Raw genomic sequence first — 230,686 nt, 5'->3', positions numbered from 1 at the left:
CTGCCTTTTTATCCTGACGCGGTAAATAAGTGAATGCTTTAATGAGTTGGCTTGTGCCCATGTCTACCACAAAATCTTGCGGCAAATTAGTTACAGCCGAGGCTGGCCCTGTACTACTCCAAAACGTATCTTCATGATCATCAATTGCTTTCTGAGATGTGCCTGTACCAGTACTTGATGTAAGCGCTTTCCAACCTGTTTTAATAAGGCCGAACTGACGTGTAGCTATTTCGCTGTATTGCTGTTTTGTCTCAAAACTTCGGGCTTTAATTACACCACCATCAGGTAGCGCAAAAGGCTCGTCATACACCGGCGACTGTGGCGTTGGCGCTGTTCCATCTACAGTATAATGTATGCTACTCACCGGGGCTTCGGTGCTTAAGGTAACCAAGCCTTTACCACTTCGTGTTATCATTGGAACCGATAAATGAACCGGCTCTTTGTAGATACCTAATTCGCTTATGGCAATACATACCGGCGATTGCAATATGCGAAGCCTTAATTTTCGGGCCGTAACGTTTTTGCTTAAACGGATAAGCCTGTTAGCCCCTATACTGGTGGCTCCGGCTATTTCTTTCCATTCACCATTAACATCCATATCCAAGGCCACTTTTTCGATACGCTGGCCCAGCTTAATATTTTCACGAAGCTGTATTACATTAAAAGTTTTGGCAGTTTGCAGATCAATCTCCAGCGTAGGTTTGGTCACATTATCATTGGTTGCCCAGTAAGTGTAACGGTTCCCATCTAACAAATTTTGCGTGCCATACTTTGCTGTATTACCTCCCCTTACATTACTTGCGGTAAGCTTGGCTCCTTTAAGTAAATTAATGGCGAACGTTTGCTTTAGCAATTTACCAAATTCCTCTAATATTTGCTCATCTTCGCTGCTTATCACGCCATCATGATTGGGTGATATACCCAGATCCAAATTAGCGCCACGGCCTACACTTTCATAATACAGGTTGAGCAAATAATACGGCGACTTAGTTTGGCCGTCTTGCGCTTTGTGGTAAAACCATCCGGGTCTTAAAGGCACATCACATTCAGCTGGTATCCAGTATTTACCGTTACGCGTGCCTTCTACCCCCTCCCAATACTTTACGTACCCGTTAGCAGGCAATTTGCCTTCATCAGGGGCCTGCGGAGTATAAGTTGCCCAATGCGTGGTTCCGGCGCGCCCTTCCTCGTTACCTACCCAGCGTACATCCGGGCCAACATCTCCGAATATATTGGCCAGTGGCTGCATTTTGCGGGTTATGGCCCAGGTGCTGTCCCAGCCATAATAAGTAGTACGGTCTATTTTACGTGTTTCATTAGCACCGCCGTAATACCCATCACCGCCGTTTGCACCATCATGCCATGACATGAAAAGCTGCCCGTAGTTGGCGTACAGCTCTTTCAATTGCTGACGGTAAATGTCGACGTAAGCTGGCTTGCCATAAGTGGCATTGTTGCGGTCCCAGGGCGAACAGTACAAACCTAATTTCATACCCAGCTTTTTACAAGCCAATTCATACTCTTTAATCATATCGCCTTTCCCCTTCCGGTAAGGGCTTTTGCTGATGTTATGTGACGTAGTTTTGGTGGGCCATAAGCAAAAACCATCATGATGCTTGGCCACTACTACTACGCCTTTAAAGCCGCCCTTTTTAGCAGCATTTACAATTTGCAACGCGCTGAATTTTGAGGGATTTAACAGTTCGGGACTTTCATTACCATACCCCCATTCTTTATCTGTATAGGTGTCTAATCCGTAATGAATGATGCAGTACATCTCGGTTTCGTGCCAGCCAATTTGCCGGGCTGAGGGCAATACGCCGTATGGTTTGGGAGCAGCCTGACCAAATGCCAAAACATGAGTAACAAGCAACAAAACTGTTATGATGGATTTTCGTATCATTATTTAGTTTTTGAACCAACTTTCTGGTATATCCTGTGCCTTTTGTCCTTTAACACTATACTGCAATTTTAAGGTATACCCTCCACCGCCTTCAATAAAATCGAGTTTAAACCGCTGCAAACCTTTTTTTAACGCTACTTGCCCGCTTTTTTCAACAGCGCTATGCAAGCCATCATTGTCAACGGTTAAACGGTTGGCAACGGTTAGCACGCCACCATCATCACAAGTAAGGTAAAATGTATAAATATCATCCTGAGGAACGTTAATATAACCCGAATACTTTACAGCAAACGCCGGCGCTTTAATGCTCTGCGGCACAACAATACTGCTTACAGAAAATACACTATCAGGTTTAGTACTTATGCGGCTTACTTGTTTAAACAGTCCCTTATGCAAAGTTGCCGTCAACCCGTTATAAGAAGCAGTTGCGGTTGCTGCCGGAGCCAGTGACTGATGCTGATAGTTGATTTCATAAACATCGCCACGGCGACCAGCCGGGGTAAATGCAGCTACTTTGATTTTTTGGGTAGTTGTAATAACCAGGTCGTTAAGAAGATTTGAAGTCGCTGTAGGCTGACTACCATCGGCCGTATAGCGCAACAGTAAATTTGCCATGGGTTTATTAATTTTTAAAGTTTCCTGGTCGGTAAATACCCGGGTATCAATCATGTCGGGCAGGTCCGGCAGGCGGTAGTTCACCTTTAATTCATCTAAACGCTTGTAGTGCTGCATTAACCGGCTCCGATAGTTATCAAAGTCGCGTTGTTTGTCGTTGGTCCATAGTACTTCGGCAAGGGCGGTCATACGGGGCATGTACATATAATCCGCACGCTGTTCGGTGGGTATATATTCAGTCCATATATTTGCCTGTGCACCCATTATGCCTTCGGCCTCTTTATCGGTTAACCCTTTGGGGACCGGGTTGAACTTGTAAACATTGTAATCAGCATTCTTATCATATTTAGCATCAAAATATAAAGGACTACCCGGAGACATGATGACCTTGTTGCCGTTTTTTGCAGCCACTATAGGAGCCTTAGGCACCCACGAACGCCAGTACATTACCAACGCAGTAGGGCTGATACCACCTTCTAATATCTCATCCCACCCTATTAGCTTACGACCCTTGGAATTGAAATATTTTTCCATGCGGTTAATAAAATAGCTTTGCAGACCGGCCAAATCCTTAATGCCCTCGCGTTGCATAAATGCTTTACAAACTTCAGATTTTCCCCAATCTGTACGATCTACCTCATCTCCACCTATGTGTATGTATTTGGATGGAAAAATCTCCATAATTTCATCGTACACATTCTGGGCAAATTCATAGGTGGCCTCGTTACACGGACAAATAGGTTTGGTAAAAAGCTCCCCCCAGTTATTTTCGCCATTGCAGGTTAAAAAAGGGTATGAGTTTATAGCTGCCATCATATGGCCGGGCATATCTATTTCCGGAATGATGTCAATTTTACGTGCCAGTGCATAGGCAACTACGTCTTTCATCTGTGCCTGGGTATAAAAGCCACCGTACAAAGTTTTACCGTTTCGTTGAATTATATGCTGCGGATCTATTATGAAGTCGGGGTTTTCTGCTGCCCTCGCCATGCAAACCGAATCCTGGTTATTAAATGTGCGCCAAGCTCCCTCCTGTGTAAGTCTAGGATATTTCTTAATCTCAATGCGCCATCCCTGATCGTCGGTTAGATGCAGGTGAAACTTATTAAATTTATAGAGAGCTAACCTATCGATAAATTTTTTTAAATAGTCTACTGAAAAAAAATGGCGAGAAACATCCAGGTGCATGCCTCGCCAGTCATATCCAGGCTCATCTTCAATAATTAAAGCCTGTAAAGAAAGCTGTTTAGGAGCAATTTGAAGTTTATCTTCTAAACTTTCGGGCAATAATTGCCTGATTGTTTGAATAGCTCTGAAAATGCCAACACCACTATTAGCTGATATGGTTAAACGCTTTGGCGTGATTTGCATACGGTAACCCTCGGTACGGGTTATGGCGGCGTCATTCACTAACTGGATCACCGTACTTTTTGCCGATGAACGAGGACCTGCTTTTATAGTAAGGTTCATACGTAAAACCTCATTAAGTGCACCTGCTTCCGCGCTGTATGTGCCGTTTGCCGGAAGCTGTATAATGGTTTGAGCATTTATTACAAACAAGCCTTTGCCCTCTACCAGTTTTTTGGGATACGGTATAAGCGGAAAGCGTGATGCAGCATTCTGTGCTTTAAGGCTGCCGCCAAATACCACAAGTGCGGCTATAAGTAATAGCATTTGCATTTTAAATAATGGTCTTTTCATAAGATGGGTCAGCTATGCAAAAATCAGTTAGTTATGTTTTGGTCAAGAATAGCATGATCAATGGCATTTAAGATGCGGTGGCCATTTTTAAGTTCATCAAAAACGATTACTTCATTTTTGCCCTTTTTGAGCCATCCTGCGGGTACGTAGAGCGTTTGCTGCGGACCAATTTGCCAGTACTTACCCAAATTGTGTCCGTTTAAAAACACAAAGCCTTTACCAAAAGACCGCATATCCAAATAGGTATCTGCCGTTGTGGTTAAGGTAAAAGTGCCTTTGTATAAACCCGGTGCAGTTGCCGTGAATGGCTTAGCCGCATACTTAAACGTGCTGAGGTTAGTAAAAGGCAAACGGTACATATTCCAGTTAAGTAACTCCTTGCCGTTAAGACTGGCCATTTTCGTAATACCATGGCGATTATCGGCCAGGTACGGGCCATAGTTAATACGGCCGTTATTTTCTACTAAAATATCAAGCGTGGCGTTTGCCGGTACATTAGCAAGCATAACCGAATCTTGTTTTAACCGCCTATCGAGCGTTGCAATCTGCTTTCCATTTAAATAAATAATGGCATAATCGCGCAAGTCTTTTAATTTTAACATCCCCTTCGACGATACCTTTGTGCGGTACAATACAAAGCCGTAAGCCTGGTTAAGATCCTCGAAGGTTAAAGTTCTTTCATTTGTAACAGCCTTGGGCAAATAACTAAAAACATTGGCGTAAGCGCTTAACTTAATATTGTTAATGGCCTTAGCTGTTTTATTAGCCGGAACAGGCGGTAAAGTTTGTCCTTTGGGCAAATACCTGGATATTACCTCCCTGAACTTGTAATATTTAGGGGTAGGATTTCCTGCTTCATCCAGCGGGGCATCATAATCGTAACTTGACACTTGCGGCGAATAAGGGTCATTAACGTTCATGTTTGCACCATTCATAAAATCACGAGTAGTACCGCCGTGAAACATATACATGTTAATGGATATACCCGCAGCTAAAATATCGTCAAGTTTTTGAGCAGCCCTTTCGGCCGGAACACGGGCGTGCTTCTTACCCCAGTTATCAAACCAGCCCGGGTACCATTCGGCAACGTAATACGGCCCTTTACCATTATGGTACTTGTTAATAAGTGCTTTTACCTCGGCTGGGTTTTCTAAACCGTTAACAGCAGGCAGGTAGCCCGGTAAATAACCTTTCGGCATCTGGTCTGCCCCATCGCAGGTAAATAAAACACCATCAAAACCGGCATCGCGGAAAATTTTGCGGTTCAAATCGAGGTAGCTCTTATCGTCGCTATATGATCCATACTCATTCTCAATTTGTATCATAAGGATATTGCCGCCATGGGTTACCTGCAGAGGCACTAATTGCTTCGCCAGGTTGTTTATATAGTTGGTATAAGCGGAAATAAATCGGGTGTCTTTACTCCTAACTTTCAAGGTGCTATCTTTAAGCAACCACCAGGGATAACCGCCAAACTCCCACTCGGCGCAGGCATAGGGGCTGGGCCTGAGCACTACCCACAGACCTTCCTGCTGAGCTACTCTTACAAATTCGGCAATGTCATTATTACCGCTGAAGTCAAACTTCCCTTTTTGAGCTTCGTGCGCATTCCAGAATACATAAGTGCCAATGGTATTAAGCCCCATTGCTTTTGCCATCTTCATACGGTCTCGCCAGTATTCGCGGGGTACACGGGCACAGTGCATCTCGCCCGATATCATTTGCAGAGGTTTGCCATCAAGCAGGAAATCGGTATCACCTAAGGCAAAAGTGTGTTTTGATTGTGCCGCTGATTGTTTAAAACTTATGGCTAATGTAAGTATCAATAAACTCGACAGTAAACGGTTGAAAAAGTTATTCTTGCGTAGAAATAGATTTATAATCATTTGTTTGGCATTTTAAAATGACATGTTGGGCTCTAATAATTTGGCCGCTATTTTATTTGCTGGTAAACCGGCTTATGGGATGAACCCTATGTAAATTATAATAGAGACCGATAAAACATCCGTTAGATCTATTACATGTAAAAACAGCCACAATTAGCGGCATAATGATTAGGCTTTAAACATTCATTGTAAGGTTGCTACAAGTTGCAGGTCCTTACAATCGTAAATATAATATTTAATATCTTTTTAAAAAATTTAAAAAGTTAAGACAGATTGTTGCCGACAAATTTTGTAGAAACAAACGACTTATTTTAAGTCTTAAAGTTCGCCATGAGCGCAGAAATCGTCTTATCAATTCACTTTACAATTAAATAACCGTTTTGCCTACATGTAAAAATATTGTTATTATTACTTGAAAAGATTATTAATTATTTCGTTACTTTCGGATTGATGTATTTAGCAGCAAAAAAGTATGACTAAGGCCAGTAACGATGATAGCCTACAGACGCTTTGGCTCAATGTGTGCCATCATAGTGATGCTGCGTCATACGAAATCATATTTCACTTACTAAATGCACCTTTAATTAAATTCAGTATCCAGTATGTACACACCCGTCAGGTGGCTGAAGAAATCGTAATCGATGTTTTTCTCAAGTACTGGAACAAAAGGACTGAACTTACCCATGTAATTAATCCAAAAACTTACTTATATACGGCTGTTAAAAATCAATCTTTAAACTATCTTAAAAAGTTCTCGCTGGTGCGCTATGTAGAACTCGATCAATCCGGCAAATATGAACTGATTGACACTGCAGACCCCCAGCTCATCATGGAGAAAAAAGAACTCTTTAAAAAGCTTGATGATACAATAGAGAGTTTACCGCCACAATCACGCATGGTTTTTAAGTTAATAAAGGATGATGGCCTAAAATATAAAGAAGTAGCTCAACTGTTAGAAATTTCCCCTAAAACCGTCCAAAACCATTTATTCTCAGCAATTTCAAAACTCAACAAACGACTGAAAATTTATATGGAAAGGGCCGCGGCTAAATAAGGCGGCATCAGCTAGCAACTTTACCACATTCAGTAATTAACTTACCATTTTAAAAGTCGGGATACTTAGCTCCCAACTTTTAAAATGGTTGCTACACCGGATATTTTAATATCCAGGATTTTGAACTAATTTACCATGACTGCGTTGAATTTCAGAGAATGGGATTGGCACCAGGTTCATCTTTTCAACAAACTTACGCGTGTTGTCGACCACGTTAGTTAAATTGTATTCAAACGTATTGCCATTTTTCAAAATAAGCGCACCCAACGCTGGCTTAGCAAAAACTGCAGCACCCAGTTTCCAACGGCGCATATCATGAAAGCGGTGTTGTTCAATCACCAATTCTACACGTCTTTCATTGCGGTAGCGTTGCACCAGTGCTGCACCGCCCTCGGTAATAGCCGGCATTCCGTAACGGCTCCTTATCGTATTTAGTGCGCTACGCGCCTCGCCTTCATTGTTTAATGCAATCTGGGCTTCGGCATAGTTAAGGTAAAACTCAGACTTGCGGAAATAGATCCATGGACTCAAGTTTTCATCAGCGCCTTTTTGCTGAGCCCTTTTGCCCTCATCCAAAAACTTACGAAAGTTGTAAGCCGTAGGTGAATTATTCCAAGGTTGGTTTGGCCCGCCTTTTCCGTCTATACCGTTTTTAGCAGTATTAGTAGGATCGTTTTTATCATAAAAATACTGCAATTCGCGATTTAATTTTTGCTCAGGGTCAAAAATAGTGGCACCCTGGTATAAAATGGTTTTAGCAAACCGTGGGTCGCGGTTAGTATACGGGTTACTGATGTTGAAGCCTGAGGTTGGATCAGACGGCAATTTTCCGTTGGTCATTTCATAAGCGTTTACCAGATCCTGAGTCGGCACAAGTGTTCCCCAGCCGTTCATCGATCCCGGGTAAAACCACATGTTTATCCCCCATTCGCCGCCGCCGTGCGCATTATTTTGAGTAAAGCTGCGCGAAAGGATAACGTCGTTACGGCTTTTACCGTTAAAAACGTTACCATAATCATCGGCATTAGTTATATTATTTATGGAGGTTAGATCCATAACCACTTTATTGGCATCGCGGGCGGCTATCCACCGTGCCTGCTCGTTATTAGGGTTAAACAACGGGCTTGCAGCATAAAGCAATGTGCGGGCTTTTAGCGCAAGTGCAGCTTCACGGCTCGCTTTGCCATAATCTGTTGCAGTAAAAGATGGCAACACTGCCGCAGCCAAATCGCACTCGCGCACTACAAATGCAGCAATTTCATCAGGTGTGTTACGCGACACATCATAACTTTCCTGCCCAAGGTTGTAAGTTTCGGTGATTAAAGGTACGCCGCCGTACCAGATCATTAAACGGGCATAAAAAAATGCGCGTAAGAAACGCATCTCTCCACCAAGTGCCTGCAACTGCGCGGCGGGTATAGTAGAATTTGTAGTTTTTTCAAAAAACAAATTTACTCTCCTGATCTGGTTATAGCTGTTTGACCATAAATTATCGTTTAAAGATTCCCCCTGGTCGCTTCCTATCTCCCCTGCCGTATAAAGGCGATATGGGTTGGTAGTGCCGCCATGCTGGTTGTACCCATCGTCGGTCATACCTTCTATAAATTTATCACCCTCGCCTCCAAACGGGTGGCCCATACCCCGGTAAACGCCGTTAACATATTGTGTGAGCAATGCAGCATCTGCAAATACGTCGGTTTCGCTGAAACCGTTAAGCGGTTTTAAGTCAAGGATATCCTGTTTACATGAGCCTGCTGTTAAAGCACTGAAAAACAGAACACAAAGTATATATTTAATTTTCATGGTCTTTCAATTAGAATGTTAAGTTAACGCCAAAATTGATACTCTTGGTAAGCGGGTATCTCCATCCTTTTTCGTTTACGTTTTCCGGATCTGTTAATCCCTTGCTCTTCAAACCGTCAACAGTAAACAAATTGTACCCGTTAACATAAACACGTAAAGCTTGCACACCTACCTTGTTTAATACGGCTTGAGGAATAGTATAACCCAACTCAATATTTTTTAGACGAGCAAAGGCTACGTCCTGATAAAAACTACTGTTAAGGGCGATGCTACGGCCCACCCGCGCTAGCGGATTTGCAGTTGCGTCAGGCCTCCAGGCGTTGGCCAGGAAGTAATCAGGGCCGTTGGTACCAAGGTTAACGGTATAGTCCATATACTGCCTAGCTTTTGCTTGTCCCTGAATTAAGGCCGAAAGGTCAAATCCCTGGTAGCTTACGCTTAAATTCAGGCCGAATTGTATTTGCGGAATGTTTGAATAGGGCAAACGCACACGATCATCGGGTGTTACTATCCCATCTTTATTCACATCCTCGTAAATGTAATCACCCAATCGCGGCGTATTTTGTGCGGGATGGGCGGCTATGTCGGCAGCGGTTTGATATATACCTATAACGTTGTAAATAAGCGGCGATCCCAAAGGGTTACCCTCTGCCTTTTGATAATCATACTGGTATATATTTCCCTCATCAGCAAATTTGAGGTTGCTTTTATTGTAAGTAAAGTTTCCACCTACGGTGTATCTTGCCTTACCTATTTGGCCATTATAATTAATCGTTCCGTCAAACCCTTTGTTGCTTACACGCTGTATGTTTTCACTTGGCAGTAAAAGACCAGTGTATTGAGGAACTGTAATGTTGCGTGGACCTAAAATATCGTCACGTTTGTTAAAAAACGCATCAAACTCAAACGTTAATTTGTTACGGAAAAATCCGGCCTCTAAACCAATGTCCTGTGTAATTTGCTTTTCCCAAGTGATGAACGGATTAGCTGCAACGCCCGGATTTAATACTAGAACATCGGTATTACCGCCAAATACGTAACCGCTGCCATAGGTGAACTGGTTAAGAAATTGGAAAGGGTCAACCCTGTCATTACCTAATTTGCTCCACGACGCACGCAGTTTTAAGTTAGACAGCCATGAAATATCTTTCATGAAAGCTTCTTCGGAAATTACCCAACCGGCTGATAAACCCGGAAACAAGCCAAATCTGTTGCCTTCAGGAAATATTTGTGAACCATCGTATCTTAATATGGCTTGAAACAGGTATTTTTTCTCATAGTCGTAACTTACCCGGCCAAAATAGTTCTGCCTTGCACTTTCGATAGCTGAACCAGTATTTTGCTGCGTACCTGCGTTACCCGCAAAAAGCTGATCAATTAACGGAGAAGCGAAATTTGCCCTTGAAGCTGCAAAATTGTCTGTGCGTATTTCATTTTGCTCGTAAGCTAAAAATGCCGACAGATTATGTTTGCCGAAGGTTTTGGCATAGTTAATTTTAGCATTGAGGGTAAGCGATTGGACGCGGTTGTAGGTTTGTTGTAATGAATTAGGACCAAACACTGTTGGAGCTACAGCACCTGTGTTATTTTGGCTGTAATAAGTCCATGGCTGTGCCCACACCTTACGCAAGGTTTGCGTAAAATCGTAAGCTGCGAAACCGTCTATAAATAATCCGGTTAACTTGGGTACATCATATTTAAAACGGAATGTGCTGTTAATTAAATTCAACTCGGTTTTGTCAAAACCCGGACCTTCTGCAATAGCTAAAGGGTTATTGTTTTGCCGACCTGCCGTTGGTAAACCATTTATTGTGGCAGGCGTGGTAGGGTCGCCCAGTAATGCGCTCTGATATAAAACCTGCTGTTCTTGTTGTAAGAAGTTTTGGTTTTCGCGCCTGCCTGCGACATCAAAGCCTATAGTTAAACGTTTAGACGCCTGAGCATCTATATTGGTACGGAAATTATACTGCTTGAACTTGGTGGTTTCATCGCGCTGCTGCAAACCGTTTTGATACGAGGTGCCGGCTGATAAGAAATATTTAACCTTTTCGCTACCGCCGCTCATGGTAAGGCTATGCCTGTTTTGAACAGAATAGTCCTTTAAAACCTCGGCCTGCCAGTCGGTGCTTGGTGAGGTACCGTTTGCAAAATTTGAAAGTTGCGTACCATTGAATGTTGGCGTCCTGCCGGCCTGTAGGTCTATATCATTGATGGTACGTGCATATAATGAAGCATCAGCCATTTTAACAAGGCGCGTAGGGCTAACAAAACCTTGATTAAAGCTGTAATTAAACTGCGACTTGCCAGTTTTGCCTCTGCGGGTGGTTACCAATATAACGCCGTTTGCGGCTTGTGCTCCATAAATACTTGCCGAAGCATCCTTTAACACACTGATGGTTTCTACATCGTTAGGGTCAATACGTGAAATACCGTCGCGGTTGGCTACACCATCTATCACAATAAGCGGCGAATTATTACCGGTAGTTCCTAAACCTCTAACCAACAAGGTGGCTTCGTCGCGGCCCGGCTCGCCGTTACGCTGGTTTACAATTAAACCCGGTACACGGCCAGCCAGTGCATTTGAAATAGCCGGGGCAGAACTCTTTCTAATCTCAGATCCCCTCACCTGTGATACTGCGTTAGTTACCTCTTTTTTTAACTGAGTGCCGTAACCAACAACCACCACTTCGTTCAAATTCTGGTCTGCCAATTCCAGGTTAACAGTTATATTGTTTCCCGTTACCGGCACCTCAACAGTTTTATAACCAATGTAGCTAACAACCAGTACATCGCCGGTATTGGCTTCGATAGTAAACGCGCCCTGTGCATTTGTAATTGAAGTTCTCGACGCGCCTTTAACCTTCACGCTCACGCCCGGTATAGGAACTTTATTTTCATCATATATTACCCCTAATACTTGCTGTTGATTGCCTGATGGTTTAATAATGATGAGATTATTAGTTGTTGGCTCGAAAGTGAAACCCGAGTTTAAGAGCATTCTGTTCAGCACGCTGGGCACTGGCTCATTTACACTACTGATGTTCACCGTTAGCTTGTTCAGATTAGCCTGCTCGCTGTAAACAAAATAATAATCACTTTTTGCTTCAATCAATTCAAGCGCTTTTGTTAAACTAACATTATTGAGCTGTAAAGTAATTTTGGTTTGAGAATATACATTAGCTAAAGCTTGAAAACTTAGGCAAATGGCAAGAACGAAAGTTAATTTCATGGTTATCAGCGATTTTATTAGCCAATAGTTTTCACTCACACCCTTGGGGTGTTTAAAAAAAATCATATTTTTACGATTTAAGGTTAATTAATACCGTCCTTCTGGGAAAAGGCCGGTGTGTTGTTAGTCTTAATTTTAGCTGATGGTACTACCTCCTGGTAGTGCCATTTTTAACTTGTAGCGTAATTTTTTCGCATAGCTTTTGGTTTAGTTTATATTTGGTTTGGTTACTTAATCGATATACACTTTTCCGTTCCTGATTTTAAAAGTGAACGGACTACCCGTACGGCTCAAAACGTAAAGTACATCCTGCAGGCTTTCAGTTTTAAATGTGCCATTAAACCGCAGGGCTTTTGCTTTTTCAGACTCGAACACTATTTGTGTTCCATAACGTATCTCCAGCCGGTTTGCCAAAACCTCAAAAGTTTCGTCTCTAAAAACAAGGTGATTGCTCATCCAGGCGGTTTCAACTACCGCCGGGGCTTCGTCGGCTTCATAATGTTTCAGTCTTGATAAGATTACCTTTTCATTAGGCTCTCTTAAAGAGCTTTCAAAGTTTTTGCTAGTGTTGATGGTAAGCTTATCATTTGGCTTAAGGTAATAAACAGACCGGGCTTTGTTATGAAGCGTAACTTTGATTGACCCATGTATCAAAACTGCCTGCTGCTGTTTCTCTTTAGGATAAGCACAAACATTGAACGAGGTGCCCAAAACCCGGATATCCATCTTAGAAGTATGTATGGTAAAAGGGCGCTTAGCATCTCTTTTAATATCAAAATAACCTTCGCCACTTAGGGTGACTTCACGACTATTACCAGACATACGGATAGCCGCCAGACTCGAATTTCTATTTAATTTGATAACAGAGCCATCTGCCAGGGTCACTTTTTTTATTCCTGCAGAGATTTGGCCATTAATTGCTGTGTTATTAACCGTAAGTTCAGATTCGGTTGCTTCCCTACCCGACTTACTGATAACAATCACTGAAACAAAAAAGACCAGCAAGGCTGCTGCAACCAAAAGCCATCTGTTCCTGGAAAATATTGATGATTTTGCATCCTGCTCCTGAACATCCTGCTGGCGTATTTTGCCAGATAACTGCTCGAATAGACGCTGGCTGTTGGAGTTATCGGTTTCTTTAGTTTCCCAATACTCCATGAGCATACGATACCGGCTTGCATAGCTTTCATCTGAAGCAAGTAAAGACTGCAATTCGCTTTCCTCAGCTTCTGTTAAACTGGCATTGAGCTTATGAAGTATTAGTTCTGAAAATCGATTATCGTCCATTAAAGATGGGGCTTTAATGGCATAGACAATAATTTTGAAAAAAGTGCCTATAAGTAATTTAACTATTTTTCACAATTAATAATAAAAGTGATGAGCTAAGTCTGGCACGTATTGCTCTATGGACGACTAATGAATAACAAAAGATAAAAATACACGTCACTTGACGGCTCATTTCTTTTGGACGCCAATTAAGTAACCTAACTGCAAAGAATGTCGCTGGGGTAATTGGCAGGCCTGAAATAAACGGTTTTAAATCAAAACTACCACTCAAGCCAATTCAACACTATTTCATATCTAGGGCGTGGTCTACTATGGCTTCTTGTCCGGTCCATACTTTAACGGCCGACCAAGGTCTTGCTGGAGCGCTCCAAAACTCATCAGTAGACGGCAACCCCAAAGGCAAAAAGATGTTGGCACATAAATAAAGGCTCCCCGTTGTGATATAAAAATCGGCCAACCCTATCTGCTTTCCATATACACCCATATTTAGCCAACCCGTTGGCATAAAAGTTTGGGGTGCAGATAGTGTTTTAGTTATAACAGCGGTAAGTGCTGCCCTTACTTGTGAGGGAGCTAGTTTTTCGGGTAGCTGCTTTTTTAAAGCCATATTTGCTAGGTGCTGAAAAGCTGCTCCACGGTATACAATTGACCGGCCGGTAGTTGGGTATGAACCGTCGGTATTTATCATTACCTCTTGTATTTCGGCGTATCGCTTAGTTATCTTACTTAACCGTGCAGAATGGTCGGCATACAATTGAGTTTTTGTATTAATGATCTCCAACATTGCTGTCAAGAAAGGTTGTATAACATAGCTGTTGTAATAATCCAGACGAAAATCATCTCCATCAGAAAATACACCATCGCCAACATACCATTGTCCCATAAACTGCCGTATCCCGTAATCTATGCGCATTGCATCATAATCTACGCCATACTTACAAAAGAACGCCTCAATTACGCCCGAAAAAAGTAGCCAGTTGTTATAATTGGGCGTATAGGTACGAGTAATTTTTAGGGCAGTTATTGTTTGTTGCTGCACCTCTGCAGATAGATGTTGCCACAACCAAGGACACCTTATAAGTCCAAGAGCGAAGAAAGCGCCATCAACCAGCGGTTGTGCACCTTGCCACTGCATATAATCTTTTGCCTTAGGGTTAACAGCATTGCCAACCGCCTTAACTGCCCATTCGCGATACTGGTTTCTGAGCTTTTGTTCTGCAGATGAACCACCTTCGAGGTTAAGCCAGGGCGCAATACCACTTAGCGTACGGCCAAATGCTTCCAAATAAGCAACCTTTGAGCGAATATCCTTATCATCGGGATGCTCTGCCATTAAAACCGGCATATTAGCCTTCAATTTATCGTCGGCCAAATTTGAGAATACCGGCCGCGCCACTTTATCCAGCTGGCTTAGCCAATATGCTCTGTCATTTGGAGGTGTATCATGCGCATTGAGCTGAGAAAATTGAAACAACGTTAAGAACAGAAAACATAGCTTTTTCATAGTAACAATTTACAACTTTCGCACTACTGCCTTTTTTGCCGCAACAGGTGTTTTTAATTTCTTTATCACCTCGTTGCTTACTTTTCTTAACACTATTACCGCATCTGTACTCGCAGTTGGTATGTTAAGGCCATCGACGATTAGCTTTTTTACATCGTCCATAACTATGGCAGCTCTAAAATCGGTTTCCTTATACCTAATGGTTACATTTTTAAGCTGTATATTTTCGGCATGGCGAGCATATATTCCCCATGCCGGCAACTCGCCAAACATACTGAACTCGGGATATTCTGATGCTCTCTCAGGAATAGATGCCAACGAGTCGAGCGATACGAAGGCATGTTTTTTATCAGCACCGCCACCGTAGGTTATATTGATGTTCTCTAATTTAACGTCTCGTACCGGATGGCCAGGAAGCCCAACTATTTCTGTAGGCAAAAGGTTATGCGGATAAATGTCCTCTTCTGGCGGGCCGGCTATATCGTAACCTGCATCGGGTTTACCTTTGGGTATATCTACGGTTACGTTGCTAATATTAACACGTCTTAAAATACCGGGTATGTCTCCCTTACGTTGGCCTAAACGGATAAAAATGGCACCACCGGTATTGCGTGCATTAATGTTTGAAACAATAACGTCTTCCATGGTGCCGCCATCAACAATCTCCAGCGCTATGGCAACACGGTACGTGTCATATATTTCTATATCATGAACGTTAATCTGCTTAAAACCGCCAAGAGAAGCTGTTCCGAATTTAATGGCGCTGGCGCTTGAACGCACCCTGCAATTGGAAATTTCAATATTTTGACAAGCCGATGCCCGATCGCTCGACTTTAGGCAGATACCATCATCGGCTGCGTTAATGTTGCAGTTTTTAATCTTAACATCTTTACAATCAACTACATCAATACCATCGTTGTTCCAAAAAGCGGTGCTCTGCACATTGATGCTGTCTATCAGCAGGTCTGTGCACTTGTTGTAAGTTTGCACCCAGCATGCGGCATCTTTTAAAGTAACATGCTTAATCTGAACATGTGCAGAGTTTTGAATCTCTATAAGTTGTGGCCTTAAATGCTCATCCGGCCTGTTTAATTTAAACTCATCTATAATAGCCCCGTTTTTAACCAGTTTTATTACATTTTTAGCAAGTGCTTTTCCTTGTCCGTCAATAGTGCCGTAACCAGTAATTTTGATATTGCTTTGCTTATCAGCTATTAAAATAGCATACCAACGGTCGGTCCGTTCATAATCAGACAGGTTGGTGCTGCCTGTTAAAATCGCACCTTTATCTAAAAAAAACTCAACATTACTCTTTAGATGAATAGTGCCGGTTAAAAAAATTCCTTGTGGTACAATAACTTTACCGCCGCCTTTGGCTGCGGCGGCGTCCACAGCTTTTTGAATAAACTGGGTGTTAAGGGTTTGTCCGCCAGCTACCGCACCATAGTCCGTAATATTAAAGCTTTGCGCATTAGCAGACCATCCACACGCCAGCATAACGGAGATAATTAAGGTAAATTTCTTTAACATGAGCATAGATTAAATGTTAATTGGAATACGGGTATTGGAAATGGTAAGTGCCAGATCCTACCTGGAATTGAACGTCCGTATTGTCTTGTTGCAACCCCGAAATAGCCTTTACAGTATTGATTGACTTGCCACTTTCGGTTATACCTTTTCGGGCTGCTCCTGGTAGTACCACTTTAGCGGTAGTATTGGGGGGAACAGTAATATCCATTTTAAAAATGCCGCTGCTTACCTCCCATTTTGAGTTCGCATAACCATAACTTGTTTCAAGCGCTGCATCCACCATACTTATTTTGCCGCCGGGGTGAGGGGCAATAAGTATCTTTTTGTATCCTACCATGCTTTCATCGGTATTTAGGCCAGCCATAGTGTGGTACATCCAATTGCCTATAGCCCCGTACGAGTAATGATTGAAAGAATTCATACTTGGATCTTGCAGGTCGCCATTAGCCTTGATACCATCCCAACGCTCCCAAATGGTAGTAGCACCCTTTTTTACAGGGTATAACCATGACGGGTAGGTATCTTGCAACAACAAAGTGTATGCAATATCATCATAACCAAAACGCGTTAAAACAGGACAAATGTAAGGTGTACCTAAAAAACCAGTTGTTAAGTGGTTGCCGTAATCTTTTATGTTCTGAACTAATCGTTTAGCTAATGGTACACGTTGAGGCTCGGGCAACATATCAAACGCAAGCGTAAGCAAATATGCTGTTTGCGTGCTTGATAAAACCCTGCCGCTGGCCGTAACATATTCTTTTTGAAAAGCCAGTTTAATTTGATTGAGTAGCTCGGTATAACTTTTAACATCATCTTCTTTACCTAACACAGCAGCTGCATTTATTAATAGCTGTGTAGAGTGTGCATAAAAGGTTTGCGCAATAAGGTATTTATCGGTTACGGCGCCTTTGCCGCTATCATCTGTTGGGCTGGGCGTGTAAAAGCACCAGTCGCCAAAATGGAAACCTGTATTCCATAAATTATCTTTGCTTTGGTCCCGCATATAATTTACCCAGGCTTTCATACTTGGGTATTGCTCCTCAAGCATCCGGGTATCACCATACGTGGTGTACATAGTCCATGGTAAAATGGTGGCCACATCACTCCAACCAGCTACACCGGCCGACGTTTTAGGCATCATGTTTGGAATAACCCATGGCACTGCACCGTCGGCACGCTGATCTGCTGACAGATCTTTAAGCCATTTAGAAAAGAACCCAGAAACGTTCATATTAAAGGCGGCAGTGCTGCCGAAAGCCTGCGCATCGCCTGTCCATCCCAAGCGCTCATCACGTTGAGGGCAATCGGTAGGAACATCAACAAAATTGCCCTTTTGTCCCCATTCGATATTATGCTGCAATTGGTTGAGCAACGGATTAGATGTTGTTAAGTTCCCCGTGGTATTCATATCAGAATACAGGGCAACTGCATGTATATTCATGCTGGAATCTAAACGCCCTTTGTAACCGCTAACTTTTACATACCTAAAACCCTGGTAGGTAAAGTGCGGCTCATACACTTCTTCGGCATCGCCTTTTAAAATGTATTTTACAACACACTTGGCATGACGCAGGTTTAGTGTGTAAAAGTTGTTTTCTTTATCGAGCACCTCGGCATGGTTAAGTGTAATTACATCACCCTTCTTGCCTTTAATTTTTAGTACTACCCACCCTACCAAATTTTGGCCAAAATCTATAACTGTATCGCCCTTGGGTGTAACAAATGTTTTTAGCGGACGGAATATTTCGCGTTTTTTAACGCCCGGTATCACCGGGGCTATTAAATTACTTTTACTGCTATCTATAACAGTAGCCTCCTGCCAGCCTTCGTCGTTATAGGCGCTTGTATTCCATCCAGATTTTACTAAACGGCCATCATAAATTTCGCCGTTGTAAAAAGATGAGCTCCTGATGGCACCATCGGATGTTTTCCAATCATTGTTTGTCCCTATTGTCGTTTTTGAACCATCGGTAAAAGTTATTTCTAATTGCATCAGGAGCGAAAGGTCTTTGCCGTACAAATTTTTCCATTTGTCCAAATGGCCCCGAAACCAGCCATCTCCCAATACAGCTCCGGCGGCGTTCCCACCACTTTTCAATAGTGACGCTACGTCATAAACCTGATATTGCAGCCGCTTGTTGTAGCTTGTCCAGCCGGGCGTAAAGTACTCATTGCCTACACGCTGACCGTTAATAAAGGCCTCATATATACCATGCGATGTAATATATAGCCGCGCTGTTTTTACAGGTTTACTTAAATCAAACGCCTTACGAAACATTGGACTAGCACCATCGGTGGTGTCGGCCAGGTTATTGGTCTTAATCCATTGCGCAGTCCATTCACGGGGGTTCAGCAAACCCATTTCCCAAAAGTTTACTTCGCTCCAGGGCGATGCATTGCCTTGGTTGTCCCAAACCCTCACCTGCCAGTAATAACGCATGCGCGATAATAACTGCGGCCCTTTGTAACTTACAAACACCGATTGCTCAGAATTTACCTTGCCTGAAGTGTAAAGCAATTGTTTGCCGGTTTGTATGTCTCCGGCGTTTGTACTCACTCTTAATTCATAAGCCGTTTGCAATACATTTCTAAGCGTTGATTTTAGTTTCCAACTAAAGCGTGGTTTCAAAATATCAATACCAACAGGATTGACCTGATACTCGCACAACAGCGAATTAACCGTTAATGCTTTAGAAAAAGCAACCGTGCTCAACAACAGCAACATCATAAAAACCGATAGCCTTATTGTTGCTGTTGTTATTCGTTTTATATAAATATGCATATAATGAGTTAAGTACTTGGTGCACTAAAATGGTTATTTTGTAAGCGTTAATTTTACCGTATCTAATTCAACGGAATTGGTTCCAACCATAACTTCAAAGCTACCTGCTTCCGTTATCCATTTACCATCCTTCCAAAATTCTAGCGCCTTTTTCGTAATCGGTATAATTATGTTTTTGGATTGGCCAGGAAGTAGTGACACACGCTGAAAGCCTTTCAGCTCCTTTACAGGCCGGGTTAATGAAGCTATTTCATCGTGGATATACATCTGCACAATTTCATCGCCTTTCATGCTACCTGTATTTGTTACTGTTACTTCGGCGTAATTGGTATCATTATCGCTCATGGTTGTTTTGGCCAGACGCAAGTTGGTGTACTTAAATTTGGTGTAACTTAATCCAAAACCAAACGGATAAGTTGGATCTGATGAAGCCTGCCAAAGTTCGCGTGGCCTGCCAGGTGTTAAGGCGTTATAATATGCAGGTGTTTGCCCTACATTGCGCGGGTAGGTTACTGTTAATTTACCAGCCGGATTTATTTTTCCAAAGATGGCTTCGGCAATGGCCGTGCCTGTATTTTGCCCCAAAAACCATCCGTCGAGTATAGCTGATACATTTTCTTTAGCCCATTGTATGCCGGGCGGCCTGCCATGCAACAACACTAAAACTACCGGTTTGCCCAAAGCGGTCACTTGTTCCAGCAATTGTTGCTGTTGTCCGGGTAGTGCAATATCATCGCGGTCTACGTTTTCCATCACCGTTTTTGCATCATCGCCTAAAACCAAAATATTTATATCGGCTTGTTTTGCTATGGTAAGCGCCTGAGTAATTGAACCAGGCTTCGGATTCTGAATATCGGTGCCCTTATCGTAAAGTACTTTTATGTTTTTTCCGGCCAGCTTTTCAATCCCCTGACGTACGGTTACAAAGTACTTCGGCTCTGTTGTAGAATAAGTACCCAGCCTGACGGTGTCGGCATTTGGACCAATCACAGCTATAGTTTTAAAATCAGTTGATTTTAACGGAAGGATGTTATTTGAATTTTTAAGCAGTATAAGAGATTTGCGTGCCGCGTTCAGGGCAAGTGTGTCATGAGCTTTGTTGTTAATTACGCTTAAGTAATTTTTGCGCGGACTTGATAATGATTTATTGATCTGCGAGAAAAAGACATCGGCTCCGTCATCCTTGCTTCCTGTACCTTTTTCCATAAAGCTCATATCTTTACCCATGGGGTTCTCTTCATTTTGCAGATTCAGCAAGAACTTAAACTCGAGCACCTTACGCACAGCATTATCTAACAGCGCCATAGGTATCTTTCCGCTTTTTACACCGTTAATTAAATCAGGGCCGTACATGCGTAAATTACCCCAGGGTTGCTGCCAGGCAAGCTCGGTAGTTACACCGGCTTCAAGCGCCTTCGTTATCGTTTCGTCTCTTGATGCTGTAACATGAAACTTGTCCTGAACCCAACGGATATCATTGTTATCCGAAACTATTAATCCACCAAAGCCAAACTCATTCTTTAACACGCCAATAAGCATATCGGTGTTAATATGGCAAGGAACTCCGTTTAAACTGTGATGTGCCGGCATTATTGCGCCAACATGAGCCTCTTCTACTGCTGCCTTAAACGGAGGCAAATGCACCTCGTGCAGGCTGCGCAGGGATATTTCTACAGCGGCGCCATTCTCTCCTAAGAGGGGTTCGCCATCGCCCACAAAGTGTTTTGCAGTAGCCACTACGTGGTTTTTATCAAAGCGTTGCAATCCCCTACCCTGTAAACCATTTATAAAGGCTACTCCTATCCGGCTCACGAGGTAAGGGTCTTCAGCATAACCTTCTTCAAAACGTCCCCAGCGGGCTTCACGTTGCACACCTAACATGGGAGTATAACATTGATGTACACCTAATGCCCGTGCCTCTGCAGCTATCGCAGTTGCTACGCTTTCAACCAAGGTTGTATCCCAGGACCCACCCAAAGCAATAGCTTCAGGAAATGATGTGGTTCCCGATGCCACAACGCCATGCAACGCCTCACCTGCCTGCATATGCGGAATGTTCAGTCTTTGGTTTGCGTTGGGATAAAAGGAAGCCAATTGATGTGCTTTCTCCTCAACCGTCATTAAACTAATAAGTTTCTCTATCTTTTGTCGGCTTTGTACACTAACAGGGAGGTAGTTATCTACCCTGCTATTTTGCGCATTGGCCATTAACTGCTGCAGGCATAGTACAACAAGCGTGATAATCTTTTTTTTCATCAGCACAATTTATAAAGACAGTTTTAGCCGGTTGGGCTTCGCGGTTTATATTCTAAGAAGTGCTTATTAACGATACAAAAACAAACTGATGTACGAACACAATAAGCGACTGCAATTATATAAAAAACTTTCAATACAACAAATGTGTGCGCACACTTTTTATTTAAAGGGACAAATTAAGATACAAGCTGTAGTTACCACAAGAAGATTAGCCAGCGTATTAAACGGCTTATTTAGACTTATAAAAGCGCGGATTCTTCATCACCAGCGTAATATCTAAAGTTTTCTTTAGTTACTACGTCTAATGGCAAATACTTCACCTTTGGACTTTCTTTCTTGAACAAAAGATGGCGTGCAAGATAATGGATCCCCCAGTACCCCTGCCCTTTTGGATTTTGGTTGATAAGAAAGCTAATATAACCTCGGTTTAAGAAGTTAATGTTCTTGGGAAGTAGATCAAATCCTATAATTTTTATACTTTTTAAACGCCGTTGTTCAAGATAAGCTGCTATTTCATAAGCTTTCGAAGTTGTTACGATGATACTCTTTAAGTCGGGGGTGTTTTGTATCAAAGTATCGAGTTGATTGGTGAAGGAAGAAAAATCGGCTCGATTAAGTTCAGTTCGCATTAGTGTGTATTTATCAGCTAAAAAATTTTCAGCAAAATAGTCACGAAAACCTTGTTCTTTTTGAGTGAGATGAGCTGAGTTACTGATATCTTCGTCTATGTGAGCAATTAAAACGCTACAAGGATCGGGCTGACCATACTCAACAAGCTTACCGGCTAACATACCACTCTGATAAGAATCCTGACCAATATAGCTTAGCGCATTGCACTCTTCAATATTAGTATTAAACAACACAAAGGGAATAGAATCTTCATCCCATTGCTTAAAAAACGGTAAAGTTTCACGATAAAATATGGGTGACAAAAAAATGCCGTCGGGTTTTGATGCTGTGAGAGCAGCAGCCTGATTGATATAGGAAGCAACGCTGTAAGGATCAAAAACAAATAAGTTCACCTTAACTCTGTACTGCTTCAATTCTTTTTGAGCCTGTTCAATACCTTTTTGAGGATCCTCCCAATATGAATCCACCTGGCTGTCTGCCAACAGAACAGCCAAATTATACACCTTAGTTGACACCAGAGTACGAGCCAGGATATTAGGTTCGTACTCCATATCTTCAATTACTTTTAGTACGTGTCTCTTTACACCGTCTGACACACGCCCCCTGTTATGCAATACCCTGTCTACTGTTCCAGTTGACACCTTAGCTTTTTGGGCGATATCCTTAATCCGAACGTTCTTCATTTATTAATACCCTATAATAAATCATATGTACGTTATAAGCGCATGCTTGTTATCTTAACTATTGCAAAAATATGTTTTCGTATTAAATTTCTGTTTTAAAAAATTGCTACTGAAGGCTTATAAGCAATTTGTGTGCGCACACATTTTTTTCGAAAAAAGTTGCATCCTGTATTTATGTTCGTTAGGTTTGGAACAAGATAGCCAACCAATTTCTATTCATAATACCATTTACGATGCCTGAAGGTAAAAAGGAAGCAAGTGTTAGTAAAGAGTTAATTACTTTAACTACCTATCCTTATTCTGACCCAAGCCCGATACCCGAATTTGGCCGGCTTTACCCCTACAATCGTTTTGACGGTTACACGAATGCTGGTACCCCCCACTCTTGGGAAATGATTGTATTGGAAAATGAGCACATCAAACTATGGATAAACCCTGCTGTAGGAGGGAAAATATGGGGCGCTGTTGAAAAACGTAGTGGTAAAGAGTTTATCTACTTTAATCATGCAGCTAAATTTAGAGATGTAGCTATGCGTGGTCCCTGGACATCAGGCGGAATGGAAACCAATATGGGAATTATAGGTCACACTCCATCATGTTCAGCTCCGGTGGATTACTTTACCCGTAGTAACGCCGATGGTAGCGTAAGTTGCTTTATCAGCGCAACCGACTGGCCATCAAGATCTAATTGGTTAATTGAAATCAATCTGCCTGCTGATACCGCATTTTTCCTAACCAGATCCAGCTGGTATAATAACAGCCAATTAGAGCAATCCTATTACCAGTGGAACAATATAGGCATTAAAACTAATGGCGATCTGGAGTATGTTTTCCCTGGCCATCAAAGGCTCGGACATGATGGGAAGCATTTCAGCTGGCCTCAAGATGAAGAAGGTCGTGCGATATCCGACTATGAGCAAAATAACTTTGGCGAGTATAAGTCATATCACGTTGTTGGATCATATGCCGACTTTTGGGGTTGTTACTGGCATGCAGACAACTTCGGCTTCGGGCATTCAGCAACGTACGATGACAAGCCTGGTAAAAAAATATGGATCTGGGGGCTCTCTAGGTACGGAATGATATGGGAAGATTTACTAACCGACACCGATGGGCAGTATACAGAGGTGCAATCGGGCCGGTTGTTTAATCAAAGTATAGCTCAAAGTTCAAAAACCCCTTTTAAACATAGCTCGTTCTTACCGCATAGCTTTGATAATTGGGCAGAGTATTGGTTTCCTATAAAAGATATAGACGGTTTAACTTACGCTAATGAGCAGCTATCCTTTTATTTAACCTGTACAACTAATGGCTGCCAAATAAATATTTGCGCTAATCAACCATTAGAGGGCTGTTTGAAGATTGAGGATAACGGGAGGATGTTGTTGAAGCAAGATATTGTATTTGCTACGCTACAAACAACCTGCATACCACTACAAATATCAGAAACACCTGAGAACATAAAAGTTTGGCTTAACGACGAACTGATTTTTGATGCCACTGAACAAGATTATAAGCTAAACAGGCCTGTTGACATCGCTACCGGTTACGATTTTGAATCGGTACAGGCTATTTGCATTCAGGCTAAAGAGTGGGAACGACAACGTTTTTACGAACGTGCTGTTGATGAGTACCGGCTTTGCCTCAAAAAAGACCCGTTCTACACGGCAGCTTTAACCGGTTTAGCGGGTGTATACATTAGGCAGGTTAAATATGCCAAGGCTTTGGCACTAGTGAAAAAAGCTTTAGCTATTGATACTTACAATGCCGAAGCAAATTATCTGTACGGTGTTGTTAACGCCAGGTTAGGATTATATACAGATGCCAAGGATGGGTTTTCTATAGCCTGTCAGTCAATACAATATCGGTCTGCCAGCCATACCGAGCTAGCCAAGGTACTTTTAAGTCAGCAACAATTAACAAAATCGTCATCCTATATTATAAAGGCACTTCAGTACAACGTGTACAATTGGCAAGCCTTACAGTTAGAAGTGTTGGTTGCACGTTTGCAAGGTAAACATAACAATGCAAAAGCGCTGGCAGAAAGGTTAATACAGGCCAACCCGCTCGATCACCTTTCGCGTTTTGAATTTTACAAGCTTGGCACGGTGAGCGCCAATGACTTTAATGCAGGCATTAAAAGTGAAATGCCTTATGAAACATATCTTGAGCTAAGCCTATTTTACTTCAACGTAAAACAGTTCGAAACCAGCATTGAGATTTTGGACTTTGCCCCTGCCTATGCCATGGTATGTATTTGGAGGGCTTATGTTAAAGGTGTGTCAGGCGACTTACCAGCAGCTGTCAAGTTACTGGAAGAAAGTACTCTATTAGGTTCTGATTTTGTTTTTTCGCATCGCGAGGAAGATGTAGATGCGTTAACATGGGCAATAAATACAAACGATTGCTGGAAATTTAAATACTACCTTGCTTTGGCTTATATACAAATGCTGCGTAAAGAGGAAGCATTAGCGCTTCTACAGCAATGTAATAACGAACCTGATAGTTACACTTTTTACATAGTAAAAGCTAACCTGCTGCGCGAAATAAACTTCGATGCTGCACTGTCAAATCTGTATAGGGCATATGAACTGGCCCCTACCCAATGGCGAACCGCGTTCTCTTTATGTAATTACCTTGCTGTAAACAAAAATTGGGAAGAAGCATTACAAATGGCAAAGAAAGGTTACCACGTTAATGCGGGCAATTATTACCTTGGATTACAATTAGCCAATTGCTTAATGCATACCTCAAACTTTACCGAGGGTATTAAGCTATTGCAGCAACTTACCGTGCTGCCAAATGAAGGAGCATCTGAAGGAAGAAATATTTGGAAGGAAATTCATGTTTTTGCTGCACTTGACGAGATAAAAGACAACAATTTACAACAAGCACTTCATTATATAAATGAAGCCCGCCAGTGGCCCGAAAATTTAGGAGTAGGCAAACCGTATGAAGTAGATGAGCGCTTAGAGGCCTTTATCGAGAGCTATATTTCGCTTTTGAAAAACGGGGTAAATTCTACGGAGCTTACACAATATATAATAGATTACAGGAAAAACCATCCGGGGACGCCTTATAGCTCAAATGATTTTTTGAGCATGTACCTTATGAATGTGCTTGGAACGGGTGATAACAAAGAAGCTATTTTAAGCAGCTGGCTAATGCACGACCAAAATGACATGGCAGCACAGTGGGCGTTCTCGTTTTTAAAAGGCGACTATAATGCACTAAATACCATTAGCGCGGCAGAGCATAAAAAAAGAGTACCACTGCCTTATGAAATCTTATTCGAAGACAGATCCTTTCAATTTATCAAAGAGATGCATAACCGGAATTTCTTTAGCCAGTATAAAAACCTTATAACACTGCAACAGCCAACCCCAATGTTAAACAAATTGTAAATTTTATCGATATGGAAAACCAGCAATTAGTAGATCTTTCGGAACACCACCAATTGGTATCTGATTTTTTTAAATGGCCTGCAAACAAAGAAGAGTGGGAACAATACAAGCTCACCCAGGATCAGATAGACTTTTTTAATGAGAATGGCTACTTAAGTAATATAAAATTTTTAGAAGAATGGCAGGTAGACCAACTTAATAATGAGCTTGCTGCTATTGCCGAGCCCGATCATCCCAAACACTCCCTGTTCTATCAATTTTTCTCAAATGCATCAACTGATGAAAATTCGGTGTTGTTTCATGCACTTGGTGCATGGCGTCTTACACCCGGGTTTCATGACATATTATGGAATCCGGCTTTTGTGATGGCTGCAAGTCAATTATTGGGCGATAAAGCTGTTCGTTTTTGGCATGATCAATTATTTTGCAAGCCGGCCAATCATGGAGGCGTAGTAGCCTGGCATCAGGATTATTCGTACTGGACGCGTACCTCCCCACTGCAGCACCTTACTTGCTGGGTAGCGCTTGACGATGCAACAACCGAAAATGGCTGCATGTATTATGTACCGGGCAGCCAGCGTTGGGGCCTTTTGGAAAAGCCTGAGCTTGCCGGCGAAATGGACGGTTTAATGGAGTTTTTAACAGAAGAACAGAAAGCGGCATTTACCCCCATACCTATTGAGTTAAAACGTGGTTATGGTACGTTTCACCATCCGCTTTTGGTGCACGGATCGTATGAGAATAAGTCAACACGCTCGCGCAGGGCGTTTGTGTTAAATATGTTTGCCGACGGTACCATCACTAATTCTGACAAGGAACTTATGCCCGGTACTCCTCCTATTCCGAAGGGGAATAAAATAGAGGGCCAGTTTTTTCCCATTATTATTGACCCGGCTACCCTATAATTTTGGAATTATTGTTTTTTTGCACCCGATGGGGCCAGGAAGATACCCCATGGGAATCTTTTTGTGAAAAGGTTAAAGACGCCGGCTTTGACGGTGTGGAAACCAGTTTACCACTTGATGAGAATGAGATTAAATTCATCCAATCAACATTAAGCAGGCATGGCTTAAAACTTATTGGGCAGCATTGGGACACGGTTACGCCTGATTTTGAAACGCATGTTAATGAATTTGACCTGCGGTTGCGGTCTATGGCTGCTGCCTTGCCTTTGTTCATTACGTCGCACACCGGAAAGGATTTTTTCACATTTCAGCAAAATGAATACTTAATTGAACGCGCTCAAAAAATAAGCGCTGAGACCGGTGTAAAAATTGTTCACGAAACGCATCGCGGCAAGTTTAGCTTCGCTGCACATGTAACGCAGGCATATCTGCAAAAATATCGTGATTTGAGACTAACACTCGATATATCTCACTGGTACGCAGTGGCCGAAAGTTACCTGGCCGATCAGCAAACGGCGGTTGATTTGGCCGTTGCACATACCGACCATATTCATGCCCGTATAGGCCACGCTCATGGACCTCAGGTTACTGATCCGCGTTCGGCTGAATGGGAGGAAGTTGTGGCGACGCATATTGCCTGTTGGGATAGGGTGATAAATGCGCATAGAATTAAGGGCTCAGAATATTTAACTGTTACTGCAGAGTTTGGCCCTCATCCATATATGCAGTTACAGCCATTTAGTACCACACCGGTAGCTAATCAGTGGGATGTAAATTTGTACATGAAAGACTTGTTAAAAAACAGATATAAGTAATTACCATACTAATACATCATAAACATGGTTAACGCTACAGCTAATTTAAGTGAACCAACCGCTAAAGGCGGTTATGCAAAGCAGATAGGCACTGTTGGTGCTTTTTTTTTCATATTTGGTTTTGTAACCTGGGTTAACGGTACACTTATTCCTTACTTGCTCATTGCCTGTCAGCTCGAAGAGTGGCAGGCCTACCTTGTAACATTTGCCTTTTATATATCATACACGATAATGGCGCTTCCATCAAGCAAAATTTTGCAGCGTACAGGTATGATCAAGGGGATGCGGTTAGGTCTGATAATTATGGCTTTTGGCTGTCTTATATTTATTCCGGCCGCTTTGATGCGTTACTACCCTATATTTTTGCTAGGTTTATTTGTGGTGGGTACTGGCACAACGTTGTTGCAAACGGCAGTTAATCCATATATAACTTTACTTGGGCCCGCTCATAAGGCAGCACAACGCATGAGCATTATGGGCATTTGCAATAAGCTAGCAGGTGTGATTGCACCTATTATTTTAGGCGCTATCATCTTAAACAACGCCGGGGATCTGATCAAAGAACTAGCGCAATATTCTCCAGCCAATAAAGTATTACGGCTTAATGAGCTCGCCCGTGCGGTTATAATGCCCTATACGGTACTATGCATAATACTTTTGACAATCGCATTTGGCATTAAATACGCACATCTTCCCGAAATTAAACCAGTTGCAGCCGCAGACACCGGCCAACCGATAAATCAAAAAAACAGTGTGAATTTTTTGTTGGGATTTGTTGCCGTTTTTTGCACCGTAGGCCTGGAAGTTTTGGCTGGAGACACTATCGGCAACTATGGCCTATATCATGGATTCAATTTAAACATCGCCAAAAGTCTCACCTCTTATACACTGGCATTTACCGTTATTGGCTACTTATTTGGTTCTTTTGCCATCCCTAAATTTATAACACAAGAAAAAGCATTTCTTTATTCAGCTATTTTAGGCCTTATTATAGCCGTATTGGTTATCATTACTCCCGGCAAAACCTCTATTGCGTTTGTAGCATTACTAGGGCTGTCTAACGCATTACTATGGCCTGCTATATGGCCGCAAGCACTAAAAGGGTTAAGCGGTGCACAGTTAAGCCGGGGCTCGGCGTTATTAATTATGGGTGTTGCAGGCGGTGCTATTATGCCCCTGATTTATGGCTGGCTTGCACGACTAACCAACAATCAGGCCGCCTATATGCTATTGATCCCTTGTTACCTTTTTAATTTGTACTACTGCTTACGCGGTAGTTGGTTCACAACAAAAACTAATAGATAATAACGGGGTTGTATTTGTTTAAACTTGCTTTTACAGTAGTTTTGCACACAAATTTATTAGAGCTGAATGCTGCATGAAGGTAAATGTTAGGATTAAGGATATTGCCCTAAAGGCGAATGTTTCTACAGGTACTGTTGACAGGGTTTTACATGATCGTGGCAATGTTAATGAAAAGGTAAAAGAAAAAGTGCTCAAGATTATCAGCGAGATGAAATATGAGCCTAACTTCATAGCCCGCGCGCTAGGTTCCAATAAAACATATCATTTAGCTGCTTTAATACCCAATCATACGGTCGACTCTTACTGGCTTGCCCCAAAATCAGGCATCGAAAAGGCGGAGAAAGACTTGGGTAAATTTGGCATGCAGGTTCACCAGTTTACGTTTGATCCATTCAATGTTAAATCTTTTATAGAAGCCGCTCAAAACGTTTCAGACAGTAACCCGGACGGCATATTATTATCGCCTATATTTTACCGGGAAGTATTGCCATTTTTTGAACAATGGAAGAAACAGAATATTCCGTTTGTGCTGTTTAACACCCAAATAGCTGATTTCGACCCGTTAAGCTACATAGGACAGGACTCTTACCAAAGTGGTTTTTTAGCCGGTAAACTGATACATTACGGCATGCAGCAACCAGCATCAATTCTGGTTGCGCACATTGACGAAGAGATAAGCAATGCAGCGCACTTGCTAAAAAAAGAACAAGGCTTACGCAATTACTTTTTGCATAATAACCTGAGCGACCGTTATAACATTATAAAAGCAGAGCTTAAACGCGAGGATGCTGCCACATTTAAAGCCAGCCTTAACCAAATTTTTGCTAACACACCCGATTTAAAAACCGTTTTTGTTACAACCTCCAAAGCTCATGATATTGCTAAATATTTAGAGCAGCAAAATATTCAGCATGTTAACATTATAGGTTACGACCTGCTACCGCAAAACGTTCATTACCTTAATAAGGGCAGTATAAGCTTTCTCATCAATCAAAACCCAAAGGGACAAGGTTACTGGGGTATAAACCAGCTTGTTGAACACCTCGTTTTTAAGAAAGAAGTGGCAGCCGTTAAATTTTTACCGTTGGATATTGTTACTAAAGAGAATTTTAATTACTACGTGGACGAAGACAACATCTAAGATTGAGGAATAAAACTGGCCTTCGCAAAAAAATCGGGTAAGTGGAATTCCGGAGCGTCAGAAACAATATTGTTCCAGCACAAATAATGTGGAACCGGCATATCATCTCCGCATTTGTAAAAATTACATTTAGCATCAAGTTGCAATAATTGTGGGCTGCTGTGTCGGTAAAATGTATCTGTAGGTATTACCAGCGTAAGCTCCCATTTAAATTTACCATCAGCAGAACGCAATAAACAACTACTTTTTATCCGCTCAACAATAGGAACTGGCGCAGCCTCCCGTTGGGTTTTACCTGACCCATAACCAACGTAAGCGGTACCCAGACAGTTAAACTCGAGATTATAGTAACTTTGCTCATTGTTGAATGCTATAAAAAATTCAACGCACGAATCCTTATAAACCAAACTATTAGGTGTTGTAAACCTTGCCAACACAGCATCTTCAACAACAAAAAATTTGATATATATATTACTGTTACCGTGCGCTATTGCAAAAGCACAGTCGGGCTTATATTGATAATCTACCCAAGGGGCTTTTGCTATGGCGTGTTTAGGCAAATCATCCATCGCCGATACAATATCGGCAATGGATGTGCCTTCGTGGTAAGGTTGCAGGTAAAAGATCTTCAAATGTTGTTCAACAGGCATAGCTTAACGGTTAGAGCATCACTTAACCTTACGGTAACCTATTTTTTTAAGAGGTGGCGCTATGAAAGCCGGCACATTATCATAAATTAAAGAATGTCGTTTTATCTTAAAATTCTGTTTAGGATAATTCTTGAATCCGGGATCGCCAATAGTTTCGAAATTGTGTTTACCGAAATAAACCAGCGTAGTATCGCCTTCAAACTTTTTCTCAATATTTACCATAACATTGTTTTCGAACTTATTGCGTTGAGGCACGGCCGGCCCTTCGTTAAAATATTCCTTCAGTGTAGGGTAAGCTGTTGAGTAAGGCGGCTTGGTGTAGTTGACAGCTTCGAGCCGCTTTTGAAACAAGCCCTTTGGCTGCACAACACCTTTGGCCCACCCTGTTAGGCGCTTATCGATATGAAATGCATAACGCGTATTCAGAAACAGATTGTTGATATAAACATTGTCCTGCCCCCCGCCAATAAATCCGGCTACGGTACCGGCTCTAAAGAAAACATTTCCGATAACCTGTGTACCGCAAGCGCCATCATCATGATAAACTCCCATGGTTTTATTTAAGCCACCTAAATCATGCAGGTAGTTATACCGTACAATATTTCCCCTCTCTGACGGATCTCGACCATGGTAAATGGCACCCATGTCATCAACCTCCAGGGTAGTGCTGTGTATATCATTATATTCAATTATATGGTTATTGCCATGCAGCAAAATAGCCACCGAAGGGGCATTGTATATTTCGCAGTTAGCAATAGTATTACCCACACCAGCAATGTAAATGCCCGGCATAAAGGTTTTTGCGATTCGGTTATAATCGTGTATAAGGCAGTTTTTTACAAACGACTTTGAAGCGGTTAAGGCAATGCGGTTACCTCCGCTAAGATAAATACCACCTGCCCCGGTTTGATAAACCTCACAGTTTAGAATACCGTTATCACTGCCGCCCTCACTATCAAAGGTGGTATTGTCGTAAATATACTGCAATATATCTCCGGTTACCCGCGCTTTTGCATTTAGGTTAGTAACCACTTTATCGCCGTCAACACTCAGCATAGATTTACCTACAAACACCGCCATCATGCCAAGGTTATTAAACGTACATTGATTAACACGCAGGCCTTTTGTTCTTTCGGTATAAATACCCATTCCGCGGCTACATGTAAAGTGTATGTTCTTAATTTGAAAGTTATTTACACCTTCCACTTGTAACATTGGCGTTTCTAAAACGGATAACTCCAGGCTGCGCAACTTGGCTGGAGGCAGCACATATAGTATTTTTGTATCCGTATCAACGTAATACTCTCCTGGTATATCGATCTCTTCGGGTATGTTATAGGCATAATAGGCGCGCCATGGCTTACCGCTGCCAAAACCGTACCGGGTAGACATGGCTGTTTTTATAATGCGCCTTATGGTATCAATACTTTCAACGGGTATAGCATCGTCAGCATATCCCCACATAAAAAAACCACTTAACCAAGCTTTTTTAGGTTCCTTCCATTTGGATGGGCGCGGATCGTTATAAAAAAACACACCGCCCTTTTTTGTAGTATCTACAACCGCTACCGTTGTATTTTTTGAAGCCGAGTCGACCGGTTTAATAGATACAATCTCCTTATTCACTTCAGTAGGCTTAATAGCCATTACGGCGTTCTTAACTTCCGCTGGTTTTACGGCCACCGCCTTTTTATCAGAGATGGTGCTGCCAATTTGTAAAACAGAATCAATGGGTACAGTGCCGGCATTGGGCCACCGCGCAATTTGCCCGGGAGCACCATTTACAAATACTTCCATCCAGGTTGGACCAAAAGGTCTGCTAAAACCTACCGGGCGCAGCTGACCAGGGTCTATACCGAGCTCCTTAAGGTCAATTTGACGTATGCGATCTCTAAATTCGGGTTGAAACCTGCTTAAGTAGGCTTTACTGGTAACAGGCTTTAACCTATCGTGGCCAACAGTAACACCGCCATGAAAAACTACAGGCTCTTTGTTATAAGCTTCTATACTTAACGGCAAGGTCGACGTCCACGTTTTTCCTTGTATTAAATCAATTGAGTGGTCAATATAATAAGTACCGCCTCTAACCCATATCTCAATTTTTTTAACTTTATCACCCTGCACTTTAGATGCAAGCTCTATAGCTTTTTGCACGGTGTTTACGGGTTGCTCCCTGGTGCCCGAAGCGCTTTCAGCACCTGTATTAGCTACATATATTTTGTACACGGATTGCGCACGGGTTATGGATAGCTGTAGAATGAAACAGGAAAACAGTGTAATAATAAATTTATATTTCATAGGGTTACCCGTGACGATTGGTATCTAAAGGAATTACTTTAACAACTTTCTTTTTAATGACGATGATATAACCTTTTGCCGCATCAGCTTTTATTTCATCATTCCATTTGATGGATTTTTTTTCTTGAAATTCAGTTATTTCCGGCATTTCGACAGTAACCTCATCGGGAGTAAGATTAAGGGCCTTCCAATTAATATTTAACTGAAATTTCTGGTCCTTGTCTGAATAGTTAGCAACGGATATCAAGACTTCGTCTCGGCCTTTAAAAATAGTAGCTTCTACCTCGGGGTTATTGCTACGCACCGGGTTGCTTTTATCCCAAAAACCAATCATCTCCTTCTTCTCAATGTTGTGCTCGTCCCAAAACAGCCACAAATACTCGGGCGTTTTAGATCTGAACCAGCCAAGCCTGTCTGTAATACCGTAGTTCATACCACGCCAAACATTACCACCTTTATTTAACATTTGTGAGGTTAAACCAAATGGTATACCGCTAATTTCTATTAGCCAATAGTCTGCGGGTGTGTCATAGTTACGCGCCTCTCCTATCCAAAGCTGATCGATATAGGGCAGCATATCCATATATACATTAAGTGATGATGCAAATTTGCCGTACTCGTTGTAATGGTTCCAGGTGTGCATGTCAATGCGGGCACCCGGACGTTCGCGGTCTAAAATTTTGCGCGCGCGTTTCATGGTTTCTCTATCCAGAGCTAAATCATCCATGTAAATACCATCAATGGCTATGTTTTTACACATCCAATCCAAACCTTCAAGATAAAAATTGTTCATCCTGCTATCTGGCGTGGTAAGTACAGCTAAATCTTGCCTGCCTTTGTATTTGCCATGGGTGAAGGTTGCAACCCAGCCGGGTATAAAGTTTTCTTTAAAATTGGCAGCAAGCCACGGGTGTACACCTTTAGGATTTACAAGCGTACGTGTATTAATACCAGGACCGGGAAATATTATTTCATTGTTAAGACTACGCATAGCCCAAATTTCTTTTGCATTAACCGAAAGTTCGCGGGTTGTATAGTAAACTTTAGACTTTAAACCATGTACATGTGAACTATCGATAAATGCTTTTAAATCCGGTAAGTTTTCGTCCATGAAAGGGTAATCCAGAAAGGGATAGATGTCCTTCTTATGATGGATATTGATAATATTAGCGCCATGTTCACTGGCAGTTTTTATAAAATTTTTAGTGGTATCTATGTCGGTATGGTAGTATCTGTCGCCAAACTGGATGCTTTTGTTAATGAGTTTAAAAGGCGTAATCAGTAAGTCGAAGTTAAAATGATAGGTTTGCCCTCTACGTAATAAACGGCTCCCGGAGTATGCTTTAAGCACAGCACCCTTATTTTCGGTATTGATATCAATCCCGCCCTTTTTACCGTTGCCCCAAGATTCGGGTTCATTAAGTGGGCCAAATGAATAGTAGATGTTTACTAATTGCCTTTTATAATTAGCACCTTTGAATTTAATTTTTAAGCCGCCATTAACATCGCCCATCCAAACCTCATCCTGATCTTTATTTAAAACATCCCATTTCCAGTTCCATTTTTCGGGTCGAAATCCGCCTTCTTTATCTAAACCCATCATATAGGTTGATTTTTGAGGAGACATAGGCATTTCCAACCTGATATCATCCACCATAATATCTTTTAACGGTGTAACCACTAATTGGTACCCTAGGTATCCGTCAAACTCGGCTGTACCATGCACCGCAATATTAACGTCAGCACTTTTAAGTAAAGTTGTCCAGCGTGTTGCCCCTGGCAAATCATCTGTAAAAGATATAGCAGCAGGCGAAAATTGGAGCTGTTTACCGCGCTGCTCCACAACAAACCGCATCTTGTTTGCTAATATGGGTTCGCTCGTTGGTAGTAAACGCTGGTTGTTTTTATCAAAGTAAGTTTGTATATCTTGCGGCAAGCCCTCGGCAGAGAGTTTGATGGTACGCCCAAGTACGCTAATCTCATCATTCTTACGCCCTAACTGCTTGTATGGCTGTGTAACATCGTTATCTAAAGCTATTTTAGAATTTAGCCAAGCCAATCTGGAGAGTTTATCATCCTTATTAAAACCATGGTTTTCAATCTTGTTACCTTTAACAGTGATGTTTATATTAACGGTAGTTGCTGGCAGGCCATGGGGCTTAATGTGAACTAAGCCCTTATACAAGCCGGCTGCATTTTCAGGCACCATAATGCCAAACCATAGAGGTAAAACATTTTTAGACTTTACAGTGAGTGATTTTTTGTATGATTTTCCGGCGATATCGACACCCTGGGTATTAAAGCAGGTGACATCAGTGATGCCTACTTTACCCGCATTGCTTAAGGGTGCAATGTCTACGGTGAGTCCGTCAAGCTGCTGCGCTGCTGCATAAACCCCTATCTGAAAAACGTAGTACTCTCCGGGTTGTGCACTGCCATTAAAGTTACTTAACTCGGCAGCTGTTCTGCTTAGCCACGGCTTAGGCAGTGAATCTAACAACCGAATGGAATTTTGGCGCGTCTCCGGAAATGTCAGGTATCTCTTTCCAGGAAATTTCTTTAGAAGTTGCGCCACCTGTTGTGCGCTGGCCGGCGCAGACATTATTGTTGGTCTTAAGCCAACATCGCCTGTTAATTGAGTTTCACGTATTGCATCAACATCAATGGCGTGCTTCTTTTTATCATCATTCTGACAGAAAGCATTTATGCTTGCGCATATCATGAACACAATTAAGCCTATCTTCATAATTTATAATTAGTTACACCTTTGGATAAGTACCTTATCAAAGCAGGCTTTTGTGAATACTTGTTAAGACTTGCCTCAGGACATAATTTAGGCAGGCAAGTAGGTTAGATTTATATCACTGCTTGACGCCGCTAAGCTAATACTCTTCGCTAAAAAAATATACATTTATCAAAAAATATTTTTTTTTGTGTGCGCACACAAATTGTTTTTATACATTTGTTTGCGCACACACCAAATATACTTGTTGTCCAAGCACGCACCTCGGTTCTCTCTCTATAAACTTTTTTTTATTTACACTTATGTATCTGGGCTCCTATACATTTAATACTTTAAAAGACATTGTGTCTCAATTTAACATACAGGGAGAAGTTAAAGAGATAAACGCGTATGGCTCAGGGCACATTAACGACACTTTCCATATCATTAATGCAAAGTCTGAGCTGCCGGACTACTTATTGCAACGCATTAATTCGCATGTTTTTGAAAACGTAGCGATCTTAATAAACAACATTGAAATTGTTACGCATCATATTAAACAGAAACTGTCGGCCTGGGATGGTGTAGATCCAAACCAACAAGTTTTAACCCTGGTTAGGACAAGCGAAAATAAATGCTACTACCAGGATAATGCAGGAAATTACTGGCGTGTGTACATTTTCCTGAAAAATACACTATCATTTGATATTGTAACTACGATTAATCAGGCAAGAGAAGGAGGTAAAGCTTTTGGACGTTTTCAGGCGCTGATATCAGATTTGAACGCCGATCTTCTGGGCGAAACTATTCCGGATTTCCATAACATTGAAAAAAGACTTCAAAAATTTAAATATGTGTTGGATGCCGATCCGGTGGGACGGAGTGCAGATGTAGCCGAGGAAACTGCATTTGTATTGAAACGCCAGGAGGAGATGTGCTCCATTCTTAACTTAGGTCGTGCGGGGAAACTTCCCTTACGCATTACCCATAATGATACCAAATTTAATAACGTGCTACTTGACACCGACGGCAAGGCTCAATGTGTGATTGACCTGGACACCGTTATGCCCGGCTACATTGCTTACGATTTTGGAGATGCTATACGAAGTATTGTAAATACAGCGGCCGAAGATGAAGCAGATACGTCTAAAATAGATGTCAACATTAGCTTATTTAAAGCATTTACGATCGGTTTTTTAAAAGAAACGGCCAATGTATTAACCGACTTAGAAGTAAAATCGCTCATGATAGGCACCTTGCTCTTGCCTTACATGATAGGGCTGCGTTTTTTAACCGATTATCTTGAAGGCGACATTTATTTTAAAACCCAGTCATCCGACCATAATCTGCAACGTGCACGGGCGCAATTTCAGCTATTGAGGAAACTAGAAGACAATTATGAAGACCTGCAGCGCATAGTGCAGACCACAACAGATGAATACCGTTTAACTGTACCAATTAATAACCATTTATAAACCAACAATGTCAAAAATTAATTTAAACAAACACTGCGTATGAAGAAAAAACGACTACAATTACGTTATTTCTACCATTTAGGAGTAACCAGGATGATGTTATCATGTGCCATAGCTGCCATGCTGCTATTTATCGGCTCGGCTTCATGGGCGCAGGTATCATCCACCGTAAAAGGAAAGGTTTCTGACGCAAAAGGCGAATCGCTTATCGGTGTAACTGTAAAAGCGTCAACCGGGGTATCTACGAGCACCGATGTTAATGGCACGTATAGTATAAGGGTTGGCGCGCAGGGCAGTTTAACGTTTACCAGCCTGGGCTACGATTCTTTAGTGGTACAGGTGTCTGGTAAAACAACCGTTAACGCCACCTTAATAGAAAATAATAAGCAATTAAATGATGTTGTTGTAGTAGGCTACGGTACGCAAAAGCGTAAAGATGTAACCGGCGCTGTTACAACTGTTAAATTTGAAGGCGGACCAAAGGAAAGTGTACCTTTCGTAAACCCATTAGAGGCCTTGCAAGGCACACCAGGCATAAACGTAGGTCCGTCTACCAGTGCAGGCGCAAGTCCAAACATTGTAGTTCGTGGCCAAAACTCTGTTACTGCCGCAACGTCCCCGCTTATTGTATTAGACGGAGTTATTTTTAACGGCAACCTTAACGAGATCAACATGAACGATGTAGCAACTTTCGACATTCTGAAAGATGCTAGTTCGGCTGCTATATATGGTTCTCGTTCGCAAAATGGGGTTGTATTAATTACCACCAAAAGAGGCAAAACCGATAAACCTACTATTAATTTCAACACTTACTACGGTATCCAAAATTGGACCCGGGTACCTAAAATGAGAACCGGTGATGATTTTTTACAATGGCGAAAAGATAACTTATCCATCAGAGGTACAGACATAACCGATCCAACCAAGGTATTTTTAGCTCCTCTTGAGCAACAAGCTTATAACGGGGGACACCAAATGAATTGGTTAGATGATATAACCCAATATGCACCCATTAAAAATTACGAGGTAAGTGTATCAGGCAGAACAGCCAAAACAAATTACTACTTTTCGGCAGGATTCTTAGACCAAAAAGGGGTTTTAGCTAACGATAATTTTAAAAAGCCCAACTTTACGTTAAAGCTCGAAAATAACATTACCGATTGGCTCAGCTACGGTGCAAACGCCTATTATTCATCGCGCGATTATTCCGGCATAAGTCCTGATGTGTATATGGCAACTTACATGTCACCTTACAGTTACAAATATGTTGCTGGCACAAATGACAATTTACTACAGCGCTACCCTACCGGCAGTACATCATTCTATAACCCGTATTGGGGTAACGTAGGTTTATCACAGCCTGCTTATATTGATGATAACCGGGAAATTTACACGAGCATTCGAGGTACTGGCTTTATTAACGTGAAATTTCCGTTTCTAAAAGGGCTAAATTACCGTTTTGATGTAACCGGAAGCCGGGGAACAATGGACTATGGCTACTTCCATCATGAAAGTGGAAATATAAATACGCTGGTAGCCTCAGAAATTGCCAATCCTTCCCAATTCTTATCAACGGCACGGGGTTACAAAACTAATAGATTATCAGATGCGTGGCTGTTTAACAACTTGTTAAGCTACACCCGCTCTTTTGGCAATCATAATATAGATGCATTGGTGGGCTACACGCGCGATTACACGCATGAAAATTCGATAACTTTAAATGGTGCTAACTTTGCAACTAATGGCACAACTGTGTTAGGTTTTTATGGCTTAAATGCAGCTACCACCATCACAGGAGCTACCAATGATTCGAAGTACTCTAACGTTGGTTACATAGGTCGTTTAAACTACAATTACAAAAGTAAATATTACGCAACCATAAATGTTAGAAGGGATGGGTATACCGCGTTTGCCGAAGGACGCAAATTTGGGGTCTTCCCGGCTGGATCGGTTGCTTGGGCTTTAAGCGAGGAAGGCTTCATGAAAAATGTGCGGGCAGTTAACTACTTAAAGTTAAGGTTGTCTTACGGTCGCACTGGTAATCAGGGCATATCACCTTACCAAACCCAATCATTAACAAGTACCGGTTATACTGTATTTGGATCAAACAGTGCTTTCTACACAACACCATCTACACTCGGCAACCAAACCCTTACCTGGGAAAAAACCGATGCGTTAAACCTTGGTGTCGACTTCACATTGCTGGATAACAGAGTATACGGTAATATTGATATGTATAAAAGCAACACTACTGATCAGCTCATTACACGTTTCATACCGATTTTTACAGGCTTTAACACCGTTCAATCTAACCGTGGCGAAGTAGCCAACAAAGGTTTAGAAGTAACGTTAAATACCGTTAATATTAAAGCCGCCAGCGGCTTTAAATGGGAATCTGGATTTAATTTTTGGATAAACAGGAATAAGTTAGTACACCTGAATGGTGCTGATGCAAATGGTGATGGCAAAGAAGATGATGATATTGCCAACAGTTTCTTTATTGGCAAATCATTAGGAGCCATATACGATCTTACGTTTGACGGTATAGTCCAATCTACAGATGCTGATTATATTAAAACCTATGGCGCAGTAGCCGGAGATGTTAAGTTTAAAGATCTGAACAACGATGGTAAGTTAAACGACCTTGACCGTTCAGTTATCGGCTATGCTAAAGAAAACTATAACTTCAATATATCTAACACATTTAGCTACAAAAACTTTCAGTTATATTTTACCATCAATGCTATAATCGGTGGTGGCAAAGACAATTTCTTTATGTCTACTAATTTAAGGGGCCGAAACCCAGGTGCTGTATTGTCAGCCTCGGGTAACTGGTTAAATCAGCCTTACTGGATGCCAAACAACCCAAGTAACGAGTACCCTCGTCCAAATTATGCCAACCCTTACGGTTATGGTTTTTATCAATCCAGAACGTTTGCCAGGTTACAGAATGCATCATTAAGCTACACTTTTCCGCAAAGTATCTTGAAAAAGATACGGGTAAGCAATTTGAAAGTATATGTAGCTGGCACTAACCTTTTCACAGCAACCGGCTGGACAGGGCTCGATCCTGCCAATGGTGCTCAAATTGGTGGCAATGGCGGTTCTACAAACTCTTCTGTTAACCAATCAAACCCCATAATGCGGTCGGTAACGTTTGGTTTAAATTTAGGATTTTAATAAAGCTTAGGATTATGAAATTATTTAGAAACATATTAACGATAGCGTCAGTAGGCATTATGATGATGTCATCTTGCAAGGATGCCGACTTTTTAGCAGAGCAGCCAACTGATGTGCTTCTCACCAGCAATGCACTGCTTAACAAAGCACAATTTGATGTAATGAGTGCATCAATGTATCGTAACGTACAGTTGTTTTACAACTCGGCCGATGGCACCAAGGATGCATGGATACTGGGTTTAGGCACTGATGTGTGCTTTGACCCGCGCGATGCATCTACTAAATTCAACAACTGGTCTATCGTTACAGCCCAGGACAATTACACGAATGATTGGTTCAACTCGCAATATAATATCATTAAAATTGCCAACACACTTATTGCCGGTGCTGCCAATCCGGAAGTTACCTGGGCCAGCGAGGCGATAAAAAATGCTACAATTGCCGAAGCCCGCTTTTTTAGAGGTTTTGCTTACCGCAACTTGGCTAATATTTTTGGCGGGGTTCCAATTGTCGATAAGCCGGTAGCCGAAGCCAAAGATGATTTTGTTAGAAACAGCCGCGAAGAATGCTGGGCATTTGCAAAAGCAGACCTTGAATTTGCCCGTACCTACCTGCCGCTTACTACAACAAGCCCAGGCCGGGTAGTGCGCGCTGCCGCAGACCACTTTTTATCAGAAGTGAATATTTCCTTAAAGGATTATGATGGCGCTATAGCCGCTGCAACACGTGTTATAGATGGCACCGACGGAAATTTCTCATTAGTAAAAGCTAGGTTTGGTGCCCGTGCAGCCGAAGCTGATAAGAATTACTATTATGATCTCTTTGTAATGGGTAACCAAAATACGCAAGCCGGCAACAATGAAGGATTGATGGTTGCTCAATTTGAGGTGACACCCACAGGTGGTGTTGTCAACGGTGGTGTACCAAGTTTCAGCAGGCCGCTTATTGAGCGTATGATGTGGTGTAACTATTGGGGATTAGCCAAAATTGGCTATACCACAGGTGTAGCAGTTGATTCGACCGGACGCGGTGTGGGTTTTGTGAGACCAACCAATTATACTAATTACACTATTTGGAGAAATGCCGGGAACGACATACGTAATAGCGAAGTATGCATTAAACGTAAATATTACTTTGGCCCGGGTATAGCGCCAAGCACGGGCTTCAAACCTAAAGACCTTATCCCTAAATCGTTCCTTACTACCAGAGATGATACGATGATTTACGTATTTCCTAACTGGTGTAAATTTGGCACTGATAAACACATTAACGCACAACCTGATAACGGATATGTAAGAGACTTTTATGTGGCCCGCTTATCAGAAACCTACTTGTTACGCGCAGAGGCTTATTTAGGTAAAGGGTTAACCTCAAACGCAGCTGCAGATATTAACGTGGTCAGAGCACGTGCACAGGCCCCCTTAATCACTTCTGCAGATGTAAGCATTGACTACATTTTGGATGAGCGCGCACGTGAACTTTATGGCGAAGAGTTCCGGATATTGACACTCGGAAGACTTGGTCTTGTTTATGATCGGACCAAACGTTATGGATCTCCTGAGTCGGCAGCATCAATTCAACAGTTTAACAACCTTATGCCCATTCCACAAACAGCTATTGACCGGAACATTGGAGCAAAAATAAATCAAAATCCAGGCTATTAATAGTTGCTTTAATAAATTAGTTAATCGGCAAAGGCGGGGGAAATTCATTTTGACCCCGCCTTTTGCTTTGTAAAAATTTCAGTTTTATCGTTACGATAATCAGGATCAGCTATTAAGTAAAAACTGCCTGCACTTATAAACGCTTATAGCGTTCCCTTACGGATCCATGGCTCGTGAAAATCAAAAGCCAGATTAAGCGTATATTGAATGCTTCTGCAACATATTTCAAATTGACAACGCGTAATGAAGACAAGGAAATATATTAGTAGCTAATTGAAATTAAAAAAGATTGCTTCATTTCAAATTTCAACCAGTTAACCAGGTTTTTATATCCGGACTTGAAAAGGAAGACAATTAAAAACTTACTGCCTCCTTAGGGGGCTTAACCATACAAATTACGTCGAAGTTTGTGACTGATTTGAAGTGGTTGACCGATTTCCCCCGAAAGATTTAACGACATAAAATAAGGTATTCTAAAGAATTAACTGGCCTTCTTTGATCTCATCACCTGCATGAAGTAAAATTCTCTCGCCAGTTTTCAGATTGCCAAACACCTCGGTCGATTCGTCACCAGCTATACCTTCTTTTACATCCGCAAATACGGCTTTCCCGTTTACCACTTTGATTACATACTGGCGTTCTGTAGAACGGACAATAGCGTTATTTGGCACCAACAGTGATTTAGCACCAAAGATCAACGGGATTTTTACTTCTCCATACATACCCGGTTTTAATCGCTGATCTCTATTGTTCACATCCACTTCAATGGCTTCAGAACGCTGGGAACCTAAAGCATTAGCAGATCGGCTGATATACGCTTTGTTTTCCTGACCCGGAAGCGCATTGAACACAAAACTTACTTTTTGCTTAAGATCCACCTTTTCTACATAGGTTTCAGGGATCATAACCTCCAAACGCAGTTTACGGGTATCCTGCAAAACCAGCATCGGCTGGTCGGTGGATTTACCTGGACCAACCAGCGCACCTGCAGATACATTACGCTGCACGATCATGCCATCAAACGGTGCCCTGATGTTCAAGTAAGCCTGTATATTACTGACGGATGCCGCATTCGATCTTTCGGACATCACCACCGCCTGGTCGGCTTTCATTTTAGATAAGGCATTATCCAGATCAAGGGGCGATACCGCTCCCTCCTCTTTTGCGGCCTCTTTTAGTCTGCGGTATTTTTCGCGGCTGGCGTTAGCAGATTCCTGCGCCTGCAAAAAACGGGCTTTAGCCGACTGTACCTGTGACGCCATTTCAGGAGCCTCCAATACGACCAGCAACTGCCCTTTGTGCACTAGTGTGCCGCGGTCTACATTGATTGTTTTTACAAAGCTGTTGATTTTGGCAAAAATATTCACTTCGTTAAACGGCTTCAGTTGACCGGGAAGCCGAACATAACTGGACATAGCTTTTTCAGATACACTCCCGGTTTCAAACTTGCTTTCGATTTTCTTTTTCTCGTCGGTTAGGTCAACCGGCTTTTGCGGTCCCGAACAACTGTACAGGGTTGCAGCTAACACTGCTATAAAGATAAAATGACTTTTCATATATTAATGATTATTTAAGATGAGGTCTTCAGTAGATTTTTCAGGCATTAATGAGGGTGAATCATAGGTCGTTTTATTCTGCACCCAGGCGAAAACCAGCGGCAGAATAAATAAAGCGGCTATGGTAGAAGCAAAAAGACCACCAATCACGGCGCGTCCCAAGGGAGCCGATTGCTCGCCAGCTTCTCCCATACCAGACGCCATGGGGATCATCCCCGCGATCATAGCCAGACTGGTCATTAAAATAGGCCGCAAGCGGATGGAGGCACTAGTAACTGATGCCTTAGTGGCATCCTGGTAATCCAGTCTCAGTTTCTCGGCATTAGTCACGATCAGGATTGCGTTAGCCACTGATACACCGACAGACATGATCATCCCCATATAGCTTTGCAGGTTTAAGGTTGAGCCGGTAAGCAGCAAGGCGCCGATAGACCCTAATATAACGGCCGGAACGGTACACAGTACTGTTAAAGACAATTTTACAGACTGATAATTAGCAGCCAACAGCAAGAAAATAACTACAATAGCAAATAATAACCCATTTTGCAAACTAGATAAGGTATCGGTCAGCAAGCTCGACATGCCCTGCACCTGTGTAACGATACCTTTCGGTGGTGTACCCAGTGACTTAACGGCCGCCTGAACGGCATCGGTAGCACTACCCAAATCTTTTTGATGGATGTTAGCACTTACGGTCAAATACCTCCTCGGCCCCATACGGTCATATTCGCCAGGCACATAAACGGTCTTAAAATCGGCCACATCACCTAAAACTGGGCTGCTTTGCCCTTTTACCAAGGGAATCTCCCTTATCTCATCCATATTGTTCATCACATATTCAGGTATCTGAACCTGAACCTGGTAGGTATTAGAGGCTTTTTCGTCCAGCCATTGGTTCTTTTCTGAAAAACGGCTGGAGGATGTACTGGCCGTTACTGAGCGCGAAATTTCACTCACATTCAAACCCATCTGTGCCAGTTTCATCCGGTCAAGCGTAATTTTCACGACCGGAAACTTGAGCGGTTGGTTGATCTGTACATCGCGCAAGTAATCCACTTTTTTAAGCTTGGCTACCAGGTCCTTACTATACGCTTCTATTTGCGCCACATCTTTACCGGCAACAGTTACTTCGATTGGCGTAGCGGCACCTTGGCTCATAATCTTTTCGGTCATGTCGATCGGCTCGAAAGTTACCCGAAGTTCAGGAATAGCGTAAGCTATGTTTTTGCGCAATGCCTCCTTAAAGTCATCCATGTTTACATGGTAATCAGCATCCAGGTTTACTTGTAGTATGGCTTCATGCGTACCTGTATTGAACACATACAAGTTGCTTACCCCGTAACTACTCGGTATCAAACCTACATAACCCGAACTAATGGCTACATGGTGATTAGAAGTGCTATCTACAATCTGCAAAACCTGTTTGAGCTTTGTTTCGGTACGTTCCAGCCGGGTACCATCCGGTTCTTTAATACGGATCTGAAACTGGCCGTTATTTAACTTAGGCATCATGTCCTTACCAATGAGCAGGAAGCCACCTAAAGCCAGTGCCAGTACGAGAATCAAATAAACCGGAACGATCAATTTATTATTAGGCATCCATTTTTGAATGGTTGTCATGTAACGTAATTTAACCCGCTCAAACAGATCATTCTCTTGAGGATGATCTTGTTCACTCTTCAAATGCTTGCTTACCTGTTGCTCCTCCTTCTTGTCTAGCGCCTCACCTGCATGGGCGTGAATATGGCCGTGATGCCCGTTTTGGTATTGCTCTGCATTGATCATCCAGTTACTCAGGATAGGCACCAGAGTTTGCGCAATAATGTAGGAGACGATCATCGTTAAACCGATTGACAATGACAGGGGCAGGAACATGGCTTTGGGCACACCGGTCATGAGGAAAGATGGCGCAAATACCGCCAGGATACAAAGCAAAATCAGCAGCAGCGGGAAGGAAATCTCTTCACAGGCGTCATAAATAGCCAGCTTTTTAGATTTGCCCATTTCCAAATGCTGGTGGATGTTTTCGATAGTCACCGTTGCCTGGTCGACCAAAATGCCTATAGCCAGTGCTAGTCCGCTCAGAGTCATGATGTTGATCGTCTGCCCAAAGAAGCCCAAAAGCATTACCCCAATAATGATGGATACAGGTATCGTTATCACCACAATTAAACTGCTTCGCCAGTCGCGCAAGAAAAGCAGTACCATCAGGCCGGTGAGGATAGCTCCCAGGCCACCTTCGGTCAATAAACTCTCTACGGCATTGATCACAAATACCGACTGGTCAAATTCATAAGAGACCTTTACATCATCGGGTAATAAGCTTTGAATGTCGGGCAGTTTGCTTTTTAAAGCTTGTACTACTGCCCACGTAGAAGCATCGGCGGTTTTAACGGCAGGTATATACACCGAGCGCTTGCCATTGATGAGGGCATAACTCACGGTCACATCTGCTCCGTCACTTACCCGCGCAATGTCTTTAACGAACACCGGGCTGCCGTTTTTGCTGATCAACGGGATGTTGCCAAAATCTTCTACCTTACCGATCAAGGAGTTCATGGTGGTCACATACATGGTATTATCCATCCGCAGATTACCTGAAGGCGACATAACGTTGTACTTAGACAAAGCGCCAACCACCTCATCCGGCGTTAAGCTGTAACTCCGCATTTTGTTAGGGTCGACATTGATGATAACCGACCTTGAGTTAGCCCCAAAAGGCGGCGGGGCAGATAAACCTGCAACCGATGAAAACATTGGCCTTACACGCGTAGTGGCCAGGTCATAAATATCTTTTAAACTACGTGTTTTAGACGATAGCACTAACTGACCTACCGGCAACGACGAGGCGTCGAAACGAAGCACCTGTGGCGGTAAGGCCCCTGGCGGAAAGAATTTCATAGCCCGGTTTACTTGTAAGGCCACCTGTGCAGAAGCCTCGCCCATATCAGTGCCTTCATAAAAGCTTAGTTTGAGCAAGGTTAGCCCCTGTATATTTTTACTGGTGATAGACTTGATACCGTTCACATAAAGAAACTGATCTTGTAAACGGGTAGAAAAGAAACCCTCCATTTGCTGGGGCGACATACCACCGTAGGATTCGATCACATACATGGTAGGCATATTCAATTGAGGAAAAATATCTATCGGTATTTTGATAGCGCTAAGCACTGAAAACAACAAAAGACTGATGGTTACAATAACTGTTGTAACCGGCCTTTTCAGTGCAGAAGTAACCATTGACATAATTGGTTTAGTTTAAAAGGTTAATAACTGTGTTCACCTGGTTTTCGGTTACTGCTTTTTGGAACAATGCCTGGGTGTAGCTGTACTTGGCCGATATATAGTCAATCTCGGCACGGTATAAAAGACTCAGTGCAGCGTTAAGCTCAATAATATCGGTCAATCCACTTTTGTAAAGTGAGAACTTTTGCCGGTAAGCGGCATTAGCTGCCTTAAGTTGTTTAGGTATTTCTTGTAAGCGCTCCATGGCCGTAGCCACATTAGCATCGGCCTGTGTGGCACTTGCTGCCAAAAGCACTTTTTGCTCGTTCAACTTGGTAAGCGTATATTGTGAATTAATCCTCTGCGTTGTGAGTTTGAGGTTCTTTCTTTTAAGATCGAACAAGTTATAGGTGATCCCTACCCCTATCAAGTAATTGCCCCGTTGAAAGCCCCAGCCGTTGTTCAAACTGGTGTAGTTGTTATTGGCATCTAAACTTGCGGCACGGCCCCATGCGGCGGCCTGAAAGGATACTTTAGGATTAAAGCTTTTCTTGACGAGGTTTTCGCGCTGAAGACTGTTGTCATATAAAGATTCGTAATATTTAATGACCGGGTGGTTAAGCGTATCAGCATAAAACAAACGGCTCTCAGCCGACTGGGCGAACAATTTGGTTTCGGCGGTGGTATCAGGAACGATGGCATGGTAAGGCATCCCACTGATGGCAGATAGTTTTAACTGGACCTGCTTCGCCTGATTCTTCAGCTCTATGTAGTTAAGCCGTGATTTGGACAGTTCCGCCTCTGCTATGCTGGTATCTACACCGGCACGTATGCCGCTTTTGGCCAAAGCCTGTATGGAACGTCTGATTTCCTGATTGCGCTGAATATTGCGAGATTGAATTTCAATATACTCCTGCAGTCTTAAAAGTTGCAAGTAATTGTCAATGGTATAGGCCTGAAGGTTGTATTTGGAAGTGTTGAACTGATTTTGCTGAACCGCAACATCTGCACTGGCCACCTTATTCTGTGCCTTATAAGCCCCGAAATTATAAATCTCCATATCAAAAGCAGCAATGCCCAGATTAGAAAGAACAACGGTAGAATTACTTTCATCGCGTACGCCCCGGTTATTGGTTGGCACCATGCCATAGCCAAAGTAACCACCGCCTACGTTATTGTTGGTACCGAGGTCGGCCTGGTAATTCAGTTTGAGGTTAGGCAGCCAATTATAACTCGTTTCACGGGCCTGGGCTTCCCTTATTAAGATAGCCGACGAGTCGGTGAGCAGTGTAGGTGCATTTTGGGCAACTTCTTTGAGCAACTGTTTAAGCGATATGCTCTTTTCTGGAACTTGTGCATATAACGAACCGGAAACCAATAGTAAAAACGCAAGGCACCAGCTAGGTTGAAAACGTAGCATTTTAATGAATACTAAATGATGAAAAAAGGAATGCGCTGTATAAAGTGTTATACAGTAGGTAAGATCAATATCCGTAAAAACGGATGTTTTAACATCAAATAGTTAGCCTGCAAGTAAGCAGATAGATTGGATCGATTGCCGCAATATCTTGTATTTCCCGGTTGCGGCGCCGGCCAAAGATATTATCGAATATGTTAAATAGTGGGAAAATGCTCAGCAATAATGCACCGATGGTTAAGATAAAAATATCGGCTTTTTCTTTCAGCATGGCCTGGAATACTGCTGATCTCGCAATCGCTTCTTCCATAAACTCCGGCTTGCGCTTGGCAAATACTTTAACCAGCAAAGTATTTTCCTGTGCTTTATCCTGCAGCTGTTCATACACACTAAACCCCAGGAACGGCTTGGCAAGGAACAACATTGCGGCTACTGAAAGGATAAGTTTATATGTTTTTAATTGGTGCACGATCTATGGTAAACACATTTAACGTATAAAAGTGAGAAGTTTTTACATGAAAAGATCTTTGTAACATTAATATTGCATAACATATGTCAGGCAATATTGCGACCACCAACATAAGCATCAAAAGAACACGGGTGCAAAGTCAGATTCAAATATTCTAGAGTGCATGATATTTTTAAATATGAAAAATGTTAGATAATTGGTTCGAATTCTTTTTTCTATCTGGGCACGGAATCCGAACTAACATCAAGGGACTTAATATGCTTAGTGGCTTACACTTTTAATACTTGGTTAAGTCATGTCTTATTTTAACGCTGCTTTGCTCATTATACTATTTAAGAACATTAAGCTTTTTCAATAGCTTCCTATTTTCGCGGCGATGGATCAGTTTATATACTATGGCATATATCACCGGCAATATCAGCAGGGTTAAAATGGTGGAGGTCACCAGTCCACCTATAACCACTATGGCCAATGGCTTCTGAGTCTCGGAACCAATGCCGGTTGAAATGGCCGCAGGCACTAAGCCAATGGCCGCCATCAGGGCGGTCATAACTACGGGGCGCACGCGCGATATCACGCCGGTTAGTAAGGCTTCGTCCAGTTGCATGCCCTCCAACAGGTTTTTACGGAATACAGAGATGAGGATGACTCCGTTTTGAATGCATACCCCAAACAAGGCGATAAATCCAATGCCTGCCGAAATGCTAAAGTTGGTATGTGTAATATGCAAGGCTAATATCCCGCCTATTAAGGCAAAAGGCACGTTCATCAATACTAGTATAGCATCTTTAGCATTACCAAAAGTTACAAACAAGATCAAAAATATAACTACCAAACAGCCCGGCACCACTTGCGTTAAGGTTTTAGACGCACGGATCTGGTTCTCAAATTCACCGTTCCAGGTAAAGCTGTAGCCTTGTTCCAGTTTTACAGCTCTACCAACTTTTTGCTGCGCTTCAGCTATGGTGCTGCCCAAATCGCGGCCGCGCACTGAAAACTTAACTGCTATGTAACGGGTATTGTTGTCCCTGAAAATAAATGCAGGGCCGGTCACTTCTTTTATGGCAGAGATCTCTTTGATGGCAATTTTTGAACCGTTTAAAGTAGGCACCATCAGGTTCTCAATTTTTTCCTGCGTATTACGGAATTGCTTTTGATACCTGAGTCTGATATCGAACTTGCGCTCACCTTCGTACAATTGGGAAGCAGCTTTACCACCTATGGCCATTTCTATAACCGAGTTGGCATCGGCAGTAGCAACCCCATAGCGAGCCATTTTTTGCTGGTCCAGTTCTATCCTGAACTCGGGCTGACCCAAATTGCGAAGCACACCTAAATCTTCAACGCCTTGTATGTGTTTTAAAACGCCCATAACAGCATCGGCCTTGTGGTCTAGCACATCAAAATCGGGCCCAAAGATCTTAACGGCCATTGATGCAGGCACACCCGCAACCGCCTCGGCCACATTGTCAATTATAGGCTGCGAGTAGTTATAGATAATACCCGGAAACTGGCTCAGCTTTTTATCCATTTCGGCAATCAATTCTTCCTGGTTAATGTGGCGCTTCCATTGTTTCTTAGGCAGCAGGTCAACCTGAATCTGAACGTTAAAAAATCCTTTGGGGTCGGTACCATCATTGGTGCGGCCCACTTGCGACAGGGTTTGCTTTACCTCCGGGAAACTCATCAAAATATCACGCATTTTGTTGGTAGTATTCACCGAACTTTCTAATGAAGTGCTCGTGGGCATTTGCGCAGTTACCCATAACGCCCCTTCATTTAATTGCGGTAAAAACTCGGTGCCCAGCAACTTAGCCGATGCAAACGTTAGCGACATAAACACCAGCGAGATGATTAAACTCAGCTTTTGGTTACGATACGTAAAACCGAACATACGACGGATACTATTCTCAAAGAAGATGACCACCGGATTATGCTTTTCTTTAACGTTTTTGCGCAGCAATATGCTTGAAAGTGCCGGCACCAGGGTTAAAGTAAATAACAATGCCCCCAGTAACGCAAAACCTAAAGTGTAGGCCAAGGGTGAAAACATTTTACCTTCTACCTTTTGAAAGGCAAAAATGGGGATTAAACAGGTTAAGATAATGAGTTTGGAAAAAAAGATAGCCTTGCCCATCTCAGCTCCCACGTTTTTAAACAGACCCAGTTTAGCCAGTTTATTAAAACGCTCCATGCCCACCTCTTTGGCCTTATGATCGAGGGCTACAAAAATACCTTCCACCATTACCACTGCCCCATCTATAATAATCCCGAAGTCTACCGCTCCCATCGAAAGCAGATTGGCACTCATGCCTTTTAAGCGTAAACATATAAAGGCAAACAGCAGCGCCAGCGGGATGATAATAGCCACAGTAAGCGTTGTACGCCAATCGGCCATAAACAGGAACACAATAACAGTTACCAGTACAATACCTTCAACAAGGTTATGTATTACGGTTTCGGTACAAAAATCAATAAGATTGGTACGGTCGTAAAAGGTAGAGATCTGAACATCTTTAGGCAAAACGTTCCGGTTAAGGTCGGTTACCTTAGCACGGATCCGTTCCAGTACCTCGGCAGGGTTTTCACCTTTGCGCATAACTACAATACCTTCAATTACATCGTTATGCTTGTCGCGGCCTACCTGGCCCAGGCGCGGTAATCCGCTTTCTTTAATATCGGCCACATTACGCGCCAGTATGGGCACGTTGTTCACATTTTTTATAATGATGTTTTCTATCTCGCCTATATTATTAATCAAGCCAATACCACGTACCACAAAAGCCTGGTCGTTCTTTTCAATTACATCGCCGCCCACGTTTACGTTGCTGCGGTTAATGGCATTATATACATCGAGCGAGGTTAAGCCGTATTTTTGCAGCAATGATGGATTTACGCTTACTTCAAAAGTTTTTTCCTCACCGCCAAAGCTGTTTACATCGGCCACGCCAGGTATGGCTTTAAACTGGCGGTCTAAAATCCAGTCTTGTATGGCTGTCAATTCGTGAATAGATTTGGTACGACTTTTTAATGTGTATCTGAAAATTTCGCCGGTTGGGCCATAAGGCGGTTCAATTTCGGGTTTTACACCATCGGGCAATTCCACGTTCATTATCCGGCTCATGACCTGCTGGCGGGCAAAAGAGTCGTCTACGTCATCATCAAAAATAATGCGTACGTAAGATAAACCGAATGAAGAGGTAGTGCGCAAATTAGATTTTTTTTGCACCGAGTTTAATACCGTTTCCATAGGGATAGTCACCAGCTTTTCCATTTCCTCGGCACTGTGACCCTGCCATTGCGCTATAATGATGATTTGGGTGTTGGTAACATCGGGGAAAGTTTCAATAGGCGTATTTAAGTAACTCCATACCCCGAGAACGGCCAGCACAGCGGTCATGAAAAAAACCATGGCCCTGTTGCGTAGCGAGAAGTAAATTATGTTTTTAATGAGCTTGTTCATTGACTATTGTAATTACAGGAAGTCCTGTTTAGTAATTATTAGTTTGTTCCAACCCAAGTTAATCCTGAACCAAGGCATTATAGAGTAGCAATTGATTTTTCGACACTATTTGGTCGCCCCGTTTTAACCCTGATGAGATGTAGGTGGTATCTTCAACGGATTTAATGATGCTTACCTCACGAACCTGCAAATTGCATTTGCTGTGATAAACCACCACATAGTTCTTCCCGCTATCGAACATCACCGATGCCGCCGGAATAGCTACCGCCTTTGCCGACTCACTGTTGCTGATAACCACGTTGGTAAACATTTCGGGCTTCAACAGCATTTCGGGGTTGGCCAGCGCTATACGTACGGTCATAACTTTACTATCGGGATCGAGCACTGAGCCAACGTTGTTCACCTTACCGGTAAATACCCGATCTGGGTAGGCAAGGGTGGTTATCTTTGCTGCATAGCCAACTTTTACTTTAGCAATGTCCGATTCAAACACATTGGCCTTAATCCATACATCCCTCATGTTAGAGATGGTAAACATACTGCTGCTGTTATCGGGCCTGATGAAGTTGCCCGAGGTGATGTTTTGTTCCACTATAAAACCGCTGCGCGGGGCTTTAACAATGAGTGTACCGGCAGCGTTAGTATTGCCGCCCCCGTTAATGGCTATTTGTTCGCGCACTTTGCTGTTAGCCGCAACGGCTTTGTTGTAATTTTCTTTAGCTTCCGTATAATCGCGCTCGCTCGAAATGCCGTTTTTGTACAGGTATTCGGCTTGCTCTAATTGGCGCTTGCTAATGGCCAGGTCGGCTTTGGCCGAAGTAAGGTCGGAGTAATTGCCGGCCACATCGGCACTGCGAATAACTGCCAGCACCTGGCCCTGGCTTACTTTATCACCTAAGGAAACGTTTACTTTCATTACTTGCCCGCTGGCAAAAGGGAACACTTTAACTACGTTATTTTCATCAAACGATACTTCACCGGTCAACTTCAATTCGTTTTTCATGGATGATTCTCTGGCCGTATCTATTTTGATCATTTTTGCCAGTGAATCATTTATGCAAACCTGCTTGGTTTCCATGGTGCCGGTCTTTTTTTCCTGGCATGAGGTAAAGGCCACTAAAGCGGCCATAACTATATATAAGGTTGTTGTTTTCATTTTATACAGAATTGCAATGTTGGTGTGGAAACACACTATTATTTAATTTTTATTACACGGACTGGAAATGGGTGTGCTGATTTAAGGAACGGCAATGACGTTTATACCTACTGCGTAATTGAGATCGGCGATGGATTTTTGCAGGTTGAGTTGAAGCTGTAATATCTTGATCTTAGTCTCTTTATAAGAGTCGAAGAAATCAACAAATTCGGGTAAACTGATTTGCCTCTGCTGAAAGCTTTTTAGCATGGCGTTATAAATCTGATCGTACCGCTCGTAAAAATCGGTTTGGTTCTTGCTCAAAAGTTGCTGACTAAGACGGTATTGCTGTACCGCATTATAAACGTCATTTTTAACCTGCAGTTCGTTATTCTTCAGCACAAACTCCTGGCTTTGTGCCGTTAAACGCGCAGATTTGATGTTGCCCTGATTGCGGTTAAATAACGGTAGCGGAACACTTAGTTGCAGGCCAAATACATGCCGTACATAACTGCTGTTTTGGTCGTAGCTGGCACCCATTGTAATATCAGGTTTGGCCAGTGCTTTTTGCAGGGCAAGATTATCGTTGTTTTGAGCAAGGGTGTACTGGTTTACTAAATAGTCGGCGCGGGTATTTTTAGCTTGTTCGGCTAATACTGTTGCGTCTAACACGGCTGGAGTAGGTGCCGCATTTATCTGAGGAACAATAAACTGTGTTTCCTTAACAGCAAGGATGGTTTTCAGTTCGGCTTGCAGGTCGTTCAACTGGCGCTCGCTCTCTACCAGCTCATTCTGTAAATTAAACAGTAAGGCTTTTAACCGTACCAAATCTTTTAAAGAGGTATTTCCTGCTTGATAGGCCTTATCGGTAGCGTTAACCAAGCTTGTGGCCGATTTTATTTCTGTTATATAAACCTGGCGTTGCGCAATTAAGTTGGCGGCCTGCGCAAAATCTAACTGCAGGTTGTAACGCAGGTTGCGCAACAAATCATCAAAGGCAGCTTGCTGTATTTTGGCGCCATCTTCGGCTACCCTAATCTGTTTGCCACGCTTACCTGCTGTTTGTATCAGCTGGCTTAACTGTACAAAAACCTGTCCGTTGTTGCCGTTGTGGTCAAAAAATCTATGGCTGTTATCGGTTATGTTTTGATCGGTTGCTAAAACGGGATTGTCCCACAGACCTGCTTGTTGCACTAAGGCCTGTGTAGCGTTTACATTATATTTTTGAGCAAGCAGGTTTAGGTTATTTTGAAGAAACAGCTTTTCGGCATCTTGAAAGCTCAGGTGGAGGCTATCGGTTTGGGCAAAGGCACCGGTACCCAATACGGTAAATAACAATGGTATAAGGAGTTGAAAACTCCGTTGTATATGGTTCATTTTGCTTTAAACTTTTGATAGTTCAAAGCTATTACCCCAAAATTAGACCTGCATTAAACCTGCATTAGAACGGGATTAGATTTCAAATCGATTAGGGCAACTAAACGGTCTTTGCAAAACCAATTACAAAAGAACTGCCCAAAACGCCGTCAGATACTACCTGAATGGTGCCGTTGCATAACTGGATGATCTTGCTTGCAATATACAAGCCTACGCCGGTACCCGGAACCTCACTTGTATGATCAGCCCTGTAAAATGACTTGAATATCAGCTCTGAATCGCTAGGTTTGATACCCGGACCAGTATCAGTGACGGTGATACGGACATGATTGTGGCTTGAATCAAATCGAATACCTACAGGTGCCCCGGCCGAATATTTAAAGGCATTGTCAATAATATTATTAAATGCAATATGAAGCAGCGGCTTGTTTCCCTGGATAATAAGTTCATTCTCATCTTCAGGGAAATTGCTAAAACTTACATTGACCAGCCCTTGTCCTTTTTTTATCAACCAATGTTCTTGCAATTCCCATAGCAGTTCATCTATCCTTAATGGTGATAGAAGAGCTTGAGTGTAATTGAAATCAACCTGAGCCAGTTCCATTAAACTTGTGATAGTATCCTGCAGGTGCATGGCATCGGTTGACACTGATCGTAATACACGCTCGTACTCCTCAACAGTTCGCTGTTTGTCTAGGGCTACATCAACCTCTCCCAGTATACTGGTTAAGGGAGTACGCAGTTCGTGCGAGGCATTAGAGACGAAGCTTTGCTGCAACTCGAAGGCGTTTTGAAGCCGTTCGAGCAAGCTGTTAAAATTACTGATGAGTTCGGCTATCTCATCCTTGTTTTTATTGCTTTGGATGCGTAAATGAAGGTTACTGGACTGGACCTGCCGCATTTGACCAACAACTTTTTGGATTGGCTGTAACGTGTTTTTTGCAAGCCACTGCCCGGCAAAAAACAGGGCAGTACTGAATATGACAAAGAAAACAGCGGCAATCTTACCAAGCCTAATTGTGCGGTTGCTAAAATTGCGGTCGATAGCTGAGGCCATGATCACAAAATTGCCTTGGTTATCTTTATAGTATTTACCCAGCACCTGCCTTTTGCCTTCCTCATACTCAATCTGTCCTTCTTTACGTACCTGCTTAATAATGTCATCTTTCCAGTAAATGCCATTGGTGGCGTTAAAGGCCGAGCGGTTCGATTCGTCATAAACACGGATCACCTCATCAGGGAGTTTTTCCAAATACTGTTGCTGGACCTGCACCAAGGAATCCTTACTGATCTCGTCGGCTTCGAGGTAAAGCTTCGAAGCTACCTTAATCCTGTCAGACAGTCGGTTGGTAAAGTCATCCTTAGAAAAAGTATAAAAGGCTATATATACACCCAACAGGACAAATAATAAGGCACCGCAGCTAATGAGGGTGAAGTATAACGAAAGCCTGGTCTTTATCTTCATATGATTAGCTGGCTACTATTGTTCTTTTAAAATATATCCCATGCCAATGACGGTATGAATGAGTTTGGTACTAAAGTTTTTTTGGACTTTATTGCGCAAGTAGTTTACATATACATCGACCATGTTGGTGCCAGTATCGAAATTTATGTCCCACACCTTTTCGGTAATGTACTCACGCGAAAGTAGTTTGTTCGGATTTCTGAGGAAAAGCTCCAGGAGGATGTATTCTTTTGCTGTCAGCGTTATTTTAGTGCCTGCACGCTCAGCGGTTTTATCCCAGGTATTTAGTTTTAGGTCGCTGAAAGTAAGTACATGGTTGATTTCGTCAGCAATATTGCCACGACGAAGTAGAGCTTCAATGCGTGCTAATAATTCGTTGAAGTGAAAAGGTTTAAGCAGGTAATCATCGGCACCGGCATGTAAGCCGTTCACCTTATCATCAATGGTGCCCAGCGCGCTAAGCATGAGGATAGGTAATTGTGGCTGCTTTTGGCGAATCTGCCGGCACAGATCAATTCCATTAATGATAGGCAACATGACATCTAAAATTAAGAGGTCGTATCTGTTTTGCAGCACACGGGTTAACCCGTCAATGCCATCCGTAGCTACATCAACCTGGTAATGGTGCTCGTTAAGCCCCTTTTTGATAAATGAGGCCACTTTATCCTCATCTTCCACTAAAAGTATTTGCGCCATTTGGATTGAATTTTAACAAAGGTAATATATACCTTGGCTATGAATAATAGGAAACGACGAGCCGACAAAAATTTGTAGTCTTAATTTTAAACATTTTATATTGCGTGTGTGCGTGTATGGTTTAGCACACCTAAGACCACTTGATGCGATTATCGAAAACTTTGAGTTAAATGTCATGTCATCATCTTAATTTTATTGGAGAATACCCTAAAATTCTTTTAAAGGCTATGCTAAAATTGGGAAGACTTAAATATCCGGAAAGCCTTGTTATTTCCTGAAGTGTGGGTTTTGTGTCTAACAGACACCTTTTTGCATTATGCATCTTATATTTTGAAGGTAGCCGAATACAGTATCTCTAAAACAACTTTAAATCAATCTTTTAATTTTGTTTGATTGATGCCGACCTTATGGGATAAGTAATTATCGTCAAAGGATTCGCAATGTTGTCTCTAATTAGTTAGTCTGCACTTGAGCATCAGCACATCGACCTTCAAAAGCAATCCTCAGCGTATATAATCAGCGAGGCTGGAAATTTGATGTCGAGATTGACATGCAAACAAGAAAAGGAACATTTAATTTAATGGCCACTGTTTCACATTTCGTTTAGGAGGCTTACAACGATAAAGTGAACGGAGGCTACAATGGTAAGGCCTATAATTCTGTCCACTATGCAGCTACGGAGTTCATTGAGGTTTTGTAACAAGCTACGGTGCGTTGTTCATGCATAAAAAAAGTAATTTCTTTCGAAACACATCTTCAAAGGGACAGCTGAAGAGCATTTTAGATTCCGAACCAGCAAGATTCATTTGGCGAGCAGGTGCGCCTAACCGACAAGAAAAAGTTCGGTGATTGGATAATATATTCAACAAAAGCCACTTTACCTATAGTTCGTTCTGTTCTGGTTATTTGCGCTTGTACAGACAACAGGTATCGGCCATTCGTTCTTAAAAAAAAAGCTGCACATTGCTGCGCAGCCTTTCCTCACTTAAATAAAAAACAACCACTTAGTTTTTAGATAGTTAAAGTGGTTATCTTTTATAACACTATCACGGATCAATAGCGCCTTCAAGCAAGTTTATCCTTTCGATATAGTGTAAACAGTTGTGAATATACACATGGCCTGGCTGAGACGGCGTGATTCCTAAGTCTTTGACAATTCGTGAATTGTCAAAGCGCTGACCTAATTCGGCAAACTCAATGTATGGATCTAAACCGGCAAACAGGATACGCAGGTTACTCAAATCCTCAAATTCGTATTGCAGGTGTTCCAGGTATTCGTAATGCTGGTATAACTCGTGCCCTACGGGCAACTTGCCTTTCGCCCATAATTTCAGGGAATTTAGCATGCCCTTCCCTATAAACCGGTGAGGCAGCATATCGTCAAAATAGTTGTCGAAAACGTTGGCTATTTGCAAAGCTGATGTGCAGGCATCGTTACCGGCAGAGATATGATAAACATTGTAACTACGCTTTACAAACAGTAGCTGCGTCATTACATTAGCCACAAAATCAACCGGTACCATGTCTAGTGAGGAGTATTGTTCGGCAGGCACCAGGCGCAGCTTGTTCATCGTAGCCAGCGCCCATAATATCACCGGTGATCGTGGTTCTACGTTACGACTGTCTCCCATGATAATGGACGGGCGCACGACTAAGATCTTATTTTCGGGCAAGTGCTGTTTCAGTAATAATTCGCCCTGCATCTTGGTGTAAGTATACTTTACGAGATGATTGGCCTTCAAGTTCGGGGTTTCTTCTTCGGTAACCAGGCGGTGCTTTACATCCCGGCCGCAAATGGTAGCTGTGCCTACATACATGAAGGTATCAAGGCTTTGCAGCCGCTTAGCCCATAATAAGATTTTGGTAAGGCCACCAATGTTTGCTTTTTCTACCAAATCATCTTTTACCTTGGCAAAAGAGGTATTTGCCGCTGAGTGTATGATAGTGGTAATACCCGCAAGCTGCTCGTCGCAAATGAGTTGAGCCGTTAGCTTTTCATCAAACAGATCGCCCAGTACAGGTATCACTTTCCGCTGATCAAATTCATCTCCGTGTAGACTAAATATCTTATTTAGCCTGTCTTTGGCGCTATCAAGGGATACAGCGCGAATGAGGCAGTAAATCTTTTCAATTTCAGTTCGTTTCGAAAGATTTACCAATACCTCGCCGCCCACCAATCCGGTAGCTCCTGTTAAAAATACTTCCATATGTTTAAATTTATTTGAGGCTATTCAAAAAGTTCCAACCCAAGTATGCCCAAGATGATGAAGGACACCGATAAGATTTTAACCAGCGATACACTTTCTTTGAAAAACAACATACCTATAACCGCAATAAGCGCTGTACCTGCCGACGCCCAAATGCCATAAGCAATGCTTACTTCCATTTTCTCGAGCACAAAAACAAGGGCGGCTAAGCTGATGCCGTAAAAAACAAAAACTAGAATAGAAGGGATCAATTTGGTAAAGCCCTCGGCATATTTCATGCAGATAGTGCCCAACACTTCAAATACAATGCCTGCAAAGAGGTATGCCCACTTCATTAATTCTAAGTTTTGTAGTTTAATCAATAGTTGCTTTTAGCCGCCCGGCTAGTATCAAAGCGTTGGCGGCATATACAAATATGGTATGCACTGCTTAGGAGCAGCTTAGAAAGACCTTAGAATAAACTTAGAATTTATAACAAGAATGTTACAACAACTTGATTGGTATTGGAATCGATGATGTTATAAGAGATTGGCGCGTGGTGATAGTCTAAAACACGTTTTACTATGCTCAAGCCAATACCTGTACCCGATTTAGTCCGGATATTACTCCCCCGGTAAAAAGTGTTAAACAAAATAGCGGTATCTTTTACCTGCGGTACCGGGCCGGTGTTCGTTATTACTACATCGATACTTTTATTATGCTGTTTGATGCAGCACTCCACAAGTTGGTTATCAGAATACAAAAAAGCGTTCTTCAATAAATTGAGCATAACTATTTTAAGCAGTTTATCATCTGCTTTAATTTCCATATCCGTTTCATCAGCACTATAGTTTTCTATCTCGAACTTTAACTTAAAATCAGAATCGAGGGCTGAAACTTCGGACGCTGCGCTAAATATAATTTCATCTAGCCGTACAGGATTAAAGGAAACTGAGTTCCGGTGATTGTTTACTTCGGCAAAAGAGATGAGTGAAGTAATAATTTCGGAGAGATGAAATGCATCCTCAGCCACGCTAACAAGATAATTCCGTATTTCGGGTTCTAATTCATGAACGTGCAACATATTTTCGACTTGTGCGGCAATACGTGCAACAGGAGTCCTCAATTCATGTGATGCCTGGCTGGTAAATTCACGTTGCCGATTGTACGCATTGTCGATCCTGTCCATCATCTGGTTAAAAGAGTTAGCCAATGCATTGATCTCATCCTCGCGTTTAGCTTGGGGCAGTCTTATGGTTAGCTCATTATCTGCGATCTCCTGTATTTGCCTTCTAAAGACATCTAATGGTTCAAGGCTTTTTTTGCTAATGCTGAAAGATAGCACCCAAACGAATGTGGTTCCTGTAATAAAAGCGCCCAGCAATAAATACTTCAAATAAACCAGTTTCCGGTTACCGTAAGTATCGCTCGCCGAAATAAGAACATAGTAATCTTTTCGTTGAGATTGGTAAAGCAAACCCAACACTTCTATCTCCTGGCTGTTTTTAAATACCCGGCCCTCCTGCTTTAATTGTTCAAATTCGGCATCGGTCCAGCGTACGTCACCTTTGTCCGAACTGCTGTAAATAAGCTTCTTCTTTTCGTCAAAAACCTGCGTTTTCTCTTTATATAAGCGGTTGATACTATTCTGGTCGAAGGTTTTTTGCGTATTTGGTGTAATCTCTTTTACATCAATCAACAGCCGGGCAGTAGTTTCGGCCTTTTCGGCCATCCGATCAACAAACTCCTCCTTCCTAAAATCAGCAAACAGGAAGTATACAATAAGCATAACCGTGGCTAAAACCAGTGAGAACCAACAACTGAATATCAGTGAAAATCGCTGCTTTAAATTCATGGGCCTATTTTAAATAGTATCCAAATCCGGTACGGGTGTGGATAAGTGTTTTGTCAAACCCCTTATCAATTTTATTACGCAAATAGTTCACGTAAACTTCAATGGTATTGGTACCAGTTTCAAAATTAATATCCCAAACCTTAGTGGCGATGGTTTGCTTGGATACCGGCCTGCCTTCGGCGGAAGCCAGGAGCTCCAACAAGCGATATTCTTTTGGAGTGAGTACAATCTCTTTACCACCACGGCTCACCTTCATTTCGGATGAATTGATAAGCAAATCTTCAATCTGGTAAACCTTCTTTTCTTCCGTTGATGAGTTTTGGCTGCGACGTAGAAGTGCATTAACCCTTGCCAGTAACTCTTCCAGGTGGAAGGGTTTGACCAGGTAATCATCTGCCCCGTTTTGCAAGGCATTCACTTTATCCTCTACCGCACTATAGGCGGTTAGCATGAGTATAGGTACCGATTTATTGTTCTGCCTTATTCTCTTACAAACATCAAAGCCGTTAAGGCCCGGAACATTAACATCCAGTATATAAATGTCGTAAGTTGTAAGTTCGGTTTGCTTAAAAAACATATGGCCATCATATACCTGATCGCAATTAAAGTCTCGATTGGTAAAAAACTGGCGTAACTCACTGCCCATTTTATAATCGTCTTCAAGAACCAGTATCTTATGCATATCTATTCATCAGGAAAAGTGCTAACGCACATTTATAAATTGGTTTTAACTCGCTTGGTCTCCTCATCGGCACCGGAGGTGCGCGTTCCGGCAGCTTTTAGGTGCTGACTGCCAAAGCTGTAAACAAATGCCAATATAATATTCCTTGTATCATTATACTGCTTTAAATGCAAATCAATGTCCTCATAATTAATATTACCTAAGGTGCGGTCGCCAAAAAACAGATCGGATACGCTCAAACTAATTTTACCGTGGTTATTTAAGAATTTCTTGGCGATACCTAAATCAACACTGCTATTACGCCCGGCCTTAATAAACTCATACTGGCTTGATGTGGCGTAATAGGCACTAAATTGGGCTGCCCAGGTTGCTGATATTTTAACATCGGCTTGAGCAAAAAAGACGTAGCTCCATTTCTCGGCTTCAAAAGTGCTGCCTTGATACAAAGCCGCATAGCGTTGTAAAGTGGTAATTAATCCACCGTAACCATCAACAACTTTGCCTGCTTTAATAGGAAAATTTAATTGAGCCGTAAAGTTTTGTGCCTTTGCCAAATTATCTGCAACGCTAAAACTTACCAGTCGAGGCACGCCGTTGGCATCAACCACTGTTTTTTGCTGAGGGGCGTAGTCAACAATAACGTCACTTGTTTGGTCGTATGATAAAGCTAACACCGGCAACCCCGTATAAGTCAGGCTCAGCTTTGCAGAGTTTGTGGTTTGCGGTTTTATTAAGGGGTTGCCCTTGGTGTAGGTAAGCGGATCTAGGTATACTTCGAAAGGATTTTGCTGCTGGTAACTTGGCCTGCCAATGCGCCTGCTGTATTGACCCGTTATGGCCAAAACACTGTCTAGTCTGCGGGTAAGCAATAAGCTGGGAAAAGCCTGAACATAATTACGGTTTAATACCTTTTGACCGCTCGATGTTCCGTTAGCTACAGTTTGCTCGGCCCGCAAACCGGCCTGAAAATCCCATTTGCCAAGCGTGGTATAAAAATTTCCATAAGCAGCGTTGATATTTTCACGGTACAGGAAGCGGTTAGACCGGCCGGCATCGATGAGGTTGTTTTGCTCGAATAAAAGATTATTATCAATTTTAGCTAAGCTGGTTTTAAAACCGGATTCGAACTTGCTGTTTTTGCCTAAAGGTTGTAAATAATCAGCTTTAATAGTTTCAAAATTTATGGGATTTTTAATGCGCTGATAATTGTGGATAATCTTGCCTGTAATAGGGTAAACATAAATATCGCTGGTGTTATCAAGCAGGTAATGGGCGGCGTCAGCATCAACCGTAAGACTTTGACCAGCCTTGGCAAAAGTGTGACGCCAGTTGATATTCAGAGCCTGGTTATTGTTAATGTTGTTCTGCAGGTTTTGGCTGTTGAAGGCATCTGTTAAACTGCCGTTGGTCGTATTGGTCTGCAAAGAGACGTTTTGAAAATCACCATTTCCTTTACGATTAAAGGCATTAACTACAATGCCAATCGTGTTTAGGCTATCGGCCTTAAAATCGGCACCGGCCTGGTAAGTGTGTATGCCATAGTTCGAAGGATTATAATTGCGTTGATCGTAATAGTTGTTATTGTTATAACGGTTTATTATGTTGACTTCAAATTGCGTACGATAGATGTAATTGTAACTGCCAAAAACATTAAACTTACCACTTCGGTGGTTTGCCGATACAGAGGGATTATAACGCTGGTACAGCTGATTGCCTTGTTTCACCTCATTTAAGGTGTACGGGTCGGCTCCCATAGCAAAGCCTATGGTACCATTGGTACCCGCTATTTGCCTGCGTTTTAAAACTATGTTAATAATGGTATCGCCCTCGGCATCAAACTTAGCCGATGGATTACTGATCACCTCAATACGGTCGATGTTGCTTGCAGGAATTGCCCTGAGCAATACATTCATGTCCTGGTATTGCGACAAGCGGCCATCAACCATGATGATCAGCTTATTTTTACCAGTCATGGTAACACGGTCATTCAGCACCCGCATACCAGGTACCCGGCGCAAAACCTCGGCGGCGGTAGCACCGGCTGCTAGTACACTGCTTTGTACATTAACAATTAGCTTATCGGCCCGCTGCTCTAGAAAGGGTTTTCGCCCAGTAACAATTACATCGCTCAGCTGCTTTGAATCCGCAACAAGCTGTATATCCGGCAAGATGACATCCGTTGAAATCATATTAAAGAGTGAAGATGCGGCCTGCTTGAAACCTATGATACTGATAGCTACTTTATATCTGCCGGGAGACACTTTGCCGAAATGATAGGTTCCATTTCCGTCGGTTAGCGTTGACCGTACTGCTGAGTCCTGTGGGCTCAATAAGGAAACATTAGCAAATGCCACAGGCTGTTGATGACCGTCAACAATATGTCCGGTAACACTTTGACCGTAAAGCACGCCACAACAGCAGCACAAAACGCACACAAACAGATACTTCATCGAAATGGGCATCAACAATAGTTTATAATTAGGGACCCTAAATTATAAAAGCCCTCGTATTATAACCATATGATAATTGAATTCTAAGGTTATTATAAGGTTGTATTTTGGCTAAAATTGTTGTCCGGTAAGGAATCGATCAAGGTACTTGATCGTGCATATCCTGACATTGACATCGACTTTGCGAAGATCAATGGCAGTTCGGCCATGAGATAATCGACCGTCTTTCCAAGAAATGGGAAATACCAAAAACTTTATGTTCGTACGCGCGCCCAGCAATAATCTCCCTAACCCTGTTCCTGAGTTAGGTTGTGTTAGGCTGATCATGTAGTGGAATGTTTAAGAGCATAGATTCCTTGGCCAGGTGATATTCAGCGGAATTATTTAATAGCTTGCTTTGGCTAATGTTAAGATCAGTCATGTTCAACGTTGTTCAATCGTCGAAGCCACAAACTTTGAATATGTAGTGGTATTTATCCGGGTGATGTACCAACATCTGGCTGATTCATCAGGGCATGTAGCCCATTACTGGACGACCAACCGTAATTTCTCAGAGTGATAGCGTATGCGTAACCACTGCTCTAGTTTTGCCCTGTCCGCCGGGCGTAATGCCGACCGGAAACTTGCTAAGACTACCTTAATGGTATCAGCTTTAGCTGAAGATGCATCATGTATGGTCATACTACCCAACCCAAAAGAGCGGATGGCAGGATATAGCACTTTAAATTCCGCCAATACATTGGTATCTGCTACCCCTTTTTTCACAGGCTGGCGTTTTAGCGTATCAACGGCCGCCTGTTTGCTGAAAACATCTTCTATAATACTTGCTTTGATTTGCGAGAGATCTATCTCCTGCTTGGCATTCAGGCCCTGCCTGATCTTCAGTTCTGTTCCACGAAGCTTATAATCATTCAAGTGCAGTCTTAATGAATCGAGCTCCCGCTTACTGAGTTCAGTGCCAATAAGCAGCAGATCTATGGACTTATTGTTTTGACTATATTGATAGGACCTGGAAACTACCTGTGTACCAGGAAAGTTGAATTGCTCATCTACAAACTTACGTGCACTCGTTTCAAAAATACTTTTATCAACAATCCTGTAAGCCATGAAAATACTCGGCACAATGGTGACGACCACCATAATGATCATGTATCGGGTCACTTTCTTTTCGGTACGCGGATTATCAAAATGTTTACGGTTCATTTTCAAGTACCGGGTGATCAGAAAAGTAGCGATCGCAATAAAAACGCTATTAATAAAATAAAGGTAGATGGCACCAAGAAAATAGAACCAATTACCCGTTGCGATCCCGAAGCCTGCAGTGCACAACGGAGGCATCAAAGCTGTAGCTATGGCCACTCCTGGTATTACATTACTGCGTTCGTTTCTTGATGCGGCTACCATGCCGGCCATGCCACCAAAAAAAGCAATGAAAACATCCCATATAGAGGGAGATGTTCTGGCCAGCAACTCCGACTGTGCCTCATGCAGTGGGGTAATATAAAAATAGATGGTAGAAGTAAGAATGCTAAACATGGTGGCTACCAAAAGATTTTTTCCGCCTTTTTTTACCAATTCCAGGTCGTTGATACCGATACCCAGACCAATACCCATAACAGGGCCCATAATCGGAGAGATTAGCATGGCGCCGATGATCACAGCTGTCGAGTTTACGTTAAGGCCAATAGAGGCAATGAAAACAGCAAAGATCAGTGCCCACAGGTTAGAACCTTTAAAGTCAACATTCTTACGGATCGATTCGATGATAACCGGCTCGGCAGCTTTGTCTTCATTCAGGCTGAAACGGTGCTCTACAAAGTGGCTAATAGCTTTTGATATTTCTCCCATTGTGGTTAGTTGGTTTCAGCAAGTCGCAATTTTCCGGCCAGTTTGCCAATGGCAAGTCCTTGCACGAGAATAGAAAATACCACAATAATGTATAGTAAAATCTTTTTTAGCTGCTTTTCAGCAACGTAATGATTGGTATTAATGTAAGTAACTTTTCGGTTGTGAGTCAACCTATACTTAATGTTAAAAGTACTATCCTATTTTTTTGTGGCGTTTGAGTACCACTTCCTTAATTGTAGCCATAATGACGAAATCCGTTGTAAAACATTTGTAAAACATTTTCGTCAAGTTGGGCAGTTTTTCCTGTTAGACAACACACATCAGTTTTCAACTGACGAACATGAATTTATTGAAAAAACCACCTTAAGAGCATAAAAAAAGCCCTTTTACTACTGTAAAAAGGCTTTTTAGAAATGGGTAAATGATGGGGCTCGAACCCACGACCCTCGGTACCACAAACCGATGCTCTAACCAACTGAGCTACATCTACCGTGCTTGCGGGTACAAAAATAGAAATCTTTACGCTCTTTGCAAACCCTTTTTTAAATAATTATTACTGGCTACAAAGCAGCCAATTTCCTATCATTGCAATATCTTTTTATGATCGAAATTTTTACAGACGGCGCGTCGAGCGGTAACCCTGGTCCGGGCGGATATGGTGTAGTGCTGCGCGCTGGCAAACATTATAAGGAACTTGCTGAAGGCTTCCGTAAAACCACTAATAACCGAATGGAACTGCTGGCCGTTATAAAAGGCCTCGAAGCGCTAAAAAGCCCCAACCAGCAAGTAACCATCTATTCAGACTCTAAATATGTAGTCGATGCCGTTGAAAAACGGTGGGTACATGGCTGGCTGCAAAAAGGATTTGCCGGTAAAAAAAACAAAGACTTATGGTTGCGTTACCTTGAAGTAAGCAAACTGCATCAAATACGCTTTGTATGGGTAAAAGGCCATGCCGGTCACCCCGAAAATGAACGGTGCGACCGCTTAGCCGTAGCAGCATCTCAGCAAAAAAACTTACTTGTAGATTCGGTATTTGAAGTAGAAAGCAGTAAAGGTAACGCTATATAAAGCTTATATTAAAATTATTGTATCGATACAACGCCCTCAAAACTGCGCTTGGTTATCTGAGGCGAGAAACAAGCCAGCATTTCTTCGGCTTTTTCAACCATACTTGATGAGCCAATAACAATTGCCGAACGTTGGTGCAACTCCGTAACGTCCAGTTCCAGAATGCGTTCGTAACCATTGGTTGCTTTTCCGCCCGCCTGTTCAACAATGAAAGCAATCGGGTTACATTCATAAATTAAACGCAGCTTACCTTTAGGTGCCTGTGCCGTCATAGGGTACATAAATATGCCTCCCTTTATAAGAGTACGATGTATATCGGCCACCATAGAACCGGTATAGCGCGATGTGTAAGGGCGACGGGTTTTCTCATCCTCTACCTGGCAGTACTTAATGTATTTTTTAATACCATCCGGAAAATGCGCATAGTAACCCTCATTGATAGAATAGATGTAGCCCTCTTTAGGCACCTGCATATCCGGGTGTGATAAGCAAAACTCGCCAATAGATGGATCTAACGTAAAGCCATTAACGCCTTTGCCCGTAGTATAAACCAACATGGTAGATGAGCCATAAACAACATAGCCGGCAGCAATTTGCTCTGTACCTTTTTGTAGCACATCCTCAAGTGTAGCTTTCCCCTCTACCGATTTACGGCGGAATATAGAAAATATGGTACCCACGCCCACATTCACATCTATATTAGATGAGCCATCCAACGGATCTATCGCAACAATGTATTTAGCATTTTTAGAGATTTCGGAGTCTATATAGATATACTCATCGTTTTCTTCTGATACCACAATGCAGCACTCGCCACCGCTTTGTAAAGCTGCTATAAATTGTTCGTTGGCATATACATCCAGTTTCTTCTGACCTTCGCCCTGAATGTTCACCGTGCCCATATCACCAATAATATCGGCAAGGCCTGCTTTATTGATTTCGCGGTTAACGATTTTAGCTGCTATAGCTATATCACGTAACAGGCGCGACAGTTCGCCTTTGGCATAAGGGAAATCTGCCTGTTTTTCGATTATGAATTGTCCTAGTGTTTTTACTGCTTTCATAGGCTTAGTGTATTAATTACATATTATTATTGAGTTCTACGACCTCCAAGTTATGAATTTTTTTTCCGGAAACGCAAAATTTTATCAATGTTTTCACCTTGTGCCATCCTTGTTTTCCTGCGGCTCCGGGGTTTAAATGCAGGCAATTGATCTTTTTATCAAAAATAACTTTCAAAATATGAGAGTGCCCGCTGATAAATAAATCGGGAGGGTTAGTGTAAATTGTACGCTTTACAGCCGGACTGTATTTGTCAGGATAACCGCCAATATGTGTCATCCATACATTTATTTCTTCGCAATTGAAACGCAGGTTTTCCGGAAATGTTTGTTTGATTTTTGCATCATCAATATTACCGTAAACACCCTTTAATGGTTTAAATGCGGCCAACTGGTCAGCTAATTCAATAGTTCCAAAATCGCCGGCATGCCAAATCTCATCACAGTCTGCAAAATGTTTAAATACACCATCGTCCAGATAACCGTGGGTATCTGAAATTAAGCCAATGCGGGTCATAATCAATTAAGAAGTAAAACTAAGTTACGTTAAAATATGGTCAGAAAGTCCTTCAAAATGCCTTTGTAGGCATCAGTGTGTAACTTGGGCTCGCTATACAGTATTAAACGTTGGTTTTGTATAACAGTTTGTTGGGATTTGAAAGTTAGAATCTGCCTGTGAGGTGTTGAATGTGCAAAAGATTGTATATTAATGACCTGCGTTAGATGCAAGTACATTTTTTCAGCCAGGAGCTTAACAAGTTCAGCCGTTTCAGGAGGAAGGATGAGCCATATACTGCCCTCAGTAGTTAAATGTGCTGAACAATGCGCAATCAGTTCTTCGAAAAAAGCTTCATCAGCATGCTTAGCCAAAGATTTAGCAGCTCCGGGCGACTGCAAAGAACGGATATAGAACGGAGGATTAGAAACGATTAGGTCGTACTTACTTGCAGAATTAACCGTAAAATGATGCTGAAAGCTGCTATGGTGCTCCCGCAAACGTTCAACAAAAGGTGAAGCCGAAAAATTTTCACCCGCCGTTAAAACTGCTGCCTCGTCTATCTCTACAGCATTTACTTTTGCGTTCGGAAAACGCTGCGCCAGCATTAGCGCAATAACACCTGTGCCGGTGCCAATATCTAATATCTGTTCTGCATCGCGCTGTAAGGCTAATGCGCCAAGTAAAACACCATCAGTATTCACCCTCATGGCGCAGCCGGCCTGGTTAACGCTAAACTGCTTAAAATTAAAAATATCGGTCATTACGCTAAACCTCGTACAGCTCCAGCGGCAAGCCGTCTGGGTCGGCAAAGAAAGTGAAGCGTTTGCCAGTGTATTCATCCGTACGGATAGATTCTGTGACTACGCCATTATTCTGCAATTGGGTAACAGCCTGTTCCAGATCGTCAACCGCAAACGCTAAGTGCCTTAAACCGGTCGCTTCTGGTCGGGATGGCCTTGCAGGTGGATTGGGAAAAGAAAAAAGCTCGATCTGGTATTGCCCTGCAACAGCCAGATCGAGCTTGTATGATTGTCTTTCGGCCCGATAAATCTCTCGTACAACATTTAAGCCCAATACCTCCGTGTAAAACCTTTTCGACTGCTCATAATCAGAACAGATGACGGCTACATGGTGTATGTGCTTAAGTGTTAGCATTATTCGCCTAATGCCACATGCAATACATTATCGTAAAGCAATTTGATGTCGGTTACGTGGCCATAAAGCTCCTCGTCAACGTTCAAAAAGCCGTTAGTTACGGTACCCAGCATGGTATACTCTACCTCGCTTGTAGCCATCATTTCGGTAAAGCGATCCTGCTCCTCGGGCGCAACACTCACTACCACCCTGCCCTGTGCCTCGCCAAATAAGAAAGCGTCCTTACGGAAATCAGCATCTGTAGCAATGTCAAAACCCAAACCTAACGGCATGGCAGATTCCAACAGCGCAATGTATAAGCCACCGTCAGCCACATCATGGGCAGAGGCTACTACTTTATGCTTAATTAGCTCTTTAATCACCTGGTGCATAGCATACTCTTTATCCAAATCAAAGTAAGGGGCTGGTGATGCCTGAATCTTGTGATAAGAAGCTAAGTATTGTGATGAAGCTATATCGTTTTGTGATTCACCAATCAAATAAATAAAATCACCCGGCTGTTTAAAATCAGCTGTCATGATGTTGTCCTTATCATCCAGTACGCCCAGCATACCAATAGTTGGCGTCGGGAAAACCGGGCCATCATCTGTGCTTTGGTTATAGAAGCTTACGTTACCGCCGGTTACCGGTGTTTCAAACTTACGGCAAGCCTCGCCCATGCCTTTGATGGCACCTACAAACTGCCAAAATACCTCAGGCACATATGGGTTACCAAAATTTAAGCAGTTGGTAATAGCTACCGGCTCACCACCAGAACAGGTAATGTTACGTGCAGCTTCGGCCACGGCAATAGCACAACCTTTTTGCGGGTCGGCATTTACATAGCGAGAGTTACAGTCAACCGTTAATGCAATAGCTTTATTAGTGCCTTTTACAGCAACAATAGCAGCATCACTAGGGCGGTTGGTGGTCATGGTGGCAGTGCCTACCATGCTATCGTATTGGTCGGTTACCCAGCGTTTTGAGGCAATGTTGGGGTGAGCAATTAAATGCTCGGCCACATCAACCATGCTTTCGGGTACCGGTACATCGTTTATGTTAAATTTTTGGTATTCCTGGTAATAAGCAGGCTCGCGGTACTCACGCTCGTAAACCGGCGCGCCGCCGCCCAATACCAAATCATCGGCTGGAACATCGGCAACCAGTTCGCCATTCATGTAGTACTCCAGGCGTTTTGTATCGGTTACCTCGCCTATTTGAACGCAGTTTAAATCCCATTTGTCAAATACTGCTTGTACCTCAGCCTCGCGGCCTTTATGCACTACAATCAGCATACGCTCTTGCGATTCAGATAATAAGATCTCAAAAGGCTTCATGTTTTCCTGGCGTGTCGGTACCTTATCGAGATCAATGCGCATACCATGCTCACCCTTGGCCGACATTTCGGAGTTAGAGCAAATGATACCCGCAGCGCCCATATCCTGCATACCTACTACAGCGCCAGTCCTGATTACTTCTAATGAGGCCTCTAGCAACAGTTTTTCCTGGAAAGGATCACCCACCTGTACGGCCGGCAAGTCGTTAACCGAATCTTCAGTAATATTTTTGGAAGCAAATGCAGCACCGTGTATACCGTCTTTACCGGTTGATGAACCAACGATATATACCGGATTACCTACACCGTACGATGTAGCCGAAACCATATCGCCTTCCATTAGTATACCAGCCGACATAGCATTTACCAACGGATTTACATTATAACATTCATCAAAAAACAGCTCGCCGCCCACAGTCGGAATGCCAAAAGCATTACCGTAATCACCAATGCCTTTTACAACGCCTTTAACCAGCCATTTAGTGCGGTCGAGGCTAAGGTCACCAAAACGCAACGAGTTAAGCTGTGCTATTGGCCGTGCTCCCATCGTAAAAATATCGCGGTTAATACCGCCAACGCCGGTTGCTGCACCTTGGTAAGGCTCAAGTGCCGATGGGTGGTTATGCGATTCAATTTTGAAAGCGCAGCCAATTCCATCGCCTAAGTCAACCACACCGGCGTTCTCTTCACCGGCTTTGGCCAGCATGCGCGAACCATCACGTGGTAATGTTTTAAGCCATTTAATAGAGTTTTTGTAGGAACAGTGCTCGCTCCACATCACCGAGAAAATAGATAGTTCGGTAAAATTTGGGGTGCGGCCCAGAATTTCTTTTATACGCTCAAACTCTTCGGGAAGAAGGCCTAAATCTTTGGCCGTGTCAACGGTAGTAAGTTGGTTTTGCTCCACAATAGGATGTTTTGATGGATGAAAGCGCAAAATTAGAAAAATGCCTCAAATGGTGGCATTTAAATTTTGATTTGGAATAAATCCCTCATAACCGCTGTAGGTATATATTGTAAAAAAGACCTATTGACAAAGCGTGCATGTAAAACGGTGTATCCTGTGGCTTTAAACACTTACGGCAAGGCCACACTCCAACCGTCAGAGACTAAAAAAGCCCTTACCTGTTAAGGCAAGGGCTTAAGAAATATTTTTATACTGAATTAAATACCTTCTGTGCCTGGCTCGTGACCTATCATGCGGCCAGTTGTACGGCCATGAGGGCGTGAGGAAAAATCAGTTTGGGGGCTACCTTCAGACGGAAACTCATGTGGTGTTGGAGGTGTTACGTCGATTTGTTCGCTAAATGATGTATCGTTTCCTTCCTGTGGGGTTCTTACCTCCTGCTCGTTTGGATAACCCAAATCTTCATTATCAGATTCTTCGCGCTCAGGGATTTCGTCGGGGTCATTGGTACCGTCCAAGTCAAAAGAGACGTCTTCGTCATCCTCATCATCAAGCTCAGCCCTTAACGGGTCGTCCAAATCGTCATCTTCGTCCTCGTCTAAATCCTCGTCGTAGTCAGGCACTACATCGTCATCCAAATCTAAATCTTCGTCTTCGTCTAAATCCAGATCGTCGTCATCATCCAAATCCAAATCATCATCTTCGTCCAAGTCGTCATCAGCATCAGGTGATACTGCATATGGATGGCGTAAATTGGTTGGTATCTCCTGTTCAACGGTCCAGGTGTCTTGATCAAATGCTAACATAGGTTCTTTTTTTAAGGGTGTTAAGTTAATAACCTTTCAGCTAAAGGGTTTGTTTTCCAAACAGGTAAAAACTTTCATCAAATTTTAGCTGTTGGGCCTTACATTTTACATAAGCTCGTTATCCTTTTTAACGTGATAAGCTTTATAAGCCATATAATATAAAATCAGTACCGGAATAAGATATATAAGAGCTGCTGTAAACTTAATTGCCGAGTAAGTACTAATAAGCTGATAAACAACCAGCGCTAATGCCACAGTGTCGCCAATAAGGTACAGGTAAAAGAATTTCATTGCTCAATAAAACGCTGAATGAACATGAATAACTGACTAATGTCATTTATGTTTGGTTTTGAAGCTCCGCTTGCGTTAAACCGCCATCTTTTTTGTATATTGCCTCAAACACCCCCGATTAATTAGATAACATGCAGAACTGGGAAGATATATATTTGGAGGCTGAAGAAGCCATACGTAACGCTAACTATTTGCAAGCAAAACAACTACTTGAAAACATAATATTAGAGGAACCAGCTACCGCACAGGCACATAACTCATTGGGCTGGTTGTACCGCACGCAATTTGATGATTATAACCGTGCAGAGAATCACTACAGAGCTGCTATTAAAAGCAACCCGCAATATCCGCACGCTTATGTAAACCTGGTTATACTATACACCAACCTGGAGCAGTGGGATAAAGCCCGTGAAATTGCGAATAAAGCGCTCATCAGGCCATTGGTTGATAAGTCTATTATAAATTATCGCCTGGGTATTTTAGAGGAGTATGCGCAAAACTTTGATGAGGCGATTAAATACTACAAAAAAGCCATTAAGCTTTGCTTGAACTTTGATTCTATTGAAGATTATAAGCGGGCAATCAGCAATTGTGAATTTAAAGCAACGCTTTAAATTTAGGTACAGTCAGATATTTTAATATTAACTGGCAAAACTGCTTTTAAACGTTTTGCCAGTACTATGATCATGAAAAACATTTTGCTGTCCATATTGAAGGACTTTGGCATCCTGTTCGGTTATACGCTGATTTACATCTTAATATTGGGCATAGGCAGTTACGCTTTTGAGCTGGTTACCCGTTTTGACGGCCGCCGTTTAGGCACCTTTCTGCTGGATGACGTGTTTCTTAAAGCTTCCGAAACCATAATATTGCTCACCTTCTTTTTTAAAAGACGCACGCTGCGCCTTAACTATAGCCGAATATTACGCTTTAAGACAAACAAACTCCTGTTTGCTAACCAAGGTTTCGGGTTTGCGGCGCTGCTCATTTTTTTTATTACCGGGCTTATGATGGCCTTTGGTGCCGTGCATGTGTATTTCAATGCCGCTTATTCGGTGGCCGAGCTAGGCATCTACTTCATTTTATTTATACTGGTAGGCTTTAACGAAGAATTTTTGATGCGGGGTATATGGGTGGAATACTTGCGTAAAAGGCATTCTGATTTTACAGCCATCGTCATTTCATCTGGTGTGTTTGCTGCACTACACTTATTTAACCCTAACGTTACCGCACTATCATTTTTAAACCTCCTGCTGGCAGGCGTTATACTAGCGCAGCTTTATTTGCTAACAAAAAATATTTGGCTGGCCACGTTATTTCACCTAAGCTGGAACTTTTTTCAGGGACCGGTTTTGGGTTTTTCGGTGAGTGGACTGTCTATGCATTCTATTTTCATACAGCCGGGTAAACAAGCTGATGATATTGTAAACGGTGGTGCATTCGGGCTCGAGGGATCTGTTATTACCACAATGGTATTGCTGTTATTTTCTTTTGCGCTTTATCAAAAATTAAAACGCCGGCAAGTAAAACCAGCCATTGCATTACAATAGCATTATCTTACCTGCCGGCACTTAAATAAAAGCAGTTATACTTGCTTAAAAACCACCGCACTTAGTGGCGGTATGGTTATGCTGATAGAATTTTCGCGACCGTGCCAGCCCTGTGGCTCCGATGCTAAAGGCAACGGATTGTCGACACCGCTTCCCCAGTATTTCTTATTGTCTGAATTGAATAACTCTTTCCACTGCCCTGCACTGGTTACACCTACACGGTAATGGTAATGTACGGCTGGTGTCATGTTCAGCACCACTATTACATCGTTAACAGCGTCATGACCCTTACGGGCATATATCAGGATAGAATCTTTGGCATTGCCGCCATCAATCCATTCAAAACTGCTGGCTTCAAAGCCTTTTTCGTATAACGCGGGCTCGTTACGGTATAAATGGTTGAGCGCCTTTACAGCTTCCTGCATACCAGCATGACAATCAAATTGCGTAACCCACCAATCTAACGACTTGCCAAAATCCCACTCGCTGTTCTGGGCAAACTCTGCACCCATAAACAATAGCTTTGAGCCGGGATGCGTAAACATGTAGCTGTACATTAAACGCAGATTGGCGTATCGTTGCCATTCATCGCCAGGCATTTTATTAATCATCGCCCCTTTTCCGTAAACAACTTCATCGTGCGAAAATGGCAGCATAAAGTTTTCCGTAAAGGCATATATCAAGCTAAAGGTTAAGTCGTTATGATGGTGGCTCCGATAAACCGGGTCACGCTTAAAGTAACCTAAGGTGTCGTGCATCCACCCCATCATCCATTTCATACCAAAGCCCAATCCACCCGAATAAACCGGGCGGCTTACGCCATGAAAGGATGTACTTTCTTCGGCTATGGTTTGCACATCCGGGAAAGTGCTGTATACGGCCAAATTGAACTCTTTTAAGAACTCAATGGCTTCGAGATTGTGGTTGCCGCCAAATTGGTTAGGTATCCATTCACCCTCATTGCGCGAATAATCCAGATAAAGCATTGAAGCCACACCATCTACACGTAAACCATCCGCATGGTAGCGGTCGAGCCAAAACAATGCGCTGCTGATCAGGAAAGCCTTAACTTCGTTACGTCCGTAGTTAAATATATAAGAAGTCCAATCGGGATGATAGCCTTGGCGCACATCCTCGTGCTCGTACAAGTGCGTGCCATCAAAACGGTATAATGCATGCGCATCGCCCGGAAAGTGCGACGGCACCCAATCCAGTATTACGCCAATACCTTCCTGGTGAAATCGCTCTATGAGGTACATAAGCTGCTGGGGGGTGCCATAACGTGAAGTGGCCGCAAAAAACCCGGTAAGCTGGTATCCCCAGCTTGGATAATACGGATGCTCCATAATTGGCATCAGTTCCACGTGCGTAAAACCCATTTCCTTAACGTAAGGCACCAGTCTTTCGGCTATCTGGTTGTAGGTGTAAAATTCGTTTGGGCTTTCGTCATTGCGTGCCCACGAACCCAAGTGTATCTCATAAACCGAATAAGGCTTATCTAACGCATTGTATTGGTAACGGTTAGCCATCCACTGGGTATCATTCCATTCGTAATATGTATGAGCTACTATTGAGGCCGTAAGCGGGGCCTCCTCCCAGCGCAGGGCAAAAGGATCGCCTTTTTCTAATTCCTCGCCGTTATGTGAATTAATAAAATATTTGTAAACCTCTCCGTCGCCAATATGCGGGATAAAGCCTTCCCAAATACCTGAGCCATCCCAACGATGATTTAAGGCATGTGTACCGCGGTTCCAGCCATTAAAATTACCTATCACCGATACATATTGTGCATTGGGTGCCCAAACTGCAAAATAAGTGCCCACAACATCTTTATGAGTCACCACATGCGAGCCCAGCTTATCATACAACTTAAAATGCTTTCCGCCCTTGAAGAGGCTAATATCGTAATCCGTAAAGCGGCTGTATACCTCCACCGGGTTAACCGACGCTGATGTTACAGGCAATGCTGAAGGTTTAGCTGTTTCGGGTATAACGGGTAGCTTACCAGCTGCAATCTTTTTACTGCCTGAAGTTTTGGTTTTTTTCTTTTCGGCAATTTCGGTTATTAAATCCGATACCGAAACTTCTGCCGGTAAGTCTGCCTCAGCCGTGCTTTTACTTTTTCGGGCGGTGGCTTTGGTTGCTTTTACCGGTTGCGATTCAGGGAAAGTTTCTGTTTGTGCCGGTGAAACAACCTTAACTTTTGCTGTTGTTTTCTTTGTATTTACAGGTTGTGATTCGGGAAAAGAAGCTGCTTGCCCTTCTGCTAAAGGTGTTTCACCTAAAGCTGCGGCAGCAGGCTTGTCTTTTTTGCTTTGTTTTGCCATAATGTAGATAGGTCTTTGCAGACAAATAAAAACTTAGTAATTGCAGAGAGCGCAAAATGTTTGCAAGACTATTGGTTTGAAAAAACAACACCTCCATGCCATGCTTGTTTCGCCTGCGTACAATAGTAGTAATTTTTATGAAAGATACGTTTCGATTTTGTTCCACAAGCAGCAGCGTACACCTAAATTTTTAACCGCAATTGACAGCCACCTGACCATCTATTTTAAAATACCTCCTGCTCAGCCCAAATAAATTCTTACTTTTGCATCCCGTACACATAGCATTGGTTTAGGCATCAGCCGCAGCCAAATTCATCAAAATCATGACTAAATATATATTTGTTACGGGTGGCGTTACCTCGTCGTTAGGAAAAGGTATTATTTCGGCCTCATTGGCTAAACTCCTTCAGTCTCGCGGTTACCGCGTTACTATTCAAAAATTTGATCCCTATATTAACATCGACCCGGGAACACTAAACCCTTACGAGCACGGTGAATGCTATGTTACCGAAGACGGCGCCGAAACAGATTTGGATTTGGGCCATTACGAGCGTTTCTTAAACAGGGCTACTTCCCAATCTAATAATATTACTACCGGCCGTATTTATCAAAATGTAATTAGCCGCGAGCGCGAAGGTGCATTTTTAGGCAAGACCGTACAGGTAGTACCCCACATTACCGACGAAATTAAACGCAATTTCCGGATATTGGGCGAAAGCGGAGATTACGATATTGTAATTACCGAAATTGGCGGTACTGTAGGCGACATTGAATCGCTTCCGTTTGTGGAGGCCGTACGCCAGTTCAGGTGGGAAGCCGGTTCGGGTAATTCACTCGTTATTCACTTAACCCTGGTACCTTTCCTGGCCGCGGCAGGCGAGTTAAAAACCAAGCCAACTCAGCACTCCGTAAAAATGCTGCTGGAATACGGCATACAGCCTGACATCTTGGTTTGCCGCACAGAGCATCATTTAAATATGGACCTGCGCAAAAAGATAGCGCTATTTTGTAACGTGAACATCAATGCAGTTATCGAGTCGATTGACGCGCCATCTATTTATGATGTACCACTGCTTATGCTGAAAGAACAGCTAGATAAAACGGTACTTACTAAACTTAAACTTCCAAATAAAAATGAGCCGGACTTAGAAAGCTGGAAAGACTTTTTAGGTCGGTTGAAAAACCCAACTGCCGAAGTGCGCATTGGTTTAGTAGGTAAATATGTAGAACTACCTGACGCTTATAAATCTATTACCGAAGCATTTATACATGCCGGCGCTAAAAATGAGTGTAAGGTAAAGGTTGACTATATACACTCTGAAACATTAACACCGGAAAATGCTGTAGAACGCTTGCGCGGTTTACATGGCGTATTGGTTGCTCCCGGCTTTGGCCAGCGTGGCTTTGAAGGTAAAATTGAAGCTATTAGGTACGTACGTGAAAACAACATTCCGTTTTTTGGCATATGCCTGGGCATGCAGTGTGCGGTAGTAGAGTTTGGCCGCCACGTTCTTCATCTGGATGCTGCCAATAGCGTGGAAATGGATGGCCACACCACTTACCCTGTTATCAGTATGATGGAAGATCAGAAAAATATTACTGCAAAAGGTGGCACGATGCGCCTGGGCGCTTACCCGTGTGATTTAAAGAAAGGCAGCAAGGCGTTATCCATTTACGGAAAAACGCACATTACAGAGCGCCACCGTCACCGTTATGAGTTTAACAACGAGTATTTACAACAGTACGAAGAAGCCGGCATGATACCTTCAGGTATTAACCCTCAAAACGGTTTGGTAGAGATTGTTGAGTTAAAAAACCATCCATTTTTTGTAGGGTCGCAATTTCACCCCGAATTAAAATCAACGGTTGATAATCCTCACCCACTTTTTGTTAACTTTGTGGCCGCTTCGCTGGCTTATGCCCGCAAGAACTAATTAATTGTACTCGAAAAAAAATAATGGATAGAAATACGTTCACAGGGTTATTCCTGATCGCCATCATACTGGTGGGCTCGTTCTTCTTAATGAAACCCACTGAGGAGGAGGCAAAAAAAGCACGTCAGATTGAGCACCTGGACTCCCTGAAAAAAGCTGGACTTTTAAAGCCGGCCGCAGTTGCAGCTAAAGCAGATACAAATACGAAGCCGGCACCTGTTGATTCAGCTGCACTTAAAGCACCTTTTGGCGCCTCAACGGTTGGCAGCGAGCAGTTAATTACTTTAGAAAATAAAGACATTCGTGTAAAGCTATCGAGCCGCGGCGGCCGCGTTTATAGCGTTGAGCTAAAAGATTTCAAAACCTTTGATAAAAAGCCGCTTATTTTATTTGATGGCAACAGCAACCAATTTGGTTTTAAATTTAATGCCGGCAGCACAGTTATTAATACTAACGATCGGTATTTTACACCTACAAGCAGCGCAATCAAAGTAGCCGGAAGCGACAGCAGCGCTATAACCCTACGTTTAAGCTACAGCCCTACCCAGTATATCGATTACATTTATACGTTAGGTGCCACCGGCTTTAAACTGGGCTACACCGTTAAGTTGACTGGCTTAGGCGATATTATTAATAGCCGGGCACTTACTTTAAACTGGACTGCCGGCCTGCGCAAACAGGAAAAAGATGTTACACAGGAGCGCTTATATTCTACCGTGTATTATAAAAACACCGATGGTGGTGTTGACTACCTGAGCGTAAGTAAAGACGAAACCAAAGACATTGCCGACCAGAAAATACAGTGGGTGTCGTTTAAACAGCACTTTTTCTCCAACGTACTGATTGCCAAGCAAGGTTTTGATAGAGCTAATTTATCTGTAAGCACTAATCCAAGTTCTGTTGATGTGAAGCAAATGAAAGCGGCTTTAACGTTGATTAACAATGCGGATAATACCTACCCAATGGAGTTTTATTTTGGTACAAACCGCTTTAAAACACTTCAAAAACAAGGCTACCAACTTGAAAAGCAAATTGACCTGGGCTGGGGCCCACTAAAATTTATTAACCGTTGGGCTGTAATACCAGTATTTAACTTTTTACAGCAGTTTAACTGGAACATGGGCTTGGTAATTTTGGCCCTAACTGTATTGCTAAAGCTTGTGTTATCTCCGCTTACATATAAATCATACCTCAGCATGGCTAAAATGAAAGTTTTAAAGCCGGAGATGGATGAGATTAAGACAAAGGTTGGCGAGGATAACCCTACCCTGTTGCAACAGGAATATATGAAACTTTACCGCAAAGCAGGTGTAAACCCGTTGGGTGGTTGTTTGCCTTTAGTGCTGCAAATGCCTATCATTTTTGCCTTCCTGCGTTTTTTCCCAAGTTTGTTTGAACTTCGTGGCGAAAGCTTTTTATGGATGAAGGATTTATCGACCTATGATGCCGTAATTAACTTTGGCTTTAACATCCCGTTCTTGGGCAATCACTTAAGTTTGATGTGTTTGTTGATGACCATTTCTACACTCATCTATACTTACTTTAATAACCAGGTGTCGGGTGCAACCGGGCAAATGAAATACATAGGTTACATCAGCCCTATTATGTTCCTGGGCTTCCTGAACAGTTATCCTGCAGGTTTGAACTACTATTATTTCCTGGCCAACATGCTCACCTTCCTGCAGCAATACCTTATCCGCTTGTGGGTTGACGACAAAAAGATACATGCGCAAATACAGGAAAACAAAAAGAAACCCGACGATCCTAAAAAGAAAAAAACGGGTTTCCAGGCTAAGCTTGAAGAAATGATGCGCCAGCAGCAACAAGCACAAGCGCAAGGTAAAAAGAAGTAATTAGCAAACTCCTATAAACATAAAAGCCGCCGTTGTTAAAACGGCGGCTTTTATGTTATAGGCCTTTTAAAATAGATTGAGAATAAATAACACCCAGCTTACAGTCGCTCCAATAGCATCATTAGATAGTGTTTAGAGATTTAACAGTTGTTTAACGATGTAAGACGGATCTTGAAAAAAGCTGGCGTAAGACTGATACAGCTGTGTTTGCTCGAAACTTACCTTCTGTACGCCGAGCTCACTAAACTCATAAATCAAGGCACCCGGATAGGCCAATAATATAGGAGAATGTGTTGCGATGACAAACTGAGAATTATCGTCTATCAATTCATGCATTCTTACCAGCATGGCCATTTGCCTGGTTACAGACAGGGCGGCCTCCGGCTCATCCAAAATATAAAAGCCATTACCTGCAAATCTTTTTATAAACAGGGACCAAAATGACTCACCATGAGATTGCTCATGCAAAGAGACGCCACCATAAGCGTCCATAATTTTAGGAGGCTCCGGAAAATTCAAGTTCTTTAATTCGGGGTCCTCTATGTCTAAATTTTCAATCTCCGTAGCCAAATTAAAAAAGCTTTCACTTCTCAAAAAAAAGCCGTCTGTATGACGATGTATACCCCTGGATGTAGTGATATGCCTGTGCAGTGCCGAATGAGACTGTCTGGTGCCGAAGTTAAAATTGACTGTTCCGCCCTCGGGGTTAAAACCTGAGGCTACAGCGATGGCTTCTAAAAGCGTAGATTTACCTGTACCGTTTTCTCCGACAAAAAAGGTCATTTTAGGATGAATGGTAAGCTTATCCGCATGCCTGAAAAAAGGTAGTGAAAAAGGGAATACGTTTGTATCAATGTTTTCTTTGTTGAAATAAACGTCTTTTAACTCCCCTCTCGAAATCATACTTGTTGGTTTGATTATAATAAAAGTACAAAACGTTTACATCAGCATACAATAAATCATTTACGGAAGCAGATGATTAACACACCCGAACAAGAAAAACTCGTCCCTGTTAACCTTTAATCAAGCGCTGTATTTCATCCAGTTTCATTAAGGCCTCCACAGGCGTAAGCGTGTTTACATCCAGGTTGTTCAGCATGTCGCGTATCTTCACCAGCACCGGGTCGTCAATCGAGAACATCTGCAATTGCAAAGCCTGCTTTTGTACTTTTTTGATACTCTCCTTAATATTTTCGCCACCGGTGCGCTCGGCTTCCAGCTTCTTGAGAATCTCGTTGGCCCGGCTCAGCACTTTTGGTGGCATACCGGCCAGTTTAGCCACATGTATACCAAAGCTGTGCTCACTTCCGCCCGGCACCAGCTTGCGCAGGAATATGATCTGATTGCCAACTTCTTTTACCGTTACGTTATAATTTTTGACCCGGCCAAACATGTTAGTTAGCTCATTCAGCTCGTGATAGTGCGTAGCAAACAGCGTTTTGGCCTTAGCCGACGGATGGTTATGCAAATACTCGGCTATAGCCCAGGCAATGGAAATACCATCATAAGTACTGGTGCCCCGGCCAATCTCGTCTAATAAAATTAAACTGCGGTTACTCAGGTTGTTGAGAATACTGGCCGTCTCGTTCATCTCCACCATAAAGGTCGACTCTCCCGACGACAAATTATCCGAAGCTCCTACCCGCGTGAATATCTTATCCACTAAGCCAATAATCGCTTCCTTTGCAGGCACAAAGCAACCCATTTGCGCCAGCAGCACAATAAGACCGGTTTGCCGTAATATGGCCGACTTACCCGCCATGTTAGGACCGGTAATAATAATTATCTGCTGGCTATCCGAATCGAGGTAAACATCATTAGTGATGTACTCCTCACCCGGCGGCAGGTTTTTTTCTATTACAGGGTGACGACCGCCTTTTATATCAATCAGTAAGCCATCGTTTATCTGCGGCTTTACATAGTAATTCTTAATAGATACCGTTGCAAAGTTCAACAGCACATCCAACCGTGCAATGAGTTGCGCGTTAAGCTGAATAGGTTTAATATACTCGGTGAGCGAGTATAGCAAATCATTGTATAAGCGGGTTTCTAAAGCTAATATCTTTTCCTCGGCACCCAGTATTTGTTCTTCATACTCTTTAAGCTCGGGGGTAATGTAGCGCTCGGCGTTAACCAACGTTTGCTTGCGTATCCAATCGGTAGGTACCTTATCGCGGTGCGAATGGGTCACCTCAAGGTAGTAACCAAACACGTTATTAAACGCCACTTTAAGCGATGGGATACCGGTTTGCTCGGCTTCCCGCTTTTGTATTTCGAGCAAGTAACCCTTACCGCCAAAAGCAATTTTACGCAGGCGGTCAAGCTCCTCATGTATACCCTCGGCCATTACGCCGCCTTTTACTAATTGGATAGGCGGCTCGGCATTCAGTTCTTTGCCTATTTTATCACATATATAATCGCAGGGGTTAAGCTGGTTACCGATAGCCAGTAGCGCTTCATTGGGCTTTAGCAGGCTTATGACATTGTCAAACCCAGCAACTGCGTTACCGGTGCCGTCACACAGTCTTTTAATGCTTCCAATAGCTTGCAGCGCCTTGCGTAACTGACAAACCTCACGTGGATTGGCTTTTTGCAAGCCTATTTTACTAATGAGCCTTTCCAAATCGCCCACCTGACGGATACAGGCCTGCAGTTCATTACGTAAGTCTTCATGGTCTATCAGGTGCTGTACCACATTGAGTCGATCCTGTATGGGTTTGAGCTCTTTGAGCGGCATCACAATCCAACGGCGCAGCAGGCGGGCGCCCATTGGCGAACAAGTATGATCCAACACATCAACCAGGGTTATGGCATTTTCATTGTTGGAACCGACCAGTTCCAGGTTGCGAATGCTGAAACGATCGAGCCACAGGTAGCGGTCCTCCTCAATACGGCTAATGGCGCTGATATGCTGCAGGTTGCGGTGCTCCGTCTCGTTCAGATAATGCAGGGCTACGCCGGCTGCTACAATACCCAGGTTAAGCTTTTCGATACCGAAGCCCTTGAGCGATTTTACGCCGAAGTGCTTGGTAAGCGTTTCGTAAGCGTAGTCGCCGCTGTAAGGCCACTCATCCAGGGTGTAAGTATAGTAGCGGTCGCCAAATTTTTCGATAAAATCGCGTTTACAGCTTTTGGGGTAAATAACCTCGCTTGGGCTGAAAGATTGCAGCAGCTTGTCCATGTAATCGGCGTTGCCCTGTGCGGTAAGGAACTCGCCGGTTGATATATCAATTAGGGCAATACCGATGCTATTCTTTTCGAAATAAAGGGAGGCCAGGTAGTTGTTGCTCTTTTGCTGCAGGATGTTATCGCTTACGGCCACGCCAGGTGTTACCAGTTCGGTTACGCCCCGCTTTACGATGGTCTTGGTCATCTTGGGATCCTCAAGCTGATCGCAAATAGCCACACGCTGACCGGCGCGCACCAGTTTGGGCAAGTAAGTTTCGAGCGAGTGGTGCGGGAAACCGGCCAGCTCAATGTGCGAGGCCGAACCATTGGCCCGCTTGGTAAGCACAATACCCAGTATGCCGGCCGCTTTAACGGCGTCTTCGCCAAAGGTTTCGTAAAAATCGCCCACACGGAATAGCAGCAAGGCACCTGGATATTTGGCCTTGATCTGGTTATACTGCTGCATCAGCGGCGTTTCTTTGGTAGCGGTTTTGCCCAAGCGTTTAATTTTTAATTGAACGGTAAATTTAAGGCTTTACGCCCGGTTTGACGGTCCTTGTGGAAAATTTGCTGCTATTGTGAGTTAAGATCAAAAAGCGGGGTTTGAGATAAGAAGGACGGAACTGCAGCTAGCGATGGCATTACTAAGCATGTACGCTATTGCGATTAGTTGATTCAATGCAGAGAAGTGTTCACCTATCATCTATTTGGGGGCGTTCGGTAAAAATATTATGCTAAACACCTGTTCCAGTAATTGACTTCTAAATGTTCTTCGATCTTAAACTATCAATATGGTTAATTATGATTGTTAAAGGATTTAACAATAGCGTATAACTTTGAGCGATCACTCCTTTTTCGGACATCAATAACTTCCATTGCCTTATTGGGATGAACTAATATGCTGTGCGGAATCCCTTCTATAAAATATCTTTGTTTGATATTTTCAACCTCTTGAAAAGCCAATAAGCTTCGCCAAGGAATCTGTTTTCTTTGCAGCAGTTTTTTAAAGGAGGCAACGCCTGAGTCATTATCAATCGAAATATAAGTGAGAATCAGATTTTTACCAAGGTCTTGATAAATGTTTTTAAGCAGCGGAATCTCTTCAATACAAGGTGTACACCAGGATGCTGTAAAAATTATCAGGTTATATTTTGAAGTGTCCTGAATGATTTCCTCTTTTGTAGTTTGATTTAAGGTTGTTAAAGACGCATTTTGAAACTTCTTGTTAGACAAAAATTCCTCAATATGTTTTGCCACAAATGTATTTTTATGCTTGGCTGAGAAGCAATCATAAACCTTCCTAATATCTTCTTTTGACTTGTATCTTGTAAGATTGACAGCAAGGCTGTTCATCAAAAACCTCGAACCAGGGTACTTTCGGGCCATCTGAATGTAAGAAGACAAGTAATTATCATAGGAGATAATCTCATTGTTTGCGTCTACAAACCAACTAAAAAAGGGATCCTGAGCCCTAACGGCAATATCTGAATGCTGATCTTTAATAATTAGATTAAAATCAATACAGATCAGCTTCCCAAGAGCAACGGAGTCTTTATTGTTCACTTTTAAAAGAAGTTGTTCTTCAGGAAAAACAACCGTATTGGCATAAGTACCATAGATGTAATTATCATTTTCCTCTACACCTCCATTGGCGAAAATGACTTTTTTGCCTAACTTATGGGTCACAAAACGTATCATCTTTTTTGAATTATGCTCAGCATCATAAGGCGAAGCTAATAATATCATGTTTTGCGAGTTGTCGACCACATAATTGGGTATAGTGATTTCCCATGTATATTCTTTCGTTTTCTTACCCGCAATCAATACATTCCTGCCTTCGGTATAATCTTGAAGAAATAAAGAATCGAATGGGGCCCTATCTAAATTTACAATCAGTTTGTAATTTGCTGGAGCGGGGGTTTGCGCATTTACCGAACGAGCGTAAAGCGTTACCGTAAACAAGAGCACAAGGATTCGTACGAAGCTCATTTTGCCGTTTCTTATAAACGATCCAATGTAGCTATACTTTTTAATAATACCTTAAGCAAGCGGTAGTTTGGCACCAATCGTAACAGCAAAGAGTTTGTTAGGAATTATCTAACACCTCCTCATATGTTTTCTATTCCTAATCGGGCTTAGGTTTCCAAAAAAATATGAGGTACTCCGTTGTTACCTGCTTTTACCAGCACTTAAAAACCAGTTGTTGCTATACTCTATTTCCTGGCTAGCTGCTTGCTCCTCGTTCTCTGCTAACTTGTTCACAAATATTAATTCTTCAATCCGATAACATGGTTACTATAATCGGTGAGCATCTCGTTGTTTATAAAGAAATCGAGCGCCATTATAGTGCGGAAATCGCCGCTCACGTTCGGGTTTTGAATTTGTGTTAAATTGCCGGTACTACTAGTGGTGTATTTGTAAACAAAACCTTTTTTAGTGGTTATGGTAACATCGGTGTTGGCCGGCAACCTGCCCAGGGCACGGGTTTCTTTATTGTTTTCGATCACCGAAATCGACGGATTACCTGTATCAAACAATACCTGCGCGTCTACACTGGTACTGCCGTAGGTAATGGTGGCTTGTATATTGGGCGAATAGCCTCCTGCTGCACTAAAGTTTAAAGGGTGCATGATAAAGCCCGACGATGCTTGACTGAGATCATCAGGCACCAAACCCAGTGTGAGCAGGCCTGATATTAACGCCCCGGTGCTGTTGAAGTTAGCCGCCGGCAGCTTGGCCAGCTTAAACCCGCTCGTAGTACCGGCAGGCAGGGCTAAACCATCCAGCGGACTCACCACTTCCGGAAAGGTGTAGCCTTTGCTGGGGCCCACGCCAAAAACATCGGCCGAGTGCTGGGGCAGTTCCTTCCCGTCGCCATCTACAATCTTATAATACAAAAATATAGGAATACGCTTGGTAGTAACGCTACCGGCCGAATTACCAATTACGATGCTGGCATAAGCCAGGTTACCATACTCATGCGTGCTGCCGGTGAGATCGCCATAGGCCATAGTGGCGGTTCTGTTGGTTACGGTAATGCCATTTACAGTCACCGAATCGCCGGTTACCTGTATGCCGTTGCTGGTAATCATGCTGGCAGGCAATAGTCCGTTGGCGTCCATTGTAAAGCCCGACGAGCCCGTATCGAAAATGCCGGCATAGGCTACCTTTTGCGTACCAATTTGGCTTATGGGTATAAAAATACGCTTGTTGGCGCCACTGGCAAACTGGTATAAACCCAGGGTAGCTAAAGGCTTGGGTTGGGGTTTGGGAGCTTCGGGCTGGGCGTTGTCTTTTTTACAGGCAGTAAAGCTAACCGCTATAAGTAATGCCCAAACCGCTGCTTGCAATTTACCTAAGTAATTTCTAGTCATTCAATTCTTTATCTTTCAGTTACTTTGAAACCATAAACGTAAAAATATTTAACCCGGATGCGTTCCATCACCAAAATGACTTTTGGATTATGATTACAGTTAATGGCTGCCTTTATTTTACTAAAGCTAGCGGCTAAAGTTGGCTTATTCGATCGAAAATGAGCATAATAACGTTAAGCGACTACTTATAGAATGAATTGTTAAGATTTGTTGATGGTAAATGTAGGTGTAAGCCGCTCATTATCCCAGTTGGGTTAGGCTTTAACGCTCATACAGAAACGCTTAGGAACAAAGCTTATAGCCGCCTCAAACCCGCAACACCACTTTTAGAATAGTACTTAAAAATATTTTACAATTACAGTAGCGCTTTGCTACCGAAAGCCGTATAGGTAACAATAGAATGTCAAACATTTTAAACCACAGCTTATGAAATCAAACGTTATTAAAGCCGGCGCTCTTTGTGTTGTTGTGTTATTAACCATTGTAACCGGCTGCAAAAAGGATTTCGACCCAGACAAACCAAAGAACGGACAGGAAGTGGAGCTATTTTTAGACCATTACCAGGATGTGGGCAACCAGATGGCTTACCTGCTTCCGGATAAAATAAAATCGCCTTACGGGTTGCAGGGCTTTAACGAACGCGAACTGGGTTATACTTACCGGGTAAAGGCTAAAGTGGTTATTACCAAAGAGCCGCTGCAAGACGGGCCCGACCGCTGGTTTGAGTTTGAGCGGGTGGTAAGTAAAGACCTGTATACGGGTACCGAGCCTTTCCAGGTGTCATTGATCTCTAATTTCGTACCCGGCGGCCCCGGTTTGGCTATAGGCAAGCGCGATGATAAATACTATTACCTCAGCTACGAATTTAAGCCGGCCAATGATGCGGTGAAAGCCAGGATTGAAGAAGTACTGGCTCTTCGCCAGCGCATCTACAGCGACCCTGCTTACGGGCATTCGGTATCTATTAAAGCAACCGTAACCCATGCTACCGATAACCGCGCCAATACTTACCTGGTGCAGGGTATTGAGGTTAAGTAGTGGTAAGGCTTTTGTTTGCATGAATTGCTATTTGCGATAAATACACATTTCATTTGCCGAACCGATTGTTAAAAATCAGGTAATGCCGGACGCAAAACGCAGCCTGCATTCAACTAAAACAACAACACTTTAACTACTAAGTTACGTCTGCAAAATATTCGCAAAAGGACTAAAAAATTAACATAACCTATAAAGTTGAATGTTATATTTACTTCATGTTAGCTGCTACATTCCAATTATTACCGGTCTTCCATAACAACCAGCGCACCAGTTCACAATACCTTTTGCATCGCAAAAGTGGGTTGCGTATCAACATCTTTCCGCTTATCCGGTCGGATTTTAGGGCTAACCCCGATGAGGTACAATTTTATGGTAAATTGTTTAGCTGGTGGGTGGCCTTTGAAACGGAAGGATATAACAACCAGCCTGTTGCGCTTATTCAAAAGGGCATACGCTGGTATGCAGGCATTAAAATGTGCCCTGATATAGCACTCACCACGGTAGATCCACGCCACAACGCACGCTTGCAAATGGTTAATTAGTTATTAGAGCAGTTGTTAAGCTGTAGTGAGGTATGTTAATAAGCCTTATATTTAGGCGCCAATTACACGTACCTTTAAACTCTTATGCTGAACAACCGGACCTTTTTGCTTTTAGTAGCGTTGATAACGCTGTGTGCTAAATCATGGTCGCAACCGGGCCAGGCAGTTAAAGTAGTGCAGTCATCCCAACACAAGAAAGTAGATATTTTTATAGGCGGCCGCTTATTCACCAGCTTTTTATACCCTGACAGTTTGGAGAAGCCGGTACTCTATCCGCTAAATGCCGACAATGGCACAGCTGTAACACGAGGCTTCCCACTCAACCCACAGCCGGGCGACCCTACTGATCATCCGCACCATATAGGCCTGTGGTTCAATTATGAGAACCTGAACGGTCTTGATTTTTGGAACAACTCTTACGCTATACCGCAAGTCCGCAAACACTTGTACGGCTGGATCCGTAATACGCACGTCCTCAAAATCAGCAGCGGCAAAATCGGCCTACTGATATACGAATCCAGCTGGACTAATGAACAAAAAGATATAATACTGCAAGAAACCACCCGTTTTACCTTTAGCGGCAGCGTAGGCCGGCGTGTAATAAACCGCACTACTACGCTCAAAGCCATACAAAAAGCCATTTTTACTGATGTAAAGGATGGCTTGCTCGGCCTGCGCATAGCCCACCAACTGCAAATGCCCGATAGTACCCGCAAGCCCGTACCCGATAGCATCCCTACTGGTAATTACCTGAGCAGTACCGGTGCAACCGGCAACAAGGTTTGGGGCACACGGGCCTCCTGGTGCAAGGTTTTTGGGAAAATGGGCGCCGATTCGGTCAGCATTGCCATTATAGATCATCCGGCCAATCCCAACTATCCCGGCTTTTGGCATGCGCGTGGTTACGGGTTGTTTGCCATTAATCCACTTGGCGAAAAAGTGTTTACCAACGGTAAATCGGCCAAAAACCTCAGCCTTAACAAAGACGAGTCGGTTACTTTCAAATACCAAATCATTATTAACAACGGTAAACAAACGCCGGCCGCTTATCAACTGAACCGGCAAGCCGCGCAATTTGCGGCGAAATTGTAATACGAGGTGCTTTAAATGGTGCGCCTTTTACAATGCCCTTACCGTAAAACCTTGCTTAATTAGCAATTTCGGCTTATTTTGCGGCGTGAAGACTATCTACCTGTTTAGGCCCGCATTTATATATTTGCTTTGTGTTTTATGGATTCTACTGCTTGCGGCAGGCTGTAAACAATCAACTCCCAAAACAAGCGCTGCCAATAGCACAAGGGCTGAGCTGGCCGAGCGGCCCAGAGTGTCTTTTAAAAAAGTGCATGGCATTGCCTACACTGAGGTGCGCCGCGAGTACAGTAACCGGTTAGGGTTTAGTAATGACGGCTATCACCTGGAACCCGAGTGGCGGGTAACGTTCTTGTCAGACGATACAGTGCGCATTTTTAGCCTGGTGCTGCAGCGTTTTATTAAACAGGAAGTGGTTCTGGATCACGATTCGGTGGTGAATGTTGCCCATTCCTGGCTGCGGGTAAAGCACCTGAGCCGCGACAGTATGATTTTCCAGGTGTTGTATGTGCGCAATCTTCATATAGATGAAGCCAGTAATATAACCATGAAGCTGTACAGCAACGACTACATAAAAAACGTACTGCATACTACTCCGGCCGAACTGCAAAAACCGCCCCGCCGCGATACGCTGTTTATACAGAAGAAAGTAAAAGAGTCAGTTGCCAACATGAACAAGGCCTTTGCCGCCTACGAGCCGGTAGTATTGCAAAGCCTGAGCCCCAATGTACAGGTAAAAAAGAAAGAAGTTAAAAAAGCTAACGCCATTGAAGATGTTACACTGGCTGATAATTACCTCTCGCCTACTTTCGACATCACTATCCATAAGGCTTATGCCAACTTTAATCAAAAGATGCAGCTCATTGCTGACGAAAAGGGTAAGCTGCACTTTGTAAAACCACTTTCCTTTATTTATGATGAGGTAGAACAACGCAAAAAGGTGATGAAAGGCATTGTTGATGGCTACCTGACTGTTTACCTCAAGACCATACCCGGTAAAACGCTCGGTATGCCGCATGCCAGCCGCATTCTGGTTAACGTAACAGGCATACAAGATTAATTAAATGTTTATAAATAAAAAATGCGGCCTTTTTGAGCCGCATTTTTTATTTATGACATGTTATGCTTATACTGTTGTTGTAGACGATGGACCTCTGAACATTCCCAATACGAACGATATGATGGCCAGTACAATTAAGATGTGTACTAATCCACTAACAGAATAAGCAAATACGCTGATCGCCCAACCTATTACAAGTATTACGGCGATGATATACAATAGTGATCTCATGGTAGATATATTTAAGTTAATTTACTTAAACAGTATACAAAATCATGCCAAACGATTAACTGTAAAGAAATTAAAGTATTCAACAATGACAAACATTTGATTTGATGTAATTGTATGCCACCGTCTGAATGGCTAAGTAAAAAGCCTTATAAAAAGTAAAGCCTCCTGATGGGCAGGAGGCCTTTACTAACCAATTATAAACCTAAATTATGAGAAGAGCTGTAGGAGAAGGATTCGAACCTTCAAAGAGTAGTTAGCCCCGTTAAGGGTTTCCTATTTATCTCCGCCACCGGGACAAGGAGGTGTGTCTGCCAAATTTCACCACCCTACAGTATTTATTTCCTTTTTGTTATTACAAATGTAAGGCAATAACCAATTACTTGCAAACATTTTATTGGATTAATTTAATTTTTGATATATTTTTAAACAAATGGCCTTTTAAATATTAAATCATTAAAGCGTATTAAAAAATGAGGGGTGTTTAAGATGGATTGTTAATCGAATAACTGCTGTTTGTCTGTATAGTAAGTTTTACGGGATGCAATGGTATCCATGTGAATGGCCGCACCGTCGGACGTGGCCGCTTGTTTGGGCCTGTGCACCTTTAAGAAATCGCGTACTTCGCCGCTTATGATACTGGGGTTGGATTTTAAAATTTGATTTTCGGCGTCTACCAATACCTTCTTAACCGATTTAGCCAAAGCTTCTACGTGATCATCAGGTATTTTATCCGCAACTGAGAAAGGAGAAATGCCGGCGTCATACAAAATTTCGTCAGCATAGGCATTACCAATACCACGTACCACATCCTGATCCATTAATATCTTTTTAACTGCCGTTCGCCTGGCTTTAAACTTTGTTTTCCAAAAATTGGTGTTAACAGTCTTGTCCAATGCATCGGGCGCTTCAGCCGGGTCGGGGTTTAGGGTTGGTGTAACACCGCGCTGGAAATCAGTTACGGCAATTCCTTTTCCACCTTCAAAATGCAGTTCAAAAATTACAAATTTTTGTTTAGTGTTTTCTTCCAGCCAATGAATTTCGCCGTGCAGCATTAAGTGCACGCCTAGTGTTTGGTTATTTGTAAACTTGAAGTGAAGTTGTTTGCCCGAGCGTATTACATCCTCCAGCACCTCTCCTTCTAAAGCTTTAGTAAGGTCTTTTACGGGCACATTAAGTTTCTTGCTTTGTACAACGTTTACTTTTATAAGCTTTAATCCTTTTAAAGCATGACTAAGGTTTCGGCTAAAAACCTGCAGATCGGGAAGTTCGGGCATAAATGATTTATATAGAAGCGTTACTGCTTATTGCGGATACGGTTAAATGATTTTTTAAGCAGGTATCTGATCTTCAACCGTGTTTCGGTTGGACAATCTTCTTCAAAAACCAATTTCGGCACAATACTGCGTGTAGAGCTTACCACCGGATACGGTGGATGCTGTACTTTAAAGTGCTCAGCATAGTTATACTGCTCAACCTGGCTTGCATTGTTTACCAACTCTGCAAAATGCCACAATCTTTCATAAAAGGCATTCATATTCATATCTCAGCTATATTTAACTGTAAATGAGCAATATCTGCGCCACTTACGCCATATGGAAATAACAAACTCTCCACACGTTATAAACAAATTTAACTATGATTATCAACATTTTAGATGTTGTTAACTTTTTATTAGATAAGGTGCATAATGTGCTTTGAAGCACCTAAAAACAATATCTTGAAGCTAATTTTGGCTGGAAAATTAAACCCCACAAGGCAGTTATTCACATTTTCGGCCAACAACAATTGGTATATCAAAGCAATTTTAAATGTTAACATGCTGTTAATCAAGTTCGAATTTGCGGCACTGCGCTTTAAATCATTCAACCCAGACCTATCAATACTTAGATGTTTTAACCACGGGCCAAATGATAATTGCATTGTGCTATTTAACGCAATAATACTTTCTCAATAGTAAACCATAACGCATAACCACTACTTTTGAGCTTTTAATCTAACGCATGCAAACTCCGGCTGTCACCGTTATTATTCCCAATTATAATCACCACAAATTTTTGCGTGAGCGAATAGAGAGCGTCCTTAATCAATCGTATACCAACTTTGAGGTAATGATTATGGATGACTGCTCTACCGACGCCAGCCGGCAACTCATTGAGGAGTACCGCACTCACCCGAAGGTTACACAGATTGTATATAACCAGCAAAACTCAGGCTCTACCTTTAAGCAGTGGAACAAGGGTGTTGATATGGCACACAGCGAACTGATATGGATTGCAGAATCGGATGATGTGGCCCACCCCGATCTGCTCCAAACACTGGTTCCTCCAATGCTTAACAACGCCAATCTGGTACTTAGCTATTGCCAGTCTTTGCGTATAAACGCTGAAAGTGAAGTTTTCGCCAACTGGTTGTTTAAAACGGACGATCTGGATAAAGACCTCTTCAGGCGGGATTTTATAATGAGCGGACAGGAATATACCGACCGTTTTTTAATTTTTCGTAATACCATACCCAATGCAAGTGCGGTGGTATTTCGTAAAAAAGCCTATCAAAAAGTGGGTGGTGCAGATGCCAAAATTAAATACGTTGCCGATTGGCTAACCTGGCTTAAGATTTTAAACGAGGGCAGCCTTTTCTACAGTGCCCAAATGCTTAACAGCTTCAGGTATGTAGAGAGTGGTGGCGTCATTCATTCATCTGGTGCACATCGCACATTTTATTACCAATATGACCTTATTATGCGCTTTGCTTACAAAGCTTTTTTACAGTCTTTACAGCAGCTACCAAACGCTTTATATCAAAAAAATTTGCGGCTGTTAAGGAAGGAGTCGCGCAAGGAGTTTAAGTTTCTGTTGCGGAAGGGATTTTACTTGAGGAGCCTGTTCTATTTAAAGCAAGCCGCATTTACCAGGCAATAATTTTTACTATTACTGCCTGGTAACTAAAAACGGCAAACATCTTTAACCACTCAGGTTGATGGTCCTTTGTTTTCCCAGTGATCTTTAATCACGCTGCCATCGGGCCCTAACTTTAACCGGCGGGCAAAGCGCTCACCTTTAATGTTGCCGTGCTCATCCTTCTTGCCCATAAAAAGCAAAATAGGCCGGCCAGCCTCATCGGTTTTAAAAGCCATATCATAACGTTTAAACGGCATCTCAACCATGGTTGAAGGCTCGTAAGTTTTATTAAGTACTTTAATTACTTCCTCTCCAAGTTTCATAGCTATAATTTAGTATTGTTATATTTAACTCGCGCCAAAAAATACTGTTTTACTTTTTACTTATTTTAACCTTTAGGTAATTAAAGTTTAGCTATTTTGGACAAAACATTTGTCTATTAACCTTTAATCGTCATGAAAGCATTATTTTATAGTGGGATTCTGCTGGCAACAAGCGTTGCGGCTTATGCACAAAAGTCGCAGGTGCCCGACGTCCAGCCCATCATAAAAAACCGAATTAATACCGTGTACTCTCATCGTATACCGGCATACACGGTCATACAATCGGCCGGCAAGCAGTACAATATCGCGCCTGAGGGTTTGAAGTTAATGAAGGCGGAATGGGTTACTACCACCAAAGTACTCAGAGATAGTGCATCAACAGCACCGTATGGTGCAGCCGGAAAAAAAGGCGTGAGCGTTTGTGTTCTGGACAATTCAGATCATCCGGAGGCGTTTAAAAAACTGAAACCATGGCTTACGCCACTTAAAAGCTAGCAGGCAATAGCATGCCAATTACCTTTATGCACATGCCCGTTAACACAAAAAGGTTTGAATACATTACTTAAAATTAAAACAAAGCTTGTGCTTTGGAGTTTAGCCTTAAACTAAACTTAAATTATTATGGCTAAGGCGAAAAACGACAAAGCAGCGTCAGGTGGTATCACCGCATATTCTGTAAAAACAAAAACTAAAAATGTTCCGATGGTTGACCCGGTGATTGACGTGAAATCGGGTCGTTACATAGCCACCGGCAAAGATGCAGATGGCAACAAAATGGCCGCCATTATGAGCAAGGCTACAGCCGAAGAGCACATTGAAAAAGGTAACGCCAAAAAAGGCACGGGCTGGAGTTAATTAGAAATCCCAATTAGCAGGAATTTGAATTAAATCTTACCTCTTTTAGGAAACTTACCTTTAAATTTTAAAGTAGCCTTGCAGTAAATGTAAGGCTACTTTCGTTATATTAACTTTTAGTTAAACACAATCCATTATCAGGTGTTATTCCATTAAATAACACTACAATGGAAAAACCAATCTCGCGCCAGGCACACGGCGCTATCGATTATGCTTACGGTGCAGTTGTAGCTATGCTGCCCGAACTATTGGATTTCAAAGAGGAAAAAAAAGCGGTGACGCTTTGCCGCGTACTGGCCGGCGGTGCACTGGCTTATAGTTTGCTTACCAAAGCCGAGTGGGGAGTTGTTAAAGTACTGCCCTTTAAGAAACATCTGCTTATCGATTTTACTACCAGCTTATTTGCCTTAGGTGCCCCGTGGTTACTTGGCTTTGCTCATAACGAAAAAGCCCGTAATGCCGTTATTGGCGTTGGGCTAGCAGGCTTATCTGCTTCAACACTTACCCAGGCCGAAGACATGTAAGCCACTCAACCGCTACTTTATGATACCGGCATGATAAAGCAAGGTGAACATAGCCTTGCATATTGTGTTATAAAAGCACATTAATAATATAAAATGGCAAATACTGTTTCGTTCGAAAAAACATTTCAACTGGGCGGCGATTTAAATATAAACCGCTTGGGCTATGGTGCAATGCGCATTACCGGCGATGGCATTTGGGGCCCGCCTAAAGATCATGATGAATCTATTCGTGTTTTAAAACGCGCTGTTGAGCTTGGTGTTAATTTTATTGACACTGCCGATAGTTATGGACCAAATGTATCTGAGGAATTAATTGCTGAGGCTTTATACCCTTATACAGATGACCTAGTTATTGGCACCAAAGGCGGTTTATTGCGCACCGGCCCTAATGAGTGGCCAATAGATGCCAGCCCTACCCATTTACAAGAAGTACTGGAAGGCAGCTTAAAACGCCTGAAACTGGAACGTATTGATTTGTACCAATTGCACCGAATAGATCCTAAAGTACCTGCCGAAGAAACTTTTTCTTTTTTGCAAAAAGTACAGCAGGAAGGCAAAGTAAGGCATATCGGCCTTTCGGAAGTAAGCGTTGATGACATTATAAAGGCACAGGAATTTTTTGAGGTAGTTTCGGTACAAAATATGTACAGCGTGGATAACCGCAAATGGGAAGATGTATTGCAGTACTGCAAAGACCATAACATTGCTTTTATACCATGGTACCCATTAAGCGCCGGTAATGTAAAGAGCCAGGCGGTGCTACAACGTATAGCCGAAGACCACAGCGCCACTGCCCACCAGGTAGCTTTAAGCTGGTTATTGCATCATGCTAACAACATTCTGCTCATTCCGGGCACGTCAAAAGTAACACACCTTGAGGATAACATGAGAGCACTTGACATACAGCTCACCGAAGCTGATATGCAGAATCTGGATACTGTATCACAAGGATAATCAAAAACGTTCATAAACTTTTAGCCCGTTAGCATTGTTTAAACTAACGGGCTTTTTTAATTCTACAAAATTATGCAGCTAACACACAATACTATATTGATTACGGGCGGCACGTCGGGCATTGGTCTGGCTTTTGCCAAGGAGTTTAAGTCGCGTGACAATACCGTTATTATCTGCGGGCGGCGTGAGGATCGTTTAAACGAAATTACGGTTCAGCACCCGGGCATTATAACGCGTGTTTGCGACGTGGCCGATGCCCAACAACGTGAAGAACTAGTGCAATGGCTGGTTACCAATTATCCCGATGTAAATGTGCTTGTTAATAATGCAGGCATACAACTGCTAACCGACCTTACTCAACCCTGTGATCTGGAACGTGTACGTTCAGAAATCGAAACTAATTTGGTGGCCCCTATTCACCTGGCCTCATTAATGGCGCCGCATCTACGCGATAAGAATGGTGCCGCCATCATCAATATATCATCTGGTTTAGCATTCGCCCCACTTGCTTTCATGCCAGTGTATTGTGCTACTAAAGCGGCAGTACATTCTATCTCTCTATCGTTAAGGCATCAGCTGAAAGATACGCACATTAAAGTTTTTGAGATTGCGCCACCTGCGGTAGATACCGAACTGGGCCATGACCGCCGAGAAGATAAAAACGAATCGCACGGCGGTATGCCCGTTGATGAATTTATTGCCGGCGCCATTGATGCCCTTCAAAACGATATTTATGAAGTCGCTATTGGCCAGGCCGAACATTTGCGTGCTAAACGCGAGGGCATGTTTGAGGTAATGAACAATTAAGCAGCTACGTTAAACCCTCCCATGTAGGGAGGGCTTAAATACTTGTGCGTATTAATGTCGAATCTGTAATTTCAAAAGCCACCTGAAATTTGGTTGGAGCAGTAAATGTGAACATGATCTCTCATTAGCATTCGAGACCAAAATGTAATAGAACAAACCCTTACACTACTGCCTGCTTAAACGGTTTCACGTCTATAGTCTCCCAAACTTTGCCGGTTACATAAGGATCATTGTTTTGCCAGGTTTCCATTTGTTCGTCGTTTTCAAATTGAACCATCATTACCGAGCCTATCATATGGCCTTCGTCGTTAAGTATGGCGCCACCTGCTATGTAATTGCCGTTCTCTTTCAATTCTTTTACTTTATCGAGGTGATGCGGGCGCACATCCATACGACGTTTAAGGGCATTAGCATCTGTAAAATCATAAGCTGTTAAAACGTACTGTTTCATATTTAAAATTTGTTGGGAGTATTGCGTAAGACGTTTATAGTAATGGTTTATGTTGTTATACTCAAACCTAACAAACTAAATATATATAAGCTTAAATAAAATGCTTATTTATTAAGAGCTTTTATATTTTTGCTTACCATGACAATAGACCAACTGAAACAGCAATTTGAGATCTTATTTAACCAACAGGCATTAGAGGGTTACTTTTGCCCTGGTCGTGTTAACCTTATTGGAGAACATATTGATTACAACGGCGGCCTGGTAATGCCCTGCGCCATCAACTTTGGCACATGGATGCTACTAGCACCTAATGAAGACAATGTTTTTAGGTTCAGAAGTGTAAACTTCGAGGAGTTTTACGAAACAGGTGTACAAACCGCTTATCAAAAAACCGGTCGCGAGTGGTATAACTACCCATTGGGTGTGTTGCACCACTTTGTTTCTGATAACAAAACTGTTAAAGGCCTCGATGTACTGTATTATGGCAATGTGCCAATCGGTTCGGGCCTGTCATCATCAGCATCTATTGAAATTGCTACAGCTTACGCATTTAATCAGTATTTTAAATCGGGTTACAGCAAGCTGGAATTGGTTAAAATGGCAAAATCAGTCGAAAATAACTTTATTGGTTTAAGCAGCGGCATTATGGATCAATTTGCCGTAGCGTTTGGCGAGGAGCATAAAGCCCTAATGCTTAACTGTGATACACTGGAGTATGAAGCTGTAGATGCAAACCTGGCCGATAATGTGCTGGCTATAATCAACACCAATAAACCCCGTAAACTGGCCGAATCAAAATACAACGAACGTGTACAGGAATGCCAGCAAGCGCTTGAGGCTTTGCAACAGGAATTAAAGATTGCCAACCTCTGCGATATAGACACGGATACATTTAAGCAATATGAGCACTTGATAACCAATAAGGTGGTGCAAAAACGCGCACGCCACGTAATTGCAGAGAATGACCGGGTAAAACTAGCTGCCAAAGCACTCGCCCAGCATAACCTTGCCGAGTTTGGCCGCTTGATGTATGCCTCGCACCACTCTTTACAGCACGATTATGAAGTAAGCGGTGCTGAGCTTGACGCCGTAGTAGAATACAGCCTTACCGATACTAATGTGGTAGGCGCCCGTATGACAGGCGCCGGCTTTGGCGGCTGCGCCATTGCCATTGTAAAAGCCGATGCGTTTGAGGACTACCGCGAAAAAGTAATAAACTACTACACCGGAAAAATAGGCTATGCCCCATCGGTTTACGCAACCACGATCAGCGATGGTGTACATGAGTTAATTGATTAGTTATTAGTTCACTTAGGCGAATGGACTCAAGCTGCTACTTGAGTCTTTAGTTCATTTTCTCAACTGGTAGTTTTCATAACAAACCTGATTCAACCAGTAAATGACCGGACCAATGAGCTAAAAGCTTAACTTTGTAGCTATGCGCAAACTGAAATTAGATGAACTAAACCGGGTATCGGTAGAAGAATTTAAAGAGCAGGATAAATTACCTGTTGCCATTGTGCTGGATAGCGTACGCAGCATGCACAATGTGGGTTCTATCTTCCGTACAGGTGATGGTTTTGCGGTTGAGCATATTTGTTTGTGTGGTATAACCGGTCAGCCGCCACACCGCGAAATTGAAAAGACCGCCTTGGGGGCAACACAGTCTGTGGACTGGACTTACCATAACAATGCAACTGAGGCTGTTGATGAACTACGCCAACTGGGTTATACCATTGTAGCCGTTGAGCAGGCCGAAAACAGCGTGATGCTGAACGAATATCACCCTGAACCCAACCAAAAGTATGCACTTATTTTTGGTAATGAGGTAAATGGTGTAAGCGAAGAAGTGATGGCTAAAATTGATACCTGTCTTGAAATTCCGCAGTTTGGCACCAAGCACTCATTTAATATAGTGGTATCGGCCGGTATTGTACTGTGGGACTTTTTTGCCAAGCTTAAATTATGACTGTATGAGTGCTGTCGCCAAAAAGTTATTGATGAAATCTGGCCAGCATTGGCTGTTGTACAACGCACCCGACAACTATTTACCCGTGCTCGAACCATTGCCCGAAAGTGTGCAGGTGAGCTATGTAGCTCAAGGCAGTTTCCATGGCATTCAACTGTTTGTATTAAACAGCGCCGAACTTGCCGCAGCGCTTCAGCAAATAGTGCCTTTACTAAAAGCAGAAACCATCTTTTGGATCATTTACCCCAAGAAAAGCTCAGGCAGAGCTACCGACCTTGCCATGATGAGCAACTGGGCAGAGCCCGAAAAGTATGGCCTGGGCAGTGTAGCTGCCGCTGCTATCGATGCAACCTGGACGGCCTTACGCTTTCGGCCCAAAGTACGATCTAAAGTATCGCCCACACGCAACAGTGAACTAAGCACTAATGAATTTGGTGCTTACATTGATGCGATCAGTAAAACGGTAACCCTCCCTCCCGATGTTGAAACAGCGCTTAAAGATCAACCGGCTGCGCTCAACCACCTCATGAGCCTTTCATACTCTAATAAAAAAGAATATGTGTTATGGGTTGTTACCGCTAAACAGGAAAAAACACGTAAAGAAAGGCTTAATAAAATGATTGAAAAGCTACTTAGCGGAAAGAAAAATCCGTCTGAAAAGTAATTACCGGCTCCTTAAGCGTCAACTTTATGGTGGCAGTGCTGTTATATAAAAATGACAGCAAGATTTATTGAAGTTACCGACAAAAATAACCGCCCGGCTATTATCAATGTTAATAATATAACCTCGGTTGTAGTATATACCAACCCCGACGAAGAAGTACACATCTACGTTATTGGTGATCGCGAATCCTATGTAACCGTAAAAGAGTCTTATACAGAAATTAAACAAAAGATTCTAACTGTTGTTGGCGGACCAGTCTTTTAGTAAGCTACGTTTTCTTTCACAAAGGAAGGCTTGAAGTTAGAGGTTACCAACCCTGCGTAAAAGGCGCGGCTGAATAAGCGGCGGCAAAGATGGAATTTGAATAACCGGGTGCATTTACGCTCCTTCCTACCTTCTAAATAACATGAATATGCCCTCGTTGAGTTGAACCTGCATAAAAACTTAACCTACATTAAGTGTATGGGCTATTGCTACCAATACCTTTGTATAACAAAACATATTTAACTATGGCAACTACTGTTTTACATAAGGCTAATGGCCGGGGGCACGCAAATCATGGTTGGTTAGACAGCCACCATACATTTAGTTTTGGCAGTTACTATAACCCCGAAGCGATGAACTTTGGTGCGCTTCGCGTTTTAAACGATGACGTGGTGAGTGGTGGCAGGGGCTTTGGCCGTCATCCGCATGATAATATGGAGATCATCTCTATTCCACTGGATGGTGACTTACAGCATCAGGATAGCATGGGCAACACAGCCATTATTCGCAAAGGTGATATTCAGGCTATGAGTGCTGGCACTGGCATATACCATAGTGAAATGAATGCTAATGAAAATGAGAAAGCCAAGTTTTTGCAAATATGGATATATCCGAATCAGAAAAACGTTGAACCGCGTTATGACCAGCTTACCTTAAATTTGAATGACCGGCATAACCGCTTACAACAAGTGCTTTCGCCAAATGAAGGTGATGAAGGCATTTGGATATACCAGAACGCCTGGTTCCATATGGGTAAACTGGATAAGGACTTCAAAACTACCTACCAACTGAAAGGCGGCGCAAACAATGGCGTATATGCATTTGTACTCAATGGCGATGTACGCATCAATAATCAGTTCCTTAACACCCGCGACGGTTTTGGGCTGTGGGATACAAACAGCATAGACATTCTCGCTGAAAGCGATGCTGAGATTCTGTTGATGGAAGTACCGATGACTTTTTAAAAATTATGGATAAGGTGAAGATTTTGGCAGTAGGCCGGCACGAAGAAATATTACAAACCGTGGTACGTTTAGTTAACAACAATCCGGAATGGGAGGGTGTGGGCGCCGTAACCGACAAAGATGCCGTACAGCAATTTGACCACCAAGTGATTGATGTGATATTGCTTTGCGGAGGCATTGAGCCGGAATCAGAATCCAACCTCCGCGCCTATTTTACTGCGCACCGCCCTGCTGTTACCATTATACAACACTATGGTGGCGGCAGCGGGCTGTTAACAGCAGAAGTATATGAAGCCTTGCGTAGAAAGAGCCAAACGCTGTAAACATGCAGTTCTTGCCTCTAAAACTTAAATGAAACGCACTCAAACTAATGTCCTGTCCTTAGCTTTTAACTCTGCACAATAAGTTTCTCCATAATCATTAGTTCTACCGGTACTTTAGCAACACTATTGTGCGTTACCAGGGGCATGGTTTTGCCGGTAGCTATGTAGCCCCGGCGCTCGTACCAACTTATCAGTTCCAGCCGGCTGGTTATTACAGATATTTTTATAGCTTGGCAACCCAATTTGCGGGCTTGCACATCTGCTGCGGCTAACAGTTGCCGCCCGATACCTGCCGCCTGTAATAACGGATTTACCGTGAGCATACCTAGGTACAGCTTGTTATTCTTTACTTGTTCCAGGTATACAAAGCCAACAATTTCATTTACCTCATTGGTGCATTTCAGCAGCGTTATTTCCGAGCGGGTGAAATAACCGCTCATTTCATTTTCGTCTATACGTATCCCTTCCAACAGGTGGCTTTCACTGGTCCAGCCTCTTGTTGAGGTTTCTCCGCGATAAGCGCTATTTACAAGAGCAACAATTTCGGGTACATCGTTTAAATTAGCGTTTGTAATGTTGTGCATATTTATTTAAAGGGTGCAAACCTAACATTCTTTTACCTTGCCGGCAACTTACTGCCCGTCGGGCTTTGTAAAATAAAAACACCCTGAACCAGCTATAAGGCCAATTCAGGGTGATATCACCGTAACTAAAAATTACAGTTAGTCGTTTTTATCAACAGGTTTCTGCTGTTCGTACATATTATGGGCAACTGTACTATCAGGCATCATGTTGCTCATGCCTACCATCACTTTGTTTTTAAAACCCGAGATCACTTTGTCATCTCCCGCCATTAAGGCGTCAAAGCCATCCTTTGCTACCTCGGCCGGATCGCCCATTGAGGTATTTTCCTGCACCATTTTGCTTTCCTGCATTTCGGCTTTGTTAAAGAAGTCGGTATCAGTTGCGCCTGGTAACAACGCAGTAACCGTTATGTTAGTGTCGCGCAACTCCTCACGTATAGCCTCAGAGAATGATAGTACGAAAGCTTTGGTACCGTGATAAACCGATTGCCATGGGCCAGGTGTTTTGCTGGCTATGGAGGCTAACTGCAAAATTTTACCGTCGTTACGGGCAACCATATCCTGTAAAAAGCATTTAGTCAAAATGACCGTTGCACCAATATTGAGTTGTATAATATCAAGCTCACGGTTCAAGTCAGTATCTTTAAACTCCCCGTATAAGCCCTGGCCGGCATCATTTACTAGTACATCCACCTGTATACCCTGGGCTTTTATTTCATCATAAACAGCAAAAGCTTCTTCGCGTTTAAACAGGTCTTTTGCCATTGTAATTACTTCAACTCCATTTTGGCGAAGTTGAGATGCACAATTGTTAAGCTCCTGCTCATTGCGGGCAACCAGAATCAGATTATACTGTTCGCGTGCAAAAATCTTAGCAAGCTCATACCCAATGCCTGATGTACCACCGGTGATCAGCGCATATTTATTTGTGTTTGACATAGTAGTAGATTTAACTTTATTAATTATAAGTTAATAACACTAACGATGTCAAATGTTTTTAAATATTTTGAAATTTAACGAAATGCTTACCTGTTTTTACGGGCTAAGGCACGTTTGATGATTTCGTCCCTTATTTGTGCGCACTTCTCATAACGCTCCAGTTGTACGTTTTCATTGAGCATAATTTCAAGTTCGTAAACAGATTTGCTGACAAATTCTAAATTAGCTGTAGTAAGGGATGCAAGTGGCTGAAAAAAGCCGTCGGCACTGTAAAATCCTACTGCCGACGCGGTTCTGTTGTTAGTTCCATCGTCTGGTTAAATTAATTAAGGTAGGCTTAAGTTAACTAATCAGCAGATCAATTCCAAATTAAAATTTGAAAATTCAGTACAACCAGGAAGTATGTTTCACTTATTTGAACTTATAAAGCTTTTTATTCGGGAAGCGTAGCTATAACACAACTATTCAAGGCAGACCGGTTATAGGCTGGTCTGCCTTGAAAATTCTAGAGCTGTCTCAAATCTTCCCTTATAGGATTGAAGATATCCAGCAGCTTACACTTAGTGATTGCACGTCCGCCGTGTGGTACGTTAGGCGGAATAACAGCGAAGGTATTAGTGTCTAACACCTGCGGAACGCCGTTCACGATAAGTTCAAACTGGCCTTCGAGCACGAAAGCACATTGGTGGTGGGGATGTGTATGTATAGCCGAAACAGCACCCGCCTCCACTTCCAAAAAATTAAGGGTGTTAACTTCAGTATGAATAAGCTTTGCCATGTACCCTGGCGACATCTGCTTTGCTTCTATTTCGCTAAACTTTTTAAAAATTAAGGTGTCCATGTTAATTGATGTTATTACCGGCAAAGATAGGTGGAAACAGAAAGAATAGCGTGTAGTTGACTTGTTTTGTTGTAAGCGTTGTTAGGAAGCCATTGTTTGAAGAATTAAGGTCAACGCAAAACGTATTTTTGTCAGCACTGTTACACCTAATATAATATACATCACAAGTTAACTAAGCATGGCAACATTCTCAGACATAATCAACTCACCGCAACCTGTACTTGTCGATTTTTCGGCCGAGTGGTGCGGCCCATGTAAAATGATGGCTCCTATCCTGAAACAGGTAAAAGACGCCATGGGCGATCAGGTGAAAATTGTGAAGATAGATATTGATAAGAATCCGGCATTGGCCGATAGTTACCGCATACAGGGCGTGCCTACGTTGATTTTATTTAAAAACGGCGAAAATAAGTGGCGGCAAAGTGGTGTATTACAAGCAGGTCAGATACAGCAGATCATTCAACAGTACCTATAGATAAAAATCTCTAACAGGCTTTTTACTAGGCACCTTATGTGTTATTGAACTTTATAAAAAGTCATGGTTTGGCCTATAAATTTGAAGTGCCAGTAGCCGGTAACTTTAAGTACACCATCAGACGTCAAATATGCTGCAGAGTTCCATTTTTTGCCGCTTTGCGCATCGTATATGATGCCGTTTTCCCAACTATCGGTCTTCGGGCGGTACTCTAATTTTTCGAGTACGTTCATACCTATAAGCTTGCGGGTGCGTAAGGCTTTATCAGGGTTTTTAAAATCAACCCTTGTTTCCATGGGCTTTGACGGATCGTCTGAATCGTCAAACCAAACCAGCTTGGCTTTGAAATCATCGTCCTCGCGGTATACCTGAACAATACAATTCTTTTTCTCCGATTGCCATCTGCCACAGATTCTATCGCAAGGCGCAACAGTTTTATTCACTGCTTTGAGCGTTACCGATAAAATAATAAGCAAAAACAAACTCACACTAAATTTCCTTACCATAAACAATTGCCTTTTACAAGTTAATAAATTAACGCAGATAAAATGACAATTGTTTTACAATGATTTTTAGATTGTTATTGGCGATTAGCCAGCTACAGCCTGATGATGTATCCATCCTCAGGATCTATTCCGGCATCTTTACGGGTCTCAATTGCATCCTGTACCCCTTTCGGTAATTTAGACAGCAAGTCATAACCGGTAGCCTTCTCTATATCGCGCACGGTGCACAGGTAATTAGTCCAGTTGGCGTTTACAGCATTATTATTTGGCGTAATTACTGCTATAACGCGGGTGGATGCAGTAACTCGCCTAAGGTCATTGTTGCCGTTTGGTAAAACCAAAACCACTTTCCATATATAAGCCGGTACTGTTATGCGACCGCTGTCTATAGTAGTTTTAAAACCGCGCGTGCCATACCCCCCTTTGCCGTAGTTACCCATTATTACGTAAACCTCATTGCCCTGATTTACCAGATGGCGTTCATAGCTTTCTAAATTACCCCAGGTATGCTGGTTATTGGCTGGCGCTTGCGGTATCATATTCGTCATTAAAAAAGTTGCCGAATTAGCTTTGAGAGAATTAGTACGATCGGCTGATGGGCAATTATGGCCCCGCTCAAAACCACTGCCTATGTAGCTTGTACTTTGCACATGATACCAATTAGGTGGCAAGGTGTTATCGGGTCTAAAATCGTTTACTCGTTTTATGCTGCCCAGCCATTCGTCACCTACATACCAGCTTACCCAATTAGGACAACCTCTATCCCGATTATAGCTTAACGTATAATAGGGTTTAGCAATTAAATAATTATTGGGCAATGAGACGCTGTTAACTGCATTGCTCGGGTTACCCAGCAGCAGGTGGCTATTGTCGCCAGCAACGGGTGTATCTGTGCCTAAACTTTGAGTCGAATCTGCTGAGGTAGTGATTGAGGATTTACCTCCCAAAGGATAAATAGTAAAATCGTCAATATTGATACGGTTATTACCACCAGAGATTTTTACGACCTGAAACCGCACTTGCTTTTTAGTGTTCACAGTAAAACTTGCAGTTTGCAAACGGTGCTCCTTACTGGTTATATCCTCACCTACCTGCTGATATGTATGTCCACCATCAACAGACATTTGAAGTTGCCATGCCGATGCTTTGTTTTGCTGATAAGCGCTGTGCTTTATTGTAACCATAGAGGCGCCGTTTGCATCAAACTCCATCCTTAAAACACCCTTGTTCCGTATGCGTACAGACTGGTTGCCTGCTTTTGCATCCTTGCTGCCCGTTGCAATCAACGCATTATCCAGCAACCATGCCCCTTTGCCTAGTCTTACTTCGGCCTTGCTGTAACTACCCTTAGCCCCAGCCTCAAAATCTTCATTGATTATAGAAGAAGCAGCGACTGCTGCAGATTGATCTGCCGGTTGCTTGTTTTCATTACAGGCCGCAACAAAAAGCAGAAAGCAAATGAGAAAATGACAGATATATCGCTTCATTGTTAATTTAGGTACTGGTAATTTAAATAAATAAATTAACGGAAAAGTTTGTCTCTCTTAAATAAAAAGACCTCAAGCATCTATTAGACTTTGCTTGAGGTCAGGAGGCCAAACATATTAAAATTTAATGTTATACCGTCATATTTTCTCTAATTCGCTTTTCACAAACTCGGCCAGTTCTTTAACGTAGTCGGCGCTAAAATCAAACTTTATACCAGCGGTTTCATATATCTCGGTTATGGTTTTAGTGTAACCCAGCTTTAAGGCGTCGATATACTGTTGTAAACCTTTTTCGGGGTTTTCTTTATAATTTTTCCAAACTGCTATAGCACCTAACTGAGCCATGCCGTACTCAATGTAATAAAACGGCACCTCAAAAATATGCAATTGTTTTTGCCAGAGGTTTGCTTCAGCATCAGAGTGTTCGCTCCAGTCTATAAAACCGGCACCAAAGCGCTCATAGATTTGAATCCAGGCATCCCGGCGTTGTGCATCGGTATGGTCGGGGTTGGTGTACAACCAGTGTTGAAATTGATCTACCACAGCTACCCAGGGAAGGGTCTTCAGCACATCAATCAATTGATCGCGTTTGGCGCGTTTAAGTTCCTCTTCATCACTAAAGTACACATCCCAATTATCCATCGAGATCAACTCCATTGACATGGAGGCCAGTTCGGCCACTTCGCTTGGGCAATGTTTAAAATCATTAAGCTCCAAACCGGCGGTAAGAAAAGTATGCACCGCATGGCCACCTTCATGTACCATGGTGGTAAGATCGCGGAAGGTATTAGCAGAGTTCATGAAAATGAATGGCGCGCCTGTTTCTGCCAGCGGGTAGTTATAACCGCCTGGGGCTTTACCTTTGCGACTTTCCACATCGAACAGGCCATTCTCCTTCATGATGCTCAAACGTTCGCCCAGGTAAGGGTTAATGCGGTTAAAACACGCAATAGATTTATCAACCAGGTCTTCTCCGTTTTGAAAAGGTTTTAGAGCCGGCTTACCAGTAATATCAACATCCATATCCCAGGGCTTAAGCGCATCCAACCCTAAAGCTTCCTGACGCTTATGTGCCTGTTCACGCAGAATGGGCACTACAGCCGTTTCTATAGCCTCATGAAAGGCATAGCAGTCCTGCGGGGTATAATCAAAACGCCCCAGCGCCTGGAACATGTAATCTCTAAAATTTTCAAAATCGGCATTGCGGGCTACTTTATGGCGCAGCACAAGCAGCAGGTCGAATAGCTCATTAAGCGGTTGCTTATCCTGCAATCGGCGGTCGGTAATTTTCTCCCATGCATCCTGTCTTTTGCTGCGGTCGGTATCTTTTAGTAAAGCGGCGGCTTGTTCTAATGTGAACTCCTTATCGCCTATGTGCACCGACATGGCACCGGTTATAGACTGGTACTTTTGCTGCTCCAACTGAATCTCCGTTTGTACCGGTATATTCTCTTCCCTAAATAGCTCAAGTGACTTTTTAATACTTCGTAAGTATATAAAGTATTTCTTCTCGTCGAGCTTGTTAACAAATTCGCTATCAACTAATTTCTGATTTAACTGGTTATTATAAGGAGCTATTTTCGGTTCAATCTCAGTAGCGAAGTACTGAAAGTTTTGAAGCAGCTCTTCGTTCGTTGTATCGCAGGTCATGCGGATGTAACGCCAGGCAAAATCTTCTTCCAGGGCAGCTTCCAACTCGCTACGGTCATGCAGCCATTGCTCCAGCTCTGCAACCGAATTTATTTGGCGGCTGCTTAGTTCCTGATAAAGCGGCTCTAAATTTTCCCATTTAATTTCCAGCTGTGCCGGAATGTATGTTCTTTCTTTGGCGGATATCATTTGTAAATAAGGCATATCTTTTATGACATGCAGCTTTACAAATGTGCAACTGTACAAAGGATTAAGCAAATGAATTAGAGATAATTTTAGTAACAGAAAATTCAAATCACATCCCTAAATCACCATAGTAAATTACACCGGCAACTTATTGCTGCCTGAACAGAGTTTTCGACAAGTGTAGTATACCGTCAGCATAAGGCGTAGGCCGCACATTGAACGCTTTTTCAAACCTGGTTGAATCGAAAATATAATCGTGATCATACTGATAATACATTTCTACAGTGCCTTGTATCACTTTGTTAAACATGCCTATCAATTGCAGCATCAGTTTATTTACCGTCATGTACCGCGGCTTCGTGCCGAATACAGATGCAGCAATTTCCAAAAACTCTAAGCCGGTTAAGGCAGGGGCCGTAGGCAGATGCCATATCTGGTTATCGTGTTCAGGGTGCTGACCTAAAAGAGCCATAGCCTTACCGGCATCGGGTACGTAAGTGAAGCAGTGTTTAGTTTGCGCTTTGCCCAGCCACATAGCTTTTTGGCTCTTTGCAAATTTAGCAAGCACCATGCTGTCTAAAAAGCTGTTCATACTTTCGGCGCCATAAAAATCGGCAGCCCTTCCAATGGTAACGTGCAAGTTACCTAACTTTACCTCTTCCATTAGTTGAGTTGCTACACGCGCTCTTACCTCCCCCTTTTTGCTCACTGGGTTGTATGGCGTGCTTTCGAGCATAGGCCCGTTAACCAAACCATACATGTATACATTGTCAAAAAAAATGAGTCGGGCATTGTTCTCTTTAGCCGCATTGATAACATTTTGAGCAATAACAGGCCATTGTTGCTGCCATACATCTTTATCGTAAACCAAGCCGGCACATAGGTAGATAACGCTCGATCCTTTGGTTGCTAACATTACTTCTGCAGCTTGCGTAAGATCGGCTTTATGCCACTGCACTTTGGGGTTGTGAGTGGCTACCGGCCTGCGGCTAACCAATCGTATGTTCTTAATTTGATTTAAACTGGCTAGCTCGGTAGTAAGTGCATTGGCAATTGGTCCGCCTGCTCCTAAAATAGTGTGCATCATTGGGTGTGTTTTAATAATTCAAAACTACCCCATGCCTGCCAGCTAAAACGTTAACAAAAGATAAGAAAAACCACCCGTTATTTCACAGTCTCAAAAATGCGCTTACGAATGCGTGAAAGCGAAACGGGTGTAATGCCTAAGAAATTGGCTAAGTAGTGCTGAGGTATGCGTTGAAGTATTCGGGAATTACTCTCTAGCAAGTCTATATACCGTTCTTCAGGTGTCTGCGTCACAAAGGCCTGTACGCGGTCCTCATAACAACAAATAAGATACTCTGCTATCAGCCTGCCAAAGCGCTCCATCTTGTAGGCGGTTATTTTATTATCGACCAATTGCTGTACACTTTTATGGCTAAAAGTTAGCAGCACAGTATCTTCAATCACTTGTATGTTAGTGAAACTTGGCTGCTGCTTTAAAAAGCTTTTGTAAGAGCTTACAAATTCATTATCGAGACAAAAATAATTGGTTATCTCTGCACCATCTCTAACGTGAAAGAAGCGCACGCTGCCCGAAACGATAAAGCCTACATCCTTGCATACTTCGCCCTGGGTTACAAAAAAGTCCTTTTTATGGAGAATCTTTAAGTGCAGATGCCGCTTGAAAATATCCCACTCCTCATCCTCAAAAACAACCAGTTTATCCAGTTGCTTTTTAAATGCAGGCAAGTACTTTTCTATCGTATCCATAATCTGTCCAACAAAAAGAAAGCGGCAAACACTACGCTGGCTATTCCGTTGGTAGTCATGAATGCAAAGTTTACCCGGCTAAGGTCATCAGGTTTAACCAAACGGTGCTGATAAACCAGCATAGTGCAATATACCAAAATACCGATATAGTAAGGAATACCCACTGTTGTAAAAAACGCAGGCAGTATCACAAATATAGCCGAGAGTACATGCAGAAAAGTAGACAAATTTAAAGCCCTCACTGTGCCCAGTTTGCTGGGTATAGAGTGCAAGTTCTGGTTGCGGTCAAAATCCTCATCCTGCAAAGCATAAATAATATCAAAACCACTTACCCAGCATATTACAGCCAGCGAGAAGAAGATGGGCAGTAAAGCGAAGTGACCGGTTACCACTAAATAAGCGCCTATAGGAGCCAGTGATAAGCCCAGGCCCAATACTAAATGACATAATGCTGTAAACCGTTTAGTAGCGCTGTAACCTAACACTACCAGCAACGCAACAGGTGAAAGGTAAAAGCACAGCCGGTTTATAAACCACGTAGCTAACATGAATAACGCGCAGTTAACTAAAGTAAAGGTTAAGGCGGCGGCTGGCGAAATACGCCCAGCCGGAATATCGCGCACTTTGGTGCGGGGGTTTTGCGCATCGATATCCCTGTCGAGATAACGGTTAAACGCCATGGCCGAGTTGCGGGCAAAAACCATACACAACAACATGAGCACCAGCTTATGCCACTCAAAGGTATACTCAGTAGTGGTAACAGCTAAAAAAAAGCCTATAAAGGCAAACGGCATTGCAAATATGGTATGTGAAAAAGTAACTAAAGAAAAGTATTTTTTCATTATTGTATTCAGTTATATCTTTCTTTAAAAAGGCAGCACAGCCAAATTATCCTTAAAGCTGTAGAGACTTGTGTAAGGGTAACTTAACCTACCAGTTTTTAACAAAGGTCTTATTAACACCGTCAATAAACCCAAGCACTTCATCCTTGCCTAATTTATTTTCAGAAGAGGTAATGAAACATTGCGGTACTTCTTCGAATGTTTCACTTAACGCTTCTTTAAATTTAGCAACATTTTGTTCGGTTTTGAGGCCCGATTGCTTATCGGCTTTGGTAAACACTAATACAAAGGATAGGCCCTTTTCGCCCAACCAGTTGCAAAAAGCAAGGTCTATTTTCTGCGGCTCCAGCCTGCTATCAATTAGCACTAGTACGCATTGCAGGCTCTCGCGCTTGTCCAGGTAAGTGCGGATAAACTTATCCCAATCTTCTTTTTTACTTTTAGATATACGGGCATAACCATAACCAGGTAAGTCTACCAAATACCACTCTTCGTTAATGTAAAAATGGTTTATAAGTTGCGTCTTACCAGGGGTTTGTGAGGTTTTAGCTAAACCTTTTTTATTGGTTAGCATATTTATTAAAGACGATTTGCCTACATTGGATCGACCAATAAAAGCATACTCGGGCTTCTCGGGTGGCGGTAGTTTAGATATTTGCGTATTACTGCAAATGAATTCAGCAGATTTGACAATCATGATACAAAGGTAACAGTTGTATCCTTTAAATTTGATGTTTAAACACATAAATGAGCTATGAATGACTATCAGATCCCTGCGCTTACCCGAATAGGCCACGTACATTTAAAAGTAAGTGACTTGCAACGCTCACTTGATTTTTATTGCGGCTTACTGGGTTTTGAATTGATGATGAAGTACGGCACCCAGGCGGCTTTTATATCGGCCGGCGGCTACCATCATCATATTGGGTTAAACACTTGGCATAGCCTGGGAGCAGGTCCTGCGCCCGAGCATGCACCCGGCTTATATCACACTGCCATACTCTACCCCGAACGTAAGGATTTAGCTGTCATATTTCAGCGATTGATTGACGCCAAGTACCAGCACATCACAGGCGCATCGGACCATGGTGTATCTGAGGCTATCTACTTAAACGATCCTGATCAGAATGGTGTAGAGCTTTATTGGGACCGCCCGAGAGAGCAATGGCCTAAAGATCAAGCCGGCGAACTGACCATGTTTACCAAAAGACTTGACATTGAAGGATTGTTAACCGAGCTTAAGTAAATTAAACTTAATGTTTATTTAATCCTCATAATATACTGTATTACAGACTTTAAATTAATGACTATAACAGAGTATAACTTTTTATTATAACCGTTACAGCACACTTTTGGTATGGGAAAAGACGATCAAAAGTATTTTTCAACCTTTAAACCATAGGTGAACAAAAGGTTTTCGCTTTGGGTACGCGAGATTTTATTATAAGATAAAGCACTGTTCAGGGTTAACCAATTATTTAATTTAAAGCCCAAGCCAACATTTGTTCTAATAATGTAATCACCCTTTCGGGTTACAGAATTTTGAAGAAAGTTGCTGCCATCTAAAGTTATAAGGTCTTTAACTACAAAATGGAATTGCAGCCTTAAAGAATTACGGTAAGTATAATAAACCTCACGTGTAGTATCAGTGGTATTGATGTCGCTTAGATCATACAATATGCCATCACTTATATTAAGATAGGCGTTGGGACGGTCGTAAATACTGTAAGCAATGCCGCCGCCGGCGAGTAACTGGTTATTAATTTTAAGCGAATAACTGGTATTGTAATTAGCCAGCCCCCAGTAATAAGCGTGCGGCATGGCTTTATATAAATTAAAATCGAACGAGGTAGAATAATCATTGTTGGTAAGCGCTCCGTTTGATTTGCCGTAAACCCAACTGTTACTTAAGTTCATGGCAACGCTTTTCTTCTTCACCTCAAAGCGCAAGCCGTTGTTAAGCAAATAAGCATTGCCATCGCGCGCCCGGTTGGCCGAGCCGGTGGCGTTAAAAATAACATGGTAATTGGTTGTATCGTTAAACTGTGCGGAGGCTGTAAAGCTACCCAGCAACAGCACGAACAACAAGGGGTATTTATGCATATTAGCAGTTTGGTTGCCATTTACCGACAACCAAACCGCCTGCTTTGTTTGATGAAAATCTTATGGCCTACTACTCTCCTACCCCAGCATCAGCAAGTCTTCATCATCGGTAAGGCTTAGCTGTATATTTTCGCTGCCGGCAATGCCTTCAACAGAGCCCTGAATGTGCACAGCGCTCAGCAGTACTTTTTCCAATTGCTTTTCGCGAACTTTCCACATTTTCTCCATGGCTTCGCGCTCTTTGTGGATAGACATACGCATACTGGTGAAGCCCTCCCGCAAGGCCTTCCATTGCTCATTAAATTCACTGCTGGTTAAATAGTCATACAACAAGTGCATTTTATCTCCCCTGCCTTCCTGCGCTCTTACAATGGCCGAGGTTTTGATCACGCAGTCGCGCAAGATGTAAGATACAGCCTTTACCTCAGCAAATGAACATATCCATACGCCATCCCTTTCGCCAAAGCAATCCATATCACGTGGATAGCATTGTGTAACTATAACGGCTATGTCGGCACCTATGTGGCGCATGTCTTTTTTTAGCTTTTCTATCCAATCGCCGCCAAATTCCTTGGTTCGCTTGCTTTCGAATATAATCTTACCACATTCCTGTCCAAACTGGTTACGTACCGTTTGCACGCAGTCGGCCCCGCGTATACCCTTACCTACCTCATTAATCATATCAAACGGAAAGTAGCTGCGCAGCAATTCTTCCAGTATAAGTTCCTGCACCTCGCCTTGTAACTGCATAGACCCTTGTTCGGCCTTGCGTTTCATTTCTTCAGCCAGTTTCTTCTGATCGTCTAACTGTTTTTCCAGCTCTTTTACTTTAAACTGGTATTCGGTATCGCGCAGGGCAAAACGTTCGTTCTCTTGTTTGCGTATCTGTTCGGCCAGGTCATTACGGTGCTCCTGTATGCGGCGTTGTAAGGTTATTTCCATTTCCTCCTCGCGCTGTTTAAGCGTTTGCTCCTTTTGCATAAACTCCAGCTCTTTTTGGCGAGACAGGCGCAGCTTTTCTTCTGAATCTTTAACCGAGTTTTCGAGCATGCGCAGCTGGTTTTCCATATCGGCCTGTATAGATTTGCGCATAGCGGCTTCCATCTCCTGCTGCATCAGGCGCTTTTCCTCAGTTAGGCGCAGCTCAAACTGCTGTTGTTGCTGGCGCTGTTTTGCGGCAAATTCCTCCTCCTTCTTCCTAAATTCATCTTCCTTTTGCTGCGTGTATTGCTGCATTTTAAGGCGAAGCTGTTTCTTATACTCCTCTGTCATCACTTCCTCAATAGGGAAGCCATGATTACAACTCGGACACTTAACTTCTGTTGCCATACCTGGGTTTGTTTAGCATTATGGGTTTAACCGCCTTAAAGGTAAGGGTATTTTGCTAAAAGTTTAAGCAAAGATTTGAACACGTAAACTTGGGTTATCCACATCAAGAGGCACATTTACCCTACGGCCTACTTACTTTTTTGAATTTGTGACTTCGGTTTGCAGTATCAACTCCCCTGCTTTATTCATTACCACATCTATCTGCTTGCCAATTTGTGCCGGATTTGGAATGACCGGCACATCAGGCAGCACACCGTATCCACTATTTGGATGCGCCGAAGCTATCGCATACCTAAAATGCGGGAAACGCAGTTGTAACTGAGTGGATGGAAGGGTAATAATAGACAGCACACCACCATCAGTACTGCCTTCATTTCCTCCGGTTTCCTGTCCAATAACCGTTACACCGGGTTGCGTTTTTAAAACGGCTACCAGCGTAGATGCTGCAGAAAAGGTACCACCATCCGTTAAAACATAAATGCGTTTGTTATAATGATGGCTGGTGTAAGGTAACAAGTAGCTGGATAAATTATCTGATACCTGCAAATTTCCGTTAGGGAGCGGGTTGTACGTTCGGCTTATTAAAGTATTGTCTTTACGCTCATTACGGGCGTGGCTCATAAACGATGGTTCAATAACCCTGCACTCATTATAATAAGCCATTCTGAACTTTTTGTTAGCTATATAACGCAACAGCTCGGTGGTTGCTGCAAATAAGCCACCGCCATTACCTCGTAAATCGAGCACCAGGTTACGTATCTTTAGCTTTTTAAAATCCGCAAAAGCAGCGTCGTAAGCCTCTGCAGCTTTAGTGTCTGCAAAAGTATGTATCCGGAATATCGCAGTGTTAGGCAGCGAATCGGGATAGCTTAATTCATACGGCTGGTTGGTACCACGGCTGGCTGGCACCGGCCAGCGGTTAATGGCTAGCGCCATTAGTGTTTGTTTCGCTTTATTACCTGCGCTATCAAGGTATACAATGTTATATTGCTTACTTTCACCAAAAACATACCAGTAGTTTCTTAAAAAGCCGAGTTCTTGTACCTTACTGTCTTTTAAAGCATTACTGTAACCATCGCCCGGTATAAGCGCCCTTATGGTACCCAGCAGGTTAAGGTCGGGCCGCCCGTTAACAGCCAATATTTGCATACCCGGCTTAATAGCCGCATCAGATGTTAAAACCCGGCTCACGTATAATTTGCCGTTTATAACTGCTACGCTCAGCGGCAAAACATATTTAAGCCTGTTGTTGTATTGAACTTGCGCTGCGTTACTGGGCCAAATTACAGTATGCCCCGAACTTATATGGGTAACCAGTTTGCTCATTACCCGCCAGTATTCCAATTCAGACATAGCATGGTCCAACTGATTATAAGCATCGTCAAAGCAGGAGTCTATTTCTCTTTTTACGTAATAACGGTATAAGCTTGGGTGTGCCTCTTCCAAAGCGTTTCGCATAAAAGTAAGATCGGCTTGCATTTGCTGCGTAGAAAGTTCGCGGTCTGGAACAGGAACGGTTGAGTGGCCTGACGCTCTTTTTGGCGCATAGCCAATTATAAAACTTAAAGCTATTAAGCCGCAAATACTCCAGCAAAAGTTTCTTAACATATGTTTACGAAAGGTCTAGTAAATATAGCAAACTCTGAACTTTTTCGCTAACCCGTTTGCCGAATGGGATGAATCAGTTTTACCGTGCGTTCGCAGTGCCGGCCTTTCGCCTGATAAAGTCTCGTTTGTAATGCTGGGAAAAACACGGCTGGCGGAACGTGATGGATGATGATACCGACATGAACTCCGACTTTTTAGACGCCATAGGTAGGGCTTTGTATTTGTAGCCTACTACAACCACCTAAGCGGCAGCTAAGGCGTTTAAACGCTTCGTCATTAGTGCTTATTAGCGTGGCGGGTTTGCATAGCAGGCCCGCCATTTTTATTTGCGTTTTTAAACAGATAAATATTTAAATTCTAAATTGTAATTTCAGACGTCTTCAGTAATCTAATTACGAAAACGAAATTAACCTGTTACAAATATCACTATGCAAAACCATGAAATTGACTACCGCATTTTTGGTGAAGAAATGCAGTATGTAGAAGTAGAACTTGATCCTAATGAAACGGCCATCGCTGAGTCGGGCGCATTTATGATGATGGATGACGGCATACAAATGCAAACCATTTTTGGAGATGGCAGCCAGCAGCAGGGCGGCGGTTTAATGGGCAAACTATTTAGCGCTGGTAAGCGCCTTTTAGTGGGCGAAAGCTTGTTTATGACAGCCTTTACCAACACCGTTCAAGGCAAAAAACGCGTAAGCTTTGCTTCACCCTATCCCGGAAAAATCATTCCGCTTAATTTAATGCAATTGGGTGGCGCTATAGTTTGCCAAAAGGATGCTTTTTTGTGCGCAGCTAAAGGCGTTGCCATTAATATTGAATTTCAGCGTAAGCTGGGCACGGGCTTGTTTGGCGGCGAGGGTTTTATTATGGAACGCCTGCAGGGCGATGGCATGGCCTTTATGCACGCCGGCGGCCACGTATTTGAGCGCGAATTGCAGCCCGGCGAACTCATCAAGATAGACACAGGATCGTTGGTTGCTTACACCACTGGTGTTGATTTTGATATCCAATTCATTGGAGGAATACGAAACAAGATTTTTGGTGGCGAGGGAATCTTTTTTGCCACCTTGCGCGGGCCTGGTAAAGTTTGGATACAAACCCTGCCTGTTAGCCGGCTGGCCAGTCGTATTTTAAGCTACGCATCACCCGGCGGCCGTAAAGAAGAAGGTGGGATATTAGGCGGCCTGGGTAACTTGTTAGACGGAGACGGATATTAGCAACCAGTATTTGCTTGTTCATGGGAACTCAATTGCTGCCATGAACAAGCAACTTAAACTACTTATTTTAAATTATTTACCTCTTACTTCCTTAAGCTGCTGTTTAAGGTCTTGTATATTTTGCTGTGCCTGTCGGTTTTCAAGATAATAATAAATGGCCGCTGCTAAAAATATCTTACCCAATACAAAAACGGCAGCGAACACCCAACGCCATGCTTTGTGCACACGCATATGGGTCGATTCGGCTTCCACCTCAATAAAATTATTTTGGCGGGATCCAGTTTCTTTTTTATAACCAGATCCGTCGTGGTCTATTTTTAAAGCAGGCTTATTCGGTATACGCTCCAGCGAATCAATCTCTGCCTCAATTTGGTCCCATAAACCAGGCGGCGGCGGAATGGCCATACCATCGGCAATCTTTTCTAAATCTTCTTCCAGCTTTTGCAATTCTTCGTTTACCTCGGCGTAATGCGCTTTCATATAAAGCACATCGCGCTCCTCCTCAGATGAAGCAGATCCGGTTACGTAAGCTTCTAAGATGCCGCTTTCTATAAATTCTTTAACCTTACTGTTCATTTCTGATAACATTAAAAGCTTCTTTCAAAATACGCTTAACAGCGCTTTCATCCCTGTTTAATTCTTTTGCCAGTATAGTTATAGATTTGTGTTGGTAATATACGCCGTTAAAAACCAGTTTTTGCTCCTGATTCATGGCTCGTGTATACTTATTAAACTTGGCCAGATCAGTTCCGGCTACACCAGCACTTCCCAGCTGCTCGCTATCTTTACGGAGGGTGTTACGCGCAATGGCTTGTAATTGTACCCAGGTATTAACGCCGGGCCCGGTAAGGTCATTAGCATAACGGCTAATTTGCTTAAATATTTCAACCAGGTAGTATTCGGCCTTAGCGGCGTCTTGCACTACTTCTGTAATATAGCCTAATAACGCATGTCCGTAACGGTCATACAATGATCGTATTAAAGGTATACTGCCGGCGGTTGTATCTGAACTTATTATACGTTGATCCACAAATAAGGTTGTCAAATGCTAATATTCAACAAATATAGCCTAATCGCTTCAAAAACGACAATTAAGGGCCTGTAAACGTCTTAAAAAAATATTGATACTTGTGTGTAACAATTGGCCTATCATCTATATCTAATTAAACGCTTACCCAGCCGAGGTACTACAAAATGCTGTAAGCAACGTCCACTAGCCTGCACCTTAAGGGCTTCTTCAAAAATCAAAAATCAATTTATTACTAAAATGGCTGATTTAATTTTCAAGCTATGGTGGGTGCTGCCTGTTGTGGCCGCCCTCCTATTGTACAAATCTGTACTTCGTGTATTTTTTGGTATGATCATCGTGCCCGATGATCGTATCGGACTGGTTGTTAAAAAATTTACGCTTTATGGCTCAGATAAGCGCCTACCCGATGGCCGCATTATAGCCACCCGAGGCGAAGCTGGTATGCAGGCTAAGCCGCTGGCACCAGGTTTATACTGGCGCATGTGGCCATGGCAGTATGGCATTACCATGCAACCCTTTACCATTATAGAGCAAGACAAGTTAGGCCTGGTAAAGGCCAAAGATGGTGCATCGTTGGATACCGGCCGTGTATTAGGCCGCCCGGTTGAGTGCGACAAGTTTCAGGATGCGCAGGGATTTTTAGAAAACGGCGGCCAGAAAGGGCCACAGGCTGCTTTTTTAACCCCGGGCAGCTATCGTATCAACACCTATCTTTTCGAAATTGTAATGGTACCCATCACACAAGTGCATGAAAACAAAGTAGGCATTGTAACCACGTTAGACGGGGAACCGCTCGAGAAGGGTGAGATTGCAGGCGGCTCGGTAGTTGGTCACCGCAACTATCAGGACCCTATGGCCTTTATACAGGCAGGCGGTAAAAAGGGTTTGCAGGAGGATGTGATTTTGGCCGGCACTTACTACCTTAACCCCTGGTTTGTATTACTGGAGCAGGTAGAAATGATGCACATACCTATTGGCTACGTTGGTGTGGTTAACTCGTTTGTTGGCCCCGAAGGTAAAGACACCAGCGGCGACAACTTTAAACATGGCAACATTGTACACAAGTACCAAAAAGGCGTTTGGGATGAGCCGCTTGATCCTGGCAAACACCCAGTTAATATTTATACTCATAGCGTAGAGGTTGTGCCAACTACCAACACCGTACTTAACTGGGCCAATAGCCGCAGCGAGGCACACGAATTGGATAAAAACCTGAGCACTATTAATGTGCGCTCGTTTGATGGTTTTACTTTTAACCTGGATGTATCGCAGATTATACACATACCTCGTAACGAGGCGCCTAAAGTTATCGCAAGGTTTGGCAAGATGAAGAACTTGATATCGCAGGTGCTCGAACCAACTATTGCCAACTACTTTCGCAACGCGGCTCAAAAAAGTGATGTAATTGGTTTCCTCACCAATCGTTCGCAAAGGCAGGACGATGCTAAAACACACATTAGCCAGGTGCTGGCCGATTATAACGTAGTTGGTGTGGATACGCTGATTGGCGATATTAAACCACCGGAAGCGCTGATGAAAACCATGACCGACCGTAAACTGGCCGAGGAAGAACGCCATACATATGAGGTGCAACGCAGCGCCCAACTGGAACGTAAAGAGTTTGAAAGCGCCAAAGCCGGCGCCGATATGCAGCCCGAAGTGGTAAAATCGACCCGCCAGGTCGAAATCAACACGCAAATGTCGGCCGCTAAGGTTGCCGGAGCAAAAGGTGATGCTGAATCGCGAGTAATTAACGCTAAGGCAGATGCCGAAAACCGTACCATTAACGCCCGTGCCGAAGCGGAAGCTAAAACTATAATTGCTAAAGCGGATGCTGAAGCCACCGACTTAAACGGTACAGCCGATGCCGGCAAAATAAAAGCCATAGGCTTGGCCGAAGCAGAAGTAACCAAGCAAAAAACAGAAGCTATGGGCACCGAGCAATACGCCGTGGTGCGCGTAGCTGAAGCCCTTGCCAGCAACGGTGTAAAACTGGTGCCCGAAATACTGGTTAATGGTAAAGACGGCGGCAGTAGCGGCTTAATAGATGCCCTGATAGGCAGCGAAATGCTGAAAAAGCTGCAAAAAGAAAACGAGAAGTAAGCCATAAAGTGGTAAGCGCATAGATGTGCGCTTACCACTTTATTTAATATCATTTCGAGCTTATTAAAAGCCGTACAAAGCTTGCAATGCAATCAGGTATCATAGTACAATACTTTCCTCCCTACCCTTCCTTATCTTCTGCGCTACCCTAACCACCACGTCCGATCCTTTTGCAAAAAAAGCTGAGTAGGGCTGTTGGAGATAAGGTACAAAAGCCTGGCCATATAAAGCAGCAACATCTGCCTCGAATACCGGGTTGGTTACCGGAGCTACTTGCCATGGCACATGTTCAACAGCGTATTCTAACGTTGTACTACCGTTAATAGCATTGTAACCCCAGTAGTGTTCAAGAATAAATTCTTCTGCGCTTCCGGCCTCAATAGGCACAAAGGTATTGCCTATCATAGCGCCTAGCTTGTTCCAATTTCCTTTGTATTTCCATTCATAAGTGTATTCCGTACGGCCATCGGCTGTAGGTATTACCGAATGGCGCATGGGCATTGCCTTATAATGCTCATTGTAAAGATTGTTGGCAACAATAGGAATTGCGGCAAGCGGAACGATCTCGCTAATAAAAACTGCGCCGCGTTTCCACTCCGAGCCGTCAAAATAACGCACGTAGAATCGAAGGTTCACTTCCTCAAAGTTTACATGAAACGGCCACTTTATGCCCAACACACGAGTGTTCAAAAACATAAAGCCTACCATGCTCACTAAAGCTTTGCCCTGCCATAAATCCAATTCGGTATAAGCAGGCAGGTATGGCTTTAATACCTCCGCATCAACTTCATAATTAAGCATGAGCAGGTCGCGCCACTCTGCCTGTAAAAATTTAATTTTGGCCATTATTCATCGTAACCAATAACATTGTAATTGTTATTAAACAACAAATCCCGCCGAAGCGGGATTTGAAAATTTTATCTTCCTTTATAATATTTCATGGCTTCGGGTATACGGCTTTGTATATCGCGTATACGGGTTGCATCTGATGGGTGCGTGCTTAAAAATTCGGGCGGTGCTTGTCCGCCGCTTTTTGCTGCCATACGTTGCCAAAAGCCTACTGCACTGTTTGGGTTATATCCAGCCATTGCCATAAAGGTTAAGCCCAGGCGGTCAGCCTCGCTTTCCTGGTTACGGCCATACTTTAGTAAAGCTAATTGGCTTCCGGTGCCATAAAGTGCGTTTGTAATTTTTAATAAACCCGATTGTGAGCTACTTGAAGCCACACCAACAGCGGCTCCTAACCCTTGAGCAACGTACTCTTGTGAGATACGCTCGGCCGAGTGCTTTGCAATAGCATGACCAATCTCATGCCCCATAACGGTCGCCAGTCCGGCATCATCCTGTGTAATTGGCAATATGCCGCTGTATACGGCCACTTTGCCGCCAGGCATGCACCATGCATTTACTTCGTTACTTTGAATTAAGTTGAACTCCCATGCAAAATTATACTGGTCGCCGTAACCATTCTGGCTTAGGTACTGCTGTATAGCAGCGGCCAGTTGGTTACCAACACGTTTTACACGTTGTGCATCTGTGCTGCTGGTAATCACTTTTGTTTTAGGATCTGATAATAGCTGACGGTAGCTGGTAGCAGCTGATTGATTGACCTGAGAATCGCTCACCGCTAAAAATTGTTTACGGCCTGTTAACGGTACGGTTGAACAGCTAAAAAGTACAGTGGCGGTTAACAGCGCCAAAATAGGTTTGGTAATTTTCATAAAATAGATAATTTAGGCAACTTTACTTTTAAACAAGTTTACTTTAGACTCCTTGCCTTTAAGCAAACGTTCAATGTTCTTTTGGTGCGTAACCAGTATCAATACACATATACACATACTGTATATAATGACCGATTTGATATACACCGGAAAAACAAATGTTACACCTATTAGATAAGTAAAGCCGGCCATTATAGAACTCAGCGATACATATTTGGTTACTAAAAGTATAACAATGAACACCAGCACACAAAGCAAGGCGGCTTGCAAGTGAATAGCCAAAACCATTCCAAAAAGCGTTGCCACGCCCTTACCCCCTCTAAAACCCGCAAACACCGGAAACAAATGGCCCATTACAGCGGCAATTCCTAATGCCAGCTGGTAATTAATAAAAGCCGAAGAATGGTGACTACCAATAGTACTTACACCAATTAAATAAGCTAGGTTGGTGGCTGTCCAGCCTTTTAATATATCAATAAGCATAACCGGTATACCGGCCTGCTTACCCAAAACCCTGAAGGTGTTGGTTGCACCGGCATTACCGCTGCCATATTCCCTTACATCTATCCCATAAAATGCCTGCCCTATCCACACAGCCGTGGGAATAGAGCCGAACAAGTAGGCCAGAATGAGCACTAAAACAGAATAGACTGATATCATTTTGCCACAATAATACTAAATCAATGCTATAATCACGGTTTTTATTGCTTTACGGCTTTCAAACTCAAATCAAGACTTTTAACAGAATGGGTAAGCGCGCCGACTGAAATATAATCTACACCGCATGCTGCATAATCACCTATATTCTCGGACGTAATACCGCCCGATGCTTCGGTAGCAAATCTGCCAGCTATAATATTAACTGCATCTCTTAAATCAGGTATGCTAAAGTTGTCCAGTAAGATACGGTCCACCCCGCCCGTTTGCAGCACTTGCTCCAATTCGTCAAGGTTACGCACTTCTATCTCAATAGCCAGTTCTTTATTCTCCCGTTTTAAATATTCATGCGTATTAGTAATGGCTTGCTGAATGCCGCCCGAATAATCTACATGGTTATCTTTAATCAGGATCATGTCATACAAACCAAAGCGATGATTTACACCTCCACCTATTTGTACAGCCCATTTTTCAAGGTAACGGAAACCCGGTGTTGTCTTTCGGGTATCTAACACCTTTGTATTAGTGCCCTTTAACAAGTCCATAATCTCGCGCGTTTTTGTAGCAATGCCACTCATACGCTGCATGCAATTGAGCACTAAACGCTCGGCGCGTAAAATGCAATGCACACTTCCTTCTACCTCCAACACCACGTCTTTCGGTTTTACTAAAGCACCATCCTGTAAAAAAATGTTCACCTTTAAGTCGGGGTTCACTATCAGGAATATTTCTGAAGCCAGTTCAACACCCGCTAAAACGCCGGTATCTTTTACCAATAAACGGGCCCGGCCCATAGTACCTTGGGGTATAGTGGCCAACGAGGTATGATCGCCGTCGCCTACATCTTCGGCCAACGCACGTTCTATAAAGTCATCAACAAGTTGTTTATCCAAAATAGTAAGTATTTACGCTTCAAAAGTAAAACAAATACTGGTGATTTAGTTTTTCAATTTTGTTGAAGTTGGCTAATTACTGTGAAATAGCCACACTAAGCTTTGTTTCAAGAAAAAATCCATAATTAATTGCTTAACTAAGCAACGATTTAATAACTCACCAAGCAACTATGCTCCAATCAACTATATTTGCACCGTGGAAAACAAGAAAATCGCTTTATTAATACTGGATGGCTGGGGTTACGGCCGCCAGGATGCTTCGAACGCTATATATACCGCCAATACACCTTTTTTTGACGAGATGCTGCAAAAGTATCCTAATTCAAAACTGGTAACATCGGGGATGGATGTTGGTTTGCCCGACGGGCAAATGGGCAACTCTGAAGTTGGCCATATGAATTTGGGTGCCGGCCGTATTGTTTACCAGGAACTGGGCCGTATACATAAAGCGGTTGATGACCACGAACTGCCCCAAATTAATGTTTTAAAAGATGCTTTTGAATACGCCAAACTGAACCATAAAGATGTGCATCTGATTGGTTTAGTGTCTGACGGGGGCGTGCATTCGCATATTAAACATATAAAAGGGCTGTGTGATGCGGCTACCGAGTTTGGCCTGGAGAAGGTTTTTATACATGCCTTTTTAGACGGACGTGACACTGACCCAAATTCGGGTGTTAATTATATAACCGACCTGGAGATTGCTATTAGCCAGCAGCCGGTTAAGTTGGCATCTGCCATTGGCCGCTATTATGCCATGGACCGCGATAACCGCTGGGAGCGGGTAAAACTGGCCTATGACCTAATGGTAAACGGTATAGGCAGGCCAGCTATGAATATGGTGCAAGCCATTCAGGAATCATATGCTGATGGCGTAACCGATGAGTTTATATTACCGATAGTGCGGACCGATGTTGACGGCAACCCTATTGCCGTCATTAAAGACGGTGATGTGGTAATTTGCTTTAACTTCCGTACCGATCGTGGCCGCGAGATCACGCAGGCGCTATCGCAAAAGGATTTCCCGGAGCAAAACATGCATGCGCTTAACCTGCGCTACATCACCATGACGCCGTATGATGAGACCTTTAAGAACGTACAGGTAATTTTTAACAAGGACGACCTTACCCAAACTTTAGGCGAGGTATTGCAGGACGCCGGTAAAACACAGATCCGGATAGCTGAAACAGAAAAGTATCCGCACGTAACATTTTTCTTCTCTGGTGGTCGTGAACGCGAGTTTATAAACGAAAAGCGATTAATGGTACCGTCGCCCAAGGTGGCTACTTATGATTTGCAGCCCGAAATGAGTGCCGAAGGTATACGCGATGCTATTTTGCCCGAGTTGCAAAGCCGCTGGGCAGATTTTATATGCCTCAACTTTGCCAATACTGATATGGTGGGTCACACCGGTGTATTTGATGCAGTAGTTAAAGCAGCCGAAACAGTAGACAGGTGCGTACAAACCCTGGTTGAAGTGGGCACCGCTAATGGCTACTCCTTCATCATTATTGCCGACCACGGCAACGCCGATTATATGGTTAACGAGGATGGTTCGCCTAATACGGCACATACCACCAACTTAGTGCCCTGCATTATTATTGATAAAGACGTAACCCATATTGAAAATGGCAAATTGGGTGATATTGCACCCACCATATTAAAGCTGCTGGGTGTAGCTATACCTGAGACAATGACCGGCAATGTATTGGTGTAAAACTCATAATGTGCGTTTAAAGTTACTTTATAGCACCTTATTATGTATATCCGGCCTGGCGGCCTGCCGGCCGGATATACATGTAAGCGCCGGTCAAAAGCGCTACTTCGACCTGGCGAAATTTATTCATACCGACTCGGCACGCTTAAGCAAAGCCCAAACTGCCGTACTTAAAACCGTAGTTCAAAACAACAGCGCCCCACAAACCAAACGTATCAAAATTACCAACTGGGGTCAGGAACTTAATTTATTTGCAGCCTCAGACATTAATAAGCCGGCCTGGCGAGATAGCTACAAAATTGAAAAAGGTGGAGATTCGGTAGTATACACCGCTCTGCAACAAGATTTAACTACCCGCCGCATGGTTGTTTATGGAACTCCCGGCAAGGTCAAAAAAATTTCGGTAGATAATTTTACTAAGAATATGCTTTACCAGACAACTGAGCATTTGGTATATTATCCGGACTCATTGTACGAAATAGATAAATTACAAAAAGTCAGGTTTATTGGAAGTAATCGTTATTTGATTATTGGGAAAATAAAATAAAACTCCGCCCTTTTCTGCATTACATTTCTAAAACCTATGTTTTGCAATAGATAATTGATTAATGATGTCCAACCAGGGTAGCTAACTTTTCTTTCGAAATATCGAGTAGAGAGGATATATCAGTACGGCTTGGGTTATTGGCCAATACCTTTTCAAAATCGCCTATTGCAGCCTTAAGGGCATTAATAGCCCGCAATTTATCATAAGGACTATGCTGTAATTTTAACGCCGCATAATCTTTGTAGTTGATACCGCGGTTTTGATAAAAGCTATCTTCGGGCTTAATTAATATGGCTTTTGTCAGATCAGCAATAGACCCTAACAAGCACTTTTCTTTCTCCGCAGGCGGCATTTGTGCATCATGAGCCATATTACTTTTCGCTTTTGAACGGAAAAAGTAGGCGGCTTTATCGGTGCCGTTTGCGGCAATGACCTTAGTATAGGCGGCTATAGATTTCTTATAATTTTCGCTATGAAAGTACGAGTAGCCTAACATCCACAAAGCATTAGTGTTGTTAGAGTCGACCACGCAAGCCTTTTCTAACTGACGTACGGCTGTTTTGAAGTCCTTATCCATCAATGCCTGGTACCCTAGCTTAAGATATGCGTTTTGGGCCGAGCTCTCAAAAGATACAACTAATAAAGACAGTATGACGGATAACCTTATCATCAATCAAATTTGTTAATGCAATAACTATACAATAACTGGTGCACTTATAATTTATTGTGTGGTAGTAGGTTAATGTTTAAAACTTTTCGCACTATTAGGCAAATATTTTAATGCTGTGCAATTTGCAAGGTAAACGCTTAACAGTGAGGGGAAGCAATAATAACAAATCAATTACAAATAACAAGCTAAATAAAAATTTGCTTGCATAAAGTGTGACAGCATGATGGTAATGTGTCACTCAACAATACATTGGCATACGGATTGAAAGACTACAATGTTAGCGCATAAAAGTGTACTTTTGCAACGCTTCCACCAGCCCGTCCGCGTACAGGCTGACAACATGACGTTTTTACTACCATATAAGAAAGGGTATTTGATGAGTTTCGATCCGTTTGATTTCAAACATGCATTACCAATAATAAATGAAGATTCAGAATTTTTTCCGCTGATGTCTACCGAAGACGAAGAGGAGATGAATAATGAGCAAGTACCTGAGTTTCTTCCCATACTTCCGCTACGCAATACCGTATTGTTCCCCGGGGTTGTTATACCCATAACCGTAGGACGCGATAAGTCTATTAAGCTTATACGCGATGCCAATAAAGGCGACCGCATGGTGGGCGTGGTTGCCCAGCATGATGTGAATGCCGAAGATCCTGAGTTTAGCCAGCTGCACAGTGTTGGTACAACAGCACTTATTATTAAAATGCTGCAGATGCCCGACGGAAATACCACTGTTATACTGCAAGGCAAAAAAAGATTCGTATTAAAAGAAGAGATACAAAGCGCTCCCTATATAAAGGCCACTATTGAGCCTTTTAAGGAACTGCCTATTAAGGAAGACAAGGAATTTAAGGCCATGGTTTCGTCTGTAAAGGATATGGCCATGAGCATTATACAACTTTCACCTAATATTCCGAGCGAAGCAGGTATCGCTATCCGTAATATTGAGAGCACTTCATTCCTGATTAACTTCATTGCTTCTAACATGAATGCCGATATTACGGCTAAACAGCGCTTGTTAGAAATACCTAATTTGCGTGAACGCGCCCGTATTGTGCTGGAGCATCTAACTACTGACTTGCAGATGCTGGAGCTCAAAAATCAGATACAAACCAAGGTGCGTACTGATTTGGATAAACAACAGCGCGATTACTTCTTGAACCAGCAGTTAAAAACCATACAGGAAGAACTGGGCGGCAGCACACCCGATTTGGAAATTGAAAATCTTCGCACCCGTTCGGTAAAAAAGAAATGGTCTAAAGAAGTTAATGATCATTTTAATAAAGAGCTGGAAAAATTACAGCGCATTAACCCTGCCGCTGCCGATTATTCGGTTCAGATCAATTACCTGGAACTATTGCTTGATTTACCCTGGAATGAGTTTACCAAAGACAACTTTGACCTAAAAAGGGCTCAAAAGGTGTTAGACAGAGACCACTTTGGCATGGACAAGGTAAAACGCCGCATTATTGAGTATTTAGCTGTTTTGAAGCTAAAGCACAATATGAAAGCGCCTATTTTGTGCCTGGTTGGTCCTCCAGGAGTAGGTAAAACTTCGTTGGGTAAATCAATTGCCAAAGCCTTGGGCCGCAAATATGTACGTATGGCTTTGGGCGGCGTAAGGGATGAGGCCGAAATTCGCGGTCATCGTAAAACTTATATCGGCGCTATGCCGGGCCGTATCATCCAATCGGTAAAAAAAGCTGGCGCGGCCAATCCTGTGTTTATCCTGGACGAGATAGACAAAGTAGGCAATGATTTCAGAGGCGACCCATCTTCGGCCTTGCTGGAGGTGTTGGACCCCGAACAAAACAGCACCTTTTATGACCATTACGTGGAGCTGGACTTTGACCTCTCTAACGTAATGTTTATTGCCACAGCTAACTCATTGAGCACTATACAGCCAGCCCTGCTGGATCGTATGGAAATCATCGAGGTAAGCGGCTACACTATCGAAGAGAAAGTTGAAATTGCCAAACAACACCTCTTGCCTAAACAGCGCGAGGCGCATGGTATCAAATCCAAAGATGTAACGATCAAGAACGACGTCATGGAAAAGGTGATTGAAGATTATACCCGCGAATCGGGTGTACGTGGTTTAGAAAAACAAGTAGGATCTATAGTACGTGGTGTTGCCAAAAGCATCGCCATGGAAGAAGAATACAATAGCACTGTCAGCAAAAAAGATGTAGAGCGTTACCTTGGTCCGCCGTTGTTTGATAAAGACCTTTACGAAGGTAACGATGTTGCCGGCGTAGTAACAGGCCTGGCATGGACACAGGTAGGCGGCGATATACTGTTTATAGAAGCCAGTTTAAGCCCTGGTAAAGGCAGACTTACACTAACCGGCAGCCTGGGCGATGTAATGAAAGAATCGGCTACTATTGCTTTAGCTTACCTGCGTGCTCACTACAACTATTTCGACATTAATCCCAAGCTTTTTGAGCAATGGGATATACATATCCACGTTCCGGCCGGCGCTACGCCTAAAGATGGGCCATCGGCTGGTATTACTATGCTTACAGCATTAACATCAGCTTTTACGCAACGCAAGGTTAAACCTCATCTGGCCATGACCGGAGAGATTACTTTACGTGGCCGGGTTTTACCGGTTGGTGGCATTAAAGAAAAGATTTTAGCCGCTAAACGCGCCAACATTAAAGACGTGATCCTATGTCAATCTAACCAGAAAGACATTTTGGAAATTAAGGAAGATTACATAAAAGACCTGAATTTCCACTACGTAAAAGAGATGCGTGACGTAATCAACCTGGCACTTTTAGATGAGCTGGTTGTTGAACCGTTGGATTTGACCATAAAAGAAGAACTAAAGCTTGCCGGCGAACTGGCACAATAATTTGGATGTAAGGTTTAGCTATGCCTATATTAGGGCAAGCTAAACCTTACATGATTAAAAACTTAACTAACAAAGTTACTGCCCTATTACTGGCCGTATCAATAGTGCTTACATTAAAAGTGAGTGCTCAAACGGCAGACAGTATCTCAACGCACCGCGCACAAAATGTATTTGCCGAATTGCTGGGTGCCGGCATCACGTTTTCAGTCAATTATGATACCCGCTTCGGTAACCGGCGCGATGGTTTAGGCGGCCGTTTAGGGGCTGGTTTCTTTGCTGAAGATGGCGATAAATTGTTTACCCTGCCGATGCAGCTTAATTATTTGTTAGGTAAAAAAGGCAAATACTTTGAAATTGGCTTAGGTGCTACCTACTATAACGCTAAAAACAGGCCGGAAAATTACAACGTGTTTTATAACGGTTCTAACGGCCAGTACACCTATTCGGAAGACAATGATGACGGGATTTTAGTTGTAAATGGAGGCAACGGTTCTGGCTTGCTAGGCACCATGACGTTTGGTTACCGATACCAGCCCCTTAACAGCGGATTTAGCTTTCGAGGCTATATTAACCCGGTATTTGACAGTAAAAATTTCATACCCTACTTTTTTGGACTGAGCTTTGGTTATACCTTTTCGGCTAAATGAACGCGCTGAAAGATTTATCAGTTATATTCTATTAAAGATTCACTACCAATAATTTAAATTCTAAATACCTATACATTAGTTAATTAACGCATCACTTTATGAAGCATACAGTTAAATACATTTGCACAAGCTTGTTACTGTTAACGCTGGCATGTGCAAGCCACGCGCAAACAACTGCGGGTGCCCGTGCGCAAAACATATTTGTTGAATTGGGCGGTCCGGGACTGCTGCTTTCAGCTAATTACGATACGCGATTTGTAAACCGGCATGATGGTGTGGGCGGACGTTTAGGTGTGGGTTATCTTTCTATAAGTGATAACTCCCTACTTACTGTTCCTTTACAAATTAATTATTTACTGGGCAGAAATAACCGATATTTTGAATTAGGCATAGGCGCTACCTTTGTAAGCTCGCGCGGCGACGAAAATGACTTTTTATCGCTCGATAACGCTCAAAATACAATCGGGACTATGACGTTTGGTTACCGATACCAGCCCGAAGAGGGTGGGTTCAATTTCAGGGCAGCACTTAACCCGGTTTTTAACAAACACGATTTTTTCCCGTTTTTTGGTGGAGTGAGCTTTGGATATACTTTTTAAAGATTAAAGTATTTAATATTAAAAGCCGGACGATTAATCGTCCGGCTTTCTTATTTTTAGCACTCCTTATTTAGCCTGATGAAAATAAAATTACTTGCTATTTGTTTTTTGCTGGAATTGACAGCTAATGGAATTTTTGCCCAGAACCGCACACATGAGTTCGGCTTTCAATCTGATAATGATTCTTTTTTGGCGCAGGGCTCCGACCGGTATTATACTAACGGCTTATTTATATTTTACCGCCGTGGCATGGACTTTAAAAATCCAAAACTGGCCAACAAGGTACTGGGTATTGAAATTGGCCAGAAGATGTATAACCCTATATCTGGCAGCGTGCCCGACTCCACCTACATAGACCGCCCGTTTGCTGCTTACCTATATGCAGGTGTAAACGTTAACTACTTATACCGTGATGAGAGTAATTTGAAGCTTAGTGCACAAATTGGTGTAGTTGGTCCGTCGGCTAAAGGCAAGCAGGTGCAGGAAATCATACACAACACTTTTGGTTTTTATGAACTGAACGGCTGGCAGTACCAGATTCAGAACAGCTTCCAAGTCAACTTATCTGCCGAATATAACCGCTTGCTTTTCCGTAAGGATTGGGCAGATATCTCAGCAACCGGATATGGCAACTTGGGTACAACATTTACAGGAGCCGGTATTGGTCCGCTTATACGCTTGGGTAATTTTAACCAGTTATTTAATTCAATAAGTACACAAAGTACCGCAACCCGCAACAGCATTGCACAGTTGCATAAAAAAGAACTCTTTTTGCATTACCGGCCGCAATTTAATTACGTTGCTTATGATGCTACTGTACAAGGCGCATTGTACTTTGAAAGTAAGGAGCAAAAAGGAACTGAAATTACCAGCAGCCCAAATCGGTTCGTATTCAGCAACCAGGTTGGTGTGAGCTTTTGTTCATCGCGTTGGATTTTTGACGCGGGCGCAACTTTTAATTCAAAGGAAGTTAAAACGCAAACTTTTAATAGCCACCAGTGGGGCTCCTTAAGTGTAATTTATAGGTTTAACGGTTATAAAGCTAAAATGTAATTTATCTGCAACTTAGCAGCAGATATTAAGCAGTTTTTGCCTCCATCCACACAAAAGTTTACTTAATAGTCTCTGCCCGACTGCCTGAGTTGCTTTTTTACCGACTGTAGGCGCTTTTGTTCCATACGTTTGGCTTTGGCCTGTTTGCTTACCTTGGTTGGCTTACGTAATTTTGGTTGATGAAGTGCTTGGATAAGCATGGAAATCAATTTATCCATGGCCCTTTCTTTATTCATAAGCTGGCTCCGCTCCTCCTCACTTATAACTTGTACCAAGCCATCTCTATTAAAACGAACTTGTAGTTTGCTGACAAGGCGGGCTTTTTGTTCATCAGTAAATAATACCGACTGCTGTATATTAAAAAGCAGTTCTACTTTGGTTGATACTTTATTTACATTTTGCCCCCCTTTTCCACCACTTCTGGACGCTTTATAAATAACCTCTTTTTGAAGCTCGGCTTTAGAAAAGTTCATTGTTCAAAACTAAGTTTAATTGCTTAACCGCAAAAATTTAGCGCATTTTTGTACCTTAGCACCACGATGAGCAAAAACATTGTGGTGGCTATTGACGGTTATTCCTCATGTGGAAAAAGTACCTTAGCCAAAGCCTTAGCCAAGAAACTCCATTTTATATACGTTGATAGTGGCGCTATGTACCGCGCCGTAACCCTATACTTTTTACGTAACCATGTTAACATTGCAGATGCTGAACAGGTTACCGCAGCTTTGCAGAACATTCACCTGAATTTCCATTCACGCGATTATCAAACACACATTACGCTAAACGGCGAAGAGGTATCAGACGAGATTCGCTTAATGCCGGTATCCGAAAATGTAAGTCCTGTGTCGGCTATACGGGAAGTACGTAAAGAGATGGTTGCCCAGCAGCAGCGCATGGGCAAGTCAAAAAACATTGTAATGGATGGCCGCGATATTGGCACCGCAGTTTTCCCTAATGCACAGGTGAAATTATTTATGACGGCCGACCCTAAGGTACGTGCCGAACGCCGTTACAGGGAATTGCTGCCTAACAATCCGGATATCACCCTCGAAGAAGTATTTGAAAACATTGCCCACCGCGATTACTCAGATACTACCCGCAAGGAAAGTCCGCTTATGCGTGCCGAGGATGCCGTCATCCTGGATAACACTAACATTACGCCAGACGAACAGCTGGCCTTTGCATTAGAAAAAGTACAGCCCTTTCTTAAAAACTAACGCTATTGCTTTCGGCCTCAAACTTGAGCGCCTGCACACCAAAGCGATTTAAAAAGTCTACCCCTTCATCGCTGGTTAAACCCTTGTATTCTGCATAAGAGTGCTGATAATATACCTTGGTTATGCCTGCTGAGTAGATAAGCCGTGCGCATGGCAAGCATGGCGACAGGGTAGTGTACATAGTGGCGCCCTCTAACTTTGCGCCATTTTTCACTGCGTAAAGTATGGTGTTTTCTTCGGCATGGAGGGCCAGTGAGCAGCTTCCCCGGGCATCGCGCGGACAACCGGTTTCGGGCCATTCCTCGTCGCAGTTGTGGGTACCCGCAGGCGGACCATTATAGCCTACGGATATAATACGGGTATCCTTGGTGAGCACCGCTCCTACCTGCGCTTTTACACAATGCGAACGCTTGGCAAAATCATTGGCCAGGTTCATAAATATTTGGTCGAACGAAAGCTTACTCATAAATTCTTAGTGCCCGCCGCTGGCTTCAACATGGTCCAGGTCAATACCCTGCTTACGCAGTTCGCGACTCACCTTCCAGGCAAAGAACGCCAGGTAAGCAAAACCTAATACCGGTACAATGTAAGACAGGTGTATGCCGCTCGTATCAGCCAGTATACCCTGGACCGGTGGAATAATAGACCCGCCCAAAATCATCATGATCAAAAATGCCGACCCTTGGCTGGTATACTTACCTAACCCTGTGATGGCCAATGCAAATATTGATGGCCACATTATAGAACAGCACAAGCCGCCGCTGATGAATGCAAAAGTGGCCACAATGCCTGTAGTAACTAATCCTACTAACATAAAGGCAACACCCAGTAAACCAAATACAGTCAGCGTGCGGGCCGGCTTTTGCTTACCTAAAAAGAAAGCCAGAACTAATACAGCAACGCATATAGCATAAGGGAAAAGATGATCTACCTTTGAGCCAGTTAAGTGATTGATAAATAATATTGCGGCAAAGGCCACAAACGGAATGATTACTGTTAATACATTCTTAAGCAAAGGCTTAAGGTTGAATGCCCCTACCGAACCTGCCCAACGGCCAATCATTAAGCTACCCCAATACAGCGATATAAATGGCGCTATGTCTTTTTCATTATATCCGCCAAAGGCAGGTAATTTTAGTAATGCCCCCATGTTGCTTTGAATAGTAACTTCGGTGCCTACATAGGTAAAAATGGCTATCATACCATAAATTAATTGCGGATAACGCATAGCCCCCCAGCCTTCACTGTTCTTTTGTGCCGAAAGCAGTGAGCTGATCAGTGTAGATAGGATGATTAAAAGTGACGCATATACAAAGTAAGGCTGCGATAGGCCTGTGGCGTTGCTTAACGGACCAGCAGCCAATATCAAACAAAAAGCAATAAATATAATACCCAATGGCTTGTTGGCTTTACTGCTTTGCTCTATCTTTTCATCACTGGTAACTTTTGGCAACTTGGATACCCAGAAAAAGCCCGCAACTGCAATGAATAGACCTGCCAATATGTAGTAAAGGTTGTTTACCGAAGCAATATCAACTTTAACATTTGCATCGCCCTTAGCTGTTCCAAAAAGCATCAACGCTACCACAACAGGCCCCATTAAACCACCAATGTTGTTAATGGAACCAGCAAAGCTTAAGCGGCTAGCGCCGGTTTCTGGCGGGCCTAAGGCAATTACAAAAGGGTTTGCTGCTGTTTGTTGCAAAGAAAATCCAACTGCAATAACAAAGAAAGAAGCTAGTATGAAACCAAAGCTGCCCGAGCCAATGGCAGGCACCATAACCAGGGCACCAACGGCTGATATGACCAGGCCGAGAATAATACCATTTTTATAACCGAGTTTGTTTAATATATCAACCCGGCTAGCCTGCGATGCAAAATAGAGTATTAACGAGCCAATAAAGTAACCACCGTAAAACGTAAAGTCAATAAGCTGCGACTCAAATTGTGTTAAACTAAAATGTGTTTTGCAAAAAGGAATAAAAATGCCGTTTGAGGCAGCTAAAAATCCCCAGAAAAAAAAGACAGTAATTAATGTGTATAAGGCTGAGCCGTAGTTCTTAGTATTATTTTGCTCCATATTAAGCGGTTGTTAAGGGGCTTTTAAGTGTGCTAACATAGTTCAATTTTTGTAAATAATACTCATACTTTTACAACTAATCGTCAACATTTTTAAGTTTTTTTGTTTTAAGAGATAAGTTGCATATTCGCCGGGCTTAATTTATATCTGTAATGATTGAAGCTATTATTTCGGGGATTGGTATTGGCTTAGTGCTGACGTTTATTACCGGCCCTGTTTTTTTTGCGCTGATAAAAACGAGCATTGAAAAGGGATTTCATGCAGGCGCAGCTTTGGCATTGGGGGTAGTAAGCAGCGATGTGGTGTTTGTAGGTGCCATTATATTTGGCTCGCAGTTGTTTGAAGTGTCCGACAAGGCTAAAGTGTGGCTGGGGGTAGTTGGCAGTGTGATACTGCTTATTATAGGTACCCACTATTTAACCAAAAAGGCCGAGGTAAGCTATAATATGCACACGCCGCCCACTGTGAATAGAGCTGGCTACTTTTTTAAGGGGTTCTTAATGTGCATATTTAACCCTACCCTGCTCTTTCATTGGATTACTGTTATAGGAACAGCCAGTACCGTTTATCATGAGGGTATACCTAACCGCCAGCTTAAAATTGCTGTTATGTTTTTAACAATTTTGCTGGTTCAATTTGGCATGGATGTAGTTAAAGCTTTTTATGCCAATAAACTGCGTGATAAAATTTCGGTCAAGCTGGTGCATCAACTTAATTATGTGGCCGGCGCGGCGCTAATTATTGCTGCTATTGTTATTTTCGACAGATTGGTTACCCATATCGTGTTCTCGCCTATGCCTGCCGGCTAAGGCTTGCCTGTTAGTCAAAACACAATAGCCGGTTAACAGTTGTAATATATACCTAACATCGCCGATATGAGAAAGTATATTATTTTAGCTATTATGACGCTAAGTTGCCTCACCAACAGTTTTGCGCAAAGCCAGCAGGAAACTTTAAGACTCTTTTTACCATCTGAATATAATTGGAAGCTCGGTTCAGACCAGGAAAGTGGTAAGAACCGTATGATGGAGCTGATCCCCAAAAATGAGACCTTAAATAACTGGAGCATTGTTGTAACTACAGTGAGCATGAAAGGTGTTAAGAACATGAAACTTGACCCTATCATGAATGCAATATTCAAAAAAACGAAGAGCAGAACGCCACAATCCAAGCTCAGGATAATTGAGCGTAAGGACAGCGGCACCAACCCCTGGATAATCTTTAAGATCGAACCTGGGTTAAACGTAAAAAATCCGGAGTCGCAACTCTACTATATCTTTCAAGGCAACCAAAATCTCTATAACAACTTTGTAGCCGTAAAAAAAGATATGCTGGGACCCTTACTTGTAGAAAAATGGACCAAAGCTTTCAAGGCCAGCAAGCTTGTTTACAAATAGCCAGCAAGATTATTAAAGGCATATAAAAGCAAAAAGGACCACAGTTGGTAAAACTGTGGTCCTTTTTGCTTTTCAACGTCGCAGCTTACATGTAAGCGCGTTGGTTTTTACCTTCCATCCAATTTACAAAGGCGCGGTTTACCACTTTGTTACCACCCGGTGTTGGGTAATCACCGCTAAAATACCAGTCGCCCAAATGGTCGGGACAAGCTTTATGTAAATTATCCAGCGTTTGGTATATCACCTGCACTTCAGCCTTTACTTCAGCAGGCGTTATAATTTTTGCAATACGGTCTGATACCTGTTGATCGGTAAAAGGCGCATAAATGGCTTTCACATGGTTTTCAACCTGCTCTTTAGGCAATGCGCTGCTGGCTTTAGCCTTTTGGTAAGCATCCAAAATAATATCTTCCTGGCCGGTTTCTTTTAAAAGGCTAATTGCCGCTTCAAAAGCCACAAACTCGCCCATACGAGACATGTCAATGCCATAGCAATCCGGGTAACGTATTTGCGGTGCTGATGATACTATAACAATTTTTTTAGGCCCCAGGCGATCCATAATCTTCAGGATGCTTTGCTTAAGCGTTGTGCCACGTACAATAGAATCGTCCAGTAATACCAATGTATCGGTTCCTTTGTTTATCAGGCCGTAAGTAGTATCATAAACATGGGCTACCATCTCGCCACGGTCGGCATCCTGCGTAATAAAGGTGCGTAGTTTCACATCTTTAATGGCAATTTTCTCAACCCTTGGTGCCAGGCTCAATACTTCGCTTAACTCCTCATCAGTAATTTTATCGTCCCTGTTCAGCAGTCGATCGCGCTGGTATTGTTTAACATATTTATTTACGCCCTCTACCATGCCATAAAAAGCAGTTTCGGCAGTATTAGGGATGTAAGAAAACACGGTATTTTTGATATCGTTATTAACCTCTTCCAAAATCTGGTTACACAATAACCGGCCTAATTGCTTACGCTCCCGGTAAATCGACGCGTCGCTGCCACGAGAAAAATAGATCCGCTCAAATGAACATGCCTTTTTTACCTTCGGCTCGCTAAACTGCTCTTCAGATACCTTACCACTTTTTTTGATGATAAGCGCGTGCCCGGGTTGTATCTCTTTAATCTTCTCAAGCGGAATATTAAAGGCTGTTTGTATAGCAGGACGTTCAGAGGTAGCTACCACAATTTCATCGTCGGCGTAATAAAACGCCGGCCGAATACCAGCCGGATCTCGCATAATGAAGGCGTCGCCGTGACCTATAATACCGGCAATGGTATAACCACCATCCCAGTTCTTGGCCGATTTTTTTATGATCTTGGCTACATCCATGCTATCAGCAATCATCTTACTGATCTCTATATTGTCATCATTACCTTCCCGCTTGAATTGGTCAAACAGGCCCTGAACTTCGGTGTCCAAAAAGTGTCCTATTTTTTCCAGTACGGTTACAGTATCGGCTTTTTCTTTTGGATGCTGACCTAATTCATATAACTGTTCCAGTAATTCATCAACATTAGTCATGTTAAAGTTACCGGCAATTACCAGGTTTCGGGTCATCCAATTGTTCTGACGTAAAAACGGGTGACAACTTTCGATGCTGTTTTTGCCGTGCGTACCGTAGCGCAGGTGGCCCAACAGCACTTCGCCGGTGAAGCTGATGTTTTCTTTCAACCAATCGGCATCCTTCATCCTTTCGGGAAATTCCTTTTCTACATCCGCAAATTTCTTCTGGATGTATTCGAAGATGTCGGCTACCGCGTTGCTGGCCATTGAGCGGTGACGGCTAATGTACCGTTTACCAGGCTCAATATCCAGTTTAATGGTGGCGACGCCCGCGCCATCCTGGCCGCGGTTATGTTGCTTTTCCATTAAAAGGTATAGCTTATTTAAACCGTAAAGTGCAGTACCGTACTTCTGCTGGTAGTATGAGAGGGGCTTTAAAAGACGTATAAAAGCAACACCGCATTCATGCTTAATCTGATCGCTCATGATTTTAAATGAAGCCACGAAAGTACAACTTTTTCTTATTCGTTTCGCGTGTAATTGTCATGCGAAAGCATAAAAAGCGTGCTGGTGTTATTTTTACGAATATTACAATTAACAGGGCTACCGCACCGATGTTACAACAAATTGGCCAACCAGTCCGGAAAAATCCCTAATAAAATTACCACCGCCGTAATCGTCACAATCATGATAAGCAGGTACTTAGAGGTGGCCGAAAAATCAGCTTCCTCATTATCACCCTTCTTCAAAAAAAGGAATAATGGGATTTTGATATAATAAAACAAAGAGACTACTGTGGTAACCGCCCCTGTGATGAGCAAAGCCAACAACATTGGATTATGCCCATTTTGATAAACTGAATAAACTGATGAGAACACCAGCAGTTTACCATTAAAACCAGCCGAAACTGGTATACCCGTTAACGAAACAAGCAATAGTACAAAACATACCGAGGCAATGGGATACTTTGCCCCCAGTCCTTTATAATCTTCCAGGGCATGTGCCTGCATAGTATTAGCAAAATAACTGGCCAAGGCCAGCACGCCAATATTAGCTAAAGCATATACAGCAAGGTAAAAGTTAAGCGCGTTAATGCCTTGCGCATTAAACGTTACAATAGCCATTAAAGCAAATCCTGTGTGCCCAATGCTGGAATAAGCCAGCAGGCGCTTTATATTTTGCTGCCATACTGCAGCAAAATTTCCGGCTATCATGGTGATAATGCCTGCAGCCGATAAGATGAGACTAAGGTCCAGTTGTTTCCACCCTGAATTGTAAGTAAACGGCGTTAAAAAAGTTATCAGTAAACCAAAGCCGGCTATTTTAGGCAAGGTTGAAAGATATGCCGTAACTGGTGTACTGGCCCCTTGGTATACATCTGGCACCCAAAAGTGCAACGGCACAAACGATAGCTTAAAGCCAATACCGGCCAGTATAAGCAGTATAGCCAGTGCTGCCATCATTTTATCAGCCTGCTGTAGGTTGCCAATAAACCGTGCATCAAACAAGTTCAGCGTTCCGGTGAGGCCATATACTAAGGATGTACCATATAACATCACAGCAGATGCAGCCATGCCAAAAAGTACATACTTCAAACCGGCCTCAGCACTAAGCGCGCTTTCTGTACGGTAAGCTACCAACAAATAAGAGGCTATAGACACCATCTCTATAGATAAGAACATCGTTAGCAACGTGGCCGACATTACCATTAAATGCAAACCTAATACCGAGGCCACTATAATAGTATAAGCATCGCCCATACCCTTTTTGTGCATTTTAAATTGGTTATCCCAACGGAAATACAATAACAGTACAAAGGCCAGTACGTCCATCACCATTTTTAGCACGATGTTGCTATGGTGCAAAATAAGATTACCGTTAAATAGCAGTTGTGCTTCCTGCTTGAAAATGATGTATTGGCCCCAGTCGGCAGCCAGCACCAGCAATATGCCTGCACAGGCTAACATGCGGCAGGCATTGCCTCTGTTTTTGGGGTAAAAAAGGTCGGCAATTAACACCAGTAAAAACAAAGCACCTAAACAAATCTCGGGTTTAAACAGCGGCAGGCTGCCGAGCAAGTCGTTTATTTGTGTTGATATATTGGGCAAGAGGTGCTGCATCACTTAACGAACCATCTGTTTTGTAAATTCGACTACGGCCAGCACCGAGTCATTAATTTTGCTGAACACCAGTGAGGGCATTATACCTAATGCCAGCGCTAAAATTGCCAGTGGGAACAAAGCCAGCTTTTCGCGTATATGCAAACCCGTTAAAGCTTGTTTCCAGCTTTCGCCTCCTTTTAGCAACTCTTTGCCAAAAAACATGCGTTGCAGCGTCCATAAAAAATATGCGGCACTTAGTAAAATACCTATGGATCCGCATACTGCCATCCAGTTTGGAATAACCGTTGATTTAAAAGCACCAGCCAGCGAAAAAGCTTCGGCAATAAAAGCCGAAAAACCAGGTAGGCCTAATGACGCAAAAAAAGCGATCATTACATAAGTGGTGTATTGTGGCATAACGGTAGCCAATCCACGGAAGTTATATATATCCCGGTCGTGTACCCGGTTGTATATAACGCCGACTAGGAAGAACAACATGGATGATAAGAAGCCGTGACTGATCATCTGCATCATAGCGCCGCTCACCCCTTCGGCTGTTTGCGAAGCCAAACCTAACAATACAAAGCCCATGTGCGAAACGGATGAATAAGCGATTAGCCTTTTTAGATCGCGCTGTGCCAAGGCATTTAAGGCGCCATATATTATCGAAACAACGCCCAGCAAACCAAGCCAAAACGCACCGGAAGCTGCCACTTCGGGGAAGATACCCATACATATACGGATGATGCCGTAGCCGCCTATTTTTAGCAACACACCCGCTAAAATAATAGATACCGGTGTAGGCGCCTCAACGTGCGCATCGGGCAACCAGGTGTGTAAAGGTACAACCGGCACCTTGATGGCAAAAGCAATGAAGATCACTACAAAGCCCACTACTCTTGCCGGCATTCCGAACAGCGTTTGATGGCTTAGCACAGAGAACACCGAACCTTGCTGATAATTAGCCGGGTTCATCATGTGTATGATGTTAAAGGTATGGTTGCCGGTTGCCGGATCGGTAACTGACAGGTACAGGCCCACCATAATTAAGAGCATGAACACTGAGCCAAACAGCGTGTACAAAAAGAACTTAATAGCCGCATACTCGCGCCTTACCCCACCCCACATACCAATAAGAAAGTAAAGCGGCAGCAACATGAGCTCATAAAACAGGTAAAATAAGAAAAAATCAAGCGCGCAGAATACCCCGGCAACAGCCATATCCAGCAGCAGGAACAATACGAAAAAACCTTTCAGGTTTTGTTTAATCTCCCATGAGGCCAGTACCGCTATCACCATTACAACAGCCGTCATTACCAGCATTAATACCGATATGCCATCAATACCTACAAAGTAATCAATCTGCATATGGCCGGCATTGCCTAAGTTCAAACTAATCCATGGCGTTTTTTGTACTAACTGAAACTGACTTTCATTATTAACGCCAGCATAAGCTGCACCTGTTTTAAAGTTCAAGTATATAAATACGCTCAGCGCTAACTGTATGATAGTTGCAGCAAGCGTTATATATTTAAAAATTTGCTTAAACGATGATGGAAGCAGCAGAATAAGCAAACCGAAAAGGGCAGGTATAAATATGAATAAGGTTAATATATTCATCAGGTTCAGATCAGTAATTTAATGATAAACAGGGTTAGTATTAAGGCCAGCATGCTATATAAATAGTATTGCACTTTGCCGCCTTGAAAACCACGGAAAAAATTGCCTATTGCTTTAACTAACAGGGCCAAAAAGTGCAAAGTACCGTCAACAATATAACGGTCAGTCCAGGCGGTGAGGCTGGCTAGCAGGCCGCTGGCTTTTTGTAAAAAATTTATAACGCCATCAATAACCTGGCGATCAAACCAAAACAAGGCGTTGCTTAATAATAATACGGCTTTCACTACGGTATTTTGATAGAAGGTATCAATATACCAATGATGGTATGAAAGCTTGAATAAAAAGTTGGTTTGACTAAATACCAGTTTGCGTTGCTGAATATAAACTGCAAAAGCCCAATAAGCTACAAAAACGCTCAATATGTTTATGGCAACTGGAATAATGGTATGATAGATGTTTTCGCGTGCCATGTAATCAGCCGGCCGTAAACCTTTAAATAACCAGGCATGTTCATACAATAACGGATGCAGTGAAAGCAACGGGAACAAGCAACAAAGCGTTAAAAAAACCAGTGGTATACGAAAGCCCCAACTGCCATCGCCAATATGAAGTTGCATGTCAGGCAGTATTTCCTTAAGCCTGAACTCTCCAAAAAACACTTTAAACAGTAAACGGGCTACATAAAAAGCGGTAATGCAACTGGTAACTAAAATACTGATGGGCACAATTTTGTATGCCCAGCTCTTATTTTCGGCCCATTCAAATGCCTGTATTAGTATACCATCCTTAGAGAGGTAGCCCGATGTAAGCGGCGCGCCAACCAAGGCCAAACAACCAACAAGCGTTGCAATAAATGTTAACGGCATCTTTTTACGCAAACCACCCATATACAAGATATTCTGCGGATCGATATCGAGTTGGTTTTCATCTTTAATGTGCTGCACCTCGTGTATAATAACACCTGCACATAAAAACAACAAACACTTAAAAAAAGCATGCGTAGCCAAATGAAAAAGCGACGAAGCATAGGCATCGATGCCCATTGCAGTAATCATGTATCCCAGTTGAGATATAGTTGAATATGCCAATATTCGTTTTAAATCATTTTGTGTAAGCGCTATGGTAGCTGCCAAAAACGCGGTAAAACACCCTACAATAGCCAGGGCGTTTAATTCATATATGTTAAATAGCGGGTAAACGCGCCCCAGCAAAAACACGCCGGCCGCAACCATGGTAGCTGCATGTATTAATGCAGAAACAGAGGTTGGTCCCTCCATGGCATCGGGCAACCAGGTATGCAGTGGAAACTGGGCCGATTTTGCAGCCACAGCCAAAAATATGCCTATAAATGCTATATACTGCCATACTTGAGGCATTTGACCTGTTGGGGCCAGCCAGATTCCATTTTGCAGGATAGATTTGACCACCAAGCCGTTTTGACCGAACAATTCAACTAAATCAAAAGTGTGGTATTGGGCAAACAGGATAATTATCGCTGAAAGCAATCCAATGTCACCTATCCTATTCATTATAAAGGCTTTTTTATTAGCCAGTACGGCACTGTCACGTGTAAACCAAAAGCCAATGAGCAGGTATGATGAAAAGCCTACTAATTCCCAAAAGGCATATACGAGTACTAAACTATCGACCACTACAAGAGCCAGCATACTGAAACAAAAGAAGCTGAGGTAAGTAAAATAGCGGTTTTGTTCAGCAGGTTTAATATAAGCTGTAGAATAGATATGTACCGGCAAGGCAATAACCGTAACCAGCAGCAACATAAATACCGACAGATTATTGAGCAATAAACCGCCGTAAACGTTACTTTGGCCAATAGTAAACCAAAGGTTACGAATATGTATCTGCTCAGCATTCCATACTTTGCCAAATACGGTTGCAGCCAGTATCACACTTGCCAAAACAGCCAATGCAGAAATCCACCCCGAAACCTTACCTGCCTTAGCAGGCAATAAAAAGTTCACAAGCGAAGCAACAAGCGGCAGTGCTACCGCCACAAGGGCGTAGTTAGTAATGGTTGCAGTATGTGATAAATCAGTAATCAAGGTTTGGTTGTGATTTTAACAATAGCTTTTTCGCCAGTTTTTGGTTTTTTGAACTCAACGCTTTTTATGGCACTTTTAGGAAGACTGAACACAGTGCCTGGAGTTTGCCTGGCAGAGTCTGCTGGTTGCCGACCGTTAATCAAATAACGGAAACTTGCCGTGTCAGACTTGTGTTTTAGATAGCGTTGTAGTTTAGCCGAAAATTCGGCCAGTTTATTCAAGGTTTTACGTTTAACGTACTTTTGCGTTTTTACTACTATCACACCATTTACGCCGTCATTGCCATACACTGCGGTACTGTTAGCGTCTTTTAAAATCTCAATCGATTCTATGTCGTTCGGATTTACTCCTGATAAGGCAGACACATCTTTTGTAACCACATCATCAATTACGTATAAGGGTTTTGGAGTGTTCTGATTGCTGGTGGTAATCACCATGTGATTATCCTGCGCTTTAACAACGCCAAAAGCAAATACTAAGGAAAAAATGTATACAAGCCTCATTTTACTTAGTCTTTTAATTGATTTACCTTGCCCGGATCAATAGTACCGTACCGCCTGTAAACATTCAATACAATAGCCAAAGCTACAGCCGTTGAGGCAGCAGCCAATACTATGGCAAACAAGGCAAATGCTTGCCCACCATTATCAAGTCTATCGAACTTACCAAAAGCTACCAGGTTAAGTATAGCAGCATTAAGCATCAGTTCTATGCCAATGAGTATCTGCACCGCATTTTGCTTAGACAGAATCATGTAAAGGCCTATGCAAAACAGCCCGGCACTTACTATCAGGTAATGAGTAAGTGTAATCATGCAGTCGCCTCCTTTCTTGACAAATGCGCTGCTCCTACTAATGCCATTAACAACAATATAGATATGGCCTCAAAGGGCAGCAGGTAATTGGTCATAAGATTAACGCCCAGGTTATTAATGGTGACATTTTGCGGCGTTATTAAATTCTGTTTTTCAACCGCTTGTTTTAACCAGGTGGCATCATCAACATGACCCCGCAAAAATATATAGGCCATCATTGCGAAAAACAAAATAGCAAGCAGCAAAGCCGGCAGATTATTAACAGCGATCAGCCGGTTTTTTTGCTGCTCCAAGGCGGCCAGCGACTCGCGCCCCGACAGCATGAATGCAAATAAGATCAGTACCAGTATACCGCCAACGTACACTACTATTTGGGTTACCGCCACAAAATCGGCCAGCGACAAAACGTATAAACCAGCCAGTGCAAACAGCGTTATAAAAAACATAAACACCGACCTTACCAGGTTCCGGCTGCCAGCTGTATACAAGGCTGAGCCGAGCGCAATAACAGCCATAACGTAAAACATTACAGTTACTAAATTCATGCACCACCCTCCTTAGCCTTCATGGCAGCTTGCTTGGCTGCTAACCGTTCAGCCTGCTGCACTTCAATTTCCTGCTTTTTTTCAGCTATAAGTTCGGGGCTCATGTCTGAGAAACTGTAAGTGAGGTCGCCTAATTGATATACGCTGCGATCGTATTGGTTAGTCATGGTAATGCACTCTGTTGGGCATACAACCGTACACAGACCGCAATACAGGCACTTAGCCATATCAATATCAAACTGCGCTGCATACAAGCGTTTGGTCGAACCATCCGAGGTTTGGCCTATGGCCTGCGTAGCTTTAATGGATTCAATGCTGATACAATCAACAGGGCAAATTTTGGCGCAAAGGTCGCAAACAATGCAGTCATCAATCTCCACATCCAACTGGTAACGTCCAACCTCGGGTATAGGCAGTTGTTGTTTGGGGTATTGTATGGTATTTGTGCCTTCCTCCAGCTGCTTAAAATAATTGTCTGATTTTACAGAAATAGTATTGCGTTTACCATTAGCACCCAAAAGATGGCGCAAGGTAAGTGCCAGGCCTTTCCAGGCCGTTATAAATGCGTTATATGTGTTTTTAATTAACAATTTCTTCTGTCCTGATTTTGTTGATTGATGAAATATTCAATTAACAATATACTCATAATTGATAGCTTGCCAGTTGTGCAAATTCACAACTTACAATTAAGTTACATTACCCACAAGCGCCATATGCCAGATATAATCATACACAAAAAAGCCAGCGGCGTTAAAACTTTCCAGCACAGGTCCATTAACTGATCAACCCGCAAGCGTGGCAATGTCCAGCGTATCCACATTTGAACGCCAACCAGCATCAGTGCTTTAAGTAACGTCCATAAAATTCCAAATCCAATACCTGTTGTCCAGTCGGCCAGTTTTATAGGGCCAATGTTAGGTAAGATAGTGTTCCACCCTCCTAAAAATAACACCACAGCTACCATCGATACTAAAAGCATCATCGAGTATTCGGCCAAAAAGACGAAAGCAAACCGGAGACCACTGTATTCGGTATGGAAACCAGAGACCAATTCAGATTCAGCTTCAGGTATATCAAAAGGCGCGCGGTTACTTTCGGCTAAAGATGCTATAAAGTAAATGACGAAAGCTACGATAAGATGCGGCGCTTTAAACACGTTCCAACTCAAAAAACCGCCTATATGTGTAACATCCCAAATGCCTAAAAACTTCACTTTCTCTTGTGAAAGTATGCCTTGCTGCATGGCAACCTGTTGCAAATCGAGCGTTTGTGAGATCATGACCACTGCAATAAGCGCAAAGCCGGCCGGAATTTCATAAGAAATTATTTGTGCCACCGACCGCATGGCCCCCAATATAGAATACTTGTTGTTGGATCCCCAACCGGCCATGATTATACCTAAAGATTCGATTGAGACGATAGCGAAAATGTAATATAAGCCGATATTTATTTTTGATGGTATGACATCAGGAGCCCAGGGCAAGGCAGCAAACCCAAGGTATACGGCAATAAATATGATTACAGGTGCAAGCATAAAAAGAACTTTATCGGCCGCGGCGGGCGTAATTAGTTCTTTTTGAAGCATTTTTAGTATATCTGCAATAGTTTGCAGCGACCCGAATTTGCCCGTCTCGGTAGGTCCTAAACGGTCTTGGATAAAGGCCGATAGCTTCCGTTCTGCGTAAACACCAAATAGTGTAAACACTGCTACAAAAGTAAACAGCCCAATGGCAACCAATATGTAAATGATATAAAAGCTCAATGCAAACCGATTTACAAAACGGTGCAAACTTAGCTATTTATGTTCAGAATGATAAGGGGCTGTTTAGAATTATTCTATCGTGGTGGTAGAGATTAGTTGATTAGTTAAAATTTCCAGTAGGCACCTTTGATTAAAAGAGAGCTAGCGTTTTAGACAACTCAACAATGAACTAATTAACCATTCAAGAACTTAACAATTTTGCCTTACTAAATAGCCACATACTCCGACTTAACCGGAGCTGAAAAGAAAAGTGAGGCGTGCTGATCGAACTCTTGGGTATCATCGGTGGTTGTAAAGAATCGTTTGACACCGTTTTGCGTAATATTGCTTTCCATTTCGGAGTGGCGTTTCAGGTAATCAACCAGGCTGTTAGCTACAATATCACCCTGGGCTACCACTTGAATGTTTTCTGGCAAGTACGCCTTTATCCTATCCTGCAATAATGGATAATGCGTACAGGCTAGCAATAAAGTATCAATGCTGGATGACTGGGCCAAAATTTGATCGAGGTATAGCTTGATGTAGTATTCGGCTCCAGGTTTGTTATACTCTCCATTTTCAATGAGCGGAACCCATAGAGGGCAAGCCTGCTGGTAAACCTTCACATCCGGAAAAAACTTGTTAATCTCAATGGCGTATGACCCCGACTGTACGGTACCCTTTGTACCCAAAACGCCAATCTCGCCACTTTGGCTATAGTCCCCAATTACTTCTGCCGTAGGCCTTATTACGCCAAGTACGCGTTTATTAGCATAGCCGTTTAACATATCACGCTGCTGAATAGTGCGTAATGCCTTAGCCGAGGCCGTATTACAAGCCAGTATAATAAGCGGGCATCCTTGCCCAAACAACCATTGTACACACTCCCATGTGTATTGATGAATGGTGTTAAATGAGCGGTTACCATACGGCGCACGGCTATTGTCGCCAAAATATATGTAATCGTAACCGGGCAGCTTTTCTGCAATAGATTTAAAAACGGTTAGCCCTCCTAAACCAGAATCGAAGATACCTATGGGCCGGGTTGACTGCATGGTGCAAAAATAAAAAAAGCGAGGGCAATGCCCTCGCTTTTAATTTCTAATATCACTTAATGTTATTTAACACCTAATTTCAATTTTACTGAGGCCATCAGGTCGTCACCAGCAGGCGATACGATTAGGCCGGTTGTACCTGAATCGATAACATAAGTATAACCTTTTTCTTTAGCTACTGCATTGATAGCTGCTTTAGCTTTATCGCTGATTGGTTTGAATAACTCAGCGCTTTTAGCTTGCACTTGTTGCTGAGCAGTGTTGTTGTAATCCTGTATACGTTTGTTGATGTCTTGTAACTCAGTTTCTGAAGCTGTACGTGCAGCATCCGTCATGGTTGCGCGGTTTTTTTCATATGCAGCGCCTTTAGTTTGAAACTCGTTTTGCATAGTGCTCAGTTGATCTACAAATGTTTTTTGGTAGGTCTGTAATTGAGCTTGTATCGGCTTTAAGTCAGGCATTGATTCAATTAACTGGTTAAAATCAATGTAGCCAATTTTAGTTTGTGCTTTAGCAAAACCCGCCGTCAATAACATAAATCCTGCTACTAAAGCAACTTTAAATAACTTTTTCATTTCTTCTTTTTGTCTGTGTTTAATCGTGTGCTATTTTAATCAAAAAATTTTACTTTGCAAAGGTGCCGGGTTTTAAACCCAGGCGCGTAACCACCGCATCGCTCTTGTTATAACGCGGGTTGGCATACAGCATCATCACTTCACTGTTCTTATCAAATACCATATCTAGGTTTTCGCCCTCGGCAACTGCTTGTATAGCTTTAGACACTCTTTCTTGAATAGGTTTAACCAAGCTGCTGCTGCGTTGTGAAAGTTCTCCGTCCGGACCAAACTTTGAACGCTGAAAATCCTTTGCTGCTTTCTCTTTGTCTACTATTTCGGCCTCACGGCGTTTTTTCATATCAGCGGTCATCAGCACCTGATCGGCCTGATAGGCTTTATATAAGCGGTCAATTTCCTGAAATCTGCCATCCACTTCGCGTTGCCATTGGTCTGACAGGGCTGCCAGCTGCTTTTGTGAAGAGGCATATTCGGGTATGTGACGCAAAATATAATCTGAATCAACATAAGCAAAACGCTGTGCCATTGCGCTTGCCAAGCCCATCAACGTAAATGTTAATGTAATCAGTAACTTTTTCATTCTCATAAATTAATTAAATCCACCATTTAAGCTTTGTGCGATAGAGAAGTGGAACTGCCCTTTATTAGCATCGCGTATTCCTGGAATCTTGTCGAAACCGTAACCGTAATCCAAGCCGAGTAAACCAAATATTGGCAAGAATATACGAGCGCCCACTCCTACTGAACGTCGGATATTAAACGGATTGTAATCTCTAAAATTGTTCCAGGTATTACCACCCTCAGCAAATGTAAGCAAGAAAATTGTTGCCGACTGACTTGCAATAACAGGGTAACGTAGCTCCATGGTAAATTTGTTATAAATAGGGCTACCCGGGTTATTATCGGCAGTATACTTACTACCCACAGGTACCAGCGAGAAGTTCTGATAACCACGTAAGCCTATGATCTCACTACCCTGCAGGAACTGGTAAGTAGCCATACCATCACCACCTAATTTAAACCGCTCAAACGGCGACTGGCCAACCTGTTTGTTGTAGCTGCCCAGGAAACCGAAACGGGTTTGCGACATCAAAACCAACTTGCCACTAATGCGGGTAAACCACTGCGCGTCAAATTTCCACTTATGGTACTCCACAAACTTGTAACGTTCTTCAGGAGTAGCAATACGATAGTTTGTATTGTTGAATAGTGAGTATGGCGGCGTTACCTGTAGTGTGAAGCGTATGTTTGAACCACTGGTTGGATAAATAGGCGCATCAACTGAGTTACGGCTAAACTCCTGCGTTAACTTAATGTTGAACGAAGTACCGTTAGAGAACAGGTAACCGGTAAAGTTATCCAGTTTATAATGGTCAAAGTTAAGCGAGTAATTTAACTGGAAATAGTTATCCGGCCAGTTTAAACGTTTACCCAATGTTACACCAATACCGTTTATACGCAGGTAATTGTAAAGCGGGTTGTCTTTTGCATAGAACTGACCAGTAGAGCTTAACTGCGTGTAGGCCGATAAGCTGAAGTAAATTGGCTTTTTACCACCTAACCATGGCTCAGAGAACGTAAACGAAAAGTTCTGGTAGTTTTTACCATTAGCCTGACCACGTAAACTTAATTTCTGACCATCACCTTTAGGCAGTGGTTTATAAGCTTTACCGTTGAAGAGGTTTCTAACCGAGAAGTTATTGAACGTTAAGCCCAGTGTACCCACCAGTTGCCCGCCACCAAAACCGCCCGAAAGCTCGATTTGATCTGACGGCTTTTCGACCACGTTGTAGATAATATCAACCGTGCCATCCTGTGGGTTAATGTTAGTAGGCTTAGGCTCTATCTTCTGCTCATCAAAATTACCTAATTGAGTAATTTGACGGGTACTGCGTACAATAAGTGATTTTGAGAACTTTTGGCCTGGCTTGGTTGCTAATTCCCGGCGCACTACCTTGTCGTTGGTTACATCGTTACCTTTAATAATTACCCGGTTGATAGTGTACTGTGCACCTTCGTAAATACGGATATTCAAATCAATCGTATCGTTATAAATACGTGTTTGTACAGCTTCTGAATTAAAGGTCAGGTATCCATCATCAAGATAAAGGGAATTGATATCCTGCCCATCAGGACCACCGCCATTTAAGCGTTTGCCCAACTCTTCTTCGCTAAATACATCTCCTTTTCCAATGCGCAGTATCTTATTAAGCACAGTTGATGAATAACGTGCATTACCGTTAAAGGTGATATTGCCAAAGTAATACTTGCGTCCCTCATACACTTTAAGCTTTACATTCACTGTACTCTCATTATGTTTCCAAACAGAATCGCTAACGATTTCGGCATCGCGGAAACCTTTGGCCTGCATTTTCGCAATTAACGCCTGCTTATCCTCTTCGTACTGATCTTGCTTAAATTTCTTGGAACCAAACAGGTTGTAAAACCTGCGCTTACGTGTCTTTGGTAAATATTTGCGCAGCTTGGCCGTGCTAAACTCTTTATTACCCTCAAATATTACATCGTTAATTTTAACCTTCTGTTTCTTATCGATAGCTACATTCAGGATAACGCTATTAGAGTCGGCCGGATCGCGCAGCTGCTTTATGTCAACGGTTGTGTTTAAGTATCCTTTCTCGTTGAAGTGTTTTTTAATGATGGCTGTTGTAGTGCTCAACAAGTTTTCATTTACTATTTTTCCGGTTTTGTCATTCAACTTTTTTTGAACGTCTTCAATTTCACCCTTACGAATACCGTTTAAGCGCAACCGTGATAAACGCGGGCGTTCAGTAACAAATAATTCAAGATCAACGGTGTCCAGGTTGATACGTGTGATGTTTAACTGCACATCATCAAATAACCCCTGCGACCACATGTTTTTTAAAACATTGGCCGAAGCCTCGCCAGGCAAATTGATACGGTCGCCTTTATTAATTTTGGCAATTTGTATCAATACATCCTTGTCGAGGTATTTGGTACCGGCAACGGTTATTTTACCTATTATATAATCCTTAGGGTTCAGATAACTTAAGCTATCGGCAGGAATAGAAGATTTGCTCAATCGGCTTCCCCCTATTTGGGCAAAAGCAGCAGCGCTCATCAATGAAAAAAGAATAGCAAAGAAAATTTTATTCATCCGAATATTTTGTGGTCGCTAAAGTAATTTAAACGTTTGTTAAATTTTGTTAAAAGAAAAATTAGTTCACCTGCTCACTGGTCTTTCCAAAGCGGCGTTCGCGTTTCTGATAATCCAAAATGGCCTCATAAAGGTCTTCGCGCCTGAAGTCGGGCCATAGTTTATCGGTAAAATACAACTCGGCATAGGCTATTTGCCATAGCAGGTAATTACTAATACGGTATTCGCCGCTTGTTCTAATCAGCAGTTCAGGATCGGGCAAGTTGTGGGTATACAAATTTTTTGCAAATACTTCTTCGGTAACATCTTCTGGCTTTAATGTACCCGCTTGCACTTGCTGTGCTATGTTCTGAGCAGCTTGTGTAAGTTCCCTGCGTGAGCTATAGCTTAAAGCCAGGGTAAGTACCAAGCCTGTATTGCCCGATGTTTTCTCGATAGCACTTTTCAACTCGCGGTGGCATTTGCCTGGCAGCATTTCCAAATCACCAATGGCGTTTAACTTTACGTTATTGCTCATTAGCTTTTTAATCTCTTTATTAATGGTTGCTATCAACAGCTCCATGATGGCAGTTACCTCAAAGCTTGGACGGTTCCAGTTTTCGGCCGAGAAGGTGTATAATGTAAGGTATTTAACCCCCAGCTCGCCGGCGCCTTCTACTACATCACGTACAGACACTACGCCATTATGATGACCAAACACGCGCAATTTGCCTTTGCCCTTAGCCCAACGGCCGTTACCATCCATAATGATAGCTACATGCTCAGGGAGCCGTGATAAGTCGATCTGTTCTTTATACCCCATAATACTAATGCTTAAAGCCTTGCAGTACGGCACGCAAGGCCCCGTTGCAAGAAGCCGTTAAGGCTGGTTCTGTAGCTACTATTATTTGTTTTGAGTTATACACTTTGTTGAAATAACCGGGTTCGAGCCAGATAAGCCTTATCAAATCCCATTTTTTTCAGGGAACAAAGGTAAAACTATACTTTGGTTTTTTTATTATACAGAAAACAAAAAGAAAATGTATTTGTAAGCCGCATAAGGCTTTATAAAAATGAGCAACAAAAAAGCCTGGCTTAATAGTCAGGCTGCAAACTAATAAAGATTGCTGATTTAATAAATAGATTGCTTTTTAAGCATATCGATATCTTGTGCCGATATATCAACAATAGCATATCTGGAGTTTTGGCTAATGTTCAGTTCGTCGAGCGTATTTACGAGATTGCCATAAACAGAATGATTACTGGGCTTAACCAACACTACCACATCTTTGCCTGTTGCAGCATAAATACGTTCTTTGACGTCAAGCAATGCCTTACGCAAGCCGTTTTTGCTAAAATCTAAAACAGATGGCGTTGCTTTTTCGGGCATACCCTGGTACAGTAGCACTTTATTATCCTTGCCTAAACACAGGGTAACTGTACGGCTCTGTGGTACAGGGTCACTTGGCCCGTCAACCGGCATGGCTAAATCCATGGCCCTGGGCTTGGTTAAAGTAGTGGTGAGCATAAAGAAGGTAACCAGCAGAAAAGCCAGATCAACCATAGCAGTGAGGTCTACACGCAGATTGTTGGTTTTGCGCACTTTTTTGTCACCATTTTTTTCGGGTGATGCATTTAGCTCGGCCATAATGGGTAAGTTTTAAAGGTTAAACAATTGGTTGTTAGTAGTTAAACGAATATAACTATTTAATTGTTCTCTTTTGCAAGCGTTAGATTTCCGCTTGTTTGCCTACGATGTTTTTATGAAAAAATGCTTTTTTACGCAATTAAGCTGTTCTATGTGGCGTCTGACTCTTGAAACACTTCGCTATCACCAAAACAAAGGCCTATCAAATATTATTATTAAGATCAGTAGATATAATCACTTACTAATCAATACTTTATATGAACACGAAACAGATCACATTGCCTATCAGGGCTTAATGACTCATCAGTACTTTAAACAAGTGAAGTTGCACGCTTGCATTACTGGACTGAAATAACGCTCTCCTTCCTTTTCTACCTGTAATAACACTTCTGGCTCAAAAAAATGTAAGAGATGCCGATAGTGTATAGCATGTAAGTATCATGCTTACGGAGGTCGCCGCGTTGAGTGCCTGGGGCACCTATGTTAAAGCCACCATTGCGTTCGCCGCTGCGATCGGAAAGGGCCAGAGCAATCGGGTCGCGAAAAGCGTTGGGGCTGGTATACAGATTGGCTACATCGTCCAGCCGGTCGGTATATGCAGTACGATACCCTATATCAGCTACCAAACTCAATTTGCCCGAAATATTATATTTTATTCCTCCGCCAAAAGGAATAGCAAACGTGCTGTTTTTATAGGGTGCCCGCTGCCCTTCGGTACGCAGCGGCCGCAGTTCATATGTTTCGTTTTGATAAGTAGCCTGCGGATTGTAACGCGTAGAAGCTATGCCAGCGTAAATAAAAGGCGTGAAACTGTTATAACCATCGCCAGGCAAATACTTCAAAAAATTAAACTCGCCGGTTACAGCCAGTTCGCTCATTGGTGTAAAAAAGCTCAGGTTGCGATCGCGCTGTTGCTGGTACTTGGATGTGCTGTCGGCGCCCTCAATTTGTGCTTTGGTAAAGCTGGCTTTTATAGATATATAGCCGTTAACATTGTAACGCATTAGTATACCGGCAGCCAAACCACTTACCTGTAAGGGATTGCGCTGATTAAGATCGCCCTGGTAACCAGCAGCACCAGCCTGTACACCAATTTCCCACTTTTGGGCCTTTGCACAAACACCCAACATCATCAAAACCACCAAAGTAAGCAAGCCCCGCATTTTACAAATTTAATAATTGCGGGCATCTAATCCCCACAATAATTTATTTCTTAGCGTGGCCAGGTAACTCTCGTTATTGAGCCTGATGAGGTTTACACTAAAACCGGCTTTACGGATATCAAATTTCATACTACTATCAATCACAGCCGTTCGCGAATCGCAAGATATAAGGTAATTAGCGCTCCGGGTTTCTACCTCAAATGTAAGCGAGCAGGTATCGGGCAGTACTATAGGTCTAACATTTAAATTATGTGGCGATACCGGCGTTACTACAATGGTATCTGATTGGGGGTAGATGATCGGTCCGCCGCAGCTCAGTGAGTATGCCGTGGAACCGGTTGCTGTTGATATTATAATGCCATCGCCCCAGTAGGTGTTTAAAAACTCACCGTCCAGGTAAGCGTGCATGGTAATCATGGCCGAGTCATCGCGCTTATGGATAGTAATATCATTCAGCGCAAAATTATGCTTGCCAAAAATCTCTGCATCTGAGCATAAGCAGATCAACTCACGTGAATCGAGCGTAAACTCGCGGTTTACCACTGCATATATAGCAGCAGCAATATCATTTTTGTTTACACTGGCTAAAAAGCCCAGCCTGCCAAAATTTATACCAATAACCGGAATACCGCTATCACGTATCTGCGTCACCATATCAAGCAGGGTACCATCGCCGCCCAAAGTAATAACCACATCAACAACCCCGTTCAGTGGCTGCTCGCTCTCTAATATTACACATGTAAGGTTGTTGATTTTGCCCTGTAGAGCTGCATGGAGCTGTTGGTACAGGTATACTTCTACCTTGTGTTGAGCGAGTACATCGAATACTTGCTGAATAAACGGAAGCACCGTATCGTTAAACTGCCTGCCGTAAACTGCTATCCTCATAAAATTACATGTTCAGGTAGTTCATAAAAGATTCGTACCTGTTCAAAGAATCATCATCGTCATCGTTATGATTAAAGGTTGCTTTTACATCATAGCCGTAACGTAAAAAGGCGGCGTTGATAGAAGAAATATCCAGTTTATTCAATTTAAGCGTTATTTCAAGTTTAGTGGATTCCGGAAAAGTGCGCACGTACGAACTCAGAATCTGGGCATTGTCTGATTCGACGATTTGGGCCATTTGCGACATGGAATTGTTTTTATTGCTTATCTCAAGCACAATGATGCCGCCTGGCTGTACTGCGGCTGTTATTTCGGCAAAGTAGCTATTCATTACGTTAAGGTCAATAACGCCTGAGTAACTTTTGGTTGGCCCCAGCACCGGCACCATGGTTAAATGATGCTCGTAAAACAGCCTGATTACGTCGTAAACATGCTGATCTTCGAACACAAAATTATTAACGTGCAAATGCGGTATGGAACTTACCGGCAGCGTATGGTCTGGGTCGGTAATATCGCTTTCGGCCAGCAGGCCGATAAACGTTTGCTCATTTACAACCGGCAGGTGCCTTACACGAAATTCTACCATACGGTCAATAGCCCGTTGTATGGGATCAGTAGTAGTAACCGGTGGTATAGTGTTGGCAGCTAACTCGATTGCAAGCATAAGTTAAACTTTTTGTTTTACATGTTCTAAATACTCACGCAGTGCTTTGTTAAACTCCTGCGGTCGTTCCATCATAGGTGCATGGCCACATTGGTCAATCCAGTAAAGTTCCGAATCGGGCAGCAACTGGTTGAACTCTACGGCTACCTCGGGTGGTGTAATTTTGTCATTTTTACCCCAAATTAGCCCAACCGGCAACTTTATTTTAGCCAAATCCTTCGCCATATTGTGCCTGATGGCTGATTTTGCCATAGCCAATATACGCACAACCTTCGATCTATCGTTAATGGTGATAAAAACCTCATCAACCAGATCTTTGGTTGCTACAGCCGAATCATAAAAAGTATAGGCAACTTTTTCTTTTACAAATTCATAGTTCTCGCGGCGTGGAAACGTGCCCCCAAAGGCATTTTCATATAAGCCCGAGCTTCCTGTTAATACAAGTGTCTTGAGCCTTTCGGGATGAGCAAGAGTGTAGATCAGACCCACATGGCCACCAAGAGAGTTACCTATAAGGGTAATGTTGTCGAGCTCCATTTGCTTTATAAAACGGTGCACATACTTGCTCAGCGTTTTAACACCTGTAGTTAATAACGGCAAATCGTATATAGGCAGTATAGGGATAATTACCCTGTACTCATTCTTAAACTCTTCAATCACTTCCTCCCAGTTGCTTAAGGCACCCATAAGGCCGTGCAGCAGCAATAATACCTCGCCCTGGCCTTCATCGATGTATATAAATCCTTTTTCTTCTTTAAGCACAAATTTCATATCGGGGGTGTGAATATCTATCAATTTTGGTATCAGCTTATTATACTACTTTTATAATCGGTATAAAACAGTTAATCGCTGGCTATAAAAGTAGTTTTTTGAAACAGAGTTTCAATACTTAAACAAATTAATTATGCCAGCAATTGTTTTACCACTTCAGATATAGTTTTACCGTCGGCTTTACCGGCCAGTTCTTTGTTGGCTGCGCCCATTACCTTACCCATATCTTTTACCGAAGTAGCACCTACCCTGCTTATTAAATCCTTAAGATAAGTTTCTATTTCTTCGCGACTCATCTGTTGCGGTAGATAGGCCTCTATTACCTCCATTTCCTCCTTCTCTATCTGGTATAAATCCGGTCGGTTTTGGGCCTGGTATATCTCAGCCGATTCTTTGCGCTGTTTAACCAGTTTTTGCAGTACTTTAATTTCGGTTTCTTCCGTTACTTCCTCCGCAACGCCTTTTTCGGTTTTAGCCAGCAGCAAAGCCGATTTTATGGCGCGCAGGCCGCGAAGCCTGGCTTCCTGCTTAGCCAGCATGGCCTGCTTAATATCCTGATCTATTTTTGTAGTTAGCGACATTTTGTGATTAAATTATTGGTTAATTATGTTGATAGTTAATTGGCGAAGATGTATATGGAATGAGTAGAACAATGCCGGCTTTTCATACGCTTTGACTAATCATCCGTCAAACACTATTATTAACTCACTTTCGGTTTATCATTGTTCCGGTGGCTTGTGCCGTTGGCATAAGCACAAGGTCGTTGATATTAACGTGTGCCGGCCTGGAGGCCACCCACCATATAGTGTCGGCTACATCATGCGCAGTTAGTGGCGTAAAGCCTTCATAAACCTTTTTAGCTCTATCTTTATCACCTTTAAACCGAACTTCCGAAAATTCGGTTTCTACCGCTCCCGGATGAATGGCTGTTACTTTAATACCGTACTGCAACAGATCCATACGCATCCCCTTAGTCAAAGCATCAACCGCCGACTTGGTAGCACAGTAAACGTTACCATTAGGGTATACATCTTTACCCGCAATGGAGCCGAGGTTAATAATATGGCCGCGTCCGTTATCAATCATCCAATTGGCCACGGTTTTACTTACGTACAATAACCCTTTTATGTTAGTATCTACCATGGTATCCCAATCGGCAAAGGTTCCTTTGTTTATGGGATCCAGCCCCTGGCTTAGGCCGGCGTTGTTGATAAGTACATCCACCCGTTTTAGTTCGGCCGGCAAAGTTTCCAGATGATGGAGAACCTGCTCCTGCGAACGGATATCAAAAGCTGCGGTAGCTATACGCACGTTGTAGGTAGTGTTGAGATATTGGGCCAATTGATCGAGCCGGTCTTGCCGGCGGCCTGTCAGTATCAAGTCGTACCCTTCGCGGGCAAATAAGTGTGCACAGGCCTCGCCTATTCCGGCGGTGGCTCCTGTTATTAAAGCAATTTTAGCCATAGGAATACTTAACTACTGGCAGCGAAATTATGTTTTTTAAAGTAGAGTGAAGAATTAGAATAAAGTTTAAGCTCTGGCTTACTTCTGGATGTTATACCAATTTGTAGGTTACCTCAACTGTGATACATAGCAACGATAGCATAAAGCAATAATAAACACATTAACCCATTTACTCAAAAAGCATCCGGTGTCTTTAGTCGTATTTTCCCGCACTCGTTTATATGGCATGCTTGGTTCCGGGCTCATTTAAACGACATGTAACATTGGTTGCTACTCGAAATGCAGGCTGAACATTAAGCTATGTAAAAACAGCTTATTGATGGGTGCCGCAAGCGGTGTATTGCCTCCCACCAGCACGTTACCAAAAGAATTGCCCACCTTAATTTCAGGTGACATCTTGAAATATTCGAAATAAATATCGAAGCCAAAGCCGGCTTCATATGAAGCGAAGCCACGTGTGTTTCTTAACCGTTGCTGTAAAGGCGCTTCGTTCTCATCGGGCTTGCCTTTGCTTACTGCCATAGAGTATTTTACGCCGCCTAAAATATACGCCCGAACGTTCCCGATCCGGTCAGACCGTAACTTTAACAGCAGCGGTACATCAACCGATGTGGTTTGCACCTGCCTGGTCAGGTTATCATTGCCGTTTTCGAAGGTATAATTCAGTTCTCTGTCGGCAAATACCAGTGCCGGTGTGGTACGGGCTTCTAAATTTTCCGAAAGACGGTAGCGGGTAATAAATCCAACCGAAAAGCCGGGTGTACTGCGTGAACTGATACTGGTAAGCGGGCTGGTTAAATTATTACCCGTTTCAGGGTCGCGTATGGGTGTGCGCCAGTCGGGCTGTTTAATAATCTTGTAATCCTGCCTTATGTATTGAAAGCTAAAACCAAAGCTCAGATCATTTTGATCGGCACCCCCACCCCAAGACTGCGCCTTACCAAAATGACATAGCAGCATAGCTGCAACAAATACTATTGCTTTCTTAACACCCATCATCACTTTACACCTGTATATATAGAACAAATACCAAAAGCCAGCGGACGGTTTTTAGTTTGTTTATAACCTACCTTATTCATCATTGCTACAAAGTCTTTCCCATCCGGAAAAGCGGCTACCGACTCGGGGAGGTAAGAGTAAGCACGGGCATCTTTAGAAAAAATTTTTCCAATGCCCGGCGTGATATAATTAAAATAAAAATTATAAAGCTGTTTAACCGGAAACACCCGTGGTTTCGAAAACTCAAGCACCACCACTTTTCCGCCCGGTTTAAGCACCCGCAGCATATCTGCCAAACCTGTTTCCAGGTTCTCAAAGTTGCGCACACCGTAAGCTACCGTAATGGCTTCAAATTCATTGTCGTCAAATGGCAGCTTTTCCGAATCGCCTAAACGCACTTCAAAGCGGTCACTTAAATTACGTTTCGCTATTTTTTGTTTAGCTACCTCCAGCATACCGGCAGAGATGTCCACACCAATAATCTTTTCTGGCTTTAGGATGGTTAAAGCCTCAAACGCAAAATCACCGGTTCCGGTGGCTACATCCAATATGCGCTTGGGCTTAAGTTCCTTTAATTCGTTTATAGCAATTTTACGCCAAATGATATCGATCCCCAGCGACATAAAATGATTCAAAAAATCGTAGGTTTTAGATATGTTATTAAACATATCGGCCACTTGCTCCTTTTTGGTTGCCTGCTGGTTTTGGTAGGGCGTTACAGTTTTATTCATTACGCTGTAAAGATAGTGATTTTGTAGTTTGCTGTTTTAAGTTGGCTGCCATAAGTTGGGATTTACTAACAACCTGAAACAAATTAAACCGCTTGCCAGTTTACCCAACAATAAAACACAGATGATGATAAACGAAGATACTACCGGCGATTTATTCGAAGACAATAACACCGGCAACACCGAAAACGGCAACGATAACCTAAAAGGATCCAATACAGAGAAAGACCCTGATGACTGGACTACCGGTGATGAACCAATGACCGGCGCGCAGAAATCGTATCTTAAAACACTATCAGACGAAGCTAATGAAGAGTTTGATGAGAACTTAACTAAAGCAGAAGCCTCTAAACGCATAGATGAACTGCAACATAAAACCGGCCGAGGACTAAGCTAAGCCAAGCATCCGAACTATTAATGAAACTACCTGCTACCGAGATTAAGAAGATAGCCGTTTTTCGCGCGTTGCAATTGGGCGATATGCTTTGCATTATTCCAGCCATGCGAGCATTACGCTACGCCTACCCTACTGCACATATTACATTGCTGGGTTTGCCCTGGGCCAAAACTTTCACCGAACGCTTCAGCAGCTACTTTGATGACTTTATTCACTTCCCAGGCTTCCCGGGCTTGCCTGAACAACCTTTTGATGCTAAAGAAACTGTAGCTTTTTTAACAAGTATGCAAGGGCAGTTTGATTTGCTGCTGCAAATGCAAGGCAATGGGACGGTTATAAACCCGATGATGGAGTTATTTGGTGCGAGATTTACAGGCGGTTTTTATACGCATGGTGATTTCGCTGCTAATACCGATTACTATATGCCCTATCCTAATTATGGCCCCGAACCCGAGCGCCATGTGTTATTGATGGAGCATTTAGGCATACCAGCCAAGGGCAACGAACTGGAATTTCCGCTAACTGAACAAGACCAAGCAGACTTTGATGCCCTGCAACTACCGCTTGAACCAGGCAATTATGTTTGCATACACCCCGGCTCGCGCGGAGCTTGGCGCCAGTGGCCAACCGAGCACTTTGCTACTTTAGCCGATTACTGTGTTGAGCAGGGTTATACCGCTGTACTAACCGGTACTGCGGGTGAAATGCCTATAGTAGAGAGTGTAATTGGACACATGAAGCACCCAGCGCTAAACACGGCTGGAACTACAGCCCTGGGCGCTATGGGTGTACTTATTAAAAATGCACGCCTGTTGGTGTCTAATTGCACCGGTGTGTCGCACATGGCTTCGGCTTTCCAAACACCAAGCATTGTAATTAGCATGGATGGTGAGCCCGACCGCTGGGGTCCCATCAACAAACAAGTACACCGTACATTAAATTGGATTGAGCACCCCGACTTTGACCTGGTATTTAACGAGACAAAGGATTTATTGCAGAAGGCTTAATATATTTCAACCATCCGGTTGGTATTAGCGAAATTGCTTAACAGCTTTAAAATGCTGTTGCCAGCCGGATTTTCTAAAAAGCCTTTATCTCCAGGATTTACATAAGTACCAAGCTCGGCCATTTCCTCTGCATTAGGCGCTTTAAAAGCCATATTCCATTCCGGAAAAAGACGTTCGGCTATTTCGCCTTCCGTCATTTTCAAAATGTTGGTATGACGGTCGTCTGCAGCTATGATGTTATAGGCTTCCTGTAAGGCCAGCTCCTCTCCTTCGAGCACTTGTATAAAAGTACCTCCTCCATAAAGCAGCAGTCCTGTAAGTTTACGGCGTTCGTTATTTTGACGGCTTACCGTAAGGATGTCGAGTAATTCATCCTGATTCAGCATTTTAGTAGCCGAACTAATATAGACAAGGTATTTCATAGGGTGTAACAAAAGCTGCAAAGATATAGCTTAGGCGTAAACTCTACATATACCGGCCTCCATCATCAGAATATGGTTAGTATAATTACTTAGCGACGACACTTAAGCGGCTAATGGTAGCTTTTCTTCAACCAGTTCAATAAGTCGGCTCATGTCAAACGGCTTTGGTAAAATACCGTCAGGTTTTATTTGTTTAAAGTAATCACCCAGATCATCCATACCACTGCACATTACAACTGGAATAGCATGCGTTTCGTCTGAAAGTTTTATCTGATTACATAATTCGCGTCCATCACCATCAGGTAACTCCACATCAAGAATAATCAGGTTAGGATGATACTTTTGTATATGTTCAATTAATCCCTTAGCACGCGTAAGCGTTTTTACTTCATAACCCTGATCGTCTAATATTTGGCAAATCAGGCTCAACATAAACTCGTTATCGTCAACAACTAAAACCCTGTTTTCCATAATATTATTAGTTATATATGTTATAATTCAAATAACATGCCATATTTAAACCAATGGTTAATTAATAAATTAACTTACTATATAACTTTTCCACATAAAGAGGCTATCGGCTCTATTCATATGGTAACTCAAATGCATTTTATATTTTAGGCCAATGGATGATCAGCTCAATGCTATACTTAATAATGTAAGCAAACACATAGCCTTAACCCAGGCCGAAAAAGACATATTCACAAGTATGCTGCAAACCAAACACCTTAAACGTAAGCAGCATTGGCTGGCCACCGGTGATATTTGTCGTCATTCGGCATACGTAACCGCTGGTTGCCTGCGCGGCTATACCGTTGATAGTAACGGTTATGAGCATGTATTGAGCTTTGCCCCGCCCGACTGGTGGATGGCAGACATGTACAGTTTGCTTACTAACCAACCCGGACATTTAAACATTGAAGCGCTGGAAGATACGGAAATGTTGCTACTGCCCAAAAGCAGCCAGGAAGAGCTGTATAAATTAGTACCTAAATTTGAGCGAGTGTTTCGTATACTGGCCGAAAAATCATTAGTAGCCTATCAGCAACGCCTTATTGATAACCTCAGCCTGCCTGCTGCCGAGCGTTATGACCGCTTTTGTCGCCGGTACCCTACTCTAATCTATCACTTGCCCCAAAAACAAATAGCATCGTACATTGGTGTTACACCTGAGTTTTTCAGTAAGATGCGTAAAGCAATGTAGTTGTAAGAATTTGACGCTAAGCCGGGTTATTTTGTGAACGCAAACTTTTAGGGCTTTTATTGCTTAATTACTCAATCATTAATTACATAACTGGTCACTATTTAACCTCCAACTAAAACCCTGAAAACAAATTACATTGCAGCGATAAATATGTGGGTAACTTTGCCCATTTTTTATTGAAAAAAGTTACATTTTTGCCAAAATTTTAGAGAACATAAAGAATGCAAAGCTACCAGGAATTTCTGGACCTGAGTGTGGGTTTTCCGCAGGATGGTTTCGAGATCATAGATGACGAATTATACTTTCACGACCTGAACCTGATGGAGATGATTGAAACGTATGGTACTCCGCTGAGGTTTACCTATGTGCCTATCATTTCTAAAAAAATACAGCAAGCTAAACTGCTATTTCAGCAGGCTATTGTTAACAATAATTACCGTGGCAGTTATAAATATTGTTATTGCACCAAAAGCTCACACTTTAAACACGTTGTTGAAGAGGCTTTAAAAAACGATATTCACCTTGAAACGTCATCGGCTTTTGATATGCCCATGATTGATGCCCTGGAAAAGAAGGGTGTGGTGAGTAAGGATATTACAGTAATTTGTAACGGCTTTAAAACGTACCAGTACAAGCAGTACATTGTAGACATGCTGCATGATGGTTTTAAGAACATCATTCCGGTGTTAGACAACAAAGAGGAGTTTAACATCTATGATGATGAGATTGAGATGGATACACCTTGTAACCTGGGTATCCGTATCGCGTCCGAAGAGCAGCCCGATTCGCAGTTTTACACATCGCGCCTGGGCATACGCATGGAGGATGTGATTGATTTTTATTACAATAAGGTAGAAAAGAACCCAAATTTCCGGGTGAAGTTACTGCACTTTTTCATTAACTCCGGCATATCAGATACGCCTTATTACTGGAATGAGTTAGAGAAATATGTTACCCTTTACTGTAAGTTCAAGAAGATAAACCCTGAGCTGGATACACTCGACATTGGCGGTGGTATGCCTTTTAAAGACTCGCTGGTATTTGATTTTGATTACGAATACATGATCAACGAGATTGTGAAACGTATTAAAGAAATTTGCGGTGAGCACGATGTAGAGGAACCGGATATTATTACAGAGTTTGGTAAATATACCTGTGCCGAAGCATCGGGCATACTTTATAAAGTATTGGGCCGTAAACAGCAAAACGACCGCGAAAAGTGGCTAATGCTGGATGGATCATTCATCACCAACTTACCCGACGTTTGGGCGCTTAACCAAAAATATATATTACTGCCCATTAACAATTGGGATGCCGAGTACGAGCGTGTAAACCTTGGCGGTATTACCTGCGACGGACAAGACTATTACAACCAGGAAGCTCACATGAACAGTGTATTTATGCCAAAAACGCGTAAGGTGCAGTATCTGGGCTTTTTTAATACCGGTGCTTACCAGGAGGTATTGAGCGGCTACGGCGGTATACACCACTGCCTGCTGCCTTCCCCTAAACATGTACTCATACGCCGCAACCGCGATGAAACCTTCAATTTTGAAGTGTTTGGCGAAGAGCAGAACAGTAAACAGGTTTTAAAGATTTTAGGTTACACCACCTAATTGTATAAAAGCCCTCAAAATTTGAGGGCTTTTTTGTTTTATTTGCAGCTCACCTTATACACATGGAACATATCCCCGTTCATAAGCTGCAAAGCAGCACAGGCTTAGGCTTTGAAATTTGGCATTCGGGCGACAAGGGTTTTAAAAAAGATGGCATGCGCTTGGGAGCACATCGCGATGACCACTACATCTTTTTTTTAATGGAAGAAGGCGAAGCTTCACTTATGGTCGATTTTACAGAGATCTGCATTGCTGCAACGTCTGTCTATTACGTTTTACCTGGGCAAGTACATCATGGTATAAAAAGTGTGAGCGCGGCAGGCTGGTTCCTTGCTGTTGATACGTCGCTCATTTCGGTAGATTTTAGAACCGTATTAGAGAATGGGCTGCTTATGCAACAACCAAGGTTGCTGGATGCAGATTATTACCAGCGATTTGTTACCATAGTCGAATTTCTACACCAGCAGTTTAGTAGCAATAATAACAAAGCCTTTTCTACACACCTAACACAAGGGCTGCTTAACTCCTTTTTAGCGATGACCGCATGCCTGTACAGCGACCAGATAAACGGGGTACAAACCACTACCCGCCCAATGCTTATTGCACATAATTTTAAAAAGCTGCTTACCGAAAACTTTATGAGCATCAAAAGTCCGGCTGCTTATGCAAGGCTGCTTCACATATCGGAATCTTATTTAAACGAGGCTTTAAAAAAAATTACAGGCTTACCTGTATCTTACTGGATACTGCATGAGGTGATGATTGAAGCTAAACGACTGCTTTATTATAGCCAACTCAATATTAAGGAAATTGCACACCAGCTCGGTTATGATGACCATACTTACTTTTCGCGCCTTTTTAAAAAGGCTAACCAAATAACACCGCTGGCTTTTCGGGAGCTTTACCGAAAATAGTCCAATCTATACCCCGCTTTATCTATTTGCCAGCTGGCATTATCACGGTTTCTTTGTAATCATAAATCTTATACAATGACCGACAAATTCCTGCAACACTTTAGAAAAAAAGCGGCCAACTTAATTGATGGCAAACTCGCAAAAACCGGAACGGTATTAGAAGTACGTAAATGGGAACCATCAACCATTATAGAGGTAGACCTCCATTTACCGCAAACCGTTATGGACGACTGGAACGAAGTTCCATACATGAAGTGTAAGGTCGATGATCTTACCTACCGCGATTACACCCCATCCGGCTGGGACGCTGAAACGCAAACCTGCACCCTGTTTATAGACGCCGGACATGCGGGCCCTGGCAGTCGCTGGGCGCAACAGTTACAAAAAGGCGATAAAATAAGCTACCTGGGCACTAATAGTACACGGCAAACCCCCTCTTCCACATCGGCCGTAATATGCCTGGGCGACGAAAGCAGCATAGGCCACCTGCTGGCCATGCAACAGCTTACATTGCCCCAAACCCGGTTTTCAGGTGCTATTATTATTGACAACGACCAAAACCGAAGCTTATTTAAGCAGTTTTTTAAATCGCCATTGCAACCTATACCCCGTACTGATGTTTGTGGTCATCATTCGTTAACAGAATGGTTGCTGGAACAGACTTGCTCCATACAAAACACACTGTTCTATATTGTTGGTAACAGCCATATGGTTACCCAAATGCGCAAATTGCTTCGAAAGCAGGGCTATCAATCAAATCAAATTAAGTGTCAGGGCTTTTGGTCGTAAAGGCAATATGGATTACAAAAGCTGTGCATTTGATTATACCTTTATCAAACAAATAAGGTAATTTAGCATTGCTTTAACGTAAACCTGCTTAAGCCATGTTAAACTATAAATTCAGCCTGTTATCTGCCTTATTATTTTTAAGTTGCTGCACCGAACATCCCAAGCATCAAGCAACAAACCAACAGCAGTCTGCACAATCAAAAGATTCAGCTTATACATACAAAAAGCCATCGCCAAACGGTATTGGCAAAATGTACAAGGGCCGCGAGATAGCGAAAGTAATTAGCTTTAGCGGCGCTGGCTGGCTGGAGCGAGATACGCGGAACCAGGAAGAAAATGTAGAGTTGGCGGTTAAGTATTTACCGGTTGATAAAGAAAGCATTGTGGCCGATATTGGTGCAGGGACTGGCTTTTATACCTTCAGGATTGCCCCGAAAGTAAAAAAGGTGCTGGCCATTGAATTGCAGGACGAAGCGTTGGACTACCTGAAGCAACGCAGCCAGAAATTAAAGCTAACAAATGTAGAGGTGGTGAAGGGTATGGAAAAAGTCCCTAACCTACCTGACAGCAGTATTGACCTGGCCTTGATGGTTGACGTTTACCATGAGCTGGAGTATCCGCATGAGTACTTGCAAGCCTTGTACAAAGCACTTAAGCCTGGCGGCAAAATAGTAATGTTGGAATATAAAGGTGAAGATCCTGAAGTGCCTATCAAGGAGCTGCACAAAACTACTACAGTGCAAATAAGCAAAGAGCTAACTGCTAACGGCTTTACCTTTGTAAAAGATAAAGCCGGCTTGCCTATGCAGCACTTTTTAATCTATCAGAAGAAATAGTTAGTTCGATTAATTATTATGAACGTTACTGTACGCAGCAGGTGGAAACCGTATGTTTACGAGACGCTTAACACACATTCACAAACTGCGGCAGTAGTCCTCTAACGATACCTTCTGTCTTTACTGTTTATTAACTATCAAACTTGTCCAGTAATTTTAATAACGTTTCGAAATCCTTTGGATATGGAGCATTGATAACCACTTGTTTTTCCTCACTAACTTTAAACGTTAACTCGAAGGCGTGCAGGGCAAAGCGTTTCATGATAGGCAGTTCTTCCTGATCTTTACCCAAATGGTATTTACGTTTGAGCTGCGAAAGGAATACCGGCTTGCCTTTATACATTTCATCGCCGGCTATGGATGCGCGCTGGGTTGCCAAATGAATACGGATCTGGTGCATGCGGCCTGTCACCGGTCTGCATTCTACCAAAGTATAATGTTTAAAATATTTTAACGACTGAAACCACGTTTCGGCACGTTTACCCTCCTGCCGACTTATAGACACCGTGTTTTTACCGGTGTTGAGAATAGGCAGATCAACCAGCAAATCATCAAACACGTGGGTGCCTTCTATAACGGCGTGGTATACTTTCTTTACCTGGCGCCGCTCAAACTGCATAGATACTAAACGATAAGTTTCGGGATTTTTAGCAATAATTAACGCGCCTGATGTTTCTTTATCCAGGCGGTGACAAATTTGTGCATCTTCCCAATAATTTTTGGCCAGCCTAAGCATGCTGATCTCGCTGCTGCCATCGCCACGCTCATCAAGCGAGCTGATGAATGGCGGTTTATTCACTACAAACAGGTTATCGTCTTCGTATATAATGAGGTCAGTAAACTTCGGAATTTTCATACTTACAAATAGGGTACAAAAATACGGTTATTATCGCAATACTTTAAGTCACTGCAGCAGCAGTTGCAAGATTATGCATTTAAAACAGAAACAAACTACTAGCCAATGAGTTAAATAACTACTGTCCAAAAATTTAAAGGAACAATGCCATGAGTACAAAATCAGCAAGGCCGGTAAAAACGAAACAAGAGAACTTGTTTGACAAAGTTAAAACTGCTGTGAGCGATATGTGGGACACTGCCGCTCACAAAGCAGAGGACTTAAAAGATGTAGCAGAGGATAAGATTGAGGATATTAAGAAGAAGGTGAGCGCTAAAAAAGTACCGGCTGCCAGGAAACCATCGGCTGCCAAGCAGCTAGTGAGAGACACGGCACCATCTTTAAAAAAGGCTAAGGTTAATTTGGCTGATGTAAAAAAAACTGCAGCTATGGCAGCCACACAACCTAAAGCAGAAAGCGTTGTTAAAAAGATCAATTCCAAGAAAGCAACAACATCTGTGGCTAAGAAAAAAGCGACAACTAAAAAGTAAGATTTACCTGCTTGATAGAAATAATTGGCTGCCTATTAGAACATCTCTTCTTCGTTGACATAATGTTGGTTATTTAATAGGTAGCAGTGGATAAAACAACAAGGCGCTTACCTGATGAGATAAGCGCCTTGTTTAATATTTCTAAATTATTAATTTGCAATAGTTGGCAAATACTCAAACTTGTATCCTACCCCTTTAACCGTTGACACATAGTCTTCGCCTAACTTCTCGCGTAGTTTGCGGATGTGTACATCAATGGTACGGTTGGTAACTACTACAGAGTCTTCCCAAATATTTTTAAGGATCACATCGCGGGTGTAAACCTTTCCGGGTTTTGATGCCAGCAAGTAAAGTAATTCAAATTCTTTTTTGGCAAGCACTACTTTAGCACCTTTTTGATAAACCAGGTAGCTTTCACGATCTATAACCAGGTCACCTACCTCAAGCTTATTGTCAGACACTTCATCAGTACCAGCATTGCGGCGCAGTATGGCGTTTATACGGCTCACAAGGGCACGGGGCTTAATAGGCTTGGCTATGTAATCATCAGCGCCTACGTTAAAGCCTGCAATTTCCGAATACTCTTCGCTGCGGGCAGTTAAAAACACCATAAAAGTATTTTTAAACTCGGGCATGGTGCGCATAATACGGCAGGCTTCTATGCCGTCCATCTTAGGCATCATAATGTCCAGCACAATTAAATCAGGCAAAACTTTCTTTGCTTCGGCAACTGCTTCTTGTCCATTATGGGCTAAATGAACCTGATAACCTTCTTTCTTTAAGTTATATTCAATTAACTCTAATATATCAGGCTCGTCATCAACAATTAATATCTTTTGTTTCGCTGTAGTGCTCATCAGGTCGAATTTTGGCATAAAGGTAATACCAAAAGAAAAGCAAATGGTTAAACCATTGTTAATAAATTGTTAATGCTTAATATTTACTTAAAGTTTAGCGAAGGTTTTGTTAAAAAACTCTTCTAAGCTCTTGCCTGATAAGTTCTTGGCAATAATCTTTCCCTGCGGATCTATAATGAAATTAGATGGAATGGCCTCAATATGGTATAGCCGTTCAGTTGGTCCTTCAAACTTTTGCAGGTCTGACGCATGCTGCCAGGTTAGCTTATCAGCTGCTATAGCTTGCTGCCAGGCGGCCTTTTCCTCATCTAAAGATATGCCCAAGATATTTAAGCCTTTGCCTTTGTATTGGTTGTACAGGCGCACAACGTTAGGATTTTCCTGACGGCAAGGCGCACACCATGATGCCCAAAAATCAATCATTACATATTTACCTTTGTAATCAGATAATTTAACCGGCCTGCCGTCAATGCCTTTAGTGGTAAACTCAGGTGCGTTATGACCCACTGAGATTGGCTTAACTGCTGCCATCTGCTTCACAAATTGCTGTACGGAGGCATTCTCTTTAAACTTGCCTTCCAAGCCATCGGCATACGCAACCAACTGAGGTTCATACTTATAAGGATCAAGCGACATAGCAGCGTAAAAAGCAGCCAATGAGCTTTTGTTCTTGTCTATAAACTGCAATACCTCGGTGCTGTAATTGGCCATGTTCTTTTCAAACATGGGCTGGTAAATCTTCAGCAGTGAATCCTGATTTTTGGTTTCCTGTGCCTTGGCCTGAAACTCGTTCACAACCTTAGAGTTCATTTCGCCGTACTTGTTGCTGAAGGTGTTAAACTCCTTAATTTTGTCAGACTCCTGCGAACCGGTTACGGTGTAAGCATGGCCTTCATTTTTTAAGTCTGTCTCAAAAGATATATCATCGCCGTTTTGTGCAATCAGGTCAAACAGCGTTCCGCCTACGCGTACCTTAAATAGGTTGGCGGTTGGCGATTGGTTTTTGAACGTAAACTTTCCGTCCGAAAGCTCTACAGAATCGATGATGCTCACTTGAGAAGTATCAGCACGTAGCAGGTAAGCCTTTTTAGCTTCGCTGGGATTTTTGATGGTACCTTTAATAGTAAAGGACGATTTATCTTTACAGGAATACATACCCATGACGGCTAACGCCAGGCTGCAGGTAATGATGTGTTTCTTCATTATTGAGCTTGTAGTGCTTTAATTAAAAGCTGATTTGTTTTTTGCGGATCTATCTTACCCTTGGAGCGTTTCATAATCTCGCCCATGAATAAACCTAATACGCCTTTTTTACCTTTTTGGTATTCAACCACTTTATCCGGAAACTTGGCCAGTGCTTCTTTAATGAAAACATCCAGTTCGTCGCCGTTATCACTGATGATCAGATTCTGCTCTGCAGCAACCTGTTCAGCCGTTTTAGTGGCATCCTGCAACAGTGCCGGAAATATCTTATGAGAGGCTACTGTATTGTTTACTTTGCCTGCATCAACTAATTCAATTATGCCTGCTAGTTGCTGCGGAGTTAAAGTAAGCGAATCAATGGTTCGGTGATGCTCATTAAGGTACGATTTAACTGTACCCATTAACCAGTGGACCGCCGATTTATAGTTAGCTGTACAAGCTATTAATTGCTCAAAATATGTCACGAGGTCATGATCGGCCGTAATTACTGATGCATCATACGGCGATAGACCCAATTGCTCAATATACTTGTGGTAAAGCTCCTCGGGTAACGCGGGCATACCTTGCCGAATTTTCTCAAGGTATTCCTCGCTCAACATCAACGGTTGCAGGTCGGGCTCGGGGAAATAGCGGTAATCATTAGCCATCTCCTTGCTGCGCAGAACAGATGTTTCGCCTGTATCGGCATTAAAATTCAGCGTATTTTGGTCAATATAACCACCTGCTTCTATAATGTCTATCTGTCGTAAAAACTCATGCTCAATGGCGCGCTGTACATTGCGTATCGAGTTCAGGTTCTTTACCTCGCAGCGGTTGCCCAATTGGGTGGCACCTTTTAAACGTACAGAGATATTAGCATCGCAACGCATGCTCCCTTCTTCCATGTTACCATCGCAAATGCCCAGGTAACGCAGCAGCTTGCGCATTTCGGTGAGATATTGTACCGCTTCTTCGCTGCTGTGAATATCGGGTTCTGATACTATTTCGAGCAGGGGCACTCCGGCCCGGTTAAGGTCAATAAGTGAATGCGTATCATGCTGATCGTGCATACTTTTGCCCGCATCTTCTTCCATATGAATATGGTGTATGGCAATTTGTCGCTGGGTGCCATCATGCAGTTTTACGGTTACATGGCCGCCCGTAATAATCGGGTGCTGATCCTGGCTTATCTGATAGCCTTTGGGCAAGTCGGCATAAAAATAGTTTTTGCGCGCAAAGTTGTTGAATCGATTAACCTGCCCGTTGCAGGCGAAGCCTAACTTCACGGCGTATTCCACTACTTTTTTATTCAAAAACGGCAAGGTTCCGGGGTGACCTAACGATACCATACTGATGTGCTCATTAGGACCTGCGCCAAACTCGGCACTATCGGCCGAAAAGGCCTTACTTAAGGTTGATAGCTGCGCATGTACTTCCAAACCCACTACCAGCTCGTACTTTTCGCTTGCTTCGGTGCTATTATTAATCATTGTTCCAATACCGGTAGTTATGCCTACCCTAACGTGGCAAATATAAATTTATTCAGCAGTTATCGACCTAAAAACGATAGAAAGTTTGGCGGGTGTACATGCGAACAGCCAAAATGTTGCGCAACATAAAAATAATCTGCTGTAAATCCGGGCCGGAGTAAACATCAGTTTCTTGTAAAACTCTTGTTAGCTCGCCAACTCTTTAGGTTATAATCTACCTGCTAAGCACTCAATTATTTACATTTGCCACCATATATAAATATAGCCTTAATGAAGATTGAAACGCTGGCCATACACGCCGCCAACCATACAGATACCGCTACCTCTGCCGTTATACAGCCCATCGTATTAGCCACTACATTTGAGCGCGATGCCGATGGCGGATACAGTAAGGGCTACAGCTACAGCCGGGCGGGTAATCCCAATCGTAACGCATTAGAAACTGTGCTGGCCCGATTAGAAGGCGGTGCTGACGCTGCGGCCTTTTCATCTGGCAATGCCGCCGGTATGGCGGTGTTTCAGTCGCTTAAGCCTGGCACGCATATTATAGCACCTAGTGATATGTATCATGGGTTGCGCAACCAGTTAAAAGAGCTGTTTGAGGGCATTTTAACGTTTGATTTTATTGACCTCAATGATGAGGCGTTATTACGATCCACAATCAACGCTGATACCGGCTTAGTTTGGATTGAAACCCCTTCAAACCCGTTGTTAAAAATAACCGATGTTAAAAAGGTAATTGCTATAGCACACGAGCGTGACATTAAGGTAGCATGCGATAATACGTTTGCTAGTCCGTTAGGACAACAGCCCTTAACCCTGGGTGCCGATCTGGTGATGCACTCTACTACCAAATACCTGGGTGGCCACAGTGATTTAACTGGCGGCGCTTTAATTACTGCACAAACCGGTGCCTGGTGGCAACGCATACTGCAGGTACAGCAAATGGGTGGCGCCATACCTTCACCAAGCGATTGCTACTGGCTTACGCGGAGTATTAAAACACTGCCCTACCGTATGCGCGGCCATACGCACAACGCACAATTGCTGGCCCAATTTTTAGAGCAGCACCCCCAGGTTGAGCAGGTGCTTTACCCGGGTTTGCCTTCACACCCACAACATGAGTTGGCAAAAAGCCAGATGCTGAGCTTTGGCGGTATGCTTTCTTTTATGGTAAAAGGCGGGCAGGAAGCGGCAGAAAAGGTATTAAGCCATACTAAACTCTTTACCTCAGCTACCAGCCTGGGCGGTGTTGAAAGCCTGATTGAACGCCGTGCAGCTATCGAAGGCCCTGATACTAAAACGCCTCAAAATCTGCTGCGCGTTTCGGTAGGGCTAGAACATATTGACGACCTGATTGAAGACATGCAAGCTGCCCTTGAAGCCAGGTGATGGCTTAAGTTTACTGCGTGTACAAATCGTAAAAAAAACGTTATGCCGGCGACTTTCCGGTTTTTCTTACCATAGTTACAAAGTCGCCTGTTTTGCCAAAAGGATAACCTTTTTTTAGCCCCCAGGCTATAAAATCGGCCAGGCGCTTAATGAACGGATCGCCGCTATTGCGCACCACATAACCAGGAAAACCAAAACGCTCAGGCTGATTCAGGTCGGTAAACTCCCATGGATGGAAATACAGGTTGAGGTAACCATCCTTGCGGTGCGTACTTGCGCTTAGCATTTTTAGGAGAGCCATTGGCAAATTATGAAAGCTTAACCAAAACAAAGGAAAGCGAACAACCGGTGATACCGATGAGGGTAACTGCAGCACGTTATGGTGGTAAAACCAGGTACGCGGCTTGCTAAAATTATTGTACCTGCCCGGCAACCAGGTAGGGTTGATGGATGAATTGTATACATAACCCGCTTTTTCAATCTCGCGCTCGTCTACCGGCATCATACGTGCCATGCGGTAGCCGGTTACCTGAACACCGCTAATCTCTTCCAGCTTTTGTTTAGATTGCAGCAAGTGCTCCGGTTTGAAATCGGAATGATAATAGCCGTGCGAAGCCAGTTCATGCCCTTCGTTAATAATTTGCATCACTATCTCGGGCCTATGCTGTGCATAATTGGCCGTTGTATAAAAAGTAGCCTTTACGCTGGCATCTTTCAATACTTTTAAAATGCTTAAAGTGCCGGTGGTTGATATGGAAAGCTGTTCTTCGAACGGAATGCTCTTGCCATACTCAAAAGGCATATCAAATTCCTCAATATCAAAGCTTAGCAAGATCATGGTTAATGCGTTGTAAATTGGTAGAACGTATAATATAATTAGGCCGCTGCTTGGCCTGCATAAACAGTTTACCCAGATAGGTACCTATGATGCCCAGTACCATCAACTGTAAACCACCAAAAAATACAATGGTAGTTAACATGGATGCCCAGCCAGAAACTGCATCGCCCGAAAAATAGCTGATTAATATATAAGGCATATACAGCAGCGCCATTACAGAAAAGAACATACCCAAACCCGTGGCTATATACAGCGGCCTTACGCTGAATGCGGTGATGCCCTGCATGGCAAAATTAACCATCTTTTTAAGGTTATATTTGCTCTTGCCCGAAAACCGGGCCTCGCATATATAATGTATGCCGTACTGCTTAAAACCAAGCCATTTAACCAAGCCCCGTATAAATAAGCCGTTCTCGTTTAAACTGGTTAGTACGTTGGCCACTTTACGGTCAATGAGCCTAAAATCGGCCGTGCCTTTTTCCAGCTTAGTATCTGAAAGTGAATTAAGCACACCATAAAAAAGATCAGACGATTTGGTTTTAAAGAAAGTGGCTTCGTCCTGATACTCACGGCAGGTGTATACTACGTCGTACCCTTCCTCCCATTTTTCCAAAAACTGCGGAATCATTTCGGGCGGGTGCTGCATATCACTGTCCATACTGATAATGGCATCGCCATCGGCATAATCATAGCCGGCTTTCAACGCATTTTGGTGACCAAAATTGCGCGACAATTCCAAGTAATACAGGTTGTTGTCTAATCCCGCCAGCGCTTTCAAACTGTTTAAGGTTCCATCGGAGCTGCCGTCATCCACAAAAATCACTTCATAATCGTAGTTTATGGTTTTTAAAACTGTAACAAGACGTTCAGCTAAAACCTCGATATTTCCTTCTTCGTTAAAAGACGGAATCACTACAGAAATCTTCTTTCTCATCTATTGGGCCACGTAAACTGGTTGCCGGTTAAAGTTCCGGGTTAAAATTTCATATATTATTCTGAGCCATATCACAAAGCAAGGCAGTGCCTTTAATGCATATGGCTTTATGTAGGTTTTATTGATCAATTTAGGAAACAGGTCTGATGGTGACAGGCTGGTAATAACCAGCGCGAATATCAGCAAGCCAATCTCCAACGTGGTAACCGGCCGGGGCAGGTTCATGTACCATATGGCTACACCTACAAAAGCTATGATATAAGTAGGCGATTCGGACCCGGTGCTGAAAATTACGGTAAAAATCAACGTAGATGCTAAAAGCAACAGTTGATAAGGCGCTTGCCGGTAACTGTGTATTTTTAAATAAGATGTACCAAATAACAACAAGGCCGGTACCATCACTATGAGGTTTGACAGCTGCGGATATTGGAAGATACGGCGTATCATACCCATCACGCTTATATCTTGCATGGTTGAGGTAGCGTTAAGCGCATTCTTTTCTACCAAACTGGCGTACCAATCGTAATAACTTTGCATTACAAACGATGGTGACGAGAACAGCATGGGCAGCGCAAAAAGCACAATACCCCAAAATATAAGCGACAGAATAAATTTCAGCTTATTATCTGAAAAGAAGAAAAATGCCAAACCCACAATGCCGTAAAGCTTAATGTAGGTACCGGCTACAATTAACAGCGCTGCCCAAAAATCCTGCCTGCGCCTGATGAATACATAACTCAGCACAATAATCCCTGCCATCATGGGGTTAAACTGCACGTTAAAAGATGATGTCATAAGCTCGTGAGCGCAAATGAGCAACACGGCCGTACGCTGAGTGACCGATAGCGGCAAAAGCAATATAGCCTGGTACAACACCCACGCATTTACCATTACCCATAAAATGGAACCAAGGGTATCGGGCAGTAAGGTAAAGGGCGCTATTACAAGCGCGAACAATGGACCGTAATGGTTGGTATCTAAAAAATACTTGGGCTGAGGCGCATACAAATTAACCTGGTGTACCAGGTTAATGAACGTATACTTATAGATATAATAGTTGTTGATATGCTGATGAAGCGCCTGTTTCAGGATAGCGAAAAAGCTCAGCCCAAACCAAATAATGGTTACAAAAATCCGGTTGCTGAACAGCTTTAAAAATTTAGACATTAAAAGCGGACTGTCAATTACTTGTTACAAATATAGCAATATGTTCTTTAATTGACGGGTTGGCATACCAGTGTTGCAACGGCTTATATAAATATACTATTTCTTATTATTTTAGCCACATGGATCAATATTCTATTCCCTTAAAGTACCGTAAAATGGAGAACCTGCACATTGTCTTTTGGCTATTGAAAGATATTGGCTGGTGCCTGGTGTGGAAACCTTTAGGGCTGGTTATGATTATCCCTACCTTGTTTATTTCTATTGTGATTGCCTACCGTACCCGCGATATGGTGGCTGAACTGTGCCACAACCTGGCTATAACCTTTTGGATAAGCGCCAACTCGTATTGGATGATCAGCGAATTTTTGGGATTTGATACGCACACCGTTTATGGTCATATCACTTACAAAAACCTCACGCTGCTCCCGTTTATGATGGGCGTATTTTGCCTGGCATACTATTACGCTATCTGGAAGCCAAGGAACCCGGATGCCATTGAAACGATGTAGTTTAAGTATAAACAACAAAAGGCTTCTATAAAGAAGCCTTTTGCAATTAATCAATAGTTAGCAGAAATCTACTAAAAAACTCTAACTATATCTATTACGCCGTAGCTAAACTGACCCCCGTTAGCTGATCGGCGAAGGCAACGAATGCCTTGCTATCAGATATACGTTGCTGATGAATAATCAGATTTTTCAAATTAATTTTTCCTTTAACAAATTTAAAATCGCCCGAATAGAAGCGTTCATGAATATGAATAAAGCCTAAATCCTGCACCAGGTATTCGTCTTCGTAACGCAGGTAAATATTTAGTTCCACATCATTGCTAAAGTTCAAATCCTGTGCTTTCTCGTGCGCCTTTTTATACTCGTAACCATACCCATAACGCAATGCGGCAATGTCTGACAGCACGGCCGAGCCTGTCGGGTGACCGCCTGCCCCCTTACCAAAAAAGAATTGCTGGTCGGCAAATGCGGCCTGTACGGTTACGCCATTGTATTCGTATTCTACGTTGTATAAAAACTCGGTATCGTTTACAAACTTGGGCAGCACAAAAAGCGCTACGTGCTTATCATCAAGTTCTTTGGCAACAGGCACCAATTTAATCTTCAACTTTTTTTCGCGGGCGTATTGCAAATCATAAGCCGATAGATTTTGAATGCCTATGTTCAGCACTTCTTCGGGCTTAACCACTATGCCGTAGGCATGGGCGGCGGCAATAACCAGCTTAAACTTTGCATCATAACCACCTACGTCCATAGTTGGGTCGGTTTCGGCAAAGCCTAAGTCCTGAGCCTGTTTAAGGGCGGTATCGTAATCCAGGTTTTCGATAAAACCTTTAGAAAGAATATAGTTTGAAGAACCGTTAAAAATTCCACTTATAGAATGCAGCAGTTCGTTATCATAATATTCTTCCAGGTTACGGATGATGGGAATACTACCGCACACGGCACCTTCATAAAGCAGAGAGGTTCCGTGTTCCCTTTGCAGGTTAATGAGTTCCTGTAAATGAAGGGCCACCATTTTTTTACTGGCTGATACTACGTTCTTACCGGTAGATAAAGCTCTTGATGCGATCTCAAAAGCGGCTTCGGTATCATTGATCAGCTCAACAACGGTATTGATTTCCGGATCTTCTAAAATTTCGTCGCGATCGGTTGTGAAAAGTTCGGCAGGTAAGGTTCGTTGTTTGTTAGGGTCCTTTATGGCAATCTTTCTTATCTCAATATTCAGTTTTTTGGTTCTGATGATGTCATATAATCCTTGTCCAACAACGCCAAATCCAAATAAACCAATAGTTAGTTTTTTACTCATTAAGCTATCTTTTGTAATTCAATAATTTTCCCTCTTACATCGGTTTTGATGAATGAAGAGATGATCTTAGTCAGGGTTTCTGTTTCTATTAAAAAGCCATCATGCGCATAAAACGAGTCAAACTCAGCGTAAGCTGCCTTTGGTATATGCTGAAATAAATATTGCTGCTCCTCTACCGGGAACAAAATATCAGACTTAATGCCGATAACCAGCGTCTGCGCTTTGATAGTGCCAAGCGCTTTCTCTAATCCGCCGCGGTTACGACCGGCATGGTGCGAGTCCATCACCTTGGTTAAGTACCAGTAGCTGTAGGCATTAAAGCGGTTCACCAGCTTATCGCCCTGGTAGCTCTGGTAGCTCGAAGCGCGGTAATTATCGGTGATGTTATCATCTTCTTCGTGCTGTTTGATATTATAGGCCTTGTAACCTCTGTATGATAGAAGGGCCATGCTGCGGGCTGCCTTGAGACCTGCGCTGCCGCCGTCAGGTGTTCCGTTGTTAAAGGTAGCGTCGGCGTTAAGTGCCAGGCGCTGCGACTCGTTAAAGGCAATGCCCCAGGGCGAGTGTTTAGCGTTAGTGGCAATCAAAATCAACTGCTTAATGCGTTCAGGTTCTATAATGCTCCATTCCAATGCCTGCTGGCCGCCTAATGAGCCGCCTATCAACACCCAAATATCTTTGATACCTAAATGCGCTGCAAGTAAGCGGTGCACATTGGCCATATCCCGCGTGGTATACTGCGGAAAAGATAGGTAGTAAGGTTGACCAGTAGCCGGGTTAATGCTTAACGGGCTGGTAGTACCATAAGCAGATCCCAATACGTTGGCGCAAATGATAAAATGTTCGTCAGGATTAAAAAAGTAACCCTCGCCTACCAAACCTTTCCACCAGTCAAACACATCTGAGTTGGCGGTTAGGGCGTGGCAAACCCAAACCACGTTATCTTTGGCTTCGTTCAACCGGCCATAAGTATGATAGCCTATCTCAAGGTTCTCCAGTTTCGCTCCTGATTCCAGTTCAAAAGTGCCGTTGTATCGGTATGTCTGTATACTCATTGTTATTTTAAACCGGCCCGCCTGGCTTACAAGCGGTACCAGTCATACTATTAATCAAATTAAATCTATTGCGGCGGCATGTTAATTTTCAGCTGCCTGCCGGTTAGTTAAGTTCGGCCAGCTGAGCCTCTTGCAACTTTATGCTCGCAAATGCCTGTTCAAAGTCGGCTTTTATATCGTCCATATGCTCAATGCCAACGGCTACGCGTAAAAGCGTTGGCGTAACACCGGCAGCAGCCTGCTCCACATCACTTAACTGCTGATGTGTGGTTGCAGCTGGCTGAATAATCAACGTTTTAGCGTCGCCCACGTTAGCCAGGTGGCTTACTAGCTGCAAACTGTTAATGAAGTTTGCAGCATTCTCTTTGCTGCCTTTCAACTCAAATGAGAGTACAGCGCCAAAACCATTTTTTAAGTATTTTTTAGCTAATGTGTGGTAGGGTGACGACGCTAAACCCGGATAATTTACTTTAGCTACCTGCGGGTGCTGCTCCAGCCAGGTGGCCAGTTCAAGTGTATTATCAACATGGCGTTGCACACGCAATGAAAGTGTCTCTAACCCTTGTATCAGTAAAAACGAATTAAATGGCGACTGTGAAGCGCCGAAATCTCGCAGCCCTTCCACCCGTGCACGAATAATGAATTGAATATTGCCAAACGGCCCGTTAACACCAAATACGTCAGAAAAAACTAAACCGTGATAACCATCTGATGGCTCACTGAATTGTGGATACTTGCCATTTCCCCAGTTGTAGTTGCCCCCATCTACTATTACACCGCCAATGCTAGTACCGTGGCCGCCAATCCATTTTGTAGCACTTTCTACCACCACATTGGCTCCATGCTCTATTGGGCGAAAAAGGTAGCCTCCTGCGCCAAAGGTATTGTCAACTATCAACGGCAAATCGTGCTTGCGGGCCAGTGCAGCTATCTTGTCAAAATCGGGTACATTAAAGCCTGGGTTACCGATGGTTTCCAAGTAAATGGCTTTAGTTTTCTCGTCAATTAATGGCTCAAAGTTTTCGGCCTGGTCGTCTTTCGCAAAGCGGGCTTCAATGCCAAGTCGTTTAAAGGCTACTTTAAACTGGTTATAACTGCCGCCATACAGAAACGGGGAGGTAACAAAATTATCGCCTGCTTGTAAGATGTTGTTAAGCGCTAAAAATTGTGCCGCTTGCCCCGACGCGGTTGCCAACGCTGCCACCCCACCCTCTAATGCTGCTATACGTTTTTCGAACACATCTGTAGTGGGGTTCATGATACGTGAGTAGATGTTGCCAAATTCTTTTAAGGCAAACAGGTTAGCGCCATGCTCGGCATTTTTGAATACGTATGAGGTGGTTTGGTATAAGGGCACTGCCCGCGAACCGGTTGTAGGGTCGGCTTCCTGACCGGCGTGTAACTGTAAAGTTTCGAATTTTAAAGATGAAGTTGACATGGTTGTTGCTGTTTAGATTTGTGCTTAAAACTTGTTGAATTTGCTATAAGCGGAGGTGGCGTACGGACAGGCTATAGCGGTGCCTGAGCGTAAACACGTTACATTATTGCATTAAGTAATGCAGGAAATGACGTACGTGTTGTGCCTCTAACAGCAACACATGCTCATAAAGCCGTTGGCTATATTGCAGGTTGATGGCGTACCCGTTGGGGTAACTAATAAATTAGCAGTAGTGTTGTAGCAGTTAAATCGTTTCATGGCTATTAACTTATATCCCCCGGCTGTATATCCAAACCGGGACAGGAATTGGCACCTTCTCCGTTCATCGGAGGGTTGCCAGCGGGTCAGTGAGCCTGATCTCTCGCCGCTTCTTTATAAATCAAAAACCTACGGAGGGTAATTGATTATGGTATTTAAACCGTTGCACAAAGGTAATGCGTAATATTTTAAAATACCAAGTATTATTAAAAATATTTATTGAGGCGCAGATCTGAAGATATGATTGCGGTTGTTTAATGTTTATAATTTTTATTCCCAATCGAAGTAATGTAATTGGGAATGAATTACTTTGATCATTGAAAGAATTCCTTCAGGAAAGAATAATTGGATTTATCATGTTAATACGGTTTTATTATTTCACCTTCTACAACCACTTCGTTAAAAGGAACTTCAGGAATGATGCTCCATATTGGTTCAGAGCAACCTTGGTGATGGGACTAAGCATCTTTAGCCTGCTTTTAACCTTAACGTGGATTATAAAATTTTTTAGCGGATACTCGTATCAAAGCCGCCTAATTTATGAAGCAACAAGTATTTTCCTGTCATTTGGATTCATTTATGTCTTTTGTTTAAAGGATGGTAAATCGGAAAGGATATACAATGAGTTCAAAGACAGTGACTTTAATAACAAAAGAAATAGATCAATTGCCTGGCTGGTTTGGCTTATAACCTTTTTGATACCGGTAGTTTTAATACTACTTGATAAAAAAACGTCACTCTTTCACTAGCAATTAAGCACACATTACAGCAGCACACAAGTTGGCTTGTTTTTATAACTCCCTGTTCAAATCCCAATGCTCCAGATAATCAGCTACACGCTTCAGGAATGAACCGCCTAACGCGCCGTCTACTACCCTATGGTCATACGACATGGATAAATACAGCATGTGGCGTATAGCGATTACATCACCGGTTGGGGTTTCCAATACGGCAGGTTTTTTCTTGATGGTACCAATAGCCAGAATGGCCACCTGCGGTTGGTTAATAATGGGGGTACCCATAATATTACCAAACATACCTATGTTAGTAACCGTGAAAGTACCGTCGGCTGTATCATCAGGCCGTAATTTATTCAAACGGGCACGGTTGGCTAGGTCATTTACACTCTTAACCAAGCCGGTAAGGTTAAGCGTATCGGCGCGGCGAATAACCGGTACAATTAAATTACCATTGGGCAACGCAGTAGCCATCCCTATGTTAATATCTCGCTTTTTAATGATCTGGGTACCGTTTACAGATACGTTGATCATTGGCATATCGGCAATAGCTTTTGCCACAGCTTCAATAAATATAGGTGTAAATGTAATCTTTTCTCCTTCGCGGGCCTCAAACTTAGCTTTGATCTTCTCTCTCCAGTAAACTAAATTTGTTACGTCGGCCTCTACAAAAGAGGTTACATGCGCTGAAGTTTGAACGCTCATTACCATATGGTCGGCAATTAAGCGGCGCATGCGGTCCATTTCAATGATCTCGTCACTGCCAGAGGTACGGTAAGTTTGTGTGGGTGGTGGTGTATAAGCCGGCTGTGCCGCCTTTGGAGCATAGCTTGCAGCCAATGCCTGTGGTGCCTGAGCAGGTGATGGCTGGCGTTTCTCAAGGTAAGTTAAAAGGTCATCTTTAGTTAAACGACCTTCGGCGCCGGTGCCTGGTATGCCGTCAAGCTCTGCCTGAGTGATGCCTTCCTGATTGGCAATGTTGCGTACCAACGGCGAGTAAAAACGAATACCTGATGATTGTATGGCCGGCACATCAGGCTTGGTCAGGTGCTCCAAACCCGGTATTTCTTTTTCCACTACAGCTTCAGGAACCGGCTCCGGATCCATAATCGGCGCTTCAGGTTGTGATGAAACAGGGGCGGCTTCAACCACATGCTGTTCTTCACCCTCTACCTCAATAATAGCTATAGGACTGCCTACTTGTACTACCTCATCTTTTTGGCACAATTGTTCAACCAGCACACCGCTAACCGGCGAGGGTACCTCAGAGTCAACCTTATCGGTAGCAATCTCTACTACCGCATCATCGGCATCAATTTTATCTCCGGGATTTTTAAGCCAGTTAATCACCGTTGCTTCGGCAACACTTTCGCCCATTTTTGGCAGCAGCAGCTGGTATTTCGCCATGTTTAATCTCTACAATTTATGGCCAAAATTACTTATTTATCTGTTAGTTTTACTGAGCTGCAAGTAAAGTATTCAACATTCCGAGTGCAGTGATGGCCGTGCGCTCAATATTTTGACGGCGCTTGTTGCCAAAAACAAACCTTTTAACCACTATATTCCCTTTGCCCGCCACGCCTATCCAAACGGTGCCAACAGGCTTTTCGGGCGTACCACCATCGGGGCCAGCTATGCCGGTAACCGCAATAGCATAGTCTGATTTAAAGTTGCGCAATGCGCCCTCCACCATTTGTGTGGCTGTTTGCTCACTTACCGCACCGTACTGGCGTAAATTATCTTCTGTAACACCCAATATACTCTCCTTTAACTGATTAGAATAAGACACGGCGCCCCCTAAAAACGTTTTAGATGAGCCGGGGTGCTGCGTAAACAAATGCGCAAGGTAGCCACCGGTGCAACTTTCGGCAAGAGATATGGTTTGACCGAGTTGCTCCAGCTTGTTCATAATGGCTTTCTCCAGAGCAATATCTTCTTGCGCTGCTACTACACTGCCTAAACGATCGGTAAGATGGGCTGCCAGAGTATCTATTTCCTGTTGTAATATTGCTTCATCATCAGCGTAACCGCTCAGGCGCAAACGCACCTGCCCAAGTTTTGGCAAGTAAGCCAACTTGATATAGGGAGGTAATGCTTCTTCAATATCTGCAATACGCTCAGCCAAAAACGACTCTCCCTCGCCTACGGTTAATATAGTTTTATGAATAATAACGGGTAACTTAAAAGTGGCCTTTAGTTTGGGGATTACCTGCTCTTCAACCATATACATCATCTCATGCGGAACGCCCGGCATAGACACGAATATCTTACCGTTATGATTAAACCACATGCCGGGTGCCGTACCATTTTGATTATTAAGCACCCCGCAATTGGCAGGCACCAATGCTTGCTGACGGTTAACCTCTAACAATGGACGATTATATTTGGCAAAAATACGCTCTACGTTGGCTAACGCTTCAGCGTTTTCAACAAAGCCCACGCCAAAATAATCGGCCAGCGTTTTTTTAGTGATATCATCTTTGGTAGGGCCTAATCCGCCTGTAATTAAAACAATATCTGCACGCTGCTGCGCCTCTGCCAAAGCAGTCAGTATATGCTGGCGATCATCTGAAACCGACGAAATTTGCTTAATGCGTACACCAATGGCGTTTAACTGCTGCGCCATCCAGGCAGAGTTTGTGTCTACAATCTGGCCGATGAGTATCTCATCGCCAATGGTTATAATTTCTGCAAGCATGATTAATTGTTATAATAATCTTTTCGTTTGGTAAGTTTTAAATCCTGCAAAATAGAGGCTTTCACACGTAAATCCACGCTAAAAGATTTATATATACCAAAAGGAGTCCACCTGAAAGAAAGGTCCCAGCAATGCAAATCGCGGTAGATAGAAAATTGTGTGATACCCAGTTTAGCCGCCTTAAAATCGTAATTGGTAGTATACTGCACCTTCCATTTAGGCGATACGTTGACATCGCCGCTCGCACTCACCGTGCTTGATGTAGTTTTGGTAAGGTAGGAGTTGTTATAATTAAAGTTGAAGTTGACACTTACGTTGTAAGGTACATTAAAATCCACATAACGACTGGGGTCGCTGTCAATCATGGCTAATTGCTGAGCTTGACCGGCAGTCATATTTTGCAACGTGTTAGGAGCCGGATTTTTCTTGTTGGTTGCCGAGTTTAAGCTAAAGCTCATTGACATGGATAAGTTGGTAAGCGTGGGAAAACGACCGTTCTGAAAGGTGTACCGATCAACCGGACGAATGTATTTCACCAGTGTACCGTTACTAACCGAGTCGCGCACTTCGGTAACGTAAGGATTTAATGTACCGTTTAAACTCACACTTACCTTTTGATTGAAAAGCGCCGTGTGCGCGTTTAGATTTATTGGCGACAGGCGAAACGAGTCGACAGCAAAGTTGTATGCTGTACTCAGGCTTAAACCCTGTAAAATGCTCACCTTGCGGTCGGCACCCGATGTATCAGTACTACGGGCTTTCATTTTAGCTTCGATGGTATTATCTAACGAAAAGCTCACACCCGCAAACCGGCCCGAACTTGGGCCACCAAAAACCGAACTTTCATATATTGAATACTTTTGTGATGTTGCCGGATAGGGCACAATAGCATCACTAACCACCTGGCGATAGTAGCCATAAACGGGATCACCAAAATCGGGGCGATAATTAAAGCTTAATGAAGGCGTCATCACGTGGCGGATGGCTTTCAGACTACCGCCTTTAAACGAAAGTGTGTTATAAACTTTAGTTGAAAAGCCGCCGTTCAACGCGTATTCCCCTGCCCTGGTAAAGCCCGGAACAGTATCGGTAACCAGTTGTTCGTTGCCGCGGATGCTACCACGGGCATAGCGTTTGCGAATACTTTGAAAATACCACCGCTCAGAATAATTGGCGCTGGTATTAAACTGAAAATACTTCAATACATTCAGGTTTAAACCTATAGGTATTTGGTGAAAGAAACCATTTTGCAGGCGTTTAGATAAAGTGGATGCCTTAAACAGCTGCGACTCGGGCACGTCATTAACCTTGTTGGTTCCCTGCAAGGTATAACTTACTGTAACGCGCTGGTACCATTTAGGCTCTCCTACTCTGTCCCTGCTATCAAAAGGACTGATGGAGGACATGTTGAAGTTAAAGGTTGGCAACTCCAGTGATACCGTTCCACGCGATAAGTCCTGGCTATGCGAAAGGCTGGTAGTTAAATTGAATGGCGTACCTGCCCAGGTACGGCTATAAGAAATACTCGAACGAAGGTTGTTTTGCGTTAATTGCTGTATGTTATAATTAGTGGTAGCAGGGTTGTTGGCATAATAAGACTGCGTAGCCGCATTTACCGAAGCGCTGAACGTGCTACCCGGATGAGCGTTGGCATCCTGCGAGTGTGTCCATTGTATATTGTAATCCCTGGTGAACGGATCTCCGGAAACACCGTAGTTATGGGAGCCAAAATTTAGCGCCAATGTTCCCTGGTATTTATAACGCTTTAAATAACGGGCTGTGGTGCCAATCTCTACAGATCCCCTGGAATACACACTTGCCATGGTAGTTAAGTCCAGGTAATCGCTAAAAGCTTTGTAATAGCCAAAGTTTCTTAAAAAGAAGCCTAAACGTGCGTCCTCGCCAAATGAGGGCAAGATGAAGCCGGATGAGCGGCTATTAGGTTTAGGAAAAAAACCAAAAGGTACAGCCACCGGTAACGGCACACCCGCAATTTCAAGATAAGCCGGGCCCGATATTATGCGGTTTTTTTCGCCAATGCCTTTAGTAATTACAATACCAAAGTGCGTATCGGGATAAGGCAATGAACAGGTACTGAACAAGATGTTATGGTAGGCAACTTCCGTTTCGTTAAGCTTTTTGGCCTCTCCGCCGGTTATAAAATTACCTTCCTGCTCTGTTGACGTGTTATAGGAGTAGGCCCTTTTGGTTTGATAGTTATATAAGATGGAGTCGGCCGTTAAGGGGCTTTCATCTTTGTTTTTAGCGATGGGACGGCCGGTGTACCGGCGTGTTTTGGGATCGCGCCTGCCGCTGGCAAATATGAGGTGATTGGTTTGATCAACACGTATATAGTCTGCATCTAAAGAAAAATCTTCGTATGTTACGCGGGCATTTCCAAAGAGGTAAGTGATTTTTTTGTCAGGATCAGTGTAAGTAGAGTCATCAGCAACAGATTTTACTTCAGACTGTAAACCTCCGGGCTTCTTTTTAGTCGTATCTAAACGGGCCACTTTTTTAGAGGTATCCTGTTTTGCCGATCTTTTGGCTTTAGCAGCTATACGTTGTGCGGGTTTTAAAAGCTTTTTGTCTTTAACAGAGTCGAGCTTAATGAGGGTATCTGCCGTAAATACAGTAGTATTGTAATAGCTTGCTTTGTGAGCATGTGCTATTGCATTAACTATCAAAACAATGGCTATTATAAAAAAGAACCTGAGAAATTTCAAAATTGATTATGAATAGTATTTTTGCAGATAAAGTTAACGGCGTTCAAAAATAATGAAAAATAAAGGTTTCAAAACATTCATTTATGGATTATTGGCTTTAGTCATCTCCAGTATAAATTTTGCTTTCACAACAGATAATCCTTGTAAAAAAGACACAACAGTTGCAACCGGTTTTAAACTTAAAACCATTGTAATTGATGCTGGCCACGGCGGCAAAGCCGCAGGCGCGCTTGGTGCCTATTCGATGGAAAAGAATGTAACGCTGGCATTAGCGTTAAAATTGCAGAAGGCAGTACAAAAAGAATTAAAAGACGTAAATGTAATCATGACGCGTACTACCGACGTGTTTGTGCCCAACCGCTCCAGAGCGGACATGGCTAATGAAAACAAGGCAAATATTTATGTTTCTTTACACTGCAACTCTCTGCCTAATGCACGCAGAGTTGTTAACGGTAAAACAGTTTCGGTTCCTAACCGTTCAGGCAAAGGCGTTTTGTTACTGGTTAACCGTATTGGCCGCATGAATGAGCAGGTTGCTGCATTACGCGAGAATGAGTTTGCCGAACAGGAGGAGCAATACTCTAAAGGTACGGCCAGAAAAGAACTTGACCCGGCGCAGGCAATGACATTAAATGCGTTTCGTGATAAGTTTCGGAAACAAAGTATACACCTTGCAAGTTTAATCAATAACGAGTTTACAAACACCGATGGCCGCAATAGCCTGGGTGTAATTGAACAAGGTGTACTGGTACTGGCTCATACGGCTATGCCATCTGTACTGGTTGAAACAGGCTTTATTAACAACCCCGATGAAGAGGATTATTTAAACTCGGAAGATGGACAGGCCGAAATTGTAAACTCAATTGTAAGAGCAATTAAACAATATAAGCACGAACTGGAGCAAACGGCTCCCTAAATATAAAACTTAACTAATACTACCTTGAAAATAAACAACGAAACTAAAATTGGGATACTTACGGTAATTGGTTTAGCTGTACTGGTATTAGGTTACAGCTATCTGAAAGGTAATGACGTATTTTCCAGCTCAAACAAGTTTTATGCACTGTACCGCAATGTTGAGGGATTAACCTTATCTAAGCCTATTCTGGTTAACGGTTTTCAGATCGGCCATGTATCTAACATGACCCTGCAAACCGAGAGCGGTTTTACCATTGTTGAGTTTAAGGTAGATCCTAAATATCCTATTCCGAACAATACACTGGCCCGGTTAGAAAGTACAGACCTTTTAGGTAGTAAAGCTATTATATTTGAATTGGGTAACAGCCGCGAACTGGCCGAAAACAAAGACACGCTTCGGGCCGATATTCAGGGTAGCCTTGCGCAAAGCCTGCAACCTGTGCAGCGTAAAGCCGAAATGCTAATGGAAAGAGTCGACTCCAGCCTTGCTGCTATAAACAAGATCCTGAATCCTGAATTTCAGCGTAACGTTGACCGCAGTTTTATGAGCATTGCCAACTCGCTGCAAACACTCGAAGGGACTACCAAAAAAATTGACCGCTTAGTAGGCGCGCAATCAAACCACATTAACGGCATATTAACCAATGCAGAGGTGATGACATCTAACTTGCGCACCAGCAGCGGACGTTTAAACACCACTACAGCTAATTTTGAAAAGGTTAGCAGCGATTTGGCCAATTCGAATATCAAACAAACTTTAGAGAATGCCAATAAAGCCATGGCCGACTTGCAGTCGACTGTAAATCGGATCAATAGTGGCAAAGGATCGTTAGGACTGCTCTTAAACGACGATAAGATGTACAACAACTTAAACGAGGCATCAGCAAACTTAAACAACCTTTTTATCGACTTAAAAGCGCATCCTAAGCGTTATGTAAGCTTCTCGGTTTTTGGCCGCAAAGGTGATTAATAACAATAGCATTTAACAAAAAAAGCCAGGCATGTGCCTGGCTTTTTTTGTGCGCTGTATTTAAGTATTGGCAAGTTTGATGCTATAACGTTAAAGGGTTTATTACACCATATCTTCACCTACGGTGTAGGTATTGCCTTCAATGGCTAGTTCAGTATTAGGGAAAACGCTGCGGGCTTCCTCAAGCAGGTCCATCAGGCTTTTATACCTGGCAGAGAAGTGGCCAATAAGCAAGCTTTTAGCCTCGGTTTGTACCGCAACCTGCCCTGCCTGCCACGCTGTGGTATGAAAAGTTTTATTGGCCCTATCCAGCATGTTGTGCAAAAAAGTAGATTCATGATATAACAGGTCCACATTTCTGATCTGCTCAAAATACGCGTCATTGTATATTGTGTCTGAGCAAAAAGCATAGCATTTTGGCCGGTCCGAATCAACGGTAAGGTCCTCGTTGCCGTAAACCGTACCGTCAGGCGCTGTGTATGGCGCTCCTTTTTTTAGCAAGGGATAATCCTCAACAGGTATGCCTAAGGCTTCAACCTTATTTTTAATTATTTTACGTAAGCGTTTCTTTTGCTTAAACAAAAAACCTGTGGTTGGTATACGGTGATCCAAAGGTATGGTTTCTACCGTTAAATCCTGATTATCTAATATAAGCTGGGGGGCGGTAGGATCTGTAGCTGTAAACTCAATCAAATAATTGAGTGATGTATCTGAGTACTTAAACTGTACGTCAATGATTTCTTTGAGAGGAGCCGGACCAAACAACTTGAGCGGCTTGGTGCGACCGTTAAGATGCATGGATGACAATAACCCTACAAGTCCAAAATAATGATCGCCGTGTAAATGGCTGATGAAGATGTGGTCTATGCGGCTGGTTTTAACGTCAAAGTGCAACATTTGCACCTGGGTGCCTTCGCCGCAGTCTATCAGGTACAGGCGCTCATTAATATTAAGCACCTGTGCCGTAGGATTTCTGTTAAAAATGGGAGTTGCTGAACTGCTTCCAAGTATGGTTACCTCAAACTTCATAATGGGTAAACACACATAAGCCTTATTTTGCTTCTTTTTTCAGTTCTTTTTCTATCTCTTCCATAAAAATATGGTCGATAGCTTCTTCAGTGGTAGGAACAATGGTCAGTACGTTGTCTAATTGCGATATGCTTATCAGGCGAGAAACCGATTCGTTAAGGCAAGCTAAAATAAAGCTACCTTCGGCATTTTTGCATAAACGATGACCTACCAATAAGCTGCTTAATCCTGATGAATCAGCAAACTTAACCTGGCACAAATCCAAAATTATATTACGCTGTCCCTCGGTATTAATCAGTATCAGCTCAGATTTTAGTTGTGGAGTAATTAATGAATTCAGCTTTGATTCGTTCAGCCTAATCAAAACATACTTCTCATGCTTATCAACAGTGAATTTCATGTTAAAATAATTATAGGGCTAAAGATATAACTAATTTACGTATTAATAAAATCACAAAGTTAGCAACGCCCCTTTAACTGCACTTTCTACCCGTACTAAAACATCCAGGTTGTCAGATTTTACAAACGGCTTACCGGTGATCTGCTCAAACAGCTCTATGTAACGCTCTGATATAGATTGGACGATCTCAGGTGTCATTACTGGCACAACCTGCCCATCCTTACCCTGAAAGCCGTTTTCGATGAGCCATTTGCGTACAAACTCTTTAGATAACTGCTTTTGTGCCTCGCCCTTTTGCTGGCGGTCTGCATATCCTTCACTGTAAAAGTACCGTGACGAATCGGGCGTATGAATTTCATCAATCAGGTATATTTTACCGTCGGCTTTGCCAAATTCATACTTAGTATCTACTAAAATAAGGCCGCGCTCGGCAGCAATTTCGGTACCGCGTGCAAACAGCGCACGGGTATATTGCTCTAACTGCAGGTAATCTTGTTCGGATACAATGCCTTTTGCTAAAATGTCTTCTCTTGATATATCCTCATCATGCCCTACTGATGCTTTAGTTGTTGGCGTGATGATAGGCTCGGGTAACTTATCATTCTCCTTTAAACCTTCGGGTAGGGTAACGCCGCATAGCGTGCGTTTACCGGCAGCGTACTCGCGTGCAGCATGGCCAGCCAGGTAACCACGTATCACCATTTCTACTTTAAACGGCTCACACATTTTACCTATGGTAACACTTGGATCGGGCACGTTCACCACCCAGTTGGGTACAATATCGGCAGTTGCCTCTAAAAAGTGAGCTGCAATTTGGTTCAGCACCTGTCCTTTGTACGGGATAGGCTCTGGCAATACCACATCAAAAGCCGAAATACGGTCGGTAACTACCATAACCAGGTATTTATCTCCTATGGTGTATACATCGCGTACTTTGCCTTTGTAATAAGCCGTTTGCCCGGGAAAATTATATTGTGTTAGTTTAATAGCCTCCATTTATTTTAGATGTAAGATGTGAGATTTGAGATTTGAGACAAAGTTATATTGATTTCTCAACTAACCTGAATCTTATCTCATATCTCACATCTAAATTCTTGTATCCGCAGATTACTGTATATCCCCGTAGGCTTCCAGTATGCGCCGTACCAGTTTGTGACGTACTACGTCTTCGCCGCTCAGGTAAATAATCTCGATGCCTTTAATATCGGTCAGGATACGCAGCGCTGTGTGCAGGCCCGATTGCTGTTTCTTAGGTAAGTCGATCTGAGTTACGTCGCCTGTTACAATGAACTTGGCGGTTGGTCCCATACGTGTAAGGAACATTTTCAGCTGCATATCAGTAGCGTTCTGGGCTTCGTCCAATATCACAAAGCAGTTATCCAGCGTACGGCCACGCATAAAGGCAAGAGGTGCAATTTCAATGGTACGGTTCTCCAAATAAGTTTTTAACTTTTCGGGCGGTATCATATCGTCAAGCGCATCGTACAGGGGGCGCAGGTATGGGTCTATCTTCTCCTTAAGGTCGCCTGGCAAAAAGCCAAGGTTCTCCCCTGCCTCAACGGCCGGGCGGGTAAGTATGATACGCTTAATCTCCTTATTCTTTAAGGCCCTTACTGCCAAAGCTACTGCCGTATAAGTTTTACCTGTACCGGCCGGCCCTATAGCAAACATAATGTCGCTTTTGGTAATGCTGTCTACCATACGGCGCTGGTTAGCCGTACGGGCTTTTACCATAATGCCGTTATGTCCAAAAACAATTACTTCACCTGTACTGCCAGGCTTTTCGTTTGGCTGATCGGCAGTCTTTGTTTCGATATGTTTGGCGCCTAGTAAACGCTCCAGGTCGGTAATATTCAGCGTATCGTACTTTTCTACGTGTTGTAACAAGTAGCCAAACTTTTCATTAAAAAAAGCCAGCTCCTGCTCATCACCTAAAACTTTTACCTCGCTGCCCCGGGCCACAATTTTGAGCTTAGGGTATTGCTTTTTAATGATCTCAAAATGATCATTGTTAGGTCCCCATAGTACGGCGGGGTTTATGTGGTCAATTGATATTTTAAGTTCGTTCAACAGAAAATGATTTTTGTAGTTGCTGATTCGTTATGGTTAAATTTTTGAATATTTGCACTCGCTAACGCTTTTACAAGATTAGCAATAAATATTTTAATTAAGAATGGGAATAATCACTTTAACAACTGATTTGGGCGATAAAGATATTTATCAGGCAGCGCTGAAAGGCAGCATCCTGAAGATATCGCCTTCAGTTAATATTGTAGATATAACCCACTCGGTAGCAGCCTTCAATATACAACAGGCTGCTTTCATTTTAAAGAACAGTTTTTACTATTTCCCTGAAGAAACAGTACATCTTATTGGCATAGATACGGTATACAGTGAAGAGAACCGTTTTTTAGCCATCAGGTACCGTAATCATTACTTTGTTGGAGCCGATAATGGTATCTTTTCACTCATATTTGATGATGAACCGGAGGAGATGGTAGAGATTAACATACTGCAGGATTTAAAGTTTTTGCACTTTCCCTTATCTGATATTTTTGTGAAAGCTGCTTGCCACCTGGCCCAGGGAGGCACATTAAACGCCATTGGCCTGCCGGTACACAGCATCGAAAAACGAATGACGCTGCAACCTGCCGTTGAGCGCAACCAGATCAGGGGTATGGTAATTTATATCGACTCGTTTCAGAACGTGATCACCAACATTACTAAAGACTTTTTTAACCGGGTGCAGCAAGGACGACGCTTTGTACTTTACTTTAAGCGTAACGAAACCATTACCCACCTGAGCTGGCACTATAACGAGGTGCCCGAAGGTGAAAAGCTTTGTCTCTTCGGCATTAGCGATCACCTGGAAATTGCCATTAATAAAGGTAACGCCAGTGGCCTGCTAGGCCTCAATTTGGGCGATAGTGTAATTATTGATTTTCAATAACTCAAGCTTAATAATACAGTTGAACACGTTTACTTATTTGATAAAGGACAGATAAAAATCTGCAATAAGCTCTTGTAAAATACACAAGCACTTACTTCCAAACCACTCACTATCCCCCCGTTTTCATTATAACGTCAATTTTACCAACACTTGCCGGCAAACCTGCTTTTAAACCGTATTTTTACCTTTTAAATAAGTTGAGGAAGAAAGTATTTTATGGCAAGATCACGACTGAATAGTGGGAACGCAGCTGAGAAAGAATTACCAAAAGCAAAGATCAACAAACAAAGCTTGCAAAAAATCAGCAAGCTTATTGGCTACATAAAACCATACCGGGCTAAGTTTTTTGGCGGTTTGATATTTCTTATCATATCAAGCTTAACAGGCTTGGCTTTTCCGGGCTTTTTTGGAGCACTGATTGATGCAGCACAAGGCAAGCAGCACTTTAGCTTTATACCGGCCAATTTAGTTACCATAGGCGAAATAGCAATTGTGGTATTGTTTTTACAGGGGTTTGTATCCTACTTTCGTATTACTTGGTTTGTACAGGTAGCCGAAAAATCGCTGGCAGATATTCGCAGAGACACTTACTTTAAGCTGGTAACGCTGCCTATGAACTTTTTCTCTAACCGCCGTGTTGGAGAGTTGAACAGCCGCATCTCCGCCGACCTTTCACAAATACAAGATACACTAACCACCACTTTTGCAGAAATCATCAGGCAAATCATCATTCTGGTAGGCGGCATCATTTTACTGGCTATATCATCTATTAAGTTAACGCTGGCACTGCTATTGGTACTGCCGTTTTTAATTGTGATAGCCATATTTTTTGGCAAGTTCATTCGTAACCTATCTCGTCAGGCGCAAGATAAGCTGGCCGAATCGAACACCATTGTTGAAGAAACCTTACAAGGCATAGCTAACGTTAAGGCATTTGTAAACGAAGCTTTTGAGGCAGGCCGGTATACTAAAAACCTGAGCGAGGTGGTAACGCTGGCTGTTAAAGGAGCTAAGTACCGCGGTATGTTCGGTGCCTTTATTGTGTTCTGTTTGTTTGGTACTATTTTTTGCGAAATATGGTACGGTTCTTACCTAGTGTCTATTCACGATAACGGACTGACCTTTGGAAAGTTAACCACCTTTATTGTATACGCAGCTTTCATTAGTGCGGCAATGGGTAGCCTGCCCGATCTGTATGCTAACCTTCAAAAAGCCATTGGTGCAAGCGAACGGGTGTTGGAAATTTTGGCCGAACAAGGTGAAGCTGTTTCGATACATGAAAGCGAAAATGCCGTCAAGCAAATTATAAAAGGTAATTTGACCTTCAGTAATATCAATTTTCATTACCCTTCAAGGCCGGAGATTGAGGTATTGAAAGAGGTTTCAATAGAAGCGCAAGCCGGTCAGAAAGTAGCTATTGTGGGACCGAGCGGCTCGGGTAAATCAACCATGGCAGCATTGATATTGCAATTTTACCATCCGCAAAGCGGTCAAATGCTGTTTGATGGCAAACCTGCAGCCGATTATGCTTTAACCGACATACGCAACCAGGTAGCCATAGTGCCGCAGGATGTATTGTTGTTTGGCGGCAGCATTCGTGAAAACATTGCTTATGGCAAGCGTAATGCAACCGAGGCGGAGGTTATACAAGCAGCTAAGCGGGCCAATGCAGATCAGTTTATCACCGGTTTTCCCGAAGGTTATGATACCATTGTTGGCGAACGTGGTGTTAAGCTTTCAGGCGGTCAGCGCCAGCGTATTGCTATTGCGCGGGCTTTGCTTAAAAATCCTTCCATACTCATATTAGATGAGGCTACCTCGTCTCTTGACTCAGAATCTGAACGATTGGTGCAGGAGGCTTTAGAAGAGTTGATGAAGGGCCGTACTTCTATCATCATTGCACACCGCCTTTCTACTATCCGCGAAGCTGACAAAATTGTAGTTCTCGAAAAAGGCCGTATCATTGAAAGCGGGACTCACGAAGAACTTATTGCCCGCGAAGAAGGCCTTTACCGTTATCTTAGCCAATTGCAGTTCGATACGACTGCTTAACGTTCATCGTTTATAAGGTTCATCAGTTTTAATAGTGGCTTTTTAGCTGCTAAGACTGTTGAACCAATAAGCCATTGAACCAATGAACCATATAAAATGAATTTAACGATACACGGGGCAGCCCGTCAGGTTACCGGCAGCATGCATTTGCTAGAGGTTAACCAATACAAAATATTAATTGACTGCGGACTTGATTATGAGAAAGACCGCAACATACAAGCGAACGAAGATTTTCCGTTTAACCCATCCGAGGTAGACGTAGTGATTTTAACCCACGCGCACATTGACCATTCGGGTAACTTACCAACCCTGGTACGCATGGGCTTTGAGGGACAAATTTTGTGCACCCCGCCTACTGCCGAGCTGGCCGAGTTACTTTTGATGGACTCGGTAAGTATATTTTTGAATAAGATGCACAAGCAAAATAAGCATCGCCGGGGGAAACATCATTCCACCACACGCCAGCCGTTATACTTGCAAAAGCACGTAATAGATACGGTGGAACGTATGGTAACCATTGGCTTTAATAAGCCTTTCCGTTTAAACGGCGATATTGAGCTGACGTTTATACCGGTAGGCCATTTACTGGGCGCTGCTGCCGTAGTTTTAAAGGTAAACGACCATGGAGAAGAAAAAACGATAGCTTTTACAGGCGATATTGGCCGTAACAACTACCCGGTATTAAATGACCCGCAACCATTACCTCCTGTGGATTACCTAGTAAGTGAATCTACCTATGGCGGCCGCTTTCACTCTAAGGATAAAACTATTGAGCAGGTACTTATTGAGACTATTGACAAAGCCTGCATTAAAGAATCAGGCAGGTTAATTATACCGGCCTTTAGTATTGGCCGCACACAGGCTTTGGTATACTCGCTTAATAAGATTTTTAGTAGTGGCTTATTACCGCCCATAAAGGTTTTTGTAGATAGCCCGATGGCTTCTGCTTCAACCCAGGTGTTCCGCAAACACCATGGCTTGCTTAATGAAGAGGCGCAGGAGTTCTACCGCGACAAAGGCGATGAATTTGAATTTGACAACCTTACCTACGTTGAAAATTTAAAAGATAGCCGCCAGATAGCTAATTACTTTGAGCCTTGCATCATCATATCATCAGCAGGTATGCTGGAGGGTGGCCGGATACAAGATCACCTGTACAACAATATTCAGAATTACTATTGCACCATCCTTTTTATTGGCTATTGCGCTAAAGGTACGTTGGGCTACCGCCTGCTTCGTGGAGATCCGGTTGTTCATATTAAAGACCGGGAGATGGCCGTTTATGCCACTATTAAAAAAACAGATCTGTTCAGCGCTCACGGCGATCACGATGATTTAGTCAATACCGTTAAGCAGCAAAAGCCAGAAAAGCTCAAACAGGTTTTTTTAGTACACGGCGAAGATGAAAGTATGCAAGCCATGGCCGATGCGCTTTTTGCAGATGGCTATAAAGTTACCATACCAGAGAAAAGTTTAAGCTATACCTTGTAAATGCTTATATTTATAAGCATTTACAATTAAGGCAGTATCACAATTTTATCTCATGAAAAGATTTTCATCCTTTAAAAGATCTCAGATTAGCTTTTTAGTGATTACAGCGCTGGTAGCAACACTATCATCATGCGGCAAAGAAGCTGATCCGGCGGTTATAAAAGTTTCTTCGGCTCCAATTACAGGTGGAACAGCGACTACGCCGGGCGGAGGCACTACCACACCTGGGGGTGGCACTACTACACCGGGTGGAGGAACTACTACACCTGGCAGTGGCACTACAACGCCTGGTGGTGGAACTACAACGCCAGGGGGTGGAACGACAACTCCGGGAGGTGGAACGACAACACCTGGAACCGGCGGCTCGCTTACCATAAGCAATGACGGCAATGCCGGTATTGCTATCGGCGAAGCAAACACTATTGTATATGATTTTAAAGGGACCAGATATACATTAAGAAATTCATCTAACTATGCAGTTATGGGCACATCTATATCTGCATTAGGCTTTACTACCAATGCCATTACAGGTACCGGCACTGATCCGGCAAGCTCAACTACATTTATTTTAGGCACTTTTGGTGGGGCACAAGGCGTAATGGATTTAACACAAGCCAGTATAATGTTGCCTAATGGAACAACTTACTCGTTGAGTACAGCAGGTAAGATAAATTACAACACTTTTTCTGTTAGCGGCAATAAGTTAACAACCAAAGGCACGTTTGATATGATACTTGAAAACGAAAGTAATGCAAACGATAAAATTAAAGTTGGCGGATCTTTCAACCTGCAGTAATTACGGCCAAATAAGTTCAACAAAAAAGCCCTGGCATTGATGCCAGGGCTTTTTTGTTGAGTAGGGTAATGTATTATGCTATACTTTTAAAATGATTGATAATTAAAGTTGCCAGCTCTACCCCTATCCGCTCCTGTGCTTCGTTTGTTGAAGCGCCTATGTGAGGTGTTAATGAGATTTTTGGATGTTGCAGCAGCTCGGTAAGTGGCGTAGGCTCGTTATCAAACACATCCAAACCTGCAAAAGCCAGTTGTCCGCTATTAAGGGCGTCTAACAAGGCAGCCTCATCAACAGTGCCACCGCGTGAGCAGTTTACCAATCCGGCTCCTTTTTTCATCAGAGCGAATTCTTTTGCACCAATTACCGGCTCATGGCTAAACGGCACATGCAGCGATATGAAGTCGCTTTTGGCAATTACTTCTTCTTTCTCGGCATATTGTACAGGCACCTTAACGGTTATGCCACCGCCCAAAGTAAGTTCCAACTCGGTTGTAGATGGATGCACGTCAAACGCCAGCACCTCCATTCCAAGACCATAAGCAATCTTGGCTGTTTCGCGGCCTATGCGACCAAAGCCTAAAATACCAATTGTTTTACCACGCAGCTCAATACCTTTGGCATAAGCCTTTTTCAGGTCGTTAAACTTTGTTGCGCCTTCAACCGGCATTTTGCGGTTGCTGTCTTGCAAAAAGCGTACACCGGTAAATAAGTGCGCAAACACCAGTTCGGCTACCGATGCCGATGATGCAGCAGGTGTGTTATGTACAGCAACGCCTCTTTCAAGCGCATATTCTACATCAATATTGTCAACACCTACTCCGCCTCTACCAATCAGTTTTAAATCAGGGCATTCGTCAATTAAGGCCTTGCGTACTTTGGTAGCGCTACGAACGGTTATGGCATCATATGCCCGCAATTTTACAGGCAGTTCTTCTTGGGGTATGTGCGTGGTATCAACAATAAATCCGGCAGCTTCAAGCATTTGCTTGCCAACTGGGTCAATACCATCATTAGCTAATAATTTTATCATGGTTTAAGGGAGTGTTTAAGGTTTTATTGCTTAAGTGGCTTATTGGTTGAATAGCTTAATAGATAGAATGGTTGATACAGCTCAAACTATCTTACACCTCAACCCATCAACAGATTATTAAGCTTTATTTTTCTCGGCAAATTCCTGCATGGCGTCAATCAGCACGTGGATACTGGTGGTAGGCAATGCATTGTAAATAGACGCGCGGAAACCACCTACACTGCGGTGGCCTTTAATGCCCACAATGCCTTTCTCATCACAAAGCTTCAGGAAAGGCTTCTCATGCTCAGGATTGTTTACCACGAAGCATACATTCATTTTTGAACGGTCTTCGGTTGCAGCTACGCCTTTGAACAATGGGTTGCGGTCAATCTCACGATACAGCATTGCTGCCTTGTCATTATTCTCTTTCTCCATAGCAGCTACGCCGCCTTTGGCTTTTAACCAACCCAGCGTAAGCATAGACACGTAAATAGCAAATACCGGAGGCGTATTGTACATAGAGCCCCCTTCAATTTGCGTTTGATAATTGAACATAGCCGGAATCTTACGGTCAACTTTCCCTAAAATCTCGTCTTTAACAATCACCAATGTAGTGCCAGCAGGGCCCATGTTTTTTTGAGCGCCAGCGTAAATCAAGCCAAAATCGGCCACGTTTATTTTACGGCTGAAAATATCTGAAGACATATCGGCAATCATAGGCACAGGTGATGGTTTAATATCCTGTAACTGCGTACCGTATATAGTATTGTTGGTGGTGATATGAAAATATGCCGCGTCTGCAGGTACCGTATAATCTTTAGGGATGTAAGTGAAATTACTTTCTTTAGAGGTAGCTACAATTTCCAGGGTACCAAAATACTTAGCTTCTTTGGCGGCCTTGTTAGCCCATACACCAGTTTCAAGGTATGCCGCTTTACCACCCTCAGGCAGCAGGTTATAAGGTACCATTGCAAATTGCTGGCTGGCACCACCTTGTAAAAACAATACCGAATAACCCTCAGGCACTTCCAGTAATTCTTTTACGAGTTTTACGGCCTCGTCTAAAACAGCTTCAAACTCGGCTGAGCGATGCGAAATTTCGAGGATGGATAAACCGATACCATTAAAATCAACCACTGCCTGGGCAGCTTGTTTTAAAACTTCATGAGGAAGGATGCCTGGTCCGGCACCGAAATTGTGTTTCATAACGCTTGTATATAGTTAGCAAGGGCAAATGAGCACCTTTACTTGCGCCCGAAGTTAAATATTTACCCTATTAAGTTGGTAGTTAATTACAATTTTGTGAATAATAAGTGAGCATTGTGGATTACGCCAAAATGAAAACGCCCCTTACCCATGCTTAAGCCGGGCAATGGTTTGCCGCGGATCATCAGAAGAAAAAACGAAATTACCGGCTACCAGCACATTGGCTCCTGTGGCAACCAATTGTGGCGCATTTTGCAAATTTACACCACCATCAACTTCAATAAATAAACCGGGGTTGTGAGCCGAGCTCAAATCTTTGATGTCTTCCACTTTCTTATAAGTGTTGTTGATGAATTTTTGGCCGCCAAAACCCGGATTAACCGACATAATTAGTACTAAGTCCAAATCTGCAATGATATCTTCCAGCAAGGCAACCGGTGTATGCGGATTGAGCGCCACCCCTGCTCTGCAGCCCAACTCTTTTATGGCTTGCAGGGTGCGGTGAAGATGGGTGGTTGCCTCGATATGTACGGTTATACTAGCAGCGCCTGCATCGGCAAATGCCTTAATATACCTGTCGGGGTCGGTTATCATCAAATGCACATCTAATGGCTTGGTTGCATATTTATGAACTGCCTCTACAACCGGAAAACCAAACGAAATGTTAGGCACAAACAAACCATCCATAATATCAACATGTATCCAGTCGGCCTCACTATTGTTGAGCAACTCAATATCACGCTGTAGGTTAGCAAAATCTGCAGCTAAAATGGACGGGGCAGTTAGATGGTTCATGCCGCCAAAGATAGATACTTTGGGAAAAGATTAATCAGGAAAGTGTAAAAGGAAAAAAGCCCCAAAAAAGGCAAAGCGTGGCTTAGTCGCAGTTTAGCAACAGATCGTAATATTTACGCATAAGCTCAGTATCGTAGTTTACCAGTGATTGGTAAGCCTCAGACACCAGCTCGTTCAGAATAGAAGCTCCCAATTGGCCAGCGCCGTTGGGAATTGATTCGTAATACTTAATTAACTCTTTAACCCTTATAATTTCGTAAAGCAGCTGCTGGACCAGATCGGTTTGCGACCTGTTGGGCGTACCATGTAAACTGCTGCTCAAAAAATCTAAAGGATCATCATTAGACGTAGATGTCATGTTTTTCAATAGGATCAGACTTTAGATGCTTCGGCATTTATCTAATAGATATCTTATCCAATAGTTTTAAACTAATGACTTAGGGGTTTACAAAGAAACGAAAAACAAACAAAAAAACCACATACCCTTTGAATAAATCTGGGGATATGTGGTTTTTGCGCGGTTTAAGGCTGCTATTTATTCACCTTTTGGAGCGTCTGTTCTTTGTGGCTTAGGCAACAAAGCTTTACGCGAAAGTTTAAGTTTACCTTGTTTGTCGATATCTAACAATTTTACAGTTACCATCTCACCCACTTCAAACACACCATCCATAGTTTCGATACGGCGATGGTCTATTTCAGAAATGTGAAGTAAGCCGTCTTTACCAGGCATGATCTCAACAAATGCACCAAAAGGCATAATTGAGCGTACTTTACCTTCGTAAGTTTCGCCTACCTCAGGTTTTGATGCAATAGCACGAATACGGCCTACAGCAGCATCAATAGCTTCTTTGTTGTCGCCAAATATCTGTACGATACCTTGGTTGTCTTTCTCCTCAATATTGATGGTAGCACCAGTCTCGCGTTGCATTTCCTGGATGATTTTACCACCGGGCCCAATAACTGCACCAATAAATTCTTTGTCGATTTTAAGGGTAACAATACGTGGCGCAAACGGCTTGTAATCTTCACGTGGAGCAGCAATTGTTTTAGCCATCTCGCCCAAAATGTGTAAGCGACCTTCTTTAGCCTGATCTAACGCGTTGCTTAATACTTCGTATGATAAACCGTTTATCTTTAAGTCCATTTGGCAAGCTACGATACCATTTTTGGTACCGGTTACCTTAAAGTCCATATCACCTAAGTGGTCTTCATCACCCAAAATGTCAGAAAGGATAGCATATTTGGTACCCATTTCGTTGGTGATTAAGCCCATGGCTATACCAGATACAGGTTCTTTTATTTTAATACCTGCATCCATCAATGCCAAGGTACCGGCACAAACTGTTGCCATTGACGACGAACCGTTTGATTCCAGAATATCGGATACGATACGGATAGTGTATGGGTTTTCATCCTCAGCAGGTAATACGCGTTTTAATGAACGCATAGCCAGGTTACCATGACCAATTTCGCGACGGCCAGCACCACGGTTAGGACGAACCTCACCGGTTGAAAAACCAGGAAAATTGTAGTGTAACAGGAATTTTTGATAACCATTGATAAATGCACCATCAATCATTTGCTCATCATCCTTAGCACCTAAGGTAACGGTGGTTAATGATTGCGTTTCGCCGCGCGTAAATACGGCCGAACCGTGTGCAGATGGTAAGTAACCTACTTCGCTCCAAATAGGACGAATCTGTGTAGTTTGACGGCCATCTAAACGCTTGCCTTCATCTAACACCAGGTTACGGATAGCATCATACTCCACATCATGGTAGTATTTTTTAGCTAATGACTTGGTGATGTCGTCAATTTCGCCTAAAGTAGCAATATATGCATCGCGCACTTCTTTAAACTTGGCCGAACGCTCATCTTTAGCCGAAGCCGAAGAAGCAACTGCGTAAACCTGTTCATAAGTGGCAGCATAGATGGCTTTTTTCAAATCCTCGTTGCTGTGCTCGTGGCTATAGGTACGTTTCTCGGTTTTGCCAACTTCAATAGTTAACTCTTTTTGAGCTAAACATTGGATTTTAATAGCATTGTGGGCAAATTTGATGGCCTCAACCAATTCAGCTTCCTGAATTTCGTGAGCTTCACCTTCTACCATGTTAATATCGTGCTCAGACCCGGCAACGATGAATTCTAAAGTAGCGTTAGCTAACTGGCTTAAAGTTGGATTAATAACCAGCTGACCATCAATTTTAGCTACACGTACTTCTGAAATTGGTCCGTTAAAAGGGATATCAGAAACAGACAAAGCTGCTGATGCAGCCAAACCGGCTAAAGCATCGGGCATGATATCTTTATCGGCTGATATTAAAGAGATCATCACTTGTGTATCTGCGTGATAATCTTCAGGGAATAACGGACGCAAAGCGCGGTCAACCAAACGTGAGATCAAAACCTCATAATCTGATAAACGGGCCTCGCGGCGTAAAAAACCACCTGGTATACGACCGGTAGCCGCATATTTTTCCTGATAGTCTACCGATAAGGGCAGAAAATCTATGCCTTCTTTAGCTTCTTTCGAAGAAACTACAGTAGCCAGTAACATGGTATCACCCATTTTTACCACTACCGAGCCATCGGCTTGTTTGGCCAGTTTTCCGGTTTCGATCTCAATGGTGCGGCCGTCACCTAAATCGATTACCTTTTTAATTGCATTGTAACTCATCTTTGTTTTATGTGATGCGCTTTTCATCTTTAGAGCGCACCGGTTTTTTATTGTTTTTGTATCAAAATTAAAAAAGCCATCCGCAAACGGACAGCTTTTTTTTAAAGACCGGAAAGCATTATTTAATGATATCCCTCAGCTCAAGAGCTTTGATGATAGCACGATATCTTTGAATGTCTTTTTTGTACAGGTAAGCTAACAAAGCACGACGTTTACCTACCAGTTTCTGTAATGATAACTGAGTGGCGAAGTCTTTTTTGTTCTTTTTTAAGTGACCGGTTAAGTGTGCGATACGGTTTGTGAATAAAGCAACCTGACCTTCGGCTGAACCTGTGTTAGTGGCAGCGCCACCGTGTTTTGTGAAAATCTCTTGTTTCCACTCTGAACTTAAATACATTACGTGAATAATATTAAAGCGTTTATAACTTTTGTTAATTAGGCGCAAATGTAGCTAATATTATTTAGTTACACAAACACTCAACAGATACAAAAAAGTTAGTATAGGGCTCTTATAACAGATACTGCCCTGCCTGTCCATATTGTTCTAAATTTCTAATACCAGTGCTTGATATGTGTTCAAATTCGCGGTCGCAAAAAACAGATACAATATGAAGCGGCTTGGTACTTAAATCTTGTAAATACCTGTACTGGTTTAGTTCATACTGCAAATCTGTGCTGTTTCTTAAACCTCTTATAATGGTCACTGGATAGCCTAAATTATTTATAAAATCTGTTAGCAGTCCGCTGTAGCTTTCAATTTGCCTGTAAGTTAGAGCGGCAGGAAGGGTATGTGTTGCGGGCCCTTTATCGGCATTAATGCCGCGGGCAATAATTACCTTGTCAAATATTCCCTCCGCCTTTTGTAATATATTGTAATGACCCTTATGAAAAGGGTTAAAGCTTCCCGGGTAAACCGCAATGTTTGGCTGCCTGCACTCTACATAAGTAATTAACGCATCCAGATCAGGGTTAGCCACCTGCTCTTTTAATTTTTTTAGAACTTCAAGACGTTTAACTTTATAAATACTGTAATCTACAAACTGAAACTCTTTGAATATTTGATGTTCATAGGCGATGAGTTTATGTAAAGGCTGATAAAGTATATTAAGGTCTATTTCGCAAAAAATGGCAGAGAGCGCTGTAGAAGGCTGATGCGTTTTAGTGTCTAAAATAATGGTTGATACTTCTTGCTTCAACATTTCGTCACCACTGAAAGTTTCGATAAAGAATCGTTCAGAATCTTCTTCATTAGTTAACGATTTTGGGTCGTATATAATGTCATGATAAACGGCTGCTAATAGCAGTGCTTTATTATCTATCAGGCCCCGGTTTGTCAATTGCTGAAAAATATCTTCAAGATGGTTCAAGGTATGGTAAAACCTGTGTGGTTCCTCATAGCGTTTAAAAGCCTCATGAGGCACTCCTAACTGCGCCAGTTTGTTCTTAATCAATGTTATATCCATTGTCCATTTACGCTTATGTAATTAGTTGTTTTCAGCGTCAAATGTATCATTTACAAAATTTTAAACAATGCGAACGGCTTTCGTATTTAGTATTTACATCTTTGCATATGAACGCCCCTTTTAAATACGCCACCTTTGAAACCGAGCACCGCGTACGGCCCGATGATATAGACATGTTTCAGCATGTGCATAACAGCAAGTATTTTGATTACGTGCTGGCTGCACGTTACGAGCAAATGGATGCCCATTACGGCATGTCGATGGAGAAATTTATGGAACGCGGCTTTGGTTGGGTAGTGCGCACCGCACATGTAGATTATAAACGTCCGCTGGTTATGGGCGATTACTTTTTAGTGCGTACGGGAATTGAAACTATTGACGACAAAGGCTGCCGTGTGGCCTTCACTATTACCAACAAAGCCACCAGGAAAGTTTGCTGCGACGGCTGGTTCGATTACACCATGATTGATATGAAAACCGGCCGCGGTGCCAAAATACCCGAAGATATTATCGCGCATTACGGAGTATAGTAGCTTGAGGGCATGCTAGTTTTTAGATATAATTTGTACCCCTAAAAAGTTTATAGAATTACCGGAAAATGATATAGTCGGTTAAGCTTATTAATAACGCAGTTTGTAGCCTCCTGTAATCTGAAAGTTATAAGGTTACTTCTCAGTAACCATCGGCATGTCCTGGTAATATAACCTGAGGTGTATAAGATATGATGTTATTAAATTAACGCCAATAACTACAGGCATCAGCTTAAACATCATTACCCAAAATAACAGTATAAACAGGCCCATTACCCACTGCAGATATTTATCCATGTTGAGGCCTATATAATACACTAAGGTATGCAGTAGCATGAGCAGGCTTAAAGCCATGAGCAAGAGTTGCACAGCAAGCACCGGGTTAAAACGGCTGAACAACCAAACGCCTTCAGGTAGTAACAAAAGCAGGTAAGTCAGAAAGCTATTGCCATACTGCTTACCAAGCGAGACTGGAAAATTGCGCACAAAGCTTAAATAAGTTACCTCAAACCGTTGCTTTTCGAACACGAGTACAGCGTGCGCCACTCCTATAGCCAGTACTGCCATACCGGCCACGCGAGCATCGCTCTTCACATCATCAAACAAATAGAATACACTGGTAACAATGAGCCACGACAGCAGTTTGGTAATGCTATAAGGCACTTTTAACCGGTTGAGAACATGATATATATACAGGCTGAAATACGGCTTACGGAAGGAGCTGGTCCATGTTAATAACCAGGAGCTGTTACTGCCGTTTATCAAACGGTTTAAAAGTAAGGTATGCAGCCATGCACTTGCAGCCGCCAGCAGCAACAAGTAAGTAAAGATAATAACCGGCGTTAGGTAGTAATGATATGCTATACCTACGCACACAGCTATAAGGCCATAAGTTATAACAGGCAATAGTATATATAGCTGTATAATGAACCAGCTTTGAAGTTGCTTGCTCCGGCTAAATGAGTTAAGGCTATAAAACAAAAAGTGTTGCTGTGGTGCCAACATCTGGCCGGCAACATAATGGCAGCATTTAACGGTGTAAATTAACCATGTGCCAAAAACAATCAAAAGCATGATGGGACTGGAAATAAATGCCAGCATCAGCGTTTTGTGATAGTTTATGATTTGTGCGGGATCAACCGCGCCAATCATAAACAGAAAGAAGAACAGAAACAGGCCAGCATGTGCCTGGTAAAAGCCCTGCACAAAAATGCGATTGAGCACGTGCGTAGGCCAACCTTTCATATAATAGTGGCAGCGTTTAACGTTTGGTTCTCAATTTGCAATACCTGGGCCGGTAAAATTGCACTGTCGAGTATTTGGTGCGATGACAGCAAAAAGCTGGTTCCGTATTGCTGGTGGTGTTCGGTTATCCACTGGTATAAAATATTGAGCGCGGCAGTATCAATCGTAATCAGCGGCTCATCCAACAATATAAGTTTGGGTTTACCTAAAAAAGCCAATAACAGCGATAGCTTTTTGAGCATCCCGCTGGAATACGTACCAACAGGTTTATGCACATAGCTACCCATGCCCATTGTATCCAGGTAGTGTTGCTCCTGCCCTGCCGGCGCATCTTTAGCTCCGGCAAACAAATCGATCAGTTCGCGTCCAGTTAAAAACTCCGGGAACAAGGGCTCGGCTTCGGCAAAGTTGACCAGCTTGCGATATTCAACAGGCTGTTTTTTGATGCTGATGCCATTCAAAAAAACATCGCCCTGAAACGAGAGTATACCGGCAACCGATTTCAGCAGGGTGCTTTTACCCGATCCGTTTACGCCTTTAATCCAGTAAATGCCGGCATCAACGGTAAAATCGGATATACTTAGCGCAGGGTAAATGCCATAAGATTTCTGAAAGTTATTGAAGCGTAGCATAAGAAAGCCTTAAAAGCTGCCTTCTACAATATTCCCGTAAAATTCCTGAACACTCATACCTGCGGCGCGCACTTGCTGCGGTATCAAACTATTGGCCGACTGGCCGGGAGTGGTATTTACCTCAATAAAATAAAAATCGCCGGTTTGCTCATCAAGAATAAAATCTATCCGCACCATGCCTCGGCAATTAAGGCGCAGGTAAACCTCTGTCAAAATATCGGCTATGATCTTATTCTTTTCGGCGGGTAAATCGGCAGGTGTAATCTCCTGTGTTACGCCGGGGGTGTACTTGGCTTCGTAGTCAAAAAATTCTTTAGAGCTTATGATCTCGGTAGCTGGTAAAACTACCAGCTTGCCGTTTAAACGAGCTATACCCTGGCTAAATTCGCGGCCTTTAATAAACTCCTCAACCAGTATTTGGCTATCTTCATGAAATGCCTTCTCTAATGCGGCTGGTAGCTCTGCAACCGAATGTACCTTACTCATGCCTACACTGCTGCCACCATTGTTAGGTTTCACAAACAATGGAAATTTCAATGTAGCGGCAATGGTACTTACATCGTGCATATCACTCTTAAACAATTTTACAGACTTGGCCGCATGTAAATTGGGAACACCTTGCACCAACGCCTTGGTATAAGCCTTGTTCATGGTAATGGCCGATGTTGTAGCATCGCAGGTGTTGTACGGGATACCCAGCATGTCCAGGTAACCTTGTATCTTCCCATCCTCGCCGGGGGTACCGTGTATAGTAATAAAAGCGCTATCAAATAACATTTTGCTACCGTTGAGCATCAGACTGAAATCGTTTTTATCAACATCAACAGCTTCACCATCGCTTTGGAAAAACCAGCGGTCGCGGTTTATCAGGATGGTATAAACATTATATTTTTCAGCATCTAGGTTTGCTGCAATGTTTTTAGCACTGTTAATGGATACCTCATATTCGCCGGTGTAGCCGCCGGCCAGCAGGGCGATGTTCTTCTTGCTCATAGCGCCAAATATAGAAAAAATTAGACCTCACAAACCCTCAGAAATAAGGATGGCTTTAAAAAATTCACAACAAAACATGGGAGCGATTACTGTTGAACACATAAAACGGAACTTTGCGGAATGGCTTAAATCCTGCTTTATAAGTTTAGCACTAATGATCCATATTAAAGTCTACCACCTGAAAGGAGATTTAGTGGGCTTAGCATTTGCACAGGCCATTTTTTTACTACTTTTGTACATGCCTTATAAAGAACGCGATATCAGCAAGATGTACTACACCATGGGCGAGGTTACTTCCATGTTCGACGTAAATCACTCACTGATCAGGTATTATGAAAAGGAATTCGACATTCTCCAACCTAAAAAGAACAAAAAAGGCAATCGCTATTTTACCGGTGAGGATATCGATAACCTGAAAATCATTTTTCACCTTATCCGTGAAAAAGGCTATACCATACAAGGCGCTAAAGATCATTTGAAAAACAATTTGAATGAATCTAAGAGCCAGCAAAGCGTATTAGATTCGCTTGAAAATCTGAAAAAATTCCTTCTCGAGGTGCGCGATCAACTGTAGTACTTAGAGTGGAGGCATAGAATCAATCATAAAGACGGTTGGATGGGCGATCGTTTAATGCGTTGTTAATGCTAACTATTAAGCAGTAAACAATACCTTTTTGTATATTGGCTTCTGTTCAGCCAATTCATACTTTTCATGCTGCGTGCCCATAAAGGCGAAATACCTATCCTCTATTGGCTATTGCCTTTTATAGCCGGCATAATACTGCAGGTTTATTTTACGGCAGCAGGCTGGCTGCAGTTAGCTGTCGATGTTTTTACTGTATCCTGCCCTCTTTTTATTGGACTTAATATTTTTTATAACGCCTTAAAACTCTACCGCCACATGTGGATAGGTGGCGTTGTTATGCATCTGTTTTTGCTATGCGCAGGCTGGTTATGCAGTTACTGGCACAACGGCTTAAACGACGCCGAACATTTTGCCAGGCAAAAGGCAAATTACCTTATTGTACAAGTAAACAGTGAACCGGTACAGAAAGGAATTTACACCCGGTTTGTCGCTAGTGTAAAACGTACAGGTTTACAGCGCAAACTTAGGCCTGCTACGGGTAAACTTCTGGTAACTTTAGTTGCCGATAGCAATACGCATTTGGTTAAATATGGCGACCAGTTGCTTATACCTGCAAACTACAAGGTAACCGACCAGCCATTTAACCCGGCCGAATTTAACTACAAGCGCTATTTGGCCCATCAAAACATTTACCATCAAAGCTTCATCAGCCGCCTTGAGTTTAAAAAATTGCAACAACAAACAGGCAACACTATTATTGCTTATTCATTAGCAGTAAGGCAGCATTTGGTTAAACAGATTGGCCTATATTTTTATGACGCCGGTGCCGCGGCAATTGCCTCTACCCTTTTACTGGGGTACAAAGCCGATTTAAGCGACGAGGTATTGCAGGCTTATTCAAAAACCGGAACTATAAACGTATTATCAGTCTCGGGTGCGCACGTGGCGGTGTTCTTCTGGCTTATCACGCTCCTGTTAAAACCCTTCGGTCATTACCGTTACGGCAAGTTGCTTAATGCATTACTTTCACTAACGCTTATATGGGGCTATGCCATTCTAACAGGCCTTTCTCCAGCGGTGTGCAGAGCTGCGTTAATGCTAAGTATGATTATAGTAAGCAAAGCCAGCGGCAGGCCTGTACATGCGTTAAATGCCTTGGCAGCATCGGCATTCGCATTGTTGTTATATGATCCTTTTTTGCTGACTGATGTGGGTTTTCAACTCTCGTACCTGGCCGTTTTTGGTTTGGTAGTGTTCCAGCCCATTATTTATGAGCAATTTAACTTTAGGCAGGCCTATGCGCAAAAATTGTGGTACGCTTGTTCAGCCTCGCTGGCTGCGCAACTCATCACGTTTCCTTTAAGTGCTTATTATTTCCATCAGTTCCCGGTGTACTTTTTAGTGAGTAATTTGCTTATAATGTTACCGGCCGAAGGCATTGTGCTTATTGGGCTTACATTTTTGTTGTGCACCTACATTCCGGGCCTATCAGTTATTTGCCAAGCTTTATCTTATCTGCTTGAGCATTTAATACTCCTCATGAACAAGCTGCTTACGCTTATTGAGCAGTGGCCATACGCTACCATCAGCCGTATTTGGCTATCACCCTGGCAGCACCTCGTACTTTGGTTATTGGTTTTAGCTTTCATTTATTTAATTCTTTATAAGCGGAGTCGCGAGCTAAGCATTTTATTAGTGGGCGCTCTAATCCTATGTACAGCGTTTAGTTGGAGAGCTATACAATCGGCTTCAGAATACCGGATGGTGTTTTTTAATGTAAAGAAAAACTCGGCAATCCTGTTTCAAAAAGGCAACCAAGCGGTGGTATTAACAGACTTGAAGGAGAAAGATAAAAATTATCAGTACAGCATACAGCCTTGTTTAGATAGCCTGGGCGTTGATAGCACTGTAATTTGTAACGCTAATCAAAATTTGCAATTGCCGTATTTTAAAAAGCAAATGAACTATGTACAGTTTGTTGACAAATCGGTACTGTTGATTAATACTGCTTTGCACAAAACTTGGCCGTCACAAAAAGTATCGGTCGACTATTTATTTTTCACGCACAACCCGCACGTTAATCTCCGCACCATTAAGCAAAACTTTAATTTTAAATACTTTATTGCAGATGCTAACAACTCCATACAAAGGCTTCACAAGCTAAAAGCAGAGGGCGACAGCATGAATTTAAAAATAAATTTTCTGAAGCGTAACAATTGCTTTATTGTTGCATCTAAATACTAAATTTAAACTTTAGGTTTAATCATTAACTGCATAAATTAAAATCATGAATAAACTATTTACTGCTGTAGTTGGCCTGGCCTTATCAGCAACTGCATTAAGTGCAAGCGCACAAAAATCTTATACCGAAGGTTTAGCTGTTTACGAAGCTAATGGCATGGAAGGCAAGGTTTACTTTAAAGGCGACTCATCTGCCACATTGATACAAAGCGGACCGGCAGCCGTTAAAAGACTTGCTTTTAAAGATGAATATTCAGCAACCGTTATTGACGTTCCTGTGGCAAGCATTAAATGGGCAGCAGTAGCTACACCAGGAGAGCTTGAAGAAGAATTAGCAGGATTGCCATCTTTCACCTTTACACCTACCAGCGAAACCAAAGTTATTAATGGTTTTAAATGTACCAAGGTAACAGCTAAAGACACTAAAAGTAATACTACTTATGATACTTGGGTAACTAAAGACATTAGTGCGCCATCAAGTGCATTTGGTATGATATATGCTAAAGCAGGTGGTTTTCCGGTGCAATTTACCATGAGCATGATGGGACAAACCATAACCAATACGCTAAAAGCTATTTCTGATTCAAAAGCACCTGCAGGTACTTTTGGTATCCCGGCTGGTTTTGAAAGAATTACCATGACTGAGCTTAAGGCAAGAAGTCCAAAAAGATAACTTGCGCTAAGCGCCATCAAATAAAAAGGCCTTGTACAATGTACAAGGCCTTTTTATTTGATGTCAATAGTAAAAGTGCTTATGCCGCAGTTTCTATTTCGGCTTTTACTTCACTCACCCAATTTTCAAACAATGCGGTTTCAATGGCCACAGCCTTGTTAGCATGTATCTGCCAATCAACCGAAAACTGCTGAAGCTGGTTAATCATCTCTTCCAGGTGCCCTTCTTCTTCCAGTATAATTGATTTGACGTTTACTTTGCTGCCTGCCTCAGTAAGCGCATCCTGATAAACCGGGTATAGCTCATCGGCGCGTACTTCAATAGCATAGGTAACCAACAGGTAGGCAGCAAAGCGCAACTCTTTACCTGTTAAACTTAAGGCCTGCTTTAAATAGCGGCAAACGTCAATATCCAATTGGTTTAAATAACGTTTGCTATGTGTGGCTGCCAGCAGATAACTGGGCGCATATGTAGGTAGTTTCTCTGATTCTATTTTCTCTATCTGCTTTTTTAAATAAAAAGCATGGCGATGCTCTTCGGCAGCGTGTTTTAATATGATGTAGGTAACCGTAGCCGGATCTTCACTAGCCGATATTTTGCGGGCACCTGTATTTTCCATCAGCGAGAGGGTATTTAACCAACGCGCGTGTAAGGCATCATTGTTAACTATAAAAGTAAAAAGATTCTTTAGTTCCATAAGGGTTAAATTGTATCCAACGCTTGCTGAATGGTGCTGTAAATATAGCTTAGTTGCTCGTTGGTTATGCAATACGGAGGTAAAATGTAAATGATGTTACCTAGCGGGCGCAGTACAATACCTGCACGTAAAAAATATTGATAGAGGGTATCGCGCAGGCTGTTAAAATATGAAGTATCGTTACCGGTTTCCCACTCCATTGCCAGTATGGTACCGGTTTGCCTAACTGTACGTATACGCGGGTGCTGTTTAACCTGCGTTGCAAAAACCCGGTGCTGTTCTGTAATACGTTTAATATTAGCTGCGGTTGATGGTTCAACAAACAGGTCCATACTAGCCAATGCCGCTGCGCAGGCTATGGGGTTGGCCGTAAAAGAGTGCCCGTGAAACAGCGTTTTTAATCGATCGTCAGACAAGAAAGCGTCATATATTTGCTGTGTACATGTCGTAACACCGAGCGCCATAGTGCCTCCCGTAATCCCTTTAGAGAAGCACATAATATCGGGCTGCTGTTGCAAGTAATCGCTGGCAAAAGACTTGCCTGTACGGCCAAAACCGGTAAATACCTCATCGGCGATGGTAAAGATGCCTTCTTGCTTACAATGCTTCATTAACTCATCCAGCCAGGTGGCCTCGTACATAATCATCCCGCCCGATCCCTGCACCAACGGTTCAAAAACGAAACAGGAAAGTTCAGATTTGAGGTTTGAAATCTGCGATTTGAGTTGGCTTATGTTTTGTTCTGTGGGAAGATCAATAAACTCCACATCAAACAGTAGTTTTTCGAAGGCATTGGTAAACGCGCTACGGCCGCTTACAGCCATGGCGCCAAAAGTATCGCCATGATAGGCATTTTTAAACGCAACAATTTTAGTACGTTGCTCACCTTTATTGTGCCAGTACTGCAGGCACATTTTTAAGGCCACCTCTATAGCTGTAGAGCCATTGTCTGAATAAAAAACCTTGCGCTGATTAGCCGGCAGTAAACCCAAAAGCCGTTCGGCCAATTCAACGGCCGGTTTATGCGTAAAGCCAGCAAATATTACATGCTCTAGCTCCCTGAGCTGTTCAGCTACTTTTTGGGCTATATAAGGGTGTGCATGCCCATGTATGTTTACCCACCATGATGACACAGCATCTATATAACATTTACCCGCTTCATCATACAAACAAGCACCCTCCCCTCTCACAATGCCAATAGGCGCTGCTGCAGTTTGCATTTGGGTGTAAGGATGCCATATTACTTTAAGGTCACGTTCGGTTAAGTTCATTTGTTGTTCTTCAATAGTTCAACCACATACTGGTCAATTGGAAAGGTTACGTCATCTGCCTTCAAGTCATTCAGTTTTTTCCACCTGAAGGATTGCAGGGTTTCGCCTTCACCATCAAAATCAAAAGGCTTGGTCTTAATAGCGAAGTTTAGAGAAGATGTGTTTTTAACAATGTAGTACACACTGATAAGCTGCGAATTGTTAAAGGCCGACTTTACAAAAAAATCGGTTGTATAAAAATGGCTGAGTATTTCAACTGGGGTATTACACTCTTCTATAAATTCGCGCTTAAGTGCTTCTGTGAGTCCCTCACCAAACTCCACCCCGCCACCCGGAAATTTTGTAAACCGGCAGCCTTTCTCTTGCTCATCAGTCAAAAGTATCTCTTGCTGCTCATTCAGCAGCAAACCGTACACTCTTACATTAAAATACATTATTCGTAGTGCTTTTTATTACGGATTATGTTTTCCATGGTCCACTCAATATCCACACGCTTAGCCTCAGAACGTATAGGGCAATTAGGCATGCTGCAGTAATGGCAACATTCGGGTATGCATGGGTCGGTATGTATAAATAGTTCGGTAGCCACTCCAGCTTTTTCATTTATCATTTTATCAACCAGTGTTACTTCCTGGTGTACACGGTTCAAATCAAAATAATTGGGCAAAGTCATGTGGCAATCCAGGTGTAGTTCATGGCCGTACTTCTGTGCCCGCAGGTTGTGTATGTCAATCCACTCGGCCTTCCGTTGCTCGTTCAACACTTTAATAATGTGCTCTACAACGGCAAAATCGGTCTCATCCATTAATCCGGCCACCGATTTACGGATGAGTTTGTAACCCGTAAAACAAATAAACAAGCCCACAGCTATTGATAAAACGCCGTCCAGCCATATTAAGCCGGTAAAATAGATGAGCAGTAAGCCTAGCACCAAACCACCGCTGGTTACCATATCGGTAAGTAAGTGGCGGCCGTCGGCATCAAGCGTTAATGATTTCAGCGCCTTGCCCCTGTAAATCATATAATACCCCAAAGCGCCGTTTATAGCCCCCGTTGCGCCTATTATAACGGCACCAATTAATAAATCGTGGATCTGCTGCGGGTAAAATAGCCCGTATACCGACTTAAACAAAATACCAACACCAGCAACCGATATCAATGCTCCCTCCAAAAAAACAGAAAAGAATTCTACCTTTCCGTGGCCATAAGGGTGATTTTCATCGCGGGGGCGCGAGGCAATATATATGCTGAAAAATGCAAATGAGCTGGCCACCACATTTACAATGCTCTCGGCAGCATCGGTTAATACAAAGTTAGATGCGGTGATGAAGTAGGCACTGAACTTAGCCAGCATTAACACCACACTTACCACCAACGCTATTATGATTATATTCCTCTTCTCGTTCAATGCCTTAAAAATGTAGGCAAATTTAATCATAAGCAGTTTAAATACGGGTAAAGTAATTTTCTATATTTGCCACAACTTGATTTTTAACTATGAGTGCACTAAGTGACAGAATTAACAATTTGTCTGAATCACAGACAATTAAAATGGCCAAAATGGGCCGCGAACTGGCCGCAAAAGGTGTTGATGTAATCAGCCTGAGCTTTGGCGAACCCGACTTTCATACGCCCGAGCATATAAAGGAAGCCGCCAAGCAAGCCATGGACGACAACTTTACTTACTACACCCCTGTAGCTGGGTATCCTGAATTGCGAAAGGCCATAGTGCACAAGCTTAAAACTGAAAACAATTTAGATTACGACTTTACTGATATAGTGGTATCAACCGGTGCCAAACAGGCTATTGCCAATGCAGTATTATGCCTCGTTAACCCAGGCGAAGAAGTGATCATACCTACGCCTTATTGGGTATCTTACTCGGAAGTGGTAAAACTGGCCGAAGGTGAAAGCGTGTTTATTGACACCACTGTTGAGCAAGACTTTAAAATTACGCCTGAACAACTGGAAGCTGCCATTACCGACAAAACCAAGCTGTTCATGTTCTCTTCGCCATCAAACCCAACTGGTAGCTTATACAGCAAAGCTGAACTGGCTGGACTTGCAGAAGTTTTTGAGCGCCACCCGCAGGTCTACATCCTTTCGGATGAAATTTATGAGCATATCAATTATGTAGATAAGCATGAGTCGATTGCGCAATTTGCCAGCATTAAAGACCGAGTGATTATCATTAACGGCTTTTCCAAAGCCTACGCCATGACCGGCTGGCGAATTGGGTATACGGCATCAAGCAAAGAATTGGCTACTGCCTTTGATAAGATGCAGGGACAAATCACATCAGGCACCTGTTCAATTACGCAACGCGCGGGCACTGCTGCTTACCTGGGCGGGTTAGATTCTGTTTTAGCGATGCGCGTCGAATTTAAAAAACGCCGCGATTTAGTGTACAGCTTACTGCGTGAAATTGAAGGACTGAAAGTTAATCTGCCCCAAGGTGCATTTTATTTCTTCCCTAATGTTACAGCCTTCCTCGGTAAGTCATACAACGGCCGGGTTATAAATGATGCCGACGAATTAAGCATTTACCTTTTGGAAGAAGCGCATGTAGCAGTTGTAGGCGGCCTTTCATTCGGTGATCCAAAATCTATCCGAATATCTTACGCTGCTGCTGAAGATAAATTGATAGAGGCTTGTAAACGTATTAAGAAAGCATTAGCACAACTGCAATAATATTACAACTGATATAATTATAGTAAAACAGAATGCCAGGCTAAATAGTCTGGCATTCTGTTTTAGTATAATTTCAAATGAAAATTATATCCATTAAAAAAGCCTTAGCATATATACTGCTAAGGCTTAAATATTTTCTAGGTGCCCTCTTTTAGAAGTTGAAGGTATAAGCTATACGCAGAGCAATAAAGCTTACATAATCATCCTGGTGATTCACGTTCTCGTACCGGAACGAAAAATCGAGGTGGTTGGTTTCATAACCAACTGATGGGGCCAGGAATTTGCTAAAGTGAGATTTGGTTCTGGCATCGATATAAGGATCAGCATATGCTACACCAACCTCTCCACCTAAATAAAACTCTGGTAAAAAGTACGCCTTAGCACCTAACCTTAATGGCATTAATTTTAAATCTTGTCTTAAAGCTGCAACCCTTGATACAGTAGTATTAGCAGGAATTACAAAGTAACCTACACCTAATGTAAGACCTAAGTTTTGTGTAACATCATATTGATACTTTAACGAAGCACCAACACCTGGTTTATAGGTTTTACTGCCGGGGTTCATGTTATAAAAACCATCTATACCCACATTAATGTGATTTGAGTATTGGCTATAACGTTCGTTATTACCTAATAGCTGCGCTTTAACAATGGTTGAACAAAAAAGAGCAGCTATTATAGCAAGTAAAAGCAAAGATTTTTTCATGGCCACATGTGATAAAATAACTTCACGAATATAATCTTAATAATTAACATTTACATAAAATAAATACACTTATTGAAGAAAATATTGTAATTGTAACTACAAATTAGAATATTATCAAAAAAGTATGTGTTTATATGCAAATACTAACAAAAAGCCATATTTCACATTTTATACCACATTTTGATACACAAATCAAAAAAAATGGCCTTCCGAAACCGGAAGGCCATTTTTAGTTTTTAGTTGTTAAATTAATTATAATTTAAAGCCGTAAGCTAAACGGGCTGCAACCATACCGTAGTTAGCATTTTGACCAGAAAAACGCTCGTAACGAACGCCCAGATCAACATTAGTCCATGAATAACCGATACCTGGAGCAAGAATTAATTTAGTGTTTTTATCAAAACCTTCAACATTCTGACCTTTAATTGCTCCGAAAACTGAAGTTTCGAAACCGGCACCAACTTCACCTTGTACGTAGAAACCGCCACCAGCGTAAGCTTTGATACCAAATTTCACAGGCACAACACCCATTGATTTGTAGCTGATATCATTGTTATTGCCAGCAATCTTCACAGCATCAGCACCGAACAAGTGATAATAACCAGAAGTTAATGTAAGGGCTACACTGTTACCTACACCATACTGTAATCTGGCAGTAGCACCCGCCATAGCCTTAGTAAGCTCACGTACATCGCCAACCGGTACACCACCCTCTAAACCGATACCGAATCTCCAGGCGTTTGGAGGGGTTGTAGATTGTGCCTTAACAACGTTTGATGCAAATAAAGTGGCAACGGCAAACGATGCAGCTGCTATAACTTTTGTCAAATTTTTCATAATTGTGTTTTCTTAGATTTGTGTGAAATTTTAAAATCACGTACAAAATTGTACACAGTGCCCTTATCAAATACTTTGCCATTCGGGTAATTTGCTTACTCAACTGCCATTTTTACCAACGATTTTGAACAGTTTCTCAATTTCTCCCTACCGGGCCACATCAACCATCATACTGATTTTCAGTTCACTTTCTTATCTTTATCTTTCACTAGTTAGCCAAACATCATCCTAATGTTAAAATCTGTTAAGATCATTCTGCTTTTGGTCGCAATTGCATGCATCAACTGTCATGTTGTTGCACAAAACAGTTTTGTTAAGGTTAAAGGACACCAATTTTATCGTGGCGCCGTCCTCTATACTTACATCGGCGGCAATTATTGGTATGGCGGTTTATTGAGCGCTGTTAAAGGTGAGGCTGGCAAACAACGTTTAATACAGGAGCTGGACTTTCTGAAGCAAAATGGCGTTACCAACCTGCGTGTATTGGCTGGTTCAGAAGGTGAGCCGGGCAGCTACTATTACAGCGTAGCCGAAACTGCACAACCTAAACAGCAAAGCTATAATGAAGAAGTATTAAAAGGCCTGGATTACCTTTTACAGCAAATGGGTAAAAGACATATGACTGCCATTTTGTATTTAACCAACAATTGGCAATGGAGCGGTGGCCTTGACCAATACCTGCAATGGAATGGCTACGGCCAGGGCCCTCTCCCACAAACAGAAAATTATAGCTGGGATAAGAATAAGGCCTATACTACCCAATTTTACAACTGCCTTCCCTGCCAAAACGACTTGAACGCTTACATAAAGCATCTGGTAACGCGCACCAATACTTACACCAATAAAAAGTATATAGATGATACGGCTATTATGGCTTGGGAATTGGCAAACGAACCCCGCCCTATGATGGCTGCCAATAACGACAAATATATAGACTGGATAGCCCGTACCTCCAATTTGATAAAGGGCTTGGACAGAAACCACCTGGTTACTATTGGGAGCGAGGGCGATATTGCTTCCGATATGGATAGGACCGTTTATGAAAATGCAAATCGTTTACCGGGCATTGATTATCTGACCATACATATTTGGCCCAAAAACTGGAATTGGTTTAAGGATACATCCATTAGCGTTGGCTTCAACGATGTACTCAAAAATACGAAGGACTACATTGATCGGCATGTAACCATAGCCGAAAAGCTGAACAAACCATTAGTTATCGAAGAGTTTGGTTTGCCACGCGATCTGCATTCCTTCGATCCAACATCCAGCACCTTATGGCGTGATAAATATTACCATTTCGTTTTTTCCATATGGCAAAGCAGCGTACAAAAACAGGGCGTTATAAATGGCGCTAACTTTTGGGCCGTAGGTGGCACAGCCAGAGCCAAGCCAGAGCAAAAATACTGGTGGAAACCCGGTGATGATTATACCGGCGACCCACCGCAAGAAGAACAAGGTTTAAACGCCGTATTTAATACCGATGACAGTACCTGGAAAGTGATAAGGAGCTATACTAAGAAATAAAAAGTTTTCTAAACAATGAAAGGTATACTTTCAATCATAATAAAGCTTATTACCGCATAATACCCCCCTTAGCTTATGCCATTTATTACTCGGGGTTAGCGCCATTTGTTTTCGGTACTTTATTATTAGTTCTGTCGGTGCTTGTCTTAAGCAATGTTGTTATAATTTAAAATACTTCCCTGAAAATGAAGCACGCATTATTAACGCTTTTTGTTATTTGCTAAATTATCGCTTTGCGGTTTACAAAGCCAACAGTTAACACACACTTTTATATCAAAAAAGCCCTCGTACCTATATATACACACTAATATACACCAACGGCGGCTATTATTTAACTGTAAGAAAAAGGTATATAAACAAAAAGCCACTGCAATATTTGCAGTGGCTTTTTTTGCAGACTGATGGTTTCTTATGCCTCAGGCAATGCTTTGCCTTTATCGTCGCGGTTACGTTGCATTTCGGCTAGTTTTTCTTTACCGTATGCCAACTTGGTAATTAAATAATATAGCACTGGCACAATAAATATAGCCATGGAAGTAGCTGCAAGCATACCACCAAATACGGTCCAGCCAATAGTTTTACGAGCCTCGGCACCGGCACCGGAGGCCAGTATTAATGGCACTACACCCAGAATAAACGCCAGCGAGGTCATAATAATTGGCCTCAAACGCAGGCGCACCGCCTCAAGGATAGATTCTTCCAATTCGTGCCCCGCATCCACCCGCTCCTTGGCAAATTCCACAATCAAAATTGCGTTCTTTGCCGATAGACCAATGAGCGTAATTAAACCAATTTGTGCATAAACGTTATTGGTTAACGATGGCAGGAAGGTAAGGAACAGGATAGCCCCGAAAGCGCCTAAAGGTACGGACAGCAGTACTGAAAACGGAACCGACCAGCTTTCATATAAGGCCGCCAGAAACAAGAATACGAAGCCTATAGATAAGGCAAAAATGTAAACCGTTTTAGATCCGGATAGCATCTCCTCGCGGCTCAAGCCCGAAAATTCATATCCGTAACCTTCGGGCAAGTACTGTGCTGCCGTTTCCTGCAAAGCCCGTATAGCGTCGCCGCTACTGTAACCCGGCGCCGGACTACCGTTTACCTCTGCCGAACGGAACAGGTTATAATGCGATATTAAAGGCGCGTTCTCTATAATTTTATAAGAGGTTAAGGTACTCAGCGGCACCATGGTACCAGCTGAGTTCCGCACAAAGAACTGACCCAGGTTTTGTATACTTGTACGGTAAGACGTATCGGCCTGTGCCACCACTCTGAAGTTACGACCGTAAATGGTAAAGTCATTTATATAAGCACTACCCAGGTAGGTTTGTATAGCGTTGTTGATATCGGAGATTTGTACACCCAGGCGTTTGGCCTTCTCGCGGTCTACTGTTAATTGATACGCTGGCGTACGCGCAGTAAAAAACGAGAACGAACGGGCAATTTCTTTACGCTTGCCTAATTCGGCAATAAAGCCCTGCAATGTTTTCTCAAACGTTTTGATGTCACCACCTGCCTGCTTTTCCTCAAATATAAAAGAGAATCCGGCGGTATTACCTAAACCCGGAATAGCCGGCGGCTGAATTACGACTACGCTTGCCTCTTTATATTTAGCCAGCCTTTGCTGCAGCGTGGCCACAATACCTGTGGCGTTTTCTCCATCGCCCTTACGCTCATCCCAAGGTTTCAGCTGCACAAATATGGTTGCACTGTTTGATTTACTGGCAAAGTTCACCGCATTCAATCCACCTAAAGCGGCGTAATGACCTATACCAGGGATGCTGTCCAGTGTGCTCATCATGCGTTTTAGCATGTCAACAGTTCGCTGGGTTGATGAACCTTCAGGTAAATCGTAGGTCACATAAATACGGCCTTCATCCTCAATAGGCAAAAAGCCCGATGGTTTACCTTTAAACAAAAACACCGTACCAACAATGACGCACACTAACAATATCATAACCAGTTTAGAGGCTTTAATGCTCTTGTCAACGCCTCTGCCGTATTTATTGGTAACACGGCCAAACCAGGTATTGAACTTATAAAAAAATCTGTCTAGCCAACCTTTAGAGTTTTCGTCGATCTTGTGTGGTTTTAAAAGAAGAGTACATAACGCCGGGGTTAGTGATAAAGCTACAAAAGCGGAGATTAATACAGAAATAGCAATAGTGATAGCAAATTGCTGATACAAACGCCCAACTATACCCGGCACAAAACCCACCGGCACAAACACTGCCGCCAAAATTAAGGCGATGGCAATAACCGGTGCAGATATATCGCGCATCGCATGCTCTGTAGCTTCACGCGGCGAAAGCCCTTCCTCGTCCATATAATGCTGCACGGCCTCTACCACCACAATGGCATCATCCACCACAATACCAATGGCCAGTACAAACCCAAACAAGGTTAAAGTATTGATGGTAAAACCAAGTGGTATAAAGAAGATGAACGTACCGATAATAGATACCGGAATAGCCAGTACAGGGATCAAGGTAGCTCTCCAGCTTTGCAGAAACAGGAACACTACAATAATTACCAACCCTAACGCCTCAACCAAAGTGTGAATTACCTCCTCAACAGATACTTTAACAACTGTTATCGACTCAAAAGGCACCACATAATCAATATCAGCCGGGAAGGTTTTCTTTAACTGATCCATAGTGGCATAAACACCTTCGGCAGTTTCCAGTGAGTTACTGTTAGGCGCCTGGTATACCAGCAGGTATGACGCCCGTTTGCCATCCACAAAAGAGTTACCGGTATAGTTAAATTTACCTAATTGTACACGTGCTACGTCTTTTAAATGCACCAAAGCACCTGTATTGGGCTGTGTACGTACAATGATATTTTCAAACTCCTCGGGCTTGGCTAAACGCCCCCTGGTTAATACCGTATACTCAAACGTTTGCCCGTTCATGGCTGGCGGTGCACCTACAGTACCTGCAGCTACCTGTACGTTTTGCTCCTGCAAAGCAGCTGTTACCTCACCTGCTGTCATACCGTATGAGGCCAGCTTGTCAGGCTTTAGCCATATACGCATACTAAAATCATCCGCACGGGTGAATACGTCGCCCACTCCTTTTGTACGCAACAAGGCATCGCGTACAAAAACGTTGGTATAGTTATCTACAAAGGTTACATCGTGCGAGCCTTTAGGCGAGTACATAGCCACCAGCATCAGGATGCTGGGATTACGTTTACGTACGGTTAAGCCTAAACGCTGTACTTCTTGCGGTAAGGTTGGTTGTGCAATACTAACGCGGTTCTGCACGTCGAGCGCGGCAATGTTAATATCGGTACCTACTTCAAAGTTTACCGTCATGCTCATTTGGCCATTGCCGGTACTGTTACTTTGCAGGTAGGTCATGCCCGGCGTACCGTTTACCTGCACCTCAACCGGCGTAGCCACTGTTTGCTCCACCGTTAAGGCATCAGCTCCGGTATAGTTACCGGTAACCTGTACCGTTGGCGGCGTAATATCAGGATACTGCCCTATAGGCAGGCTCATTATGGCCAGTATACCCACTACAACTATAACTATCGATATAACGATAGCGGTAACGGGCCGTTTTATAAATACATCTGCAATCATTAGTTCTCTTTATTTGCTTTAGCCCAAAGGCTCGAAACTCTATGGAGTATGAACTCCGTTTTGTCATCTTAAACTTTGTTGAGCGGTCTCTTTAATCAATCAATTAACCGCTCCAGAAAGATTTCTAGTCTATGCCCGAAATGACAAATATGTTTTGTTGGCGCTACTGCTTCGGTTTATCACCAGCTTTGCCAGCTCCTGCACCGCTGCCCTGAGCACCACCGGCTGGGCCACCTTGTGCAGGCGGCATACCCAATGTGATTTTGCCTTTATCGCGTAAGCGCTGAAAACCTTCTGTAATTACCTTCTCTCCCTCTTTAAGGCCAGAGGTGACAACTACATTCGCATTAACACGTGGACCCAAGGTAATTTTGCGCTGCTCGGCAATGGTATCTTGCGCAACAAAAACAAAAAACTCTCCCATCTGCTCTGTTACTGCTTTATAGGGTATCTGTATCTTATCGCCCGATTCATCATTCAATACATTCAGTACCGCACTCATCCCATCTCGAAGGCTATCCTGCGGATTAGGAAACTTAACACGCACTTTAACGGAACCTGTAAGGCTGTTAACACCACGGTCTATGGCGTAAATGCTGCCTTGCTGGTTATACATATTGCCACTGCTCAGCTTAAGTCTGAAGGTTGAGTCGGTAGTTTTCTTTTGCAAGTGATAAAAACGATCTACATTTTGCTCATTAATCACAATGTCGACACCGATAGGTCGCTCGCTTGATATAGTGTTCAGCAGCGTAGTTCCGGGCGATATTTGTGCACCCAACCTTACCTGCGAAATACCAATTCGGCCGGTAAACGGCGCACGGATCTGCGAGTATGATAAGTTAGTTTGTGCCGTAGTAACGCCCGCCCTGGCCGACTCTACCTGGCTTTGTGCCGTAGCCAGTGTAGCCACTGCCTGATCATAAGTTTGACGGGCAACAGCATCTTGCTTTAACAAGAAGGTATACCGGTCTGCATCTTTTTGTGCACGTACAAGATTGGCCTGCGCGCTCGAAAGATTTGCCCTGGCCTGTTGATATGCCGCCTGAAATGTACGTCGGTCAATCTCATACAGTACTTTTCCTTTAGGCACTACTTCACCTTCTTTAAAAAATATACCGGTTATAAAACCAGCTACCTGCGCACGCAATTCAACACTGCTCAGCGCTACTACGGTAGCCTGGTACTGGTCATAATAAACAGCATTTACTATTTTGGCTTCGGTTACATTAACCGGTGTTGCCGGTGGGGCTGCAGCTGCGGCATTTTTGTCTTTACTTTTACACCCCGACCATAACAGCAATGCTAAAGGGATGGCTGATAAGATATATCTATTTTTCATCATATATTAAATGGATTAGCGCACAGGCAGTGTTCCAAGCGCACGCTGTAAATCAATTTTGCTGGATAATAGTTGGAATAACGCGTTATAATAATTCAATTCGGCGGTACGCAGATCGGTTTGCGCTACAATCAGGTCCAGATAGGTTTTAACACCCTCGCGGTATTGCAGGCTTACTACCTTATAAACATCGCGAGCAAGCTCCACGTTTTGCCCCAGGAACTGGTAATTACTGAAGTTGCTTTTATAATTGGCTAAAGCCTGCACATATTCGGTGTTAATAGCATTGCGGGTATTTTCCAAATCCAGATCAACACGTTTCACCTGCAGGCGCGCCTTGCTTAAGTTATGCAAACGGCGTCCGCCTTGAAATATGGGTAAGCTTAAGCTCAAACCCACCAGCGAGGTTGGAAAGGCGTCGCGGTATAGCTTGGAAAAGTTATCATTAAAGTATAACATATTGTAAGAACCCACAGCCGATAGTGACGGCAGGAAACCATACTTGTAATAACTAACATTAATGCTTTGCAGGTTCTTCTGCGTTTCGAGCAAGCTATACTCTATGCGGTTGTTCACATTAAGCACCTGGTTGGTATCAACGGCTATCTCGCGCTCTAAACGGGTCGAATCAAACTGCAGGTTTAATGGTCTTTGCGGTAGGTAACCCATTTGCTGCTTTAAAAAAGCTGTCCGGCTGTTAACCTGCTCCGTTAGTTGCTTGCGTGTAGCCAGCGAATTATTTAAGCCAATAGTAGCCTGCTTGGCGTCAATTTTATCGGTAACGCCAGCCTGGTAACGTGATGTGGCATCTCTTAAATTACGACGCAGCCGGGCTATATCTTCTTCAATAATATCCAGCTGGCGTTGCGATAGCAATACATCAAAAAAAGCTTTGCTAACATTAGCTACCACATCAATTTTTACACTTTGCGTATTCTGATTGTAATACTGGCGTGAATACTTGGATGCTTTTGAAGCTTGCCACACATCATTATTATAAAGTACCTGACTGGCCTGCACACCTAACGAAGACACATTGTTGGCCAGCGCTAACGCAGATTGCTGCGTACCACCGGTTGCTCCCCCAGTACCAGCGCCTGTGCCTGTTCCAGTTCCTGTGCCACCGTTTCCGGTACCGCCTGTGCCTGTACCAGCTCCCCCGGCACCTGTATTACCTGTATTACCTGTTCCTACATTGGCGCCTGTACCTATAGTGGTACGCTGTAAATAACGCTGGTAACTGCCCGATGAGTTGATTTGTGGTAACCATGCGGCCAGGCTTATGCGTATATCGCGCTCATTGATATCTTCATCAATATTGGCCTGGCGCACGCCTGGTTGATTGCGCAATGCAAAATCTATGCACTGTTGTAAGGTTAAATTAGTAGCTGTTGTATCTCTTACACTTTGTGCAAAGAGCATACAGGGCGTAACAATTAAAAAAGTTATAATATAGAACGGAACATTTTTTTTCATAAGCAATACCCGGTGCTCCTACAGAACGTAGGACACAGTTATTAGTTTTTCATTTAGTAATTAGAGGTGCCGCAAAAATTGCACTTTTTACAATGGAAAGCAGGTTATGAATAAAATTTTTACACAAAAAAGGTAATTGGCGTATAGCTTGAAAAAAAGTAGGATATTTTAAAACATTTTAGAAAACTGTGATAATGATTTCTAAAATTTTTGATTACTTTGCCGAATACATAATATTGGGTTAAACTACAATATTTAAAAAATTTACATATCAAGTATAAGTTTTAAGCTTTTTGATTGGTATTTTTACAAAAAATTTAAGCAGGGTTAATACATGCGTAAAAGACTACATGATAAAATTGCTCAGTTTACAGACGCTGAAGACATCAGAAAACAGGGATTATACCCATTTTTCAGACCAATCACGTCGGGACAGGATACTGAAGTAATTATTGATGGACAGCGGGTACTGATGTTTGGTTCGAACTCTTATTTAGGTTTAACCAACCATCCAAAGATTAAAGAAGCTTCGAAGAAAGCTACCGACCAATATGGTACTGGCTGTGCCGGTTCAAGGTTTTTGAACGGCACACTTGATATACATATTGAATTAGAAAACAGGCTGGCCGCTTACGTTGGCAAAGAAGCTGCAGTGCTTTTCAGCACCGGCTTTCAGGTTAACTTAGGCGTGTTATCATGTATCACAGGACGTAACGATTACTTAATTTTAGACGAATACGACCACGCTTCTATCATTGACGGCAGCCGCTTATCATTTTCGCGCGTTATAAAATACGCTCACAATGACATGCAGGACCTGCAACGCAAGTTGGCGCTGCTACCCGAAGAGGCTGTGAAAGTTATTGCCGTTGACGGTATCTTTAGCATGGAAGGTGATATTGTTAAGCTGCCTGAACTTGCTGCTATTGCCGAGCAATATGGTGCTAACATAATGGTTGATGATGCGCATAGCTTAGGTGTAATTGGCCATAAAGGTGCGGGTACTGCCTCTCACTTTAACATGACCGATGACGTTGACCTGATTATGGGTACCTTTAGTAAGTCATTTGCATCACTAGGTGGTTTTATAGCTGCCGATCATGCTACTATTGATTACTTAAAGCACCGTGCACGCTCACTAATGTTTAGTGCAAGTATGCCTCCGGCATCGGTAGCCAGTGTAATTGCTGCTTTAGATATTATAGAAACGGAGCCTGAACGTATTGAGAAATTATGGGATAACACCAATTATGCCATGAAGCTTCTGATAGACGAAGGCTTTGACCTTGGACCTACTGAAAGCCCGATATTGCCTATATATATACGTGATAATGCCAAAACTTTTATGGTAACCAAGTTACTGCAAGACAATGGTGTGTTTGTTAATCCGGTTGTATCTCCGGCTGTGCCTTCCGATTCATCGTTACTGCGTTTCTCATTAATGGCCACGCACACTTTCGACCAGATCGACGAAGCTGTAGACAAAATATCACGCGTATTTAAAGAGGTGGGTGTAACCACTGTTAAAGAAAAAATATGATCAACATTACTGCGGTAAGTTCCAAAAAGGAACTTGCCGCTTTCATCGACTTTCCGCACGATTTGTATGCCAATGACGCAAATTATGTTCCGGAACTGTTCATCGCCCAGCGCGACCTGCTAACCACCCACCCCTTCCACAAACACTCATCATTACAATGCTTTTTAGCGTATGATAACGGTAAAATTGCCGGAAGAATTGCAGCTATCTTTAACACCAACCATAACAAATTCAATAACGCCAGCGATGGCTTTTTTGGTTTTTTTGACTGTGTAAATAATCAGGAGGTGGCAAACCTCCTTTTTGACGCGGCCACTAAGTGGTTAAAAGAAAAAGGCGTTAATAAATTGGTTGGCCCTGCAAATCCGTCTACTAACGAGACTTGCGGTTTGCTGGTGAAAGGCTTTGACAGCGCCCCGGTGGTAATGATGCCTTACAATCCGCCTTATTATGTAGAGTTGCTGGAAAAAGTTGGCCTGCACAAACAGGTTGATCTGATTGCCTGGAGCTGGAAAGGACAGAACTATAACGACAAGTCGCTCCAGATGCTCGACAAGTTAAAGGAGCGCTTGCAACGGAATAGTAATGTTATTATACGTAAAATAAACCTTAAAAATTTCAAGGAAGAGGCCGATAGGTTACGGGATGTATACAACCATGCTTGGGATAAAAACATGGGCTTTTTCCCAATGACCAACGAGGAATTTGATTACACTGCTAAAGACTTAAAACTTATACTCGACCCTGATTTTGCCTACGTTGCGGAGCAAGATGGTAAAATTGTAGGCTTTGGTGTGGCTATACCCGATATAAACCAAATCTTAAAGACCATTAAAAAGGGCAGGTTGTTACCAACCGGTATATTTAAGCTGTTACTTAACAAAAAGAAGATTAATGGTATACGTATTATGCTTTTAGGCGTAATAGAAGGCCATCGTAAATTGGGCATTGAAGCCTGTTTATATGGTACCATTATAAAGGAGTATCGCCGCAAAGATTATAAGTACGCAGAAGCTTCATGGACGCTGGAAAACAATGAAATGGTTAACAGAGCCATTGAAGCCATTGGAGGCGACCCATACAAAACATACCGCATTTACGAAAAGGCTATATGAGTGAACGGGTATTAATTACCGGTGCCAGTGGGTTTGTAGGTTATCATTTAATTGAAGCAGCAATGAAAAACAATCTTGAGGTTTTTGGCGCTGTGCGTAAAAGCAGTAAGGTTGATCATTTAAAAGAGTTTAATATACAATACGCCTATACTAATTTTAATAGTGTAGAAGCACTCACTGCCGAGATTGAGCAAAATCAGTACGATTATATTATACATGCAGCAGGTGTAACCAAAGCCAATTCTGCAGCCGAGTACGACGCCATTAATACCGATTATACAATAAACCTGGCTAAGGCCGCGGTAGCATCAGGCCGGATTAAAAAATTTGTGTTTATAAGCAGTCTGGCTGCTATGGGTCCGATTGCTACGGTTGAAGGTATAATCACCGAACAGAACGAGCAGTTGCCCGTTACTGCCTACGGCCACAGCAAAAGGCGGGCAGAAGAAGAACTTAAAAAGTTCACTTCCTTAAACTACGTAATTTTGCGCCCTACGGCTGTTTATGGCCCGCGCGATAAGGATATATTAATTGTGCTAAAGCAGTTTGCTGGTCGTTTTGAGCCTTATATAGGTAAAATAGATCAATACCTGAGCTTTATTTATGTAAAGGATTTGGCAACGGCTTGTATACTTGGTTTAACAAAAGGCAATCAATCGGCGTATTTATTGTCGGATGGCAAACGGTATAACCGTTATGAGCTTGCAAATATTACAAAACGCTTACTAGGCATTAATACTTTTAAAATACATTTGCCTGTAGGTTTTGTACGTGTAATAGCCGGTATAGCCGAAGGTGTTAGCCGGATTACCAAAAAACCATCGGCTCTGAATATTGAAAAGCTGAACGAGTTAACCGCTGTAAACTGGATTTGCAGTATCGAGAAAGCTGAGAAGGAACTTGACTTTCATCCGCAGTATGATTTAAACAGCGGCTTGAACGAGACCCTGAACTGGTATAAAGTAAATAAATGGCTGTAGCCGTATATTATATAAAGTAGAAAAATAAGAAAAATGGAAAACAACGTTAAACCTGCTAATGGCAAGCTTGGCATACTGATTCCGGGTTTGGGTGCGGTTGCTACCACCCTAATTGCCGGTGTTGAGGCAGTAAACAAAGGTTTGTCTAAGCCAATTGGTGCCCTTACACAAATGGGCAATATCCGCCTGGGCAAAAGAACAGAAAACCGCTACCCAAAGATTAAAGAATTTGTGCCCCTGGCTAACTTAACTGATATCGTTTTTGGTGGATGGGATGTATATTCAGATAACGTATATGAAGCAGCCGTTACCGCTGAGGTATTAGAGCCAGGTTTATTAAACTCTGTTAAAGCTGAGCTGGAGGCTATTGTGCCAATGAA

199 protein-coding genes, 2 tRNA genes, 2 pseudogenes and 1 riboswitch (2 of these 204 running past the window's edge) are annotated in these 230,686 nt (G+C 42.7%); of the genes and pseudogenes, 70 read left to right on the top strand and 133 right to left on the bottom strand.

What is annotated here, in order from left to right; all coding sequences use genetic code 11:
* The 3 genes in view from ABDD94_RS10180 to ABDD94_RS10170 are tightly spaced (at most 23 nt apart) and all read right to left on the bottom strand, a layout consistent with a single transcriptional unit that may run on beyond the window.
* Positions 1-1,903 carry the 5' portion of a discoidin domain-containing protein gene (locus tag ABDD94_RS10180; RefSeq protein ID WP_345955769.1) on the bottom strand. It extends 218 nt beyond the left edge of the window, so the window shows 1,903 of its 2,121 coding nt (coding positions 1-1,903); the start codon lies at positions 1,901-1,903; its stop codon lies off the left edge, out of view.
* Positions 1,904-1,906: 3 nt separating this feature from the next.
* The gene (locus ABDD94_RS10175; protein ID WP_345955768.1) at positions 1,907-4,219 is read right to left on the bottom strand and encodes a family 20 glycosylhydrolase; all 2,313 of its coding nucleotides are present in this window, start codon (positions 4,217-4,219) and stop codon (positions 1,907-1,909) included.
* A gap of 23 nt (positions 4,220-4,242) precedes the next feature.
* Positions 4,243-6,105, bottom strand: a complete 1,863-nt coding sequence (locus ABDD94_RS10170; protein ID WP_345955767.1) for a beta-galactosidase — start codon at positions 6,103-6,105, stop codon at positions 4,243-4,245.
* 472 nt (positions 6,106-6,577) lie between these two features.
* Between ABDD94_RS10170 and ABDD94_RS10165 the strand changes: the two genes are divergently transcribed.
* A complete protein-coding gene (locus tag ABDD94_RS10165; protein ID WP_345955766.1) occupies positions 6,578-7,159 on the top strand; it encodes an RNA polymerase sigma-70 factor in 582 nt (193 codons plus the stop codon).
* A 105-nt stretch (positions 7,160-7,264) separates the two neighbouring features.
* On the opposite strand, the gene ABDD94_RS10160 is transcribed toward ABDD94_RS10165, so the two are convergent.
* The 7 genes from ABDD94_RS10160 to ABDD94_RS10130 form a co-directional block, all read right to left on the bottom strand.
* Complete coding sequence (locus ABDD94_RS10160; protein WP_345955765.1) at positions 7,265-8,962, bottom strand: RagB/SusD family nutrient uptake outer membrane protein; 1,698 nt, start codon at positions 8,960-8,962, stop codon at positions 7,265-7,267.
* A gap of 10 nt (positions 8,963-8,972) precedes the next feature.
* Positions 8,973-12,191, bottom strand: a complete 3,219-nt coding sequence (locus ABDD94_RS10155) for a SusC/RagA family TonB-linked outer membrane protein (protein WP_345955764.1) — start codon at positions 12,189-12,191, stop codon at positions 8,973-8,975.
* Between the two features lie 231 nt (positions 12,192-12,422).
* Positions 12,423-13,478 carry a FecR family protein gene (locus tag ABDD94_RS10150; RefSeq protein ID WP_345955763.1) on the bottom strand — a complete coding sequence of 352 codons (1,056 nt, stop codon included), beginning with the start codon at positions 13,476-13,478 and terminating at the stop codon, positions 12,423-12,425.
* Positions 13,479-13,761: 283 nt separating this feature from the next.
* The gene (locus ABDD94_RS10145) at positions 13,762-14,982 is read right to left on the bottom strand and encodes a DUF2264 domain-containing protein (protein WP_345955762.1); all 1,221 of its coding nucleotides are present in this window, start codon (positions 14,980-14,982) and stop codon (positions 13,762-13,764) included.
* Between the two features lie 9 nt (positions 14,983-14,991).
* Positions 14,992-16,512, bottom strand: a complete 1,521-nt coding sequence (locus ABDD94_RS10140; protein WP_345955761.1) for a glycosyl hydrolase family 28 protein — start codon at positions 16,510-16,512, stop codon at positions 14,992-14,994.
* 16 nt (positions 16,513-16,528) lie between these two features.
* On the bottom strand, positions 16,529-19,240 hold the full coding sequence (locus tag ABDD94_RS10135; RefSeq protein ID WP_345955760.1) for a glycoside hydrolase family 78 protein: 2,712 nt from the start codon (positions 19,238-19,240) through the stop codon (positions 16,529-16,531).
* 87 nt (positions 19,241-19,327) lie between these two features.
* On the bottom strand, positions 19,328-21,550 hold the full coding sequence (locus ABDD94_RS10130; protein ID WP_345955759.1) for a glycoside hydrolase family 3 N-terminal domain-containing protein: 2,223 nt from the start codon (positions 21,548-21,550) through the stop codon (positions 19,328-19,330).
* A 315-nt stretch (positions 21,551-21,865) separates the two neighbouring features.
* On the opposite strand from ABDD94_RS10130, the pseudogene ABDD94_RS10125 reads away from it, so the two are divergent.
* Positions 21,866-21,913 (top strand): annotated as a pseudogene (locus ABDD94_RS10125) (hypothetical protein); the annotation flags it as partial.
* A 32-nt stretch (positions 21,914-21,945) separates the two neighbouring features.
* On the opposite strand, the pseudogene ABDD94_RS10120 reads toward ABDD94_RS10125, so the two are convergent.
* A pseudogene (locus tag ABDD94_RS10120) lies at positions 21,946-22,863 on the bottom strand (LacI family DNA-binding transcriptional regulator); the annotation flags it as partial.
* Between the two features lie 233 nt (positions 22,864-23,096).
* Here ABDD94_RS10120 and ABDD94_RS10115 point away from each other — a divergent pair.
* The 5 genes from ABDD94_RS10115 to ABDD94_RS10095 all read left to right on the top strand — a co-directional run bounded on the left by ABDD94_RS10115 (position 23,097) and on the right by ABDD94_RS10095 (position 30,433).
* A complete protein-coding gene (locus tag ABDD94_RS10115; RefSeq protein ID WP_345955757.1) occupies positions 23,097-26,267 on the top strand; it encodes a DUF5107 domain-containing protein in 3,171 nt (1,056 codons plus the stop codon).
* 11 nt (positions 26,268-26,278) lie between these two features.
* Positions 26,279-27,172: a phytanoyl-CoA dioxygenase family protein gene (locus ABDD94_RS10110; protein ID WP_345955756.1), complete on the top strand. Its 894-nt coding sequence runs from the start codon at positions 26,279-26,281 to the stop codon at positions 27,170-27,172.
* Positions 27,173-27,174: 2 nt separating this feature from the next.
* Complete coding sequence (locus ABDD94_RS10105; RefSeq protein WP_345955755.1) at positions 27,175-27,987, top strand: TIM barrel protein; 813 nt, start codon at positions 27,175-27,177, stop codon at positions 27,985-27,987.
* 24 nt (positions 27,988-28,011) lie between these two features.
* Positions 28,012-29,292 carry a sugar MFS transporter gene (locus ABDD94_RS10100; protein WP_345955754.1) on the top strand — a complete coding sequence of 427 codons (1,281 nt, stop codon included), beginning with the start codon at positions 28,012-28,014 and terminating at the stop codon, positions 29,290-29,292.
* A gap of 73 nt (positions 29,293-29,365) precedes the next feature.
* Positions 29,366-30,433, top strand: a complete 1,068-nt coding sequence (locus ABDD94_RS10095; protein WP_345955753.1) for a substrate-binding domain-containing protein — start codon at positions 29,366-29,368, stop codon at positions 30,431-30,433.
* Here the strand turns inward: ABDD94_RS10095 and ABDD94_RS10090 are convergent.
* From ABDD94_RS10090 to ABDD94_RS10080, 3 genes are read right to left on the bottom strand one after another with little or no spacing between them, the layout of a single operon-like run.
* Positions 30,430-31,083: a carbohydrate-binding family 9-like protein gene (locus ABDD94_RS10090; RefSeq protein ID WP_345955752.1), complete on the bottom strand. Its 654-nt coding sequence runs from the start codon at positions 31,081-31,083 to the stop codon at positions 30,430-30,432. The two genes, ABDD94_RS10095 and ABDD94_RS10090, sit on opposite strands and share 4 nt — an antisense overlap.
* An 18-nt stretch (positions 31,084-31,101) precedes the next feature.
* Positions 31,102-33,381 (bottom strand): right-handed parallel beta-helix repeat-containing protein, encoded by a 2,280-nt coding sequence (locus tag ABDD94_RS10085; protein ID WP_345955751.1) that lies wholly within the window; start codon positions 33,379-33,381, stop codon positions 31,102-31,104.
* Positions 33,382-33,385: 4 nt separating this feature from the next.
* Positions 33,386-36,127 (bottom strand): glycoside hydrolase domain-containing protein, encoded by a 2,742-nt coding sequence (locus tag ABDD94_RS10080; RefSeq protein WP_345955750.1) that lies wholly within the window; start codon positions 36,125-36,127, stop codon positions 33,386-33,388.
* Positions 36,128-36,426: 299 nt separating this feature from the next.
* On the opposite strand from ABDD94_RS10080, the gene ABDD94_RS10075 reads away from it, so the two are divergent.
* From ABDD94_RS10075 to ABDD94_RS10065, 3 genes are read left to right on the top strand one after another with little or no spacing between them, the layout of a single operon-like run.
* Positions 36,427-37,578 (top strand): aminoglycoside phosphotransferase family protein, encoded by a 1,152-nt coding sequence (locus ABDD94_RS10075; RefSeq protein WP_345955749.1) that lies wholly within the window; start codon positions 36,427-36,429, stop codon positions 37,576-37,578.
* Between the two features lie 39 nt (positions 37,579-37,617).
* Positions 37,618-40,758 carry a TonB-dependent receptor gene (locus ABDD94_RS10070; RefSeq protein ID WP_345955748.1) on the top strand — a complete coding sequence of 1,047 codons (3,141 nt, stop codon included), beginning with the start codon at positions 37,618-37,620 and terminating at the stop codon, positions 40,756-40,758.
* Between the two features lie 14 nt (positions 40,759-40,772).
* Positions 40,773-42,422 carry a RagB/SusD family nutrient uptake outer membrane protein gene (locus ABDD94_RS10065; RefSeq protein WP_345955747.1) on the top strand — a complete coding sequence of 550 codons (1,650 nt, stop codon included), beginning with the start codon at positions 40,773-40,775 and terminating at the stop codon, positions 42,420-42,422.
* A gap of 473 nt (positions 42,423-42,895) precedes the next feature.
* Here the strand turns inward: ABDD94_RS10065 and ABDD94_RS10060 are convergent, their stop codons facing one another.
* The 17 genes from ABDD94_RS10060 to ABDD94_RS09980 all read right to left on the bottom strand — a co-directional run bounded on the left by ABDD94_RS10060 (position 42,896) and on the right by ABDD94_RS09980 (position 66,736).
* Positions 42,896-43,978 (bottom strand): efflux RND transporter periplasmic adaptor subunit, encoded by a 1,083-nt coding sequence (locus ABDD94_RS10060; protein ID WP_345955746.1) that lies wholly within the window; start codon positions 43,976-43,978, stop codon positions 42,896-42,898.
* 3 nt (positions 43,979-43,981) lie between these two features.
* Positions 43,982-47,224, bottom strand: a complete 3,243-nt coding sequence (locus ABDD94_RS10055; RefSeq protein ID WP_345955745.1) for an efflux RND transporter permease subunit — start codon at positions 47,222-47,224, stop codon at positions 43,982-43,984.
* Between the two features lie 7 nt (positions 47,225-47,231).
* Positions 47,232-48,623 carry a TolC family protein gene (locus tag ABDD94_RS10050; RefSeq protein ID WP_345955744.1) on the bottom strand — a complete coding sequence of 464 codons (1,392 nt, stop codon included), beginning with the start codon at positions 48,621-48,623 and terminating at the stop codon, positions 47,232-47,234.
* A gap of 94 nt (positions 48,624-48,717) precedes the next feature.
* Positions 48,718-49,089, bottom strand: coding sequence for a hypothetical protein (locus tag ABDD94_RS10045; protein WP_345955743.1), 372 nt, complete (start codon positions 49,087-49,089; stop codon positions 48,718-48,720).
* A gap of 328 nt (positions 49,090-49,417) precedes the next feature.
* Positions 49,418-52,552 (bottom strand): CusA/CzcA family heavy metal efflux RND transporter, encoded by a 3,135-nt coding sequence (locus tag ABDD94_RS10040; RefSeq protein WP_345955742.1) that lies wholly within the window; start codon positions 52,550-52,552, stop codon positions 49,418-49,420.
* Between the two features lie 58 nt (positions 52,553-52,610).
* Positions 52,611-53,708, bottom strand: a complete 1,098-nt coding sequence (locus tag ABDD94_RS10035; RefSeq protein ID WP_345955741.1) for an efflux RND transporter periplasmic adaptor subunit — start codon at positions 53,706-53,708, stop codon at positions 52,611-52,613.
* Positions 53,709-53,789: 81 nt separating this feature from the next.
* Entirely contained in the window at positions 53,790-55,064 is a 1,275-nt protein-coding gene (locus tag ABDD94_RS10030) for a TolC family protein (RefSeq protein ID WP_345955740.1), read from the bottom strand.
* 100 nt (positions 55,065-55,164) lie between these two features.
* Positions 55,165-56,529, bottom strand: a complete 1,365-nt coding sequence (locus ABDD94_RS10025; protein WP_345955739.1) for an ATP-binding protein — start codon at positions 56,527-56,529, stop codon at positions 55,165-55,167.
* Between the two features lie 15 nt (positions 56,530-56,544).
* Positions 56,545-57,225, bottom strand: a complete 681-nt coding sequence (locus ABDD94_RS10020) for a response regulator transcription factor (protein WP_345955738.1) — start codon at positions 57,223-57,225, stop codon at positions 56,545-56,547.
* A 181-nt stretch (positions 57,226-57,406) separates the two neighbouring features.
* Positions 57,407-57,547, bottom strand: coding sequence for a hypothetical protein (locus tag ABDD94_RS10015; RefSeq protein ID WP_352432894.1), 141 nt, complete (start codon positions 57,545-57,547; stop codon positions 57,407-57,409).
* 724 nt (positions 57,548-58,271) lie between these two features.
* On the bottom strand, positions 58,272-59,432 hold the full coding sequence (locus ABDD94_RS10010; RefSeq protein WP_345955737.1) for an SDR family oxidoreductase: 1,161 nt from the start codon (positions 59,430-59,432) through the stop codon (positions 58,272-58,274).
* A gap of 20 nt (positions 59,433-59,452) precedes the next feature.
* Positions 59,453-59,767, bottom strand: coding sequence for a multidrug efflux SMR transporter (locus ABDD94_RS10005; RefSeq protein ID WP_345955736.1), 315 nt, complete (start codon positions 59,765-59,767; stop codon positions 59,453-59,455).
* Between the two features lie 134 nt (positions 59,768-59,901).
* Positions 59,902-61,200: an ATP-binding protein gene (locus tag ABDD94_RS10000; RefSeq protein ID WP_345955735.1), complete on the bottom strand. Its 1,299-nt coding sequence runs from the start codon at positions 61,198-61,200 to the stop codon at positions 59,902-59,904.
* A gap of 70 nt (positions 61,201-61,270) precedes the next feature.
* Complete coding sequence (locus ABDD94_RS09995) at positions 61,271-61,948, bottom strand: response regulator transcription factor (RefSeq protein WP_345955734.1); 678 nt, start codon at positions 61,946-61,948, stop codon at positions 61,271-61,273.
* A 32-nt stretch (positions 61,949-61,980) separates the two neighbouring features.
* Positions 61,981-64,410, bottom strand: coding sequence for a TonB-dependent receptor (locus ABDD94_RS09990; protein ID WP_345955733.1), 2,430 nt, complete (start codon positions 64,408-64,410; stop codon positions 61,981-61,983).
* A 513-nt stretch (positions 64,411-64,923) separates the two neighbouring features.
* On the bottom strand, positions 64,924-66,246 hold the full coding sequence (locus tag ABDD94_RS09985; protein ID WP_345955732.1) for a TIGR00341 family protein: 1,323 nt from the start codon (positions 66,244-66,246) through the stop codon (positions 64,924-64,926).
* Positions 66,247-66,662: 416 nt separating this feature from the next.
* A tRNA-His gene (locus ABDD94_RS09980) sits at positions 66,663-66,736 on the bottom strand.
* Between the two features lie 110 nt (positions 66,737-66,846).
* Here ABDD94_RS09980 and rnhA point away from each other — a divergent pair.
* Positions 66,847-67,317 (top strand): ribonuclease HI, encoded by a 471-nt coding sequence (gene rnhA / locus ABDD94_RS09975; RefSeq protein ID WP_345947767.1) that lies wholly within the window; start codon positions 66,847-66,849, stop codon positions 67,315-67,317.
* Positions 67,318-67,331: 14 nt separating this feature from the next.
* Here rnhA and fbp read toward each other — a convergent pair whose 3' ends face one another.
* From fbp to ABDD94_RS09940, 7 genes are all read right to left on the bottom strand, one after another.
* On the bottom strand, positions 67,332-68,381 hold the full coding sequence (fbp, locus tag ABDD94_RS09970; protein ID WP_345947768.1) for a class 1 fructose-bisphosphatase: 1,050 nt from the start codon (positions 68,379-68,381) through the stop codon (positions 67,332-67,334).
* A 16-nt stretch (positions 68,382-68,397) separates the two neighbouring features.
* Positions 68,398-68,895 carry a metallophosphoesterase family protein gene (locus ABDD94_RS09965; RefSeq protein ID WP_345955731.1) on the bottom strand — a complete coding sequence of 166 codons (498 nt, stop codon included), beginning with the start codon at positions 68,893-68,895 and terminating at the stop codon, positions 68,398-68,400.
* 29 nt (positions 68,896-68,924) lie between these two features.
* Positions 68,925-69,638 (bottom strand): methyltransferase, encoded by a 714-nt coding sequence (locus ABDD94_RS09960; RefSeq protein ID WP_345955730.1) that lies wholly within the window; start codon positions 69,636-69,638, stop codon positions 68,925-68,927.
* Between the two features lie 4 nt (positions 69,639-69,642).
* Entirely contained in the window at positions 69,643-70,032 is a 390-nt protein-coding gene (locus tag ABDD94_RS09955; RefSeq protein ID WP_345955729.1) for a VOC family protein, read from the bottom strand.
* Positions 70,032-72,254: a phosphoribosylformylglycinamidine synthase subunit PurL gene (gene purL / locus ABDD94_RS09950; RefSeq protein WP_345955728.1), complete on the bottom strand. Its 2,223-nt coding sequence runs from the start codon at positions 72,252-72,254 to the stop codon at positions 70,032-70,034. The genes ABDD94_RS09955 and purL overlap by 1 nt, the downstream gene beginning before the upstream one ends.
* A gap of 257 nt (positions 72,255-72,511) precedes the next feature.
* A complete protein-coding gene (locus ABDD94_RS09945) occupies positions 72,512-73,060 on the bottom strand; it encodes a hypothetical protein (protein WP_345947773.1) in 549 nt (182 codons plus the stop codon).
* A gap of 105 nt (positions 73,061-73,165) precedes the next feature.
* A complete protein-coding gene (locus ABDD94_RS09940) occupies positions 73,166-73,351 on the bottom strand; it encodes a hypothetical protein (protein WP_345955727.1) in 186 nt (61 codons plus the stop codon).
* Positions 73,352-73,482: 131 nt separating this feature from the next.
* Here ABDD94_RS09940 and ABDD94_RS09935 point away from each other — a divergent pair, with 131 nt between their 5' ends.
* Together ABDD94_RS09935 and ABDD94_RS09930 are read left to right on the top strand one after the other, a co-directional pair.
* Entirely contained in the window at positions 73,483-73,965 is a 483-nt protein-coding gene (locus tag ABDD94_RS09935; RefSeq protein ID WP_345947775.1) for a tetratricopeptide repeat protein, read from the top strand.
* A 72-nt stretch (positions 73,966-74,037) separates the two neighbouring features.
* Positions 74,038-74,901: a CPBP family intramembrane glutamic endopeptidase gene (locus ABDD94_RS09930; protein ID WP_345955726.1), complete on the top strand. Its 864-nt coding sequence runs from the start codon at positions 74,038-74,040 to the stop codon at positions 74,899-74,901.
* Positions 74,902-74,936: 35 nt separating this feature from the next.
* Here ABDD94_RS09930 and glgB read toward each other — a convergent pair whose 3' ends face one another.
* The gene (gene glgB / locus ABDD94_RS09925; RefSeq protein ID WP_345955725.1) at positions 74,937-77,228 is read right to left on the bottom strand and encodes a 1,4-alpha-glucan branching protein GlgB; all 2,292 of its coding nucleotides are present in this window, start codon (positions 77,226-77,228) and stop codon (positions 74,937-74,939) included.
* Positions 77,229-77,551: 323 nt separating this feature from the next.
* Between glgB and ABDD94_RS09920 the strand changes: the two genes are divergently transcribed.
* A complete protein-coding gene (locus ABDD94_RS09920) occupies positions 77,552-79,162 on the top strand; it encodes a CTP synthase (RefSeq protein ID WP_345947778.1) in 1,611 nt (536 codons plus the stop codon).
* Positions 79,163-79,185: 23 nt separating this feature from the next.
* Positions 79,186-81,015 (top strand): membrane protein insertase YidC, encoded by a 1,830-nt coding sequence (gene yidC, locus ABDD94_RS09915; protein WP_345955724.1) that lies wholly within the window; start codon positions 79,186-79,188, stop codon positions 81,013-81,015.
* A gap of 132 nt (positions 81,016-81,147) precedes the next feature.
* Here the strand turns inward: yidC and ABDD94_RS09910 are convergent, their stop codons facing one another.
* From ABDD94_RS09910 to ABDD94_RS09895, 4 genes are all read right to left on the bottom strand, one after another.
* Positions 81,148-81,918, bottom strand: a complete 771-nt coding sequence (locus ABDD94_RS09910) for an AAA family ATPase (protein ID WP_345955723.1) — start codon at positions 81,916-81,918, stop codon at positions 81,148-81,150.
* A gap of 109 nt (positions 81,919-82,027) precedes the next feature.
* Positions 82,028-84,682 (bottom strand): DNA mismatch repair protein MutS, encoded by a 2,655-nt coding sequence (mutS, locus tag ABDD94_RS09905; protein WP_345947781.1) that lies wholly within the window; start codon positions 84,680-84,682, stop codon positions 82,028-82,030.
* A 296-nt stretch (positions 84,683-84,978) separates the two neighbouring features.
* Positions 84,979-86,172, bottom strand: coding sequence for a thioredoxin-like domain-containing protein (locus ABDD94_RS09900; protein ID WP_345955722.1), 1,194 nt, complete (start codon positions 86,170-86,172; stop codon positions 84,979-84,981).
* A gap of 278 nt (positions 86,173-86,450) precedes the next feature.
* Positions 86,451-87,557 carry a hypothetical protein gene (locus ABDD94_RS09895; protein WP_345955721.1) on the bottom strand — a complete coding sequence of 369 codons (1,107 nt, stop codon included), beginning with the start codon at positions 87,555-87,557 and terminating at the stop codon, positions 86,451-86,453.
* A gap of 426 nt (positions 87,558-87,983) precedes the next feature.
* On the opposite strand from ABDD94_RS09895, the gene ABDD94_RS09890 reads away from it, so the two are divergent.
* The 4 genes from ABDD94_RS09890 (at position 87,984) to ABDD94_RS09875 (ending at position 91,286) form a co-directional block, all read left to right on the top strand.
* Positions 87,984-88,595 carry a hypothetical protein gene (locus ABDD94_RS09890; protein WP_345955720.1) on the top strand — a complete coding sequence of 204 codons (612 nt, stop codon included), beginning with the start codon at positions 87,984-87,986 and terminating at the stop codon, positions 88,593-88,595.
* A 215-nt stretch (positions 88,596-88,810) separates the two neighbouring features.
* Positions 88,811-89,137 carry a hypothetical protein gene (locus ABDD94_RS09885; protein WP_345955719.1) on the top strand — a complete coding sequence of 109 codons (327 nt, stop codon included), beginning with the start codon at positions 88,811-88,813 and terminating at the stop codon, positions 89,135-89,137.
* Positions 89,138-89,221: 84 nt separating this feature from the next.
* A complete protein-coding gene (locus tag ABDD94_RS09880; RefSeq protein ID WP_345955718.1) occupies positions 89,222-90,229 on the top strand; it encodes a PmoA family protein in 1,008 nt (335 codons plus the stop codon).
* 85 nt (positions 90,230-90,314) lie between these two features.
* Positions 90,315-91,286 carry a hypothetical protein gene (locus ABDD94_RS09875; protein WP_345955717.1) on the top strand — a complete coding sequence of 324 codons (972 nt, stop codon included), beginning with the start codon at positions 90,315-90,317 and terminating at the stop codon, positions 91,284-91,286.
* Between the two features lie 66 nt (positions 91,287-91,352).
* On the opposite strand, the gene ABDD94_RS09870 is transcribed toward ABDD94_RS09875, so the two are convergent.
* The 4 genes from ABDD94_RS09870 to ABDD94_RS09855 form a co-directional block, all read right to left on the bottom strand.
* Positions 91,353-91,517 carry a lmo0937 family membrane protein gene (locus ABDD94_RS09870; protein WP_345947787.1) on the bottom strand — a complete coding sequence of 55 codons (165 nt, stop codon included), beginning with the start codon at positions 91,515-91,517 and terminating at the stop codon, positions 91,353-91,355.
* Positions 91,518-91,736: 219 nt separating this feature from the next.
* Positions 91,737-91,848, bottom strand: a tRNA-Asp gene (locus tag ABDD94_RS09865).
* 163 nt (positions 91,849-92,011) lie between these two features.
* On the bottom strand, positions 92,012-92,791 hold the full coding sequence (locus ABDD94_RS09860; protein WP_345955716.1) for a DNA-formamidopyrimidine glycosylase family protein: 780 nt from the start codon (positions 92,789-92,791) through the stop codon (positions 92,012-92,014).
* 20 nt (positions 92,792-92,811) lie between these two features.
* Positions 92,812-93,051, bottom strand: a complete 240-nt coding sequence (locus ABDD94_RS09855) for a hypothetical protein (RefSeq protein ID WP_352432893.1) — start codon at positions 93,049-93,051, stop codon at positions 92,812-92,814.
* A 466-nt stretch (positions 93,052-93,517) separates the two neighbouring features.
* On the opposite strand from ABDD94_RS09855, the gene ABDD94_RS09850 reads away from it, so the two are divergent.
* Positions 93,518-94,435 (top strand): glycosyltransferase family A protein, encoded by a 918-nt coding sequence (locus tag ABDD94_RS09850; RefSeq protein ID WP_345955715.1) that lies wholly within the window; start codon positions 93,518-93,520, stop codon positions 94,433-94,435.
* 50 nt (positions 94,436-94,485) lie between these two features.
* On the opposite strand, the gene ABDD94_RS09845 is transcribed toward ABDD94_RS09850, so the two are convergent.
* The gene (locus tag ABDD94_RS09845; RefSeq protein WP_345955714.1) at positions 94,486-94,737 is read right to left on the bottom strand and encodes a hypothetical protein; all 252 of its coding nucleotides are present in this window, start codon (positions 94,735-94,737) and stop codon (positions 94,486-94,488) included.
* A gap of 132 nt (positions 94,738-94,869) precedes the next feature.
* On the opposite strand from ABDD94_RS09845, the gene ABDD94_RS09840 reads away from it, so the two are divergent.
* From ABDD94_RS09840 to ABDD94_RS09820, 5 genes are all read left to right on the top strand, one after another.
* The gene (locus ABDD94_RS09840) at positions 94,870-95,232 is read left to right on the top strand and encodes a hypothetical protein (RefSeq protein WP_345955713.1); all 363 of its coding nucleotides are present in this window, start codon (positions 94,870-94,872) and stop codon (positions 95,230-95,232) included.
* A gap of 126 nt (positions 95,233-95,358) precedes the next feature.
* Positions 95,359-95,592 (top strand): hypothetical protein, encoded by a 234-nt coding sequence (locus tag ABDD94_RS09835; RefSeq protein ID WP_345947793.1) that lies wholly within the window; start codon positions 95,359-95,361, stop codon positions 95,590-95,592.
* Between the two features lie 167 nt (positions 95,593-95,759).
* Positions 95,760-96,116 (top strand): hypothetical protein, encoded by a 357-nt coding sequence (locus ABDD94_RS09830; RefSeq protein WP_345955712.1) that lies wholly within the window; start codon positions 95,760-95,762, stop codon positions 96,114-96,116.
* 93 nt (positions 96,117-96,209) lie between these two features.
* Positions 96,210-97,070 carry an aldo/keto reductase gene (locus ABDD94_RS09825; RefSeq protein ID WP_345955711.1) on the top strand — a complete coding sequence of 287 codons (861 nt, stop codon included), beginning with the start codon at positions 96,210-96,212 and terminating at the stop codon, positions 97,068-97,070.
* 72 nt (positions 97,071-97,142) lie between these two features.
* Complete coding sequence (locus tag ABDD94_RS09820; protein WP_345955710.1) at positions 97,143-97,877, top strand: SDR family NAD(P)-dependent oxidoreductase; 735 nt, start codon at positions 97,143-97,145, stop codon at positions 97,875-97,877.
* Between the two features lie 160 nt (positions 97,878-98,037).
* Here ABDD94_RS09820 and ABDD94_RS09815 read toward each other — a convergent pair whose 3' ends face one another.
* A complete protein-coding gene (locus ABDD94_RS09815; RefSeq protein ID WP_345955709.1) occupies positions 98,038-98,328 on the bottom strand; it encodes a YciI family protein in 291 nt (96 codons plus the stop codon).
* A 138-nt stretch (positions 98,329-98,466) separates the two neighbouring features.
* On the opposite strand from ABDD94_RS09815, the gene ABDD94_RS09810 reads away from it, so the two are divergent.
* The 6 genes from ABDD94_RS09810 (at position 98,467) to ABDD94_RS09785 (ending at position 102,513) form a co-directional block, all read left to right on the top strand.
* Complete coding sequence (locus ABDD94_RS09810; protein ID WP_345955708.1) at positions 98,467-99,627, top strand: galactokinase; 1,161 nt, start codon at positions 98,467-98,469, stop codon at positions 99,625-99,627.
* Between the two features lie 139 nt (positions 99,628-99,766).
* Complete coding sequence (locus ABDD94_RS09805) at positions 99,767-100,297, top strand: RNA methyltransferase (RefSeq protein ID WP_345955707.1); 531 nt, start codon at positions 99,767-99,769, stop codon at positions 100,295-100,297.
* 4 nt (positions 100,298-100,301) lie between these two features.
* Complete coding sequence (locus ABDD94_RS09800) at positions 100,302-100,961, top strand: YdeI/OmpD-associated family protein (protein ID WP_345955706.1); 660 nt, start codon at positions 100,302-100,304, stop codon at positions 100,959-100,961.
* A gap of 51 nt (positions 100,962-101,012) precedes the next feature.
* A complete protein-coding gene (locus ABDD94_RS09795) occupies positions 101,013-101,225 on the top strand; it encodes a hypothetical protein (protein ID WP_345955705.1) in 213 nt (70 codons plus the stop codon).
* Positions 101,226-101,470: 245 nt separating this feature from the next.
* Positions 101,471-102,190 carry a pirin family protein gene (locus tag ABDD94_RS09790; protein WP_345955704.1) on the top strand — a complete coding sequence of 240 codons (720 nt, stop codon included), beginning with the start codon at positions 101,471-101,473 and terminating at the stop codon, positions 102,188-102,190.
* Between the two features lie 5 nt (positions 102,191-102,195).
* The gene (locus ABDD94_RS09785) at positions 102,196-102,513 is read left to right on the top strand and encodes a hypothetical protein (protein WP_345955703.1); all 318 of its coding nucleotides are present in this window, start codon (positions 102,196-102,198) and stop codon (positions 102,511-102,513) included.
* Between the two features lie 65 nt (positions 102,514-102,578).
* Here the strand turns inward: ABDD94_RS09785 and ABDD94_RS09780 are convergent, their stop codons facing one another.
* The 3 genes from ABDD94_RS09780 to ABDD94_RS09770 form a co-directional block, all read right to left on the bottom strand.
* A complete protein-coding gene (locus ABDD94_RS09780) occupies positions 102,579-103,097 on the bottom strand; it encodes a GNAT family N-acetyltransferase (protein WP_345955702.1) in 519 nt (172 codons plus the stop codon).
* A gap of 138 nt (positions 103,098-103,235) precedes the next feature.
* The gene (locus ABDD94_RS09775) at positions 103,236-104,036 is read right to left on the bottom strand and encodes an SDR family oxidoreductase (protein ID WP_345955701.1); all 801 of its coding nucleotides are present in this window, start codon (positions 104,034-104,036) and stop codon (positions 103,236-103,238) included.
* 505 nt (positions 104,037-104,541) lie between these two features.
* Complete coding sequence (locus tag ABDD94_RS09770; RefSeq protein ID WP_345955700.1) at positions 104,542-104,877, bottom strand: cupin domain-containing protein; 336 nt, start codon at positions 104,875-104,877, stop codon at positions 104,542-104,544.
* A gap of 178 nt (positions 104,878-105,055) precedes the next feature.
* On the opposite strand from ABDD94_RS09770, the gene trxA reads away from it, so the two are divergent.
* A complete protein-coding gene (trxA, locus tag ABDD94_RS09765; protein WP_345955699.1) occupies positions 105,056-105,352 on the top strand; it encodes a thioredoxin in 297 nt (98 codons plus the stop codon).
* A 41-nt stretch (positions 105,353-105,393) separates the two neighbouring features.
* Here trxA and ABDD94_RS09760 read toward each other — a convergent pair whose 3' ends face one another.
* From ABDD94_RS09760 to yihA, 7 genes are all read right to left on the bottom strand, one after another.
* A complete protein-coding gene (locus ABDD94_RS09760) occupies positions 105,394-105,858 on the bottom strand; it encodes a DUF2147 domain-containing protein (RefSeq protein WP_345955698.1) in 465 nt (154 codons plus the stop codon).
* A 92-nt stretch (positions 105,859-105,950) separates the two neighbouring features.
* Complete coding sequence (locus tag ABDD94_RS09755) at positions 105,951-107,345, bottom strand: DNA/RNA non-specific endonuclease (RefSeq protein WP_345955697.1); 1,395 nt, start codon at positions 107,343-107,345, stop codon at positions 105,951-105,953.
* 138 nt (positions 107,346-107,483) lie between these two features.
* Entirely contained in the window at positions 107,484-109,184 is a 1,701-nt protein-coding gene (locus tag ABDD94_RS09750) for a M3 family oligoendopeptidase (protein ID WP_345955696.1), read from the bottom strand.
* A 145-nt stretch (positions 109,185-109,329) separates the two neighbouring features.
* Positions 109,330-110,268: an NAD-dependent epimerase/dehydratase family protein gene (locus tag ABDD94_RS09745; protein WP_345955695.1), complete on the bottom strand. Its 939-nt coding sequence runs from the start codon at positions 110,266-110,268 to the stop codon at positions 109,330-109,332.
* 77 nt (positions 110,269-110,345) lie between these two features.
* Entirely contained in the window at positions 110,346-110,954 is a 609-nt protein-coding gene (locus tag ABDD94_RS09740; RefSeq protein ID WP_345955694.1) for a Crp/Fnr family transcriptional regulator, read from the bottom strand.
* Positions 110,942-111,796 carry a UbiA-like polyprenyltransferase gene (locus ABDD94_RS09735; protein WP_345955693.1) on the bottom strand — a complete coding sequence of 285 codons (855 nt, stop codon included), beginning with the start codon at positions 111,794-111,796 and terminating at the stop codon, positions 110,942-110,944. Before ABDD94_RS09735 ends, ABDD94_RS09740 begins: the two co-directional genes overlap by 13 nt.
* Before the next feature lie 88 nt (positions 111,797-111,884).
* A complete protein-coding gene (yihA, locus tag ABDD94_RS09730) occupies positions 111,885-112,493 on the bottom strand; it encodes a ribosome biogenesis GTP-binding protein YihA/YsxC (protein WP_345955692.1) in 609 nt (202 codons plus the stop codon).
* A 57-nt stretch (positions 112,494-112,550) separates the two neighbouring features.
* Between yihA and ABDD94_RS09725 the strand changes: the two genes are divergently transcribed.
* On the top strand, positions 112,551-113,042 hold the full coding sequence (locus ABDD94_RS09725) for a VOC family protein (protein WP_345955691.1): 492 nt from the start codon (positions 112,551-112,553) through the stop codon (positions 113,040-113,042).
* A gap of 125 nt (positions 113,043-113,167) precedes the next feature.
* Here the strand turns inward: ABDD94_RS09725 and ABDD94_RS09720 are convergent, their stop codons facing one another.
* The 3 genes from ABDD94_RS09720 to ABDD94_RS09710 all read right to left on the bottom strand — a co-directional run bounded on the left by ABDD94_RS09720 (position 113,168) and on the right by ABDD94_RS09710 (position 116,836).
* A complete protein-coding gene (locus tag ABDD94_RS09720; protein WP_345955690.1) occupies positions 113,168-113,899 on the bottom strand; it encodes a DUF481 domain-containing protein in 732 nt (243 codons plus the stop codon).
* Between the two features lie 78 nt (positions 113,900-113,977).
* Positions 113,978-115,228, bottom strand: a complete 1,251-nt coding sequence (locus ABDD94_RS09715; protein WP_345947817.1) for a DUF2130 domain-containing protein — start codon at positions 115,226-115,228, stop codon at positions 113,978-113,980.
* 132 nt (positions 115,229-115,360) lie between these two features.
* Complete coding sequence (locus ABDD94_RS09710; protein ID WP_345955689.1) at positions 115,361-116,836, bottom strand: S41 family peptidase; 1,476 nt, start codon at positions 116,834-116,836, stop codon at positions 115,361-115,363.
* Positions 116,837-117,264: 428 nt separating this feature from the next.
* Here ABDD94_RS09710 and ABDD94_RS09705 point away from each other — a divergent pair, with 428 nt between their 5' ends.
* Positions 117,265-118,059: a TIGR00266 family protein gene (locus tag ABDD94_RS09705; RefSeq protein ID WP_345955688.1), complete on the top strand. Its 795-nt coding sequence runs from the start codon at positions 117,265-117,267 to the stop codon at positions 118,057-118,059.
* A gap of 72 nt (positions 118,060-118,131) precedes the next feature.
* On the opposite strand, the gene ABDD94_RS09700 is transcribed toward ABDD94_RS09705, so the two are convergent.
* Both ABDD94_RS09700 and ABDD94_RS09695 read right to left on the bottom strand, forming a co-directional pair.
* Complete coding sequence (locus tag ABDD94_RS09700; RefSeq protein WP_345955687.1) at positions 118,132-118,635, bottom strand: hypothetical protein; 504 nt, start codon at positions 118,633-118,635, stop codon at positions 118,132-118,134.
* Positions 118,625-119,089: a hypothetical protein gene (locus ABDD94_RS09695; protein WP_345955686.1), complete on the bottom strand. Its 465-nt coding sequence runs from the start codon at positions 119,087-119,089 to the stop codon at positions 118,625-118,627. Before ABDD94_RS09695 ends, ABDD94_RS09700 begins: the two co-directional genes overlap by 11 nt.
* 237 nt (positions 119,090-119,326) lie before the next feature.
* On the opposite strand from ABDD94_RS09695, the gene ABDD94_RS09690 reads away from it, so the two are divergent.
* Positions 119,327-121,192: an SPFH domain-containing protein gene (locus ABDD94_RS09690; RefSeq protein ID WP_345955685.1), complete on the top strand. Its 1,866-nt coding sequence runs from the start codon at positions 119,327-119,329 to the stop codon at positions 121,190-121,192.
* A 99-nt stretch (positions 121,193-121,291) separates the two neighbouring features.
* On the opposite strand, the gene ABDD94_RS09685 is transcribed toward ABDD94_RS09690, so the two are convergent.
* From ABDD94_RS09685 to nadC, 4 genes are all read right to left on the bottom strand, one after another.
* Positions 121,292-122,038: a DUF2071 domain-containing protein gene (locus ABDD94_RS09685; protein ID WP_345955684.1), complete on the bottom strand. Its 747-nt coding sequence runs from the start codon at positions 122,036-122,038 to the stop codon at positions 121,292-121,294.
* A gap of 71 nt (positions 122,039-122,109) precedes the next feature.
* Positions 122,110-122,913, bottom strand: coding sequence for a M48 family metallopeptidase (locus ABDD94_RS09680; protein WP_345947824.1), 804 nt, complete (start codon positions 122,911-122,913; stop codon positions 122,110-122,112).
* Positions 122,914-122,925: 12 nt separating this feature from the next.
* Complete coding sequence (gene plsY, locus ABDD94_RS09675) at positions 122,926-123,573, bottom strand: glycerol-3-phosphate 1-O-acyltransferase PlsY (RefSeq protein WP_345947825.1); 648 nt, start codon at positions 123,571-123,573, stop codon at positions 122,926-122,928.
* A 41-nt stretch (positions 123,574-123,614) separates the two neighbouring features.
* The gene (gene nadC / locus ABDD94_RS09670; protein ID WP_345955683.1) at positions 123,615-124,463 is read right to left on the bottom strand and encodes a carboxylating nicotinate-nucleotide diphosphorylase; all 849 of its coding nucleotides are present in this window, start codon (positions 124,461-124,463) and stop codon (positions 123,615-123,617) included.
* A gap of 196 nt (positions 124,464-124,659) precedes the next feature.
* Between nadC and gpmI the strand changes: the two genes are divergently transcribed.
* On the top strand, positions 124,660-126,180 hold the full coding sequence (gene gpmI, locus ABDD94_RS09665) for a 2,3-bisphosphoglycerate-independent phosphoglycerate mutase (RefSeq protein ID WP_345955682.1): 1,521 nt from the start codon (positions 124,660-124,662) through the stop codon (positions 126,178-126,180).
* A gap of 10 nt (positions 126,181-126,190) precedes the next feature.
* Positions 126,191-126,727 carry a hypothetical protein gene (locus tag ABDD94_RS09660; RefSeq protein WP_345955681.1) on the top strand — a complete coding sequence of 179 codons (537 nt, stop codon included), beginning with the start codon at positions 126,191-126,193 and terminating at the stop codon, positions 126,725-126,727.
* Positions 126,728-126,785: 58 nt separating this feature from the next.
* Here the strand turns inward: ABDD94_RS09660 and ABDD94_RS09655 are convergent, their stop codons facing one another.
* Positions 126,786-127,397 carry a hypothetical protein gene (locus ABDD94_RS09655; protein WP_345955680.1) on the bottom strand — a complete coding sequence of 204 codons (612 nt, stop codon included), beginning with the start codon at positions 127,395-127,397 and terminating at the stop codon, positions 126,786-126,788.
* 373 nt (positions 127,398-127,770) lie between these two features.
* Here ABDD94_RS09655 and lon point away from each other — a divergent pair, with 373 nt between their 5' ends.
* From lon to ABDD94_RS09635, 4 genes are all read left to right on the top strand, one after another.
* Complete coding sequence (gene lon, locus ABDD94_RS09650; RefSeq protein ID WP_345955982.1) at positions 127,771-130,257, top strand: endopeptidase La; 2,487 nt, start codon at positions 127,771-127,773, stop codon at positions 130,255-130,257.
* A gap of 50 nt (positions 130,258-130,307) precedes the next feature.
* Entirely contained in the window at positions 130,308-130,904 is a 597-nt protein-coding gene (locus tag ABDD94_RS09645; RefSeq protein WP_345955679.1) for a hypothetical protein, read from the top strand.
* A gap of 98 nt (positions 130,905-131,002) precedes the next feature.
* Positions 131,003-131,503, top strand: coding sequence for a hypothetical protein (locus ABDD94_RS09640; protein WP_345955678.1), 501 nt, complete (start codon positions 131,003-131,005; stop codon positions 131,501-131,503).
* 78 nt (positions 131,504-131,581) lie between these two features.
* Complete coding sequence (locus ABDD94_RS09635; RefSeq protein ID WP_345955677.1) at positions 131,582-132,556, top strand: lipid A deacylase LpxR family protein; 975 nt, start codon at positions 131,582-131,584, stop codon at positions 132,554-132,556.
* A 62-nt stretch (positions 132,557-132,618) separates the two neighbouring features.
* Here the strand turns inward: ABDD94_RS09635 and arfB are convergent, their stop codons facing one another.
* Positions 132,619-133,029, bottom strand: a complete 411-nt coding sequence (gene arfB, locus ABDD94_RS09630; RefSeq protein WP_345955676.1) for an alternative ribosome rescue aminoacyl-tRNA hydrolase ArfB — start codon at positions 133,027-133,029, stop codon at positions 132,619-132,621.
* A 66-nt stretch (positions 133,030-133,095) separates the two neighbouring features.
* Here arfB and cmk point away from each other — a divergent pair, with 66 nt between their 5' ends.
* Positions 133,096-133,773 carry a (d)CMP kinase gene (cmk, locus tag ABDD94_RS09625; protein ID WP_345955675.1) on the top strand — a complete coding sequence of 226 codons (678 nt, stop codon included), beginning with the start codon at positions 133,096-133,098 and terminating at the stop codon, positions 133,771-133,773.
* On the opposite strand, the gene ABDD94_RS09620 is transcribed toward cmk, so the two are convergent.
* Positions 133,763-134,239, bottom strand: coding sequence for a dCMP deaminase family protein (locus ABDD94_RS09620; RefSeq protein ID WP_345947835.1), 477 nt, complete (start codon positions 134,237-134,239; stop codon positions 133,763-133,765). The genes cmk and ABDD94_RS09620 overlap by 11 nt on opposite strands.
* A 6-nt stretch (positions 134,240-134,245) precedes the next feature.
* Positions 134,246-135,853 (bottom strand): MFS transporter, encoded by a 1,608-nt coding sequence (locus ABDD94_RS09615; RefSeq protein WP_345955674.1) that lies wholly within the window; start codon positions 135,851-135,853, stop codon positions 134,246-134,248.
* Between the two features lie 152 nt (positions 135,854-136,005).
* Between ABDD94_RS09615 and ABDD94_RS09610 the strand changes: the two genes are divergently transcribed.
* The gene (locus tag ABDD94_RS09610; RefSeq protein WP_345955673.1) at positions 136,006-136,662 is read left to right on the top strand and encodes a LysE family transporter; all 657 of its coding nucleotides are present in this window, start codon (positions 136,006-136,008) and stop codon (positions 136,660-136,662) included.
* Positions 136,663-136,728: 66 nt separating this feature from the next.
* Positions 136,729-137,250, top strand: a complete 522-nt coding sequence (locus ABDD94_RS09605) for a hypothetical protein (protein ID WP_345955672.1) — start codon at positions 136,729-136,731, stop codon at positions 137,248-137,250.
* Between the two features lie 85 nt (positions 137,251-137,335).
* Here ABDD94_RS09605 and ABDD94_RS09600 read toward each other — a convergent pair whose 3' ends face one another.
* From ABDD94_RS09600 to ubiE, 23 genes are all read right to left on the bottom strand, one after another.
* Complete coding sequence (locus ABDD94_RS09600) at positions 137,336-139,243, bottom strand: amidophosphoribosyltransferase (RefSeq protein WP_345947839.1); 1,908 nt, start codon at positions 139,241-139,243, stop codon at positions 137,336-137,338.
* Positions 139,244-139,374: 131 nt separating this feature from the next.
* Positions 139,375-140,877 carry an NADH-quinone oxidoreductase subunit N gene (locus ABDD94_RS09595; RefSeq protein WP_345955671.1) on the bottom strand — a complete coding sequence of 501 codons (1,503 nt, stop codon included), beginning with the start codon at positions 140,875-140,877 and terminating at the stop codon, positions 139,375-139,377.
* Between the two features lie 3 nt (positions 140,878-140,880).
* Positions 140,881-142,479 carry an NADH-quinone oxidoreductase subunit M gene (locus ABDD94_RS09590; protein ID WP_345955670.1) on the bottom strand — a complete coding sequence of 533 codons (1,599 nt, stop codon included), beginning with the start codon at positions 142,477-142,479 and terminating at the stop codon, positions 140,881-140,883.
* A gap of 5 nt (positions 142,480-142,484) precedes the next feature.
* On the bottom strand, positions 142,485-144,542 hold the full coding sequence (locus ABDD94_RS09585; RefSeq protein WP_345955669.1) for an NADH-quinone oxidoreductase subunit L: 2,058 nt from the start codon (positions 144,540-144,542) through the stop codon (positions 142,485-142,487).
* On the bottom strand, positions 144,539-145,045 hold the full coding sequence (locus ABDD94_RS09580) for a TonB-dependent receptor plug domain-containing protein (protein ID WP_345955668.1): 507 nt from the start codon (positions 145,043-145,045) through the stop codon (positions 144,539-144,541). The genes ABDD94_RS09585 and ABDD94_RS09580 overlap by 4 nt, the downstream gene beginning before the upstream one ends.
* Before the next feature lie 5 nt (positions 145,046-145,050).
* Positions 145,051-145,356 (bottom strand): NADH-quinone oxidoreductase subunit NuoK, encoded by a 306-nt coding sequence (gene nuoK / locus ABDD94_RS09575; protein ID WP_345955667.1) that lies wholly within the window; start codon positions 145,354-145,356, stop codon positions 145,051-145,053.
* Positions 145,353-145,901, bottom strand: coding sequence for an NADH-quinone oxidoreductase subunit J (locus ABDD94_RS09570; protein WP_345955666.1), 549 nt, complete (start codon positions 145,899-145,901; stop codon positions 145,353-145,355). The genes nuoK and ABDD94_RS09570 overlap by 4 nt, the downstream gene beginning before the upstream one ends.
* Entirely contained in the window at positions 145,898-146,491 is a 594-nt protein-coding gene (locus tag ABDD94_RS09565) for a 4Fe-4S binding protein (RefSeq protein ID WP_345955665.1), read from the bottom strand. Before ABDD94_RS09565 ends, ABDD94_RS09570 begins: the two co-directional genes overlap by 4 nt.
* Positions 146,492-146,592: 101 nt before the next feature.
* The gene (gene nuoH / locus ABDD94_RS09560) at positions 146,593-147,663 is read right to left on the bottom strand and encodes an NADH-quinone oxidoreductase subunit NuoH (RefSeq protein WP_345955664.1); all 1,071 of its coding nucleotides are present in this window, start codon (positions 147,661-147,663) and stop codon (positions 146,593-146,595) included.
* A gap of 206 nt (positions 147,664-147,869) precedes the next feature.
* On the bottom strand, positions 147,870-148,697 hold the full coding sequence (gene murI / locus ABDD94_RS09555; RefSeq protein WP_345955663.1) for a glutamate racemase: 828 nt from the start codon (positions 148,695-148,697) through the stop codon (positions 147,870-147,872).
* A gap of 62 nt (positions 148,698-148,759) precedes the next feature.
* Complete coding sequence (locus ABDD94_RS09550; RefSeq protein ID WP_345947849.1) at positions 148,760-149,272, bottom strand: OmpH family outer membrane protein; 513 nt, start codon at positions 149,270-149,272, stop codon at positions 148,760-148,762.
* Positions 149,273-149,321: 49 nt separating this feature from the next.
* A complete protein-coding gene (locus ABDD94_RS09545) occupies positions 149,322-149,852 on the bottom strand; it encodes an OmpH family outer membrane protein (protein ID WP_345947850.1) in 531 nt (176 codons plus the stop codon).
* Between the two features lie 9 nt (positions 149,853-149,861).
* The gene (gene bamA, locus ABDD94_RS09540) at positions 149,862-152,408 is read right to left on the bottom strand and encodes an outer membrane protein assembly factor BamA (protein ID WP_345955662.1); all 2,547 of its coding nucleotides are present in this window, start codon (positions 152,406-152,408) and stop codon (positions 149,862-149,864) included.
* 61 nt (positions 152,409-152,469) lie between these two features.
* Positions 152,470-153,210 carry an isoprenyl transferase gene (locus ABDD94_RS09535; RefSeq protein WP_345947852.1) on the bottom strand — a complete coding sequence of 247 codons (741 nt, stop codon included), beginning with the start codon at positions 153,208-153,210 and terminating at the stop codon, positions 152,470-152,472.
* Positions 153,211-153,519: 309 nt separating this feature from the next.
* Positions 153,520-154,035 (bottom strand): biopolymer transporter ExbD, encoded by a 516-nt coding sequence (locus ABDD94_RS09530; protein WP_345955661.1) that lies wholly within the window; start codon positions 154,033-154,035, stop codon positions 153,520-153,522.
* 371 nt (positions 154,036-154,406) lie between these two features.
* On the bottom strand, positions 154,407-155,198 hold the full coding sequence (locus tag ABDD94_RS09525; RefSeq protein WP_345955660.1) for a DUF6089 family protein: 792 nt from the start codon (positions 155,196-155,198) through the stop codon (positions 154,407-154,409).
* A gap of 9 nt (positions 155,199-155,207) precedes the next feature.
* On the bottom strand, positions 155,208-156,086 hold the full coding sequence (locus tag ABDD94_RS09520; RefSeq protein ID WP_345947855.1) for an NAD kinase: 879 nt from the start codon (positions 156,084-156,086) through the stop codon (positions 155,208-155,210).
* Between the two features lie 4 nt (positions 156,087-156,090).
* On the bottom strand, positions 156,091-156,750 hold the full coding sequence (locus tag ABDD94_RS09515) for a CBS domain-containing protein (RefSeq protein ID WP_345947856.1): 660 nt from the start codon (positions 156,748-156,750) through the stop codon (positions 156,091-156,093).
* A 3-nt stretch (positions 156,751-156,753) separates the two neighbouring features.
* Positions 156,754-157,521: an alpha/beta hydrolase gene (locus ABDD94_RS09510; RefSeq protein WP_345955659.1), complete on the bottom strand. Its 768-nt coding sequence runs from the start codon at positions 157,519-157,521 to the stop codon at positions 156,754-156,756.
* A 131-nt stretch (positions 157,522-157,652) separates the two neighbouring features.
* Positions 157,653-158,102, bottom strand: coding sequence for a GatB/YqeY domain-containing protein (locus ABDD94_RS09505; RefSeq protein WP_345947858.1), 450 nt, complete (start codon positions 158,100-158,102; stop codon positions 157,653-157,655).
* Between the two features lie 124 nt (positions 158,103-158,226).
* On the bottom strand, positions 158,227-158,985 hold the full coding sequence (locus ABDD94_RS09500; protein WP_345955658.1) for an SDR family NAD(P)-dependent oxidoreductase: 759 nt from the start codon (positions 158,983-158,985) through the stop codon (positions 158,227-158,229).
* Positions 158,986-159,255: 270 nt separating this feature from the next.
* On the bottom strand, positions 159,256-159,984 hold the full coding sequence (locus tag ABDD94_RS09495) for an outer membrane beta-barrel protein (protein ID WP_345955657.1): 729 nt from the start codon (positions 159,982-159,984) through the stop codon (positions 159,256-159,258).
* Entirely contained in the window at positions 159,984-160,715 is a 732-nt protein-coding gene (ubiE, locus tag ABDD94_RS09490) for a bifunctional demethylmenaquinone methyltransferase/2-methoxy-6-polyprenyl-1,4-benzoquinol methylase UbiE (RefSeq protein WP_345947861.1), read from the bottom strand. The genes ABDD94_RS09495 and ubiE overlap by 1 nt, the downstream gene beginning before the upstream one ends.
* 121 nt (positions 160,716-160,836) lie before the next feature.
* On the opposite strand from ubiE, the gene ABDD94_RS09485 reads away from it, so the two are divergent.
* The gene (locus ABDD94_RS09485) at positions 160,837-161,109 is read left to right on the top strand and encodes a DUF3072 domain-containing protein (protein ID WP_345947862.1); all 273 of its coding nucleotides are present in this window, start codon (positions 160,837-160,839) and stop codon (positions 161,107-161,109) included.
* Positions 161,110-161,129: 20 nt separating this feature from the next.
* Positions 161,130-162,116: a glycosyltransferase family 9 protein gene (locus ABDD94_RS09480; RefSeq protein WP_345955656.1), complete on the top strand. Its 987-nt coding sequence runs from the start codon at positions 161,130-161,132 to the stop codon at positions 162,114-162,116.
* Here ABDD94_RS09480 and ABDD94_RS09475 read toward each other — a convergent pair.
* The gene (locus ABDD94_RS09475; protein ID WP_345955655.1) at positions 162,113-162,538 is read right to left on the bottom strand and encodes a BLUF domain-containing protein; all 426 of its coding nucleotides are present in this window, start codon (positions 162,536-162,538) and stop codon (positions 162,113-162,115) included. The two genes, ABDD94_RS09480 and ABDD94_RS09475, sit on opposite strands and share 4 nt — an antisense overlap.
* A 102-nt stretch (positions 162,539-162,640) precedes the next feature.
* Positions 162,641-163,009, bottom strand: a complete 369-nt coding sequence (locus tag ABDD94_RS09470) for a response regulator (RefSeq protein ID WP_345955654.1) — start codon at positions 163,007-163,009, stop codon at positions 162,641-162,643.
* A gap of 154 nt (positions 163,010-163,163) precedes the next feature.
* On the opposite strand from ABDD94_RS09470, the gene ABDD94_RS09465 reads away from it, so the two are divergent.
* From ABDD94_RS09465 to ABDD94_RS09445, 5 genes are all read left to right on the top strand, one after another.
* Positions 163,164-163,742, top strand: coding sequence for a Crp/Fnr family transcriptional regulator (locus ABDD94_RS09465; protein WP_345955653.1), 579 nt, complete (start codon positions 163,164-163,166; stop codon positions 163,740-163,742).
* Positions 163,743-163,963: 221 nt separating this feature from the next.
* Positions 163,964-165,358: an arginine decarboxylase gene (locus tag ABDD94_RS09460; RefSeq protein ID WP_345947867.1), complete on the top strand. Its 1,395-nt coding sequence runs from the start codon at positions 163,964-163,966 to the stop codon at positions 165,356-165,358.
* 62 nt (positions 165,359-165,420) lie between these two features.
* Positions 165,421-166,272 carry an AraC family transcriptional regulator gene (locus ABDD94_RS09455; protein WP_345955652.1) on the top strand — a complete coding sequence of 284 codons (852 nt, stop codon included), beginning with the start codon at positions 165,421-165,423 and terminating at the stop codon, positions 166,270-166,272.
* A 75-nt stretch (positions 166,273-166,347) separates the two neighbouring features.
* Positions 166,348-167,061 carry a siderophore-interacting protein gene (locus ABDD94_RS09450; protein WP_345947869.1) on the top strand — a complete coding sequence of 238 codons (714 nt, stop codon included), beginning with the start codon at positions 166,348-166,350 and terminating at the stop codon, positions 167,059-167,061.
* Positions 167,062-167,156: 95 nt separating this feature from the next.
* Positions 167,157-167,897, top strand: coding sequence for a class I SAM-dependent methyltransferase (locus tag ABDD94_RS09445; RefSeq protein WP_345955651.1), 741 nt, complete (start codon positions 167,157-167,159; stop codon positions 167,895-167,897).
* A 130-nt stretch (positions 167,898-168,027) separates the two neighbouring features.
* On the opposite strand, the gene ABDD94_RS09440 is transcribed toward ABDD94_RS09445, so the two are convergent.
* On the bottom strand, positions 168,028-168,753 hold the full coding sequence (locus tag ABDD94_RS09440) for an RNA pseudouridine synthase (protein ID WP_345947871.1): 726 nt from the start codon (positions 168,751-168,753) through the stop codon (positions 168,028-168,030).
* 149 nt (positions 168,754-168,902) lie between these two features.
* Here ABDD94_RS09440 and ABDD94_RS09435 point away from each other — a divergent pair, with 149 nt between their 5' ends.
* On the top strand, positions 168,903-169,283 hold the full coding sequence (locus tag ABDD94_RS09435) for a hypothetical protein (RefSeq protein WP_345955650.1): 381 nt from the start codon (positions 168,903-168,905) through the stop codon (positions 169,281-169,283).
* A 149-nt stretch (positions 169,284-169,432) separates the two neighbouring features.
* Here the strand turns inward: ABDD94_RS09435 and ABDD94_RS09430 are convergent, their stop codons facing one another.
* The 3 genes from ABDD94_RS09430 to gatB all read right to left on the bottom strand — a co-directional run bounded on the left by ABDD94_RS09430 (position 169,433) and on the right by gatB (position 172,812).
* Positions 169,433-170,158: a response regulator transcription factor gene (locus ABDD94_RS09430; RefSeq protein WP_345947873.1), complete on the bottom strand. Its 726-nt coding sequence runs from the start codon at positions 170,156-170,158 to the stop codon at positions 169,433-169,435.
* 69 nt (positions 170,159-170,227) lie between these two features.
* Positions 170,228-171,343, bottom strand: a complete 1,116-nt coding sequence (locus tag ABDD94_RS09425; protein WP_345955649.1) for a TlpA disulfide reductase family protein — start codon at positions 171,341-171,343, stop codon at positions 170,228-170,230.
* Positions 171,343-172,812 carry an Asp-tRNA(Asn)/Glu-tRNA(Gln) amidotransferase subunit GatB gene (gatB, locus tag ABDD94_RS09420; protein WP_345947875.1) on the bottom strand — a complete coding sequence of 490 codons (1,470 nt, stop codon included), beginning with the start codon at positions 172,810-172,812 and terminating at the stop codon, positions 171,343-171,345. The genes ABDD94_RS09425 and gatB overlap by 1 nt, the downstream gene beginning before the upstream one ends.
* 270 nt (positions 172,813-173,082) lie before the next feature.
* On the opposite strand from gatB, the gene ABDD94_RS09415 reads away from it, so the two are divergent.
* On the top strand, positions 173,083-174,204 hold the full coding sequence (locus ABDD94_RS09415; RefSeq protein ID WP_345955648.1) for an aminotransferase class V-fold PLP-dependent enzyme: 1,122 nt from the start codon (positions 173,083-173,085) through the stop codon (positions 174,202-174,204).
* 40 nt (positions 174,205-174,244) lie between these two features.
* Here ABDD94_RS09415 and ABDD94_RS09410 read toward each other — a convergent pair whose 3' ends face one another.
* The 3 genes from ABDD94_RS09410 to ABDD94_RS09400 are packed head-to-tail and all read right to left on the bottom strand — an operon-like array spanning position 174,245 to position 177,143.
* Positions 174,245-175,042 (bottom strand): polysaccharide deacetylase family protein, encoded by a 798-nt coding sequence (locus tag ABDD94_RS09410; RefSeq protein ID WP_345955647.1) that lies wholly within the window; start codon positions 175,040-175,042, stop codon positions 174,245-174,247.
* Entirely contained in the window at positions 175,023-175,976 is a 954-nt protein-coding gene (locus ABDD94_RS09405) for a glycosyltransferase family 2 protein (protein WP_345947878.1), read from the bottom strand. The genes ABDD94_RS09410 and ABDD94_RS09405 overlap by 20 nt, the downstream gene beginning before the upstream one ends.
* Positions 175,977-177,143, bottom strand: a complete 1,167-nt coding sequence (locus ABDD94_RS09400; protein WP_345955646.1) for a glycosyltransferase family 87 protein — start codon at positions 177,141-177,143, stop codon at positions 175,977-175,979. It abuts the gene before it with no gap.
* A gap of 119 nt (positions 177,144-177,262) precedes the next feature.
* Here ABDD94_RS09400 and ABDD94_RS09395 point away from each other — a divergent pair, with 119 nt between their 5' ends.
* Positions 177,263-177,652, top strand: a complete 390-nt coding sequence (locus tag ABDD94_RS09395; RefSeq protein ID WP_345955645.1) for a hypothetical protein — start codon at positions 177,263-177,265, stop codon at positions 177,650-177,652.
* A 94-nt stretch (positions 177,653-177,746) separates the two neighbouring features.
* Here the strand turns inward: ABDD94_RS09395 and ABDD94_RS09390 are convergent, their stop codons facing one another.
* The 6 genes from ABDD94_RS09390 to ABDD94_RS09365 form a co-directional block, all read right to left on the bottom strand.
* On the bottom strand, positions 177,747-178,961 hold the full coding sequence (locus tag ABDD94_RS09390) for a homoserine dehydrogenase (RefSeq protein ID WP_345955644.1): 1,215 nt from the start codon (positions 178,959-178,961) through the stop codon (positions 177,747-177,749).
* On the bottom strand, positions 178,961-180,016 hold the full coding sequence (metX, locus tag ABDD94_RS09385) for a homoserine O-acetyltransferase (RefSeq protein WP_345955643.1): 1,056 nt from the start codon (positions 180,014-180,016) through the stop codon (positions 178,961-178,963). The genes ABDD94_RS09390 and metX overlap by 1 nt, the downstream gene beginning before the upstream one ends.
* A 103-nt stretch (positions 180,017-180,119) precedes the next feature.
* Complete coding sequence (locus tag ABDD94_RS09380) at positions 180,120-181,454, bottom strand: O-acetylhomoserine aminocarboxypropyltransferase/cysteine synthase (RefSeq protein WP_345955642.1); 1,335 nt, start codon at positions 181,452-181,454, stop codon at positions 180,120-180,122.
* 265 nt (positions 181,455-181,719) lie between these two features.
* Positions 181,720-181,835, bottom strand: a riboswitch (SAM riboswitch).
* A 668-nt stretch (positions 181,836-182,503) separates the two neighbouring features.
* Positions 182,504-183,856, bottom strand: coding sequence for a dihydrolipoamide acetyltransferase family protein (locus ABDD94_RS09375; protein ID WP_345955641.1), 1,353 nt, complete (start codon positions 183,854-183,856; stop codon positions 182,504-182,506).
* A 49-nt stretch (positions 183,857-183,905) separates the two neighbouring features.
* Complete coding sequence (locus tag ABDD94_RS09370) at positions 183,906-185,147, bottom strand: competence/damage-inducible protein A (RefSeq protein WP_345955640.1); 1,242 nt, start codon at positions 185,145-185,147, stop codon at positions 183,906-183,908.
* Between the two features lie 2 nt (positions 185,148-185,149).
* A complete protein-coding gene (locus ABDD94_RS09365; protein ID WP_345955639.1) occupies positions 185,150-187,834 on the bottom strand; it encodes a putative LPS assembly protein LptD in 2,685 nt (894 codons plus the stop codon).
* A gap of 91 nt (positions 187,835-187,925) precedes the next feature.
* Here ABDD94_RS09365 and ABDD94_RS09360 point away from each other — a divergent pair, with 91 nt between their 5' ends.
* Both ABDD94_RS09360 and ABDD94_RS09355 read left to right on the top strand, forming a co-directional pair.
* On the top strand, positions 187,926-188,789 hold the full coding sequence (locus ABDD94_RS09360) for an N-acetylmuramoyl-L-alanine amidase (RefSeq protein WP_345955638.1): 864 nt from the start codon (positions 187,926-187,928) through the stop codon (positions 188,787-188,789).
* Between the two features lie 24 nt (positions 188,790-188,813).
* Entirely contained in the window at positions 188,814-189,761 is a 948-nt protein-coding gene (locus ABDD94_RS09355; protein ID WP_345947888.1) for an MlaD family protein, read from the top strand.
* Positions 189,762-189,863: 102 nt separating this feature from the next.
* Here ABDD94_RS09355 and ABDD94_RS09350 read toward each other — a convergent pair whose 3' ends face one another.
* The 4 genes from ABDD94_RS09350 to ABDD94_RS09335 form a co-directional block, all read right to left on the bottom strand.
* Positions 189,864-190,790: a ribonuclease Z gene (locus ABDD94_RS09350; RefSeq protein ID WP_345955637.1), complete on the bottom strand. Its 927-nt coding sequence runs from the start codon at positions 190,788-190,790 to the stop codon at positions 189,864-189,866.
* Between the two features lie 22 nt (positions 190,791-190,812).
* Positions 190,813-191,190 carry an STAS domain-containing protein gene (locus ABDD94_RS09345; RefSeq protein ID WP_345947890.1) on the bottom strand — a complete coding sequence of 126 codons (378 nt, stop codon included), beginning with the start codon at positions 191,188-191,190 and terminating at the stop codon, positions 190,813-190,815.
* 51 nt (positions 191,191-191,241) lie between these two features.
* Complete coding sequence (locus ABDD94_RS09340) at positions 191,242-192,186, bottom strand: phosphoribosylaminoimidazolesuccinocarboxamide synthase (RefSeq protein WP_345955636.1); 945 nt, start codon at positions 192,184-192,186, stop codon at positions 191,242-191,244.
* A 111-nt stretch (positions 192,187-192,297) separates the two neighbouring features.
* On the bottom strand, positions 192,298-193,260 hold the full coding sequence (locus tag ABDD94_RS09335) for a PhoH family protein (RefSeq protein ID WP_345955635.1): 963 nt from the start codon (positions 193,258-193,260) through the stop codon (positions 192,298-192,300).
* A gap of 103 nt (positions 193,261-193,363) precedes the next feature.
* On the opposite strand from ABDD94_RS09335, the gene ABDD94_RS09330 reads away from it, so the two are divergent.
* The 4 genes from ABDD94_RS09330 to ABDD94_RS09315 all read left to right on the top strand — a co-directional run bounded on the left by ABDD94_RS09330 (position 193,364) and on the right by ABDD94_RS09315 (position 198,479).
* Positions 193,364-194,140 (top strand): SAM-dependent chlorinase/fluorinase, encoded by a 777-nt coding sequence (locus ABDD94_RS09330; RefSeq protein WP_345947893.1) that lies wholly within the window; start codon positions 193,364-193,366, stop codon positions 194,138-194,140.
* A gap of 216 nt (positions 194,141-194,356) precedes the next feature.
* A complete protein-coding gene (locus ABDD94_RS09325) occupies positions 194,357-196,192 on the top strand; it encodes an ABC transporter transmembrane domain-containing protein (protein WP_345955634.1) in 1,836 nt (611 codons plus the stop codon).
* Between the two features lie 96 nt (positions 196,193-196,288).
* Positions 196,289-197,683, top strand: a complete 1,395-nt coding sequence (locus ABDD94_RS09320) for an MBL fold metallo-hydrolase (RefSeq protein ID WP_345955633.1) — start codon at positions 196,289-196,291, stop codon at positions 197,681-197,683.
* A 52-nt stretch (positions 197,684-197,735) separates the two neighbouring features.
* On the top strand, positions 197,736-198,479 hold the full coding sequence (locus tag ABDD94_RS09315) for a hypothetical protein (RefSeq protein ID WP_345955632.1): 744 nt from the start codon (positions 197,736-197,738) through the stop codon (positions 198,477-198,479).
* Positions 198,480-198,552: 73 nt separating this feature from the next.
* Here the strand turns inward: ABDD94_RS09315 and ABDD94_RS09310 are convergent, their stop codons facing one another.
* From ABDD94_RS09310 to ABDD94_RS09280, 7 genes are all read right to left on the bottom strand, one after another.
* Positions 198,553-199,509 (bottom strand): D-2-hydroxyacid dehydrogenase, encoded by a 957-nt coding sequence (locus tag ABDD94_RS09310; RefSeq protein ID WP_345955631.1) that lies wholly within the window; start codon positions 199,507-199,509, stop codon positions 198,553-198,555.
* Between the two features lie 117 nt (positions 199,510-199,626).
* Positions 199,627-200,697: a 3-phosphoserine/phosphohydroxythreonine transaminase gene (gene serC, locus ABDD94_RS09305; protein WP_345955630.1), complete on the bottom strand. Its 1,071-nt coding sequence runs from the start codon at positions 200,695-200,697 to the stop codon at positions 199,627-199,629.
* A gap of 144 nt (positions 200,698-200,841) precedes the next feature.
* Complete coding sequence (rpe, locus tag ABDD94_RS09300) at positions 200,842-201,492, bottom strand: ribulose-phosphate 3-epimerase (RefSeq protein ID WP_345955629.1); 651 nt, start codon at positions 201,490-201,492, stop codon at positions 200,842-200,844.
* Between the two features lie 82 nt (positions 201,493-201,574).
* Entirely contained in the window at positions 201,575-201,850 is a 276-nt protein-coding gene (locus ABDD94_RS09295; protein ID WP_345947900.1) for a hypothetical protein, read from the bottom strand.
* Positions 201,851-202,027: 177 nt separating this feature from the next.
* Positions 202,028-204,169: a polyribonucleotide nucleotidyltransferase gene (gene pnp / locus ABDD94_RS09290; RefSeq protein WP_345955628.1), complete on the bottom strand. Its 2,142-nt coding sequence runs from the start codon at positions 204,167-204,169 to the stop codon at positions 202,028-202,030.
* Positions 204,170-204,287: 118 nt separating this feature from the next.
* Positions 204,288-204,566, bottom strand: a complete 279-nt coding sequence (rpsO, locus tag ABDD94_RS09285) for a 30S ribosomal protein S15 (protein WP_345947902.1) — start codon at positions 204,564-204,566, stop codon at positions 204,288-204,290.
* A 112-nt stretch (positions 204,567-204,678) separates the two neighbouring features.
* Positions 204,679-205,632, bottom strand: coding sequence for an adenylyltransferase/cytidyltransferase family protein (locus ABDD94_RS09280; protein ID WP_345955627.1), 954 nt, complete (start codon positions 205,630-205,632; stop codon positions 204,679-204,681).
* Positions 205,633-205,739: 107 nt separating this feature from the next.
* On the opposite strand from ABDD94_RS09280, the gene ABDD94_RS09275 reads away from it, so the two are divergent.
* A complete protein-coding gene (locus ABDD94_RS09275) occupies positions 205,740-206,162 on the top strand; it encodes an acyl-CoA thioesterase (RefSeq protein WP_345955626.1) in 423 nt (140 codons plus the stop codon).
* A 135-nt stretch (positions 206,163-206,297) separates the two neighbouring features.
* Here the strand turns inward: ABDD94_RS09275 and ABDD94_RS09270 are convergent, their stop codons facing one another.
* From ABDD94_RS09270 to ABDD94_RS09260, 3 genes are read right to left on the bottom strand one after another with little or no spacing between them, the layout of a single operon-like run.
* Entirely contained in the window at positions 206,298-207,407 is a 1,110-nt protein-coding gene (locus tag ABDD94_RS09270; RefSeq protein ID WP_345955625.1) for a hypothetical protein, read from the bottom strand.
* On the bottom strand, positions 207,404-208,039 hold the full coding sequence (locus ABDD94_RS09265) for an ABC transporter ATP-binding protein (RefSeq protein ID WP_345955624.1): 636 nt from the start codon (positions 208,037-208,039) through the stop codon (positions 207,404-207,406). The genes ABDD94_RS09270 and ABDD94_RS09265 overlap by 4 nt, the downstream gene beginning before the upstream one ends.
* 9 nt (positions 208,040-208,048) lie before the next feature.
* Positions 208,049-209,032 carry a D-alanine--D-alanine ligase gene (locus ABDD94_RS09260; protein ID WP_345955623.1) on the bottom strand — a complete coding sequence of 328 codons (984 nt, stop codon included), beginning with the start codon at positions 209,030-209,032 and terminating at the stop codon, positions 208,049-208,051.
* A gap of 238 nt (positions 209,033-209,270) precedes the next feature.
* Here ABDD94_RS09260 and ABDD94_RS09255 point away from each other — a divergent pair, with 238 nt between their 5' ends.
* From ABDD94_RS09255 to ABDD94_RS09245, 3 genes are all read left to right on the top strand, one after another.
* Positions 209,271-209,606 (top strand): MerR family transcriptional regulator, encoded by a 336-nt coding sequence (locus ABDD94_RS09255; protein WP_345947908.1) that lies wholly within the window; start codon positions 209,271-209,273, stop codon positions 209,604-209,606.
* A 138-nt stretch (positions 209,607-209,744) separates the two neighbouring features.
* Positions 209,745-211,862: a ComEC/Rec2 family competence protein gene (locus ABDD94_RS09250; protein WP_345955622.1), complete on the top strand. Its 2,118-nt coding sequence runs from the start codon at positions 209,745-209,747 to the stop codon at positions 211,860-211,862.
* 43 nt (positions 211,863-211,905) lie between these two features.
* Positions 211,906-212,532 (top strand): hypothetical protein, encoded by a 627-nt coding sequence (locus ABDD94_RS09245; RefSeq protein ID WP_345955621.1) that lies wholly within the window; start codon positions 211,906-211,908, stop codon positions 212,530-212,532.
* Between the two features lie 79 nt (positions 212,533-212,611).
* On the opposite strand, the gene ABDD94_RS09240 is transcribed toward ABDD94_RS09245, so the two are convergent.
* From ABDD94_RS09240 to ABDD94_RS09225, 4 genes are read right to left on the bottom strand one after another with little or no spacing between them, the layout of a single operon-like run.
* A complete protein-coding gene (locus ABDD94_RS09240; RefSeq protein ID WP_345955620.1) occupies positions 212,612-213,229 on the bottom strand; it encodes a hypothetical protein in 618 nt (205 codons plus the stop codon).
* Positions 213,230-213,234: 5 nt separating this feature from the next.
* On the bottom strand, positions 213,235-214,500 hold the full coding sequence (gene bioA, locus ABDD94_RS09235; protein WP_345955619.1) for an adenosylmethionine--8-amino-7-oxononanoate transaminase: 1,266 nt from the start codon (positions 214,498-214,500) through the stop codon (positions 213,235-213,237).
* Positions 214,497-214,934, bottom strand: a complete 438-nt coding sequence (locus tag ABDD94_RS09230; RefSeq protein WP_345955618.1) for an NUDIX hydrolase — start codon at positions 214,932-214,934, stop codon at positions 214,497-214,499. Before ABDD94_RS09230 ends, bioA begins: the two co-directional genes overlap by 4 nt.
* Positions 214,934-215,938 (bottom strand): cation diffusion facilitator family transporter, encoded by a 1,005-nt coding sequence (locus ABDD94_RS09225; RefSeq protein WP_345947914.1) that lies wholly within the window; start codon positions 215,936-215,938, stop codon positions 214,934-214,936. Before ABDD94_RS09225 ends, ABDD94_RS09230 begins: the two co-directional genes overlap by 1 nt.
* Positions 215,939-215,997: 59 nt before the next feature.
* Here ABDD94_RS09225 and ABDD94_RS09220 point away from each other — a divergent pair, with 59 nt between their 5' ends.
* A complete protein-coding gene (locus tag ABDD94_RS09220) occupies positions 215,998-217,191 on the top strand; it encodes a pyridoxal phosphate-dependent aminotransferase (RefSeq protein ID WP_345947915.1) in 1,194 nt (397 codons plus the stop codon).
* A gap of 151 nt (positions 217,192-217,342) precedes the next feature.
* Here ABDD94_RS09220 and ABDD94_RS09215 read toward each other — a convergent pair whose 3' ends face one another.
* Positions 217,343-217,897, bottom strand: coding sequence for an outer membrane beta-barrel protein (locus ABDD94_RS09215; RefSeq protein ID WP_345955617.1), 555 nt, complete (start codon positions 217,895-217,897; stop codon positions 217,343-217,345).
* Positions 217,898-218,149: 252 nt separating this feature from the next.
* On the bottom strand, positions 218,150-218,734 hold the full coding sequence (locus ABDD94_RS09210) for a hypothetical protein (protein WP_345947917.1): 585 nt from the start codon (positions 218,732-218,734) through the stop codon (positions 218,150-218,152).
* Positions 218,735-218,965: 231 nt separating this feature from the next.
* Between ABDD94_RS09210 and ABDD94_RS09205 the strand changes: the two genes are divergently transcribed.
* Positions 218,966-220,261 carry a beta-mannosidase gene (locus ABDD94_RS09205; RefSeq protein ID WP_345955616.1) on the top strand — a complete coding sequence of 432 codons (1,296 nt, stop codon included), beginning with the start codon at positions 218,966-218,968 and terminating at the stop codon, positions 220,259-220,261.
* A gap of 409 nt (positions 220,262-220,670) precedes the next feature.
* Here ABDD94_RS09205 and ABDD94_RS09200 read toward each other — a convergent pair whose 3' ends face one another.
* From ABDD94_RS09200 to ABDD94_RS09190, 3 genes are all read right to left on the bottom strand, one after another.
* Entirely contained in the window at positions 220,671-223,853 is a 3,183-nt protein-coding gene (locus tag ABDD94_RS09200) for a multidrug efflux RND transporter permease subunit (RefSeq protein WP_345947919.1), read from the bottom strand.
* Positions 223,854-224,016: 163 nt separating this feature from the next.
* Complete coding sequence (locus ABDD94_RS09195) at positions 224,017-225,198, bottom strand: efflux RND transporter periplasmic adaptor subunit (RefSeq protein WP_345947920.1); 1,182 nt, start codon at positions 225,196-225,198, stop codon at positions 224,017-224,019.
* A gap of 12 nt (positions 225,199-225,210) precedes the next feature.
* On the bottom strand, positions 225,211-226,671 hold the full coding sequence (locus ABDD94_RS09190; RefSeq protein WP_345955615.1) for a TolC family protein: 1,461 nt from the start codon (positions 226,669-226,671) through the stop codon (positions 225,211-225,213).
* Between the two features lie 334 nt (positions 226,672-227,005).
* On the opposite strand from ABDD94_RS09190, the gene ABDD94_RS09185 reads away from it, so the two are divergent.
* The 4 genes in view from ABDD94_RS09185 to ABDD94_RS09170 are tightly spaced (at most 33 nt apart) and all read left to right on the top strand, a layout consistent with a single transcriptional unit that may run on beyond the window.
* The gene (locus ABDD94_RS09185; RefSeq protein WP_345947922.1) at positions 227,006-228,211 is read left to right on the top strand and encodes a pyridoxal phosphate-dependent aminotransferase family protein; all 1,206 of its coding nucleotides are present in this window, start codon (positions 227,006-227,008) and stop codon (positions 228,209-228,211) included.
* Entirely contained in the window at positions 228,208-229,326 is a 1,119-nt protein-coding gene (locus tag ABDD94_RS09180) for a hypothetical protein (RefSeq protein ID WP_345947923.1), read from the top strand. Before ABDD94_RS09185 ends, ABDD94_RS09180 begins: the two co-directional genes overlap by 4 nt.
* Positions 229,323-230,306, top strand: coding sequence for an NAD-dependent epimerase/dehydratase family protein (locus ABDD94_RS09175; protein WP_345955614.1), 984 nt, complete (start codon positions 229,323-229,325; stop codon positions 230,304-230,306). Before ABDD94_RS09180 ends, ABDD94_RS09175 begins: the two co-directional genes overlap by 4 nt.
* A 33-nt stretch (positions 230,307-230,339) precedes the next feature.
* Positions 230,340-230,686: the beginning of an inositol-3-phosphate synthase gene (locus ABDD94_RS09170; protein ID WP_345955613.1), read on the top strand. Its footprint extends 976 nt past the window's final position; 347 of the gene's 1,323 nt are visible here — the first part of the coding sequence; the start codon lies at positions 230,340-230,342; its stop codon lies off the right edge, out of view.

The organism is Mucilaginibacter sp. PAMB04168, from assembly GCF_039634365.2.
Taxonomy (GTDB): domain Bacteria; phylum Bacteroidota; class Bacteroidia; order Sphingobacteriales; family Sphingobacteriaceae; genus Mucilaginibacter.
The sequence above is the reverse complement of the archived record's forward strand: the minus strand, read 5'-3'. Positions and strand labels throughout refer to the sequence as shown.

Bases quoted from the DNA above. Each gene is read 5' to 3' on its own strand.
- ABDD94_RS09415 (WP_345955648.1), top strand. From the start codon at position 173,083: ATGAAGATTGAAACGCTGGCCATACACGCCGCCAACCATACAGATACC.
- ABDD94_RS09325 (WP_345955634.1), top strand. From the start codon at position 194,357: ATGGCAAGATCACGACTGAATAGTGGGAACGCAGCTGAGAAAGAATTA.
- ABDD94_RS09720 (WP_345955690.1), bottom strand. From the start codon at position 113,899: ATGCATAAATACCCCTTGTTGTTCGTGCTGTTGCTGGGTAGCTTTACA.
- ABDD94_RS09635 (WP_345955677.1), top strand. From the start codon at position 131,582: ATGAAAATAAAATTACTTGCTATTTGTTTTTTGCTGGAATTGACAGCT.
- trxA (WP_345955699.1), top strand. From the start codon at position 105,056: ATGGCAACATTCTCAGACATAATCAACTCACCGCAACCTGTACTTGTC.
- rnhA (WP_345947767.1), top strand. From the start codon at position 66,847: ATGATCGAAATTTTTACAGACGGCGCGTCGAGCGGTAACCCTGGTCCG.
- pnp (WP_345955628.1), bottom strand. From the start codon at position 204,169: ATGAGTTACAATGCAATTAAAAAGGTAATCGATTTAGGTGACGGCCGC.
- ABDD94_RS09645 (WP_345955679.1), top strand. From the start codon at position 130,308: ATGATTAAAAACTTAACTAACAAAGTTACTGCCCTATTACTGGCCGTA.
- ABDD94_RS09190 (WP_345955615.1), bottom strand. From the start codon at position 226,671: ATGAAAAAAAATGTTCCGTTCTATATTATAACTTTTTTAATTGTTACG.
- ABDD94_RS09425 (WP_345955649.1), bottom strand. From the start codon at position 171,343: ATGAAGAAACACATCATTACCTGCAGCCTGGCGTTAGCCGTCATGGGT.
- ABDD94_RS09580 (WP_345955668.1), bottom strand. From the start codon at position 145,045: ATGAGGCTTGTATACATTTTTTCCTTAGTATTTGCTTTTGGCGTTGTT.
- ABDD94_RS09790 (WP_345955704.1), top strand. From the start codon at position 101,471: ATGGCAACTACTGTTTTACATAAGGCTAATGGCCGGGGGCACGCAAAT.
- ABDD94_RS09805 (WP_345955707.1), top strand. From the start codon at position 99,767: ATGCGCAAACTGAAATTAGATGAACTAAACCGGGTATCGGTAGAAGAA.
- ABDD94_RS10040 (WP_345955742.1), bottom strand. From the start codon at position 52,552: ATGAACAAGCTCATTAAAAACATAATTTACTTCTCGCTACGCAACAGG.
- ABDD94_RS09535 (WP_345947852.1), bottom strand. From the start codon at position 153,210: ATGGGGTATAAAGAACAGATCGACTTATCACGGCTCCCTGAGCATGTA.
- ABDD94_RS09240 (WP_345955620.1), bottom strand. From the start codon at position 213,229: ATGGAACTAAAGAATCTTTTTACTTTTATAGTTAACAATGATGCCTTA.
- ABDD94_RS09815 (WP_345955709.1), bottom strand. From the start codon at position 98,328: ATGAAACAGTACGTTTTAACAGCTTATGATTTTACAGATGCTAATGCC.
- ABDD94_RS09880 (WP_345955718.1), top strand. From the start codon at position 89,222: ATGCTGAACAACCGGACCTTTTTGCTTTTAGTAGCGTTGATAACGCTG.
- ABDD94_RS10065 (WP_345955747.1), top strand. From the start codon at position 40,773: ATGAAATTATTTAGAAACATATTAACGATAGCGTCAGTAGGCATTATG.
- ABDD94_RS10150 (WP_345955763.1), bottom strand. From the start codon at position 13,478: ATGGACGATAATCGATTTTCAGAACTAATACTTCATAAGCTCAATGCC.
- ABDD94_RS09495 (WP_345955657.1), bottom strand. From the start codon at position 159,984: ATGATGGGTGTTAAGAAAGCAATAGTATTTGTTGCAGCTATGCTGCTA.
- ABDD94_RS09275 (WP_345955626.1), top strand. From the start codon at position 205,740: ATGAACGCCCCTTTTAAATACGCCACCTTTGAAACCGAGCACCGCGTA.
- ABDD94_RS09440 (WP_345947871.1), bottom strand. From the start codon at position 168,753: ATGAAAATTCCGAAGTTTACTGACCTCATTATATACGAAGACGATAAC.
- gatB (WP_345947875.1), bottom strand. From the start codon at position 172,812: ATGATTAATAATAGCACCGAAGCAAGCGAAAAGTACGAGCTGGTAGTG.
- ABDD94_RS09345 (WP_345947890.1), bottom strand. From the start codon at position 191,190: ATGAAATTCACTGTTGATAAGCATGAGAAGTATGTTTTGATTAGGCTG.
- ABDD94_RS09520 (WP_345947855.1), bottom strand. From the start codon at position 156,086: ATGAGGATAGCAGTTTACGGCAGGCAGTTTAACGATACGGTGCTTCCG.
- ABDD94_RS09755 (WP_345955697.1), bottom strand. From the start codon at position 107,345: ATGAAGCGATATATCTGTCATTTTCTCATTTGCTTTCTGCTTTTTGTT.
- ABDD94_RS09945 (WP_345947773.1), bottom strand. From the start codon at position 73,060: ATGTTAGCATTTGATCAAGACACCTGGACCGTTGAACAGGAGATACCA.
- ABDD94_RS09475 (WP_345955655.1), bottom strand. From the start codon at position 162,538: ATGAAATACCTTGTCTATATTAGTTCGGCTACTAAAATGCTGAATCAG.
- ABDD94_RS09595 (WP_345955671.1), bottom strand. From the start codon at position 140,877: ATGCAGCACCTCTTGCCCAATATATCAACACAAATAAACGACTTGCTC.
- ABDD94_RS09315 (WP_345955632.1), top strand. From the start codon at position 197,736: ATGAAAAGATTTTCATCCTTTAAAAGATCTCAGATTAGCTTTTTAGTG.
- ABDD94_RS09260 (WP_345955623.1), bottom strand. From the start codon at position 209,032: ATGAGCAAGAAGAACATCGCCCTGCTGGCCGGCGGCTACACCGGCGAA.
- ABDD94_RS09245 (WP_345955621.1), top strand. From the start codon at position 211,906: ATGAATAAACTATTTACTGCTGTAGTTGGCCTGGCCTTATCAGCAACT.
- ABDD94_RS09700 (WP_345955687.1), bottom strand. From the start codon at position 118,635: ATGAACAGTAAGGTTAAAGAATTTATAGAAAGCGGCATCTTAGAAGCT.
- ABDD94_RS09380 (WP_345955642.1), bottom strand. From the start codon at position 181,454: ATGTCAACTTCATCTTTAAAATTCGAAACTTTACAGTTACACGCCGGT.
- ABDD94_RS09680 (WP_345947824.1), bottom strand. From the start codon at position 122,913: ATGAAAATTACCAAACCTATTTTGGCGCTGTTAACCGCCACTGTACTT.
- ABDD94_RS09470 (WP_345955654.1), bottom strand. From the start codon at position 163,009: ATGGAAAACAGGGTTTTAGTTGTTGACGATAACGAGTTTATGTTGAGC.
- ABDD94_RS09960 (WP_345955730.1), bottom strand. From the start codon at position 69,638: ATGACCGATATTTTTAATTTTAAGCAGTTTAGCGTTAACCAGGCCGGC.
- ABDD94_RS09840 (WP_345955713.1), top strand. From the start codon at position 94,870: ATGAAAGCATTATTTTATAGTGGGATTCTGCTGGCAACAAGCGTTGCG.
- ABDD94_RS10060 (WP_345955746.1), bottom strand. From the start codon at position 43,978: ATGAAAAGTCATTTTATCTTTATAGCAGTGTTAGCTGCAACCCTGTAC.
- bamA (WP_345955662.1), bottom strand. From the start codon at position 152,408: ATGAATAAAATTTTCTTTGCTATTCTTTTTTCATTGATGAGCGCTGCT.
- ABDD94_RS10025 (WP_345955739.1), bottom strand. From the start codon at position 56,529: ATGAAGATAAAGACCAGGCTTTCGTTATACTTCACCCTCATTAGCTGC.
- ABDD94_RS09955 (WP_345955729.1), bottom strand. From the start codon at position 70,032: ATGCTAACACTTAAGCACATACACCATGTAGCCGTCATCTGTTCTGAT.
- ABDD94_RS09725 (WP_345955691.1), top strand. From the start codon at position 112,551: ATGAATGACTATCAGATCCCTGCGCTTACCCGAATAGGCCACGTACAT.
- ABDD94_RS09225 (WP_345947914.1), bottom strand. From the start codon at position 215,938: ATGATTAAATTTGCCTACATTTTTAAGGCATTGAACGAGAAGAGGAAT.
- ABDD94_RS09180 (WP_345947923.1), top strand. From the start codon at position 228,208: ATGATCAACATTACTGCGGTAAGTTCCAAAAAGGAACTTGCCGCTTTC.
- ABDD94_RS09460 (WP_345947867.1), top strand. From the start codon at position 163,964: ATGCAAAGCTACCAGGAATTTCTGGACCTGAGTGTGGGTTTTCCGCAG.
- ABDD94_RS09795 (WP_345955705.1), top strand. From the start codon at position 101,013: ATGACAGCAAGATTTATTGAAGTTACCGACAAAAATAACCGCCCGGCT.
- ABDD94_RS09885 (WP_345955719.1), top strand. From the start codon at position 88,811: ATGTTAGCTGCTACATTCCAATTATTACCGGTCTTCCATAACAACCAG.
- ABDD94_RS09525 (WP_345955660.1), bottom strand. From the start codon at position 155,198: ATGCGGGGCTTGCTTACTTTGGTGGTTTTGATGATGTTGGGTGTTTGT.
- ABDD94_RS09295 (WP_345947900.1), bottom strand. From the start codon at position 201,850: ATGACATCTACGTCTAATGATGATCCTTTAGATTTTTTGAGCAGCAGT.
- ABDD94_RS10030 (WP_345955740.1), bottom strand. From the start codon at position 55,064: ATGAACCATATACAACGGAGTTTTCAACTCCTTATACCATTGTTATTT.
- ABDD94_RS10000 (WP_345955735.1), bottom strand. From the start codon at position 61,200: ATGCTTATTGTATACTTCCTGTTTGCTGATTTTAGGAAGGAGGAGTTT.
- ABDD94_RS10070 (WP_345955748.1), top strand. From the start codon at position 37,618: ATGAAGAAAAAACGACTACAATTACGTTATTTCTACCATTTAGGAGTA.
- ABDD94_RS09465 (WP_345955653.1), top strand. From the start codon at position 163,164: ATGGATGATCAGCTCAATGCTATACTTAATAATGTAAGCAAACACATA.
- ABDD94_RS09830 (WP_345955712.1), top strand. From the start codon at position 95,760: ATGGAAAAACCAATCTCGCGCCAGGCACACGGCGCTATCGATTATGCT.
- bioA (WP_345955619.1), bottom strand. From the start codon at position 214,500: ATGAACTTAACCGAACGTGACCTTAAAGTAATATGGCATCCTTACACC.
- ABDD94_RS09940 (WP_345955727.1), bottom strand. From the start codon at position 73,351: ATGAAATTCTTTTACCTGTACCTTATTGGCGACACTGTGGCATTAGCG.
- ABDD94_RS09545 (WP_345947850.1), bottom strand. From the start codon at position 149,852: ATGAAAAAGTTACTGATTACATTAACATTTACGTTGATGGGCTTGGCA.
- ABDD94_RS09500 (WP_345955658.1), bottom strand. From the start codon at position 158,985: ATGGCTAAAATTGCTTTAATAACAGGAGCCACCGCCGGAATAGGCGAG.
- ABDD94_RS09405 (WP_345947878.1), bottom strand. From the start codon at position 175,976: ATGAGAAAGAAGATTTCTGTAGTGATTCCGTCTTTTAACGAAGAAGGA.
- ABDD94_RS09410 (WP_345955647.1), bottom strand. From the start codon at position 175,042: ATGATCTTGCTAAGCTTTGATATTGAGGAATTTGATATGCCTTTTGAG.
- ABDD94_RS10115 (WP_345955757.1), top strand. From the start codon at position 23,097: ATGCCTGAAGGTAAAAAGGAAGCAAGTGTTAGTAAAGAGTTAATTACT.
- ABDD94_RS09210 (WP_345947917.1), bottom strand. From the start codon at position 218,734: ATGAAAAATTTGACAAAAGTTATAGCAGCTGCATCGTTTGCCGTTGCC.
- arfB (WP_345955676.1), bottom strand. From the start codon at position 133,029: ATGAACTTTTCTAAAGCCGAGCTTCAAAAAGAGGTTATTTATAAAGCG.
- ABDD94_RS09255 (WP_345947908.1), top strand. From the start codon at position 209,271: ATGCCTTATAAAGAACGCGATATCAGCAAGATGTACTACACCATGGGC.
- ABDD94_RS09920 (WP_345947778.1), top strand. From the start codon at position 77,552: ATGACTAAATATATATTTGTTACGGGTGGCGTTACCTCGTCGTTAGGA.
- ABDD94_RS09310 (WP_345955631.1), bottom strand. From the start codon at position 199,509: ATGATAAAATTATTAGCTAATGATGGTATTGACCCAGTTGGCAAGCAA.
- ABDD94_RS09690 (WP_345955685.1), top strand. From the start codon at position 119,327: ATGGCTGATTTAATTTTCAAGCTATGGTGGGTGCTGCCTGTTGTGGCC.
- ABDD94_RS09400 (WP_345955646.1), bottom strand. From the start codon at position 177,143: ATGTCTAAATTTTTAAAGCTGTTCAGCAACCGGATTTTTGTAACCATT.
- ABDD94_RS09195 (WP_345947920.1), bottom strand. From the start codon at position 225,198: ATGATGAAAAATAGATATATCTTATCAGCCATCCCTTTAGCATTGCTG.
- ABDD94_RS09990 (WP_345955733.1), bottom strand. From the start codon at position 64,410: ATGCCCATTTCGATGAAGTATCTGTTTGTGTGCGTTTTGTGCTGCTGT.
- ABDD94_RS09770 (WP_345955700.1), bottom strand. From the start codon at position 104,877: ATGGACACCTTAATTTTTAAAAAGTTTAGCGAAATAGAAGCAAAGCAG.
- ABDD94_RS09340 (WP_345955636.1), bottom strand. From the start codon at position 192,186: ATGGAGGCTATTAAACTAACACAATATAATTTTCCCGGGCAAACGGCT.
- ABDD94_RS10155 (WP_345955764.1), bottom strand. From the start codon at position 12,191: ATGAAATTAACTTTCGTTCTTGCCATTTGCCTAAGTTTTCAAGCTTTA.
- glgB (WP_345955725.1), bottom strand. From the start codon at position 77,228: ATGGCAAAACAAAGCAAAAAAGACAAGCCTGCTGCCGCAGCTTTAGGT.
- ABDD94_RS09870 (WP_345947787.1), bottom strand. From the start codon at position 91,517: ATGAGATCACTATTGTATATCATCGCCGTAATACTTGTAATAGGTTGG.
- ABDD94_RS10035 (WP_345955741.1), bottom strand. From the start codon at position 53,708: ATGAAAACAACAACCTTATATATAGTTATGGCCGCTTTAGTGGCCTTT.
- ABDD94_RS10160 (WP_345955765.1), bottom strand. From the start codon at position 8,962: ATGAAAATTAAATATATACTTTGTGTTCTGTTTTTCAGTGCTTTAACA.
- ABDD94_RS09510 (WP_345955659.1), bottom strand. From the start codon at position 157,521: ATGAAATTTGTGCTTAAAGAAGAAAAAGGATTTATATACATCGATGAA.
- ABDD94_RS09860 (WP_345955716.1), bottom strand. From the start codon at position 92,791: ATGCCCGAACTTCCCGATCTGCAGGTTTTTAGCCGAAACCTTAGTCAT.
- ABDD94_RS09760 (WP_345955698.1), bottom strand. From the start codon at position 105,858: ATGGTAAGGAAATTTAGTGTGAGTTTGTTTTTGCTTATTATTTTATCG.
- ABDD94_RS10135 (WP_345955760.1), bottom strand. From the start codon at position 19,240: ATGATGTTGCTGTTGTTGAGCACGGTTGCTTTTTCTAAAGCATTAACG.
- ABDD94_RS09200 (WP_345947919.1), bottom strand. From the start codon at position 223,853: ATGATTGCAGATGTATTTATAAAACGGCCCGTTACCGCTATCGTTATA.
- ubiE (WP_345947861.1), bottom strand. From the start codon at position 160,715: ATGAATAAAACTGTAACGCCCTACCAAAACCAGCAGGCAACCAAAAAG.
- ABDD94_RS10175 (WP_345955768.1), bottom strand. From the start codon at position 4,219: ATGAAAAGACCATTATTTAAAATGCAAATGCTATTACTTATAGCCGCA.
- ABDD94_RS09810 (WP_345955708.1), top strand. From the start codon at position 98,467: ATGACAATAGACCAACTGAAACAGCAATTTGAGATCTTATTTAACCAA.
- serC (WP_345955630.1), bottom strand. From the start codon at position 200,697: ATGAAACACAATTTCGGTGCCGGACCAGGCATCCTTCCTCATGAAGTT.
- murI (WP_345955663.1), bottom strand. From the start codon at position 148,697: ATGCAGTCAACCCGGCCCATAGGTATCTTCGATTCTGGTTTAGGAGGG.
- ABDD94_RS09250 (WP_345955622.1), top strand. From the start codon at position 209,745: ATGCTGCGTGCCCATAAAGGCGAAATACCTATCCTCTATTGGCTATTG.
- ABDD94_RS09350 (WP_345955637.1), bottom strand. From the start codon at position 190,790: ATGAAGTTTGAGGTAACCATACTTGGAAGCAGTTCAGCAACTCCCATT.
- ABDD94_RS09515 (WP_345947856.1), bottom strand. From the start codon at position 156,750: ATGCTTGCAATCGAGTTAGCTGCCAACACTATACCACCGGTTACTACT.
- ABDD94_RS09850 (WP_345955715.1), top strand. From the start codon at position 93,518: ATGCAAACTCCGGCTGTCACCGTTATTATTCCCAATTATAATCACCAC.
- rpsO (WP_345947902.1), bottom strand. From the start codon at position 204,566: ATGTATTTAAGTTCAGAGTGGAAACAAGAGATTTTCACAAAACACGGT.
- ABDD94_RS10095 (WP_345955753.1), top strand. From the start codon at position 29,366: ATGAAGGTAAATGTTAGGATTAAGGATATTGCCCTAAAGGCGAATGTT.
- ABDD94_RS09570 (WP_345955666.1), bottom strand. From the start codon at position 145,901: ATGAATTTAGTAACTGTAATGTTTTACGTTATGGCTGTTATTGCGCTC.
- ABDD94_RS09430 (WP_345947873.1), bottom strand. From the start codon at position 170,158: ATGCCAAAATTCGACCTGATGAGCACTACAGCGAAACAAAAGATATTA.
- metX (WP_345955643.1), bottom strand. From the start codon at position 180,016: ATGAGTATACAGACATACCGATACAACGGCACTTTTGAACTGGAATCA.
- ABDD94_RS10055 (WP_345955745.1), bottom strand. From the start codon at position 47,224: ATGTCAATGGTTACTTCTGCACTGAAAAGGCCGGTTACAACAGTTATT.
- ABDD94_RS09205 (WP_345955616.1), top strand. From the start codon at position 218,966: ATGTTAAAATCTGTTAAGATCATTCTGCTTTTGGTCGCAATTGCATGC.
- ABDD94_RS10145 (WP_345955762.1), bottom strand. From the start codon at position 14,982: ATGAAAAAGCTATGTTTTCTGTTCTTAACGTTGTTTCAATTTTCTCAG.
- ABDD94_RS09820 (WP_345955710.1), top strand. From the start codon at position 97,143: ATGCAGCTAACACACAATACTATATTGATTACGGGCGGCACGTCGGGC.
- ABDD94_RS09435 (WP_345955650.1), top strand. From the start codon at position 168,903: ATGAGTACAAAATCAGCAAGGCCGGTAAAAACGAAACAAGAGAACTTG.
- ABDD94_RS09390 (WP_345955644.1), bottom strand. From the start codon at position 178,961: ATGAGTAAAAAACTAACTATTGGTTTATTTGGATTTGGCGTTGTTGGA.
- ABDD94_RS09995 (WP_345955734.1), bottom strand. From the start codon at position 61,948: ATGCATAAGATACTGGTTCTTGAAGACGATTATAAAATGGGCAGTGAG.
- ABDD94_RS10130 (WP_345955759.1), bottom strand. From the start codon at position 21,550: ATGAAAAAAAAGATTATCACGCTTGTTGTACTATGCCTGCAGCAGTTA.
- ABDD94_RS09550 (WP_345947849.1), bottom strand. From the start codon at position 149,272: ATGAAAAAGTTATTTAAAGTTGCTTTAGTAGCAGGATTTATGTTATTG.
- ABDD94_RS09185 (WP_345947922.1), top strand. From the start codon at position 227,006: ATGCGTAAAAGACTACATGATAAAATTGCTCAGTTTACAGACGCTGAA.
- ABDD94_RS10020 (WP_345955738.1), bottom strand. From the start codon at position 57,225: ATGGCGCAAATACTTTTAGTGGAAGATGAGGATAAAGTGGCCTCATTT.
- ABDD94_RS09855 (WP_352432893.1), bottom strand. From the start codon at position 93,051: ATGAATGCCTTTTATGAAAGATTGTGGCATTTTGCAGAGTTGGTAAAC.
- ABDD94_RS09900 (WP_345955722.1), bottom strand. From the start codon at position 86,172: ATGAGCTTCGTACGAATCCTTGTGCTCTTGTTTACGGTAACGCTTTAC.
- ABDD94_RS09845 (WP_345955714.1), bottom strand. From the start codon at position 94,737: ATGAAACTTGGAGAGGAAGTAATTAAAGTACTTAATAAAACTTACGAG.
- ABDD94_RS09530 (WP_345955661.1), bottom strand. From the start codon at position 154,035: ATGGCCGAGCTAAATGCATCACCCGAAAAAAATGGTGACAAAAAAGTG.
- ABDD94_RS09745 (WP_345955695.1), bottom strand. From the start codon at position 110,268: ATGATGCACACTATTTTAGGAGCAGGCGGACCAATTGCCAATGCACTT.
- rpe (WP_345955629.1), bottom strand. From the start codon at position 201,492: ATGAACCATCTAACTGCCCCGTCCATTTTAGCTGCAGATTTTGCTAAC.
- ABDD94_RS09605 (WP_345955672.1), top strand. From the start codon at position 136,729: ATGAGAAAGTATATTATTTTAGCTATTATGACGCTAAGTTGCCTCACC.
- yihA (WP_345955692.1), bottom strand. From the start codon at position 112,493: ATGATTGTCAAATCTGCTGAATTCATTTGCAGTAATACGCAAATATCT.
- ABDD94_RS10165 (WP_345955766.1), top strand. From the start codon at position 6,578: ATGACTAAGGCCAGTAACGATGATAGCCTACAGACGCTTTGGCTCAAT.
- ABDD94_RS09590 (WP_345955670.1), bottom strand. From the start codon at position 142,479: ATGAATATATTAACCTTATTCATATTTATACCTGCCCTTTTCGGTTTG.
- ABDD94_RS09360 (WP_345955638.1), top strand. From the start codon at position 187,926: ATGAAAAATAAAGGTTTCAAAACATTCATTTATGGATTATTGGCTTTA.
- ABDD94_RS10110 (WP_345955756.1), top strand. From the start codon at position 26,279: ATGGAAAACCAGCAATTAGTAGATCTTTCGGAACACCACCAATTGGTA.
- ABDD94_RS09220 (WP_345947915.1), top strand. From the start codon at position 215,998: ATGAGTGCACTAAGTGACAGAATTAACAATTTGTCTGAATCACAGACA.
- ABDD94_RS10100 (WP_345955754.1), top strand. From the start codon at position 28,012: ATGGTTAACGCTACAGCTAATTTAAGTGAACCAACCGCTAAAGGCGGT.
- ABDD94_RS10005 (WP_345955736.1), bottom strand. From the start codon at position 59,767: ATGAAGTGGGCATACCTCTTTGCAGGCATTGTATTTGAAGTGTTGGGC.
- ABDD94_RS09395 (WP_345955645.1), top strand. From the start codon at position 177,263: ATGGATCAATATTCTATTCCCTTAAAGTACCGTAAAATGGAGAACCTG.
- ABDD94_RS09280 (WP_345955627.1), bottom strand. From the start codon at position 205,632: ATGGATATAACATTGATTAAGAACAAACTGGCGCAGTTAGGAGTGCCT.
- ABDD94_RS09775 (WP_345955701.1), bottom strand. From the start codon at position 104,036: ATGTCAAACACAAATAAATATGCGCTGATCACCGGTGGTACATCAGGC.
- ABDD94_RS09615 (WP_345955674.1), bottom strand. From the start codon at position 135,853: ATGGAGCAAAATAATACTAAGAACTACGGCTCAGCCTTATACACATTA.
- ABDD94_RS09370 (WP_345955640.1), bottom strand. From the start codon at position 185,147: ATGCTTGCAGAAATTATAACCATTGGCGATGAGATACTCATCGGCCAG.
- ABDD94_RS09270 (WP_345955625.1), bottom strand. From the start codon at position 207,407: ATGAAAGGTTGGCCTACGCACGTGCTCAATCGCATTTTTGTGCAGGGC.
- ABDD94_RS09965 (WP_345955731.1), bottom strand. From the start codon at position 68,895: ATGACCCGCATTGGCTTAATTTCAGATACCCACGGTTATCTGGACGAT.
- cmk (WP_345955675.1), top strand. From the start codon at position 133,096: ATGAGCAAAAACATTGTGGTGGCTATTGACGGTTATTCCTCATGTGGA.
- ABDD94_RS09735 (WP_345955693.1), bottom strand. From the start codon at position 111,796: ATGAAAAAATACTTTTCTTTAGTTACTTTTTCACATACCATATTTGCA.
- ABDD94_RS09480 (WP_345955656.1), top strand. From the start codon at position 161,130: ATGAAACTACCTGCTACCGAGATTAAGAAGATAGCCGTTTTTCGCGCG.
- ABDD94_RS09455 (WP_345955652.1), top strand. From the start codon at position 165,421: ATGGAACATATCCCCGTTCATAAGCTGCAAAGCAGCACAGGCTTAGGC.
- ABDD94_RS09640 (WP_345955678.1), top strand. From the start codon at position 131,003: ATGAAGCATACAGTTAAATACATTTGCACAAGCTTGTTACTGTTAACG.
- ABDD94_RS09710 (WP_345955689.1), bottom strand. From the start codon at position 116,836: ATGTTAAGAAACTTTTGCTGGAGTATTTGCGGCTTAATAGCTTTAAGT.
- ABDD94_RS09780 (WP_345955702.1), bottom strand. From the start codon at position 103,097: ATGCACAACATTACAAACGCTAATTTAAACGATGTACCCGAAATTGTT.
- ABDD94_RS09930 (WP_345955726.1), top strand. From the start codon at position 74,038: ATGAAAAACATTTTGCTGTCCATATTGAAGGACTTTGGCATCCTGTTC.
- nuoK (WP_345955667.1), bottom strand. From the start codon at position 145,356: ATGATTACACTTACTCATTACCTGATAGTAAGTGCCGGGCTGTTTTGC.
- yidC (WP_345955724.1), top strand. From the start codon at position 79,186: ATGGATAGAAATACGTTCACAGGGTTATTCCTGATCGCCATCATACTG.
- ABDD94_RS09265 (WP_345955624.1), bottom strand. From the start codon at position 208,039: ATGCTACGCTTCAATAACTTTCAGAAATCTTATGGCATTTACCCTGCG.
- plsY (WP_345947825.1), bottom strand. From the start codon at position 123,573: ATGATATCAGTCTATTCTGTTTTAGTGCTCATTCTGGCCTACTTGTTC.
- ABDD94_RS09175 (WP_345955614.1), top strand. From the start codon at position 229,323: ATGAGTGAACGGGTATTAATTACCGGTGCCAGTGGGTTTGTAGGTTAT.
- ABDD94_RS10015 (WP_352432894.1), bottom strand. From the start codon at position 57,547: ATGCATAATGCAAAAAGGTGTCTGTTAGACACAAAACCCACACTTCAG.
- ABDD94_RS10140 (WP_345955761.1), bottom strand. From the start codon at position 16,512: ATGTTAAAGAAATTTACCTTAATTATCTCCGTTATGCTGGCGTGTGGA.
- ABDD94_RS10085 (WP_345955751.1), bottom strand. From the start codon at position 33,381: ATGAAATATAAATTTATTATTACACTGTTTTCCTGTTTCATTCTACAG.
- ABDD94_RS09485 (WP_345947862.1), top strand. From the start codon at position 160,837: ATGATGATAAACGAAGATACTACCGGCGATTTATTCGAAGACAATAAC.
- ABDD94_RS09330 (WP_345947893.1), top strand. From the start codon at position 193,364: ATGGGAATAATCACTTTAACAACTGATTTGGGCGATAAAGATATTTAT.
- ABDD94_RS10010 (WP_345955737.1), bottom strand. From the start codon at position 59,432: ATGGAAGTATTTTTAACAGGAGCTACCGGATTGGTGGGCGGCGAGGTA.
- ABDD94_RS09895 (WP_345955721.1), bottom strand. From the start codon at position 87,557: ATGACTAGAAATTACTTAGGTAAATTGCAAGCAGCGGTTTGGGCATTA.
- ABDD94_RS09705 (WP_345955688.1), top strand. From the start codon at position 117,265: ATGCAAAACCATGAAATTGACTACCGCATTTTTGGTGAAGAAATGCAG.
- ABDD94_RS09750 (WP_345955696.1), bottom strand. From the start codon at position 109,184: ATGATATCCGCCAAAGAAAGAACATACATTCCGGCACAGCTGGAAATT.
- ABDD94_RS09715 (WP_345947817.1), bottom strand. From the start codon at position 115,228: ATGGCAACAGAAGTTAAGTGTCCGAGTTGTAATCATGGCTTCCCTATT.
- ABDD94_RS09835 (WP_345947793.1), top strand. From the start codon at position 95,359: ATGGCTAAGGCGAAAAACGACAAAGCAGCGTCAGGTGGTATCACCGCA.
- ABDD94_RS09505 (WP_345947858.1), bottom strand. From the start codon at position 158,102: ATGTCGCTAACTACAAAAATAGATCAGGATATTAAGCAGGCCATGCTG.
- ABDD94_RS09215 (WP_345955617.1), bottom strand. From the start codon at position 217,897: ATGAAAAAATCTTTGCTTTTACTTGCTATAATAGCTGCTCTTTTTTGT.
- ABDD94_RS09910 (WP_345955723.1), bottom strand. From the start codon at position 81,918: ATGATTTCGAGAGGGGAGTTAAAAGACGTTTATTTCAACAAAGAAAAC.
- ABDD94_RS10080 (WP_345955750.1), bottom strand. From the start codon at position 36,127: ATGAAGATAGGCTTAATTGTGTTCATGATATGCGCAAGCATAAATGCT.
- ABDD94_RS09740 (WP_345955694.1), bottom strand. From the start codon at position 110,954: ATGGATACGATAGAAAAGTACTTGCCTGCATTTAAAAAGCAACTGGAT.
- ABDD94_RS09320 (WP_345955633.1), top strand. From the start codon at position 196,289: ATGAATTTAACGATACACGGGGCAGCCCGTCAGGTTACCGGCAGCATG.
- ABDD94_RS09445 (WP_345955651.1), top strand. From the start codon at position 167,157: ATGTTAAACTATAAATTCAGCCTGTTATCTGCCTTATTATTTTTAAGT.
- fbp (WP_345947768.1), bottom strand. From the start codon at position 68,381: ATGAAAGCAGTAAAAACACTAGGACAATTCATAATCGAAAAACAGGCA.
- ABDD94_RS09600 (WP_345947839.1), bottom strand. From the start codon at position 139,243: ATGAGCGATCAGATTAAGCATGAATGCGGTGTTGCTTTTATACGTCTT.
- ABDD94_RS10170 (WP_345955767.1), bottom strand. From the start codon at position 6,105: ATGATTATAAATCTATTTCTACGCAAGAATAACTTTTTCAACCGTTTA.
- ABDD94_RS09610 (WP_345955673.1), top strand. From the start codon at position 136,006: ATGATTGAAGCTATTATTTCGGGGATTGGTATTGGCTTAGTGCTGACG.
- ABDD94_RS09375 (WP_345955641.1), bottom strand. From the start codon at position 183,856: ATGGCGAAATACCAGCTGCTGCTGCCAAAAATGGGCGAAAGTGTTGCC.
- ABDD94_RS09935 (WP_345947775.1), top strand. From the start codon at position 73,483: ATGCAGAACTGGGAAGATATATATTTGGAGGCTGAAGAAGCCATACGT.
- ABDD94_RS09785 (WP_345955703.1), top strand. From the start codon at position 102,196: ATGGATAAGGTGAAGATTTTGGCAGTAGGCCGGCACGAAGAAATATTA.
- ABDD94_RS10090 (WP_345955752.1), bottom strand. From the start codon at position 31,083: ATGCCTGTTGAACAACATTTGAAGATCTTTTACCTGCAACCTTACCAC.
- ABDD94_RS10075 (WP_345955749.1), top strand. From the start codon at position 36,427: ATGTATCTGGGCTCCTATACATTTAATACTTTAAAAGACATTGTGTCT.
- ABDD94_RS09230 (WP_345955618.1), bottom strand. From the start codon at position 214,934: ATGTATTTTAATGTAAGAGTGTACGGTTTGCTGCTGAATGAGCAGCAA.
- ABDD94_RS09825 (WP_345955711.1), top strand. From the start codon at position 96,210: ATGGCAAATACTGTTTCGTTCGAAAAAACATTTCAACTGGGCGGCGAT.
- ABDD94_RS09450 (WP_345947869.1), top strand. From the start codon at position 166,348: ATGACCGACAAATTCCTGCAACACTTTAGAAAAAAAGCGGCCAACTTA.
- ABDD94_RS09800 (WP_345955706.1), top strand. From the start codon at position 100,302: ATGAGTGCTGTCGCCAAAAAGTTATTGATGAAATCTGGCCAGCATTGG.
- ABDD94_RS09655 (WP_345955680.1), bottom strand. From the start codon at position 127,397: ATGATAAGGTTATCCGTCATACTGTCTTTATTAGTTGTATCTTTTGAG.
- ABDD94_RS09985 (WP_345955732.1), bottom strand. From the start codon at position 66,246: ATGGGAGAAATATCAAAAGCTATTAGCCACTTTGTAGAGCACCGTTTC.
- ABDD94_RS09685 (WP_345955684.1), bottom strand. From the start codon at position 122,038: ATGGCCAAAATTAAATTTTTACAGGCAGAGTGGCGCGACCTGCTCATG.
- ABDD94_RS10050 (WP_345955744.1), bottom strand. From the start codon at position 48,623: ATGCTACGTTTTCAACCTAGCTGGTGCCTTGCGTTTTTACTATTGGTT.
- ABDD94_RS09620 (WP_345947835.1), bottom strand. From the start codon at position 134,239: ATGAGTAAGCTTTCGTTCGACCAAATATTTATGAACCTGGCCAATGAT.
- ABDD94_RS09890 (WP_345955720.1), top strand. From the start codon at position 87,984: ATGAAATCAAACGTTATTAAAGCCGGCGCTCTTTGTGTTGTTGTGTTA.